Genomic DNA, 230,686 nt, shown 5'->3' with positions numbered 1-230,686 from the left:
GAAAATTCAGTTTCTGATTGTAGAATTTTTTTACCTAATGGATCATCCACTTGTTTATCATCAGCTAAATCTGCCATTGCCTTAATTTGAGTCAACACAATGTGCGGGGCATCCAACCAAGTTGGATGATACGCATCAAAGTCTAATTCTCGATGACCGTGGTTTGCTAAAAATAAGGAGAATTGCTGGTGAAAATGGGGATCACACTCTTCAATTTCTTGCATAATGTTTTCAGGAACAATAGATGCTATAAGCTCGAGAAGTTTAGGTTGCTGACGAACATAACGTGAAAGAGTCCAAAGTTCTGAATTCACTTGCCCAGTTTTAGTGTCAGACATTGCAATTAAATTATCGAATGCAGTATGTGCATATTTTTCTTCTTTAAAAAAGAGTTTTAGCAAGGCCATCAGTGCGGAATAGAGAGAGCGTTGGGTCAATGATATAGCAATATTAGGTAAGAAGTAATCAGCACCTAATTTATTAATTCTTTGCACATAGTCCCATAGGTGTGACAAGTTTTTGTCTTCTAATGGTTCATTCATTAATGCTCCGATTGAGATCAAGTATTTATCTAAATCGCGCATCCAAGTAATAGGTAATTCTTGTACCCAACTAAATTTTTGTGCTATTTCAGGCAAAGATTTTAGTAGGGTAGGTAAATCATTCATCATTGAGGTGGGAAGTCGATTACTATACAAAGAAACCGCATTTTGGTTGCCGTAAATATAATAATCTTGCATCCCAAACCATTTACCATTAAATGAAGGAAGCCCCATAAGATTAAGGCTAAAGTTTAATGATGAATGAAAACCCGCTTCACACATATCCCATGTTAATGGCGTGATAGGATTAGGAAATCTTTCTGCTGATTCTTCTCTTGTCCAAATTGGGGCAATTTGTGTCACATTTCGTGATTGTAAAAGCCATAATTTTCCATCATGAAATGCCCACTCTATATCCTGTGGAAAATCAAAATATTTTTCGGCTGAAATAGCCAGTTTAGCCACTTGTTTACACTGTTCAGGCGTTAAAGAAGGTATAGATTGATTTTGAGGTTCGAGAGGTAAAATTTCAGTACCATTATTCATCATCACAATGGCATTTATTTTTTGAGAAATGGTTGTTTGCTTTAATTCTAAACTATCTCTATCAACGAGAAATTCATCTATAGGATCTTCACCTGCAACTACGGTTTCACCTAAACCGAAGGCTGCATTAATTAATACGGTAGAAAGAGAACCTTGAACAGGATCTACAGAAAAAGCAACGCCTGCCGCTTCTTCTTTTTGAACATCAATCATCCTTTGTAATACAACAGCCATTGATGCTTGAGTATGCGGTAAATTTAAATGTTGACGATAAAGCATGACGTGAGTATGCCATAAAGAGGCATAACATTGGCGAATAGCGTCTAGTAAATGAGGTAACGTTTTAATTCCTAATAACGTGTCATGTTGGCCAGCAAAAGCTGCTCCGGGCATATCTTCTAATGTTCCGGATGATCGCACGGCCAAAGCGGTATTATTCAGCTGAAGACTATCTAACATTGTGCTTAGAGAATGAATTAAATTTTCAGGCATAGGTGCTTGTAAAATAAGATGCCGAATATTATTACTAATTGATTCAATTTCGTGCTTTTTATCTGATAATAAAAGATTAATTTTAGGGAGCAAAGGCGTAATAAATAACTGATAAGCTTGGCAAGAAAGAATTAAACCATCAGGAACAGGCAGTGATTGAATTGTTTTAGCTAAACTTGCGCCTTTACCTCCGCTAATAGAAACTTCTGAAGCAATAGGCTCGTTAATTTTATAAATGAGTTCCATATTCGACCTTATTATTTTTACCTGTGATGTAAAACACCCATAATGCAAGTAAAGCACCGACAATAACATCAATGCCATAATGGTAATGTAAATATACAGTTGCCAAAATTAGCCCTATTAGGATAGGAGATAAACAATAAGCTGTTTTTTTATAACCTGATAAATAGAAAAAACCAACAATATAGAGCGTTATCCCCGTGTGCAATGAAGGAAAAACATCCATTCCTGTAATACCTTTATCAACGAGATCAGTTAGAAATAGTGTCATGGCGCCAGAGTAAACGGGATAGTTAAAATCAGAAGGGAATGCAGAGTAAGGGCCTGTGGCTGGAATAGTAAAATAACCAATAAATCCAAAAAAATACATTAACATTAAACCGAAAAAGTAATTTTTAGTCAGCGCGTTATTCCGGCTAAAAAAGAAGAACAGGGCACTACCAATAATTAAAAAATAGAAGCTAAAATAGCAAAAAGAAAGGAATTCACTTAGCCATCCTGATTGTAAAAGAATGGACCATTCAGGTAAGCTTTTTCCAAACCACAAGAATTTATCCAAATCATATAAAATATCGTCAAAACTCCATTGGTATAATCCATAACGAATTGATTTAAATAAAGGAAAAATGGTCCAGCATACAATCAGTTGTAACAAACCTAACCAATAAAATCGTGAATGACATGTTGAATGTTGATTCTTATATCCAACAAAAACCAATAAAATCCATAAAAGCAAACCTAAGAAAATAGGTGTTAGCATCTCTGTAGCATGAATTAACCAACTACCATAAGTGCCAAGCCCCCAAATAATAAAGAGTTGTATGGAAAATAGATGGTTAAAAAGCATCCTAGCTTTAGTTGTTAACATATTTGGGCGCCTTTCTTCCTTATCAATATGAAGCCGAATAATGCACTGACTAAGCTTATACCAATAAATAGAGGTGAAAAAAATAGGAGCATGATTAATATCGGAAGCCAAATTGCTGAGGCAATAGCGCCACCTAATATTTTAAAGAAGCTAACGGTATTACGAGCATCAGCGAAGTGAGATGCGATAAATGATGAGAGTAATACTGGGAATAAAATATACATAAATAAAAATGAAATATAACGCCAAATTAAAATAGAAGATTGAGAGGTTTTTTCTATAGTTTTATTACTATTATCTGTTTGAGATAAATTATTTTGATAATCAATAAAGGATTCGGCATAAGAGTATCCTTCTTTGTTTTTATTAAAAGCATAGGCTGAAGCTTTTTCAAAAATATCAATATTGGGGCAATTAACAGAAATTTCATTTAATGCATCAGATACTTCTTTATGAATATTTTTTTCCCATTCTCTGATTGATAAATTATCTGTTTTCGAAGTTATACATATATTTTTTCCAATATAAACTTCAACTTTTGAACTGAATTTATCAGGCGCGATATAAAATAATCCCATAGGGATAATATCAAAATCTACTCCCTCACTGATTAATGATCTAATAATTCTTGCAGCTCCTCGTTGATAAGGTAAAGGCTGGAAGCCCCACTCACTACTGCCTTCTGGAAATAAAAGTAGATCTCCACCTGCTTTTATATGTGCAATTGCCGCATCTGAAGGGCTTGAAAACATATTTGCATTTATACCTAAACGTTGTCTATCCTTTTTTCTAACTACGGGAATGCCCGTAAAAAAAGTCTTCATTATGCAACTATTTAATAATTGTATTGATGCTAAAGCCTGAGCTCTAGGAAATGCCTTCAATGCAATGTAGCCATCAAAAGCACTGTTCCGATGACTACAAAGAATTAGCTTTGGATGTGTATTTTCGGTTTGATATCTATTATGGTAAATAAGTGAAATGTTTGAAAAATAGATTTCTCTAATTGAAGTGGATATGAATTGATAATAAAAAGGAAGCTCAGAACCAGCAACAAAAGAAGAGGTTTTTTTTATTGGGGAAGGTAATATTGAATTAGGCATAAGATTTCCTTACATTATTCCTTCTACAAAAACATATCATGCTCTAAAAAAAAGTAACACTAAAAAATTTAAAATGTACTATTAGAATAGAGTTTTTCACTGATCCGAGGCTTTTAATTCTAATGAATAAGATGGAAATGAGTATGATTCAACTTAGACTCGCTGAACCACAGGAAGCAAAACGATTATGGTATTTACGAAATCAAGCTTTACGATTTGGTTGTGAGAATGTTTACTTAAAAGAAGTTTTAGCTGCTTGGACTCCTGATGAAATGCCTGATGGATATCGACAAGCTATTATTGATAATCCGTTTTATGTGATTGATTATAAAGGATATAATATTCCTGTTGCCTCTGGTTTTTTAGATATCAAAACGGGTTTTGCTGAAGCTATTTTTACATTACCAGAATATATGGGAAAAGGATTTGCAGGGCTTATTTTAAAACAATTAAAACATGAAGCAATAAAAAGAGGGCAACAGAAGCTATTTTTAGATGCAACACCTAATGCAGTAATATTTTATTTAAAACAAGGTTTTAAAGTATTAGAAGAGCGTGATTATTATTCAAATTTAGCAAAAGCAAGCTTACATTGTTACCGAATGTATATTGATTTAGATTAGTTTTTGGGGTTTATACTCATAAAAAGAAAATTTGTACTTAATGAGCTAAGAATAAAAAATGCTATTCTGAAAATGCGGTACTAATATATTTTTATCATTTTTTGAGTTGGTTATTGTATTAATAACATAAAATAGCAATTGTCTTGATGTTACGATATTGTAAAGTATCGCGATATCTTTAGGACAAATATTATGCAAAATGTGTTATTAACGTTATGGCCTTTATTTGCGTTAATTGCGCTAGGTGCAATTTTAAGAAGAAATAAAACGTTTGAGCCTGCTTTTTGGGTAGGAGCTGAAAAGCTAAATTACTTTTTACTTTTTCCTGCGCTACTGATCAATAGCCTGGCAAATGCACCTTTATCTGATCCTCAATTACCCCATCTTGCTGGGGCTATTTTTTTTGTGGTTATTATTGTCACACTGTTATGTACTGTACTGAAAAAAATTACAGGCTGGCTTGCTGGCCGTTTTGGTGCAATTGTTCAAGGTAATATTCGATTTAACACTTATTTAGGTTTAGCAATTGTTGCTGATTTATTCGGTATTGAAGGATTAGGGATTGCAGCATTAATATTGGCAACGTTAGTTCCACTATCAAATGTGACCTCCGTGCTTTGTTTAACGGCCGGGCAAAATGTAACATTGCGTCAATTAGCATTACCTATTATAAAAAATCCTTTAATTATTTCTTGTGTTATAGGGATCGTGATCAATTTATCTGGAATAGGGCTTCCTCTTGGTAGTGATCAATTTCTTAAGTTATTAGCTGCCACCAGTTTGCCTTTAGGGCTTATTTGTATCGGCGCTGCATTACATCTATCAACATTGAAAGCAGAAAGTAAAATGATTAGCATTAATACTGTGACTCGTTTACTTATCGTGCCAATAATAGCGTATAGTGTGGCCTATCTTTTTGATTTATCTCCATTGGTGACAATACTATTAGTTATTTTCTTTTCTATTCCTACTGCGCCCACTTCCTATATTTTAACCCGACAACTTGGCGGAGATTCTGAGCTAATGGCTGGGATCATTACTTCTCAAACAATGTTTGCAGCAATTACGCTCCCTATTATTTTGAGTTTATTATCAATTTAAAACCATATTTGTTAAATACGTCATGACTATGAAAAGTTAATGGCGTTTTTTTATATAAATATTATTCCCTTTGTTTTACCTTTATTTTATCTTTATTTATTATGTTTGGAGTGTAAGTTATGGATCCAATTAAAATTTTAAATACAACAATAGATCGAGAAAAAATAATTAAACTAGGTAATACTCAAAAACCTTCGAGTGTTATGAGTCTTTGGGAGAGACTAAAAGATTTGTTTGGTTTAAGTAATGAAGGAAAAGTTCTTCCTTTAATTAAAACAGTATATTTTGATCAAGCAGCTTCCGTTTCAGAAAAAAATAGCGCTTTCTTTACGTTGAAGAGAATTGCAGGGGATGGCTATAAAAATAATTTTAAGTATAGTGTAAATGATAGTAAAATCACTTACTCCATCGAATTTATTGGTGATCCTATTGAGAGTGACCATGATATTAAACCATTCTTTGAGGAAATAAAAAATGAGTTATCTATTGACTTGGAAGAATATTCATCTGATTCCGTGATAGCATTTATTAATAACTATTCTAAACTATCAGTCATAAAAAATGATGATAAGAATTACGAAGAAAAATTTATTGCTTTCAGGGCTATTCTTATGGAGCCTAGAAATAAAGGTAATATTTTTTCAATAAATGATTTTAATAAAATAGGATCTTTTGAAGAGAAAAAAGAATATATTGAAAAACATAGTCATAATTATACCGCTAACTTATCACCTACTCGGTTAATAGATAATATATATCAAAGTGTAAAACAGGGTAACTATGAAGAGTTAAGATCGCAGGTAGAAAAAGATATATCAAGATATAAATTACAATACAACAATAAGGATATATCTGATATTTCCTCTCTAGAGGAAAAGCTGAAAAACTTAAATAAGAAAGATGTTATGATTATTTTCGAATTGCTTAATCAAGGTATCTTTCCAGTAATAAAAGACTCTTTTGACAAATATGATCCTATTGCATCACAATATTCACCTCTTACTGGAAAAACCACCATTAATATAGAGGAGAATGAAGGTAGATATACAATAATTATTAATAATAAAAAAGAAATGACTGAATCAGATATCGAAAAAGTGAGTCATTTATCTGATAATATTTTAACTGATTTTGATCACGATTCTATGCATTTATATAGCAAATACTTTATAGATGATAAAATATCAATGAATAGTTTTACTAGCGTATTAGCTAAATATAAACATGAAATAAGTAAAAGAATGGAAGACAGTCTTAGTAATAAGTTTAACTACAAACAAGATAGATTTCTTTTATTAGAAGAAGATATAAATGTCAAATTAGAATTCAGTCCTTATTCATTAAAAAAACTAACAGCTTCCGATACAGAAAGTAAAATAGAATATCGCTTATTAAAATCTTAATCTTGGGCAAACCTGAGCTTCTTGCTATTATGATCATAAATCAATAATAAGTAAGAGGCTCTTTTTATGTCACAACCTCATCACCTTGAAATTCAAACGGTTATTACTAAACTAAAACAACAATACCAAAAAGCTGTTAATGCATTGCGTAGTGCAATTGTTGATTATGCACAAGATGGAAAATTACCTGATGTAAAACAAAGAGCGGAAGGATTATTTGCATATCCTCAACTAACGGTGCATTGGTCTGGAGAAATAAAAAAAGAGGACAAAACAAGAGCTTATGGGCGTTTGTCTCGCTCAGGAACTTACTCTACTACTATTACTAATCCCGCTTTATTTGAAGATTATTTATCAGAACAATTGCAACTTATTGCTGATGCTTATCATGCAACTTTTGATGTCAGTGCCTCAAAACAAGAAATTCCATATCCTTTTGTGATTGATGGAACGGGTATTGGTTTTGATAGAAAAATGAGTGCCTCACTAGCAAAATATTTTCCGACAACTGACTTATCTAAAATTGGTGATGAAATTACGGATGGTTTAATTTGTGATAGGGACATATTACCACTTTCTCATTTTGATGCTTTACGTACTGATTTTTCATTAGCACGCTTAAAACATTATACGGGTACATTACCTGAAGATGTTCAACCTTATATTCTATTCACCAACTATAATCGTTATGTTGATGAATTTGTTCGTTGGGCTTGTGAACAAGTTGCAGATAAAAATAGCCCATATTGCGCACTTTCTTGTGCAGGTTTTCAGCAAATTACAGTAGAGACGGTTGATCCTGAAAAGTTAATATCTGATTTAACTTGGAAGAAATATCAAATGCCAGCCTATCATTTAATTGCAAAAGAAGGACCCGGAATAACATTAGTGAATATTGGAGTTGGGCCTTCAAATGCAAAAACAATTTGCGATCATCTAGCAGTTTTGCGACCCCATGTTTGGTTAATGATTGGTCACTGTGGGGGGTTACGTGAAAGCCAACAGCTTGGTGACTATGTTTTAGCCCATGCATATTTACGTGATGACCATATATTAGATGATGTTCTACCTCCAGATATTCCTATTCCTAATATTGCTGAGGTACAACGTGCTCTTTATGATGCAACAAAAGCGATAAGTGGAAAACCGGGACATGAAATAAAACAAAGATTAAGAACAGGAACGGTAGTTACGACAGATGATCGTAACTGGGAATTGCGTTTTTCTGTTTCGGCAAGGCGATTTAACTTAAGTCGCGCTGTTGCTGTTGATATGGAGAGTGCAACAATTTCAGCGCAAGGTTATCGTTTTCGTGTTCCTTACGGCACCTTATTATGTGTATCTGATAAACCTCTGCATGGAGAAATTAAATTACCTGGTCAGGCTAATCATTTTTATGAAGGCGCTGTATCAGAACATTTGCAAATTGGTATTCAAGCTATTGAATTACTTAAACAAGAAGAAAGTAATTTACACTCTCGCAAATTGAGAACGTTTAATGAACCACCTTTCAGATAAATTGTAAGTAATAAGAAACCCCTAATTATAATTAGCTCAATAATTGGGGATTTCTATTTGGTTTCATGAAAAAAAGATATTAGTGGTAACAATATACTTAAAAATAAAACGTTAAAAACGTAAATGGCGAGCCGCTTTTCTTAGTCGATCATCCCCACGTCGATCATAACGCTGAGTTGTCATAATACTGGCATGGCCCATGGCATCTTTCACAGTAACAATATCTTCGCCATTATCCAGCATTGCGGAAGCAAAAGTTCTTCGGAGATCATGAGGTGCAAATTTGTCTATACCACTTTCTTGTTGGCGAGTTTCTAAAATATAATAAATAGCTTGATCTGTTATTCGTTCATTTGTGACATCATCAAAACGGCGAATTCGAGTGAAAAGAGGGCCATCTAGTGTACCTCTGATTTCATCAATCCATAACTGAACACGATCCCAAGTATCATCGGGCATATAAGACATTCGTTCTTTATTACCTTTACCTCTAACAAGAAAAGCATGATCGCGAAATTGAATGTGCTCGTAATTAATTGCTACTATTTCTGAACGACGTAATCCGCAACCTAATAACACACTTAATATTGCTGCATCTCTTAAACCTTTCGATGAGTTATCATTTTCACAACTTTTAAATAAAGCATGAATTTCATGACTTGTTAATGCACGACCTTTGGGTAATCGACTTCCTCTTACAGATTTAACTTGGCGGATATGCTGATAACTTTCAGTATCCATTTGTTTCAATGCCCAAGCTTCTAAAGCAACGCCTTTTAATGCGGCAAGATAAGTATTGATAGTGGCAGGGGCTTTATTGGCATCAGATAACATATCAATAATGGCTTGAATATGATGACGGCGAAGTGCGCCCCATTGACAATTTTTAAGCGAAGAAAAACCAATCATCTTAGCCACTATCGTTAAAAACGATCCCATCGTTTGGCGACTGCGTTTCGATCCTAAACTCATTAAATAAGCCATTGCGGGATTCGTGTGGGATGGTGTGGTGAATGTTGCATTCAGATCCAATAATGCTTGTTTTTCAGACAACACTAGTGATGTTTCAGGTATGAAATCCTGATCGTCGTGGTGAAATTCCACTGTGATTTCCTTATTAAATCAACATAACCATGATGAATATTCTATCAGATCCAAAAAAGAAAAAAGCTACTTTTTCAAAGGATCATTTTAATAAGTAGAAAGGATCGTGTTTGTTTAATCAACATTTAGTGGATTAATTGAACGTTATTAGTATTAATAATAACCGAGTTGAGTTAGGGCTAAAATTAGGAAAAAACGTCTTTTAGAATAAATGCACAGAATTGGAAGAGTAATGAGGGATTAACTAAGTTTTCGTACCCAATTTTGAAACAGAGAAAAAGTAAAGATCTTGGGTACGAAAGAGGAAATGACTATTTAAACTTACTCTTTATAAATGGCAACAACAGGTTTTCCATCATTACCAATAGTGCCACGATACATGCCTTCAGAATTAAAACTCATCGTATAGTCGCCCGATTTATCTAAGACGATAACGCCACCACTTCCATTAATCGCTTTAACTTCGTCCAGTGCATTTTGTGCCGCTTTTTCTAAAGGTAAATTTTGATATTTAACTTGAGCTGCAATATTGAATGCAGCTAATGTTCTGATAAACATTTCACCAGATCCTGTCGCGGATACAGCAACTGTTTCATTATCGGCATAATTGCCCGCACCAATTATAGGAGAGTCACCCACTCGTCCATAACGTTTATTAGTCATTCCACCGGTTGAAGTTCCTGCTGCTAAATTACCATGTTGATCCAGTGCAACAGCACCCACTGTGCCATATTTATAATCGTACATCATCGGATCAATAAAAAGTGTAGCTGTTTTTCCATCATGATCTAAAACGACTTGTTCTTTTTCTATCGCTTTTTGAAGTTGTTGCCAACGATGTTCGGTACGAAAATAAGAAGGGTCTACAATAGTAAGCCCTTGTTCTTTGGCAAAAAGATCTGCACCATTAGAGACCATCAAAACATGGGGACTTTTTTCCATTACCGCAATAGCAGCATTTATAGGGTTTTTAACGGTAGTGACTCCAGCAACAGCACCGGCATTACGTGTTTTTCCATCCATAATAGAAGCATCAAGTTCATTACGTCCGTCATGGGTAAAAACGGCACCTTTTCCTGCATTAAAGAGAGGAGAATCTTCCATTACGTTAATTGATTTTTGAACCGCTTCTATACTAGTACCTCCGCTATTCAAAACAGCATATCCCGCATTTAATGCTTCAGTCAGTTTTTCTTTATATTCTTTTTCTTGTTCTGGTGTGATGGTGTCTTTAGTAATTGTGCCAGCACCACCATGAATAACAAGGCGAATAGGGGATTGAGTATTAGCAAAAACAGAGGTAGCAAACAGAGAGCAGAGTGTCATCGTGGCGAGTTTATACTTAATATTATTCATATAACCCTTCTTATTTTAGATTAAAATTAATTTGATATTTTCATATTTTTCTTACCGCTTTGTTTCTAAATTCTAATTAATTACGTAATTTGGCTTTAATAACTAACTGCAATAATCACTATATAAAAAGTTTAAGACATAAGTGGTCTGAACACTTGAGTTTGTTTTTGATTTGTCGATCTCTGTCATAGAGTGATTTCATTTTAGGATTTATTTTACAAAATATTCAATTAGTTATATTTTAGAAGTGTTTTTATATCAAAAAAAATGTATTAAATAAGTGATAATAAATTCAATATTAAAAATAATAATGCTATTTTTACTAATTATTTATAGATATTTAAAATAGGTGTTTAAAAATAGCTTTTGATTAATTTATATAATAAATACAACCTGTTGCTATCGAGAGTCATATTGCATTTAACTAATCATTAATTATTTTTTAAAAGGAAATAAATATCGTTTTAATATTGATAAGTAATTGATAACACATTGTTATTATTTCCTTTGTATTTGAATGCAATAAAAGATGTTTTTTATATACAATTTGTGTGCTTCTTCGAATAATCAAAAAGGGATGATGTATTCTGTGATAAAAGTACTACATTAATTTGAGTTAAGGCTCTATTATAATAACATAATATTTATAATTCATAAGGTTAGCTTTTAATATCTTATTTTTTTATTAGGCTTGAGTTAGCTTTATTAATACAAATGAACTATTTTTAAATATAGATAAAATAAAAATTTAATCAGTTTTAACTATTTAACTATTTTCTGACATACAGCAGATAAACACATTTTGGGTATTATTTTATGGCTAAAGGAAGGTTAAATAATTTATATGAAAAATCAAAAAAAGAGTCGTTTTTTTGTTTACAGCATAATTCTCGTCGCAGTAGTTGTAGCGGGAATTTTTTGGTGGAAATCGCAAGCACCGACACTACCTTCTGGATTTGCGCAAAGTAATGGGAGAATAGAAGCAACTGAAATTGATATCTCAACAAAAAGTCCAGGCAGAATAGACTCTATTTTAGTTCAAGAAGGTGATTTTGTTAAAGAGGGTGAAGTGTTAGCTAACATGGACACTCGAACACTGAAAGAACAACTTCATGAAGTTCAAGCACAATTAAATCAAGCCAAAAGCAGTGTTGTTACTGCTCAATCTGCATTATCACAACGTAACAGCGAACAACTCGCCGCTCAAGCAGTGGTTCGTCAGCGTATTGCCGAATTGGATGCTGCACAAAAAAGACTCAATCGTTCTCGTGCATTAGTAAAAACGAATGCTATTTCTATTCAACAATTAGACGATGATATCGCGAGAACTGAAGGAGCCAGAGCGGCCGTTGAAGCGGCCAAAGCGCAAGAAACCGCAACAGTGGCGGCTATTGAATCTGCAAAGGCAGGTATTATTCAAGCAAATACAAAAGTAGATGCCGCAACAGCAACAGAAAGGCGCATCATGGCTGAGTTAGATGACAGTATTTTAAAGGCGCCACGTAATGGTCGCGTTCAATATCGAGTTGCAGAACCTGGTGAAGTCCTAGGCGCTGGCGGTCGGGTATTAAATATGGTTGATCTGAGTGATGTTTATATGACGTTCTTTTTACCCACAGAGGCTGCAGGTCAAGCCGCTTTAGGTAGCGATGTTCATATTATTTTGGATGCGGCTCCTCATATTGTTATTCCTGCAAAAACGACTTATGTTGCAAGTGTTGCCCAATTTACGCCTAAAACAGTTGAAACGGATAATGAAAGATTAAAACTAATGTTTCGTGTAAGGGCGAGAATTTCCCCAGAACTGCTCGAAAAACATCTTGAGTATGTAAAAACAGGATTACCAGGTCGTGCTTATATTCGATTAGATAACAATCAATCTTGGCCAACTGATTTAGAGGTGAAATTACCACAATGAGTCAAACAATGAGAACGCAAAGTCATTCTCATATCATTGAATTGACTCATGTATCCCAACATTATGGCGATACCAAAGCGCTTGATGATGTGACATTGGCTATTCCAGCAGGAAAAATGGTGGGTTTAATCGGCCCTGATGGTGTAGGTAAATCGAGTTTAATTTCTCTTATTTCAGGAGCTAGAGAAATTCAAATTGGGCAAGTCATTGTTTTAAATGGTGATATGAGTGATGTCGAACATCGTAGAGCTGTTTGTCCTCGTATTGCTTATATGCCACAAGGGTTAGGTAAAAATCTTTATCACACACTGTCTGTTTTTGAGAATGTTGATTTTTTTGGTCGTTTATTTGGTCAATCAAAGCAAGAACGAGCAGAACGTATAAACGATTTACTTGAAAGTACAGGTCTAGCGCCGTTTCGCGATAGGCCAGCAGGTAAACTTTCAGGTGGGATGAAACAAAAATTAGGTTTATGTTGTGCATTAATTCATGATCCAGAATTACTTATTCTTGATGAACCGACAACGGGCGTTGACCCTTTATCTCGCGCCCAATTTTGGGAGTTAATTAATCGTATTCGTAAACGTCAAACAAATATGAGTGTGTTAGTTGCGACTGCTTATATGGAAGAGGCTGAGCGTTTTGATTGGCTTGTTGCTATGGATGCGGGAAAAATTTTAGCAACGGGTCATTCAGATGAATTAAAAGCACAAACGCATACGGATGAATTAGAAGCTGCCTTTATCGAGTTATTGCCTGAAGAAAAGAAAAAGAATCACCAAAAAGTCATTATTCCTCCAAGAGATAAAAGTGATGATAATGTGATTGCCATTGAAGCTCAAGATCTAACCATGCGTTTTGGTCAATTTGTTGCAGTAGACCATGTAAGCTTTCGTATTCCTAAGGGCGAAATTTTTGGCTTCTTAGGATCGAATGGTTGTGGTAAATCAACCACAATGAAAATGCTAACAGGTTTACTTGAAGCGAGTGAAGGGCGGGCTTGGTTATTTGGCCAAGAAGTTGATCCTAAAGATATCGAAACTCGTCGTCGTGTTGGCTATATGTCACAAGCCTTTTCGCTTTATAGTGAATTGACTGTACGGCAAAATCTTGAATTACACGCCAAGCTTTTTCATATTCCAGAGGAAGAAATTCCTCAGAGAGTGAAAGAAATGAGCGAGCGTTTTAATTTAATGGATGTTGAAGATATGATGCCTGATGGTTTGCCATTAGGTATTCGCCAACGATTATCTCTTGCAGTGGCTGTTATTCATAAACCTGAAATGCTTATTCTAGACGAACCGACTTCAGGGGTTGACCCAATTGCACGTGATATGTTCTGGAATTTGATGGTTGATCTATCAAGACGTGACGGCGTCACTATTTTTATTTCAACTCACTTTATGAATGAAGCTGCACGTTGTGATCGAATGTCATTGATGCATGCTGGTAAAGTATTAGTCACCGATACACCTGCGAATTTAGTTAAAAATAGCCAATTTGATACACTTGAAGAAGTCTTTATTGATTACCTTAAGAAAGCATCTGGTGAACAAGAGACGCCTGACGTTGATGGAAAAACACTTCAACTTCCCATATCTACCCATGAAAGTGCAGAAAAAGCATTAAAACAACGGTTTAGCTTACGACGTTTATTGAGTTATAGTATTCGTGAAGGTATGGAACTCCGTCGTGATCCTGTTCGTCTAACTTTGGCGTTATTAGGGACGGTTATTCTCATGTTTATTATGGGATATGGGATTAGCATGGATGTGGAAAATTTGCGTTTTGGTATTATGGATAGAGACCAAACGGGTTTAAGCCAAGCATATAGCCAAAATCTTTCAGGCTCTCGCTATTTTATTGAAAAAGCACCAATTACGGATTATGACCAACTTGAACGTCGACTTCGTAGTGGTGATATTACAGTTGCAATTGAAATTCCACCTAACTTTGCCCGTGATGTTGCAAAGGGAAATACTGTAAAAATAGGCGTTTGGATAGATGGTGCGATGCCAAATCGAGCTGAAACAGTACGTGGTTATATTCAGGCAATGCACTTAACATGGATGCTTGATATGGCAATGCGTCAACCAACAAACGTAGTTGATAAATTATCGCCGATTAATATCGAAACACGCTATCGTTATAATCCTGATGTAAAAAGCTTACCTGCTATTGTACCTGCAGTTATCCCACTTTTATTAATGATGATCCCTGCGATGTTAAGTGCATTGAGTGTGGTACGTGAAAAAGAGCTAGGTTCTATTATTAATCTTTATGTTACACCTGTTACCAAGGCTGAGTTTTTATTAGGTAAACAATTTCCTTATATCTTATTGGGAATGTTTAACTTTTTTATGCTCTGTGCGCTTTCAGTGTTTGTATTTGGCGTCAGTTTTAAAGGCAGTATGCTTACGCTCTCTTTAGGGGCATTGCTTTATATTACGATCGCAACAGGAATGGGATTATTAATTTCTTGCTTTATGAAAAGTCAGATTGCAGCTATTTTTGGTACTTCAATTATTACCTTAATTCCAGCAACGCAATTTTCAGGCATGATTGATCCTGTTTCGTCACTGGAAGGTATCGGTAAATGGATAGGGCATATTTATCCCACATCTCACTTTTTAACTATCGCAAGAGGGACTTTCTCTAAAGGATTAAACCTATTTGATTTACCTTGGTCTTTTATTCCTTTGCTTATCACTATCCCAATTGTGATTGGGCTAAGTGTCTTTTTCTTGAAAAAGCAGGAGGTTTAAATGTGGCGCACCATACAAAATGTATTTAATTTAGGTGTAAAAGAGCTACGGAGTCTCTCACGTGATAAGGCAATGCTGGCATTAATTGTGTTTGCTTTTACTGTATCGATTTATTCATCTGCAACAGTAACACCAGGTTCATTACATCATGCACCGATTGCGGTTGCTGATCAGGATAAATCACAATTATCTGCACGTATTGTCAATAGTTTTTATATGCCTTATTTTTTGCCACCTGCGGATATTACTCCTGAGCAAATAGATGGTTTGTTAGATAGAGGCACTTATACGTTTGCACTAGATATCCCACCTAATTTTCAGCGCGATCTTTTAGCGGGTCGCAAACCGGAAATACAAGTGAATATCGATGCAACACGTATGAGCCAAGCTTTTTTAGGTAATAGTTATATACAAAACATTGTTATGGGAGAGGCTAAAACCTTTTTAGCCAAAAACAGAACTAACGACCCATTACCTGTTGATTTAGAAGTCAGAATGAGCTTTAACCCTAACCTAACACAATCTTGGTTTGGTTCCGTGATGGCAATTATCAATAATATCACTATGTTATCAATAGTATTAACAGGAGCCGCATTAATAAGGGAGCGAGAGCACGGAACTATTGAACATTTACTGGTTATGCCTGTAACTCCGTTTGAAATCATGCTTTCTAAGATATGGTCAATGGGATTGGTTGTACTATTGGCATCGGTAATGTCGTTAGTCTTAGTGGTAAAAACTTTGCTTAATGTACCTATTGAAGGTTCGGTTTTACTATTTATGTGTGGTGTTGCTTTAAGCTTATTTGCGACAACTTCTATTGGTATTTTCTTAGGTACAATGGCGCGTTCAATGCCACAATTTGGTTTATTGATGATTATGGTTTTACTACCATTAAATATGCTATCTGGTGGTATGACATCACGAGAAAGTATGCCTCAGTTTGTACAAGATGTAATGCAAACAATGCCAACGACACATTTCGTGAGTTTAGCTCAGGCCATTTTATATCGTGGTGCTGATTTCTCTATTGTGTGGCCTCAATTTATTGTCTTAATTGTTATTGGTTCTGTATTTTTCTTATTAGCCTTATTACGCTTTAGAAAAACCATTTCGGCTATGGCCTAATCAATTTTAAATATTAATCGATAATTTAACCTATCCACTTCTATTATTAAATATAGAAGGGGATAGGTTTTTTATTAATTTAATTATCTCTACTTGGTGTTTTTGCTTAATTATTGATTTGTAATAATAAATAATTATAAGGGTAAACAGTATATTTAAGGTAAGATATTAAGTAAAACCCACTAGTAAATAACTTTGTTCATTATCAATATAATGAAATTAATATATTTTTATTGAGTTTTTTAAAAACATTTAAAATAAATTTGAGTTTATGAAAATAATAAGAATATTAAAAACAGTAATGAGAGAAAAGAATGTTAATAAAGATGAACATATTGGTATAGATATAATGGATATTCAGCCAATTAGATATAAATTATATTTACCTCACTCTATAAATGCTTGGTATACCACAACACTTAATGAACCGATGATTTTTATTCAACTTCTCACAGCGATATCAGGCTCTCAAATTTTACTTCATATCACTCAAGGCTCATGTGCAAATCAAGTGACTTTTGTTGATGACATACTATGGCCTTTTAGTCGTAAGCCCCTGTTATTATGGAATAAAAATACTGTTGATATGATCAAGTTTATTGCACTTAACGGGAAATGATTGGGGCAATTTATTTGGGGAGGTATGCATGTATCATAATGAAAATTTAATGACTTTCTATTATCTAAAAAAATAAAGACATTGAATATCTGACTGTTAATGATGTGGAATATATTGAAATTGGTGAGGATATTAAGGCATAAATCGATAACCAATCCCTGTTTCTGTTATGAAGTGTATAGGGCATGCGGGATCTACTTCCAATTTTTGACGCAGATGCCCCATATAAATACGTAAATAATGGCTATGTTCGACAAAATTAGGCCCCCAAACATGTTGCATTAAATGCCGTTGAGTAAGTACTTTACCACTGTTATTAACCAGTTCACTGAGTAAGCGAAATTCTGTTGGTGTTAAATGAACCAGCGTATTTTGACGAGTGACAACACGATTAATCCAATCGATAGTAATATCGCCAAAGATAAATTGTGTGCTTTCTGTTTCTTGTTTAACGAAGCGGCGCAGTGATGCTCTTACTCTAGCAAGGAGTTCACTAATGCCAAAGGGCTTAGTCAGATAATCATCGGCTCCAGCATCAAGTGCGTTTACTTTATCTTGTTCTGAATCTCGTGCTGAAAGGACGATAACAGGCGTGCTACTCCATTGGCGAAAATCTTGAATAAAACAGATCCCATCTTTATCAGGCAAACCAAGATCAAGGATCACTAAATCAGGTTTTCTTGATGCGGCTTCTATTAATCCTCGTTGACATTCAGAAGCTTCATAAACACGAAATCCTTCATTCTCTAAAGCGAGTCGAATGAAACGTAAAATCTCTTTTTCATCTTCAATAATTAAAATGTTATATGGTGTCACTGTTTTATTTCAATCTCGTCAATATCAGGGAGTTGCTTTAAAGGTAAAACAAAGTGGAAGCTTGCTCCACCTTTTTTGTTATTTTCAGCCCAAATTTCACCTTCATGTAACCGAATAATTGCACTACAAATTGCTAAACCTAATCCTACGCCAGGAATTGCAGATTCTTTCACTGCTCGTGAAAATTTATTAAAAATAAGCTGTAACTGATCACGGGGAATACCTTTACCTTCATCCCATACTTCAACATGAATTTTTGTTTCTTCTGTGTAGGCTTTTATACCTAGCTCTGTGTTTGATGCCGTGTATTTAACCGCATTTTCAAGTAAATTAGTGATTACACGTTCAATTAAATTGCTATCACAATAAAGCAATAGGTTGGCCGAAATATCAATTTGTAATGGGTGTTTATCTAGTAAATATGAAAGTGAGCGAACTGCACTTCCAGCAATCTCTTGCAGTGAATTCCATTGTAAATTTACTTGAATTCCACCTGATTGAATACGCGCCATATCAAGTAAATTATTTACTAAACGCGAGGTTGTAAGGATCTGTTGTCGAATTTGGTTCACTTGTTCAGTATGTGAAGAACCCTCGGCACTTAAATCAAGAAGTAAGATCTCAGATTGCCCAAAAAGTACCGTAAGTGGTGTTTTTAAATCGTGAGAAAGAGCGGCTAACAGTGCATTTCGTAATTGTTCTCGTTCTATATTAATCCGTGATTGTTCAGCCATTTCAGCTTGTTGTAATCGCTCAAGAGCATTGGCAATCAGTCCATTAAACGTTTGTAATAACTGTTGTTGTTCAGGAATAAGTAGCTGACGAAGATTATTAGGCTCAATGGCTAAAATAGCTAAGACTTGTTGAGATGCGGTGATAGGGTGTAATTGATAAGGGACGCTAGGAAGCGTGTCAGTACCCGCGCCTGCAACTTGATCTTTGTCATAACACCAGCGTGCAATTGCATTATCAATAGGTAAATGGCCCATTCCTTGAGCATAAAAAGGTGTTAACTCTTCTTTTTTATTGGGAATAAGTAAGCAGACTTTGGCATCAAATGCACTTGATAAAAAATGATAACTTGTATGAGCTATTTCTTGTAAAGTCACTGCTCGACTAAGTTCTCTGGTCATTTCAAATAAATGTCGAGTGCGTTGTTCTCGATAACGTGCAACACGAGTTTGATAACGCATGCCTGCGGTTAAATTACCTACCACTAGCCCGACAATAAGCATCACTGTAAATGTAACTAAATACTGCATATCTAAGACAGCCAGAGAAAAATGAGGCTGTACAAAAAATAGATCAAAGCTAATGACATTAATTAGCGCTGCAAAAATGGAAGGGCGACGGCCAAAAAAAAGTGCAATTAACACGACACCCAATAAATAAAGGGTAACTAAATTAGCCTTATCAAGCGCTAATAGAAAAGTACGAGAAAATAAGGTTATTACTAAGCATAATCCAATGGCAGTAAGATAACCTTTCAGATTTTGTCGCCATTTATCATTTTGGAGTTGTGGTGCTTTGGTTTTATAACGGAGCTCCTCATCATTAAGCGCAACGCTGATAACATGGAGATCGGGTGCGTATCGCGCTAACTTTTCAGAAAAACGCATACGTATCCAACGCTTTAACCATTGCCACTTTTGATAAGCACGTTGACCAATAATTACTTTCCCTAAATTATGCTCTCTGGCATAACGGATCACGGCTTTTTCTGCATGATTGTCAGAAAGGATTGCAGTTCTTGCACCAAGATGCTGAGCCAGTTTTAATGAATGTAAAATTGCTCGACGCTTATGCTCACCAATTTGATGAAGTTTAGGCGTTTCAACATAAATGGCATGCCATTGGCAACCAAAAGTAGCGGCATAACGCGCCGCTGTACGAACTAATTTATCATTGCCACCATGTGCACCAAGGCAAACCATCAAACTATCTGTTGTGTGCCAAACGGGAGCTGTTCCTTGGCTATCACGGAATTCTTTAACTTGTGTATCCACACGATCAGCCATACGGCGTAAGGCTAATTCACGTAAAGCAATTAAATTGCCTTTGCGAAAAAAATGTTCTATTGCACGCTCGGCTTGCCCTGCAAGATACACTTTGCCTTCGTTTAATCGTTGTTGTAAATCATCAGGTGGGAGATCCACCATTACTACTTCATCTGCACTATCAAAAATATAATCCGGAATTGTTTCTTGGACACGAATACCAGTGATACTACCAACAATATCATTAAGACTTTCAATATGTTGTACATTTATCGTAGCAAGTACATCAATACCCGCGTCCAATAATTCTTCAATATCCTGCCAACGTTTAGGATGTCGGCATTTATGGGGGTTACTAAATGCCAATTCATCCATTAAGATCACCGCAGGGTGTCTTGCTAAAGCAGCATCTAAATCAAACGCTGTTAATTTTCTACCATGATAATGAATACGCTGTGGTGGTAATACAGGCAATCCACTTAATAATGCTGCAGTTTCTTGTCGTTGATGTGTTTCAACAACCCCCACAAGAATATCGATACCTTGTTGGAGGAGGCGCTGAGCTTCTTGCAACATGGCGTAGGTTTTCCCTACGCCAGCACAAGCCCCAAAAAATATTTTCAAACGCCCACGAGTGGTGGTTCGCGTTGAAGCAAGTAGATCATCAGGAGAAGGGCGTTGCCATTGTTCATCGTGTTCCATTCTATTGAGTACTCACTTTCTGTTGTTTTTCAGCACTTAATTTATCCAGTGCTTGATTCAGCATAAATACGTTCACAACAGGTTCACCCATAAATGACATTAGAGGAAATGTTGTATGATCTTTTATTAATTGCTCAATTTCATTTTTAGTGAGTTGACGAAAATGTGCAATATTTTCAGATTGGTAATAGGCTGCTTTTAATGAAATATGAGGATCAAGTCCACTTCCTGATGCCGTGACTAAATCAACAGGAATCGTATTTTGATTATTAACTACTTTTTGCCATGTTTGAATACGTTTAGTTATTTCATTAAGGAGTAATGGATTTGAGGGAGCTAGTTGGCTTGCCCCTGATGCTAAACTGTTGTACGGCATTTCTGATGTCATCGATGGACGACTTTTAAAATAATCATTACGAGTAAATTGTTGCCCAATTAATTCTGAGCCAATAAGTTTATTCTCTTGGTAAACAAGTGATCCATTCGCCTGCCATGGAAAAATAAGATTGGCTAATCCAGTAACTAGCAAAGGATAGGCGAGTCCTGTTATTAGTGTGAGTAATAATAACATCACTAATGATGAACGAAATAGATGCATATATAACTCCTTAAAGCCCAATGAACGCTAAAATCATATCGATCATTTTAATCCCTATAAAAGGCACTAATAATCCACTGATCCCGTATAAAGAAAGATTACGACGAAGTAATGCGTGTGCTGATACAGGGCGATAATTCACACCTTTAAGAGCGAGTGGGATCAAGAAAACAATAATTAAGGCATTAAAAATAACCGCAGATAGCATTGCTGATGATGGGGAATGTAAGTGCATTACATTCAGCATATTAAGTTGAGGGTAAGTGACAGCAAAGGCTGCGGGAATAATGGCAAAGTATTTAGCAATATCATTGGAAATACTAAATGTGGTTAAAGCTCCGCGTGTCATCAACATTTGTTTGCCGATATGCACAACTTCAATTAATTTTGTTGGGTTAGAGTCTAAATCGACCATATTTCCAGCTTCTTTGGCAGCCTGTGTTCCTGAATTCATTGCAACTGCTACATCGGCTTGGGCTAATGCGGGAGCATCATTAGTTCCGTCGCCTGTCATCGCAACTAATCGCCCCTCGGATTGATATTGTCGAATCAACGCTAATTTTGCTTCAGGTGTTGCTTCAGCTAGGAAATCATCCACACCAGATTCAGCAGCGATAGCTGCCGCTGTAAGATGATTATCACCCGTGATCATGACGGTTTTTATACCCATTTGACGAAGTTGGGCGAAACGTTCTTTAATGCCACCTTTCACTATATCTTTAAGTTCAACAACACCGAGAATATGTTGATTTTCAACGACCACCAGCGGTGTTCCTCCTGCTCTTGCTACTTGTTCAACGAGAGTCGTGACTTCATCAGGAAAATGACCATGGCTGACTTCAATATGACGGCGAATCGCATCAACCGAGCCTTTGCGGATCAATCGCTCTCCAATATTGACGCCACTCATTCGTGTCATTGCAGAAAAAGGAATAAAAGAGGCTCCCATTGATGTTAAATCGCGTTCACGTAAATTAAAACGTTGTTTAGCGAGGATCACAATACTGCGACCTTCAGGTGTTTCATCTGCAAGAGAGCTTAACTGAGCAGCATCAGCAAGTTGTTTTTCGCTGATCCCTGAAAGGGGGATGAAGCGGGATGCTTGGCGATTACCTAAGGTAATGGTGCCTGTTTTATCAAGCAGTAAAACATCCACATCGCCAGCAGCTTCTACTGCACGACCACTGGTTGCGATAACATTCGCATCTAGCATACGGCTCATACCTGCGACACCAATTGATGAAAGTAAACCACCAATCGTTGTGGGAATAAGGCATACCAATAAAGCAATTAAGGTTACAATTGAAATAACGTCGCCATGTCCTTGAAACTCGACAGCAAAAACACTGAACGGATAAAGGGTGATACAAGCTAATAAGAAAATAAGTGTCAGTGCTGTTAATAAGATAGTTAAAGCTACTTCATTTGGTGTTTTTCTGCGTTTTGCTCCTTCAACCATTCCAATCATGCGATCAAGAAATGAATTACCCGCTTCTGCGGTGCAACGAATAATCAACCAATCTGATAACACTCTTGTACCGCCTGTGACAGAAGAAAAATCACCACCCGACTCGCGGATCACTGGAGCTGATTCACCCGTAATTGCGCTTTCATCAACAGAAGCTCCCCCTTCAATGACTTCACCATCACAAGGAATAATTTCACCTGCATTTACTAAAACAATATCACCTTGCTGTAATAAGAGTGAATCAATGCTTTCTTGAGGAGCGTGAATATCGGCATGATGCAAACGTATTGCTTTAGAGAGTTGTTTTGCTCCACGTAAGCTTGCTGCTTGTGCTTTGCTTCTACTTTCTGCCAATGATTCAGCAAAATTGGCGAATAACAGTGTTATCCATAACCAAAACATCACTTGGAAAGTGAAGTGGTTATCATCAGGGAGATATCCTAACAGCGAGGCAAACCAAATTCCGCTTGTTATGAGTGCACCCACATAAACAATAAACATAACAGGGTTACGCCATTGCGCTTGAGGCGTACATTTTTTTATCGCATCTAAGAAAGCTGATATTATTGTTTTTCTATCAAAAAGTTGCGTTGTTTTCATGATACGTATCCTTATTTTGCCCAAAATAACTGTAAATGTTCAGCAATTGGGCCCAGCGCTAATGCTGGAACAAAAGTAAGTGCGCCAATCATTAATACGGAGAGGATCAATAACAAAATAAACAGTGGTGAAGTGGTAGAAAGTGTCGCTAAGCTTTCAGGCTGACGTTTTTTTACGGCTAAACTTCCTGCAATAGCTAAAACAGGTAACATGACACCAAAGCGACCAACGAGCATTGCGATACCTAATGACAGATTATAAAAAGGTGAATTGACATTGAGTCCCGCAAAAGCGCTACCGTTATTATTAGCAGCAGAAGTAAAAGCATATAACACTTCACTAAAACCATGAGGACCTGGATTTAAAATTGCTTCACGGCCAACATCCGTAAATAAAGCGAGAGCTGTACCTAATAAAACAACGGTAGGGGAAATTAAAATGGCAATGGCGACCCATTTCATCTCCGAAACGCCTATTTTTTTGCCAAGGTATTCAGGTGCACGACCAACCATTAATCCCGCAATAAATACGGCTAATAAGACGTAGAGGATCATGCCGTAAAACCCTGAACCGACTCCGCCAAATACCACTTCTCCCGTTTGCATTAACCACATAGGCACCATGCCACCTAATGCTGTTAATGAATCATGCATTGCATTGACAGCACCACAAGAAGCCGCCGTTGTGACAGCAACAAAAATGGCGCTACCGATTATGCCAAATCGTGTTTCTTTTCCTTCTAAATTCAGTGAACTGTCAGTGCCAGCGAATATAAACTCTGGATTTCCTTGCCATTCAGCCCAAGTAATAACACCAACGGCAACAATGAAAATCAGCGTCATGGCCCAAAGTAAGGTGTAACCTTGGCGCGCTGTTCCGCTTAAGCGACCAAAGGCAAAACACAATGCGGTGGGGATCAGAAAGATAGCAAGTATTTGTAAGAAGTTGCTGAATGAAGTTGGATTTTCATAAGGATGAGCCGAATTTGCCGCAAAATAGCCACCGCCATTCGTGCCTAATAACTTTATTGCTTCTTGAGAGGCTACGGGGCCCATGGGTAACCATTGCTGTTGCCCATCAAGACCTTGACTTAATATTGCAGGATGAAAGTTTTGTATAACGCCTTGACTGACAAATAACAGCGACCAAATAATCGCTAAAGGCAGTAATACATATAATGTAATGCGACCAATATCAACCCAAGCATTTCCTAATGAGGTACAAGAAGATTGAGTTAACGCTCTAATTAAAACAAAAGCGACAGCAATACCTGTTGTAGCGGATAAAAAGTTTTGTACAGCAAGTCCTGTCATTTGACTCAAATAGCTGACGGCAGTTTCACCACTATAAGCTTGCCAGTTAGTATTTGTAATAAAGCTAATGGTAGTATTTAGCGCTAAATCCCAATTCATATTAGGGGCAAATTGCGGATTTAAGGGTAAATAACCTTGGTTAAGCAGTATGATAAATAATAAAATTGCGCCCATTAAATTAAAAATAAGTAGAGCAAGCATATAGTGATACCAACTCATAGACTGAATGGCTTTACCTGCGGGTTTAAAACCACAGCAACGCCAAATGACATGTTCAGTTTGAGTAACCCAATGAGGTAAATCACCTTCAATTAGGCGAGCCAAATAATGCCCGAGCATTTTTCCCATTACAAATAGCGTAATCAGAAAAACAGCAAGATATATCAAAATCATAGTTGCCATTTTTAAAATGCCTCTGCGTGAAATAACACATAAACTAGATAAGCAGTGAGCAAAACAACTAATATCACAGCACCGAATATCAACATCAGAACATTCCTTTTACTATTTAGATTGAGTGAGCGTACTTAAAGGTCTGTAAAGATGTTGATAAAAGAGATATGGGAAGTGTAAAAAAAGTATAAAAATGACTTAATAGATGGTTTATTACCCCTTGATTTGTTGAAATAATGTCACGCCTTTGTTAGATATGAGGGTGAGTTCAAAGAGTATGCTAATTAAATGAGTGGAAATTAGCACTTTCTAGGAGATATTGAATGAATACTCTCTATCTAAAGGCTAAATGGTTTTTATACTTCTTAAGCCTGTTAATGATTTCATCTATCTTTATGGTTAAAGCGATGGCAAATTCTGATAAAGCATACTTAGTTACATTGGCACAAGAGGGAAATTTATCTGAATTAAAACGTCAGATAGAACAAGGTGCAAATATTGAACAACGTGATCTAAAATTACGCACACCCTTAATGGCGGCCACACATGCTAATCAAATTGATGTCGCAAAATATCTGATAGAAAAAGGCGCTGATGTTAATGCCCGTGACGCGATTCATGATTCACCTTATCTTTACTCGGGAGCGAGAGGGCTACAGGAAATTTTAGAATTAACCTTATCACATGGAGCCTCTCTTAAAAGTGTTAATCGTTATGGTGGAACGGCATTAATCCCTGCCTCTGAGCGAGGCCATGTAAAGACTGTAAAAACATTGATTGATGCTGGTGTGGATGTTAATCATATTAATCGTTTAGGTTGGACTGCGCTTATTGAAGCCATTATCTTGGGTGATGGTAGCCAAAAATATGAAGATATTGTGACTTTACTTATTGAAGGTGGAGCTAACGTTAACCTCGCCGATGGCTCTGGCCACACACCATTAACTTTAGCTAAAGATAAAGGCTATACAAACATCGTTAATATACTTGAACAAGCGGGGGCAAAATAATGTCAGATAATGAATTTATACAACAAGCCATATCGCTTGCAATGGATAATGTGAAAGTAGGGGGAAGACCATTTGGAGCGGTCATTGTGAATAATGGTCAAGTGATTGCAAGTGCCGTTAATCAAATAATAACGACAAATGATCCCACTGCCCATGCTGAATTATTAGCATTACGGGAAGCCGGCAAAGTATTAGGGCGAACAAAATTAGATGATTGTATTGTTTATGCTAGTGGGCAACCTTGCCCAATGTGTCTTGCCGCAATGCGTATGGCGGGGATCTCTAAAATTTTTTATGCCTATTCTAATGAGGATGCAGAGCCTTACGGACTATCGACCGCCAGTATTGCTAAAGTATTAAGAAAGGAACCAGAGCAACAAGAAGGCCTTCAATTTACACAGATAAAAACCGAAGATGAAACACAACCTAGGCTTTATCAGTTTTGGTCGAAACAATCTTAAGAACGTTAACTTTTTATATATCAAAGCCCTAAAAGCGAGAATTTCTTTCGCCTTTAGGGCTTCACATTTTTACTGTCAATTGTAAATCAACAAAATAATTGTTTTTCAGCAGGGGTAATATTTAACTGCAATTGCCAGCTTTTGAGCGTTAATGTTGCCAGCATGGCTAAACCTTCGTAATAAGGGAATGCCCCTTGCAAAGATAACTTTTCTAAATAACGATAAGCCCATGGTAGAAGGTGTTCAGCTAATAGCTCATTTAATTTTTCAGGACGTGTTTCTGCAACCCATGCGACCATCATCACCACTAAACCAAAGTGATCTTCAGGCTCATTTTGAGTTAACGCAATATCAATACCGTTTTCTAGCATCCACTCGCGTAGATCTAATGTGGAATTACCAAACAATACATTTTCATGATCAAGGTAAACAGAGCCCCAAGGTGGAGCAGGAAGTGCGTAAGGGCCAACAAATAAACGCTGATAAGCTTGTGCTAAAGTTTCTTCATTAAATGAGGTTTGTGAAAGTAGCGTTGCAATACGTTGCTTTTCCTCCTCATTGCCATAAGGCCATTCTTCAACCCACTTTTGACTCGACAGCAGTTCGACAATGTCACTTTTTTCAGTGGGTGCATAATAAAACGCTGCACCTAAAATACGGGCGGTAAGAGAAATGTCAGTAATAAGTTGTTGTTCCATAATATTTTTATAATCCGCTTAGATTTATTGTCTTTACTATATGCGATTTTCTATCTAAACATAATGACGAAGATTAAAAAAGAGTGATACCGCATTATAAAAAGAAAACCGCCGTAACAGATAAAAAGTGTGTGCTTTTTACTATTACAACGGTTTAAAGGGTGAGCCTTTAATTAACCAACAACCGCCATGCCGACAGTCATGTGTAAACCATAGAACACACCGCGCCCTATAAATTCACCGACAAACACTAAAATAAAGCCCAACGCTAATAACGCAACTGAAGGGTTATTTTTACGCAGAAGCGGTGCAATCCAGCAACTTAAGCCTAAAGCTAAAGCCACTAATTTTATTCCCATTAAAGTACCATAGTTAGGGACTAAATCGACGGCTTTTTGTACAGAAGTTTGTATAGATCCTAATTCAAAGCCTTGTGATGTTGCCACAATGGCGCTAACGATAATGGCGATAACACTGAGTAATGGCAATGCACTAACACAGTTTAAATTAAAACCTGCAATGCGCATTAAAAGTGCCGCTAAAATAGGGCCACCGATAAAGGCTGTCAGCACAAAATTAAATGTGGTGTAGTTGTTATACCACGTTGGAACGGTATCAATTTGGTATACGCGAGAGATCGCTGTAATAAATAATGCGGCTAATATAATTACCAATGTGACCCATAATTTACCTAATGTAGCTGGCATTTTATTAAGTACAGCCAATAACCAGTAAATACCTCCCAGTGCAAAGAAAATGGAACCGCTGGCAATCTCATTACTTAATGAAGAATGTCCCAAACGAAGCAATGAGTTAAATGCGCGTAATGGCGTTCCCATATGCATCATGGATAATAGAAAACCGATCCCCATTAACGCCCAAAGACCAAACATGCTGTAATGTACTTTTCGGTTCATTTCAGGAGAAAACTTACCCGAAAGGATGGCACATCCCATAATAATAAAGGCGCCCGCAACACTTTGACCGATAACAGTAAAGAACATTAGTGGCCATTCATGCAATCCCACCATCTTACACCTCCTCTGGGTTTGCCAGATGACCGGTGGTATCACCCACAGGACGGCTATTGGCATTTAATTTAAGGACAATATTTGGCTTGGTGTATTTTGCTGAAGGAAGTGGGGCGATTTCAGCTAAATCACCATATTTAGCACGTAACTCTTCAATCGGTGCCATATCTAATGCACGTAGTGGACAAGACTCAACACAAATCGGTTTTTTACCTTCTGCCACACGCTCATAGCAACCATCACACTTGGTCATATGACCTTTGACTTCATCAAATTGCGGTGCACCGTAAGGGCAAGCCATATGACAATAGCGACAACCGATACAAATATCTTCATTAACGACAACAAAGCCATCTTCACGTTTATGCATTGCACCACTCGGACAAACTTTTGCACAAGCAGGATCGTCACAGTGGTTACAGGAAATGGATAAGTAATAAGCAAATACATTTTGTGTATAAACGCCGTCTTGTTCAGTCCAATCACCACCTGCATATTCATAAATACGGCGGAAGTTGACTTCAGGGGATAAATTTTTAAAATCCTTGCACGCCAGTTCACAGGTTTTGCAGCCGGTGCAACGACTTGAATCAATGTAAAAACCATATTGCGTTGACATAACCAGACTCCTTACGCCTTGACGACTTCAACAAGATTACTATGAGAAGGATTACCCTTAGCTAGTGGCGAAGGGCGTTGTGTCGTTAACACGTTAATGCTACCCGCGTGATCAATGCGGTTGCTATCTGGGTTATACCAAGCACCTTCACTTAGACCGACAACACCCGGCAAAATACGAGGCGTGACTTTTGCATTGATCCTAACTTCACCACGATCGTTATAAATACGCACTAAATCACCGTGTTTTATGCCGCGTTTTGATGCATCAACAGGGTTTATCCATATTTCTTGTGGACATGCCGCTTTTAAAACGTCCACATTGCCATAAGTTGAGTGAGTACGTGACTTATAGTGGAAACCGGTCATTTGTAATGGGTATTTTTCCATTGCTGGATCACCATAACTTTCAAAGCCAGCGGAATAAATTGGCAGGGGATCAATGACATCGTCAGATGCGAGTTCCCATGTCGCTTTGATGTCAGCAAGTTGAGATGAATAAATCTCAATTTTACCAGATGGTGTTGTTAATGGATTGTTTTCAGGATCTTCACGGAATTTACGATAAGCAACGTGATGGCCTTCAGGATCACGTTTTTTGAAGATCCCTTGAGCACGGAACTCTTCAAATGTTGGAAGTTCTGGTAAATTTTGACGAGATTGTTCGTAAAGATGGCGTAACCACTCTTCTTGAGTTCGGTTTTCAGTGAATTTTTCACCCACCCCCATACGTTTTGCAATTTCGCTCGTCATTTCATAGATATTACGGCTTTCAAAGCGAGGTTGAATTGCTTGATCAGCAAAAATCACATATGCCATATTACCTGCTGATGCATCCATACAGAAATCCATCTGTTCCGATGCAGTGCAATCAGGGAGCAGTATATCGGCATATTTAGCTGATGCAGTCATATGGTTATCGATCACCACAATCATTTCGCATTTTTTATCGTCTTGCAAAATGTCGTGAGTACGATTGATTTCAGAATGTTGGTTAACTAAACAGTTACCTGCGTAGTTCCAAACCATTTTAATCGGCACATCCAATTTGTCTTTACCACGAACACCATCACGCGTTGCCGTCATTTCGGGGCCACGTAAAATGGCATCCGTCCACATAAACATGGAAATGCTGGTGGTGACAGGGTTTGTTAGCGTAGGCATTCGCACAAAAGGAATACTGTAAGAGCCTTCGCGAGCACCAGTATTACCGCCGTTAATCCCCACATTACCCGTTAAAATAGAGAGCATCGCAATAGCGCGAGAAGCAAGCTCACCATTAGAACGGCGTTGAGGTCCCCAGCCTTGTGTAATATAAGCCGGTTTCGCTGTTGCGATTTCACGTGCTAATTTAACAATACGTGAAGCGGGAATACCTGTAATTTGCGCTGCCCATTCTGGGGTTTTGGGCTGACCATCTGCGCCATCACCTAAAATATAGGCTTTATAGTGACCATTTTTTGGCGCACCTTCTGGCATCGTAGTTTCATCGTAACCAACACAATATTTATCTAAGAAAGGCTTATCAACTAAGTCTTCTTTGATCATGACATAAGCTAACGCATTAACTAATGCGGCATCCGTTCCTGGGCGAATAGGGATCCATTCATCTTCGCGGCCTGCACCTGTATCGGTATAGCGTGGGTCGATGATAATCATTCGTGCATCAGATTTTTCACGCGCTTGTTCAACGTAATAGGTGACACCGCCACCACTCATACGTGTTTCACCAGGATTATTACCGAACATCACGACAAGTTTGGTATTTTCAATATCTGAAGGGCTATTGCCGTCAGCCCAACCACCATAGGTGTAATTTAAGCCAGCCGCAATTTGTGCCGTACTGTAATCACCATAGTGATTAAGATAACCACCACAACAATTCATTAAACGAGCAATTAATGTTGCTCCTGGTGGCCATGACTTTGTCATGGTGCCACCTAAAGTACCTGTTCCGTAGTTCAGATAAATAGATTCATTACCATAATCTTTTATCAGGCGTTTCATGGTATCTGAAATCGTATCGAAGGCCTCATCCCATGAGATACGTTCAAATTTACCTTCACCACGTTGGCCAACACGTTTCATTGGATAACGTAAACGGTCTGGGTTGTAAACACGGCGACGCATAGAACGACCACGTAAACAGGCTCGGACTTGGTGTAATTCTTCATAGACATCATTGCCAGTGTTGTCAGTTTCTACATATTTAATTTCACCATCAACAACATGCATACGTAGTGGGCAACGGCTACCACAGTTTACGGTGCAGGCGCTCCACACCACTTTTTCGTTGTTCGTTGCTGGCTTTGTTTCTGAGGCAACAGCCTGGTTAAAAGGGAGTGATAATCCCCCCGCAGTTATTGCTAGACCACCCGCTGCACCTGTTTTTACAAAACGACGGCGAGATAAGGGAGTGGAAAGTAACGCCATCTCTTTGATGTTTTTCATACATTACTCACTTGATTATTTATATTTTTAAGAAAAAACAGAAGCTAACAAGCTTATAGAGAAATAATTATTGTTATTATTGTTAAAAAATAAGCACTTTAACGTAGGTAATAAAACCCAACTGTTAATGTGGATACTACGTATTTTCTAAAAGTTGTAGTTGCTTTACATCAAAGAAAAGTGATTTATTACAAGCGTTACCAGTTTTTAGGGTTAACTTAAGTTTTTGTATTATTTAAATTTAATCATTTGATTAATACTGATATATAGTTAAATATATAACGATTAGTGAGATATGATAATGTTACTGATAACAAAGAATAGACCAAGTGATAATATGCTATCTATCAGATTTAACTAGATTATTTTCCAATAAAATTAATTATTGGGTCATTGCTTCCTAAATAAGAATTATTTAACATTATATTAATTTTCTCAGCTAAATAATAAATAAATTGTTTAGCTTTTACGTTGAGCTGACTTCCTTGTCATCATCAAAATAAGACAAGTAACGTATCTTTTTTGTCTTTCAGATCACAAATAAAGCGTTTTTATTCCTATTTTTATTGCCATTTTAGATGAGTTTTTATTTAATCAGATTATTAGCTAAACCGTTTTAGTTTTTTACATTGCGATTAATTCGTTTATAAACGAAGTTAGACTTACTGAGGCTATGATGAATATTGAGAATATTGCTCGCCAACTAGTGCCTTTGTTAGGAGGTGCTGAAAATATTGCCAGTGCGGCGCATTGTGCTACCCGTTTAAGACTTGTACTTGTTGATGACACTAAAGCTGATAAAGAGGCAATTAATAAATTAGAAGGTGTAAAAGGGTGTTTTAGTAATGCAGGACAAATTCAGGTAATTTTTGGTACTGGCTTAGTTAATAAAGTACATGCTGCCTTTATTGCTGCAGCGGGTATTGGTGAATCAAGTAAATCTGAAGCAGCAAATATTGCCGCCAAAAAGCTCAACCCATTTCAGCGAATAGCTAGACTGCTTTCTAATATCTTTGTACCTATTATTCCTGCCATTGTGGCGTCAGGTTTATTAATGGGGCTACTTGGGTTAATGAAAACTAACCAGTGGGTGAGTCCTGATAATGCACTCTATATCATGTTAGATATGTGTAGCTCTGCGGCATTTATTATTTTGCCTATTTTGATTGGTTTTACTGCGGCAAAAGAGTTTGGCGGAAATCCTTATCTTGGCGCTACATTAGGTGGAATTTTAACGCATCCTGCATTAACTAACGCATGGGGCGTTGCCGCTGGTTTTAACACCATGAACTTCTTTGGGTTAGAGGTGGCAATGATTGGTTATCAAGGTACTGTTTTTCCAGTCTTACTTGCCGTTTGGTTTATGAGTGTGTTGGAAAAACAATTACGTAAAGTTGTTCCTAATGCACTCGATTTAATTATCACGCCATTTTTAACCGTTATTATTTCGGGCTTTGTGGCGTTATTAGTTATAGGGCCTGTTGGTCGTTTTTTAGGTGATGGTATTTCATTACTATTAAGCACCTTAATTACACAAGCGGGTTGGATAGCAGGGCTGATTTTTGGTGGCCTTTATTCTGTGATTGTTATTACGGGTATTCACCACAGTTTTCATGCTGTCGAAGCGGGTTTATTAGGTAACCCAAATATTGGGGTTAATTTTTTATTGCCGATTTGGGCAATGGCAAATATTGCTCAAGGTGGTGCTTGTATTGCTGTTTGGTTTAAAACCAATGATGCAAAAATTAAAGCAATCACAATCCCATCTGGTTTTTCCGCTATGTTAGGTATCACTGAAGCGGCCATTTTCGGGATTAATTTACGTTATGGAAAACCTTTTATTGCAGCGTTAATTGGTGGTGCGGCTGGAGGCGCTTGGGTTGTAGGCTCGCATGTTTATATGACAGCCGTAGGGTTGACTGCTATTCCGGGGATTGCAATCGTGCAAGCAGGTTCAATTATGAACTATATTATTGGCCTTGTGATTGCCTTTGTGACTGCGTTTGTTATCTCTCTTTTACTGAAATACAAAGTGGAGTCTGCATAAATGAACACAAACGAAGGGTTATCTGCGATTTTACAAGCGGTTATGCGTAATAGTACTAAAGCGGTAAAAGATAAATACTATCCACATTGGCATTTAGCACCAGTAACGGGATTATTGAATGATCCCAATGGGTTTTGTTTTGATGGTGAATATTATCATCTGTTTTATCAATGGAATCCTTTGTCTTGTGAGCATAAAAATAAATGTTGGGGTCATTGGCGTTCAAAGGATTTGATTATTTGGCAGCATCAACCTGTTGCTTTACTGCCTGATGAATTTTATGACAAAGATGGCTGTTATTCCGGTAGTGCCGTGATCTACCAAGGGCAATTAACCCTTTGTTATACTGGTAATGTCAAATTTGAGGATGGCTCTCGCACGGCGTGGCAATGTTTAGCTGTTGAAAATCAGCAGGGAGGTTTTGATAAGTTAGGGCCTGTATTAGGGCTTCCTGAAGGCTATAGTGGTCATGTCCGTGATCCGAAGATTTGGCAATATAATGATATCTGGTACATGGTATTAGGCGCACAAAACTTAGATAAACAGGGTAAGGTTTTACTCTATCGTGCATCTCACTTATATCAATGGCAATTAGCCGGCGAGTTAGCGGGAAGTTATTTAGGCGGGTTAGCTGATGCGGGTTATATGTGGGAATGCCCAGATCTCTTTGAACTAGATGATCGCTTTATTCTATTAACATGTCCCCAAGGTATAAAAAGAGAGCAACAACGATTTTTAAATTCGCATTCTAGTGCCTATTTAATAGGAGACTTTGATTATTCAACATTGCAATTTCAGCATGGTGATTTAATCGAATTAGATGCAGGTTTTGAATTTTACGCACCACAAACCACATTAGCGAATGGCAGACGTTTATTATTTGGTTGGATGGGAGTTCCTGATGGTGAAGAGATGTACCAACCGACCATTGCTAATGGCTGGATACACCAAATGACTTGCCCTCGCGAATTACATATAAAAGAAGGGAAGCTTTATCAACAACCCGTAAAAGAGTTACAGCAACTCAGACAAAAGCCAGCATATTGGCAGGGTATTGCTGATGATGCGCCAGATATCAGCGGATTTTCGTTTGAATTTGAAGTAGAGCTATTTGGCTCTCTTACTATTTATTTTTCTGATACTCTTGCTTTATTCATTGAAAATAATCAAGCCGTGTTAAAACGCCGTAGTGTTAAAAACGGGGAGTGGCAATCACGTTTCTGGTCTGGTGATATAAAACATCTTCAAATATTATGTGATAGCTCTAGTGTAGAGATTTTCTTTAATGGCGGAGCCGGTGTGATGAGTAGCCGTTTTTTCCCTTTAGAAAAACAGACTATCTGTTTCTTGGGAAAAGACACAATAAACCTCACAACTTGGCAATTAAAGAATGCATTACTCAGTTAAATACAATTATATAAACAATAAAACAGTTTAAGTTTAGCGAACGTGACATTAAGTAGAACAATAGTGAAAAAACAAAAACGTATCACGATCACCGATATTGCAAAATTAGCGAGCGTTTCAAAAACAACGGCAAGTTTAGTATTAAATGGTCGTGGTAAAGAGATGCGTGTATCTGATGATACTATCGCGCGTATTACGGCTATTGCTGAACAATATCAGTATCAGCCTAATATTCATGCTCGCTCTTTACGTGATAACCGTAGTTATGCATTAGGGTTGGTTATTCCTGATATTACTAACTATGGCTTTGCTTCTGTGGCGTATGAACTTGAAATATTATGCAGAGAAGCAGGTATTCAATTACTTATTTCTTGTACTGATGAAAATGCTGCTCAAGAAACGCTGGCAATCGAACATCTATTATCACGTCAAATTGATGGTTTGATTGTGGCTTCTTGTTTACAAAGTGATTTTGAATATCAACGTTTAAGTAAACAAATACCTGTTGTGTTATTTGACCGGTATTTTGAAGGAACAACATTACCTTTTGTTGTCACCGATTCAATAACGGCAACACAACAACTTATTGCAGAAATTGCTTCGACAAAAGGTATTGATGAATTTTATTTCCTAGGTGGGCAATCAACGCTTTCACCGACTAAAGATCGTCTTTTGGGTTTCACCCAAGGGCTTTCACAAGCACAAATCAATCTAAAATCAGAGTGGATCATACATGGGCATTATCACCCAAGTTCAGGTTATGAAATGTTCGGCTCTTTGTGTGCATCGCTAGGGCGATCGCCTAAGTTTGTTTTTACTTCTGCTTGTGGCTTATTAGATGGAGTGTTGCGCTATCTAAGTCAAAATAAAATAATGCAAAATGAAGTCTATTTAGCTGGTTTTGATGATCACTATTTGTATGATTCATTATCAATGCCAATAGATACTGTTGCACAAAATAATCCTGAATTAGCATCATATTGTTTCCGACTGGTTATGGGATTAATTAACCAGACAAACTTAGAAGTTCATCAAATTTTTGTTCCAGCAAAAATTCATCAACGACATGAGTAAGACTGAGCAATTTTATGCAATCATCAGTATAGTGTTTATGATACAAGCTGATGATTTTTACTGTTGATGGAGTCAATATTCAATGCGACAAGAGCAGGCTAAACTTATTCACCTTCCTGAGCTTAATCGTCTTGCTTATCTACAAGCTGAGTATTTACATCAAACTTTTTCACGTCATACTCATGAAGGCTTCTGTATTGGTGTAATTGATGATGGCGCACAACAGTTTTATCGTACAGGAAGCGAACATATCGCCCCTAAAGGCGATATTATTATAGTTAATGCTGACGAAGTCCACACCGGCTCCTCTGCGGTAGAATCAGGTTGGGCTTATCAGGCCATTTATCCTACACCGGAATATCTGCAAACATTAACGCGTGATCTACAACAAGAGCAGGGTGCAACACCTTGGTTTCCTGATGCTGTTATTCACGATCCCGGTTTAAGTCAACAACTTTTATTGCTTTTTTCATTACTGAGACAACCCAATAATTATCTTCTAAAAGAGTCTTTATTACTTTCCACAATGGCAATGTTGATTTTGCGTTATAGCAAAACAAGAACTCAAGCAAAGCCATTAAGCGTAATAGGTCAACGATTACAATGGATAAGTGAATTAATGAATGACACACCTGAAAATGAGTTTTCACTTAATACATTGGCTGAAATGGTGAATTTAAGCCAATGGCATTTTTTACGTCAATTTAAAAAAGAGATAGGCATGACTCCTCATGCTTGGCTTATTCAAGCACGGATTCGAAAAGCAAGACAATTACTCTCTTTAGGTCACACACTTACGGATGTGACACAACGTTGTGGTTTTTCTGATCAAAGCCATTTTCATCGTCATTTCAAAAATACCATTGGTGTTACACCAGGCAATTATTTGAAGGGGCTTCAATTGCCTTCTTCTTTGAAATCGCCACTGACTGTAATAAAAAAAACAAAATAGCAATTTTATACAAGCCCATTTATTTTTATTGACTGATAATCATTCCATATAGAATTGATGTATTAGAAGCGAAGATAGATAAATGGTGAAAAATAATAATGAAAATAGGCAAATAATGCGTGCTTTTGGCCTAGGGGCTTTGCATGTCTTACCTTTATGTCTTGCTGTTATTCCATGGGGAATATTAGCCGGTTCAATGGCTGTTGATGCAGGGTTAACTTTTGCACAAAGTGTCGGAATGTCTGCCATTATTTTTGCGGGGGCGGCACAATTAGTGACATTAGGACTGGTGATTTCTGGTGCCGGTATGTTGACGATTATTGTTTCTGTTTTTTTTATTACTGCTCAACATCTTTTATATGGTTTAACCTTACGTCCTTATGTTGCCCATTTAAAATGGTATCAGCGTATTACCATCGGATTTTTACTGACTGACGAGCTTTTTGCCGTTTCAGCACAACCTAAAGTGAAATTAACACCCGCTTATATGATAGGTGCGGGATTGTGTTTTTATTTAGCGTGGGTGGCAGTCAGTATCGTGGGTATTATTATGGCCAGTCAAGTTTCTGATTTATCTCGTTATCATCTTGATTTCTCTATTGTTGCCACATTATTGGCAATTGTGATCCCATTAATAAAAACATTTAGTACTTTAGTGGGCGTGATCGTCTCTTTTTGCCTCTCAATTGTTTTCAATTGGTTGAATATAGAAGGTGGTGTCGTTATTGGGGGATTAACCGGTATGTTTATCGCGGTTTGTGTTGCGAAAATAAGAGGAGAACAAAAATGACATGGTCGTTATTATTAATTTTGGCACTCGTCATTTTCATGTTGCGTTATTTCTTTCTTGAACCGGCGATCCCCATTAAATTACCGTCAGTGATCAGACAAGCTTTAGGGTATTCTGCACCTTGTTTATTAACCGCTATTTGCGCGCCGATCGTGCTGTTAGAAAAAAGCGAATTTAAAGGTATTATTGACAATCCTTATCTTTGGGGCACCTTATTATGTGTTGGATTAGCGCTTAAAATACGTAATACCTTAGTGGTGGTTTTACTCACATTGGTAGGTTTTTATCTGCTCAATGCCTTTTTAAATTAAATACTCAAGCAATAGTATTTAACGTAATATTTACATTTAAAAATAATCTCTTTTGTATTAATATGTTTCGTTATCTTATCAGCCGTCTTTGAACGGCTGATTCTACCTCTCTTTTCTAGATGACTCTTCATTATTCGACTCGTTTCACCTCTCATTTTTAACGTGTACCAATTGATGTTGTGTTAAAAAAATGTGATCTAAATTGCTTGGATTTGGTTTTACTTCTGTTTTTGGTTTTTTGTTTTGAATACCATCGCAGAATCACAAGCCTGATATCCTTATTCTCGTTATCAATGATACGGAGGCACTTTATATGTTTTCAGAAGAACGGCGACAGGAAATCTACACCATCATCAGGGAACAAAAGAAAGTTAAAGTGGCTCAACTTGCGGAGAAATTCAGCGTGACGCTGGAGACGATTCGCAGTGATTTGAAATACCTTGAAGGAGAGGGGTTGATCAAACGTTGTCATGGTGGCGCCATACTAGGGAAACAAGAAATTAAAAAAATAAGTAAATTTAGTGATAGTTTTGATATTTCATGTTTATTGCACGATTTATTAATCGTTAGAGAACGTAAAGATAGAAAACCAGAAGGGAAAGTCTGTGTGTTAGGATCGTTTGTGGTGGATATTATCGCCAATGTCGAATCTTTTCCGAAAGTTGGTGAATTAGTTAATTCAAAAAGCAATTCGATAGGTCCTGGTGGTAAAGGAACAAATCAGGCGATGGCTGCTAGTTTTTCTGATGCTAAAGTCCATTTAATAACGAAAGTTGGTGAAGATCATTTTAGTAAATACGCTTATAAATATTTACAAGAAAGTGGTATTGATTCTTTCACTATTTTTCAAACAGAAACGGTGCCAACAGGTAGTTCGATTAGTTATTTAGCTGACAAAACACAAAACAATATTACAGCAACTTATTTAGGGGCAAATAATACCTTCTCTCAACAAGAAATTGATATTTCTTTGCCTTATGTAAGTGAAGCAGATGTGTTATTGCTTCAAGGCGAAATTAATATAGAAGCCAATATTAAGGCCGCCTTATTTGCTAAGTCGGTTAATAAAATCGTTATATTGAATGTTGCACCTTATAACGAAAATCTAAAACAACTTTATTTATATCTTGATTTTATTACTTTAAATGCAAACCAAGCATCGCATTGGGCTGATATTGAAATAAACGATATTAATGATGCAAAACAGGCGATCAGTATTATTTCCGGTGACGAAAGTAAGAAAGTGATTATTTATATGGATGAACTTGGTGTGGTTTATTTTGATGGTCGAGCCACATTCCATATTCCACCTATGCCATCATTACGTGTGGATACGATGGCAGCAACAGATGCGTTTAACGGCGCATTTGCTTCAAAGATAGCCGCAGGGGGAACAATGCATGAATGTGTCTTATTTGCTAGTGCTTTCCTCTCTGCCTTCATAGAACAAAAAGGCGTAACAGCAATGCCTGTCCTTTCTCAAGTGCAGGCTCGCCTTAAATCAAGGCTTGAAGATATTCGGCCTCAAATAATCTGCAATGAGAAAAGGTGCGTATAATGAAAAAAACACTTCTGGCATTTACCCTATGCAGTTCCATTTTTACACTTCCGGCTTTTGCTCAATATCCTGAGAAACCGATTACTATCATAGTTCCTTGGGCGGCGGGCGGTAATACTGATACAGTTGCACGATTAGCAGCGAAAGGACTACAAGAAGAATTGGGCGTAACGGTTAATGTCGTCAATAAAACCGGCGGTAGTGGTGTTGTAGGTCATGATGCGATTAAAAATGCAAAACCTGATGGCTATACGCTAGGAATTGCAACGGTTGAAATTACCATGATGCATCACCAAGGTATGACGAACTTAACCTATCAAGATTACACGCCTATCACACGTCTTGCTGTTATCTATGGTGGATTGCAAGTTGGAAAATCATCACCATTTAAAAATGCACAAGAAATTATCGATTACGCCAAAGCAAATCCGGGTAAGTTAAAAGCATCAGGCAGTGGCTTAAATTCAATTTGGCACCTTAATACGATTGGTATGTTGCGTGCGGCAGGGTTACCAGATAATGCTATTCGTTTTATTCCTTCTCAAGGCGCAAGTGCTGCATTACAAGAATTAGCATCAGGAGGTGTCGATATCGTGACTTCTTCATTAGGTGAAGCTGACAGTATGGTAAAAGCCGGTTTAGTGAAACATATGGCTATTATGTCAAACGAAAAATCAACTTTTTACCCTAATGTCCCCTTATTCAAAGAAGCCACACCTTACAATTGGGATCTGCAAGCATGGAATATGTTAGTGGCACCCAAAGGACTCGATAAAGAAGTGCAAGATAAACTCACCGCAGCCATGAAAAAAGTGTATGCATCAGGTGAATTAGCCGAATTTGCAAATAAACAAGGTTTTGAAGTTATCGAATTATACGGCGATGATGCCACTCAATTTATGGCCAATGAAGATAAAAAGTTTGGTGAAATTATAAAGAAATAACTGAGGAAACGGCTGAATAACAGCCGTTTTTATGCTTATGCTAAATCGTCATATTCTATCGCTAATATTTTGTTGCTTTGGTTTATTCCTTATTGTTTATAGCGCGTATTCATTAGGGGATTTTAGTGAATATGGTGCCGCGTTTATGCCTTCTATTATTGGCGGAGGCATGATTATATTTTCATTAATAGATATATTTTCACGTAAACAAGAAAGTGATATTCCATTGATGACATGGCATGAAATAAAATTTGTCTTCTTAATTATCGGAATTATTCTTTTTTATGTATTCGCATCAGATTATTTAGGTTTTATTTTTACTGGGTTAATTATTACTGCACCATTAATGATGAAATATGCGATCGTAAAACCCATATACAGTTTTATTATTTCAGCTGGTGTGGTGTTAGGTGTGTATTACTTATTTACCGCTGTACTGTTAGTACCGCTACCTTAGCTATTTTCATAAATAGAGAACAACAGTATGGATATATTAATTAACGCACTTGCTTATATTGATTACACAACAGTTCTTGTCGTTATTGGGGCTTGTTTATTTGGTCTATTCGTTGGCGCTATTCCTGGATTAACGTCGACCATGGCTATTGCTTTAATGGTGCCATTTACTTTTTTCCTTGAGCCTATTCCAGCCTTAGCATTAATGATCTCTGTCGGGGCATCATCTATATTTGCCGGTGATATTCCTGGCGCATTATTAAATATTCCAGGTACACCAGCATCAGCAGCTTATACGAATGATGCACATTCTTTAGTAAAACAAGGCAAAACAAATCGTGTATTGGGCATGTCATTAACCAGTTCTGTCATTGGTGGCGTGATTGGAACAATTATATTAGCCTCTACAGCACCTCTATTAGCCGAATTCGCTTTAAAATTTAGTTCTTACGAATATATGTGGTTGTCTTTAATTGGCTTAAGCTGCGCAACTATTGTTTCAGGTTCACATATTAGAAAAAGCTTATTAGCACTGTTCTTTGGTATTGCATTAGCTACTATTGGTTATGATGAATTTACAGGACAAGCCCGTTTTACTTTCGGTGAAGTTTCTTTAATGCAAGGAGTCAGTTTTATTCCAGCCATGATAGGGTTATTCGCCATTTCTGGTGCGATTAAATATTACGTTGAACGTTGGAAAGAAAAGCAAGTTACATTGACGGAAGTGAATACTGAAAATGACTCTTACAATATTTTTAAAGGAGTGGGTTGTATTATTCGGCAACGTAAAGGCGGTATTTTTCGTAGTGGGATCATCGGGACACTTATTGGTGCTTTACCTGGCGCTGGGGCAGATATTGCAGCTTGGATTTCCTATGCGGTTTCAAAGAAACTATCTAAAAAACCAGAGAAATATGGTCATGGTTCTGAAGAAGGCGTTGTTGATGCATCTGCCAGTAATAATGCCAGTTTAGCAGGAAGTTGGATACCATCTCTAGTCTTTGGTATTCCTGGTGATTCTGCTGCAGCAATTATTATCGGTGTATTGTATATGAAAGATATGCAACCAGGACCAACGTTATTCTTATTTAATCCTGATAAATTATATGCCGTATTTATTATCTTCTTTATTGCCAATCTTATTTTACTGCCCATTGCTTTTATTGTTGTCAATTTACTAAAAAAGATTGTTGCTATCGATAACGCGATTATTTACCCAGCAATTATCCTGTTTAGTATTGTAGGCTCTTATGCAATTACAAATACGATGTCTTCTATTGTGGTGATGTTGGTAATGGGTGTTATTGGTTATTTTCTTCAAGAACGAAAATTTCCAATATCTCCAATTATTCTAGGCATGATATTAGGCCCAATGTTAGAAAAGAATTTGCTCTCATCCTTAATGAAATCTGACGGTGATTTTATTAGTTTTGTCAATAGACCTATTTCAATGGTATTAGCCAGTGTGTTTCTTCTCATTGTTATTATGCAAATGAGAGGTGCATTGAAGTCTAAATAACGTATTTCGTTTTTATACCAAATAAATTAAGTATAAAGATACTTTTTCAGTATCAGGGAAAACTCATCTTAAATAAGTCAAATAACGTTTTTTTAAGATGTCAGAAATCAGCAGATAAATAAAAAATATCGGGTGATCACATGAAAAAAATATTAAATAAGCCAGAAAATTATGTCGATGAAACATTAGCGGGTTTATGCCTTGCTCATAGTGATATTTATCGTCAGCCACAGCCAAGATTGATTACTCGTTCACAAAAAGCGAATAAACCGAAGGTGGGCATTGTAACAGGTGGTGGTTCGGGTCACTTACCTGTATTTACAGGATATGTCGGTGAGGGCTTATTAGATGCAGCTGCTGTAGGCGATGTTTTTGCTTCACCGTCAGCGGATTTAATGACAGATGCCATTCGTGAAGCCAACAGCGGTTTAGGCGTATTACTGCTTTATGGCAATTACGGTGGCGATATCATGAATTTTGATATGGCGACTGAAACGGTAGATTTTGAGGATGATATTCGTTGTACAACCGTATTAGCCACTGATGATGTCGCTTCAGCAAAACCCGAAGAGGCGCATAAACGTCGTGGTGTGGCTGGGATGATTTATGGCTTTAAAATGGCAGGGGCTAAAGCACAGGAAGGTGCATCGCTTGACGAGGTGACTCGTATTGCTAAAAAAACTATGGAAAATACCCGAACAATTGGCTGTGCATTAACATCTTGTACCTTACCTGCAGTAGGACATCCCACCTTTGATATTGGTGAGGATGAAATGGAAATGGGCATGGGAATTCATGGTGAACCGGGAATTTGGCGCGATAAATTACGCAGTGCTGATGATATTGCTCAAGAAATGTTTGAACGTCTGCAAGCGGAATTATCACTCAAAGCCGGTGATAAGGTTTCAGTATTAGTCAATTCATTAGGCGCAACACCACTCGAAGAGCTCTATATTTTATATAACAAAGTTGCACAGTTTGTTGAAAAAACAGGCGCTACAATTATTCATCCATTAATCGGCCGTTATGCCACCTCGATGGAAATGACAGGGGCAAGTTTAACGTTGTGTAAATTAGATGATGAACTTGAAGCCTTAATGAATGCACCTGCTCATTGTGCATTTTGGAGAGTCTAGCGATGAATATCACTATTGATATGCTAAAACAAGGTGTTGAACGCATTGCAACGGCTTGTGAGCAATCTCAGTCAATGCTGTGTGAAGCAGATAGTCTGCTCGGTGATGGGGATTTAGGGATCACCATGCAAAAAGGGTGGCGACAAATTGCAGACGATGCACAAGATTGGCCTGAAGATTTAAGTAAAGTACTTTTTCAATGCAGTAAATCATTACAAAAAGCCTGTGCTTCTTCTTTTGGGACATTGCAAGCAACGGCTTTTATGGCAATGGCGAAATATTGCAAAGAAAATCAGCTACAAGAAATAGCACCCGCCGACATTTCACCACTGTTAACTGTTGCCTATCAAAGCATGATGGCAAGAGGAAAAGGGGAGTTAGGGCAAAAATCAGTACTTGATATTATTTACCAATTATCTGAAGCGCTAAAACCCGCTTTATCTCTGTTTGAATTAAAAACAGTAGCCTTACAGAGTATTGATAATACGCTTAATGAATTTCGTCAAAAACCTAATTTATTAGGTCGAGCGCGTATGTTCCCAGAAAAATCGATGGGTTTAGATGATCCTGGCATGTTGGCAATTAAAGTTATTGTTGAAGCAATCTGATTTAATAAAGGTCTTAATATGAAAAAATTATTTGGCGTTACAGTAGCAATGGTGACTCCATTTGATCCCAATGATCAAGTGGATAGTAAAGCGTTATCCGCATTAACTGACATGTTAGTTACTCAAGGTGTTGATTGTCTCTATCCTTGTGGCACGACAGGAGAGATGTTACGTTTATCAGCATCCGAACGTAAAAGCGTTGCGCAAACCGTTGTCGAAACAGCCAATAAACGCTTACCTGTCTTTATTCATGTTGGCGCAATGACACTAACCGAAACCCTTGAATTAGCGAAACACGCGGTAGAAATTGGTGCTGATGGCATTGGCGTGGTGACGCCACAATTTTTTGGTGCAACAGACAGAGAATTAGAAAACTATTTTGTGACGGTGGCAAACAGTGTGCCGGATAATTTTCCTGTTTATCTGTATAATATTCCACAATGTGCGGCAAATAATATCAAGCCAGAGTTAGCGGCAAAAGTGCAACAACAGTGTAAAAATGTAATTGGGATTAAATACAGTTTTGCTGATAATAATACAACTTTAAGTTACCTTGCTGTAGCTGATAATTTTTCAGTGCTTCATGGTTACGATAAATTATTCCTAGGTTTATTAGATGCAGGTTGTGATGGTACAGTTTCAGGTTGTGCCTGTGTTTTCCCTGAGCCATTTGTGAATATGTACAACGCCTATATTGCAGGTAATCACCAAGAAGCAAAACACTGGCAACAATTTTGTGTGAAATTTAGTGATGCACTTAAATCAGGTGCAAATATGGCAATATTTAAATCGGCACTGACTATGCGTGGCATAGCTGGTGGTCATATGCGTTTACCACAGCTCGACTTACTGCCTGAAGAAAATCAGCAATTAAAAGAGAATTTAGTGCAATTATGTCAAGAGGCGGGGATTACTTTTTCACTTAATTAAAAGAGACTAAGCAAAAAATACTTTCGTTATCTTAATTGAATGGTAATACATTTATATATCTTAAGCAGTATGAAAAAATAATTCATACTGCTTTTTTAATGATTAATAACATCTTTTTATTGTGCTAAAAAACGACCATATTGTGCGATATCGACATTACCACCGCTGATAATAATACCGATTTTCTTACCTTTTAATTTACCACCAAATTGATGAGTAGCCGCTAAACTTAAACAGCTTGTTGGCTCTACAATAATCTTCATACGCTGAGCATAAAATTGCATAGCAGAAATTAATTCTTCATCCGTTGCAGTTAAAATATCATCCACATTGTTACGAATAATCTCAAAAGTATAATTGCCTAAATGTTGCGTTTGCGCACCATCTGCAATTGTTTTTGGGGTATCAATATGGATGATTTCGCCTTTACGTAATGATTGTTGTCCATCATTTCCCGCTAAAGGCTCGACACCATATATTTTACATTGCGGTGAGAGAGCTTTGGTTGATAATAAAGAGCCAGAAAGTAAACCACCACCACCTAATGGAACAAATAGCATATCTAATTCACCAACTTCATCGAACAACTCTTTTGCAACAGTACCTTGCCCTGCAATAATATGGGGATGATCATAAGGTGGAATTAACGTTAATCCTTTTTTTTGTGCCAGTTGTTGGCCAATTTCTTCACGATTTTCTGTATAACGGTTATAGGTGAGCACGTGACCACCATAGCCTTTTGTCGCTTCTATTTTAGCCTTTGGTGCATCCTCAGGCATGATAATTGTTGCAGGAATACCTAATAGCTTTGCCGATAAGGCAATTGCCTGAGCATGATTACCTGATGAGAAAGTTACGACACCATTTTTACGTTGTTGATCATTAAATTGAGATAATGCATTCATCGCACCACGAAACTTAAATGCGCCCATACGCTGAAAGTTTTCACATTTAAAATAAAACTGCGCCCCTGTTAGTTCATTAATAGTACGAGAGGTTAAAACCGGTGTTTTATTAAGATAAGGCTGAATACGTTGATGAGCTTCAGCAACATCTTTATAGGTAGGAATAGGCAATTTATTCATAAGATTGCTCCTTGATCACCACGGCTTCAATTTCAATTTTACTGCCAAAATGGAGCTCTTTTACACCAGCAACGACTCTTGCAGGCCTATGTTCGCCAATCCATGTTGCATATAGCTTATTAACAATAGGCCATTCGTTAATATCTGTCACATAGACTTTAACTTGAACAATATCAGTTTTCTTTGCATTAATTCCGAGAAGACAAGCATTTAAGTTTTCAAGCACTTGTATGATTTGAATTTCAACTGGTTTGTCTGCTAAAGGTTTACCTTGTTTATCTAAAGGCAGTAATCCTGAAACAAACGACATATTATTTGCAGTCACAACATGAGAGTAATGCCCACCGGGTGAAGAGAGGGCTTCAATATTTCGTAGTGTAAGATGTGAGGCCATTTCGTTTTCCCATTTCACTTAAGTTAGATAAAATGTACACTTAACTATACATAATGTCTAATTTTAGATCAATAGTATCATTTATCGCTACAAGTTAAATGCATATTTAGGATAAAAAATGTTATCCTTTGTTTTATTATTTTCTTCTTGAGCTTTTTTTTCAATTATAATTTTAATAGCATCTTTTATTTTAAAAAAATTAACTTTTTGTTCATTTTTTAACAAATCATTGTAGATATTTTCAGCCAAAAAACAGTAAAAATCGTATTTTAAATGACAATCATTAGAAATCCCTAATTTATTTACAGCCTCTACTACGTCAGGAATATCTACTAATTGTTGAATAATAGTGCTTTGAGCCGCACCATTATTTAACTTTATATCTGCTCTATTAGCTATATAAAAAAATATACTTCTTTTACTCTCGTTAGGTATAGCAATATTATAATTTTTACATTGCTTATCTATTTCATGGTGAATTATTGAAGAAGGTAAAACTTCTTTTTCATCCTGACACCATCCAAAAAAAGTTTCATCTGCTTTTGCGTAAGAGTTTCTTAGTTCTTTTGCAAATCCCTCTATATCTCCTTTGTTTTTATGTAAAACATCTTGCTTAAGATAAGTATTAAATATTTTATATATTAAGTCTTTACTGATTTTAGAAATATTTACATTCAGATCTATTTCATTTTTTTTGTAATCCATGGGGATCTCTAAACTTGTATTATTAATAGTTTTAATCTTATTTAAAATACTTTCATAATAATTCTCTTTAATGCCAATTTTAATTTTATTAAAAGTATTATCTAAAAAAAAAGAATTATGTAAATAAGGTTTGTTTTTAAAATGTTTTTCAATCTTCATCATAAATACTCCTTCATTCTTAATGCGAAGTTTGACAGAAGAAAAAAACAAGTTCTTTCATAAATAAAACCAATAAACTTAAACAAAAAACCGCGCATAAACCAAAGCGCGGTTACTGTTCTATCCTTATAAATTTAGCTTTTACAATGTAATCGCTGAAGCTTTCCAAATTCTTTGCATATATTCTGTTACTGCACGATCTGCAGAAAAATAGCCCATTTGACAAATAGTTAAAGCTGATTTTCTCAACCAAGCATTTTCATCTTGATAGAGCCGATCCACGCTATCTTGAGTGTCCACATAACTACGGTAATCTGCGAGCACCTGATAATGGTCGCCAAATTCAATAAGGCTATCAAAGATTGATTTATATTTATCAGGATTGTTTTGATTAAAGAAGCCATTGGCGATTTGATTCAGCACAGTATGCAACTCAATATCTTCATCGTAATAGCGACGTGGTGAATAACGCAGCCTTAATTCAGCGACTTCTTGTGCATTATGACCAAAAATAAACATATTTTCAAAACCAACATGTTCACCAATTTCAATATTTGCACCATCCAGAGTTCCGATAGTGAGCGCACCATTTAGCGCAAATTTCATATTCCCTGTACCAGAAGCTTCTGTGCCTGCTAAAGATATTTGCTCAGATAGATCTGCGGCAGGAATAATATGTTGCGCTAAACTCACACCGTAATTAGGAATAAAGATAACTTTTAGTTTATCTTTAATACGCACATCATTATTAATTTTCACCGAAATATCGTTGATAAGATTGATAATTTTCTTCGCATTATAATAAGCAGAAGCCGCTTTACCACCAAAAATAAACACACGAGGAACCCAATTTTGCTCTGGGTTTTGTAAAATACGATTATAACGAGTGATAATGCCTAACACATTGAGCAGTTGACGTTTATATTCATGAATACGTTTTATTTGCACATCAAATAACGCATCAGGATTAATCGTGATATTCAAATCTTGCTGAATAATGTTAGCCAAGTTTTGTTTATTTAATCGTTTTGAATCTTTTAGTTGGTGTAAGAAATTGTTATCTTTTACTAATGGCATTAATTCACCTAATTGCTCTAAATTGGTTCGCCAATAAGTACCAATTTGGTTATCAATGATTTGAGAAAGAGAAGGGTTGGCTAATGCTAGCCAACGACGTGGTGTAATACCATTAGTAATATTGCAGAATTTCTTAGGATAGATCATCGCGAAATCAGCAAATAATGATTGTACCATTAATTGGCTATGGAGCTCAGAAACACCATTGACTTGATGACTAATAATTACCGCAAGCCAAGCCATACGGACATTACGACCATTTTCTTCATCAATAATAGAAATACGGCGTAATAAGTCGTTATCCTCAGCGTGTTGTTCTCTAACGTATTTTAAGAATTTATCATTAATTTGGAAAATGATTTGTAAGTGACGAGGAAGCGAGCGACCAAGCATATCAACAGGCCAAGTCTCTAATGCTTCCCCCATTAATGTATGGTTGGTGTATGAAAATATATGAATGGTTTGTTCCCATGCTTCATCCCAGCTAAATCCGTGATTATCAATAAGCTGGCGCATTAATTCAGGAATAGCAAGAACAGGGTGAGTATCATTAAGATGAATGGCTATAAAATCTTTTAGATTATCAAAGCGTTGATGTAGATGGTAATGGCGTTGCAAAATATCTTGAACAGAGGCACTGACTAAAAAATATTCTTGCTGTAAACGTAACATTTTACCTGATATTGTCGAATCATCTGGATAAAGAATACGAGAGATATTTTCTGAGCGATCTTTTGTTTCTGTCGCCTCTAAGTATTCCCCTTTATTAAATTTACCTAAATTAAACGCACTATTCGCTTTAGCAGACCATAGTCGAATTGTATCTGTTGCCTGCGTGTTATAGCCAGGAACAATAGAATCATAGGGTTGAGCCATCACATTTAAGGTATCAACCCAATAATTATTTTCACCTTCTTGTTGTAAACGCCCACCAAAACCGACTTCAAATAACAGATCATAGCGAGGGAACTCCCAGGGATTCCCTTTTTCAAGCCAGTTATCCGCAACTTCATGTTGTTCACCATTTTCAATTTTCTGACGGAACATGCCGTATTCATAGCGAATACCATAACCTGTCACTGGATAACCTAATGTGGCACAAGAATCAAGAAAACACGCAGCTAAACGACCTAAACCACCATTACCTAAACCAGGATCAGGCTCAAGTTCAATTTGCTTTTCAAGATCAAGCCCTAGTTCTTTTAATGCACCTTTAACTTCGTGATACACTCCTAAAGAGAGCATCGCATTCGTTAAAAAACGGCCCATAAGAAATTCCATCGAAATGTAATAAACCTGTTTTACTTTCGGTGAAAGCTCCGCTTTGGTTGATTTCAACCAACGTTCAACTAAACGGTCTCGTATAGCGTAGGAAGTTGCATTTAACCAATCTGTTGGTGTGGCGTATTTAGGCGAAGTACCAACAATAAACATCAGTTTATAAACAATAGAACGCTTTAACGATTCAACGTCCTTATCTGGTGATGAATAATCAAATTCACATAACTTTTTCATTATAAATCTCTTTTGGTGATCCACAGGTCAAATAGACATCTTGTCTATAAACGGTGATACAGCGCTGCATATGCCTTAGCTGCTGTTTCCCAACTAAAAATAGTTTGGTTCATCGCATCTGTTTGAACTTGTTGCCATTGTTTTGGCATCTCCCACAGGGTAAAGGCACGATTGATAGCAAGGCGCAAATCATCAGGTGTTGCTTCATGGAAAACAAAACCTGTTGCTTGATGATGGGCTAGATTTTCTAATGAACAATCATTCACCGTATCAGCTAATCCACCTGTGTGTCTCACTAAAGGAAGTGCGCCATATTTCAAACCATATAACTGAGTTAATCCACAAGGTTCAAAACGACTAGGCATCATAATCACATCAGCACCCGCGACAATTTGGTGTGAAAAACTTTCGTCATAGCCAATATGAGTAGCAACATGTTGAGGATATTGTTGTTGAGCATGTAAAAATGCGGATTCAAGATGGCTATCACCTGTGCCTAACAACACAAACTGTCCAGCTTGATCAACAATATCGGGTAATACGTCAATCACTAAATCAAGTCCTTTTTGTGATGTTAAACGGCTCACAACAGCAAAAAGAGGGGCATTATTATTAACAGGTAAACCGCATTTTTTCTGTAATGCTGTTTTATTATCTAGGCGTTTATTGAGGTTGTTTACATCATAGTGACGTATAATTAAGTCATCCGTTGCAGGGGTCCAAATCGCTTCATCTATGCCATTTAATATGCCACTTAATCGTTGTTCATCCGTACGTTGACGCAATAAACCTTCAAGTCCATAACCAAATTCAGGGCGAGTTATCTCTTTGGCATACGTTGGGCTAACCGTCGTAATATGATTTGCATAAAACAAGCCCGCTTTTAAGAATGAAATTTGTCCATAATATTCCAGTCCATTAATTGAAAAGCTGTAATCAGGTAATTCAAGTTGATGCAGATGATAAGGTGAAAACTCGCCTTTATAAGCTAGATTATGAACTGTAAAAACCGATTTTGCAGAGTAGTGTTTTACAGCCAAATAAGCGCAAGCTAGCCCAGCATGCCAGTCGTGAGCATGAACAATATCAGCATGCCATAAAGGGTCTAATCCTGTGGATAATTCACTGGCAACCCAACCTAATAGGGCAAAACGAAAAACATTATCACTATAAGCATGTTGATATTCATCGTGATAAGGGCTACCTGCTCGTTGATAAAGATGAGGCGCATCAATAAGATAAATATCAACACCTTGATATTGGCCATAAAGTAAAGAAATATTACCTACAAAAGTATCAACATTAGTAACTAATTTAAGATCAGCAATATTATCTTTAATCGCAGGAAAAGCGGGTATAACGACCCGCGCATCTAAGCCTATTTTTTTTTGCGCTAGGGGCAAAGAGCCCATAACGTCCGCTAATCCCCCTGTTTTTAATAGAGGGAATAATTCAGAACAACAATGAAGCACATTCACGAAAATGCCTCCTCATTTTGAGTTTTTTGTTCTGTGTTTTTTTCAGCGGAGTTTTCTTTACGTACCAATTGCTCAAGCATTTCTCTTGTAACGAGTACAATACCTTCTTCAGTGCGATGGAAACGGGCCGCATCATCTTCTGCATCCATACCAATGACGGTCCCTTCTGGGATAGTGCAACTACGGTCAATAATGCAACGTTTTAAATAACAGTGATGATTCACGGTAACATCTGGCAAAATAACGGAATCTTCAATATGGCAGAAAGATTCCACGCGAACTAATGGAAATAAGATTGATGAATAGAGGGTTGAACCATTGATAATACAACCGTCGGCAATCAATGAATTCATCATTTGTCCATGTTCGTCGTGATTATCTTGCACAAATTTTGCAGGTGGCAGTGGCGTCATAAAGGTGCGGATTGGCCAATCTTTGGCATACATATCAAGCTCAGGTGTCACTGAGGCTAAATCAAGGTTAGCAGACCAATATGCTTCAATAGTTCCTACATCACGCCAATAAGGTGGTACTGAAGGATCAGAACTGACACAAGAAAGTTCAAATGGATGAGCTAACACATCGCCACGTTCAGTAATTTTAGGAATAATATCTTGACCAAAGTCATGATGTGAATCAGGATCATGGCTATCTTCTTCTAGTAAATCAAAAAGATAGTCTCTATCAACTACATAAATACCCATACTTGCCAATGAATGATCGGGATCATCTGGAATACACGGTGGGTTAGATGGTTTTTCTAGAAAATTTAGCACTCGACGATTTTCATCGATGTCCATAATACCAAATTGGAATGCATCTTTTTTAGGTACTCGAATACAGGCAACAGTAAATTTTGATTTATTTTCAAAGTGGTCGAGCAATAAACGTGCATAGTTCATTTTATAAATATGATCACCAGCTAAGATCACCACGTATTTAGCTTTGTAGCTACGAAGAATATCAAGGTTTTGATATATCGCATCAGCCGTACCCATATACCAATGATCCGTATTACAACGTTGTTGAGCAGGTAATAAATCAACAAATTCATTCATATCTTCGTTAAAGAACGACCAACCACGTTGAATATGCTGAACTAAGGAGTGCGATTGATATTGAGTTATTACACCAATACGACGAATTCCTGAGTTAAGGCAGTTAGACAGTGTAAAGTCGATAATTCGAAATTTCCCACCAAAGAAAACCGCTGGTTTTGCCCGTTTTGCTGTCAATGCTTTTAAACGCGTACCACGACCTCCCGCTAAAACGAGTGCAATTGCCTCTTTAGGAAGTTGTTGTGCCAACATTAATTTTTGGCCTTGTTCTGTTGTCATCATAGTTATAGCACTCCAATCAAATTACTTAACTCAGGAGGAAATATTGGGTAATTTTTTAGTAGAAGACGGAATATCAAAAACGTTATTTCGCCAAAGAGTGATACTGTTAGGTTGTACTTCACAATGCTGAGACTGTGTTGGGTGACAAAGAGGCCAGCGAGTCGTATCAAGCAAGCAAGACCAAGATCCTTCAGGTAAAGAAAAAACAGCACTGTTTCTTAACGGATTAATCATTAAGATCCATTGTTGCGCTAAAAAAAGTTGTAATGGTGAGGGGGGAAGTTGTTGCCAATCTTCATGGCTCATTGATTGAGCATTTTGATTGAGCCAAATAACGTCTTCGCTATCTTCTTTCCACCATTTAAGCGAACTTAAAGGCGTAATTTGGTGACGTAATTCAATAAGGTGGCGAATGTAATTAGTTAAGTCATAAGGATGTTGAAACCATTTGATCCAACTGACTTTATTATCCTGGCAATAAGCATTGTTATTACCGTATTGCGTATTACCCACTTCATCACCGGCGAGTAAATGAGGAGTTCCTCTAGAAAGCAATAAAGTTGCCAACATATTTCGAATCGCAAGCAATCTGTGTTGACCTATTTTTTCGTTAACAATCAACCCTTCTTCACCAAAATTCACACTGTAATTGGTGTTGTGTCCATCTAGATTTGATTCTCCATTCTCCTCGTTATGTTTGTTCTGATAACTCACCAAATCCCGCAATGTAAAACCATCGTGGCTAGTGATCATATTGATACTAGAATAGGGGGGACGGCCGTTTTTATGGTATAGCTTTGCTGAGCCAGTAATGTTGTCTGCAAATATCGCAATAGACACATCGCGCCATAACCAAAAACGACGAATAACATCGCGATAACTATCATTCCATTCTGTAAATGGCACAGGGAAATGACTAACTTGATAACCATCAGAGCCTAAATCCCAAGGTTCTGCGATAAGTTTAATGCGTGAAAGAAGTGGATCTTGTCGAATAGCCGTTAACAATGGTGATTGCGTATCAAAATAAGGAACGCGACCAAGGCTGGTTGCTAAATCAAAGCGGAAGCCATCAATATGAAATTCGCTAACCCAATAGCGTAGACAATCCATTACCCATTGCACTGTTTCAGGGCGACTTAAATTTAAAGTATTGCCACATCCCGTCCAATTTTGAGCTTTATTTTCGTCGTTTAACCAATAATAACTTTGGTTATCAATACCACGTTGCGAAACAATATAACCTTCAAATTGGTCGCTTAATTCCGCTGTATGGTTAAATACCACATCTAAAATCACTTCAATATTGGCTTTATGTAAGCATCTTACGGCTTCTCGAAATTCATCAATAATATTCCGACCTGAATTGGAATAGTATTGGGTCGATAAAGCAAAGGGGGCTAATACGTTATAACCCCAATAATTTTTTAATCCAATCTTATGGAGATGTGGCTCTGTTAAATGATATTGAACTGGTAATAATTCTAATGCCGTAATGCCGAGCTTTTTTAGGTGTGAAATAAAAGCAGGGTGCCCTAATGCCGCATAAGTGCCTTGTAATTTTTCTGGTATTTCGGGATGTAGTTTTGTCAATCCCTTCACGTGTCCTTCGTAAATAATGGTTTCTGACCACGGTATATTTAAACGCTGATAAGTGCCTTTTTCTTTATAAGAATGGCAAAAACAGCCACTATCATCTGTGATAACTGCTTTAGGTGTAATCGCACTATCATCATGCTCTAATGCATTAAAAACAGGGGAGGTGTAAGGTAATGTATTATCAACAATACCAGTTACCTGTTTTGCATAGGGATCTAATAACAATTGTTGCGGTTGATAGAATAAACCTTGCTCTGGTGCCCAGACGCCTTCAACACGATAACCATAATGCAAACCTGGGCCTGCACCCGGTAAATACCCATGCCAAATAGCCCCCGTTTTGCCGGGTAATGGATAGCGGATCTCTTTGCCTGCTTTATCAAACAAGCAGAGTATGACTTTAGTGGCATTATCACTAAATAGTGTAAAATTTACTCCGTAGCCATCATAATGACTGCCCATAGGAAAAGGGCGACCATAGTCTAAAGACATATTAATCCTTCAATTTTAAATACAATGTCGCAAGTGGTGGTAGCGTCAATGACAATGAGTGAGGTTTACCATTTAATCCTTTTTCGGTTGTCTCAATTTCACCTAAATTTCCCACATTAGTTCCGTTGTAAAATTCAGAGTCACTATTGATTATTTCTTGATATATACCAGCTTTGTTTACACCCACGACATAGTTGTGATGAACGACTGGAGTAAAATTGCTGATAATAATCAATTCATTACCTTGTGTATCTTTTCGGCAAAAAGCAAAAACGGAATTATCATGATCGTCGACAGTAAGCCACTCAAAACCTTCACGCTCAAAATCACATTCATAAAGAGGGCTATTGGTTTGATAAGAAAGATTGAGGTCGCGTACAAAGTGCTGAATACCTTGGTGTGGGCTATTGGGTGTTTCTAGAAGATGCCAATCTAAACTACTGTCATGGTTCCATTCACGCCATTGGGCGAACTCGCATCCCATAAACAGCAATTTTTTCCCAGGATAAGCCCACATAAAACCGAGATAAGCACGTAAATTGGCAAATTTTTGCCAATCATTACCCACCATACGACCAATTAACGATCCTTTGCCATGAACAAATTCATCGTGAGAAAGAGGAAGAATAAAGTTTTCGTTATAGGCATAGAGCACGCCAAAAGTCATCTGATTATGATGAAATTTTCGATAGATAGGATCACGTTGCATATATGCCAACGTGTCATGCATCCATCCCATATTCCATTTGTAGTTAAAACCTAAACCCCCTTCATCTGGCGGTAAGGTAACACCTGGGAAATCAGTAGACTCTTCAGCAATCGTGATGATCCCAGGGCAAGTAGCGCCTAACAATTTATGGGTATAACGAAGAAAATCAATGGCTTCTAAGTTTTCGCGTCCACCGTGTTTATTGGGGATCCATTCACCTTCTTTTCGGCTGTAGTCACGATATAGCATGGAGGCGACAGCATCAAAACGGAAACCATCAAGTGCAAAATGTTCGTGCCAATACAATAAATTACCAGAAAGATAATTTAGTACCTCATTACGACCATAGTTATAAATTAAGGTGTTCCAATCAGGATGGAAGCCTTCACGTCTATCTGCATACTCATAGAGCGACGTGCCATCAAAATTACGTAAACCATAGTCATCTTCAGGGAAATGGCCAGGAACCCAATCTAAAATAACGCTAATTTCAGCCTGATGTGCCGCTTCGATAAAGTCACGGAAATCCATAGGCGACCCAAAGCGACGAGTTGGTGAATATAATCCTAAAGGTTGATATCCCCATGAACCATCAAAAGGATGCTCATTAATAGGCAATAATTCGATATGGGTAAAACCCATTTCTTTCACGTAAGGAATTAACTGTTCAGCTAACTCACGATAGCTTAACCAACTCTGATCGTCTGTATGTCGGCGCCATGAACCTAAATGAACTTCATAAATAGAGATAGGCGCATTACGCTGATTCGCGTGTTGGCGCGATAAAGGCATTGGCTTAACGGATGGTAACGTATTGATAATCGAGGCCGTTTCAGGACGTATTTGTGTTTCAAAAGCGTAAGGATCTGCTTTTAATCGACGTTCGCCATTAGCATCTAAAATTGCGTATTTATAACAATCTCCAAGATGGGCTTGTGGAACAAAAAGCTCCCAAATTCCACTTTCACGACGTAATCGCATAGGAAAACGTCTTTCATCCCAAAATGAGAAATCACCAACGACACTCACACTTTGTGCATTTGGTGCCCATACGGCAAAGGTAATTCCATCAATATCACCTAATTTTGTAGGGTGAGCGCCTAAACACTGATAAGGGCGAGAGTGATGACCTTGTGCTAAGAACCAAATATCCATTTCTTGCAGCAAAATACCGAATTGATAGGGATCATCAACGACACTTTGCGTATTATTTTCCCAAGTAACGTCTAAACAGTAACTAAAACGACGTTTACGTCGAGGAATTACGCCACAAAAAAAACCACTCGGATGTTTAAACTCTAATGTTGCGACTTTTCTGCCATTCTTTCTATCAATAACACTGACTGCAACAGCATCAGGTAAAAACGCACGAACCTCTAAACCTGCCGATGTTTCATGCATACCCAGAAGTGCAAAAGGATCAGAATTATACCCATTTATAAGTTTTTCTATTGCTTTTTTTGTCACAGCTACAGACATTTTATCGTCCTTCGTTGCCAGCGAATAAATTAATAAATTTTATATATAAATATCAGCATAGAACGTTAATTTAAGTTAAACAATAAGTGTTTTTAACAGATTATTTAAAAATATAATAATTATTATGGGTTAATATACTTGTTTTTTAATTTTAATTGATTGATTTAAATTGAGTTTTATGGGGGGGTAGATAAAAGTGGTGAATGATAAATACAGCACAAATAGTGTTTTTACCTAATCAAAAAAAAGAAGAGTAATATTAATTATCTTTAATAAAAAAATAATTAAGCGTTTTTAAAGAGAATACTTTATAGAAATGAAATCATTATTTTTATGAAAAATAAACACTTATTTCATTAGAATAATTAACTTTTCTGTTGTGAGAGCCATTGCTCAAAATCGAGATGTGTTTTTGTTTTTTGTATACTTAATGGCGTTAATACATAGTAATGAACAGGGGCAATTTGGATGGTAGGAAATAAAATCTCTAATGCCTCATGACTTATCTCATTTGATAAAATGGAAATTGGGCCAAATCGAACGCCAATGTCGTTAAGTTTATCAAAAACATCACTTAATTCTTGTGCCAATGTTAATGCATAGAGGGGAAACTCAACGTAAATCTTGTTTGTTAAATATTGTTGAAAAAAAATCCATCTTTTAAAAAGATGGATTAAATAGATCCCAGTGTTGAATAATGACAATGTACATTAATAATCTACTGGTCTTATTAAAAGAAATCAATCAATGCTAATCTTAATTATTAAAAAGTAATATAAAAATACAAAATAGAAGTATTTATTTATTTTTCGTCAGTAAATATCTTTCGAACCTTTATAGTAATTAGTGAAAAAATAAATTGATATATTTATAAAACTATTTGTCAAAAATTCTATTTGGGTGTTTTTTTATTTGTTTTTTTTTGATAAACTGCAGTCGATTTATAATTAATAATTCCAAATAAAATCTTTATTTTCATAGCCATATTACCCAACAAATGTTGGGTATTTTTTTATATTCATCATTTTATAGAAATATCATTGAATAAATTAAATTATTTATATCGTTGAAGATTTGTGATTTTAATCACTCTATTTTAATGGTTTTTTTATATAAGATAATTATCTAAGTTTAATATCAAGCCTCAATGGTATAAATAAAGTTTGCTTTATATCTTGGTGCATTGATTGCGCTTTTTATTTAGTATAATTAATACCTTAATATTGTTATTAATTATATAAGGCATCAAGTTTTCTATAGGGTTTTAATTTTATTAAAACTATTTTTATATTTAATTAGATTAATACAATCAAAATAAAAGGTGTTTTATGTTTAAAAAAATAGTTATCGGATGCTTATGTTCTTCATGCCTTTTTTTTAGCGTGAATGTTATGGCAACTAATGAGCAGACGATCTCCCTAGGGTATAGTCAAGCTAAGATAGAAGGTATTAAACTCAATGGGGTTAATCTTAATTATCATTATGAACTGAGTAATAATTGGGGGATAGTTGGTTCTTTCACATGGATGAAAGGCGATAAATATTATGCCGAAGAACAAGATAACGATGGATTCACTTCTTCTGCAAAGACAGATGTTAACTACGTTTCGTTATTAGCCGGACCAAGTTATCGTATTAATAATTTTGCAAATTTATATGGATTAGCGGGTATTGCTAAAACTAAATTAAACAATCGAGACTATGGAACTGATGATGGTTATATAGAAAGTAGCTATTACAAATACAAATCAACAGGTATAGCTTGGGGGGCGGGTATACAATTAAATCCTATAAATAACTTAGCTATAAATATTGGGTATGAAGGAACTAAATTTAGCAATAATGAGTTAAATTCCAAAATTCATGGTTTTAATGTTGGTGTTGGTTATCGTTTTTAAAATAGATAACAGAGCGCCAGCAAATTCTTACTATAGCTATCACTTTATTAAATATGCACTGCCTATAACAATTAGTGATTCGGTATGGTTAGGTACGGGGTGCATTATTTTACCTAGCGTAACTATTAGTGATAATTGTGTTATTGGTGCGGGCAATGTAGTAACAAAACCAATTCCAGCTAATTGTGTTGCTGTTGGTAATCCCTGTCGTGTAGTAAGATAAGACAAATCAGTGATAAAGACAAAACCGACACAGAAAGAAGGTTGAAACTTTAATGACTAAAACTCAAGGCTCAATAGCTTATTGAGCCTTATGATTAAGTTACTCTTTAATAAAACTTAAATAGTTAAAGAGTGATTTAAAACCAAACTTACGGTATAGCGCCAAACCATCTGCCGAAGCATCTAAGAAACAACGCTCGACACCTTGCTCACGGCAAAACTCTAAAACATGTTTAATCAAATGAGTAGCATAACCATTGCCTTGATAAGCAACATCTGTCCCAATATCATCAAAACGTGCTAATTTATCATGTAACGTCAGCGTTAATGACGATACGGGCTGGCCTTCAACTAACAGAGCATAATGGAAAATAGTCGCACCATTATCTAATGCTTTTTGGTGATAACGAATATATTCATTAACAATCGTATCATCGCTATCATCTCCCACAGGAAACGCTGTTTTTAACGGATGTGCCCATTGTTCGAGGTTATGATTGGTGAGAATAATATCGCATGGATTATTTCGATAAGAAGGGTAAACTGCTTCTGACAACGTTAAATACATGGCTGTTGTCATACCGTCACCGGTATAACCTGCATTTTTTATAATTTCTTCAAACTCAGGCAATAATGATTCAGGTAAAATCAAAATATGGCCTTTTTTCTGTGAAGAAAAAAGGGTGCTTGCTTGCTGGAACGCGCCTTCTGTTGCACCTTGACGTAAATAAATAAAGTTAAAAATTGGCGCATCCATAGGTGTCATAAAACAATGGGTATGATCACCAATGCGAATATTATTTTCACAAATTTCTGACCAAAAGGCTTTTTCTACTATTTTAAATTCTTTATACAGTTGTGCATCCATAATGGTTCTCTAGCTAAATCGTGATAAGCGATAAGGAGTTAATAGAGGATCCGCTTTTTCGTAAATCAGTGCTTGTGCATAACTAACTTACACAATAAAGGTGACAACGTCACGGTGATATGCATAGTAACAAGATATAATCCTTGGTAAGGAGAGTTTTCTCCAATAATGGGTGTTTCATCTTTAGGCATGAGTTTTTCACCAACAGCAACCAGTTTAATCGTTAGTTTACCTGTTTACGTAAAATTATCATAAAAAGTCGCTTGTGCATGGCATACAATGTGCTCAGGGTGACGTTCATCACTATTATCAATGTAATCTTCAGCCGCAATAATCTCATTTTGAGCAAAGTGACGTAACTCCATTTCTGGCGTTGAGATAGTATAGCGTTTCTACTTTTTTATGCTTAAATGTAAAAAACAGCACAGAATAATGGTTTAGAGAAAAGTAATCTTATTTATCATCTCACTTTTTATGCTAATACATTCAATGATATATTTATAAAAATCATTATTTTTCATAAGTATAGTAGCTATTCTTACTTCTATTTTGACAACATCTAACAGATATAGATCACAAAAAGAATAAAATCCCATAACACAAAACAAACAATAGGGTTTTAGCTCTGATGTTCATCGTTTTTATGGTCTATAAAACCATTATTGTTTTTTATTTTGAATTTTATTACTGTATAAATTTTAATTTCAGCATCATACTATAACGCAAGTTTAAACTAGATTTTCACTCTAAAAACAATCACCAAAATAGACTTATAAACTACTTTTTATTAATAAAAGTAGTTTAATTGACTTATCTTTAAGTTATATGGAGATTATTGTTTTACAAAAAAATTATTATAGATATGATGACTTATATATTCAGTATGTTATTTTTTGAAAAAGGCGTCGTATGTTAGAAAGTTTCGGTATTTCAAATATTTGGACATACCTTTTAGGCGTTATTTTTATTACTTTAGTACCAGGTCCAAATTCGATTTTCGTCCTTACTTCCAGTGCGAAGCATGGTGTAAAAGGGGGGTATAAAGCCGCTCTTGGTGTTTTTACGGGTGATGCATTATTAATTTTTTTGGCATTTTTGGGGGTTGCTTCATTAGTCAAGACTTCACCCGTCTTTTTTATTGTCATTAAATATGCTGGTGCTCTTTATTTAACCTACTTAGGATTAAAAACGTTATATGCAACGTTCCAAAAGAAAAAAGAGACCTCAGAACAAGTATCAGAAGTAACAGTAAAAGCAAAAGAGGGTCTTTATGTTAAGGCGCTATTTTTGAGTATGCTTAACCCTAAAATGATCATTTTTTATGTTTCTTTCTTTATTCAATTTATCGATCCTAAATATGAAAATGCGGGTGTTCCATTTTTTGTGTTAGGTGCAATTTTAGAAACATGTAGCATGATTTATTTATCAATTCTTATTTTTGGCGGAGTGGCTATTACGAATAAAGTAAAACATAACAAACGATTAGCTTCATTATCAAATAGTTGTATAGGTGCTGTGTTCTTACTTTTTGGTGCCAAACTTGCATTAACCGCTTAAAAAATTAACAGCTTAACAAGTAAAAAAGGTTACTTTAAAGTGACCTTTTTTGCTGTATATGCAGTAAAAATAAAAGCAGATACAGTAAAACTCATTGATTTTTTCATAAACCTAAAGTTGCTAATTTGTTTTTAAATTTAAAGTGATATTTTTCATATTGAACCATAACGTTTAATACTGATGGTGATTGATTAAAATAAACATTAATAAAACCTATAAATTATAGGTAATTATTTAACTTATATTTTTTTATACATTTATATTTTTTATCATGCAATAAATAAGTATTTCTCTGTGAATTTAACAAGTTAAGAATAGTTATTAACTTTATTATTAACGACTTTTGCTTGCGGTATTGATATATAAATAATATTTATTTTATGAGAGCTAAATAACGGGAAAAGCAAGAAATGGAGTGCATAGTATCTCTATATTCACGTTATACTAACTTTAATGTTTCCAGTTTATCTGAGTGAATTTATGTACTTCCAGTATGGTGAAAAAGAAATAAACATCTTAAAGCAACGTGATAAGCGGTTAGCTGCACTCATTGAAAGAATGGGTAACATTAAGCGTCCACTTACCCCTGATTTATTTACAGCATTAGTTAAAAATATTATTGAACAACAAATTTCTGTTTCTGCTGCCATAACGGTACATCAACGGTTATTGAACTTATGCGAAGGCATCTATGCTCCAGAACGTATTGCTATATTAACTGAACAAGAAATTCAGCAATGTGGTATGACAATGCGAAAAGCGGGTTACATTATTGGCATTGCAAATTCAGTCATTTCTGGTCAATTAGATTTAAATAAAATCCCCAGCATGCAGGATAAAGAGGTTATTGATACTTTGATTCAGTTAAAAGGCATCGGTATTTGGACTGCTGAAATGTTATTAATTTCATCGCTTAACCGACCAGATATTTTAAGTTGGGGGGATTTGGCCATTCAACGAGGGATAATGCGTCTGTATCATCATAAAACGTTAGATAAAGCGCGCTTTGAGCGCTACCGTAAACGATATTCACCTTATGGTTCTACAGCATCGCTTTATTTATGGGCATTATCTAAAGAGCCTGAGATTATTGCGCAATAAACGGAGTTCTTTATTTATTATGACTGCCGATAATAACCATAATCCCGTATTAAAGGACTGTCATAATGGAAAGTAAGCGTAACCAACTTATTGAGCAAGCCTGTCGTTTTATCGAAAAAAATAACGGTGATGTTTCGCTAGCTCGTATTGCTGAACATGTTATGGCAAGCCCATATCATTTTCATCGTCTCTTTAAATCAATTATGGGTATTACTCCAAAAGATTATGCCAATGCCTATCGCCAAAAATTAATAAAAAAAGCGTTGGCAGAAGATGGCAGTATTACAGAGGCAATTTATCAGTCAGGTTTTAATGCTAATAGCCGTTTTTATGAAAATGCAACCGCAATATTAGGAATGACACCAACGAATTGGCGTAATGGAGGTAAGAATATTGCTATCTTTTTTGCGATTGCGTTGTGTTCTTTAGGTAATATTCTTGTGGCTCAAAGTGAAAAAGGGATTTGCGCTATTATGTTAGGGGATGACGCTGAACAGTTATTGGAAGATTTACAAAAACAATTTCCTCTTGCTGAATTAATTGGTGCAAATAAAGAGTTTGAACAAATAATAGCGCAAGTCATCGGTTTTATTGAATTGCCTAAACAACCTTTATCTTTGCCTCTTGATATTCAAGGCACTGTTTTTCAACAAAAAGTGTGGCAAGCGTTATTAGAAATCCCTTTTGGTAGTACAATGACTTATCAAGAAATTGCCAATAAAATAGGTTCACCTAAAGCCTATCGTGCAGTAGCAAATGCCTGTGCGGCCAATAAGCTTGCCGTAGCGATCCCTTGTCATCGTGTTATTCGTCAAAATGGTGAATTATCAGGTTATCGTTGGGGTATCGAGCGTAAAGCGAAATTACTTCAAACCGAAGCATCAAATAATAAGACAATTGGCAAAAACACATAAAAGATAAATAAGGCGTGATAAGATACTTAACAAATTATCAATTTATTCGTGAGTAATACGATGTCGTCAATTCCTACAGAAATTACTTTTTTTGAACGTTTAATACCTTCCATTCTTAAAGAAATCAAAGTCATTACTATCAGAGATGAAAGTGAAAGCCATTATAAACCAGGAAGCATTGTTGAATTATTTGCTAATGAACATCGTACTCATTATGGGAAATTGAAAATTATAGCGGTATCGCCTTTACGTTATGAGGATATCAATGAGTATCACGCGCAGCAGGAAGGTATGACACTTCCAGTGTTGAAAGCACTTATCAAAGATATTTATCCAACAACCCAGTCTTTATATCTTATTGAATATGAGTTAGTAAAATAAGAACAAATAAAAAAGGATCACGGTGTGATCCTTTTTGTTTAAACATAATTTTATCTATTTTAAATTAATTTAAGTGCTTGCTTTAGCTGGCTAATCTCTAATTTCCATTGAGTTTGCAAAGCCGGTTTTTGATGGTTAGTTTTACGCGCTAAATCAGCGTTTAATTTCTCTTCTAACTCAATTAACTTCAAGAGTTTTTCATCATCATGTGAGGCTAATGGTGTTGATGAGATATTCTGCAAATTATCTGCCGACTGAACTTTAGATATTTCCTCAGCTGAAATAAACTGGTAAATCGCTTCAATATCATGATGCTCTGTTAAAACACCATGATGAATATACCAAAACCGATTACAGCTATTTTCAATCAATTCTCTATCATGACTAACCAATAGTACCCCTCCGGGGAATTGACTGATCTGTTCAGCTAATGCTTTTTTACCTTCCATATCAATATGGTTAGTGGGTTCATCTAGCATAAGAAAAGAATACTTAGCCAAACTCAGTCCAACAAACAATAAGCGAGCGCGTTCACCGCCACTTAGCGTGCTTACTTTTTGTCTATGACGTGCATAAACAAAGCCTGCGTTAATCAATGCCATTTTGCGTTGTTCATCTGTTAATGAAGCAAACGGTTTTAATGCATCAGAAAGGGTATCATTATCAATTAATTGCGCAATATTTTGATCGTAATAACCCAGTTCAACGCGAGGATGCAATCTTATTTCACTTTGTTTATGTGTTTTAACTGAACTATGTGACCAGATCATCTTTAGTAGTGATGATTTTCCGCTTCCATTAGCACCGATTATTGCCACTCGATCACCACTTTTAATACGCTGATTTTTGACAGTATATAAAGCTGGGGCATTTTCAGCAGGAATAACCGACAATTGGTTTAATTCACAAAGTTTATCCGCGCGTAATAACGTTCCTGAGAACTGTAATACCCATTGATTTCCTGCAGTGATTCCGGCTTGTTCATCTTTTAAACGAACAATATGTTTTTCCATCTGTTTCGCTTTACGAGATAAATTCTCGTTGTCATAAACGTGCCCCCATATGGCGAGTTGTTTCGCACTTTGGGTAATTCTATCTATCTCTTTTTGTTGAGCATCATGACGATGTTGCGCACTGATATCTTGTTCTTCTTGTGCAACTCTAGCTTGAGAGCAGGGCAAACGAAAAATAGATAGCGACTTATCACGAATGATCCATGTACAATTCGTCACGTTGTCTAATAACGTATTATCATGCGAAACCAAGATAAAACTGCCACGCCACTGTTGAAGAAATGCTTCCAACCATAAAATAGTCGGTAAATCGAGATGGTTACTCGGCTCATCAAGCAATAATAGATCAGGCTTAATAATTAAGGCTCTCGCTAATAATAAACGCGTATGTTGGCCACCACTTAATTGTGAAACGCGTAGATCTTTTTCATTAAACGTAAAACCCATTTCACTGAATAGCAACTCTGCGCGCCAGCCTTCAGATAATCGGTATTCTTCAGGAAGTTTATGAAGTATAGCATCCATTAATGTCATTGACTGTAGCGCTTGTGGCAGGTGCTGTTCTATATAGGCCATTACAATATGATTAGCAATAGAAATAACACCCTCAGTTGGTGTTAATTGGTGTGATAAAAGTTTTAATAATGTACTTTTGCCACAACCGTTATGGCCAATTAAACCAATTTTTTCACCTTTGATTAGGGCTAAAGAAATATCATTTAGTAATAAACCGAGGTTATTATGAAAAGATAGATTTTGTGTAGATAATAATGTGCTCATAGCTTACTCATATTTTAGGCGTAATAACGCCCTGGGGTAATATCTCGCGATAACCCTGTAAGCTGAGGAGAGGTCGTAGTTAACGTCGCTCAGGCAGGTTAACGCAGTAAAATACTGTGAAAGCCTGAGCTATGGCGATTACCAAAGAAGTGTGAGTATTCAATAAGATCACACAAAAGCATAATTAGCCTCCTTTTCTAAGTTTAAATGTTAATCGGTGAGCTGATTCTATCAAGATAGATTTCTTATATGCAATCTAATAACAAAGGTAATACGTGTTATTTCGTGTGAAAAACTATAATTTTGAAACTTTTTAAGGCGTTTAAGTTTATTGATCTTATTATCAATTTTTAAATACACAATATTTCTATCAATAACGGCACTTTTTTGATTGGTATTCAGTTGGACTATTTCATCTAAAGTCCATTTAAATTGATTGTTTTATATCAGGTATGGTGTTTAGCTTATGCAAATAGCATTGTTATCGTTATTGAGCAGTTATCGCTTAACAGCATGATGCTTTTACACTCTAAATCATAGAATTTCATCATTTTATCGTAATTTTTCGCAGATAAGAACTATCAACCTACATTGGGAGTTTTTATCATGATATATTGCTACTTATTCGCTATAGCTGTCCTATAAAAGGTTAGAAAATGAGTAAATTAAGAGTCGCTATTATTTTTGGTGGAAAATCCACAGAACATCAAGTTTCATTACAATCAGCAAAAAATATTATTAATGAATTAGATCGAACGAAATTCGACCTTTGCTTAATCGGTATTAATGAACAAGGCCAGTGGCATGAATATTCAGAAGCTGACTATCTACTCAATAGCGATAATCCTAAAACTATCTCATTAAGCAAACCATTAAGAGCGGTTGCTATTATTCCAGGTAGTGTAAAAAATCAATTTATTTCTTTAGAAGACGGTCAGGCACTGCCTCAAATTGATGTTGTATTTCCGATTGTTCATGGCGCTTATGGTGAAGATGGTACATTACAAGGTTTGTTACACATGATTGATATGCCGTATGTCGGCCCTAATATCATGAGCTCTGCCGCTTGTATGGATAAAGACATTACTAAACGCCTTCTTGATGGTGCTGGATTAGCGGTTGCACCTTTTATTACAATTATGGCGCACCAAATTAATGATATTTCTTACAATGAAATGGTTCGTCAATTAGGACTTCCTTTATTTATTAAGCCTGCAAATCTAGGTTCTTCTGTAGGAATAAGCAAAGTTAATAATGAAGAAGAATTTAATATGGCATTAGCAATGGCGTTTGAATACGACCTTAAAGTGATCGTTGAAAGTGCTATTGTAGGGCGTGAAATAGAGTGTGCCGTTTTAGGTAACGAAAATCCTGAGGTTAGTCCTTGCGGTGAGATCGTATTAAACGATGCCTTTTATGCCTATAACACAAAATATATTGATGACGATGGTGCAAAAGTCGTAGTTCCAGCCGTCATGAATGAAGACACTAGTTTACATATTCGCCAAGTAGCATTAAAAGCATACCGTGTTCTTAACTGCTTAGGTATGGCTCGTGTTGATGTATTCTTAACACAAGATAACCGCGTTGTGATTAATGAAATAAATACATTACCAGGATTTACCAATATCAGCATGTATCCAAAATTATGGCAAAGCGCAGGTTTAGGCTATCAGTCATTAATTACTAAACTAATTGAATTGGCACTGGATCATCATAAAAAAACGGCTATTTTGAAAACAAAGTGTGAACTTTAATTAAACTGAAAGCACGCTAAATTAAAATGTTTAGCGTGCTTTTTAGCTTTAGTAAATTGATTTTATTAAGTGTATTTTCGTGAGCCAGTTACACAAAAAATAACATCAATAGAACTAACAACATCAATAAATTGACAGATCCACGAAAAAATACCGTCGCTAAACCTAACCCAAAGAATATCGGTAATCATTGAACTGTTCTACCATTACAATCCTACCTTGAGAAAGGGAATAAGCGCCTTGTTCGCGCCAATTAATCACACCACCAATAATGCACCGTAAAAACAGATTAATTTGAAACATTTTTTCATCAGTCGAAATATCCTCAATGAGCAATAGGATTATGAACTTCTTTAACAAACATATATATGTATTAATTATCGTAATCGTTCTAATTAATCATTACCGTATAATTAAAGTAGGATACCATATCTATTTTGCTTAATGTTTCTATAAATAGTATTAATTGTTAAAAAAAAGAAATATTGAGTTATCATTTTTGAAAGTTTGTATTAAATGAGTATTTTCTACAAAAAAAATATCAGTATAATTACTCAAGAACAATATGAAACTTAGTTTTGATTATCTTAAATAGAGTGGTTTTACGTTATCTTCACGTAATTGTTATATAAGAAACATTGCTAAAATGATAAGGCTTTGACTTTATTTTTATCTTTTAGATTAAAAAATTAAAGGAACAGCATAAATATCTTTATCTATGTTTTTAATCAAAAAATGGACGATGTGATGAAAAAACTTATCCTATTAAGTGCAATATCTGGTGGTATACTATTTTGGTCTATTCATTTACAAGCTGATAACATTGATTGCCGAAATGCAGCAACACAAACTGAAATAAATCAATGTGTCTATCGAGATTTTCAACAAAAAGATGAAGAGCTTAATCGTATTTATCAACAATATTACACTAAGTTAGATGGAACTCGAAAAGAACAATTAAAACAAGCTCAGCTAGTATGGGTAAATTTTAGAGATCTCTCTTGCCAGTATGAAGCTGATTATTATCAAGGTGGTAGTTTAGCACCAATGGTATATAGCAGTTGTCTAAAAGATAAAACAAAAGAAAGAATTAGTGATCTTAAAAACTACATTGCTTTATATTAAATAAAATATTAAGTCATTCAAAGAATAAAAAATCAAAAAGGACTCTTTTTATAAAAGTCAAATGAGTCCAATGAGTATGTAAATATTTTATGAGTGATATGAATGTAAATTTTGTATTATTTTGAAACATAAAATGCCTTGACTAATCATTGTCACAAAGTAGTCTGATGCCCAAGTAATAAGTCAAAAAAAGAAGCGAATACAATGAATAATATATTTAAACTTGGGCTAGGATTACTTTTTGCATCATTACCTTTTACTTCAATATCAGCTGATATTAAACTGGAATATGGAATAAATCTTATCGATTTTAATGGTGACGGTATTCCCGATGTTGTGGTTAAATCTCAACGATCACTAAATGACTCTCCGTCTATTGATATGGTAACCGTTTATATCAAAGGTAGTGATCAAAAGGTGTATATTGTCCCATCCATATATGCAAATGCCTTAAGCCTTTATAACAATAAGATTACAGGCACCGATATCACTATCTCTGATTTTAAGTTCATTGAAAAAAAGGATAAGGTTGTGTTATTAAGTGCAGAAAAAGTAGGAAATAATTTACAAAAGCCTACACCTATTCGTTTTTCTAGCTATGAAATATCAGAAAAGAAAAAAAAGGATGAAATTCAGTTCAAATGGCAATTTAATCGTTATTGTGTCACTGAATTATCTTATCTTAGCGTTGAAGATGCATATTCTGATACTTGCATAAATAGAATAATTAATGAATAAATCTACAGATCATTAACAAATACATCATATTATGATGATTTTATTTTTTGTTTTATAAAACAATGAATTGTAAAAATATAAAGAAGATTCCTTTCTTTATATGCATTGAGTACTTGTATCATTTCTTGTTCCTTGTTATTAATCTATTGTTAGGATATTTCTTAATTAAAATGATATTAATCGTGCTGTTCTTATCGGGGGCTGTTTAAGAGGGAGATATGAAGGAAATTATTACAGGTTTACTTCTAGCCTCAATATCACTATTTACTGTATCTTGCTCTCAAGAAGATACACATAAAGTAAAGGTGGCAATTAATACAGGGCCTGATCAAGTGATTTGGGATGAAGTGATTCGTTTAGCAAAATTAACAGAAGGGCTAGACGTTGAAGTTGTCGCGTTTAATGATTATGAGCTTCCTAATAAGGCATTAAACAGCAAAGAAGTTGATGCGAATGCGTTTCAATCCATTCCTTACCTTCAAGCACAAATGAAAGAATATAATTATAAATTTCATATCGCGAGTAAAACATATATTTTTCCTTTAGCTGCATATTCTAAAAAAATTAGCGATATAAATGAATTAAGCTCAGGATCGCTTGTTGCGATTTCAAATGAAGTTAGTATGAAAGGGCGAGCGCTTTTATTACTAGCAGAAAACCATCTTATTACCCTCAATGAAAATGTTGGCTTTACCCCAACACTTGATGACATTATCTATAACCCCAAAGAAATTAAGTTCATTGAAGTTGATACACCCAAGCTCACTGAAGCATTAAATGATCCAATGGTGACAATGGCAATTATTAATAATAATTTTTCGTCTCAAATTGGGTTAATTGCAACTCGTGATGGATTAATTCTAGAAAATAAAAACTCGCCTTATGCTAATGTTATCGTAACCCGCGAAGATAACAAAAATGATGAAAATATAAAGAAGCTGATTTCAGTGCTTCACTCACGACAAATCGAGTTGAAGTTTAAAGAAATGTATAAAGGTGATGCAGTAAGAGCATGGTAATGACTTAACTAAAAGATAGAGAGAATCCTTTTTATCTTTTAGTTCCTATTTTTTCTATCTATCTCTTCTATTTACCTACAATAATTTGCTCTTATTTAGACTTTTTTTGTCTAAATATTACTCAATTCTACTCGTTTCATTATTAACTCTTTTTTTTATTCCTAATTTCGCTATTTTTATATAACTGCGAGTTTTTATACTTTATAAAACATTCTAACAACATGAATTTTTTTCAGTATGATAACTCATCCTCCATTACACAGAAGAAATAAAAAAATGGCTGACGCTCAACTAAAAAAACAATATATCGGTGAACACAAACTTTCGCCTGAAACACTGATGATGAGTTATGGGTATGATCCATTACTTTCTGAAGGTTCAGTAAAACCTCCCATATTTTTAACATCCACTTTTATTTTTAAGAGTGCCGAAGAAGGCAAAGCTTTCTTTGATACCGTTAGTGGAAGAAAGCCTTTACCTGAAGGTGAAAAAGCAGGTTTAGTGTATTCTCGTTTTAATCAGCCTAATAGCGAAATTGTTGAAGATAGACTCGCTGTTTATGAAAATACACAATCTTGTGTATTATTCTCTTCAGGCATGTCAGCAATCACTACAACATTGATGGCCTTAACTCAGCCTGGCGATGTCATTTTACATTCTCAGCCTCTTTATGGTGGAACAGAGACATTAATTGCAAAAACACTCGCTAAATTTGGTATTCAAGCTACGCCATTTACCGACGGCTTAAATCTTTCGTTGATCCAAGGACAAGCCGATAATGCTAGTCAAAAAGGACGAGTTGCTGTTATTTTTGCAGAAACGCCTGCTAACCCAACTAATTCATTGGTTGATATTAGCGCATTAAAAATTGTTGCCGAGACACTAGAAAAGAAACAGGGCTATCGTCCCATTATTGTTTGTGACAACACCTTATTAGGCCCTATTTATCAACACCCAATTGAGCAAGGAGCTGATATTTCCGTTTACTCTTTGACTAAATATGTGGGGGGGCATTCGGACTTAGTTGCCGGTGCTGCAATGGGCTCTCGTGAACTGATTAATCAAATCCGATTACTACGAGGTGCAATAGGAACACAACTTGATCCTCATTCTTGTTGGATGCTTGGACGCTCTTTAGAAACACTACAAATTAGAATGGAGAAAGCGAACCAGAACGCTTTATTAGTTGCAGAGTTTCTGCGTGATCATGAAAAAGTACAAGCTATTCACTATTTGCCTTTCGCAGATACAAATTCTCTTGAAGGTCAAGTGTTTGCAAAACAATGTACAGGCGCGGGTTCAACATTTTCATTTGATATTGTAGGTGGAGAGAGTGAAGCTTTCCGTTTTCTTAATGCGATGAAAATTTTTAAACTTGCAGTTAGTCTGGGAGGAACAGAATCTTTAGCCTGTCATCCTGGCTCAACAACTCATTCTGGCGTACCGATAGCATTACGGCATAATATTGGTATTCAAAACACTACAATTCGTTTATCTATTGGTATAGAAAATCCGCAAGATTTAATTACTGATTTATCTCAAGCATTAGCGAATGTTTAATTAGACAATTTAATCCGTTTATATTGAAAAAACACCAGATAACAACCGAGTACCTGGTGTTTTTATTTTCATTTCCTCTGTTTTTGGATCTTAATCTATTCATCTTTAGTTAAACGACAAATATTCTCTACTTCAACTTCATCTAAAATAAAACAGATGATATTGTATTTATTGTTCTATTTATATCTCCCTACAAACTATGAAAAAAAGACACCTTCTAGGTGTCTTTTAGTCTGTGGGTTTTACGGAAATTAGAGTGCAATGACTCTTTTTTTACTGACATTCATTCCTTGGATCATGCAATACCAAGCTAATGCAGAAACGGCCATTAAAATCGCAAACAAAGAAATAGGAGGGAATGAGGTCAGAATAAAACCACTGGCTAATGGATTAAGAGCAGCGCCTAACCAACCTAATGACTGAGCAGAAAAATAGCTTGCTTTCATTCCTAACGGTGCAATGTTATCAATCATCATATACTCACCAGGTGCATAAATTAATTCACCTAAGGTAAATACAGCGATAGCTAATGCCCAAAAGATTAAATTGTTACCCGCAAACATAAAACCGAGTAAGCCCATCATAAAAAATAGCGTACCAAGCGTCATTAATTTACGTAGTCTTTCGGCTGTAACATGCTTACCTACAATATATTGTAAAGAAACGACAATAGCTGCGTTTACAGGTAATACAACTGCAATAACGGACTCTGCCAATTTCGCATCGTAGACGACTAAGATATATTGCGAGATACATGATGCAAAAGAACCAAATGTTAATGTACCGAAAAAAGTTGAGAGCACAAACCAACTCAATGCTCTATCTTTCAGCATTATTTTCGGGTCCCATTTCACACTATTTTCTTCAGCAGTATTTATTGCTTTAGAACGCTGAACGAATAACTGGATCATAAAAAGTGGAACGCTGGCAGAAATGGCAGCAAGCCAGAAGGGTAATTGTGTTCCATACATTAATAATAACGTGCCAATAGGTGGGCCGACCGTCCACCCCATATTGATAAAGGTATAGTTTAGAGAGAATATTTTAGGTTTCGCTGAAACCGATAAAGTTTCAGAAAAATAGGCTTTTAACACGGTTGAAAACACTAAATAGGAGCAGTTAATCACCGAGAAAAAGATAACCACTAAAACCGTACTATGAACCATAGGTATTGCAGCAAAGCCAAAGATAAACGTTATAATAGATAGCAACATATAACGTTTTTTCTCAAATTTATCCGCAAGCATCCCAAAGCCAAGGCTGAAAAAAATACCCGTTGTTAATGCAATCGACATGGCAATACCAATATCATCAACAGGTAATTGATATTCTCGTGATAAATAGATCGCCATAAACGGTAATGTTGCACCTCTGCCTATAGTAAGAAGAAGTGATGAAAATAGCAGTGCGGTTGTGGATCGTGTTTTTTGTGAGAACATATTATCTTTATTCTAATTATTTGTATTTTTCTGGATACGTTATAACTTGTGTGATTCTTTACGGGTGAAAAAAGAATAAATTCGTACTGTATATTAATACATGACTTAGTAATTACTGTATAGATTAAAATTAGAGAAAAAGCTCTTTTTATCTTGTCTTTTTTCTTGCTGACCTTGTAGTAAGATTTAATTATCCCATTTTTGATAATAGTGTTTATCAAATTCCTCTCTATCACCATATTGTTATTTTTTCTAAACTGAACCTATTATTGTTTTATTTACTGCATTAAATCGAGGTCTCGTTATGTCTGTTATTCATCTTGAATTTGAAAAACCTATTGTTGAATTAGACGAAAAAATAGATGTATTGCTTACTTTTAAGCAATCTCAAGATGAACCCACAGGTATTAATTTAGATGAAGAGATCGTTCGTTTAAGGCAAAAAAGTCTTTCGCTGACAAAATCTATTTTTACTGGTTTAGGGGCTTGGGAAATTGTGTAACTTGCTCGTCATCCCATACGCCCATATACCCTTGACTATATTAAAGCGATTTTTACTGACTTTCAGGAGTTAGCAGGTGATAGAACTTACGCCGATGATAAAGCGATTGTTGGGGTTTGGCGCGATTAAATGAAATGCCAGTCATGGTGATTGGCATGGTATGCATGTCGTTGTTGATAATTTAGCTCATAGTGAAGAATATACCGCAAAAACACTGGGCAATATGCTATATCAACAATTTACCCAGTTACTAAACTAAATCTCACATTGTGACAACGTCACATTAAAGGTCTGCTTTTATAGAAAAGAGTGATCATAATATCATGATCACCCTTGCTAATTTATATTAAAGGTATTTTGTTATTTAACCGCTTTTTTGTGTATCTTGATAGAAAAACACAGATAGGTTTTCAACGCATTAATTATAAAAACAGTAAAAACCAGGCGTAATTAATAACGATCAAAACCTAAAAATATCAGCAAAAATAAATACCAATATCTTAGGCTTTTCAAATCAACGGCTACGATTTAATAACATTAAGCAAAGGAAATAGCTACCGCCTAAAATAGCGACTAAAGTGCCTGCTGCGATTTGTGCGGGGTAAATAAATATTTGTCCAAGCCAATCAGCCCAAACCATTAAAGTTCCACCAATTAATCCTGAAACCATTAATTGCGATTTAATTTTTTGAGCACCCAGCAAGGCCGCCATATGAGGAGCCACTAAGCCAATAAAAGCAATAGGACCTACCGTTGAAGTCACTAAAGCACATAATAGCGAGACAATAATTAATAATATAATACTTGCGCGCTCCGTATGTAATCCGCGAGCTGAGGCAAAACTTCGACTAATTGATATTAATGCTAGCCAACGTGTTAATAAAAAGACACATCCCACAATCAATGTAATTGCGAATGCAAAATAGAGAGCCTGTTCACTGTTAACGCGATAAGTCGAGCCAGATAACCACAGTAAGATTTTATAACTACTTAATGAGCCTTTGGCTAAGAAAAATTGAATAAAGGCTTCTAAGCTCGCGGTTAATGCAATTCCCGTTAATATTAAACTGGCTGGCGCATATTGGTGCTTTTTTCCTAAGATTAATAGAATAATCATCACAACACAGCTACCTAATAATGCAATTCCCCACTGTGATGTTTGTAAGGTGCTCCCTAAAATTAAGCTCGAAAAAACTAACGAAAAAGTCGCACCTGATGAAACCCCTAAAATATCCGGACTGGCTAATGGATTGTAAATTAAACGTTGTAAAATAACGCCAGCAATAGCTAATGCAATACCTGCAAATAACGCAGCTAATAAACGAGGAGAGCGTAATGCCCATTGATAAACAGAAGGTATTTCCCAAAACCACTGATGCTCATTAATATGAATAAAAAGTGTAAGGGCTAACCCGAGCATTAATAATACAAATATTCCTATCACGGTATACTTTGATACTGTTTTAGTCTGAGAATAAAGAGAAATAGACAGCTGATCTTGAGCTCGCATCCTCTTTTGACTAAACCAAATTAATGCAGGAGCACCAATAGCGGCGGCTGTCACACCACTTGGAATAACTGTATTGAGCCACTGACCAATCCATATTGCCAAGCTATCTGTAATCAGTAATAAACATATTCCCATTAAGCCACTGGCAATAAGCTCTTGACGAGCAGTTCTTGCGCCTAATGTTCTGACAATATTAGGTGCAAGTAATCCTATAAAACTAATAACACCAACAACGGTAATCGACACTGAAACTAACCAAGTGCTTAATATAATAAAAAATACAAATGTAGGTAAAACAGGCAATCCCCGAGCCATTGCACCTTCATGACCTAAACGCAATAAAGTGAGAATACGAGGGGCAAACATAAAAATAAGTAAAACAGGTGTAATTCGAGGTAATAACCAAAAAAACATCTCCCAACCATCTTGAGCAAGATCTCCAGCACCCCACATAAAGATATTCTGGGCGAATTGAGCATTTAACGTCACTAATGCGGTTGCAATCGCACCTAATAAGATATTCACCACCATACCGGAAACAACAAGGGGTAAGCCGGTCATATTGCGAATACCTGCAATAATAATTACCAGAAAGAAGGCGAATAAAGCTCCCATTGTCGCAGCGAATGCGCTGTGATCAGCAACCCAATCTGTAAACCAGATATTCACAATAACTAAAGCTAACCAAGCGCCTGATGAAGTCCCTAACGTTAAAGGTGATGTCAGGTTATTTTGCGTTAATTGTTGCATTAAACTGCCGACAACACCGAAAATTCCCCCAATAAGCAGTGTCATTGCTAAACGTGGTAATTGAGCATGAATAAAAAAAACATCGGCAAATAGGGTCTTCGTGTCTAAATGCCCCAGTAAATACCATTGGCGAGATAATGAAAGAGAATTATCAATTTGTAAACTGGTAATACTTAGTAAGATGATTGCCAAAAAATAGAAAGAAAATTGCTTAATGTTCATTATTTGGTGCCATATCTAATAAGCTTTCTGTAATAGCTTCTGCCATTAACATTAACGATGTCACTCCGCCATAGTTCCATACAGGTTTCACGGAATGAAAATGCCCATTCTGTACAAATGGCATGGCTTGCCATAACACGGATTTTTGCAGTTTGCTTTCATCGGGGAATGGCAACATATAAAGGACGTAGCCTTGTTTAATATGTTGCAATACATTCATTCTTCGCTGATCAATTCCCCAAGGTTGAGGAGGTAATGATATGGCAGAATTTAGGCCTAACTTATTGACTACATAATCAGTTGTTGAATTTTCGGTGTATAAAAAAACAGAGGTTAATGTAGAAAAACGGATCACCTCCACTTCAGGCAACGTAATAAATGCCCGCTGTAATTTACACTTTAATTGCACAAAAATGCTGTCCATCTCAGCCAGTTTTTGTTGTGCAATTGCTGTTTTTCCCAAAAGAGAGGCTAGAGTATTAAAATGTGCCAAAGCAACTTCAGCAGCATTATCTTGGCGAGAAAAGTTAGGCAAATACATGACAGGGGCAATAGTTTTTAATACAGGCAATAAATCTTGTTGTGAACTTGACGCCAAAATAAGATCAGGCTTTAACGATGCCATTTTTTCTAAATTAGGCTCTGCCCGCATACCCACTTCTTCAATCGAATTCGGAGCAACAGGGTGAGCGACCCATTGGTTATACCCAGCAATTTCAGTTGCACCAATAGGAATAACATCAAGTGTTAATACTTGTTCCAGTAAATCCCAATCCAAAACAATAATACGTTGCGGTATTTTATTATTATTTTGTGTAGCATTAACGATGGGCGTAATAAATAAAATAGGCAGACAAAAAAACAGTGATTTAATTATTTTTTGTAATATTACACGCATACCACTGCCACCTTATGTTGTTGTGAATCTTTATTATCAGGATGCTCAATCAGCTTAATGGGTGTTTCATAAAGTGCAGAAAGCCGTTCATCATCAAAAAGTAATGAAGCTTCACCTTCAAATGCAATTTTCCCTTTTTTAAGCGCGATAATATGAGTGGCATAACGTAAGGCAAGGTTAAGATCATGCAAAATAACGATAATACCAACATGTTGAGTTTGATTTAATTCACTCAATAATTCCATTAGTTGATATTGATGATGTATATCTAAAGCGGAAGTAGGTTCATCTAAAATTAAAATAGGTGATTGTTGAGCCAGTAACATTGCAACCCAAGCACGTTGACGTTCACCTCCAGATAAATCATCAGCGAGTGTGTCTGCAAAGGGAAGTACCCCCGCTTTTTCCATTGCCATTGTGATTATTTCATCATCTTTTCTATTCCAACGGCCCAATGTTCCACGCCAAGGGAAACGACCTAATCGCACTAATTCTTTTACTGTTAATCCCGCAGAAGCTGGCAGTTTTTGCGGAAGAAAAGCTATTTTTTTAGCTCGTTCACGTGATTTATAGTGTGAGATATTGCACTTATTCAGTGTGATAGTTCCACTATCTGGCGCTTGCTGACCAGATAATAAACTAACTAAAGTCGATTTACCTGATCCATTATGGCCAAGCACGATAGTTAATCCAGAATCTGAAATACGTAGTGAGGAAATTGATAAAATGGTACGCCCACCGCGAACCATTTGAATATTTGAGAGTTCAAACATGGTCACTCATTTATAAAATAATATTCCTCCATTTATTGTACGATTAGCAATAAATGAAGGAATAAGAAAAAAATTACCAACGATATTTAGCATTCAATAAAACAGAGCGAGATTGGCCGTAATAACAGTAATAATCACAACCAGAGAGATATTCTTTATCAAGAATATTGTTGATATTTAACTGTAATTGCCACTGTTTATTGAAGTTATAGATTGCAGCCATATCCCATAATGTTGCACTTGGTACTGTTAAATCACTGCTCTTCGGATTATCTTTAGATTTACCTAAATAACGCACACCTGTCCCTAAGATTAAATCTTGAGTCCCATTAACTGGAATAGTGTAACTGCCCCAAGCAGATGCGGTATGTTTAGGAATTAAGCCTGCTTGTTGTTTACCTTTATTACCTGTGTCATCGGTTTGCATATCGGTATAGGTATAATTGGCTTTTAACGCTAAACGTTCCGTTAATTGCATTTCACTTGTGAACTCCACGCCTTTAGATGTCACTTTACCGGTTTGTGTTGAAACAAAAGTCGTTGGGTTTGCAACAAGTGCATTCTTCTGTGTGATATCAAACCAAGCAATATTGAAGTAACCATCCATAAAATCAGGTGTGTACTTTATCCCTGCTTCAATTTGATCACCTTTTAACGGTTTATATAGATCGTTAGTCGCAGGGTCGATGGTGCTCATCACTTCAAAAGATTCGGAATAACTCACATAAGGAGACAGGCCATTATCTGCGAGATACATTAATCCTGTATTGAGACTGAATTCACTATCAGTACGTGATTTGTCCTCATTTTTTGCTTGTGCTTTATTTTCTGTTTTTACCCAATCTTGACGTACGCCCGCGACTGCAACCCAGCGATCGTCAAATTTAGTTTGATACTGTGAGTAAAGGCTATATTGTGTTTTGTCGATGGTACGATTGACATTATTAGCAGGATCAAGAGGGGTATATTTACCGTAAACAGGGTGCCACGGATTAATCGTACCAAAGTTGTAATTATCTTGCTCATCACCTTTGGTTTGGTGATATTGTAATTCAGCCCCTGCTAATAGCGTATGCTCGAAATTATCTGTATCCCATTCACCGACAACATTATTATCAAAAGAAATACTTTGATTTTTACCATCACGGAAAACAACACCACGATTCAGTTCTGTTGTAGCAATATCTGAATTAGGGAATGCATAGACACTACGCAATAATAGATCGTTATAACCATAATTTAGACGTTGAGAAAAACGCCAAACATCATTGATATTGCTTTCTAACAAATAACCCGCCGAAATTTGTGTACGTTTATATTTATCGTAACCTGGTTCGCCTAAATTCGTTGAAGGTTTAATTTTACCAAAAGGAGATGAAATTAATGTCCCCGCGGCAGGGAAGAAAGGATTGGTAGGTGTACCATCATCATGCAAATAGGTTGCCATAAAGGTCAGTGCTGTATTGTCAGTTAGATTAATTGCAACACTTGGCGCAAGGTAAATACGCTTACTATCTGTGTGAGATAATTCTCCGTCTGATTTTTTCATTAACCCAACAAGGCGGTAGCGCACACGTTTATCATCAGTGGCACTTGAAACATCAAAACCTAACCCACGTTGGTCATTATTTCCGACTTCAAGAAATACTTCATTTTGAGGCTTAAAGCTGGGTTTCTTTTGTACAACGTTAACCGCGCCACCTGGTGTCGATTCACCGAATAATACGGCCGAAGCGCCTTTTACCACTTCAATTTGTTCAAAACCATAAGGTTCAAGTAGCCATGTATAATAGCCATCACGAAAGAGACGACTATTATCTAAATATGTTGCCGCTTCAAAACCACGTACACGAAGCCAGTCAGTATCGTTATCAGCACCAAAGGGCTGAGAAACAACACCTGAAGTATAACGTAAGGCTTCATCGAGTTTTTGAGGAGCATGAGTTTCGAGATCTTTTTGGGAAATGACAGAAACAGATTTAGGTGTTTCTTGCAAAAGAGTATTTACTTTTAGAGCTTGAGCGCTAACCACAAGCTTCTCAACTTGCTCTGTTTTTGCTGTTTCTTCCGCAAAAGCCGGTGTTGCTGCAATAAAAGGAAGGGAGGCAGAACAAAATAATGCCACTGGTTTTAATTTAAATGCACAAAAATCAATCACAATAGGTCACCGAATAATAATCATTACTATTATCACTATTATTCATACAATAGGTACTAAGGTAAATTAATTTATACAAAAATGTCTATAAATAATAATTTTTTGGGTTAATTAACTGATTGTATTCATCCAAACAAGGCGACCACCAACAGAAGTGCTACGATGTAGTACATTATAGCTTAAACATAAAGTCCACATTTCTGCTACTTATTGTGAATAATTGCTCTGTTCACCACAAAATATAGCATCATTATTTTTTAATAATTTGGAGTTTCCCTGTGTTTAATTGCATACCACTTTGCTATTCCCACCAGATTTAGATAAAGAAACACAGATTGAGTTATTGGAAAAATACTTAAATAGAGAAGAAATATAAAAATGATGGTATTTCTTTATCTTTTAATCAAAATAAAGTATTCCTTATTTTTAAACACAAAGTTATCTATGAATTTATTAAAGATGATAAAAATATGAATGATATTGAAATTTACAAATAAGATTAATCATAAAATAGGGAATAAAATACAGTAAAAAGGCTCGATATATAGTTATCAAGCCTTTGATTATTTATCACTTTACCTATGTTATGAAATTAAAGCATCACACCTTTTTTCGCGAGGAACTCATCATAAGTTCCTTGGAAATTAGTCACTTTTTCAGGTGTAATTTCAATAATGCGGTTTGCTAATGAGCTAACGAACTCACGATCATGAGAAACAAAAATCAAAGTACCTTGATAGAGTTCTAATGCCATATTCAGTGATTCAATAGATTCCATATCCAAGTGGTTGGTTGGTTCATCCATGATCAGAATATTTGGTTTTTGCATCATCAGCTTACCAAATAACATTCTGCCTTTTTCACCACCTGATAAAACTTGAACTGATTTTTTCAAGTCATCTTGAGAGAACAGTAAACGACCTAATACGCTACGTACAGATTGCTCGTCGTCTTCTGGTTTCATCCATAAGCTCATCCAATCAAATACGGTCATATCTACTTCAAAATCAGTTGCATGATCTTGTGCATAATAACCAATATTTGAGTTTTCAGACCATTTTAAACGGCCTGTATCTGGTGTTAATTCACCGACTAATGTTTTAATCATCGTCGATTTACCCACACCGTTATTACCTAGAATGGCAACTTTTTCGCCCACTTCAAGCATCATATTGACGTCTTTAAATAGTGGGGCATTATCATCATAGCCTTTAGAGATATTTTCCACTTCAAGTGCATTACGGAATAATTTTTTATCTTGTTCAAAGCGGATGAATGGGTTTTGGCGGCTTGACGCTTTAACTTCAGCTAATTGAATCTTTTCAATTTGCTTAGCGCGAGAGGTTGCTTGACGTGATTTAGATGCATTAGCGCTGAAGCGACTTACGAAAGATTGTAATTCACTAATCTGTGCTTTTTTCTTCGCATTATCCGCTAATAAACGTTCACGCGCTTGGGTTGCAGCAAACATATATTCATCATAGTTACCCGGATGAACGGCTAATGCGCCATAGTCAAGGTCAGCCATGTGCGTACAGACCATATTTAAGAAGTGACGATCATGGGAAATAATGATCATGGTACTGTTACGTTCATTTAGCGTTTGTTCAAGCCAACGAATAGTATCAATATCCAAGTTATTCGTCGGTTCATCCAGTAACAAAATATCAGGATCAGCGAATAGAGCTTGTGCTAATAACACACGTAATTTCCAACCCGGTGCGACTTCGCTCATCGGGCCATTATGTTGTTCTAATGGAATGCCTACATTTAATAATAATTCGCCAGCACGAGATTCAACGGTATAACCGTCCATTTCGCCGAATTTTACTTCCAGATCGGCAACTCGTAAGCCGTCTTCTTCACTCATTTCTGGTAAGTTATAGATGCGTTCGCGCTCTTGTTTAACTTCCCAAAGTTCAGTGTGACCCATAATCACGGTATCAAGTACTGTATATTCTTCATAAGCAAATTGGTCTTGTTTTAATTTGCCAAGGCGCTCATTAGGATCAAGAAATACGTTGCCGCTACTTGGTACTAAATCGCCACCTAAAATTTTCATAAAGGTTGATTTACCGCTACCGTTAGCCCCGATTAAACCATAGCGATTTCCGCCACCGAATTTGACAGAAATGTTTTCAAACAGTGGCTTTGAGCCAAACTGCATAGTGATATTATTGCTGATTAACAAGACGAATACTCATTATTAGTGAATGACAAAAGGTAATGGGGCCGCATTATGCCACAAATTCCCCCCATTAAGACAGTAAAGTGACAAATGACTATTGAGGAAATTTCATTGTAAGCAGAAAACGCATCATAATGTGAGCTGTTGACCATAATAAAAGCAAGAAAAAAGAGATAACACATAGGTTATCTCTTAAGGTAATTGTATGGGTATTAATATCTATGATTTAGTTGGCACTAAACCCGGTTCAACCACCGCATAAACTTGATCGTCTAGCAGATCAGCATCCATAAGTTGAGTCACTAAACGTGCGACATCACGACGATTAACTAAGCCGTGAGTCTCTTCATATTGATAAAGCTGAGCTTTACCCGTTTCTTCACCATTCAGTAATCCGCCAGGTCTTACTATCGCATAATCAAAACGGCTAGTTTGCAGCCATACTTCAGCTAATGATTTTTCTCTAACGGCTTGACCAAAAGTTGCTTTTGCTCTGTCAGATAAGGCAACCCAACTATCGCCACAACCTAAAGAAGAAACCATGAGCATCCGTTGAAAACCCATTCTTTCTGCAGTATCAATCACTGTTCTATGCGCAAGATAATCATTTTCACCGCCCATTGTGGAAATAATGTCTGCTTCTTTTCCCGCTAGTGTTAAAACAGCTTCAACCGCTTTAACGTCAATCGCATCACCGATGACGGTTTTAATTCCTTTCTTTTCTAAACGCTTCGCAGCTTCTTGGTGACGAACTAAAGCCACAATAGGGCGTTGTTGTGCTACACCAATATCAGCAATATGTGCACCAACACCTTTGCCACCAGCGCCAAAAATAATCCAAGTTTTCACGCGTGATTATTCCTCATTTAATTGTTGTGCTAATTGACGGAAGGCTGATAATTGCTCTGGCAATAATTGACGATGTTCGTCTCTGCCAAGGAAAACCTTAAACATAGCAACGCCTTGTTGATTGAAAAATAAGATAGAGGCGGTATCCATCCCCATAAACTTACGTTCAATCATCGCAATAGATTGGCAATTTTCGGCTTTAATATGGCCTGTCATTCCTTTTTTGCCCCGTAAGTTAAAATAGCCATGACGATGAAAACCACTTGGCAATTCACCGCTAAACTCTAAGATAACATCTTGAGTATGCACAAGCGTGGTGACATTACCCCATTTCATCACACTATCCCATACAGTATCGAATTTCTCGCCACGTATTAATGAGCGTAATGGCAAATGTCTCACAACCTCCAACAATGTGGTATTAAATTGTGTTGCAATAGTTTCCAATGTTCCATCAGGCTCAGTCATTAAAAATTGTTGTAACTCTGTATTCATGATGTTGTTTCCATCTTCTAATTAATATTCAGGGTAATAAAATTAACGAGGCGTATTTAACTGCAAAATTAATTGCTGTAAGGATGTCAGCAAGTTACTTGCCCAAAATCGACCTTCATTAGTCAATTTCATACAAAGAAAATCGTCTTCAACAAGACCTGCTTGATACCATTGATTTAATAAAGGAGAGAGTAGCGTCGCTTGTGGGCTTAACTTGGCCAGATCAACACGGCCACACTCAATGCCAGCTTGTAACTCATGACGCCAACGAAAACCACTATCGGTTGCACGACTCATCATCATTAAGGGTTTTTGGCTATCTGTAATTTTTTGATAATAATTGTCTAGTGATCGCTCAATCATCCATGAATAACCATTCACTGTGCCACCAGCACCTGAGCCAAAAGCTAGGCAATCTGCCCCTTGTTTGATTAATAAGTTGTAAAGATTGCGCTCGCGGGTTGTTCTTGCCCAATGGCTATTACTGATCTGACGCCAGCCCACATTTTCCATAAAATCACAACCTTGAAGATAAAGATCACGCCTTTGTATTGGCGAAGGCACAGTAATTCGTTGATTTTCAACCGCTTTACCTAATGGTGTATTAGGCAATAAATTCAATGCATAGAGATCGACACCATCTAAACCAATATCATGAGCAATAGTGAGATCTTCTTGCCAGTTCGTCGCATCTTGCCCAGGTAATCCAAATAATAAATCACACACCACCGCAGCACGATCGCGTAAACAAAGCCCTTTCATAAATTTGGCAGCTTCTTCACCCGTTGAGGTTCTCGCCATTCGTTTACGAATTTTGCTGTTAAAGGTTTGAATACCAATAGAAAAACGGTTTGCGCCTGCATCTAAACAAGCATCGATACGGTTATCATCAAAATTTAAAACTCGACCTTCAAGAGTGATTTCGCAGTCAGGAGCCAAAGGAAGTGATTGCCTCAAATGCGTGATCACACGATAAAGATCTTTGGCCGATAATGCAGAAGGGGTTCCCCCACCAAAATAAACTGCATGAATTGGTGCTGATTGATAAAGTAAACTATCTGATTCAGCCGATATCTCACGCAGTAATGCATCGGTATAGCGCGAACAGGCTTCTTCATGATAGTTATTTTGATAAAACCCACAAAAGGTGCAATGTGTTGCACAAAAAGGGATATGAATATACAACAAACGTTTACAGGCTGGCGTTTTACTTTCTAATAAGGCTTGCCATGTGGATTGCTGCTCTTCTTTTGCGATAGGCACAGAACCACGCCATGGCATGGTGGCGTGTCTATCACGGAAAGGGCTATCACCTTCTAAAGCGAAATGAGCAGTAAGATCAATTTCAGCAGAAGGGGGGATAATATGTGTTACGACTGACTCTTTCATTATTAAATCATTCCTACTTATTATTCAGCATTATTATCTTTTAGTGGATCAGTGGGATAAAATTGTTGATGCAATAACTCTACGGCATCCACAATACGAGGCCCCATTCCCAAAATAAGGGATTGATCAATTTCGATAATGCGTTGATTTTTCCATGCTTGAGTCATCGACACTCCAGGTACAGAAGCTAATCCCTCAGATGCTCTTATTGTGCCCGTTTGATTTTTCTGACTTTGTGTCGTGATAACAATTAACTCTGGATCAGCGGCAATAATGGCCTCTGCGCTATAGATACGATAATTCTCGTGTGTTGCGATATTCTCACCGCCAGCTAATTGAAGGATCGCATCTGCGACACTGGTTTTCCCTGCAACTTGAGGAATTCCACCTCCCGGTGAAAGAAAGAACATCACTTTTACTTTCTGTTTAATTTGATTATTTTTAGCGTTAATAATGGCTAAACGGGATTGTAATGAATCAATTAATGCATCGCCTTGTGTCTGCTTATCCAGAGAAACGGCTAACGTGCGGATGTTTTGAAGCATTAACTCAAAGGTTGCTGGCGTTCTTGGTAAAGAAATCACTTTAACGTTATGTTGTGCAAGCTGACGTAAGACCATTTTAGGCTCAGCATCATCCCATGTTACAAAAGTAGAAGGGCGTAGAGATAAAATGCCTTCAACACTTAACTGTTTCCAATACCCAATATGAGGCAATACCTGTGTTTGTTCGGGGTAAGAAGTGGTTTCATCAACACCAACAACCTTATTGCCAGCATCCATGGCATAAATTAATTCCACAATAGATCCCCCCGCAATAACCCAACGGTCATTTTTTATATTCTCTTTTGCCGTTAAGCTAAAAGGTAGCAATAATAAACTGAGAATCATTAATATTTTGTTCATCGTTAAAATGCCCATGTCAGACCAACTGCAGCATTAATACCCGCAGCAGGAATAGATTCATGAGCTGTTTGATAACGCTTATTTAAAATATTATTTAAATCAAAGTTAATACGATATTGATCGTTATGGCCAAACTCACTACTAAGTGAAAGGTTTACCGTTGCCCAACCAGCGTAATGTTGTTTGTTTTCAGGATTCCGATGATCTTTCGCTTGCGTTGCAGATCGCAAATATAAATCTGACATTAAATTCATATTATTGAGTAATAAGAGATGTTTAGCTCCAATACGCGTCGTGACTGTAGGTTCTCCTGTATCCCATGTTTTTAGGGTTGGAGTAATAAATTGACGGCGCATCACATTGGCAGAAACATAAGGTGTAATTGACCAACCTTGATATTGTGCCATTACCTCCATGCCATATGTCTTTGCTCGGTCAATATTGTCATAATAGAAGTAATCTGCTCGGCCTGTTTTGCTATTCCCTTCGCAAATACGTTCTCCTGCACAAGCGACTGAGGTGATATAATCTTTTGCTTCAGAATAATAAATGGCGCTATCAATATACCAATTATTACCTTTATAACGCGCACCAAACTCCACATTATTAGAGTGTTCAGCCTCTAGGTCACGATTACCATAAGTCACCGCACCACCCGCCGTAGTGTTCATAAATTGCTGAACTAATGTAGGGAATACATAACCTTGTGCAAATGCAAGACGCAGCTCAGTATCTTTAAATCCGGAATAACGTAGATTGGATGAAATAATAAAAGCATTATCTCTGACGGATGTAGAAGACAACGCCTTATAGTTTGTGCCTGTTTTATTATGGTGAACAGTTTCATCACCACTTTGTAATTCTGATTTCAACCAATATTGTCTGGCACCCATTGCCCATGACCAATCATCTGCTATTTTCCAATCATTTTGAGCAAAAATAGAGATATTGGTTTGTTTACTGCGGTTATGTAATAGAGATTGCTTTTCATAATTTACAGCTGGTGGAAATCCTGTTGTACTATTTGAAGATGTTTGGCCAACAGAGGTTTGTTTTACTTTATCTTGTTGATATTGTGCGCCTAAAATTAGTTCATTATTTGCAGGTAATGTAAAGTTTGCCTGCATAGTCATTCCATAAGTATTCTGTGTATCCTCCGACTGTGTTCGGTTTTTAACAGTTAAATTACCAATCCTTGGGCTACCTGTTGGCGTAACGACACCAACGCGGTTTTCAAATTTTCGTTCAATTTGCTGTGTATAAGCATCTATATGAAGCTTTTTAAAATAATCAGCATCAATATCATAATCATAAAATAAGCCGATTTTTTCACGCTCAAGCTTAGGAACTTTAACGCTAAATTCTTGGTATTTTCCTTCATCCGCATAATAAGATTGTGTGGATAAATCATAGCGATCAAGCGAAAGTCCAAATTTGTGTTTATCAATTTTATAGCCTAGCCATGCACCTTGACCGTTATTTCTAAAATGTGTATTAGGTAAACGTCCATCAGGGGTGTCTCTGTCACCATGATCGGCATAACTCCCATTAAAGCGGTATTCAAAATCGCCTATTGTGCCTGAAATTAATGCAGACTCTCGCCATCCCATCGTCGCTGAGTCATAAACAACTTTAATACTGCCACCAAAAGGCTTATCGCCACCTTTTTGGGTGATTAAATTCACCACACCACCAATAGCTTGTGAACCATAAAGTACGGAATAGGGGCCTTTAACCACTTCAATACGCTCTAGTGCCGATTCATCGATTAAAATACCTGCACCAAAATTTTGACCACCTCGTTGATAGGTAACTTCTTGCCCATCAACCAATAAAAGTACGCGTGATGAAGCCTCACCACGGATGCGAATTTGTTTACGGCCGGCGAGGCTATTATCCGTCACTTCAACACCAGGAATATCACGCAATTGATCCGCAATAGAAGAAGCCGTTGATTGACTTAATGACTCTTTATCAATAACTTGAATAGTTGCAGGGCTATTCCATAAAGAGGAAGCGCTACGTGTTGTAGTGACAACCAGCGTTTCTTCTTTAGGTGATACGGTATTAGCAATGGCATATTGAGAGAGTGAGAGTGTTAGAGCAGATAATACGAAGCAAGATTTAAATTGAATACACATAGTTACAGACCTTAATGAGATCAATAATGATTATCATTTGCTTTATAATTTAACTTTTAGTATTCAGCAATCTAAAAATAGCAAATAGAATACATCTTTGATTTAGATCAAAGTAAAAATGTGATTTCATGCACATTAGGTGCCTAAATAAACAAAAATGGCATAAAAAGAAGGGTTTTAAGCCCACTTAGTGCTGTTATTTTAGGTTGGGCATTATTAGGGCTACAATTAACTGGCTTACACATTATCGGTATGATTTTGATATTCGTGAGTATTTGGATTAATCAACAGTCAGAAAAACGAGCAAGAGCAAAGCTTTAATCACTTAGTTAGAATTATTGTGTTATTTTAACCCTCTTAACCATGCAATAGTTAATACAGAATAATCAAGAGAGAGTTGTTATGCCTATATGGGTTGATGCTGACGCATGTCCTAAAGTCATCAAAGAAGTGTTATATCGAGCAGCAGACAGAGAAAAAATGATCATCACTTTTGTTGCTAACCAACGATTAAGCGTACCTGCATCGCCTTTTTTACGCACATTACAAGTTTCTGCTGGATTTGATGTTGCGGATAACGAAATTGTCCGCCGTACCAATAAAGATGACTTAGTGATCACTGCCGATATTCCATTAGCGGCTGAAGTGATTGAAAAGGGTGCGGTTGCGCTAAATCCTAGAGGTGAACGATATACTGAAGCAACTATTCGTGAACGCTTAAATATACGTGATTTTATGGATACGATGAGAGCCAGTGGTATTCAAACGGGGGGACCTGCAAGCCTAAACCAACGCGATCGCCAGCTTTTTGCTAATGAATTAGACAAGTGGCTATTACAGCAAAAAAGACGTACTTAACTTCACGAATTATCATCTCTTTAAATAGAAAAACGAGCATTTTAATCATTGCCCGTTTTTCTTTTTTTAAGATAAACGCTAAGTTATTTCTTTTTTATAATGACATTAAACATAACGTTTTTTGCCTAGCATACTTGGTTTCTTTCCTTTAAAAACATGAGGGCCATCCATCGTTAATTTAAGCTCATCACCAATACGTGTTAACCAAGGAGTGGCTTCACTGCCTGCTCTTGATGTCACACCAGAAGGTTTTAACGTAATACTGTCTTGATCGATTTCAATAATACCAATGACATAGGTGTAAATCATATTATTGAAAAAGCCTTTTTTGTATTCACAAGAGCACTCAACGATTTGATTACCATATTCCATGCGCATTGTCGGTTTTAATGATGCAACAGAAACACAACCATTACTAATAGCAGAATAAACACTACAAACTAATGCCACTTTTCCGCCCATTAATTGAGAAATAGCGGGGTTTATTTCAACAGTCTCACAACCGGGCTGATCTTGACTAACACTAACCACATCACCAGTATGGAAAACAAAAGGATCGGCATTAAAAGCACCACTTTTATCTGGTGCTTGAATAATAGACATTTGACCATTGGGGCGCAAAATACCCACACGAAGATCTAAATCATCGTTATCCTTACCATCACCATTATCTATCCACGTTGCACTGACTAAAATACGTTTAGGTGCATCACTCCCTTTTAGTAAAGAAACACGGTGGCTACTCTCTGGTTTCGTCAGTTTCACTACGCTTTTTTGTATATTAACAGATGGCGTGGGCTTAGGGGCAATAACTGGGGCTGGCTCTTCGACTTCAATACCATAAAGATCACATAGCCCTGCAAGTCCTGATGCAAAACCTTGCCAAACAGAGCGAACTTTATTTTGTCCGTTTCGAATATACAGTTCTAAAACAATAATGCCCGTTTCTTGCGTGAATTGGCTTGGAGCTAATTCAATCACGTCATTATTTATCAATACTTGTGCTTTTAATTGCGCCACAACAGCAAAACCGCCAGCACTTCCATCTTGTGTCAAGGTAATGGCTATTTTGGTAATATTGGCAGGTAAACGGGATAAATCGAAATCAATACTATGAATAACTGATGAACCTTGAGTAACAGGTGCAATAAATGATGCAGCACCAGATACATGATGAGGGGCATTAAAAAAAACCATATCATCATCATTTACAACTTTGCCTGACTCTGTAACTAAAAAAGCAGTCAGATTAATATCAAGGTTATTGCCTACTGCATGAGAGACTCTAACTTGTCCTTTATTTTCACTTAGTGATGTATTTTCACCTGGTTGTAATATTTTACTCATTAAACCGCTCCTTGATTGATAAGACTAACTGCAAGAAATTGGGATGAAGGAAGTGATAATAACTTCAATTAATTATTTATTCGGTGATCTCTTTCACTTTCATTAGATATCAAAAGCCAATGAATTTATTTATAATCTTAGGGAAATTTTCCCATCAAGACGAGAGGTAATGATGTCATTTTCTAAATCTATGCTTGCTTTGGCTGTAATGGCGGTCTCTTTTTCCAGTTACGCGACAAAACAGGCTGATTTGATGATAGTTGACGGCACTGTTCTAACTATGGATCAGCAAAATAAAATAATTGAACAGGGCACGGTTGTCGTAAAAGAAAATAAAATTATTGCCGTGGGTGGCCCTGAACTTTCTAAAGAATATCAAGCGAATAAAGTACTTGATGTTGATGGTGATATTGTTATGCCCGGTTTGATTAACACTCATACTCATGGCTCTATGACAGTATTTCGTTCATTAGCGGATGATGTTCCTGATAGACTTCACCGCTATATTTTTCCTCTCGAAAATAAAATGGTTTCTCGTGAAATGGTTAGAATTGGCGCGAACCTTGCGAATATCGAGATGGTAAAAGGTGGCGTAACAACTTATGTTGATATGTATTATTTTGAAGATGAAGTAGCTAAAACCGTTGATAAAATGGGGAATCGCGCTGTATTAGGAGAATCTGTTATTAATTTCCCTGTTGCTGATGCGAAAACACCAGAAGAAGGTATTCAATATGCAGTGAATTTTATTAAAGAATATAAAAATCATCCTCGTATTATCCCTGCTTTTGCTCCTCACGCACCTTATACAAACACAACTGAAAGCCTTCAGAAAATAGCTAAACTATCCATAGAACTAGATGTACCGGTAATGATCCATTTAGCTGAAACTGACCGAGAACAAGAAGAAATTGCCAAACGAACAGGCGGTAAAAGTCCTGTTCAATATATGGCAGATATCGGAGCGTTAAATAATAAAGTTATTGCGGCGCACGCGATTATGGTTGATGAAAAAGATATTGATTTATTGAAAAAATATGATGTAGGCGTTGCTCATAATATCAGTGCTAATACAAAATCGGCTAAAGGCGTTGCGCCTGTCTTGACTATGTTAGAAAAGGGCGTTCGCGTTGGTTTGGGAACAGATGGTCCGATGTCGAGTAACACGTTAACAACGATGAACGAACTAAATCTTGTGGGTAAAATTCATAAATTAGAGAATAAAGATCGTGCAGCAATGCCACCTTTAACGGTTGTAGAGCTGGCAACTATGGGTTCAGCAAAAGTCTTGCATATGGAAGATAAATTGGGTTCATTAGAATCTGGGAAACTTGCTGATATCATAGTTGTTGATACGAAATCACCTAATATGGTGCCTATGTATAGCCCTTATGCTGCATTAGTTTATGGTGCAAATGGCAGTAATGTCCGCCATACCATTGTAGATGGTAAAATCTTAATGGAAGATCGCCAACTCTTAACAGTTGATGAGAAAGCGATTATTAAAGAAGCACAAGATTTCTCTGATAAAGTACGTAAAACGGTTATCGATAGTGGCGAAGTGGTTAAATAAAAATCGATATCAAACATCTTTATCCTAGGCAGTTTGCTTTTAAACTGCCTTTATTATCATTAAAATATTTCTCTTATTTTTATCCAAACAGGACTAATTAAGATCAAATAACTACTAAATTCTTCACCATTACTAAGATAATCTTGATTATTTATAATGGTTATTTTACCTAATGCAGTAACATCCTGTTTTATCGTAATTTCTACAATCTCATATCATTTTCTCTTTAAGTTTATTCTGTTATCTAAATTATTAGAGATGCAATACTATCTCAATATACTTATACAATAGTGCATTCCTATTTAGCATCCTAGCGACACTGCTCATCAACTATGGATAGAATAAAAATGATGATTAAACCTAATAAACTCACTTTGTCACTTTTTACATTATCGATTATTAGTGCATCTAACGCTTTGGCTAATGAACCTGACTCAGCAGAGCTAACTAAAACGCTTTATCAAGATATAAAACTTAATCAAGCTACTATTTTCTTACGAGGCGCAGAGCTTGAAAATAGTACAACGCTCAATTTGCCAGCAGGGCAAAGTGAAGTCATTTTATCAAATGTTGCAGATAATCTTGACCCAAGAAGCCTATCAATTAGCCTTGATAATGACGATGTGATTATTAACACCATTAATGTTAAGAAAATCCCTATTGCTCCTAGTTACCCTCCTGAAATTGCAGTATTGATGGAAAAACAGAAAGATATTAATAAGCAAATTGAAGAATTAAACATCAATATTAATGTGGGTGATGAACAAATTGCATTACTTAAAGATAAATCATTCTTTGGTTATGGTGATACTCAAACATTAGAGCAATCATCACAAAAATTTGATTTTATTAGCCAAAAAATGACATCGATTCTTAATCAACAAAAAGCAACTCGAGAAGAAATCGCTGAACTCACTGAGCAATTAGAAGAATTAACTCGTAAATTAGAGATTGATATGCCAGTGATTGCAAAAGAGAAAACACAAATTGTTTTATCGGTAGGCACATCAAAAAATATTACCAGTAAAATGCAAATTTCTTATATAACGCCTGATGCAGGATGGTCGCCCGCTTATGATATTCGAAGCCAAGGGATGGATAAGCCGATATTACTCACCTATAAAGCAGACGTTATTCAAAATACGGGCTTAAATTGGGATAAAGTTAAACTGGTTTTAACATCAACTAATCCCTCACTTAATATCACTGCGCCAACCTTATCACCTTGGTATTTATCTCTTTACAATGATAATGCTAAATTTAGAAAAGACAGTATGAGGATGGTAATGCCTGCACCTGTTGCTGTGATGAGTGCTGAAGTTTCGAGTCGAGCTCAAGAGGAAAAAATGAACAAGGGAGTCACTCGATATGTTACAACCAATAATAATGGTATTAATTTAAGTCACGCCATTGCTTTACCTTATACACTAAAAAATAGTACAGAGCCTAATACTTTGGTTATTAATCAAAAAGAGATAACCGCAGATTACCACTATTTAAGCACGCCCAAATTAGTCGAAGAAGTTTATTTACAAGCTGAAATTAAAGATTGGGAAAACTTAAATTTACTTAACGGTCGGGCGAATATCTACTATATGAATAGCTTTGTCGGTAATAGCTATATTAATACTGATGAGTTAGTAGAATTACTTAGCATTCCACTTGGAATAGATAAGAACATTCAAATTAGCCGTATTAATAATGAAAAAATAAGGAAAGAACCAATCTTTATTGGTACTACCATTGAACAAAAAGAAAGCTATACCATTAAAGTAAGAAATACATATAACACACCTGTAAAAGTGACAATTTACGATCAATTACCACTTAGCCAAGAAAATAACATTAACGTGACAAACGCTGATTATAAAGATGGTGTACTTGATAAAGATACAGGTGAAATAGAGTGGAATATCATGTTAGGAGCAAAACAAGAAAAATCCTTACCGTTAAATTATACGCTTTCTTATCCTAAAAACAGACAAGTTATGGGGCTATAATTACGATTTTCAGGTTGATCAAACAAAAATAGAAAAGGGTGCAATTGCACTTTTTCTATTTTAAGTAAACACTACTATTTTGAGTAAGTATAGAAAAAAATAACAGTAAACTTTTAAAGAGTATTTTTCTGCATAAACTGATTAATACTATTTTCCATTTTGGAAATAATATATTTATCCTATTATCAAAAATGATCATGTTTTTTAGGAATATACACTAAGATTCGATTATATTTTTCCAAATCAAATGCTAATGACGTATATTCATAACACTCTTTTTTATTGTCAAAATTTAGTGTTCTTGTTCCATCGCAAGGTGGATATATCTCGTGTTTTTCCCACATACGCTTAAATTCAGGCGACGAACAACTTAATGTAGCAATTAAATTTCGAATATTAGGGTCATTTTTTGTTCTAGCGTGATCACGGCGAAAGCTAGCCAATAATCTATCAGCGATATTTTCCCAATCATCAATACGTGTTTTATAACGAGGATCCATAAACAACAAGTAAAGATAATTACGATTTTCAGCACTATGATCTGAAAAATGGAAATACTTATCCGCTTTTGGATTATAAGCCAAGACATCCCAATGTAGGTTTAAAACATAACAGAGATATTCTGATGGCAAATCTGACAAGATCCGTAAAATAGTTGCAGGGACTTGATGTTCTGTTACACCAGTTTCTGTAGGCTCTCGCATATGCGATAATAAATAAAGATGTTGTCTTTCAGCGCTATTTAATCGTAACGCACTCGCTAAGTTATCTAAGAATTGACTTGATACGCCAATATTTCGTCCTTGTTCAAGCCACGTATACCAAGTCAACCCAACCCCCGAAAGTGCAGCGACTTCTTCTCTACGTAACCCAGGCGTGCGACGGCGCCCTGTACCAGGCAATCCGACAGTTTCAGGTGAAATACTTTGTCTTTTAGTTCGCAGAAAATCTGCTAATTCAGGGCGCGTTCGTTTTCTCTCTGTCATAGCCTATTGCTTCTAGTAATAGTATAAATGGTTAAATTGTATCAGGATAAGCAACTCATTATAGTCTCATTTCTTTAATTAATGAGACAAAAAATGAACAGACAACAACGTATTGCCTTATTTGTCCTGTTATTAGCGGGATTTGTAACTATTTTTGATTTATTCGTTGTTAATGTTGCGATTGTAAATATAGAGAGAACACTCAATGCAACATTAACAGAGCTGACACTCATTATCGTGGGATATGAATTAGCCTTTGGGTTATTACTCATCACAGGAGGCCGATTAGGTGATATTTATGGCCGTCGTACTCTTTACCGTATTGGTATGTTCGGGTTTACTGTGACATCAGTATTATGCGCTATTTCTCCCAATGCCATTTTTCTTGTTATAGCTCGTTGTCTTCAAGGATTGACGGCTGCGCTATTATTTCCTCAAGTATACTCAAGTATTCGTCTTAATTTTGACGAGGCACAAGCTAAAAAAATATTTGGTTTATTAGGTATGACGTTAGGATTAGCTGCAATAGCAGGACAGGCCTTAGGCGGATTGTTAATATCACTCAATGTTTTTGGTCTTGAATGGCGTACTATTTTTTTAATTAACCTTATTATTGGTATTATTGCATTAGGATTTTCTCGTTATTTAATTCAAAGTGAAGCTTTAGATTATATAAAATTAGATATAGGGGGAGTTATTTTATCGGCTTGTGGCATCTCTTTCACCTTACTTCCTTTATTAATGTTACCTATCTGGGGATGGAAATTACATAGCACACTGTTTTTTCTTTTCGGACTCATATTGTTAGTACTTTTCATTTACTATGAAAATAACTTAAAACAACAAGGAAAACAGCCTCTTTTTGATCCCTTTTTATTTACTAATAATCAATATGTCATTGGAATAGGGATTGTTGTTTGTGTCTATGCAACATCATCAGCTTTCCCGATGATGATGTCGATATTATTACAAAGTGGATTTAAACGTACAGTACTTGATTCTGGATTAATTTTTGTTCCATCAAGTATAGGATTTGTTCTTTCATCATTATTAACCCCCAAATGGGTGAAAAAAATGGGTGAAAAAATTATTTATTGGGGGGCTACTCTTTACGCTTTAAGTTATATTTCTTTGATTGTAGGGGTTTATTATTTAATATCACCAGAAAATAGCTCTTTTGTGATCCCATTTCTGTTTTTAGTTGGATTTACTCAAGGGATGATAATGACACCAATGCTTAATTTAGTTTTAGCGAAAGTTAAACCCGAATTTATTGGGATTGCTTCAGGGTTAACAGCAACATTACAACAAGTTGGAGCAGCGCTAGGCGCAACTTGTGTTTCAATTATTTTACAATTTAGCCTGAATCACGCATTCTCAACAGAGGTGATTGAACAATATAAAATAGCTTTTAGTTTTAGTATGATTTTTAATTTTCTTATGGCTATATGCGCCACATTTTTATTAAGGAAAATAGTACATAAATAGTCAATCATCTTATATATAATATCACTTATGCGCTCACGATTAGTGAGCGTTTTTATTATGGTATTAATAATTCAGGAATATGTGCTTACCTTTAATTTTTCAAACAAAGGGCAGGGAATTAATATTAATCGGTTTGTTTTTCTTGAACTTTCTTTAGCGGTCGCTTTTTTCTTTGCTTTTATAATAATCTTAGGGCTATGGTTATATGGGGTTAGAACTAAAAAAAAGCAAAGAGATTAAAAGCCCCTGTAACATAAAATTACAGAGGCTATCCCTTTAAAGCTAAAAATATTTAATACAAAAAATATTATCTATTTAATGGTTTTTAAACCACATTATTATCTCTTCATAACTGCCTTGGTAAATAATTTTATCTTTCTTTTTGCTCAATTGATAACGATACATAGGATCATAATATTCTTTAAGTAAAGGCGTTAACCAAGAAAAATGGGCTTCTGTATTTGCACTTTTTTTCTGTATTTCTAACGCATTTTCTAGCAATTGTGTCAATTCCGCAGCCCGCTGAGAGCCAAGTCGACGACGTATAGCGAATAAACCATGATGTAAATAATCACTGTAAGCCTGCCAGCCTTGTTCTTCGCCATAAACTTCTAAAAAATCGTGGGTCATACGATCAAAATATTCAGCTTTTAAACGTTCAATGCGTTGTTCTAGTGGATCATCAACAACAACAATTGATGCTTCTGTCATTTTTGCTCTTAGCGATTCAGGTAATCCATTCGCACCGATAGCGCGACCTTCATCTTCAAGCACCCAACGCGTATATTTTTGTGATTTTTTCAACATTTCGATACCAAGATGGTTTTCAAATGTTGCTTGAGGAAATTGTTCTTCAACAGTACGGCCAAAAGAAGAACCTCGATGATGAGCAATACCTTCAAGATCAATACCTTCAGGTAATGAACGCACTAATGTCGTTTTTCCATTACCAGTACATCCACCAATAAGAATAATAGGGCGCTGAACGAATTCATTGGTCATTTCAATAATAGTCTGCCTTAACGCCTTATATCCTCCTTCAATTAATGGAAAATCGATGCCTATTTCTTTAAGCCATTGCTGAACGATATGAGAACGCATTCCGCCACGAGCACAGCAAATATAACCATTAGGGAATTGCTCGCAAGCTTCACGCCAAGCAGTAATCCGTTTATCACGAATTTCACCACTCACTAATTGATGTCCTAAATCAACCGCTTTTTGTGAGCCTTGTTGTTTATAACAAGTCCCGACAGCAGCACGTTCTTTATCATTCATTAAGGGCAGATTGATAGCATTAGGGATAGAACCTTGATTAAATTCAATAGGTGCACGCACATCAATGATGGGGGTGTTATTAGCAAGAATATGTCGAATATTTTGATCTGAAAACGCTAATTCCATAATAAAAATCGTAATATCTAGTCAGGCTGAAAGATTAGCTACTATACTCTTAAAATCATATAACGCCCATAATTACAGTCATATTGAAAACGAAGCTCTACCTTCAATAAGAAAAATTTAAGATAAAGCTATGGATTGAAGTATAAAAAACATCTAACATTTATTCGATATGATGTTTTAAATTAATTCATTAAACAACTGTAAATAAAAACACTATAGTGTTTAAACGAACAAAAAATTTATCGAAAAATGACAGGTACATTACCTTGAACATAATAAGAAAATATTATCGTGTTACTAGCGTGAGCATAATTGCATTACTGTTGTCTGGTTGTTCTCAAGGCCATTCTCCTTTTATTACTCTGTTGGGCGCCTATTTTCCATATTGGATGTTATGTACCGTTATCGGCTTATTAGGGGCTTTGGTTATACGTGTATTACTTATCTATTGGGGTATTGATGATAATTTACCGCTCCCTTTGATTTTTTATTTTGCGATATTGTTATCAATTTCTTTAACTATCTCTTTATTTTATTTTTCTTATTAAATTATGGATAAAAAAATCAAAAAAAAGCTAGCTATTATAATCACTGTGATTGTTTTTATGATCACGCTCATCTTATTGTGGAAAAATATTCAGTTATCAGCGCTAAATCCACTCAGTGAAGATGCAATAATTGATGCTAATAAAATTAACATATCTTCAACTGTACCAGGACGAATTAGCGCTATATATGTCAAAGAAAATAGTAAGGTCAATAAAGGGGATTTATTATTTACAATCGACCCCACCATGTATGCATTGAGAGTTCAGCAAGCAAAAGAGCAACTCATGATTGCTGAAGCAACATTAAATAATAAACAACGTATTATTATTGCAGAAACATCAAATTCAGAAGTGGCTGAAGCGCAAATAAAACGTGCTGAAGTCAATTTGTTATTAGCGACGCAGTCACTCCATAGATTAGAGCCGTTATTAGCAAAAGGGTTTGTGACTGCACAACAAGTTGATGATGCAAGAACATTAAAACATGATGCAGAAGTCACATTAAAACAAGCACAAAAACAAAACGTTGCCTCAGAGGCCTTAATTAATAATACCGATTCAGAAGTAGCATTAGTGAAATCCTTAAAAACCTCACTGGCAATGGCTGAATGGGAATTAAGTAACACAGAGGTGAAAGCACCAAGTAATGGCTATGTTGCTGGATTAGTGCTGTCACCGGGAGAATTTATTATTTCTGGGCAATCTGTTTTTACCTTAATTGACACGGATACTTGGTATGCTTCAGCTTATTTTAAAGAGACAGATTTAAATAATATAAAAATAGGTAGTTGTGTGGTTATTTATTCAATGATTGACAATAAACACCCCATTAAAGGTAAAGTAGAAGGAATTAGCCGAGGGATCATGTCAACTGACCTTATTAATATCCCAAGGGACTTGCCTTATGTACCTAAATCACTGAATTGGGTTAGAGTTCAACAACGGTTTCCTGTTAAAGTCACAATCACCAATCCACCAGAAGATCTTATGCGGGTTGGGGCTACAGCCACTGTCAATATAATAGCTAACGATGATGATTGTTAAACCGTCCCTCATAGTGAAACAAGTTAAAAAAGACTTGTTGCCTTTTGATTTTCGTTTAGCGACAACTTGGCGCATCGCACTGCTTTGCGCCTTAATGGCTGCTATTGCGATGATCTATGAAATTCCCGAATCTGCCATAAGTTGCTATCTAATTATTTATTTAATCAAAGCCGATGCAGTACAAAATATATTATTATCTATTGGCGTTATTATTTTATGTTCTATTGTAGTGTGTGTTATTTTTTTACTTTTTAACCTCACAATACAAAATATTATTTTACGCTTCTTTTTTATGGCTTTATTCTCAGCCGTTTTTATGTATTTAGCATCTGCAAGTAGCCTTGGTGATATTGGTAATTTAGTTGCTTTAGTTATCGCTTTTTTAATGACTTTAATTGATGATGTACCCGTAGGGGATGTTGCAACAAGAGCACTACTTTATGCGTTACTGATGGCTGTATCTCCAATGCTATTAGTTATTTTATTTAATTTTTTTGTTGGTATTAGCCCTAGAAAATTACTGTTAAACAGAATCGCCTCACGCTTTTCTACCGCAAGCGATTTCTTTTTAGGAAGAAAAGAAAGCCAACTCGAAATCAGTGAATTACTGAGTACCCAAACAGAATGTAAACGCTATTTAATGTTTATAAAAATATTTTATTTGCGAGGAAGAGAGGATATTCACTGGTTAGAGAATATAATTGATAATTCTTATCAGATATTAATTATGTCGTTAACTTTTGATAAAAACACTCCAGCTTCTATACGTTTTCTTCTTTCTAAAAGATGTTTAGATCTTGTCGATTGCTTCACGCATCATCAAATAGACAAAATAAAAGATAAGCAACAAACTCAAAATAAAATAAGTAAACTTCAATTATTAAATACTTTTGATAAGATTTTATTTAATAAAAGAGAAACTAAGTCTGTACAGAAAAAAACACCTTTTTTTGTTAGTGATGCATTTACAAATCCTAACCATAAATACTTTGCGATTAAAACTACGATAGCCGCAATTCTATGTTATATTTTTTATGATTATTTTAAATGGCAGGGTATTCATACTGCAATGATAACTTGTTATGTCGTGGCATTAACATCTGTTGGTGAAACAGTCCATAAATTAACATTGCGGATCACTGGTTGTCTAATTGGAGCACTAATTGGCATGATTTCACTGCTCTATATTATCCCTAATTTATCTGATGTTTTTGAGCTGATGGTACTGATATTTTTCTGTCTATTGCCCGCAGCATGGGTTGCTGTTGGTAATGAGCGTATCTCTTATGCTGGTGTACAAGTTGGGTTAGCATTTTTATTAACAACATTACACGGATTTAAACCTAGCTTTGATATGAATGTGGTGTCTGATCGTATTCTAGGGATTTTGTTGGGTAATATCGTGATGTATATTATTTTCACAAAAGTATGGCCAACAAGTATTATTAATACTATATACAAACAAATTAGTTCTATTTTAGATAATTATACTGAATTAAGATATTCGACAAATAAAAATGATATGTTAGATTTAGTTTCATCCGTAAATGAATCTATTACACAATCGAAGGGTAATATAGACTTACTCATTTTCGAAAAAGAAGATAGCGCAAGAAATAAGAATATAACATTTTTTTTCAAAACATCATTAAATAAAATTTCTTACATTAGTTATCATAATTACGCTCATAAATTTATTTTTGAAGATAAACTCTCTTATTCACAAATCAATGAAGAATCAAAGGATGAATTTAAAAAATCGATTCTTAATAATGAATTAAAAACATTACCAACAAATGAAAGAGAGCGTGTATTTAAACATTTAATAAGAGAAAAATCATAATGATAAATTTAGTCATTAATAATAAGAAAAATATTCTGTCCTCTCTGTTAAGCCTATTACTTGTTGGTTGTATTGATACGAGTAGCTCATTTAAACCGTATTCTCAACAACCTATTAATTATGATAATACAAAATATATTTCTTCATCTACTGAGCAATATTTATCGCCAACGCAAGAAAAAACAACTAAATCCAGTTATGCATTAGCTGATCTTATCGATTTAGGACAACAAAATAACCCAGACACACGTATTGCGTGGGAATTAGCAAAAAAATCAGCAACTGATATTGGTATGATAGAAAGCACATATTTGCCAATTATTACAGCAACTGCACTAGCAGGGTATCAACATGGGAAAATCGATTTACCTAAAAATCCTATTATTGATGATATAAAAACATCGAGTAGTGCTTTTATTCCCGCACTCACATTTAGATGGCTTATTTTTGATTTTGGTAAGCGAGGGGCATTAGTTGATGCTGCTAAACATACTTCTTTAGCAACAAACCTTAATTTTAATCTGATGCATCAGAAAATTATTCATGATGTCTCCGTTGCATATTTTAGTTATGGTGCAGCACAAAAAAAAGTGAGTATCACTCGAAATGCCCTCCAGAGAAGCAAAGACATTTTATATGCCGTTGAACAAAAAAGAGCGAAGGGATTAGCAACGGTATTAGATGTCGCATTAGCTAAACAACAAGTCGCACAAGTTGAATTACAAAACGTGTTAGCCAAAGGTCATGAAAAAGATCAATATCAAATTTTACTGTCTGCTATTGGAGCATCACCTTTTGAAAAAATAACCGTTAATTATGCCGATGATAATTTACTTCCTGATGATATTTCACCATTAACTCATGATGTGATCAAAAAAGCACTTGCACAGCGTCCCGATGTTTTAGCGCAATATGAATTACAGCAAGCGGCCATCAAAGCTGCTGATTCCGTCAAATCAGACTATTTTCCTAAAGTCTATCTTGCTGGCGCGCTTGCAGGAGGAACAGGTAGCTTTGATGTGCAGGGATTGCCCGATATTAGCCAAAGAACTTCATCTTCTAATATCCTGATTGGAGTCAGTATTCCATTATATGAAGGCGGAATGCGTCAGTCTCGAATGGTAAATGCACAGTCAGAGATCCGATTAGCGCAAGAAAATTTACGTAAAAGCCAAGATATGGCGATAAAAGAGATTTCAATAAGTGAAAATACACTCAAGTCAGCACTTGAGGCAAATAAAGCCTCTAAAAATTTAGTAGAGACGACTCAATTAACATATACCGCTAGTGTTGAATTTTATCATAATGGGTTGGGAACCGTAACCGACATTAATACCGCTGAGATTGCATTATTAAATGCACAAATGTCTCAAATTGATGCTTATACAGGATCACAAATTGCAGCTGTTGATTTAGCGTTTGCATTAGGCGAAATCGATAAAGCATTGCCTAATTCAGTATCACGCTAGAATACTTGCTTTTTGTTATTGTATTAGAGGCGGTATTAATAATTCGCCAACCTCTAATACAACGATAAAAGATTATTTATTCAAGTTAATCTGTTCAAAAACAGGTTTATTCATATCTTTAAATTGTGAAAGAGAATACTCGGTATAATTTATATTGTTATAGCCTCTTATTTTCATCACACCATTCGTTAAATCAGATAGCGTAGTCCAAACAGTGTATTCTGTTTGTAGCTGGCTACTAGTGCTTTGACTTTCTCCCATAACATCAGCCGTGATATTTTTCGTTCTATCAAAACGATTCATAATGTGCGCTAGGGTATTCATCGCTTCTGATGTAGATCCCGCTTTAGGTGCGTAGGTTGAAAAATAAGCGGCACGAATAAAACGACCGACAGACGTATCTGATGAGGGTAATTGAGATGTTGCAATACCACTATCAGGCTGTACTACATTGATATTTGCAAGTTTTCCTGAAGATTTATCGATATTCGTTAATTGACTATAATTGTTAAGGTTAGTTAAGTGCCAAGGAAAGTCTGGGCCATTTGTCATTACACGGGTTGGATTTTGATAAACATGTAATTTACCGTTTGTGGCTTCAATAACAATGCTGCCTCCTTTTTTATCATAAAAAGCATAGTGAAAAGGGGATTTTAAGTTACCAAAGTTTTTTAATACAGGAGCCCAAAAATAACCTGATTCAACTGCTTTTTGTACTTCTTCGACCGTTGAGAAATTAGCTAATGCCCATTCACCTAGCGAAGTCACAGGAATAGCTTTATCATAATCCTTTTTATCAAGAGGTGATAATTCAGCGTCTGTTATCATATTTGCGCTAAATGATAAACCTGCACTATTTAAACCTTGTAATAAGTTATGATCATCGCCATCAAAAAAGATATCTGTTGTAACGGCTAATATGTCATATTTATTGCTATAACTTAGACTATCTTCACCATTAGGAGCTTTCTTTGTGAATTGTGTATTTTTAGGATAATAGGTGACCCATGAAGGTAAATCAGCGGTCAGTTCAAGTGTCCTACCTTGATAAACATTGTTATTTTTATCGAGTATCGCCAAACTAGAGCAGGCTTCACTTGCCATAGAAACAGCGAGTAATGAGGATAACAGACCAACCAATATTTTATTGCGTTTCATTATAAATTCCTTAAATAAACAACTCCTTTAAATTTAGTTCAAATAAAAAAGACAACAACTATTTGGTAATTAAATGACAAATATTTTTAGAGAATCGGAGATTTTGTGATATTTGAAATCAGTAGAACAATTTTACACTACAGCTTACATTTTCTGGCACCCATTTTATTAGGTTATTTTTTCTGGCGTAAGGATTGGAAGATAGCCTCACTGCTTATGATCGGAACAATGGCCATTGATATTGACCATTTGCTAGCAACACCTATTTTTGATCCCAATCGTTGTAGCGTTGGATTTCATCCATTACACACGGGTTGGGCCGCTTTGGTTTATTTGGGTATATGGTTTTTACCCTCATGGAAATTAAAAGCCATTGCAGTAGGATGTTTATTCCATTTATTTACCGACTCGGTTGACTGCTATTTAGGGGGATTAAAACCCAACCTAACAATAACGATGAGTTGTGATAAAAATTACTTTATATCCAATTTCAGTAATAACTTTATTAGTCAAAAATAGAAAAGGGGTGGTGGATAAACCTCCCTTTATTTTTATTTAAATTGCTTAGTAAATTTTATTAATACACCACCAGCAATCAATAAAATACCTATTAAAATAATGCCTTTATTTATGCAAAAGTACCCAGAGCTTGATGTACAACTTTATATCAAGCTGGCTTAGAGTGGATTTTTTATCAAAGAGGTAAAAAATATAGCCATATTCCTAAAGGTAGTTATCGTGCCAATAACAGTTAAGCCCCCCATACACTAAATTACTTGTCTCATTGACACTCTTTTTGACTTTATAATCTGGTGGTAATTGCAAAAGTCTTGAGGTAGAGTGCTCAGTCTTTTTTTAATGAAGTCTATTGGGGAGGTTGAATGTTTATAGGCTTTGATTACGGAACATCAAATTGTTCTGTTGCAATCATGAAAGAGGGAAAACCGATTCTTTTGCCTTTAGAAGGTAATGATGTCTATATTCCTTCAACCCTTTGTGCGCCAACCCGTGAATCTGTTTCTGAGCACTTATTTCGCCATTTAAATATTAAACCTTCCAGTGAGATTGGCGAACAATTACTCAGAAAATCGATTGCATTTAATCGAGAAGAGGATATTGAATTAGTCCCTGAAGATATTCTTTTTGGACAATCTGCATTGAGTTTATATCTGCGTGATCCTCGTGATGTCTATTACGTTAAATCACCTAAATCTTTTTTAGGGGCTTCGGGCCTGCATGATATACAAATTAGCTTCTTTGAAGATTTAGTTTGCGCCATGATGGCCAATATTAAACATCAAGCAGAAAAAAGCACACAAGAAGCGATTACAGATACTGTTATTGGCAAACCGATTAACTTTAATGGGTTAGGTGGTGAAGCGTCAAATAAACAAGCAGAAAGTATCCTTATTCGAGCAGCAAAACGCGCGGGCTTTAAGAATATTATGTTTGAATTTGAACCCGTGGCTGCAGGGCTTGAATATGAATCAACGTTAACTAAAGACCAAACGGTATTAGTAGTTGATATTGGCGGTGGTACAACGGACTGTTCATTAATTCAGATGGGCCCTAGCTATCAAGGTAAAACGGATCGTTCAAACACCTTACTTGCTCATAGCGGGCAACGTGTTGGTGGTAATGATCTTGATATTTACCTTGCTTTTAAACAACTTATGCCTTTATTTGGTATGACCGGATTAACTTCTTCAGGTATTAAATTACCGCTGAAACAGTTCTGGGATCCTATTGCGATTAATAATGTAGAAGCACAAAAAGATTTTTATTCTCGTCAAAACCTAGCCGCATTAAATCAGCTAAGACGAGATGCTAAAGATCCTGAGAAAATAGCCCGCCTAATCGAAGTGTATAATGAGACATTGGGGTATAGTATCGTTAGACGTGCCGAAGAAGCTAAAATTGCCTTATCAGATTCTCCTGAATATATTGCTAATATCACCTTATTAAGCGAAACATTAGAGTGCACTATTGCGCGAGAACAAATGGTTGGATCTATTGAGTCACCAAAAAGTAAAATGATTGAATTAGTAAATGACGCTGTTCGTCAAAGTGGTGTAAAACCTGATGTTATTTTTATGACTGGAGGGTCCGCGCGTTCACCTATTTTATCTCAGGCGATAGAACAGCAACTACCTAATATTCCTATTGTGAAAGGGAATGATTTTGGTTCCGTTACTGCAGGATTAGCTCGTTGGGGCGAAGTTTGTTTTAAATAATAAGCCGTAAATAATCCGTTTTAAATGCCTTAATTTTTCAATATATTAAAGCGCTTTACATTGAATCAACGTATTGATTAGATGTAGAGCGCTTTTTCTTTATCAAGCACAATAAAAAACACAACATTTAATAGGAGAAAACATGTACCGCTTCCAAAATGATTATAATGAAATTGCACATCCTGCGGTCATGAAGGCAATCACGGATACAGTGGGGCAACGCTATGATGGTTATGGTATGGATACACTTTGTCATCAGGCCGCTAAATTAATAAAACAGCGTATTGCACAAAACGAGGCTGATATTCACTTCTTTAATGGCGGTACTATCACCAACTTAACGGCTATTTCTCATTTTTTACGTCCACACCAAGCTGTTATCTCTGTCAGTACTGGACATATCGCTACACATGAAACAGGCGCGATTGAGGCAACTGGGCATAAAGTTATCACCACATTTTCGGCGGATGGTAAATTAACGCCTGCATTATTAAAATCCATTCTTGCTGAACATAACGATGAACATTGGGTACAACCCAAGCTTGTCTATATTACAAATGCTACCGAAATTGGTACGGTTTATCGCAAAGCAGAACTACAAGCACTGCGTAATTTCTGTAATGAGCATAACTTGTGGTTGTACCTTGATGGTGCTCGTTTAGCCGCAGGGCTTATGTCTGCACTAAGCGATCTCACTATTGAAGATATCGCAAACTTAACAGACGCCTTTTATATTGGTGGCACAAAAATTGGTGCAATGTCAGCGGAAACCCTAGTCATTTGTCATCCGACATTGAAAGCTGATTTTCGTTTTAGCTTGAAACAAAAAGGGGGATTGCAAGCTAAAGGCTGGTTATTAGGTGCCCAGTTTGAAGCATTATTTAATGATGATCTCTATTTTAAATTAGGCAAACATATTAATGACATGGCATCGCAATTAACGGAATTCTTCACCGCACAAGGTTTTGATTTTTTAGCCCCTCCAGAATCTAACCAAATATTTGTTATTCTACCTAATACTATTGCAGAAAAATTAACTCAACAGTTTGTTTTCCATAGTGTTTTACTTGAAGAACCTAACTTGAGTTGTTTACGCCTTTGTACTTCTTGGGCAACAACACAGCAAGATATTGATAGTTTTAAAAGCGCATTTCTCCAATTAGCTTAACTCTCTCATTTCAACTTATCATTATGCATTACGCGTTTATTTCGGCGTAATGCATTTTCAATGTAATAAGAATTTAAAATATAGTGATGGTGAGGCACTTTAATGATGTTATATTAAAGACTCCTCACTCAACATAGGTAGGGTAATAGCATGAAGAAACTGACACTCCAAGAAATGACAGATGCCCAACAAATGCGAGTAAGAACCCGAATAGGTCAAGAAAGAAAAAAATTAGGGCGAGAATTAACTAATGCCGAAATGAATAAAGTCAAAGATTCCATTATTACCGAAATCTCCCTCGAAGTTGAAAAAGCCACCAAAAAAGCACAAACCCTCAAAAAGAAACAAAAACGAACCCCAAGTGATGAAACCTACAGTTGGTCTGCCCAAAATCATCGTAGCGGATACCGTTAATCTTTTAATTAGCCCTGGTATATTTATCAGGGCTAAGCCATAAATTCCGAGTACTCTGAACAACAACACCTAATAAAGCGTCTAATGGTGCAAGTAATACATCACTAATAATCAATACCAGTTTTCCTATTGTATTTCCATTGTATCAATTAATGCATATAACTTTTTAAAAGCATGATATTTTTTTTCGTATGCTTTATGTCTTTCTAAATTGGGTGTATGGCGTTTTTCAAGCTTAGGCTGAGAAAGAATAACCCGTGATGAATGTACGGGATTTACCGCTAATTGTGCTAGTCTTGCAGCACCAAGCGCAGGGCCAACATTACCATCTTGACGATAATCAAGGGTTTTTCCTGTAATATCTGCAAGCAATTGTCGCCAATATTCACTTCTGGCACCACCGCCAATTAAGGTAATGTTATTGGCTAATTGTCCAGCATTATCAGCGACTTCAATCCCTTGTCGTAAGGCAAAACTCACACCTTCAAGAACAGCCTGGCATAAGTCGACACGTTGATGTTCATGGGTTAATCCCCAAAATACACCTTTCGCATTCGGGTTGTTATAAGGTGTCCGTTCACCGGAAAGATAAGGCAAAAAGAGTAGAGGGCTATCAACAAAAGTCGCGTGTTCAACTTCTTCAAACATCGCACTTACGCTTTCAATACCTGTTACTTTGCATACCCAATCAAGGCAGGATGCTGCACTCAACATCACCGACATTAAGTGCCAAGTATTAGGTAAAGCATGACAAAAACTAATATGTCGCGTTCTAATTTAGAGCAACGCTTTAAAAAAGAGATTGGTAAGACAATTCACACCGTTATTTATGAAGAAAAACTCAAACGTGCTCAAAATTTATTAACTACCACAACACTTGCAATCCAAGAAATTTCAGTAATGTGTGGCTACCCATCATTACAATATTTTTACTCTATCTTTAAAAAAGAATTAGGGATGACACCCAAAGAGTTTAGGGATGAGTGATAATGATACTATCAGCACTATTTTATTGATTCATTGAGTGTTACTTTCGACGGCTATTTGCCCAAGGATCACAATCAGAGTGATCGATAACTTCAATCACATCATCAAGATCTTCTTCAAGAGAATCAAGATAGAGCGCCTCTACTTCAGCACGTGCCCAAGGAGTTCTACGCAAAAACTTTAAACTTGATTTCACACTAGGATCACTTCTAAAGCAGTTGATCTTGATCAGTTGACCTAATTTAGTCCAGCCATATTTGGCCACCAGCGCATTTACCTGCATCTCAAGTGTGACACCATGTAGCGGATCTTTAGAAATATGTCCTGTCATGATTTTCTCAAGTATGTTGTTTTATTAAAATTTCAAGATAAGAAGCGGTGCAGAGTACAAGAAAGTCGTGGGAGTATCAATAATTAGCTTATTAAACCAAGCCATTAAGCTAATTTATTCGATAGGCTTAATGACTTGGTAAAAGGTTAATTACTTTTTGCGCGAACGCGAAAAAGCAGAAAAAGAGTGTGTCGCTTTTTTATTACTAATTATTTTATCTAATTGTTGTTGCAACTGTTTATCATCCATTGTCGCACGATCATGTTGACGAAGATGTTCAGCCCACGAGGCTACCATAAAGGTTTCCATATAAGTCTGAGTGTCTTTTTCCATAATGGCATCAGATGAAACAAAAAGTCCCCATGAGTAACCCCCATCTCTTAGCCGAACTGTTTTTAGTTGATTCATTAAATTGAGAAATTGTTCGCGATGAGTTGCATCAATTTGATAATTTACAGTAATTAATACAGGGCCTTTATCCGTTGTAATTTCAATAAGTTCATTATCAAGAGTAAAATGTTCTGAGTGCTGTAAGTTAATGTTGTCATGTTCTAATTTTACACGTAAAACACACAACCAAACTAAAATAATCCCGACGGTTGCACACAATAAGGCTACTGTCACAGAGGTATGTGAGGCAATTTGCCCCCAAACAAGAGAGCCTAATGCCATTGAACCAGAAAATACTGTTAAATAGAGTGCAAGGCCTCTAGCTCGTACCCAATTAGGCAATGCCGTTTGTGCTGAAACCATTAATGTAGAAAGGGTGATTATCCAACTAAATCCTGCAAGCATACTGGCGAAAATAGCAAGATATCTTGAAGTCGCACTGGCAAAAATAAATAACACCAACGCTGTCCCCATTGTACCAATAGCGATTAATGTACTAGTACTTAGTTTTTCACGTAATGTTGATAAACTAAATGCGCCCCCCACTGCACCAATACCAATGCTGGTAGTTAATAAACCGTATAATGTGGCATCCCCGTGTAATGATACCCGTGCTACTAGCGGTAACATTGCCCAATAAGCACTGGCAAAAATAAAGAAGCTGGTGGCTCTTATAATCGTTTTAATCAGTGCGGGACTATAACGCGCATAGCGTAAACCGGAAATCATCGCCGCAACAACAGACTCAGCAGGGAGTTTACCTTCTTCTTTTTGCTCACCGTCCCACCACCATACAGCAAGAATAATAGCAATAAAGCTTAGGGCATTAAGTAAAAACGGTAAATAAAGACCCACTTGAGAAATTAAAATACCAGCAAGTGCGGGGCCTATTGCACGGCTAATATTAATTCCCATACTATTTAAGGCAATACCCGATTTTAATTCATTTGGTGCAACAATACTCGGCACAATCGCTTGCCATGCTGGGCCTAAAAATGCCGCTCCAGAACCTAAAACAAAGGTAATGAATAATAACCAGCCAATGCTAATAACATCGAAATAGACCAGAACTGCCAATAATGAAGCCGCGCAAAGCATCAATATATTGACAAAAATAAGTAATTTTCGTTTATCAAAAATATCAGCAATTGCACCTGCTGGAAGCGCCAATAAGAAAACAGGTAATGTTGTCATGGCTTGAATAGCCGCAATCATAACGGGATCGGGGCTTAGGTTTGTCATCAACCAACCAGCGCCCACATCATTCATCCAAGTACCAATATTAGAAAATAGCGTTGCCATCCATAATATGAAGAAAACACGATTACGTAAGGGTGACCATGCAGAGGCACGTTGCGTTGCCATTGTCTTATCTCTCTTTGTTTGAGATGGTCAGTAAATCATTACCGACCCTCGTTATCATAAAAATTAGAATGCAAAGCAAGAACAGCCTAAAGCGCCCCAAAATGCATTATCATCTGAAATAGGAATGGATGATTGGCGAGCAATATCATGTTGATGCCCATGAACATGGCAAGCACCACAACATTGATGTAACTGATTTAACACCGCCGTTTTTGTTTCTTGTTGTAAATAAGAGTAATGTCCTGGGACTTTGATCACTGGAGACCAATCGGGTAATACAGGAATAGAAGGGGGCGTTAATGATGAGAATGCGCCATTGGCATACACAATCTTACCATCCACTACCGTTAAAAGTGATTCAATCGCTTTGATCTCATTTTCAGGTACTCGAAAATAATCCGCTGAAAGGGCGATAAAATCGGCAAGCTGACCTGCTTTAATTTGCCCCTTTTTACCTTGTTCATTAGAAAACCACGAACTTCCCATTGTCCATAACATAAGCGCAGTATCTCTGTCTAAACGATTATCACTGTCATACATTTGCATACCCCCGACGGTACGCCCTGACACTAACCAATAAAGCGCTGTCCACGGATTATAGCTAGCAACACGAGTTGCATCCGTACCTAATCCAACAGGTACTTCTGCATTTAGCATTTTGGCAACAGGCGGTGTTTGTTTCAGTGCTTTTGTGCCATAACGTTGTGCAAAATATTCACCTTGAAACGCCATCCGATGCTGAATAGCTAATCCACCGCCAAGTGCTTTAACGCGTTCAATGTTTTTTTCACTGATGGTTTCGGCGTGATCGAAAAACCAATGTAATCCATCAAAAGGGATCTCTTTATTCACTTTTTCAAAGACATCTAACATGCGACTAATGGATTCGTTATACGTAGCATGCAAACGAAATGGCCAGCGATGCTCAACTAAATGACGGATCACTTTTTCTAATTCCGTTTCCATATTTTCAGGAAGGTCAGGCCTTGGTTGTAAGAAGTCCTCAAAGTCGGCGGCAGAAAAAACTAACATTTCACCTGCACCGTTATGACGGTAGAAATCACTGCCATCGCCAGGTGATACCATTGATGTCCATTGTTGAAAATCTTCAAACTCTTGTTTGGGTCTTTGAGTAAATAAATTATAAGCAATACGAATAGTTAATTGGTTGTTCTTAGCTAACTCATCTACGACTTGATAATCTTCAGGGTAATTTTGAAAACCACCTCCGGCATCAATTGCACTCTTCACACCAAGACGATTCAATTCTCTCATAAATTGACGAGTTGAATTGACTTGATATTCAAGGGGTAATTTAGGGCCTTTTGCTAATGCAGAATAGAGCAACATAGCGTTGGGTTTTGCTATTAATAATCCAGTCGGGTTACCATGTTCATCACGCTGAATTTCTCCCCCTGGTGGATTAGGTGTCTCTTTGGTATAACCAATCGCACGCAATGCGGCTTTGTTAAGCAATGCGCTATCATAGAGGTGTAAGACAAAAACCGGTGTATCTGGAGAAACCGCATTAATTTCATCCAGCGTTGGCATACGGCGCTCTGCAAATTGAAATTCACTCCAACCACCAACAACACGCACCCACTGTGGTGACGGTGTCACTTGTGCTTGTGACTTTAGCATATCAAGAGCAATAGAAAGAGAAGGTACGCCTTCCCAACGTAATTCAAGGTTATAGTTTAATCCACCGCGGATAAGATGAAGATGTGAATCATTAAGCCCAGGAATAATAATATGGTTTTTTAGATCAATGAGTTTTGTTTCTGTATTTTGAAACTGCAACGCTTCATCATTTGAACCAATAAAAAGAAATTTGCCTTGATGGACAGCTATCGCTTGAGCGATAGGCTTTTCTCTATCAAGAGTATGGATCTCACCATTGATAAATATTTCAGACGCGAAAGTTTTATTCATGATTTTTGATTTCCTATTTAAAAAGAATCAATCCTTTTGTTAAATAAAAGGCGTGAGCGTACCGTGCTTTATCAGCAATACAGATAACTATTTCTTTTTTAAACAAATTAAAAAATAAGCAAGTAAGTTTTTATTTTTATTTTAGTGGGCTTATTAAATTGTAGCTTAAGTTCATTTCATTACTATTTAAAACATTTGCTTTAAGGGAACAAAAAAAATGAACAAAAAACCGTTTACAGTCTAATAGCGTTATCAATTTGTTCTTTTATAAGTCAAAATCATACTCAGCAAGCCACCGGAAATAAGAATAAGGTGTGTAAAAATTTCACTTAGCGCTGCCTCCATTCTCTGTCATTGTTGCATAACATTACTGTTTAAAGCCAAAGCACGCAAAACTGACAAATAAGGTAACTTTTTAGTATTCATTTCAACAGTTATCGAAATGTGGTTCTTTTTTTTGAATATACTTATTCTCACTAAATAAAGGAGAGCACAAATGATTGCCGTAATATTTGAAGTGAAAATTAAACCCGGAAAACAGGCACGTTATTTATCTTTAGCTGCTGATTTAAAAGCATTACTAATGGATGTTGAAGGATTCATTTCGATAGAGCGCTTTCAAAGCTTATCGACAGAAGGGAAATTATTATCACTTTCTTGGTGGGAAACTGAAGAGGCCATTTTACAATGGAAGATAAATATTTCACATAAAAGTGCACAAAAAGAGGGTCGTGAGTCTATTTTTGATTTCTACAAAATTAGTATTGTTTCCCTTACTCGAGAATATTCATTTAACACAGAAGCCCGTCATTAAATAGACGCATATCCTTGCTACAATAATGTTATTACTCCAATAATACGCTATCAAAGAGTTGAAATATCAAATGACTAAATCAGAAATAAAATCGGAATATCAGCACTCAGTAGAGTCAGCAATAGCTACCGTAGGGGCTGCAATATCTGATATTTCCAGAGTCAAAATACTCTGCGCATTGATGGATGGAAGGGCGTGGACAGCCACTGAATTGGGTATTGCGGCTGATATTTCTGCTTCTACAACCAGTAGTCATTTATCCAAGTTACTAAGTAGAGGCCTGATTTCTGTAATATCTCAAGGAAAATATCGTTATTTCCGATTAGCTAACGATGAAATTGCAAAAATCATTGAAAATCTTATGTATTTTTCACCTAATCATATTTCACAGGCGAAAATCACAACCCCAAAAAATCTAAGAAAAGCACGAACTTGTTACAATCATTTAGCGGGTGAAATCGCTGTTGATATTTATGATTCGCTTTGTCGGCAAAAATGGATAACAGAAGATGGGCATGCTATTACTGCGCTAGGTGTTGAACAATTTAAAAATATAGGTATTGAGTTACATACAAAACATGCACGCAATATTTGCTGTCCATGTTTAGATTGGAGTGAACGCCGTTTTCATTTAGGAGGACAAATTGGTGCCACTTTTCTTAATTATGCAGAAGCACAGGCATGGTTAATACGACATCAAGGATATAGAGAAGTCACGATCAGCAAGAAAGGTTATAAAGCGTTGACTCAATATTTTAATGTAAAAAGAAAAGAAGAAAAATAGGCGGGGTAAAACCAATTTTCAGAAATAACAAAAACAGGTAGGACATATAATACGTTACCTATTCAATTTAACATAATATACATTATGCGAACTTTGGTATCTAAATACTGATAGACACTGAAATCTCTGTTTTAGGCTGATCGATTATGTTGATTCATTCTTAACTTAAGGCTTATTCGCCAATGCTTTTTCTTCATTCACAAAGAGTTTTAATAATATCTTTTTAGATATCACAACTTCAGCAAAGTTGATTTGAGTGACTTAATTATAAGACATATCGCTGATATGACATTTTGGCTGTTACTTTGTTGCTGGCCGAAGTTCATCATACGAAATAGCGACATGCTCACGATATGCAGGTCTCTTAAGAATTCGTTTATAATAAGCTTCAATGTGTGGTAGTGATTTTCTCTTTATATCAATATCATAATAACGATATAAAACATGTCCAAATTGGATATCTGCAAGTGAAAAATGTTCACACGCCAAATAATCTCTAATAGCGAGTATCTCTTCAGCAATCATTAAGTTATTTTCAAATTGGTCAATAGCTAATCTAATTGCTTCTGCATCCTGCAATTCATTTGGCGTACGAGCAACACGCCAAAAGATAGGCGCTGTAAATGCCAGAGCGATATTTAACTTTGACCATTCCATCCATCGGTCAACTTCTGTTCTCGCCAGTAGATTATTAGGCCAAAAATGCCCTGTTCCATATTGATTAGCCAGATATCGCAATATTGTCCCTGTTTCCCATAATGGAGGATTACAACCATCTTGTAACACAGGAACAGTACGGTTTGGATTCAAACGATAAAATTCGTCAGTGTCAGTTCCACCATAACGATGCCCAATATCATATCTCTGATAAGGCAATCCTAACTCTCCAATACACCACATGAGAGCTTGTACGTTAGATGATGTTTTACGACCCCAAACCGTTAGCAATTGAGTTTCTCCAGAAGATAATTCGATATATCTACAATAATACAGGTATAAATAAGAACATTTCAACTTTGCTGAAAGGCAGGATCCTTATAATGTGCTCTATACTAAAATAGAGAGGAATATATAACTAAAAAAGTTAATTTATACCAACTTATCACCTTTATCATTAACAACTTGTTGCCCATCTTCTTTTGAAAAAGCCCCTTTTTGCTTTTCGGGTAAAATATCTAATACTATTTCAGAAGGTCGACATAGGCGAGTTCCTAATGGAGTGACAACAATAGGTCTATTGATCAGTATGGGATATTGCAACATATAATCAATAAGCTGTTCATCCGTCACCTTAATATCGCCAAGGCCGAGCTTTTCATAGGGTTCAACATTTTTTCTTAATAATGATTGAACTGTTATCCCCATATCCTTAATGAGTTTCTTTAGGATCTGTTTCGATGGTGGCGTATCGAGATAATAGATAATTGTTGGTTCTGCACCACTATTTCTTATCATTTCAAGTGTGTTTCGCGAAGTGCCACAATGGGGATTGTGATAGATTGTAATATTATTCATATTGTCACCACTAATTCATTAATGTAAGCCTAAGAGCTAATGCAACTAATGTCACTGTTAGCACAGGAATGGTCATAATAATGCCGGTCTTAAAGTAATAGCCCCATGTAATGGTCATATTTTTTTGTGATAGAACATGTAGCCACAATAATGTTGCCAAACTTCCTATTGGGGTAATTTTGGGGCCGAGATCTGCACCAATAACATTGGCATAAATCATCGCTTCTTTAATTAAACCGGTTGCATTACTGCCTTCTATTGATAAGGCACCAACAAGAACGGTTGGCATATTGTTCATAATTGAAGATAAAAATGCGGTGATAAATCCCGTACCTAGTGTCGCTTCCCATATTCCTTTTTCTGCCAACACATTGAGTATTTCTGATAGATAATGAGTCAAACCAGCATTGCGCAAACCATAAACGACTAGGTACATACCCAGAGAGAAAATCACGATTTGCCAAGGTGCTCCTCGTAAAACTTTTTGAGTATTAATCGTTTTTCCTTGTGCCGCGATAAGCCACAATATGACTGCACCTGTTGCTGCAATAGCGCTAATTGGTATACCTAGAGGTTCTAGTATGAAAAAACCAAGTAATAAAAGAAGCAATACCAACCAGCCTGCTTTAAATGTTTTCACATCTTTAATTACTGTCGCAGGCATCGCTAATTTTGATGTGTCATATTGCTGAGGAATATCTTTGCGGAAAAACCAATGCAACATAATTAACGTTGCAATAATAGCCGCTATATCAACAGGGATCATTACAGAAGCATATTCTGTAAATCCGATATCAAAAAAATCAGCTGAGACAATATTGACTAAATTAGAAACAATTAAAGGCAAACTTGCTGTATCTGCAATAAACCCTGCTGCCATAACAAAGGCTAATGTTGTACCTTTACTAAATCCAAGCGCTAACAACATCGCAATGACTATAGGTGTTAAAATCAGTGCTGCACCATCATTGGCAAAAAGTGCTGCAACAGATGCTCCGAGCAGGATGATATAGCTAAATAAAAGCCGTCCTTTACCACCGCCCCATTTTGCAACATGAAGTGCAGCCCATTCAAAGAAACCACTTTCATCAAGAATAAGGCTAATGATGATAACAGCAACAAATGTTGCGGTTGCATTCCAGACGATATTCCAAACCACAGGAATATCTTGGAGATTAATGACACCTAATAATAGTGCGATTAACGCACCCATTGTGGCACTCCAACCAATCCCCAATCCTTTGGGTTGCCAAATAACAAAAGTGATTGTCAAAATAAATATTAATAAGGCGATAAACATAAAAACCTCAATCAGAAAGCAAATTTAAAGCGCCTTCTGCTAGAAATAAAATTAATCCGCGAGTCTGCTTAATGCTGAAACACCCACCGGTTCTTGTTCCTGTAGTGGAACAATGGCCACTCGTTTAGCAAGCGAGTTAACCACTTTTTCAATCTGTGGTATTTCCTGTTCAGCTCTAGAAAGTAATAATGGTGACGTTGTTTTTGTCGTAGATAGACTGTTATTAATCACCCATGCCCACGGATAAATACCTGCTCGTATCAAATCATTTTGCAAGTTTTCGGCTTCAAGAACGGGAGTTGTTTCAGCTAACGTCGTGATAATCACTTTCGTTCGTGTTGGATCCTGCAATTGCATCATAGGGGTAAGAAAATGGCCTTTTTCCCCCATTTTTTTTGCAATTTCTTTATGGTAAGCACCGGTGGCATCTAGTAAGAGCAATGTGTGGCCAGTCGGAGCCGTATCCATAATCACAAATCGATGACTAGCTTCACGGATTATCCGAGAAAAGGCCTGAAAAACAGCTATTTCTTCAGTACATGGAGAGCGAAGATCTTCCTCTAATAATGCTCGCCCTTCAGCATCGAGATCTTTACCTTTTGTTTCGAGGACATGATGACGATAACGTTCTGTTTCCGCTATCGGATCGATTCGACTGACCTGTAAATTCGGTAAACTCCCCTTTAATGTGTTTTCGAGATGAGCTGCGGGATCGGACGTTGTAAGATGAACATCAGCCCCCTGTTCTGCGAGTTTGACTGCTATTGAGGCTGCTATTGTCGTTTTTCCTACGCCGCCTTTTCCCATTAACATGATCAAGCCATGCTTCTGTTCTGCAATTTCTTTAACTAGAGAGGATAATTTCGGCAACATCAAATCTGCATTAGATTTTTTAACCAAGGGTAATTCTGATCCTTGATTAGACAAAAGTTGAGCTAACGCTTCAATTCCCACCATATTTTGTACACGTAACATAAGTGTATCTGTTGGTAACGATTGAAGGATTTCGGGCATATTCTGTATTGCAACTTGCTCTCTAAGATAAAGTGCTTTTGACAATTCATCATCAACAGAAACGGCTGATTCAGGAAAAACACCATTAATCACTAATTGCTGATTTTTAACACTAAGAGAAGATAGTTCAGTATACGTTCGTGCAACTTCACGAAGTGCAGCAGATTGTGGTCGTGCAACAAGTATTAATCGTGTTAGCTGTTTATCACTCAGAGCATCAACTGCCAGACTGTATTGCGCACGCTGTTTTTCTAATCCAGACATAGGCCCAAGGCAAGATGCCCCATCGGGATTATCACGAATAAAATCACGCCAGGCGCCAGGTAGTTGTAATAATCTTATTGTATGACCCGTTGGGGCGGTATCAAAAATAATATGATCGAATTTACCCGTGATTTCTTTATTAGTTAGTAGCCCTGTAAATTCATCAAATGCGGCTATTTCCGTAGTACAGGCGCCTGATAATTGCTCTGTAATACTTTGAATAACGGCGTCAGGTAAACTGCCTTTAATGGGAGCAATAATTTTATTTCGGTACTCTTTGGCCGCAACTTGCGGGTCTATTTCTATGGCTGAAAGATTGGGTACAAGTGAAATTTGCTTAATACTATTGCCAATAGTTTGTGAAAATACTTGCCCAACATTAGAAGCAGGATCTGTGCTGACCAATAAAACTTTTTTTCCTCCCCTTGCTAGCTTAATCGCTGTTGCACATGAAATAGATGTCTTACCTACACCACCTTTTCCCGTAAAAAAAAGATAATTTGGTGCATTTTCTATAAATTTCACAATATTTCTCCTTTAACAACAACCACTATTGTTTCCACAACAACTACTTTTCACATCGGGTTTATTGTCATTTGTATAATTAATACCAAACCATCTTGCTAATTCACTGCGTTTGGGATAGCGACCCGTTAAAACAACTTCATCATTAAGTAAAATAAGCGGTAAGGCTTCTGTACCCGCGGTTTCAAGAAATGCTTTTGCTTTTAAATTATTAACAAATGCCATGGGCTCTTGCCCTAGATTGAAACGTCGAATATTCGCCCCTTGCTTTTTTAACCAATCAACATCAGTAGCAAAATTAACTAATGCTTGATCAACATCGGTGCCACAAACACCTGTGCTACAACATAATGCGGGATCAAAGACTTCTAGTTTTTTCATATCGATACCTCATATCTGATTTTTCATATATGTTAAATTAAAAAATTTTATTCAGAACAGCAGCTCACGGCTCCTTTCTTTTCAATCGTTCGAAGCAAATCTGATACCCGATTTTTCTCTGCCTCATAGGTGATTTCAATCATATTTTTTACCCACGATAGTAATGTAGGAGACAAACGATAATGAACCCATTTTCCGTGTTTAGAATCAAGTAACAGTCCACTTTCTCGCAACATAGCTAGGTGGCGAGACGTTTTAGGTTGAGATAAATTTAAGGCTGTATAAATGTCACAAACACACAACTCGCCGGATGCTTTAAGTAGCAACACAATATCTAGTCTTGTTTGATCACTTAATATCTTAAATAATTGCAACGGTTCCATATTTGCTCCTTTCTTTAATAGGCTCTAACGTACACCTGCAAAATACATCTGTCAAAACATATATGTTTTGGCGGATGTGTTTTTACTTAATCATGCTCTATTAAAGGAGCATATCCTGTTGACTTATATCAAATGAAGCAAAGTTAAATGAATCGTTTCATCTTATTGATGAGCTACCTCTCTTGACTTAATAACCTACGGGGTGAGAATGCACTAATACTTTAATTTTTCTAAATAATGTTCTGATATTGGAAGGTTTATTATGAGCTATCGTATGTTTGATTACTTGGTACCAAATGTTAACTTTTTTGGCCCAGGTGCTATCTCTGTTGTTGGCGAACGTTGCAAATTATTGGGCGGTAAAAAAGCCCTATTAGTAACGGATAAAGGCCTGAGAGCTATCAAAGAAGGTGCCGTAGATAAAACTATTGGTTATTTAAAAGAAGCGGGCATTGATGTTGCCGTATTTGACGGTACTGAACCTAACCCAAAAGACACTAACGTACTTGACGGTCTTGCAATGTTCCGCAAAGAACAATGCGATATGATAATTACCGTCGGGGGCGGTAGCCCACATGACTGCGGTAAAGGTATTGGTATTGCAGCAACGCATGAAGGTGACCTTTATAATTATGCTGGAATTGAAACGCTAACAAATCCACTTCCCCCTATTATTGCCGTGAATACAACCGCAGGTACCGCCAGTGAAGTGACTCGCCATTGTGTTCTGACCAATACAAAAACAAAAGTCAAATTTGTTATCGTTAGCTGGCGTAACCTCCCTGCTGTTTCAATTAACGATCCCCTATTAATGATTGGCAAACCTGCTGGACTGACTGCTGCAACGGGTATGGATGCTTTAACTCATGCAGTTGAAGCTTATATTTCGAAAGATGCTAACCCTGTCACTGATGCTTCAGCGATCCAAGCAATCCGTTTAATTTCTCGCAACTTACGTCAAGCCGTGGCGTTGGGTACAAATCTGAAAGCCCGTGAAAATATGGCTTATGCTTCACTTTTAGCAGGTATGGCATTTAATAACGCTAACCTCGGCTATGTTCATGCCATGGCTCACCAGTTGGGTGGATTATATGATATGCCACATGGTGTGGCTAATGCTGTATTACTCCCACATGTATTACGTTATAACCTAATTGCTAATCCAGAAAAATTTGCAGATATTGCTGAATTTATGGGCGAAAACGTGACAGGATTATCCGTAATGGATGCTGCTGAACGAGCTATTGCGTCTATCGCCCGCCTTTCTTCGGATATTGGCATTCCACAACATTTAAGTGAATTGGGTGTGAAAGAGTCTGATTTCCCATATATGGCGGAAATGGCACTTAAAGACGGTAATGCATTCTCTAACCCACGTAAAGGTAATGAAAAAGAGATTATTGAAATTTTCCGCCAAGCATTCTAATTTTTCTGAAAAATATCCGTCAGCTATGTTTTCTGTTGGCGGTTTTTTTAATGAGGCTTTATTACAAGAAAAAGTATTTTTAACCAGATTAGATAAAGGCCTTTTAGAATTAACATCACCTGATAATACTGTCGCTATTTTAGGCAAAAAGCCTATTAGAATTTAATTCATGATAATCTTAGCTTTCTAACTTATTTTTTATTATTTCCGGCATTAAACAAAAAGAGCCTAATTTTTCACTTAGGCTCTCCTCTTTTTTATGTGGTACTCATACCACTTTAGAAGGACTGTATAACTGTTTCAATCCTTTAAAAAACCATAATAATGAATGCCAAATAAGTAATAAAATAACAGCATTAGCAAAAATAAATAGCGCCGTTGATAATAACTGCATAAAGTCACTAGTAGATGTCATACTCATATTTAATGAGGCTTTTGCTAATGCAGAAACACCAAAAGAGAAACTCCAAAATGGCAATGAAAACGGTTGTTTCACAAACCAAGGAATTAGTCTCAGCATAAATAAAAGTTGTAATAACCCATAACCTAATAACATTTTTGCGAAGAAGTCGATATGATTATCATTAATTGCTAAGTAAGCGCTACAAGCCACTAAAGCGGGCGCGAGTTGAATGCCAAATGAAAGACGTGATTTCTCATCCATTAATCCATCACTGCGTATTCTTTTTAAAATAGTAGGCTCTAAACTTAGCCATGAAAAAACGCCAGCCCCAAAAAATAAAATACCCAAATCATTAAAACCAAATGCACCACATGCCATGGCGCAAATGAAGTTATTGGCAACCGTTGGTAAATATAAAACAGGTGTGGTGGCTATTTTAGGGTATTCCCCTTTCCACTGAGAACCAATTAACCAACTGGAGTAAGCTAATTGAGCTACAGCTCCAAGACTAAACAGTATGAGTGAAAAGAAAGGTAAATAAGGATTTAGTCCTATCGAAACTAAAACGGTCGTTGCTGGAAATAAGCTAGTAAACCCACTTGCAACGGGATGTTTAATTTCATCGAGAATACTTTGTCGATGAAATAGCCCTTTGCTTAGTAAAAATAGCGTAAGTGTTAGCCAAACCAAACACCCCACACCGATAAATATTTCACCAATATAAGCCGGATACTGATGCTCTTTAGCAGCATAGCGCCATGCCATTCCCGTACCTATCATTCCTAATACTACACCAAAATAGCCTGATGTGAATTGTGATGAGATTTTTTTTAGTTTATTTATCAATATCATACTTTTATTTTAACTCATGTAAATGACATAATGCATTGATGTTTTGTTCTGAGCATCAACGAATACTAGAAATAATAGATTTTATTTTTATAAAATGCATTTAAAATAAATGTTACCAGTAATGACTCACTTTAAGAGTTTTCCCCCTCCTGTTCCCGAATATTCTGATGCTGGTATAAATACGATAACGATATCTTTATATTGTCCTTTATTTTGGAGTTTATAAAAATGAATATCACGTTAAAAAAGATTGGAACACTGTGTGTCGCTTCTGTTCTGCTTTTTTCACTTGCGGGTTGTTCTAGCATGACAAAACGCGACCGTAATACAGCGATTGGAGCCGGTGCTGGTGCCATCGGTGGTGCTATTTTGACTGACGGTAGTGCATTAGGCACTATTGGCGGTGGTGTCTTAGGTGGCGTTATTGGCCATCAAGTAGGTAAAAAATAGCTGAGCTTGTCTTATTGCACTAGACTGAGCTTATATTCTATTGGCTCAGTCTAGTTACGTGCTATGCTAAAATATTCTGCATTTAATTAGTTGTTGAATGGTAAAATCACTTATCTTTCCACTTAAAAAATCTCTGATCCTCAATGAGATTAACCTTCCTTTTTTTGTCCATCACTTCTATTTTTATTTAAAAACAATTCAATAGTCGGATTTTATTCTGTGAGCTAAAAGCAAAAATACCGATTATTATCAAAGATAAAAATCTTTCGCATCAGAAAAGAACCTTGTTTTTAGACTGATTTATCACAAACCTTACTTTTAAACTTGACTCTTTTTAGTGATAGCCTTTTACTTTCAATTATTATAACTATCGAGGGTAATTAAATGATTATATTTATTACGGGAGCTTCTGCTGGTTTTGGTGAAGCTATAGCTCGTCATTTTATCAGCCATGGACACAGTGTTATTGGTACTGCTCGCCGTTTGGAAAAACTGACTAATTTACATAAAGAGCTGGGAGATCAATTTTACCCCCTACAATTAGATGTTACCGATAAAAAAGCCGTGAGTGAGATTTATACTCAATTACCTGAAAAATGGCGCACCATTGATGTATTAGTAAATAACGCAGGTTTAGCATTAGGACTAAATACCGCCGATAAAGCGAGTCTTGATGACTGGGATACGATGATTGAGACAAATAATAAAGGTCTTGTTCATGTGACTCGCGCCATTCTTCCTTTTATGGTAGAAAGAAATAAAGGTCATATCATTAATATTAGTTCAACCGCCGCATCTTGGCCTTATTTGGGTGGCAATGTTTATGGTGCAACTAAAGCCTTTGTTAAACAATTTAGCTTAGGGTTACGCGCTGATCTTCAAGGTAAAAAGGTACGTGTCACCGATATTGAACCAGGCCTTGTTGGTGGTACAGAATTTTCATTAGTTCGTTTTAAAGGTGATAGTGATAAAGTTGAACAAACATATGCAAACGCAAATGCATTAACTCCAGAAGATGTTGCAGAGGCAGTATATTGGACAGCAACATTACCAGCTCATGTCAATATTAATACCTTAGAAATGATGCCCGTTAGCCAATCATTTGCCGGGTTAAGTGTTCATCGGCAAAATTAAATGCACTGAAAACTCATTTTTTATTAAGGCATCAGCTATAATTATTAAGATATAATAGCCATTGACTGTAATAGCGACATAACATTAGAGGATAGCAACTATGATCAATACTCTAACTAAGAAACCAATGGCAAGAACGATATTGTTCTCCTTATTTCTTAGTTTATCTGTGTCTTCTTTTTCTTCTATTGCCGCCTCTACCAATGTAACCATTAATGGTAATGGCTATGACAATGTCTTAGATAAAGAACAAGCTCGACAACTGAAAGAAGACTGGGATCAAAAGCGTGAGCTTCGTACCCAAGTCAATCAGCGAGAAAAAATTGAATTTAATAAAGTAGATAAAGCCATTGATGAGCGAGATGCTTGTCTGAAAAGTGCAAATGTCTACGCTTATTGGGAGCCAGAAACACGTCGCTGTTTAGACAGTAATACTGGGCGCCCTGTTAATCCGTAAGAAAATCGTGAAACAGTGATGTTTTACTTTGTAAAACAAGGAGAGAGTAATATGAAAAAATATATCTTTGCAGTAATGGCAACCCTTATGGCATTTGCCCCGTTAGCAGCAAATGCAGGTTGTGATGAAGTTGTTGAGTCTATTCAACAAAAAATTGTCAATAATGGTGTCCCCGCAGCTAACTTTACTTTGACTGTCGTTGAAAACGACCAAGTTGCACAAACAGAAGGTAAAGTGGTAGGCACTTGCGAGAATGACAGTAAAAAGATCATCTATACTCGTCATTAATGTTTTATTGATAAAAATGTGTAATTAAAAAAGGGCGCATTATTAGCGCCCTTTTCCTTTTTTACTTAAAAAATTGAGTATCTAACTGATTTAAACTACTTTACTTAATTTTTTTCCGTTTTTTCTTTAATCTTGCATGTTCTTTTTATCATTATTCCGATTTTAAGCAAGATTTAGAAAAAACAAAAATACCCAATGAATTTACTCATCAGGCATTTAAAAGTAACAAGTTTGGTTCCGTTAAAAAACGGGGAACTCAATCCACTTCGTTACTTATTTATATTCTCTCTTAAGCAGGTACCGCGATATCCAACTGGCTTAAATCAAGGTAACAAGAGAGATCACGTTCTTCAGGACGTAATAAATACGGGATTTCACCAATCAGCGGCGCAGGAATATGCTGAGACAGCCTTTCCACAATTTTCGCGTAATAAGGTAATCCTGGATTTATTCTGTTAGCAACCCAACCGACTAATTTCAAACCATCGTTGATAATAGATTGTGCTGTTAATATTGAGTGATTAACACAGCCTGGTTGAATACCGACAACCAAAACAACTGGAATTTGTTCTTTTACCACCCAATCAGAATAAAAAGTATTATCATCAAGCAGATAACGCCAACCGCCATTACCTTCGATAACAACACACTCTGCTTTTTTACTTAAATTATCGAGCTCATTTGAAATCTTATTAAAATCAATTTCATTTTCGCTAACATAGCAATTATCAAGCAAAATAGGATTAATTTCGTCGTAGCGAACTTCAACTGGCGATGAATTATGAATAATCATCGCATCATGATTACGTTCACCATCAGCCGTTTCATGTAATTCTGTTGCAATAGGCTTAAAACCCACTGCCGTTGACCCGTCACGATTTAATGACTGAAGAAGTGCTCGGGTCACAACAGTTTTACCCACGTTGGTATCTGTCCCCGTAACAAAAAAGCGTGTTAACATATAATTTACTTCCGTTATGACAGATAAATCAGGTTCATAAAAAATGACAGAGATTAGAGTTTAGGGTAACACTGTTTCTGGTGGCTTGAGGTAGCTCAATTTTTTAGTTAATTGGTCTAAAATAGAGAATTCGTTAATGATCAATTGAGGTATTTACGCTTGCAAAACACTTCCGTTACGATTTTTTTCACTTAATTTAGCCTTGCATCAACTCAATTAACAAAGAACCGTTGTACAGAGCCTCTTTAACCAATGAGGCAGCAGGCAATGTTCCTTTATTTCTTAACTCTGTTTCTTCAATAATTAACGATTGTGTATAACGAGGCATGGCATGATGTTGAACATGGTTCAAGATCAAAGGAAAAAGAATAGACTTTGCTCGACAAAGAGGTGAACCAATTAATATTTTTTGCGGATTAAAGATATTAATCATCACGGCAAGAATAAACCCCAATCGCTGAGCGACTAAACTCACTATCTTAAGAGCTTGTTTATCTCCAACTAATATTGCATCACACAATGTCTCAATGGTAATAGGATATTTGTTTAACAATGAGGAAGGATCCTCTTGAGCTAATAGCTGGGCTTTTTTAATTAATTGAGGAATTGCAATTTCTGTCTCTAAACACCCTTTCGCACCGCAATAACAGTTATTGTCAGAGTCAGTAACTTTAGTATGCCCAATTTCAACCGCACTGTGGCTATGAGAATGTAATGTTCGTCCATTACTAATGATACCGGCACCCACGATGTCATCAATGACGATTTGCAGAACATCTGAATTATTTTTTGCGGCACCATATAAAGACTCGGCCATTGTCCATGCGGTCACACTATGCTGTAAGAAAACGGAAACTCCCGTTTTTTCATGAATTTTATCAGCAAGGGGAATATCTTTAACATCATAATAAGGGGAGCTATGAATAACACCACTAATGGGATCAACAATCGCATTCATTGTGATACTAATTGCCGTCAATCTCTCAACATGAGATTGATAACGTTCGAAAAATTTATCAATAGCAAGTAAAAAGTGATTAAGGAAGTCATTACTATTTTCTTTAGGAAAATCAAACGTATCTTCAGTAACAAGTTTACTGTCTAATTCTCTTAAACTAAAAAGTAAATTACCTTTATTGACGCGGATACAGAGAAATTGCCACCCTTGGCTTTCGAGTTTTAACCCTACAGCAGGTCTCCCACGAAATCCCACATCTGGAAACTCAGTTTCGTGAATAAGATGAGTTTCAACTAATTCTCGCGTAATTTTGGTAATACTCGCGGGAGCCAGCTCTGCTTTTTTTGACAGTGAAATACGAGAAATAGGACCATGTTCATCAATCAAACGAAAGACTGTGCCAAGATTAAACTGTTTTACGTGATCGATGTGGCTAGGTTGATTCCCCATTGAATGTCATCCTTAATAAGGAGCCATCATTAATTCGAGGCTCTAAATAATTCATTACCGATTATGTCGTTAATTTGTGATAATTGTACAATACTTACATAAAAAGCGTGATCAAAAACACAGATAAATCAAGATTTTTGGTGTTCTAAGATATTTTTTAATAACAATTGCGTTAATCGATTAGCCGCTGCGGGTATTGTGCGTTTTTTATGAGAAACCAACCAAACTTCAGAAAAAGCCTGTGAATTAGCAAAATGCAGGTAATGCACGCCATCGACTTTCATTCGAGTGAAAGATTTAGTCACAATCGATATACCTAACCCTGCGGCAACTAACCCTAAAATCGTCATGGCTTCGCCCGCTTCTTGTGCAATAGTAGGGGTAATTCCTGATAAACTCAGTAGCTGAATAATCTCATCATAAAGCGCTGTGCCTACATCTCTTTCAAAGAAAACAAAAGGATATTGTCCAATATCTTGAATATTAACCCCCGTTTCTTTGTAAGCAAGTAAGGGATGTCCCTCATACACAGCTAAAATAAAAGGCTCTCGAAACAACAGCTGGTGGTGTAAATTTTCGGGTAATGTGGTATTTCGCATAATACCGAGATCAATACGCCCTGTAAGCAATGGTGAAATTTGTTGCTTTGTATTCATTTGATGCATATGAATGCCGACTTCAGGATAATTTTCTCTAAATTGCCGTAAACTCAAGGTTACCAAATGCATAAAAGGAGTTGTTGATGTAAAACCTATCGATATTTCACCTAACTCGCCTTTTTCCATTCTAGCTGCACGTGTTGCAGCTGCGTTGACCTGCGCCATAATTTGATAAGACTCTTTTAAAAACATTTGCCCTGCAGGGGTTAGTGCAACAGAACGGTTAGTTCGTTCTAAAAGCCTGGCTCCTATTTCGCTTTCAAGTGCTTGTATTTGTTGGCTCAAAGGGGGTTGAGAAATATTCAATCTTTCCGCTGCTTTACCAAAATGAAGTTCTTCAGCCACAGCAATAAAATAACGTAAATGCCTCAATTCAATGTTCATATTTACCTACATGACTATTGATACTTTAAAAGTCTTATTTCAAATAATTAATATATTAGACAAAAAAATCAAATATTTCTAACATTGACATAAATCAAATTTAAGTAATGGAAGTTTAATCAATATGGATAATCACGAAATAGACAGTAAAAGTATGAGCTTAGGCACTGATATTTCAGACAATACATCGTGTATAAAAAAGCCTGCTCATCGGCAATCTCCTCCTAAACACTATATTCAGCGAGATGATGCTCTGTATATAAAAGTGACGGTGTCATTTTTCATGGTTGGATTAGCGACTTTTGCCTTACTCTATTTTGTACAACCCATATTGCCAGTGTTATCCGACGAGTTTTCAGTGAGTCCTGCAACCAGTAGCCTAGCGCTTTCCCTTTCTACGGCTTTAATGGCGTGTGGATTATTAATCACAGGCCCACTTTCCGATGCATTTGGTCGTAAAAATGTCATGGTTATCGCATTATTTTGTGCTGCCTTTTTCACATTATTAAGCGCGATGATGAATAGCTGGACAGGTATTTTAATTACTCGCGCCTTAGTGGGACTTTCATTAAGTGGTGTTGCAGCTGTGGCAATGACCTATTTAAGTGAAGAGATCCACCCTGCTTATTTAGCATTATCGATGGGGTTATATATTAGTGGCAACTCTATTGGGGGTATGAGTGGGCGTGTTATTACTGGGGTATTAAGTGATTATTACTCTTGGCGTTTATCTGTGGTTATTCTTGGTATTTTTGCACTGTTTGCTGCTGTGACTTTCTGGAAAATATTACCTGCGTCTCAGCACTTTAGACCGACTGCATTAAAACCGCGAAATCTTCTTATTACCACAAAGCTACATTTTAGAGATAAAGGATTACCTCTGTTATTTATTGAAGGTGGTTTATTAATGGGAGGATTTGTCACTTTATTTAACTATATTGGGTATCGCTTATTAGATGCGCCTTATTCATTAAGTCAGACAACCGTGGGGTTGATTTCTATCGTGTATTTAAGTGGTACTTATAGTGCATCAAAAGCGGGATTATTAACCACTAAATATGGCTTAGGAAAAGTGTTTATTGCAGGTATCTCTATGATGTTAATTGGCATATTGATTACCTTAATTGAATCATTACCAATTATCTTTGTTGGTATGCTTATCTTAACAACAGGTTTTTTTGCAGCTCATGCCGTAGCAAGTAGCTGGGTTGGTCGTCGCGCTAAACGAGGACGAGCTCAAGCCTCTTCACTTTATCTTTTTACTTATTATGCTGGTTCAAGTCTTGCAGGTACACTCGGTGGCCTATTTTGGGTAAGCTTTGGTTGGTTGGGCGTTGGGATGTTTATTGCTGTTTTAATGTTAATTGCCTTACTCATAGCGTTGCACTTAAACAACGTTGCTCAATAATAAAATACGATCATGACAAAGTGCGAAATTGGATTAACACTATTTAATGTTGTCGATTTTGCACTCTCTTCTTAAGGTATAGGCCTATACTTTAGATAAGGATTAGCCATTATGCCACCAATAAAATATCCTATTGCCCTGCTATTTCTCTTTCTTACCTCCATTGCAAGTGCATTCACAGAAAACTGCCCTCCGATAAAACCAGACTGCGATGCGTTTCAAGAGCCAATAACGAGGGTGAGTGAAAAATAGGCTCATATTGCATTAAAAACCATCAATTAAATGAGCTTTAAGAAAAAGATCATAAAAAAATGCCCTTTTTACGGTATACTGTATAAATAAACAGTATACCGTGTTTTTGGCATTTTCTCCCTGTTAAGCAATGTACTTTTCACTGAAGTTAATGTATTGTTTTAAATAGTAGCTTATTGTATGTTGTAACTAAATAAGGATGTGAAGATGAGTAAGTATGATTTTATAGAACAATTTAATCTCTGTTTTAAACAATTAGAAACAGAGATTAATGCACTAATTGAAAAGCTGAAAAAACTGACATTATTACCTTCAGCTGTTTTTGAATTACCCGATATCACGAAAGAAGAAGAACATGATGACGTTACACGAGTGACAGTGTCACCTAGTTATAATGAAGACGCACGTGAATTGACATTAAAACTAATGGCCAATTTGTTTATTTATGACAATGCGCCGCATATCAGCAGTAAACGTGCTATTCGTTTACCTGGCGTACTTTGCTTTGGTACTAATAACATTGAATTTAAGTCAGTAAAAGGCGATATCGAGCGTATTAATTCATTAAAAAAACAGCTTTCAGATATCGTGACTAAAGAGTCTGGGATTTCTAAAGAAGAACGTTTTGATTTTGTACATAATCAGTTAAAAGGTTTAATCACACTAAATGCTTATCGCACCCTCACCCTAGTGGCTGATCCTGATACTGTACGTTTTGGTTGGGCAAATAAAAATATTATTAAAAATTTAACGCGCAATGAGGTTCTGTCTCAATTGGAAAAAAGTCGAGAAGCCAATCGTGCTGTATCGCCGTATACCCGTGAACAGTGGGCAGAGCGTATTGATAAAGAGATAACCACCCTTTCCCAATTACCTGAAAATGCAAAATTAAAAATAAAACGCCCCGTAAAAGTACAACCTATTGCTCGTGTTTGGTATTCGGAGCTTCAAAAACAAGTGCAATATGCGTGTCCCTTGCCTTTATTAGCTTTCTACATTGATAAAGAGAGCGATTTTAAACCGATTATTGGCGAACTCCCTGATTATGATGCCGATAACATTCAAATTCGCCATCGCCCTAAAGCTAAGAAGTTACAACTGATTATTCCAAGAATGCATTTATATCTTGAAGTTAATTAATAAGCTTAATCGAACTTCCTTGAAGGATTTGTATAATGTTATCATTAAGATGAATAAATTGGTTATCTTCAATTTTCAAATTAATGGAGATCACTACATTATTTTTTAATACAAAAATCATTTTTTCTCGCGTTAACGTAATACGCTCAAGGCTATTAATAGCTTCAATATCAGATAAATGTGTCATTAAACCGATAGAATTATCAATACCTTCATCTTCATCATCAAATCTTGAAAGAATAATGAAATGATCAGGAGAAACAGCATCATCCCCTATTCCTATAATGGTGACATCATCTTCGACATAACAATTAATTTCTGTCGCAGTAAACGTAATTTCTTCAGTCATTATTTTTCCTATCAGATCTAAAAATCCCGCCATTATAGCGGGATTTAATTTCTGCATTAAATAAGTGTTAAATACACTTATTTTTTCATACTACCAACCATATCTTCAGGGCGAACCCAGCTATCGAATTCTTCCGATGTAAGATAGTTCAGTTTCAGCGCAGACTCTTTCAATGTTAAGCCTTCTTTGTGCGCTTTCTTCGCAATTTCAGCGGCTTTATCGTAACCGATATGAGTATTTAACGCAGTAACTAGCATTAATGATTCATGCAGTAGTTTATTGATACGCTCACGGTTTGGTTCAATACCAATTGCACAGTGCTCATTGAAACTACGCATACCATCAGCCAGTAAACGAACTGATTGTAAGAAATTATCAATGATCATTGGGCGATAAACGTTCAATTCAAAGTTACCTGATGCACCACCAATGTTAATGGCGACATCATTTCCCATAACTTGAGCACATAACATTGTTAGTGCTTCACACTGTGTTGGGTTAACTTTACCTGGCATGATCGAACTCCCTGGCTCATTTTCTGGAATAGCGATTTCGCCAATACCACAACGAGGACCAGACGCTAACCAGCGCACGTCATTAGCAATCTTCATTAATGAAGAAGCCAAACCTTTTAATGCACCATGTGAATGAACTAATGCATCACAGGTTGCCAACGCTTCAAATTTATTAGGCGCCGTTACAAATGGCTGACCCGATAATTCAGCAATACGTTTAGCCACACGAACTGCGTATTCTGGATGCGTGTTTAATCCTGTTCCTACAGCAGTACCACCCAATGCTAACTCGCAAACATGAGGAACAGAATCATCTATATGTTTGATGCTGTGCTCAAGCATAGCAGCCCAACCAGAGATCTCTTGCCCTAATGTCAGAGGTGTCGCATCTTGCAGGTGAGTACGACCAATTTTAACGATGTCATGGAAAGCTTCTGCTTTCTCTTTAAAGACTTTCAGCAGTGATTTTAATTCTGGCAATAAATCCTGACGTAATGCAATAACAGCAGCGACATGCATGGCAGTTGGGAACACATCATTTGAACTTTGACTTTTGTTAACATCATCATTCGGATGGATTTTGCGTTCCATGCCACGGATACCACCAAGGATCTCACTACCACGGTTAGCTAACACTTCATTCATATTCATATTTGATTGAGTGCCAGAACCTGTCTGCCAGATTGCTAATGGGAATTCAGTTGGATGTTTGCCGGCTAATACCTCATCTGCTGCAGCAATAATTGCATCAGCACGTTCTTTAGGTAATAAACCTAAATCCATGTTTACACCCGCGGCTGCTTTTTTAGTAAGAGCAAGCGCATGGATAAGTGCAACAGGCATTTTTTCAACTGAAATACGGAAGTGTTCAAGAGAACGCTGCGTTTGAGCTCCCCATAACTGGTCAGCGGGTACTTCGATTTGTCCCATTGAGTCTTTTTCAATGCGAGTGGCTGCCATTTCAATCTCCTTAAGTACACAGAATAATTGATTAATTCCGAATCACTTTTTAGTAAATAACTCGGATATCACTATCATGCCATAAACAGAATAATAAATATGAGAGCTAAAGCGAGCTTATGAAATTTATAACAGAATGAAATCTGTTGATTTTTCTGGAAAAATACGGTTAGTCATCTTTATTTTGTGACTACAGTTAATTATTTAAGCTTTCATATTTATATCCATATTTATTATGAGCCTTTATTATTCATCATAAATAGAATCTCATCACAATTAAATATTGTCTAAATCGAAAAAAGAGTAAAAACAGACGTTTTTAATGCTTATTTAATTTATCTTATAAATCATATCCATTTTGCTTTAAACTCATTATGTTAGCGAGTAACTAAGTAAGTTCTGATTGCGATTTTATTCCACTAAATCTATATTTACAGTTAATATAGGTGGCGATATATATATGTGGATTATCTATATTTAAATTTAGTAAAAATTATCACCAATTTATCGGGTTGTTTAAAGGTTACAAAACAGCCTTTATAACGTACATCGCCGGATGTACACAGAGGATGGACTAGAATTATGAAGAAATCGCTTGTCGCTGTTGGTGTTATCGTCGCACTAGGTGTTGTATGGACCGGTGCTTCGTGGTACATGGGCAGCAAAATTGAAAGTCGCTTACAGGAAGAAACGAAACTCGCTAATGTCCAGTTAGCGCAACTTGCTAAAAATGCACAATTTGGCGCTGATATTAAACTTGAAATTCGTGACTATAAAAAAGGGGTATTCACCTCTAATGCAGACTTTGCTGTCGTGATTTCAAAAGATGCTAGTGAGGTCGTTGAAGGCCAAGATAAAAAAGTAGAAGAAGTCATCTTCACTACTGACATCGATCACGGTCCATTCCCTCTTTCTGATCTAGCTAAATTTAATTTAGCACCAAAATTAGCCGCAATGAATAATACGTTGGTCAACAATGATACAACTAAAGAATTATTCAAACTAACTAAAGAGAAATCTCTTTTTGATATCCATACTTCTTTGGCTTTTGATGGAGCAGTATCAGGTGAAGCTAAACTGAACCCTATCGATTTCACTGAAGACGGAGGTACGGTTAAAACAACACCTTTAACAGTTGAATTCTCATCGGATAAAACCGCATCCAACTTCACTACCTCCGTAAAAGGGGATCAAGTTGTTGTGACTAAAGATGGGGAAGAAACTTTTACACTTAAAAATATTGCGGGTTCTGTCGTCGGAACTAAAGTTAATAACGATCAATATTTATTTAATGAACAGTTATTAAGCTTTGCTGAAATTACACATACCAGCAAAGATAAAGCGTCAGATTTCTCACTGAACGATTTTTCTCTGACAACAAAAAGCGATATCAAAGATAAGTTCTTTAACTTATCTCAAACTTACTATTTTAAATCATTGAATGTTGGCGGATTAGAGTTTGGCTCGGGTAAGTTTGGCTACTCGATTGATAAAGCTGACACCGATGCAATGTTGCTGTTAACCAAAGTTTATAACAACTCGTTATTACCTTGGAACAAATACCATTATGGCAACGATGATATGGTAGAAAAAGCGGTTCGTGATGTACTGGAAAAAGGTTTAGTTTTCCGTATTGATGAAGCGTCTTTAACCAATAAAAGCGGTGCGAGTAAACTAAGCTTTAATTTAGACTTAAATGCATTTAACGTTAAAGTATTAGAAAGCCAACAAAAATCACCGGCAGAATTATTTAACTACCTGTTTAAAAACATCGATTTCAACGTTGATTTATCTCTTCCAATGTTAGCTGAATTCCGTAACTCCACTCAATACCTTGATGCGGCTCGTTACCAAGAAACCGCATTAACAGATGCTGAGAAAAAAGAAATCGAAACAACCACAGCGGCCGATATTGAACAGTTAAAAACTGAGTTACAACAAAATATCAATCAAATTTCTCAAGATGAAAAAGAAGCATTACCGCTGATGTTACTTGCACAAGATGGTAAAGCATTAAGCCTGAAACTGAACTATGCGGCAGATAAGTTCACTATGAATGGCAAAACGTATTCGTTTGATGAGTTTATGGAAGTGACTCAAGCACCTCAAATGTTAGGTTTAGCGGCAATGTTATTCGGTATGGGTGCATCATCATATGATTACGATGACTCTGATTATTCAGAAGAAAGTTATCAAGAAGAGATGACTGAAGATCCAGCGATTATCGAAGAACAAGAAATCTTAATTCCTGAGCAACCAGCACAAGCTCAATAATTAATTTCTGTTAAAATATAATCGATTCGAACTAATAAATAAAAACACCCCATTCATGAATAATACAATGGGGTGTTTTTTTAAGCTCGTATTTTAATTAACAATCACAATCTTTAGCCGGAGGGTGGTGATTGCCCCATTCATCTTTACAGCAAGAATCAATGGTTTTATTAATTATTCCTGCAAGTGTATTTACTGTTGAAATAATAGAAGTTAATTGTTCACAAACATGGCTACAGTTAGATTTTTTATCATTCGGTTTAGGAATGTTTGGTAGCGTTAAACTATCACAGAGGATCTCTTGTAATACTAAAGAGAAATTCGCAATACCTGTAGTATAAATATAAGAGCGCCCACCTGTTTGCTCCGCTAAACGTACATACTCTTTTGTTACACGATCTCTATCAGCTACACTTGGAAAACGATCGAGGTTCGTTGCACTATCGTCTGGCGTTCCTTGGTAGGTATATACTTTGACTTTCTCTTGTTGGGCAACGGCAATTGCTTCGTCATTTTTTATCTTTGCCGCGTTGGTCAATACACCTCCGCCACCTTCCATACCTTCATCACCCAAAACAAATACTGCTCGACGAGCACCATCACGCCAATCAAAATATTTACTTAAATCAATCACGGCACGGCATAAATCTTCTTTATTACCCGCATGATCACGCCCATCAGCCTCTTTAAAAGGTTTTCTTGCCTGTAAGCGACTTTCAGGTACTCCCAGTGCTTTTAAATAATCACTGGCTGATTGATCAAATTTAGTGCCATCCCATGTACCTTCAATACCCAAAAAGGTCACCCGAAGTTTGGATGGGCAATTTTCCAGCGCTTTTTGTATTGCAATATCAATATCTTTACTTAAATCAGATGATTCATCAGACATTGAACCACTAGTGTCAATTACAACAACTAAATCTAATGCAATTGCACCATCACCAGTAACAACTTGTGATCCATAAGTAAGATTATTTGCTGATGAAGGCGGTAATATTTTAGAAATTGACTGGTGTTGTATTATATTATCATTTTTTTCAAGATTTAAATTAGTGTGCTCATTCATATTTATACACCTTTAATTTTAAATAATTAGGATTTAAATTAAAAATAATTATTATGGGAATAATTATATGCTGTTAAATATATCTATTTAATCGCAATATATTATGACGTTAATACCTTATTCCTCATCCCTTATTTAATAAAAGAGATATTATGTTTTTTGTTTCTATTTTATTCTGTTATTTATTATAAAAAGTGCTTTCTATTCTTTACTCAAAAGTATTAAAAAATAAAACAAGTAATTTATTGAATAAGATAATAATATTTAAGCTATTTTTTACTTGATTTTCTCTTGTAAACCTATCAAAAAAATTGATAAGACATTTCATTTATAATGATAATTTTATTTTAAACTGAAAATCTAACATATCAATTTTCTTGATAATACACGTCAATTACATTGAATGTTGTAGCTAATAAATAAACATCCCTCTTTTCTATTTTTTATTTTTTAACTTAAATTTGAGAAAAAAATGCATTTTTAGTTTTAAAAGTAACCAATTTAAGTTTATTTGTTAGTGAATAAAATAAAAATCAGTCATAATAATCTGCAACTTATTTATATTTACCCAATTAAAAGAAAATCACTATAAACGATAGATTTTCATTATTTCTATTAAAAGGAAAATAACACGTGATTGACACACAGTTGCCTTTAACCGATTTACATCGCCATTTAGATGGTAATATCCGCCCTCAAACTATTTTAGATTTAGCAAAACAACACAATATTGCGCTTCCCGCTTATGAGTTAGAAGCTTTGCGCCCTCATGTACAAATTACAAAAAATGAGCCAAGTCTTGTGAGCTTTTTACAAAAATTAGATTGGGGTGTGGCGGTTTTAGCAGACTTAGATGCGTGTCATCGTGTTGCTTATGAAAATGTGGTGGATGTGGTTAATGCGGGGATTGATTACGCTGAACTGCGATTCTCACCTTATTATATGGCAATGAAACACCAGTTACCGGTTGAAGGTGTCGTGGAAGCCATTGTTGATGGTGTGCAAAGCGCACTGCAATCACACGATGTAGATATTCGTTTAATCGGCATTTTAAGCCGTACTTTTGGTGAAGATGCTTGCCAACAAGAATTAAATGGATTACTGAAACATCAGGATAAAATTATCGCACTTGATTTAGCGGGTGATGAATTAGGCTTTCCGGGCCACTTATTCCAACCTCATTTTAATCGTGCTCGTGAAACAGGCTGGAATATTACCGTTCATGCTGGTGAAGCTGCTGATGCTGAAAGTATCTGGCATGCAATTAAAGAATTAGGTGCAGATCGTATCGGTCATGGTGTTAAGGCTATTGAAGATCCTCGTTTAATGGACTACCTCGCCGAGCATCAAATTGGTATTGAATCTTGCTTAACCTCGAATATTCAAACCAGCACTATTAATTCATTAGCAGAACACCCTCTAAAAACCTTCTTAGAGCACGGTATTATTGCATCACTTAACACAGACGATCCCGCTGTTGAAGGTATTGAATTAAAACACGAATATAACATTGCAGCACCAGCCGCGGGATTAACACCAGAGCAAATTCGCCAAACTCAAATCAACGGATTAAAAATGGCGTTTATTAATCAAATTGAACGTGATGCATTAATTAAAAAAGTCAGCTTACGTTAATATTTATTTTATTAAAACCATCTGTTATCAGGTGGTTTTTTATATTTGTTAGAAATAGATGGAATTATTAATGACTCTTAGATTAAAATTGGTTTTCAAGAAAAATTCATCATTAAGATAAAGCAATGTGGAACATTCACCCAACAAGAGGCCATTATAAATTATTAACTCAATATTTATCACCGATTGATGCTTCAATTGAAGCGGGGCTTCTTCAATCTGAAGGTATCGATATCATTCTTTTAGATGAAAATATTGTTTGGAATAATCAGGTCTATGCTCAAGCAAATGGTGGAGTAAAACTGCTTGTTAACGATAAAGAATTTGAACAAGCTCAAGCCATACTTCATGAACTCTACCAAGGCAAATATAATATTAACGAACAACGAGAACCCATCGATGGTGAATTAAAAACAACGGTAAGAAATAATAAAACAGATTATTTGAATATGGGGTTTATTTTCTTAATTTACTTTGTATTAGGTTTACCTCTTCCATTAAAGTCACAACCTTCCTCATTATTAGATAAAAAAGAAAATAATAAAGATCATAGTGAATAAGAAAAGCATCGATAATAATTAAATCGATGCTTTTCTTATAGTTACCTAATAATAAAGATTTAACTAATGCTATTGATTACCCATCCAGCCTAAATATGTTATTTCTTTTCAGCTTCTCTAGCTTGATTTGCATAACGCTGTGCTAATACAGCACAAACCATTAATTGGATCTGATGGAATATCATTAATGGCAATAACATGACCCCTACTGTTGCAGCAGGAAATAACACGTTCGCCATAGGTACACCATTCGCTAAGCTCTTTTTAGAGCCACAAAAAACAATGGTAACTTCATCCGCTTTATTAAAACCAAGCAACCTTGCACTGTATACATTCACAAAAATAACAATTGTTAACAAGATACAACTCACTATCGCAATCGTTAACAGTGACCAACCGTCGATTTTATGCCAAATTCCTTCAACCACCGCTTCACTAAATGCCACATAGACCACCAGCAAAATAGACGAACGATCCGTACTATTAACTAATTTTTTATGATTATCAACCCAACGACCAATTAAAGGGCGAGATAAGTGACCTATAATAAACGGCACCATTAATTGAAGTAAAATCGACTGGATCGCCCCTACAGTATCAAAATCATCTACTGAGCCTTGCGTTTGCATTAAAAAACCCACCAGCACAGGTGAAAGAAAAACCCCTAAAATACTGGATGCAGATGCACTACAAATAGCGGCGGCTACATTTCCTCCGGCTACCGAAGTAAATGCAATGGCTGATTGAACCGTTGCAGGAAGAGCACAAAGGTACAAAAATCCCATATAGACCGTCGGCGACATCCATTCAGGCACAATCACTTGTAATCCTAGCCCTAAAATAGGGAAAAGAATAAAAGTACTGGCAAATACAGTAAGATGTAAACGCCAATGCCCAATCCCTGCTAGTATCGCTTCTCTAGAAAGTTTCGCACCATGCAAGAAAAACAGTAGTGCGATGGCGCCAGTTGTCAGATATTGAAACAGAGTTTTAATATCGCCTCGTGCGGGTAATAGCGTTGCTAATGTCACCACACAAATCATTATCATGAGAAAAGGGTCAAGTTTTAATTTTTGCCACCAAGACATTAGATTGAGCGCTCCCTTTAGCTTATAGCGTAATAGTTTGTTTTAAACGATTTGAAATTTCGCCCGCTTCAATTAAACGCATAATAGTTGTTGCTTGTATTGGCGTAACAGGGTTTTCTTCACCCAAGGTAATTGCACGATAAACTTGTTGATAATAAGCCGGATAATCACCAGAAAGTGTAGTCAGTGTGGTTGTCTCTAACTCGCCAGACGCTGACAGTATTGTTAATTCACCATCATGACTGTCCATTCCCCAATTATAAGTTTGATTAGGGAGATAACCGGCTTTTAGGGCGTCTTCTTGAGTATCTAAACCATATTTAACATAACTTCCTTTTGTTCCATGAATAGCAAAAATAGGTGTTGGAGATGCAACTAGCATAGACGCATGAAGAACAACTCTAAGATTGTCATACTCTAATAATGCATGAAAATAATCGGCATTTTTTGCATTAGGACGTAATTGAGCGATATCTGCTGTCATTGCTTTAGGTTCACCAAAAAGACAAACAGCTTGATCAAGAAGATGAGGCGCTAAATCATACCAAAGCCCGCCACCAATTCCCGCATCTTCTCGCCAACGTTGACGCACGGTTGGACGAAAACGATCAAAATGCGCTTCATAGGCACTAATCTCACCGAGTGTTTTATCCGCTAACAGTTTTTTAACTGTTAAAAAACCAGAATCCCAACGACGGTTATGAAAAACAGAAAGTAGCTTGCCTGCATCTGTTGCTTGTTGAGTCAACTTTTCAGCTTCTTCCAGTGTTAGTGTAAACGGTTTATCAACAACAACATGTTTACCTTCAGCCAGAGCCTGTGAAGCTAACGAATAGTGAGTATTATTCGGCGTTGGAATAATAATTAAGTCTATTGAGGGATCATTAATAAGTGCTTGAGGGTCTGCATAAACCGTGATGTGAGGAAAATCTTGTTTGACTTTATTTTCATCAGAACTTGAAATTGCACTGAGATTTAAGCCTTCGGTTGTTGTAATTAAGGGAGCATGAAAGGTTTTACTTGCATAACCATACCCGATAATCCCAACATTGAGTTTATTTGCCATAACCCTATCCTATTTTTATCTGCTTTTTTATTAACAAAAATCACTTTCACTTTTGTAGCTAAATAAATAATAACAAAGTTTGTGATAATATCCTGTTTAGTTCTATACACATGAGTAGGAATAATTTATTAATGAAATTTGATCTCAAAGCAAACGCGCAAAATAATCCCTCAGGAAAAGCGCCTATTACAGGGTGGCTACTCGCGCCATTGGCTTATATGATCTTATCAATTGTTGGCTCAGGCTTGATGTCAGTTCTCTACGTTCTTAAATATTTTGCGGATTTTTCGATCCTCCACCAGCTTCCTTTCCATTTAATATCAAGTTGGTATCTTTCTGCGCTCACCACTTGGGTGATGTTCGGTTTTACAGTATATCTACTACGTCAATTCTTTTATCGCGCAAAAAATTTTCCACGTCTATTTATTTTATGGTTACTTATCAACTTACTATTAGCGATAAAAAGCTTCGGCTTTGCGCCTGTAGATGATCAAACAGCGTTAAAATCGCTTCTATGGTCTGTTTTCTCGACGGTCTGTTTTGTGCCTTATATCAAGTATGCAAAGCGTGTTCGTGAAACTTTCACACAAGTTCGATAACTTCGCACCTTTACCCTTGATATTATATACGCTTGTTTAGCCTCTTTATTTCAGGAGGCTTTTTGTTTCTCTGTTTAACAATTTTGGCATAACAATGACTGATTACTTGCTTCTATTCGTCGGCACCGTATTGGTGAATAACTTTGTACTCGTCAAATTCCTGGGTTTATGCCCTTTTATGGGTGTATCAAAAAAATTAGAAACCGCAATCGGTATGGGATTTGCGACAACCTTTGTTATGACTCTTGCCTCGATTAGTTCGTGGTTGATGGATAATTTTATTTTAGTTCCTTTGGACTTACTTTATTTACGCACACTAAGCTTTATTTTAGTTATTGCAGTCGTTGTACAATTCACTGAAATGGTCGTAAGAAAAACAAGCCCAACACTCTATCGTTTATTAGGGATCTTCTTACCTTTAATTACCACGAACTGTGCTGTATTAGGTGTGGCATTATTAAATATCAATCAATCACACACGTTTATGCAATCTGCTGTTTATGGTTTTGGTGCTGCCGTCGGCTTCTCTCTTGTAATGGTATTATTTGCCGCCATTAGAGAAAGATTAGCAGTGGCCAATGTCCCTGCGCCATTTAAAGGTGCATCAATTGGTTTAATTACCGCAGGTTTAATGTCTCTCGCCTTTATGGGTTTTAGTGGTTTGGTGAAACTGTAATGAATTCTTTATGGATAGCAATTGGCGTGCTAGGTGCGCTAGGTCTTATCTTTGGGCTAATTTTGGGCTATTCTGCACGCCGTTTTAAAGTGGAAGAAGATCCTATTGTTGAAAAAATAGATGCTATTTTGCCACAGAGTCAATGTGGGCAATGTGGCCATCCTGGTTGTCGCCCTTATGCCGACGCGGTTGCAAACAATGGTGAAATGATTAACCGTTGTGCGCCGGGTGGCGAACAAGTAATGTTAAAAATCGCAGAATTAATGGGGGTTGAACCTCAGCCACTTGATGGTGACGAAGAAGCATTAAATCCCGTTAGAAAAGTCGCTTTAATTGATGAAGATAACTGCATTGGATGTACTAAGTGTATTCAAGCCTGTCCTGTTGATGCCATTGTTGGTGCAACACGCGCAATGCATACGGTGATTGAAGACTTATGTACAGGGTGTGATTTATGTGTCCCACCTTGCCCAACAGATTGTATTACCTTAGTACCCGTCAAAGTGACAACCTCAAATTGGAAATGGGATTTAAATACTATCCCTGTTAAGAACATTCCAGCAGAGCCTGAAGAAACACCTGAAGATGAACCGTCATTAAAGACGGAGGATAACGCTCATGTTTAATCTCTTTTCGTTATTTAAAAAAGATAAAATCTGGGATTTTAAAGGCGGTATTCATCCTCCTGAAATGAAATTACAGTCAAGTCGTACACCAATGCGTATAGCACAATTGCCTGATGAAGTGATTATTCCTATTCATCAGCACTTAGGTGTACCGGGGCAACTTTGTGTCAGCGTAGGTGAGCATGTTTTAAAAGGACAACCTTTGACCAAAGGTGTTGGCAGAACATTACCTGTTCATGCATCTATCTCGGGCACTGTCGTTGCTATAGAACCCTTTCCAAGTGCTCACCCATCAGGGTTACCTGAAATAGCCGTAAGAATTCAATCTGATGGTAAAGATGAATGGCGAGAGAAATCACCTATCATCAATTACCAATTAGAAAATAGAGATACGTTACTTAACCGTATCCATGAAGCAGGTATTGCAGGATTAGGGGGCGCAGGATTCCCAACTGCATCAAAATTAAAAGGTGGTGGCGACCTCGTTAAAACACTCATCATTAATGCAGCAGAGTGTGAACCTTATATCACAGCAGACGATCGCTTAATGCAAGAACATGCTGATGAAGTGATTGCTGGATGTCAGGTCTTAATTCACCTACTCTGTCCTGATGAAGTGTTAATTGGTATTGAAGATAACAAACCTGAAGCTATTGAAGCATTGAAACAGGCATTAAATGCCGTACCTGATGAGAAACGAATTTTTATTCGAGTCATTCCCACAAAATATCCCTCTGGCGGTGCTAAACAACTGACCAAGATCTTAACGGGTAAAGAAGTACCATCAGGGGGACGTTCATCTGATATTGGTGTATTAATGCAAAACGTAGGTACGGTAGTCGCCATCAAACGCGCCATTATTGATGATGAGCCTTTAATTGAACGTGTTGTCACAGTCACGGGTAATGGTGCTAAAACACCGGGTAATTTTTGGGTACGTTTAGGTACCCCTATTTACTCATTGCTAAAACAAGCCGGTTTTGTTGCAGGCTCTGAGCAAATGGTGATTATGGGGGGGCCTTTGATGGGTTTTACCTTACCAGACTTAAATGCTCCTGTTGTTAAGATAACCAACTGCCTACTTATCCCTTCAGTTGAAGAGATGGATACAGATAGTCTTGAAGAAGCCTGTATCCGTTGTGGTCATTGTGTCGATGCTTGTCCAAGTGGTTTACTGCCTCAACAACTTTACTGGTTTAGTAAAGGTAAAGAGCATGAGAAAGCACAACAACACAATTTATTTGATTGTATTGAATGTGGTGCTTGTGCGTTTGTTTGCCCAAGTAATATCCCGCTGGTTCAATACTATCGTCAAGAAAAAGCTGAAATACGTGAAATTGATGCGGAAGCCAAACGCGCAGCTGAAGCGAAAGCGCGTTTTGAAGCCAAAAAATTACGTATGGAACGTGAGAAACTTGAGCGTGAAGCAAGACATCAACGTGCCGCAGTTAAACTTGATGATAATGAACATAATGAAGTTCAATCTGCGCTCTCTCGTGTAAAAGAAAAACAGAGTATCGGTAAAATTATTTCTGTGAAAGCAGGTGAAGAGCCAGATAACACAGCTGCTATCGCCGCACGTAGAAAGCGTAAAGAGGAAGTCAGAGCAAAACAAGCAGCCAAATTAGCACAGCAAAAAGCATTAGAAGCCTCAAATGATAATACAGTAAGTGACAACGAAGATGCTGATCCGCGCAAAGCAGCTGTTGCTGCAGCATTGGCGCGTGTGAAAGCCAAAAAAGCACAGCAAGCTTCTCAAGCAACGCCAACTGTTGAAGCCCCTGCTGAAAGCGCTGAAACCGAAGAAGTCGATCCGCGCAAAGCGGCTGTTGCTGCAGCATTGGCGCGTGTGAAAGCCAAAAAAGCACAGCAAGCTTCTCAAGCAACGCCAACTGTTGAAGCCCCTGCTGAAAGCGCTGAAACCGAAGAAGTCGATCCGCGCAAAGCGGCTGTTGCTGCAGCATTGGCGCGTGTGAAAGCCAAAAAAGCACAGCAAACTTCTCAAGCAACGCCAACTGTTGAAGCCCCTGCTGAAAGCGCTGAAACCGAAGAAGTCGATCCGCGCAAAGCGGCTGTTGTTGCAGCTATTGCCAGAGTAAAAGCGAAAAAAGAAGCCGAACAGCGTCGTGCTAAAGAAGAAGTTACCTTGGATTAATCACAGATGAAATTTAGACCGATACAAAATAACAACAGTAAATTAAAAATTGCGAGTTCACCTTTTACGCATAATCAGCAATCCACTAGCCAAGTTATGCTATGGGTTATTTTAGCCACATTGCCGGGGATCATCAGTCAGATCTACTTCTTTGGTTTAGGCACTATTTACCAAATTATATTAGCCATAATCGTCGCACTTGTGGCTGAAACTGTCTGCGTAAAACTCAAAAAAGAAGATCCTTTACGTTACCTCAAAGATAACTCCGCACTGCTTACTGGTGTATTACTCGCCATTAGTATTCCACCTTTAGCACCATGGTGGATAATTGTCTTAGGCACCTTTATTGCTGTTGTTATCGCAAAACACATTTATGGCGGTTTAGGGCAAAACCCATTTAACCCGGCAATGGTAGGTTATGTGGTCTTATTGATCTCATTCCCAGTACAGATGACATCGTGGATGCCTCCTGTTGAATTACAAGCTGTCTCTTACAATTTCATGGACAGTTTAAATATCTTCTTTACAGGTCATACATCATCAGGCTTAACACTTGAAGATTTAAGACGCTCCATTGATGGCATTACGCAAGCTACACCTCTTGATAGCTTTAAAACAGGCTTATTAACCCACTCTATTGATGAAGTGTTAGCGACACCTATTTTACAAGGGAAATTTGCCGGCATTGGCTGGCAATGGGTGAATGTCGCTTATTTAATTGGTGGATTAGTTCTACTTTATAAACGCATTATTAGCTGGCATATCCCTGTTGCAATGATCTCAATGTTAGCCTTATGTTCTGTTATTAGTTGGGGTATCGATCCTACTCGTTACTCCCAACCTCTATTACAAATTTTCTCAGGTGCAACGATGTTAGGTGCTTTCTTTATTGCGACAGATCCTGTGAGTGCCTCAACAACCCCTAAAGGTCGTTTAATTTATGCGGGTATGATTGGTTTGTTAGTTTGGATTATACGCGTTTATGGCGGATATCCCGATGCAGTTGCTTTCTCTGTATTACTTGCCAATATCGCTGTACCTTTAATTGATAGCTATACACGCCCTCGTGTTTATGGGCATTAATGTGCCAAGGAGAAAATGATGATCGAGATCTTAAAACGTCATGGGCTAACATTAGCTGTCTTTGCGGCTTGTACAACAGGTTTAACCGCGGTGGTATACCACTTAACCGCAGATACCATTGCAGAGCAAGTGGCTATAGAAAAACAAAAATTATTGGATCAAGTGATCCCTCAAACAATGTATAACAATGAACTTTCTAAAGATTGTTATCTACTTACGGCACCTGAATTGGGAAATTCAAACCCTCATAAACTTTATGTAGCGCGTTTAGAAGGAAAACCTGTTGCAGTGGCCTTAGAATCTACCGCGCCAGATGGCTATTCAGGTGCAATCGAACTTCTTGTTGGTGCTGACTTTAAAGGTAACGTTCTAGGTGTTCGTGTAACCGCACATAACGAAACTCCCGGTCTAGGTGATAAAATTGAAACACGCATTTCTGATTGGATCACAACACTGAGCCATAAATTCATTTTCAGTGAAAACGATCCACATTGGGCAGTAAAAAAAGATGGTGGCGATTTTGATCAATTTACAGGTGCGACGATCACCCCCCGCGCTGTTATTAACTCATCAAAACGTACAGCATGGCTAATACAATCATTACCAGAGAAGCTAGAAACACTCTCTGTCTGTGAGGCGAATTAATATGAACTCCATTAAAACGCTCTTTGCTCAAGGGTTATGGACAAACAACTCAGCCCTAGTGCAATTACTTGGCTTATGTCCTTTACTCGCCGTTTCTTCAACAGCAACTAACGCATTGGGTTTAGGGCTTGCGACAACATTAGTATTATTTTGCACCAATGTGGCAGTTTCAAGTTTACGTCGCTGGGTTCCTTCTGAAATTCGTATCCCAATTTATGTTATGATAATCGCGTCTGTCGTCAGTGCTGTGCAATTACTGATCAACGCATACGCTTATGGTTTATACCAATCGTTGGGGATCTTTATTCCATTAATAGTCACCAACTGTATTGTTATTGGCCGTGCTGAAGCCTTCGCCGCTAAAAATGAAGTCTTTCCTTCTGCCATTGATGGTTTAGCTATGGGATTAGGGGCAACAGCCGCACTCTTTGTATTAGGCGCGATCCGTGAAATTTTAGGTAACGGAACATTATTTGACGGTGCAGATTTACTGTTAGGTGAATGGGCTCAAGTATTAAGAATCGAAATAGTTCATTTAGATTCACCCTTCTTACTTGCCATTTTACCGCCAGGTGCTTTTATCGGTTTAGGCTTTATGTTAGCGGGAAAATACCTTATCGATGAAAGACAGAAAAAGCGCAGCGCTTCGACAATGAAAACTTACGAAAAAGAACAAGGCTGTGGTAGTCATATCGTTAAAAATTAATTTGTGAGCATAATGAATCAAGCAAAACGTATTGAAATTCTAACTCGGTTGCGTGATAACAATCCGCAACCTACGACAGAGCTAAAATTTGACTCTCCGTTTGAACTATTGATCTCCGTGTTACTCTCTGCACAAGCCACCGATGTGAGTGTCAATAAGGCAACCGCTAAGCTTTATCCTGTTGCCAATACACCACAAGCAATCCTAGATTTAGGGGTGGATGGGCTTAAGAAATACATTAAAACCATTGGCCTATATAATACTAAAGCTGAAAATGTGATTAAGACCTGTCAGATCTTAGTGGATAAACATCACAGTGAAGTCCCTGAAAACAGAGAAGCCCTTGAAGCTTTACCTGGTGTTGGTCGCAAAACTGCAAATGTTGTTTTAAATACCGCATTTGGTTGGCCAACTATTGCTGTCGATACACATATCTTTAGAGTGAGTAATCGCACAGGCTTTGCCCCTGGTAAGAATGTCAATGAAGTTGAGCAAAAACTCTTAAAGGTTGTTCCGGCAGAATTTAAAGTTGATTGCCATCATTGGCTTATTCTTCATGGCCGTTATACCTGTATTGCACGAAAACCACGGTGTGGCTCTTGTATTATTGAAGATCTGTGTGAATTTAAAGAAAAAACAGATCCTGAATAAAAATTTGCCGATTTGTCTGTTTTTCTGATGCGATATTACTTGCGTCGCTACACACAATCGAATAAAACTATTGCCCACTTTTATTATTAAAACTGCCGACTTTCCGGAAAAATATGTTTCAAGACAATCCGCTGCTTGCACAGCTAAAACAGCAACTCCATGCCCAAACACCGCGCGTGGAAGGCCTTGTAAAGGGAACAGATAAAGGCTTTGGCTTCCTTGAAGTTGATGGTCAGAAAAGCTATTTTATTCCCCCTCCGCAAATGAAAAAAGTGATGCACGGTGACCGCGTTATTGCTACCGTTCATACAAACGGCGATAAAGAGTCGGTTGAGCCTGAAGAGTTAGTAGAACCTTTCTTAACCCGATTTGTCGGTCGTATTCAGAAAAAAGAGGGAGATAACCGTCTGTGGATAATACCAGATCACCCTCTCCTAAAAGACGCAATCCCTTGTCGCCCAGCTCAAAACTTAACACATAGTTTTGTCAATCAAGATTGGGCTGTTGCCGTAATGCGTCGTCACCCACTGAATAAAGGTGATAAAGGCTTTCAAGCCGAAATAACAGACTACATCACAGATAAAGATGATCACTTTGCACCTTGGTGGGTGACTTTAATGCGTCATCAGCTTGAACGTGATGCACCTGAAATGGGTAATGAAACGCTTACATTACATGATATTTTACCTCGTGAAGATCTGACTTCTCTCTATTTTGTCACTATTGATAGTGCATCAACAGAAGATATGGATGATGCACTCTTTATTCGTAAAGAAGAGAACGGTCAATTAACGCTATTTATTGCCATTGCCGATCCTACGGCTTATATTCTGCCAAATAGTGAATTAGATAAAATTGCAGCACAACGTGCACTGACTAACTATCTGCCCGGCTTTAATATCCCAATGTTGCCTCGCGAACTGTCAGATAACATCTGTTCATTACGTCCTAATGAAAAACGCCCTGCTTTAGTCTGCCAAGTCAGTATCACTGAAGATGGCTCTCTGCTTGAAGATATTCACTTCTATTCTGCGTGGGTAGAATCCAAAGCTAAACTGGTTTACGACCATATTTCAGATTGGTTAGAAAGCGGTAACAGCGATTGGAAACCTGAAAATGACATCGTACATGAGCAAGTAATGTTATTAAAAGAGATGTGTGAAAAACGTCATGAATGGCGCGAAAAACATGCTCTAGTCTTTAAAGAACGTCCTGATTATCGTTTTATTCTTGATGAAGGTGGTAATGTTTTAGATATCGTTGCGGAAAAACGCCGTATCGCCAACCGCATTGTTGAAGAAGCGATGATCACGGCCAATATCTGTGCAGCTAAAGTGCTAGCAAAAAATTTAGGCTTTGGTGTTTATAACGTTCACACTGGTTTTGATCCACTTTATATCGATCAAGTTGTACAAACTCTAAAGGATAATGGTATTGAAACCACTTCTGAAAGTTTGTTAACCCTTGAAGGTTTCTGCCAATTACGTCGTGAGCTCGATAACCAACCAAATCAATTCCTTGATAGCCGTATTCGTCGTTATCAAAACTTTGCTGAAATCAAATCAGAGCCGGGTCCTCACTTTGGTTTAGGGTTGGAAGCTTACGCAACATGGACTTCACCAATTCGTAAATACAGTGATATTTTAAATCACCGTTTGCTAAAAGCGATTATCAGCAAAGAACATGCTGAAAAACCACAAGAAGAAGATGGTATTCGTATTGCAGAACGCCGTCGTGCTAATCGTATGGCCGAGAGAGATGTGGGAGATTGGTTATATGCCCGTTTCTTAAAACCTTTTGCAGGTACTGAAACGCCATTTAACGCTGAAATTATCGATATTACACGTGGTGGTATTCGTGTTCGTTTAGTTGAAAATGGAGCTGTCGCCTTTATTCCTGCGCCATTCTTACATGCTGTACGTGATGAAATTCAATGCAGTCAAGAAACGGGGACGGTTATTGTAAAAGGCGAAAGCGCTTATAAACTCAATGATATTATTCCCGTTCGTATCGAAGATGTAAAACTAGAAACGCGCAATGTCGTTGCTCGCCCTATCTAATTAACCTACAATCGATATACAATAAAACTGATAGTTCATTTTGAGCTATCAGTTTTTTTATGCCTCTTATCTTTGTTAGACATAACACTAGAAATTTAAAGAGTATGAAAAGGAGATTTTTTATGGGATTGGGAAAATAACATGCCCGTCTCATAAATTTAATAAATAACAAATGGATTGAATTATGAAAGATAAAGTGCAAATTAGCCGTTTCTTAAGCTATATATTACGACACGCCCCTGAAAGTATTGGCTTATCACTTGATGCTCAAGGATGGGGTGAAATATCACAATTGATCTTGTTAACGCAGAAGAAAGGCACGCCACTAACCCTTGAACTTATCAACGATGTGGTCAAAACGAATGATAAAAAGCGTTTCGCTATTTCAGAAGATGGGCTTTTTATTCGTGCCGTTCAAGGACACTCGCTTAAGACTACGGTTGCTTACCAAGCTATTACTCCTCCCAAAATACTTTATCATGGCACAGCGACTCGCTTTATCGACAGTATTTTTAATCAAGGTTTAATACCTAACGGTCGCCAATATGTTCATCTATCACAAGATTATAAAACAGCAGTGAATGTCGGCAATCGTCATGGAAAAGCAGTTGTTTTAATTGTCGATAGTGAAAAAATGTTTAGTGAAGGTTTTGAGTTTTATCAGTCTGATAATGGTGTATGGTTAACACTTTTCGTACCGGTGAATTATCTAAAAATCGAAGAGAAAGAATAAAATGAAATATAAACAAGTAGGTGACATTGTCACCTACAATCTTACTTACGGACTTCACTACTTAGTTAATCCTTAATCGGGATGGCCTGTGATCGTGATTTTTGTACCTTTTTGATCTTCTTCTAATAAAATTTCGCTAAAACCACCTGCAAACTGCTGTTCTATCATTAATTTTTTCGGATTTTCCCATTTATAATCAACAAAAACACCGTCTTTTGTATACTCTTTCTGGATGTTATTGTTCACCTTAATGATTTTTTCAAGGTATTCTTCATCATGCTCATTGACATATTTTTTATATGCATCTGCAATTGAAAGCCCTGTATAAATACAATGTGTTAGCGACCCATTCTCAAAGACTTCATCCAACGTTTGCTCTGGTGAAGAACAATATTGATCATGGACAATCACTTTATCCATTTTGCTTTCTGCCAAAAGCGCAGAAGAATACAACAACGTTACAATCATCAAATACGCTTTCATAAAATACCTTTAAAATACATCTATTAATGACAATAAAAAATGCGCCAATTTCAATAGAAAATTAGCGCACTATTATTCATTTTGTTGCTATCTAGCTAGCTAAATAAATTAGCCACCAGCAAGTTTCACTTTCATTCCTTTGGCTTCTAATAGCGATTTAATTAAATCACGTTTGTCACCTTGGATCTCAATTAAACCGTCTTTTACACTACCACCACAGCCACATTTTTTCTTTAGTTCGGCGGCAAGTTTGACCAGCTCAGCATCATCCAGATCGATACCTGAAACAACGCAAACCCCTTTTCCTTTACGTCCACTAGTTTGACGTTGAATACGAACAATACCATCACCGGCTGGGCGCGCTGGCTTTTGCTCTTCTTCTTTAATGCGACCCGCATCTGTGGAGTAAACCAAACGAGAGTTATTATCCATATTAATTACATACCTTGTATAGAGCGATTAATTTGTTGTAATGTTTCAAGAGGATTATCACTACGTGTAATTGGACGCCCAATCACCATATAATCAACGCCCGCTAAAACGGCTTGTTCTGGTGTCATTACGCGACGCTGATCACCAATATCACTCCCTGTTGGGCGAATACCCGGTGTCACTAATAAGAAATCATCACCACAAACTTGTTTAAAACGTGTTGCTTCATGCGCAGAACAAACAACACCATCAAGACCACAAGATTTTGTCAATAACGCTAAACGTTCTGCTTGTTCTGCGGGTGTCAATGTTATGCCCAACTCAATCAAATCAGAGTGATCCATACTGGTTAACACAGTTACTGCCGTTAAAAGTGGCGCGTCTTTGCCATAAGAGGCAAGACTCTCTTTAGCGGCGCGCATCATACGACTTCCACCACTTGCATGTACGTTCACCATCCACACACCTAAATCAGCGGCAGCTGCAACCGCTCTTGCAACGGTATTGGGAATATCATGAAATTTCAGATCCAAGAAAATATCAAAGCCACCTTTTTGTAGCTGTGTGACAAACTGAGGCCCAAAACGGGTAAACATCTCTTTACCAATTTTTAAACGGCAAGATGAGGGATCGATACGTTGTGCAAAATCTAACGCACTTTTTTGATCTTCATAGTCTAATGCCACAATAACGGGCGCGCAGGTGAACTCGGGCGATTTTTTATCACAATGAAATGACATTTTAGGGCCTTTATTTATAAAGAGACTATTAAAAAAGTGACATCGTCACTGACCATCTAAACCGCGAATAGGTTTAACGGTATCCCATGAACGACAGGATGGACAATGCCAATATAATGCATGAGAGGTAAAACCACATTTATGGCAACGATAATCCGGTTTGGTGCGAATTTGTTCACCGACCATGTAACGCAATAAGATAAGGCTCTCTTTGGCTCGACCTTCTTCTGCTTCTGCTAAATGGTAACGCATTAACCGATAGAAAAGTCTCATCGTAGGATGGCGTTCTAATTGGCGATTAATATAAAGCTGAGCTGCTTCAATACCTTCTTTGGCTTCAATAATATCTGCCAAGTAAAGCTCGGCAATTGCACCACAATTACTATCGACACATTGGCGTAAATACGCCTCCCAACGAGAGGTATCTTCCTGTGCTTGAAAACATTCAAAAAGCATAGGTAATGTTTCACTGACCATCTCTTTATCTTGCTCAATAACGTTCATCAGCACGTCAATGGCTTTTTGTTTTTCATCACGAGCAATATAAATACGACCATACATAATTGAAACACGGGCACAGAAGGGATCTGCTTGCCCTGCTTTTTGTAGAAAATTAAGTGCACTATCAAGATTATCACTACTCATTTCTTGAAGTGCCAATTCACAGTAAAAATGTGAAATTTGTTCTTTTAACTCATGCTGACCTAATTTCACCAATTTTTCAGCCATGTCAATGGCTTTGCTCCAATCGCTGGTTAACTGGTAAATAGCCAGCAAGGATTGTAAAGCACTTTGGCGAAACTCTTGCTCATCAATAAGTTGCTGAAACATATTTTCAGCACGATCGTAAACTCCTGCGGCGACATAGTCACGACCGAGTTGTTGAACAGCAAGAAGGCGTTGTTCAAAAGAAAGTGCAGCACTTTCCATTAAGGATTGGTGAATACGTATTGCGCGTTCAACTTCGCCACGAGAGCGGAAAAGATTGCCTAATGTAAGATGAGCTTCAAACGCAGAGCTATCTTCTTTAAGCATTTCAAGGAAGAGATCTACTGCTTTATCTTGTTGATCAGAAAGTAAAAAGTTAACACCCGCCACGTATTCTCGTGACAGGCGATCGGCATTCTGCTGTTTATCCTGTTGGGCACCACGACGCCCCATATACCAGCCGTAAGCCGCCGCGACAGGTAATAACAGAAACAGCAATTCTAGCATCAGCTATCGTCCTTATTTCGTAGCAGAAGCAACCATTGGGCGACTTTCTTGGTTTTCTTGTTTTGTTTGAGCGCTTTCAAGCCGTTTGATTTTACGTTTTGCTCGGCCTAAAGATAAGCGTACACGTAAATAAAAAATACCACTCACAATCCAACCAAGAACAAAACCTACACCAAACAGTGTGGCTAACAAGGTAGAAATACGATATTCACCTTGAGCAATAAGGTAATTGAATGTGACTACCTGATCGTTATTTGAGCCCAAAGTCATGGCAATAACCACGATGGCAAAAATAAGAATAACTAAAATAAAAAGTAGGACTTTTTTCACATTATTTCCTTTTTTATTCTCTTTTCTTTAATGGACAGATAAAGGTAGCATTTTCACTGCGCACAAAGAAAGTCATTTCTTAGAATCAACTGATTTTCGTATATTTTTTCACATAAATATCGAAAAAGACATTCTGTATCTCAAAAATAAGGGCTATTGTCAGGATTTGAGTAATATACGTCGCTCAATCACCTTAAATGCACACCAAACCAGCGCTGTACTGATAAGAATACCGATAATCACATCAGATGCCCAGTGCATTCCTAATACAATACGCCCTACCGTGACATCGATTCCCCATAATAACCCGAGTGATGCTAAAAAATAATGACGACGCAACATAAAAAGGACAAAAACAAACAAGGCGAGTGTTGCTGAAAATAAACTATGACCGGATGGAAAAGCATAACCCGTTTCAGCTTTCCAATGTTTAAGTTGCCATTCTGGGATCATCGGTGAGTTAGCAAATCCATTTTGGAGCAATTGTTCTCGCTCAGGTCTTGATACTTGATAAAAAGCCTCTGGAGTAATATGCAAATTCTCACTCACCCAAACAACATAAGGACGAGGCTCTTTTACTGTATTTTTAACTGCAACCTTAATTAATTGCCCAATAGATAAGGTCGCAATAATTATCACGGCCAGTTGCATGAAATGGTAACGTTTTAATTTTAAAACCACAAAAAGCAACGCTAACAAAACAATAATCGTCACGGCCCCCCAAGGTTTTGCTGCACTGTTTGCTATCCACAATGTACTGATACCCCCTAAAGGGTGATCGGTAGGTTGCCATTGCCATCCCACGATCAACACTGCACTAGGCACGATTAAGAGCAATATACTGCCTAATAAAATTAATTGAGTGAAATGCTTATTCAATATATTAGCCTCTTTTCAAATATAAATATTGTCTTTCATTCGTACTTAAAGACAATCAGTATAAACGATGCTCGTTTAGCAATAAATCATTATGCAATAAGGTCCAAAATCTGATAATTTATTGTGGTGTGATTTTATAAGTGTGTGTTACCTATTTCCCTTGCCAATTAGACATGGAAATATTTCAGTGTTTTATTTCTCTTTGTTCTCGTTATAAAGTGTATAATCTTGAACGAGAGTTTCACCTGAAATTATGAGTCAAAAATAATGAAATTAAGACGAATCGCAGAAGCAAAGCTACCAACGCCTTTTGGCGAGTTTTTAATGGTCGGTTTTGAAGAAATCGCAACAGGTAAAGATCATGTCGCTCTTGTTTATGGCGATATATCGGGCACAGAGCCCGTATTATCTCGTATTCATTCGGAATGCCTAACGGGTGACGCTTTATTTAGCCTACGTTGTGATTGTGGTTTCCAACTTGAAGCCGCGCTTTCACAAATAAGTAAAACAGGTCGTGGCGTATTACTTTATCACCGCCAAGAAGGTCGTAATATTGGCTTACTAAATAAAATAAGAGCTTATGCATTACAAGATAAAGGATTAGATACCGTTGAAGCGAACCTTGAATTAGGTTTTAAAGCTGATGAACGTGATTTTACCCTTTGTGCTGATATGTATAATTTGTTAGGCGTTCATGAAGTACGATTATTAACCAATAATCCGAAGAAAATTGAAATCATGAAAGCAGCGGGTATTAATGTGATAGAACGAGTGCCTTTAATTGTGGGTCGTAATCCAAGTAATGCGCATTATCTAGATACCAAAGCCGATAAAATGGGCCATCTTTTATTTAAGAAAGCGCAATAATAAAGCAACAACATAGCATTAATTATTTTCAAATCCGAGTTTCATCACTCGGATTTTTTATTTGATGACTTTTACCTATTATCTTGTTTATTCACTTCTTTATCTCTCTGTTCATTTTCTTACATCTTGCTTTTTTACTTATTTTTATCTTTAAAGTATATCATGTGAAAAATTGTCATATTCGATTTCATTGACTATCCATCTGATTCTAAGTTATTTATTACTAAATAAATTTTGATAGGAAGATATTATGCCATTACATTTTTCAGGTAGGATTTTGGGTGCACTTTTATTAGTAGGAACGTTATTAACGGGCTGTGATAATAGCGATAAAAACCGCTATTCAATCAAAGTTGGCGTAATAAATGGTGCTGAACAAGATGTGGCTGAAATAGCGAAAAAAGTCGCAAAAGAAAAATATGGTTTAGACGTTGAGTTAGTGGGGTTTAGTGGCTCTTTATTACCGAACGATCCCACCGCAAATAAAGAGTTAGATGCGAATGTTTTTCAACATCGTCCTTTTCTTGCTCAAGATAATAAATCTCGTGGTTATAATTTAGTGGCTGTGGGCAATACTTTTGTTTTTCCTATGGCGGGCTATTCAACAAAAATTAAACACCCTTCTGAATTAAAATCTGGCGATACCATTGCAGTTCCTAACGATCCAACCAACTTGGGCCGAGCCTTACTGTTATTAGATAAAGAAAAACTTATCACATTAAAACCCAATAGTGGCTTATTACCTACTGCTATTGATATTATTGATAATCCTCTTAAATTAAAAATTATGGCGCTAGAAGGTGCGCAATTACCACGAGTATTAAACGATCCTAAAGTCACGGTTGCGATTATTAGCACCACGTATATTCAACAAATCAATTTATCCCCGACAAAAGACAGCATTTTTATTGAAGATAAAAACTCCCCTTATACCAATATCATAGTGGCAAGGGAAGACAATAAAGACGCTAATAATGTACAGGATTTTATAAAAGCTTACCAATCCCCCGAAGTCGCAACAGCGGCCGAAACTATTTTTAACGGTGGCGCTATACAAGGCTGGTAATTATTATTACAAATACATAAAAACGCCCCATTATTATAAAAATAATGAGGCGTTTCTTATTTCTATAACGATAAGACTAATTACAGCATATTACGAATAACATAATGCAATATGCCACCATGTTGGAAATAAGCAAGTTCAGTTTGAGTATCAATACGACAACGCGCCATAATCGTTTCTGTGCGATTATCTGCGAAAGTAAGATTAACCGCGACATCTTGACCTGGTGTTAATGTATTAAGCCCAGTGATCTCAATTTTCTCATCACCTTTTAAGCCTAATGTTTGACGTGTAACGCCTTCTGGGAATTCTAACGGTAAAACGCCCATACCAATCAAGTTAGAACGATGAATACGCTCAAAAGAGCCCGCAATCACGACACGAACACCTAATAAACGAGTTCCTTTCGCCGCCCAGTCACGACTAGAGCCAGAACCATACTCATTCCCTGCAATTATCGCCAATGGCGTATTTTCTTGCTGATAACGCATAGCAGCATCATAAATTGCTAACGTTTCACCGGTTGGAATATGCTTGGTAAAACCGCCTTCAACTCCTGGTACCATTTCATTACGAATACGAATATTAGCAAAAGTTCCTCGCATCATCACTTCATGATTACCACGTCTAGAACCGTATGAGTTAAAATCTTTAGGCTCTACGCCATGTTCACGTAAATAGCGCCCTGCGGGGCTATCCGCTTTAATATTTCCAGCGGGAGATATGTGGTCAGTTGTTACTGAATCACCTAATATTGCCAAGATACTGGCTTGGTGAATATCGTTAATCGGTGCAGGCGTTTTTGTCATTCCTTTAAAGAAAGGAGGGTGACGAATATAGGTAGAATCAGGTTGCCAAGTATAAACGGGTGTGTTTTGTGTTTTCAGTGATTTCCACGTTTCATCCCCTTCAAATACAGCAGAGTACTCTTTGTGGAACATCTCCGTTTTCACTTTTTCGACGGCATCCGCAATCGCCTTACTATCAGGCCAAATATCTTTTAAATAAACAGGGTTACCTTGTTTATCTTTACCTAAAGGTTCTTTAGTAAGATCAATATTCATATTTCCTGACAATGCATAAGCAACCACCAATGGTGGCGAAGCAAGCCAGTTGGTTTTCACTAACGGATGAATTCGACCTTCAAAGTTACGGTTACCTGATAATACTGCAGCAATGGTTAAATCATTGTCTTTAATTGCACTTTCAATTGGTGCTAATAAAGGCCCTGAATTACCAATACACGTTGTACAACCATATCCCACAAGATTAAAACCTAACTCGTCAAGATAAGGGGTTAACCCCGCTAAATTAAGATAGTCTGTGACGACTTTAGAGCCAGGTGCTAAAGAGGATTTAACCCAAGGCTTACGCTGCAATCCTTTTTCTACCGCATTTTTAGCCAGCAATCCCGCAGCCATTAAGACATTCGGGTTTGAAGTATTTGTACAAGATGTGATCGCCGCAATCACAACAGCGCCATCAGTGAGTTTAAATTCAGGATAACCATCAATTTTTACTTCAGGAAAGTGTGAAAGTGGTTTCTTGTTTGCTTCAAGCTCTACTGCCGCTTTAAATGCATTAGGAACACTTGATAAACTCACTCTATCTTGAGGACGTTTAGGCCCGGCTAGGCTTGCTTCAACAGTTCCCATATCAAGAGATAATGTAGAGGTGAAGATAGGCTCATCACCTGTATGACGCCATAAACCTTGCTCTTTACTATAAGCTTCAACCAGAGCAATTTCTTGTTCTTCGCGTCCTGTTAAACGCAAGTAATCAAGAGTGATTTCATCTATTGGGAAGAATCCACAGGTCGCACCATACTCTGGAGACATATTCGCTATCGTTGCCCGATCAGCTAAAGGTAATGAGGCTAAACCATCTCCGTAGAACTCAACAAATTTTCCTACTACACCGTGGGCTCGTAACATTTGAGTGACAGTGAGGACAAGATCTGTTGCTGTAATACCTTCTCGCAGTTTTCCTGTCAGTTTAAAACCGACAACATCAGGAATAAGCATTGAAATAGGCTGCCCTAACATCGCAGCTTCCGCTTCAATACCCCCAACCCCCCAACCTAAAACACCAAGGCCATTAATCATCGTGGTGTGAGAATCTGTTCCTACTAAGGTATCAGGATAAGCCACATAACGGCCATTTTGCTCTTCAGACCAGATGGCTTTACCTAAATACTCAAGGTTGACCTGATGGCAAATTCCTGTTCCTGGTGGCACAACACGAAAACGTTCAAAGGATTGCTGTCCCCAACGTAAGAAAAGGTAACGTTCATAATTACGCTCCATTTCTATTTCAACGTTTTCAGCAAACGCATTTTTACTGGCGTATTCATCAACCATAACAGAGTGGTCAATCACTAAATCAACGGGCGATAGTGGATTCACTTTCTCCACTTGTCCTCCCAAAGATTTTACGGCTTCGCGCATGGCAGCTAAATCGACAACAGCTGGTACCCCCGTAAAATCTTGCATAAGAACTCTTGCTGGTCGATAGGCAATTTCACGTGATACATGAGCTGTTTTTTGCCAATCAACTAATGCCTTAATATCCTCTTCAACAACAGTATCGTTATCAAGATAACGGACTAAATTTTCTAGTAACACCTTCAGAGACTTAGGAAGACGGGTAATATCGCCTAATTGACGAGCAACTTCTGAAAGACGGTAGTACTCATATTCTTGAGATCCGACTAAGAGCGTGGAATGACTCTTTGTTTTCAAGCGTAACGACATAGCTCCTCCTTCTTATTTTTATACTGACAGCATGTTTAATAAACTATCAAAATAGGTAAGGTTATCTATTAAACATATCATATAACGCAAAATTTCGCTTAAAGACCACACAATTTGTTAACGTAATGTTATTGATGTCATAGAGTTAATAAAATTTAGTCTCAGGATTTTTGTCTAATTAAGATTTAATAACGGAGGTATCACTATGAAAGGATAATATTTATGAATAATAAACAATCTGAGTTACTCAACAATATAATGAGCGCCGATCGTTACTTTGCTGAACCTATTACCCCTCCTTTTCCACAAACCTTGTCGATAAATTCATTACATTCTCAAAATCTAAAAGATACAGAAGGTCTTGTACAATTTATCATCGCATCACCAAAGTCTTTTGAAGAATTTGAAATAGAAAGGATGTCTCAACTTAAAAATATTCAAATTGGCCTTATTTCTATTATGGCAAACCATCTTGCTGCATTAAAAAAAGAGGATAACGAGGCTTATTATCGCCCTGAACATTGGTTAGATACACTTAATCATCTTCCTCTTTTAGGACACAATAAAATTGAAACAAAAAAACTCCATAAACAAACATTTAATTTATCGGTGGCTCAAGCTTTTATTCAATTATTACTTGGTGTAGCGATTAATACCACCTCTCCTGCATTAGGAGAGTTTATTGATTTTTTACGCACTCAAGGCCAAAAGATAGAAATTGGATTACGTCAATCATTAGATAGTTACCAAACAATAACCATTGCGGGAGTAACCGAGATCCTCAATCATAATAACCATCTTATTTTTGTGCCTAAATTAAAAATCTTAAGCTTACGTTTTTCCTATCAATCAGCCAAAATGTTACTCGCCAGTTGCATTGGACGTAAATTCACGATTTCTTTAGAGTACAGCACTATCACGTCTATCTTTGATGCTAACGCACTTGATGATCCGCAAATTAATCAACAATTTTATAATTTTTTAAACAAGTATCGTCAACTCAGCATTACAAAGTCAGACGCTTTTTTTAGTGGGGATTTTTATCTGAAATAAGTTATATAGGATTAAGATTTATGAACACGCTTGAAGGCGGGAATTACCCGCCTTTCAGTATTACACTAATGGTAATTCTATCTCTTTAAATAGCTCTTCAATTTCTTCATGAGTTCGCAATGCGACAGCTTGTTCAATTAAATTTCGAGTAAGATGTGGTGCAAAACGCCACATAAAATCATACATATAACCACGTAAGAAACCACTACGGCGGAAGGCAATTTTAGTAGTGCTATAGCTAAATTTATCACGCATATCAATCGCCACTAAATCACTGTCCAGCACAGGATCAAACGCCATACTGGCAATCACACCAATACCTAAATGCAATCTTACATACGTTTTAATGACATCGGCATCCGTTGCAGTGAAAACAATTTTAGGTTTTAAACCGACTTTACCAAAGGCATCATCAAGATCAGAACGCCCGGTAAAACCTTGGGTATAGGTCACGATATCGTAACCAGCAAGCTCTTTTAATGTCACTTCTCGTTTTTGAGCCAAAGGATGATCTTTAGAAACCACCACAATACGATTCCAACGATAACAAGGCAACATGACTAAATCGTTATAAAGATGCAGTGATTCTGTCGCAATCGCAAAATCACTTTTACCTCTGCAAACATCTTCGGCGATTTGTGTTGGTGAACCTTGATTCATATGCAATGAAACATCTGGATAACGCTCAATAAAACCTTTTATCACTGGTGGCAATACATAACGCGCTTGTGTATGCGTTGTTGCAATAGACAGTGAACCTCTATCTGGATAAGTGTGTTCACCCGCAGCTGCCCGAATGGCTTCTGTTTTTGACAAAATTTCTCTAGACAGCCTAACAATCTCTTCACCTGCAGGCGTCACATGCGTTAAGTGTTTACCACTACGAGAAAATATTTGTATACCTAACTCATCTTCCAACATGCGGATCTGCTTACTTATCCCTGGTTGAGATGTATACAAACGCTCTGCCGTGGTTGATACATTTAAATCGTTATTCACCACTTCAACGATATAACGCAACTGTTGTAATTTCATAGAGAGGCTATCCCTTCAACAAAAGACTTATTATTCCGCTATTCTATTTATATTCATATAACTAAAAAGAATAATAAAGATGTAATATATAACCACTATATCACTTATTTCATTTCGGTCTAACGTAATTAATAGGGTTATTTAGGTTTTGTTATATCGAATGGTTATAAGCTATAAGTAAGCATAAAAAAAGCTGACTTGATGTCAGCTTTGATTTCAACACAATAAAGGCATTCAATTAGTTAATCACACCGCACGCCATTCTTGCACCACCACCGCCAAGCGCTTCTGGGTTATCAGAATAGTTATCGCCACCGACGTGCACCATTATGGCTTTATCTTTCACTTGCTCAAGTTTAGTTAGTTTGGGTGCTAATACTGCGTAATCAGCAACACCTTTATCATTAACAACCAATCCAGGTAAATCACCTAAATGCCCTTCTTTATTATAAGGCCCTAAGTGAACACCCGTTTTTTCAGGATCTAAATGGCCACCAGCTTTTAAAGCAGGAACAGGTTTCCCCTCTTTCATATCTGGCTCACAAGAACCATTAGCATGAATGTGAAAACCATGTACACCGGGTGTTAATCCGGTCAACTTTGGCGTAAATAACAGTCCATAATCAGTTTCAGTGATGGTAACAACACCAATATCGTTACCTGCACCTGTAGGAAGTGCTTCTTTTAATGTGATATCTAATGTGGCAGCACTTGCCACTGACGTGAAAAGTAAACCAGAGAGTAACAAAGGCATCAGTTTCATAGTATCTCCGTCTTATTATTAGCAAAGTAAAATATCAGACAAATAGAAATTAACTATTTTATACTATTTCAATATACTTTAATTAGCCTATCTTCTTCATGCAAAAAAAGCGACTAACTCTCATTAGTCGCTTTTAAATTTATCGCGTGATGTCAATGTTATTTGGTTTTCTCAACCCATTTACCATCAACATAAAATGCAGACCAACCCGTAGCTTTGCCATCTTTCTCTGAAGAAACATATTGTTGTTTAGTTTTACGACTAAACCGCACAATTGTTGGGTTTCCGTCAGGATCAGCCACTGGTGCTTCGGCTAAATAACGCATTTTCTCTGCTAGTCTGTCTTTAAAGCGAACAAGTTCTTCCACTTTAGGTGCACGTGTTTCCCTTGATTTAGGGAAGGTATTTGCAGCTAAGAATACACCAGCCGCGCCATCACGTAAGACAAAATAGGCGTCAGATTTTTCACACAGCAATTCAGGAAGTGGAACTGGATCTTCCTTTGGTGGCGCAATTTCACCACTTTTTAAGATCTTACGCGTATTTTTACATTCATCATTGGTGCAACCCATGTATTTACCAAAACGCCCCATTTTCAGATGCATTTCAGAGCCACATTTATCACACTCTATGACAGGACCTTCGTAACCTTTTAAACGGAATTCACCCTCTTCGACCTCATAACCATCACATGCCGGATTATTACCACAAACATGTAATTTACGATGCGTGTCAATCAGGTAACTGTCCATTGCAGTACCACATTTCGGGCAACGGCGACGTGCACGTAACGCGTTAGTTTCTGCATCTTCCCCTTCCAGAATATTCAATAACTCATCTTCAGGAATAAGATTAATAGTCTGTTTACAACGTTCTTTAGGGGGTAATGCATAACCAGAACATCCTAAGAATACCCCTGTTGTGGCTGTTCTAATTCCCATATGACGAGAACATGTTGGGCATTCTATGGAGGTTATTACCATTGGATTTGGTCGCATACCGCCTTCTTCCGGATCTTTTTCAGCGATTTCTAATTGCTGACTAAAATCAGTAAAGAATGCATCTAATACAGCTTTCCAATTCTCTTCGTTGTTTGCGACATGGTCGAGGTGGTCTTCCATTTGTGCTGTAAAATCATAATTCATTAAATCGCTAAAATTTTCTTCTAAGCGATCAGTGACAATTTCACCCATTTTTTCAGCATAAAAACGACGGTTTTCAACTTTCACGTAACCACGATCTTGAATAGTGGATATGATTGAAGCATAAGTTGAAGGGCGACCAATACCCCGTTTTTCCAATTCTTTAACTAATGTCGCTTCACTAAAACGTGCTGGTGGCTTAGTAAAGTGTTGCGTAGGTTCTAGCTCAGTTAAAGCTAGTTTTGCGCCTACATCAACAGCTGGTAATGTTTTATCCTCATCTTTATTACGCATCGCTGGCATCACTTTCGTCCAACCAGCAAAACGTAAAGTACGGCCTTTAGCGCGTAGTTTATAATCTCCTGATTCGACGGTTAATGTCGTTGAATCATATTTTGCCGGTGTCATTTGACACGCAACAAATTGATTCCAAATCAGTTGATATAATCGTTTGGCATCGTTATCCATATCTTTCAAAGATTCTGCAATAACGTTGACATCTGAAGGACGAATAGCTTCATGCGCTTCTTGCGAATTTTCTTTGCTCGAATAAACGTTTGGCTCTTTCGGCAAATATTTAGCTCCAAATTGCTCGCTAATATAATCACGCGCCATTTGAATTGCATCCTGACTTAAGTTAGTCGAGTCAGTACGCATATAGGTAATATAACCAGCCTCATAAAGGCGTTGAGCTAACATCATTGTTTTTTTCACACCAAAACTTAAACGCGTACTAGCCGCTTGCTGTAAGGTTGATGTGATAAGTGGTGCACTTGGTTTACTTGATGTTGGTCTATCTTCACGATCTTTTACTGTGAAAGTTGCATTCTTTAATGCGTTAACCGCAACCTGTGTTTCATCAGATGAAACTGGGTTGAAGGCCTTATCATTATAGTGCGTAACTTCCATACGCAATGGTTGTTCATCAGGCGTTAATAATGATGCGTGCAACTGCCAATATTCTTCAGGAACAAAGGCTTTAATTTCACGCTCACGTTCAACCAATAGGCGTACAGCAACAGATTGTACTCGGCCCGCAGATAATCCACGAGCGACTTTTTTCCAAAGTAAAGGTGAAACCATATAACCCACAACACGATCCATAAAGCGACGTGCTTGTTGCGCATTAACGCGGTCTATATTTAATTCACCTGGAGTTTGGAAAGCTTGTGTAATAGCATTTTTCGTGATTTCGTTAAAAACTACTCGACTAAATCGTTCATCATCACCGCCGATAACTTCGCGTAAATGCCACGCGATAGCTTCTCCTTCGCGGTCAAGGTCCGTTGCGAGATAGACATGATCAGCTTTATCAGCCAATGCTTTTAGTTCAGCCACCACTTTTTCTTTGCCAGGTAGAATTTGATAGTTCGCATTCCATCCATTATAAGGATCGACTCCCATACGGCTGACTAAGGCTGACTTCTCATCCTTTTTAACTTTTTTCACGCCTTTCGTGGCGGATGAGTTTTCGCTCTTCTGGCTGCCAGAACCACTCTTGGGCAAATCACGAATGTGACCCACGCTAGATTTAACTACGTAGTCATTGCCAAGATATTTATTGATCGTTTTGGCTTTTGCCGGGGACTCCACGATTACAAGAGCTTTACCCATAATTACCTTTACCTAATTAAACTTTGTTATGACGGTATTGTTTAATACCCTCAACTAAAAAAATGTTTAAAATCTCTTTTTTATATTGCGTTAGTTTTGCAATATATCAACCTGTTTTTATTCAAAGCTTTTGTTTGAGCTCAAAACTCATTACTTTTTTTGAGGTATTTTAATCACCTCACTGCTTTGATCGAGCAACAGGTAAATGATATTTGCTACATATAGAGTAGCTAAGCTTTTAAAAATGCCACACTCTACCTGATAAAAAGTGAGGCGCAACAAATTATTTTTCTAAGGAGCACTGATTATGTCAACACAAACTACACCTATAACAACAGAGATGCTACTTGAAAAAGCGAATAAAATCATATGTGAACACGAAGATTATTTACAAGGTATGCATGCGGATTCTGTTGAACAAAAAGGTAATGTCCTCGTATTTAAAGGCGAATTTTTTTTAGATGAACAGGGTTTACCAACGACAAAAAGCACTGCGGCTTTTAATATGTTTAAACATTTAGCACATGTGTTATCTGATAAATATCATCTAGAATAAATCGCCTTTAGGACTATTTCACCCTTAATCTCATCATCGAGAAAGAGGTGTGACTTGCTAGATGTTGTTTTTTCTCAACAATATCTTGCATAAAAAATCGGAATTAAAGAATACAAATGCAATGAAAGGTGAGGTGAATAGCTATTGTCTGATGTTTATGATTACACAACCTATCAATACAATCAGTAATATCAATTATTGTTATTCTGTTTTTAACGCTATATTGACACTTCCTAGAAAGAGGAAATATTTACTCTGTTGTTGTTAAGCAACATCAATTATTTCTTTAATTGCCAGTGAATTTTTCACTGGCTTTTTTTATCTTATTGAAAAACAATTTTTCCAATAAAGCATCAATATCTCTGTTTGAAAAACTCAAAAAGTGTCAATTGGCAGGAAGGAAAATAACAGCGATACCAAGTTTGACCTTCTTGGTATCGCTAATAGTGCTTATATCGCTGTATTCATTTTCACTTATAGCAATGGTTTTTTACTTCTTTGCACCCAACGCATCATCAGTTTATCAACGCTTTCCATCGCACCGCCAGTAACACGCTCAACCATTTTCTTTTTAAGAACATATTGAACAGAAAAAACTTCGTAGTCGTTAATGTGATTAATTAACCAATCATCACTCACACCAACTTCATCAATTAAGCCTTTATTTAGGGCTTCTGTGCCGTACCAATATTCACCTGTTGCAACACTATCAATATCAAGTTGAGGGCGGTATTTATGTACAAAAGATTTAAATAACAGATGTGTTTCATTGAGATCTTGCTTAAATTTCTCACGACCTTCTTCTGTGTTCTCACCCAACAAAGTTAATGTCCGCTTATATTCACCAGCAGTGTGTAATTCCACATCAATATCGTTTTTCTTGAGCAAACGGTGAATATTGGGAATTTGAGCAACAACACCAATTGAGCCAATAATCGCGAAAGGTGCGGCGACGATTTTATCTGCCACACAGGCCATCATATATCCCCCACTTGCGGCCACTTTATCAACAACGGCAGTGAGTTTAATCCCCTTTTCTTTTAAACGTGTCAATTGCGCTGCTGCTAGTCCATATCCGTGGACCATGCCACCAGGGCTTTCTAAACGTAGTAAAACTTCATCACCAGTTTGGGCAACAGAAAGAATGGCGCTGATCTCTTCGCGTAATGCACCCACTTCATGTGCATCCATACTACCTTTGAAATCAAGAACATATAAGCAAGGTTTTACGACACCTTTTTTACCTTCCTTTGCATTGTGCTTACTTTGTTTACTTTCTTTTTTCTGCTGTTTTTTAAACGCTTTGTACCAGACCTTTAATTCAGCATCATCCATTCTCGCTTGTTGCATCACTCGCTGTTTTTCTTCATAAGCTTCAGCAAGATCTGTCACTTTTAACGTTCCTTTTCGACTTTGCTTTTTATTTCCAATGACGATAAAAAACAACACAATAGCGATAATAGCCACGACAACAGTGGCAATCTCTGCTAAAAACAGTCCATATTGTAAAATATACTCCACAAAGACCTCTTTTTAAGGTTAATAACACTGACTAAAACCAATATGCCTAGTTTAACGAAATTCTGCTTTAGCGCTAGTCACAAAGGCATAATTATGGGCAATACCATAAAGAAAATAGTCAGCAATTGTAAACAAAGAAACAGACTAAACTGGTCGCTAGAGCAATAAGACGTTACACTTTATTTACTTTTTACTAGACAGGATATCAATATGTTGCAATATCAACCGGATCATAGCGTGCTAAAAGATAAAATTATTCTAGTAACAGGTGCTGGTGATGGCATAGGAAAAGAAGCCGCGCTAACTTATGCGCAATATGGCGCAACACTTATCTTATTAGGTCGCACTTTATCAAAACTTGAAGATGTTCAAGAAGAAATCATCACATCAGGTGGCCAACAACCTATGTTATATCCACTTGATTTACTCACCGCGACAGAAAATGACTTTCAGCAATTTGCGGATACCCTCGTTAAACGCTTCCCTCATCTTGATGGCGTATTACAAAATGCAGGTTTATTGGGCGTTGTTGAGCCTATTATTAACCAACCAAGCAACCTTTGGCATGATGTTATGCAAGTCAATGTCAATGCAACATTTATGCTGACAAAAGCACTATTACCGCTAATGCTCAAAGCACCTCATGCAAGCCTTATTCTCACGACATCCAGTGTAGGTCGCCAAGGTCGTTATGGTTGGGGGGCTTATTCTGTCTCTAAATTCGCAACAGAAGGCCTTATGCAGGTACTTAATGAAGAATATAACGACAGTACCTTACGTATTAACTGCATTAATCCTGGTGGTACCCGTACCGCAATGAGAGCGAGTGCATTCCCAGATGAAAATGCACAAAAACTAAAAACGCCCAAAGATTTAATGCCGTTATACCTCTACCTAATGAGTGATGACAGCATTGATGTGAAAGGACAATCTTTAGATGCTCAACCTGGTCGCAAAGCCGGCCCAGCTGAATAATGTAAATTCGAGGTAAAAAATGAATGATGCACAACACCAAAAACGCCAACAACGTTTAAAAGAAAAAGTCGATACCCGAATTGAGCAAGCTCAACGAGAGCAAGGTATTTTGATGATCTTTACAGGTAATGGTAAAGGGAAAACGACGGCGGCGATGGGGACAGCAACTCGTGCTGTTGGCCATCAAAAAAAGGTCGGTGTTGTGCAATTTATTAAAGGGACTTGGGAAAACGGTGAGCGTAATCTATTAGAACAGTTTGGTGTACCTTTCTATGTGATGGAAACAGGGTTTACTTGGGAAACTCAAGATAAAAGCGCCGACACTGCCGCCTGTTTGAATACTTGGCAATATGCACTCAAACTACTAAATGATCCAGAATACAATCTCGTTATCCTTGATGAAATCACCTATATGATTAGCTTCAACTATTTACCATTAGATGAAGTTATTTCAGCGATTAGTTCTCGCCCCTCTCAGCAAAACGTAATTATTACAGGGAGAGGCTGCCATAGAAAATTAATTGAACTAGCTGATACCGTAACCGAAATGCGCCCTATCAAACATGCTTTTGACAGTGGAATAAAAGCGCAAAAAGGCATAGATTGGTAGCCACTATTATAGAAAATATTAAATGAGAATGGGCTCACCTAAAATACCTGCGCCAAATAGGCGCCCATTCGTTTTCATGAACTCTAAATAAGCTTCTCTATCAACAAAAATATTATTCTGTAGTTGTTGATTATAAATAATCGCCATTTTGATTACATGTTTATGATATTCATCATAAAATACTTGCTTTTCTTCCGGATCCCTTGATGCTAAATATTGCTCCATTATTTTATAAATACTCTTTGCTTCCCCTGTTAATTTTTCATTACAAAATTTAAAATTATATTCTAACGGGAGCAAACTATCCGTTCTGGTATTATTTTCGTCTATCCAACTAAAATTATCTTTTGTTGAATATTGAGTTAATAAATCACGCTCAGAATAAAAATTAATACCATAAGGATATTTAGCTATATATTGATGAAAATCATCTTTTGAAAAACATTTAGTCAATACATTTACCTTTTCGTTTCCTTCCCAATCAGGCAAGTAAGTAGGTATTGATTCATCTATTGGGATATCACAATTGAATATATTGTTATCAATAAAAAGAGAGTCAGAACTAGCAATCGCACCTCTTACAAGCATACCGTTAACCCATATTGCACGCTCTTCTATACGAATACTTTCCAATAATCGACTCTCTTGCTTAAATACCGTTGTAAAACTATAGTATATGTCTCTGTCAGGGTTAATAATCCCACCTCGGTTCCCTGGATAGATCATAAAGACACTTTTCTTTCCCTGACTATCAACCAACACATGCATTCCATCATTAAGCTTAATTTTTTTAACTTCACCTTTTTCCATTACAAAATGAGTATTATCAATTGTGAATTTTAAAAGTTCTAATTGATTATTGTTGATGTAGAAAACACCATTTTGTTTTTCTCTTATTGCAGGATTATCACACCCGGTTACTAAAGAGATTGTATATAGCACAGTTATCAAATAAAAATAACGATACATATTATTTTGAATACCTTATCGTTAAATATAAAATTATTAACAAATACGTTCTAATAGAATAATTATCATAAATAGATTTATAATAAAAAGAAAGTAGTCAAAAAAAAAGCGCCCTACTTTAATAGGGCACTTCTTTTTTAAAATGATATTTTAATTTAAAATAATAAATAATTATTCGAAACTTATTTATTATTTCCTGCCGATTGACGACGACTAGACGCTCTTTTTGCAGGTGACGTAGACGTACGTGCCGATATTTTAGTATGACGCTTAACCGCACGACGAATTTGATTTGCTTTAATTCGGCGTTGATCTTTTTCTACAGCAACTTTTGTCACTGTTTCGTCATTTAATTCGACAAGTTGACGCAAGTAATTAATTTGCTCTAATCCAAGTTCAACCCAACCACCACGTGGCAAACCTTTAGGTAAATCAATATCACCATAACGAACACGAATAAGACGGCTTACTTGAACACCAACGGCTTCCCACATACGACGAACTTCACGGTTACGACCTTCTGTCAGTGAAACGTTGTACCATTGGTTAATTCCTTCACCGCCACGATAAGAAACAGAGCGAAATGATGCAGGACCATCTTCCAATTGTACGCCACGAGTTAACTGACGAATTTTAGCATCATCAATTTCACCAAAAACACGTACCGCATATTCACGCTCAACTTCACGACTTGGGTGCATTAAGCGGTTAGCTAATTCACCATCTGTCGTAAATAGCAATAATCCGCTGGTATTCACATCAAGACGTCCTACAGCGATCCAGCGAGCACTATTAAGACGAGGAAGGCGTTGGAAAACGGTAGGACGGCCTTGTGGATCACTACGAGTACACAGTTCACCTTCAGGTTTATAATACGCCAACACTCGACAAACATCTTTTTGGGCTTCGCGAATATTTAAAATACGGCCATCTAAGCGGATTTTTGCTGTTGTGGTGACATCAATACGATCACCTAATTTTGCTTTTGTACCATCAATGCTAATACGTCCTTCTTGAAGGTAACCTTCAATCTCACGACGAGAGCCGTGACCAGAACGAGCAAGGATTTTTTGTAATTTTTCAGTGCGTTGCGATTTATCGCTCATGAAACAACCTCATGTGTCGCCTTCACAGGCGTCATAAAAATAGAATTAATTTTTAAAAATCAATTAAGTAAAAAATAACCCATGTTTATTAAATTCACTAATAAACACAGGTTTATTGATTCAATAACGAACAATGTTGATGATTGTTCACCTCAACATTGTGATAAATAGTCTCGACAAAATAGTAATAACGGTTTTACTGCTTTTTCTCGTTATGTAATATTAACGCCTCAATGAGAACGCTTATTGACATGACTGATTAAAAAACAAACACCGTGATTTTTATCGCAATGTATAAATTTAACACAAGCGATAAATCCCTTCACCTGTTATCTCTTTAGCTCACAATAAATTTCTTCACTATATGTCTATCGAATCGATATTAAGTTTAATCGGCCAAATCATTTACTGAAATGGAGTAATATCTCCAGTGCCTTCTCGCACTATCACCGGGCTATCATCCGTTAAGTCAATCACCGTTGTGGGTTTTTGCCCTAAATAGCCACCATGGATCACTAAATCGACCTGTTTGCTTAATAAATCATTTATCTCTTCAGGATCAGACTCTGCGAAATCATTACCTGGTAAAATCAGGCTTGTTGACATCAATGGCTCACCAATATTTTCTAACAATGCTAATGCAATAGGGTTAGAAGGAACACGTAGGCCAATCGTTTTGCGTTTATCATTCATCAAACGCTTTGGTACATCTTTAGTCGCTTTTAAGATAAACGTGTAATTACCAGGAGTGTTATTTTTAATTAAACGAAATACCACATTATCAACATAAGCGTAATTAGCGATTTCAGACAAATCACGACACATTAGTGTGAAATTATGGTTTTTATCTAATTGGCGAATACGACAAATTCGCGTCATTGCATCTTTATTTTCTAAACAACAGCCTATAGCATAGCCAGAATCTGTTGGATAAATCACCACGCCGCCTTTGCGTAAAATATCAGCACTTTGTTCAATTAAACGAGCCTGCGGATTATCTGGGTGAATATAAAAAAGTTGGCTCATACATCCCTCAACGAATTTCTGATGTTACTCCTGCCATAGCGACCAAACTGGTTCAACGCCACCGGGTAACCATAAATTACGTCCCAACTCTATCCACGAGCAAGGACGATGAAAATCAGAACCTAACGAAGCCTTTAACTCATAACATTGGGCTAATGCTGCGTGTTGTTCCCGTTCTTGTGGTGGTTGTTGGCATTGTGCCACTTCGATTGCATCACCACCTTGTTGTTTAAAATAAAGTGTTAATCGTTTTAACCATTTAGAGGATAGACCATATCGACCTGGATGGGCTAATACTGCAACACCACCAGCGGCATGAATTGCTGTGACAGCGTCACCTATTGAGCACCACTGTGGAGGTACATAGCCTGTTTTTCCTTTCGCTAAATAGCGTTTAAAAACTTTATTAACTGAAGCAACATGCCCATCATTCACTAAAAAGCGGGCAAAATGCCCTCTAGTTACTTGCCCACCATGCGCTAGCGCTTTAGCGCCTTCAAAAGCATTGGCGATACCTGCTTTTTCTAATCGCTCACCTATCATTATCGCACGTGTTTCACGACATTGACTTTGTGATGAAAGGAGCAACTTCATCGCGTTATGGTCGATATCTATATTTAATCCAACGATGTGGATTTCTATATTCTCCCACAAAGTCGATATTTCGACACCTGATATCAGAGTAAGTGGCAGATTTTTTTCTGCTATATATTGATTAGCAGGCGCAATCGCCGCTGTTGTATCGTGATCGGTAATGGCTAAAACATTAATTTGACGCTCTATCGCTCTATCAATCAATTCTTCTGGTGAAAGCTCGCCATCTGACGCGGTAGTGTGGCTGTGTAAATCATAAATCACTCTTAAATCAGATAGCCCTTCAGTCATCGCTTCTCCCATTTCATCTTAACAAGATAATAATTTTTAAAGAGTATGCCATAAAGTACTTGACGAACCTAACTCAATCCAGTTTACTAGTACGCAACACGAGCTAGTTCACTTTCTATTTATCTGTCGTTAGCTGTAAGGAGATCTTATGAATATCAATCAACATCTTATCGCTCTTTGGTGGCGTAATACTCTTTTATGGGCGGTTTGATCTCCGGCTTAACGTCAGTGATATCTAAAACCCGCCTACGCGGGTTTTTTTATGCTTTAAAAACAGTCAATAAAGAAAATAATATAGAGCGATAACAATGAATACATCACTTGCATTCTCATTTAATACCAAGGCAACGCCACTGCCTTATCACAGCGAACCCGCTTTGCTTTTCAATACATTATGTGAAAATCAACATTACACATTATTATTAGAATCCGCACAAATCGACACTAAAACAAACTTAAAAAGTTTGTTGATTGTTGATAGTGCATTACGTATTAGTGCAATAAAAAATCAAGTTACTATTGATGCATTAAGCGTCAATGGGCAAGCGTTATTACCTGCATTAAAAATCGCATTAAAAGAAAAAGCTGATTTAACATTAGAAAGCGATAAACAGTGTGTTTTTACTTTTGCGTCACCTTCACAAGAAATAGATGAAGAAAGCAAATTAAAATCAGCCAACATATTTGATGCATTACGCTTTTTTCTGGGCGATAAAGAGACGAAAGATGCAAACTTTATCTTTGTAGGTGGCTTATTTGCATATGACTTAGTCTGTGGATTTGAATCTATTCCTGAATTAGAAAGTGATTTTTCTTGCCCTGATTATTGCTTTTATTTAGCCGAACAATTAATTGTGATCGACCATCAAAACAAAGATAGCCAATTAGTTTCCATTTCATTTACTGATAATAAAACCGAGTGTCAACGTCTTGCTTCACGACAATCACAACTGGTAGCGCTAGCTAAACAGCCGTTAAAACACCCTATTCGCCACGCTTTAACAGCAGAAAGATCAACAATACACACCAATATGGACGATAAAGGCTATGGTGATATCGTTGAAGCAATGAAAACCTATATTCGTCGTGGTGATATTTTTCAAGTCGTGCCATCACGTCGCTTTCAAGTTACTTGCCCTTCACCACTTGCCGCATATCAAGTGTTGAAACAGAAAAACCCAAGCCCGTATCTGTTTTATATGCAAGATGCGTTATTTACCGTTTTTGGTGCATCACCAGAAAGCGCACTGAAATATCAAACCAGTGATCGCCAAATTGAAATTTACCCTATTGCGGGAACTCGTCCTAGAGGGCGCAATGCCGATGGTTCAATTAATGCGGATTTAGACAGTCGTATAGAGCTAGAAATGCGTACTGACACCAAAGAACTTTCAGAGCATTTAATGTTAGTTGATTTGGCGCGTAATGATTTAGCGCGTATTTGCCAAGCTGGTAGCCGCTATGTTGCAGAGCTAACAAAAGTTGATCGTTATGCTTTTGTGATGCATTTAGTATCTAGAGTGGTTGGAAAATTACGTGATGATTTAGATATTTTCCATGCTTACCAAGCATGTATGAATATGGGAACACTATCTGGCGCCCCTAAAGTCAGTGCTATGCAATTAATTGCTCGTTACGAAAAAACGAAACGTGGTAGCTATGGTGGAGCCATTGGTTATTTTACGGGTGCCGGTGATTTTGATACTTGCATAGTTATTCGCTCTGCCTATGTTGAAAATAATATTGCAACTATTCAAGTTGGTGCTGGAATTGTGCTCGATTCAGATCCAAAAATGGAAGCGGAAGAGACGCGCAATAAATCACAAGCCGTTATCAATGCCATTTTACAAGCTCACACAGAAATACCCACCCAGGAGGCTTGCTAATGGCAACTATCTTACTTCTCGATAATATCGACTCTTTTACATACAACCTTGTCGATCAACTGCGTAGCCTTGGTAATACAGTCGTCATATATCGCAATAATGTAACGGCCGATTTTATTGAACAAAAATTACATGAACTAAATAACCCTATTTTACTGTTATCGCCAGGGCCAGGAGCACCTTCACAAGCGGGCTGTATGCCTGAACTGTTGAAGCGTGTACTAGGTACATTACCTGTTGTTGGCATCTGTTTAGGCCATCAAGCCATCATTGAAGCTTATGGTGGCAAAGTTTCTTCATGTGGAGAGATCTTACACGGTAAAGCGACATTAGCTTTACATGATAACAGTGAGATGTTTATTAATTTACCCAATCCTTTACCTGTTGCTCGTTATCATTCGCTTTCAGGAGAACACGTTCCAGAACAACTTATTATCAATGCGTGGTGCGATAACACTGTTATGGCGGTACGCCACCGTCAACATAAAACCTGTGGTTTTCAATTTCACCCAGAATCAATTTTAACCACAAAAGGCGCACAACTTTTAGAACAAACAATCGCATGGGCATTAACTCCTAAAGGAGACGCATAAAATGGAAACTATCTTCAACAAATTATTTAGTGCGCAACAGTTAACATTAGAAGAAAGTCAAACACTGTTTAACGCTATTATTCGCGGTGAGTTAACGGAATCACAATTAGCCGCTGTATTAATTAGTATGAAAATGCGTGGTGAACACCCACAAGAAATCGCCGGTGCCGTACGTGCATTACTTGAAAATGCACTGCCATTTCCTCGCCCTGATTACACTTTTTGCGATATTGTTGGTACAGGAGGTGACGGCGCGAACAGCATCAACATCTCAACCGCTAGTGCATTCGTGGCAGCAGAAATAGGTATTAAAGTTGCCAAACACGGTAATCGTAGCGTATCTAGTCGCTCAGGCTCATCCGACTTACTCGCTGCTTTTGGCATTCCATTAGATAGAAGTGCAGATGATGCGCGTCAATTATTAGATGAAGTGGGACTTTGCTTTTTATTTGCACCGCAGTATCACAGTGGTTTTCGTTTTGCAGCCCCTGTGCGCCAACAACTAAAAACACGCACCTTATTTAACGTATTAGGTCCCTTGATTAATCCAGCTCGCCCACCATTAGCATTAATTGGTGTTTATAGCCCTGAATTATTAATGCCTATTGCAGACACGCTAAAAGTATTGGGTTATGAACGCGCCGCCGTGGTACATAGTGGCGGTATGGATGAAGTGTCGTTACATGCACCGACTCAAGTCGCTGAATTACGTCATGGTGAAATTACACGTTATGAACTCACACCAAGTGATTTTGGTCTTCGTCCTTGTTCAATGAACGATTTGGAAGGTGGTACACCTGAAGTTAACCGCCAATTATTGGCAAATTTACTGCAAGGTGAAGGAAAAAGAGCACATACCGAATCTGTCGCAGCTAATGTCGCTTTATTAATGCGTTTACATGGGCAAGAAGATTTAAAAATGAACACTGAAGTTGCTATGCAAACCATTTATAGCGGTAAAGCAATAAACCGCGTAACTGCATTAGCAACAAGAGGATAAAAACATGACTGTATTAAACGCCATTGTAAAAGATAAAGCAGAATATCTGATTGCACGTAAAGCAAGCCAACCATTATCAGAATTTGTGCATCAAATAGTGCCATCAACACGCTCGTTTTATCAGGCATTAACTCAGCCTAATACTGTTTTTATTTTAGAGTGTAAAAAAGCATCGCCCTCAAAAGGATTAATTCGTGCTGATTTTGATCCCGCTACAATTGCAAAAATTTATCAGCCTTATGCTGCGGCAATTTCGGTATTAACGGATGAAAAGTATTTTCAAGGGAACTTTGATTATTTACGTCAAGTCAGCCAAGCCGTGCATCAGCCCGTTTTGTGCAAAGATTTTATTATTGATGAATACCAAATCTATTTAGCACGTTTTTATCAAGCAGATGCCATCTTATTAATGCTGTCTGTCTTAGATGATGAACAATATCGTGCGCTATCAGCGGTTGCTCATCAATTAAATATGGGTGTATTGACCGAAGTCAGCACAGAAGAAGAGCGTCAACGAGCAATTAAGCTTAATGCCAAAGTTATTGGTATTAATAATCGCGACTTGCGTGATCTCTCTATTGATTTAGCGCGTACTCCGCAATTAAGCCAAGGATTACCTGAAGATGCAATCGTGATCAGCGAGTCTGGTATTCATACCCACCAGCAAGTCCAAGAGTTAAGCCAATATGCTAATGGTTTTCTGGTAGGCAGTGCCTTAATGTCACAAGAGAATATTGACCAAGCGGTAAGAGCACTTGTTTTGGGAAAGCATAAAGTGTGCGGGTTAACTCGTACACAAGATGTAAAAGCAGCTTATCAAGCCGGTGCTTATTATGCAGGACTGATTTTCGCAGAAAAATCCCCACGCAAAGTGACACTGTCACAAGCTCAAGAGTTGATAACACAAGCCCCCTTAGCATTTGTAGGTGTTTTTCAAAACCAGCCCATTGCACTTATTTGTGACTATGCTGAAAAACTCAAGTTATCTGCCATTCAATTACATGGGCAAGAAGATACTCAGTTTATTGAGCAACTTAGACAAAAAATTCAACCTAGCTGTGAGATTTGGCAAGCAATAAACATGGCAATCCACAGTGATATCCCTCCTGTTTTACACGTTAATAAATATGTACTTGATAACGGCACAGGCGGTACAGGAACAACGTTTAATTGGCAAAAAATTCCAAACACAATACGTGAAAAAGCATTACTTGCAGGCGGTCTTAATAGTGAAAACTGTTTGGATGCCGTTAAAACAGGCTGTATCGGGCTTGATTTTAACTCTGGAGTAGAATCAGCTCCTGGCATAAAAGATGCACAACGTCTGAAACAAGTATTTGCACAATTACAGCTAAACTAAATTTCATAAAGATAAAATTTTAAACAGGATGACATCACAATGAGAAAACTTAACCCCTACTTTGGCGAATTTGGTGGCCAATATGTACCTGAAATCTTAATTCCTGCCTTGGATCAACTCGAACAAGCGTTTATTGATGCACAAAACGATCCGTCATTTCAGCAAGAATTCCAAGATTTATTAAAAAATTATGCAGGTAGGCCAACAGCATTAACCCTTTGCCGTAATTTAACAGAAGGCACGCGAACTCGTTTATATCTAAAACGTGAAGATTTACTGCATGGTGGCGCTCATAAAACTAACCAAGTATTAGGTCAAGCACTACTGGCAAAACGTATGGGAAAAACCGAAATAATTGCAGAAACGGGTGCTGGTCAACATGGTGTTGCAACTGCTTTGGCCTGCGCACTACTTAATATGAAATGTCGTATCTATATGGGTGCAAAAGACGTTGAACGTCAATCACCTAACGTCTTTCGTATGCGTTTAATGGGGGCTGAAGTTATTCCCGTTCATAGTGGTTCATCTACCCTAAAAGATGCCTGTAATGAAGCATTACGCGACTGGTCTGGTTGTTACGATCGCGCTCACTATTTACTAGGAACAGCCGCAGGCCCACATCCTTATCCAACAATTGTACGTGAATTCCAACGTATGATTGGTGATGAAGCTAAAGCGCAGATCCTAGAGCGTGAAGGCCGTCTACCCGATGCAGCTATTGCCTGTATTGGTGGTGGTTCAAATGCTATCGGATTATTTGCTTCATTTATTCCTGAAACGTCAGTACAGCTAATTGGTGTTGAACCTGCAGGTAAAGGCATTGAAACGGGTGAACATGGTGCACCACTGAAACATGGTAAATTAGGGATCTATTTTGGGATGAAATCCCCTATTATGCAGACTGATGAAGGACAAATCGAAGAGTCATATTCAATTTCAGCAGGCCTTGATTTCCCATCTGTCGGGCCACAGCACGCACATTTAAATAGCATTGGTCGTGCTGATTATGTTTCTGTTACCGATGATGAAGCCATTGAAGCCTTTAAAGCACTTTCTCGCCGAGAAGGGATTATTCCAGCATTAGAATCTTCTCATGCTCTAGCTTACGCACTTAAATTAATTGCACAAAATCCTGATAAAGAGCAATTACTGATTGTGAACTTATCAGGCCGTGGCGATAAAGACATTTTTACTGTAAACGATATTTTAGCAGCAAGAGGAGAAATCTAATGAGCCGTTATCAAAACTGCTTTGATGCATTAGCACAAAAACAACAAGGTGCATTTGTTCCCTTTGTCACATTAGGTGATCCTTCTCCTGAGCTGTCACTACAAATTATTGATGCGTTAATTGAAGGTGGTGCAGATGCTTTAGAGATTGGTATTCCTTTTTCCGATCCTCTTGCTGATGGCCCTACTATTCAAGGTGCTAATTTGCGTGCCCTCAATGTTGGTGTAACACCCACCGATTGCTTTGCTCTATTAACCAATGTACGTAAAAAACACCCTAATATTCCTATTGGTCTATTAGTTTATGCCAACCTTGTTTTTAGTAATGGTATTGATAACTTTTATAGTAAATGCCAACAAGCTGGTGTCGATTCTGTCTTAATTGGTGATGTGCCCTTACGTGAATCAAAAGAGTTCCGAGAAGCAGCGCAACGAGCGAATATCGATCCTATCTTTATTTGCCCGCCTAATGCTGATGATGAGCTTTTACAAGAATTAGCCATCTCAGGTAAAGGCTATACCTATTTACTCTCAAGAGCTGGCGTGACAGGGACAGATAAACGTGCTGAACAATCGCTAACACACCTTACAGATAAATTAAAAACCTATAATGCACCACCTGCATTGCAAGGATTTGGTATTTCAGAGCCAAAACAAGTCAAAGAAGCTATTGCAAATGGTGCCACGGGTGCTATTTCAGGATCTGCCGTAGTACAAATTATTGAGAAAAACCTTCATCAACCTGAAATAATGCTTAAAGCGCTCACTCAATTTGCCAAAGAAATGAAAGTGGCAACAATCGTCTAATGTTCTTATTGGATCCGCTTTAGAAGAATAGTTTGCTATTTTTCTAAGCGGATTTCTCTTAATTCATCATTTATTGACTCACGCTTTTGAAAGCCTACTTTGGGGCTTAGTCCGCATGAAATGGCACAATTTCTTTTTTTTTCACAAAAAATAACATAATCAATATCTACAAAAATTTGGCAATATTTTATTTTTTGCACATACTTTATAAAGCGCTTTATGTTTTCTTTTCAAAAATACTCAATCAATTATGCAATGTATAAGGAGTTTGATAATGAAACTATGGGCAAAAATCTCCGCTGTCATGGCGGCATTACTGATGGCATTTACGTTGTCTGCATGTTCTCCAACTGCAACATCAGAAGGTACTGGGGGTTATTTTGATGACTCCGTGATCACCACCAAAGTTAAAACAGCACTAATCGGTGAAAAAAACCTTAATTCAACACAAATTAGCGTTGAGACATTTAAAGGTAAAGTTCAACTAAGTGGTTTCGTCTCTTCTCAAGCGGATGCTAATCGTGCCATTGAAACAACACGCAAAGTTACAGGTGTAAAAGGCGTTATCAACTCAATGGTTGTTCGCTGATCCTCTTTTTATTCTAGTCTTCCTTTAGCTTTACTTTTTAGACCACTTCGGTGGTCTTTTTTCGTTTATGAATTTATGTTTATTTGTCTGGGCTATCATAATGCAGATCAAATTTTGTAAAAAACTCAAATCAATTAAAAATAGCCTGTTTTTATCTCATGCTAAAAATAGCTCACAAAAAGAGCAAAACAAAAGAATTACTAATCATTTCGCGTTCAAAAAATAATCATCCAGTTATTATCAGTGCGGTATCTTATTCGCCCCTTTTATTTCTCTATTCATTTTATCTATTCATTGATAGATAAAGTACTTTTACTAAAATCAAATATAAAGATGCATTTTAAATATACCTATTAAATGCTCCTTTTTATCAATTAAAATGAGTATTTATTAATAATAAATAAAAATAAATAATTTTCATTTTATTCATAGCTAAACATTAAGATGCATATTAAATGCATCTTAAAAGATATTTAAATATTAAATGTTCCTTTTTAAATACATCTTTCTCTATTTAACACTATTTAAAAATGACTCTTATTTTGAGTATTAATAATAAAATGATATCTTTTGGTAATCTAAAAATGAGCCTTGTCTTATGAATTTAAAACATAAAAAAAGCGAAGATAATCTTCGCTTTTCATTATGAGACATTCTTTTAAAGAAAGAATAATTAGAAACGATAACCCACACCAAACATAAATACAAATGGGTCTAAACGTGTTTTAACATCAAAGTCTTTATTACCAACTTCACTGTTGAATCTTGCTTTTGTTTCGATATTCATCCACCAAACAGACGCATTCAGCATCCAGTTTTTATCGAGGTTATAATCTAAACCTGCCTGTGCTGCAAAGCCCCATGAATCCTTAAGATCAAGTCCATTTAAACCTAAACCATCAACAGCTGGGTTGTTATTGAATTTCTCATCAAAGAACGTAGTAAAGTTAAGGCCTGCGCCTAAATAAGGACGTAGTTTATCTTCACCATTACCAAAGTAATATTGTGCCATTAATGTCGGTGGTAAATGTTTAACTTTTGCAATTTCACCCACACCAGTTAATGAAATTTTATGCTCAAAAGGAGTAGCTGCTAATAATTCAACACCAATATTATCAGTGATCATATACCCAAAGGTTAAACCTAATTGAGTATTATTATTTACTTCAAAATGGTCGCCACCTAATATTGCATCAGAACCTGCATTAGGACGAACAGTTGCAGTACCTGCACGGAATAAGAAATCACCCGCTTGGTGAGCGAAAGAAATAGAAGGCGCAAGAGTTGCAGCCGCTAAAATAAGCGCAGAAAGTTTTTTCATTATTTAACCCATTCCTGTAATAAGTAAAATCTCCGCTAAAAATATAACCATTTATTGGTAATTATGATCTAATACCGATCACAACTTTGGAATTATTTTTGCAGAAAGTGTTATTTCTCTTTTTATTATTTATCAATATAATTATTTATAATTGATCCACATCAAATTACACATTAATACCATTTTTTCTTATAATTATATTTATAGTTACTGCTATTTTTTGAATAAAAAATATCTTTAAAAGGCATATTTAAAAATAAGGTTATTCATATGTTAAAATAATGTTTTATTTAATTTAAATAATGAGAGCACAATGATAATGAGTATCAAGAAATAAGCTTAATAAGCGGTTTGATAGAAAATATCCCTTTTTGCTGTTGTAAAAGGTACAATAGCGCTCATTGACTTAGTCTATTTTCACAGGAGCAGTTTCATGCCTACCACGGCACGCACAATCTACCGAGACAGTCTGAATTTTTATAAGAATGAACGACGTAGTATTGTTACTATTAGCGCTATTCTTGCTATTGTTTTAGCGATCATTCATGCATTAATTGGTCCTAATCCTCAAGAGTACCAATTGATGATCGAATTTGTCGCTAATTTTAAAAATACACAGCTCTCATCTACTTCTCCTGCAGAACTAGAAGCCATGTCGAGCAGTGTCGTCGGCATTGCCAAAAAAGTGTTATTGCTCTACGTCTTTGAAACGCTACAACAAAGCCTCTTAGTGCTCACCTTACTGATGTTCGCTATGGCAATTTCAACAGGACATAATGTCACATTAGGTCAGACATTGAATGCAAGCCTACCTCGTTTACCAAAAATGTTTTTATTGATAGTTCTGTGCTCTATTTTGATTAGTGCAGGCTTTATGGTGATGATTATTCCAGGCATTATTTTGTTAATCGGATTTGCGCTAGCACCGGTTGTTTTAGTACGCCAACAAAATATAGGAAGTGCTATACGCTTAGGTTGGAAAATTGGCTTTAATGAATCTGCGGCACTTATCCCTGCTTTAGGCATTTGGATCTTACTGCAGTTTGGTATTGGTTTTGTGGGTAACCTCACCGTTCAATTACCTAATATTGTCCATAACTTCTTATTCTATCTTTTGAAAAATATGGCTTCAGCGTGGATCATAATTTACCTGTTTCGCTTATTTATGTTAGTCGAAAATAAATACACAAAACAGCAAAGTTAATCTTACTGCTAACATAAAATGAAGTGATAAAAATCCCGTATATAAGCTAGCAACTTATCACGGGATTTTTAGTGTCAGTGAGAAAAATCAATCTTAATCAGCACACTTTAGGAGTATCGCGATTACTGGTTATTTGCAAATTTGAGCTATCCTCATCACTGCTTGCTATCTCTTTCTTTAGAGCCTCTTTTCTTGCTTCCTTTTGCTTCTCTTTAATTTGCTGTCGGCTTTGATACAGCCGGATCACAAAATAGAGATCGGGGGCAATAATCAAATCATCTTCATTGAGCGAAATCTTATTACGTTCAATCCAACGATTTAATTCTGTTCTACGGCCTGCTAAAACCAATTTCACACCTTTTATTCGCAACTCTCGTATTAGCTCATCAATAGCAGCAAACACGCTAACATCGTCATAGGTAAAGCTTACAGCTGCATCTACTGCTAACCATGCTGGGCGTTGAGGTGCGTTATCAACGAGCTGAAGTACCCGTTTTTTAAAATAACCCACATTAAAATAAGTCAGCGGTGAATTAAACCGGTACATCATTAAGCCATCAATAGGCTCAATACCATTATCTTTATTCATTGAGTGAACCATACCCTGTTCATCAACACCCAATAACTGATCGCTTGGACGAAAAACAATACGTAAAAATTGTAACAATCCTAATAAAACGGCAAAGCCGATACCGTTAATTAGCCCTGCCAATAACACAGCTAGTAAGGTAAAAGATGCCAATGTAAATGCTTGTTTATTACGCTTACGATAAGACCAAATGTGGCGGATACTCAGCAAAGACCATGAAGAAACAATCAATACGATGCCTAGTGAAGATAATGGAATATAGGCGAGAAAATCGGTCAAAAATAACAGCACAAGCAAAATCACCAACGCTGCAATAATAGAAACTAACTGCGTTTTACCACCGACAGAATCATTGACTGCGGTACGACTGCTTGCAGCACTCACCGCAAATCCTTGAGACAAAGCCGATGCAATATTAGCAATACCTAACGCTTTTAACTCTTGGTCTGCATCGACATCATAACCGTTCTTACTGGCAAAACTGCGAGCTGTCATCATAAAACTAACGAAGCTAATGACCGCCAAGTTTATCGATGGAACTAACAATTCTCTCAAGACACCTGGATGAAATCCTGTCATGGATACAACCGGTAAAAACAGATCAACATTTCCCGCATCTTTATCTACGATAGCAATACCAAAGCTTGCCAAATCAAATTGCCAACTTAAATACGTCATCACGACCATAGCAATTAAGGGGGCTGGCCATCGGCTACGAAAATAGCGAATGCCTAATAATAGAGCTAATGTTATCGCAGACATTAATACGGTGGGTAAATGCGCATCCATTAATCGAAACGGCACTTCAATTAATTTTTCAATTAGGTGATCGGGAGAGGTATCAAAACCAAATACTTTACTGATTTGCCCAACCATAATGGTGATCGCGACACCATTTAAAAGCCCTTGTAAAATAGGTCGAGACAGAAAATCAGTAAAAGCCCCTAACCGAAAATGGCTGGCTAAAATACACCAAAATCCCGTCATTGCCGTCATAATAATCGCAAGTTGCCATCTCGCATTCTCATCACCCGCTGATAATGGAATAACAACAGCGGCAATAACAGCGCAGGTTGCGGCATCAGGCCCTGTAATTAACTGACGCGATGTCCCAAACAACGCATAAATAATCATCGGAAAAATACAGGCATATAATCCAACAATCGCGTTAATCCCTAATAACTCGGTATAAGCAATTGCAACAGGCAATGCAACAGCAGCAACAGAAAGCCCTGCTTTTAAGTCATAGCCAAAATAATCACGCTTATAATTAAACAATAAGCCTAATCCTGGCATCCATTTTATTATTCTTTTTCCGTTCATTGATTTCCTCTTACCAGAAATACTTTTTTATTTATGCATTCATCAAGAAGTGGCAGGTAATGTTGATGAGTTACTGAATAATATACTAGAGTGATGTTTAAATCCTCTTTCATAACTCAAGCTTTAATTTTAATCCCCTCTAAAGATAATTACGTTGATTTTTCATTGAGTTATTTCAGGGGAAAACTATGATCTTTATATAAATCAGCACTTCATCATTAAAGATATGCAATTGTTTACCCATTTTCTGTCGCTTTGCATTAGAATAGCCTAGTTTATGAATTTAATTACCATAGGTTCCTATTTGTTATGAAAAATGGCTGGCTTAAGCAATTACTTGATTTTGCTCCACTATTAGTGTTTTTTATCTTCTATAAATGGCAAGATATTTTCTATGCTTCAGGCGCATTAATTGTCGCGACGTGGATTTCAGTCGGCTTGACGTGGCTTATTTTCCATAAAGTTGAAAAAGCACCTCTCATTACGGCGATTGTTGTCACTATTTTTGGTTCATTAACCATCTTCTTCCATTCTGCTGATTTCATTAAATGGAAAGTCACCGCTATATATGCCATTTTTGCCGTTGTATTAATTGCTATGCAGTTATTTACACCTAAAACATTAATGGAAAGAATGCTAGGTAAAGAACTTGCCATGCCACCAGCTAACTGGAAAAAAGTTAATATAGCCTGGGTGATTTTCTTTTTTGCGTGTGCCTTAGGTAATATCTACGTGGCATTCTCTTTACCAGAAGAGACTTGGGTTAATTTTAAAGTCTTCGGCTTAACCATTTTGACCTTTATTTTTACTATCGCCAGTGTGGTGTATATTTGGAATAACCGTTTACCCGAGGAACAGAGCGAAGGCGAAGTCACACAAAGTGATGAGCAAAGCCTGTCAGATAATATGACAAACCAAGTTTCTAAATCGACATCACATGATGCTCATTCAAAATCTGAATAATCATTTTTATTTTATTGGGAGATATGTGCTCTAAATAATTTAAGTTGTAGCTATTAGAGTATAGCCTGTAGATACTCTAAATAATTTAAAATGTAGCTAGGCGGCAAGCGAATGAGTCACTAGGAGCATACATAAGTATGTGACTAGTGTGAATGAGTGTAGCCAACAAGGCTACAGCTTGAAGTATGACGAGTAAATATCTCCTTGGTTTCAACATTAACAGATACATTATTCCCCATGACTGAACAACAATCTTTGCCTAATGGTGAACTCGTTTTACGCACCCTTGCCATGCCTGCTGATACTAATGCCAATGGTGATATTTTCGGTGGCTGGTTAATGTCTCAAATGGACATTGGTGGTGCAATTTTAGCAAAAGAAATTGCGTTAGGTCGTGTCGTTACTGTAAGCGTAACGGGCATTACCTTTCTTAAACCTGTTGCTGTTGGCGATGTCGTCTGTTGCTACGCACGTTGCTTAAAAACAGGCAACTCTTCAATTACTGTTAATATTGAAGTCTGGGTTAAAAAAGTTGCCACAGAGCCTGTCGGTCAACGTTATCGCGCAACAGAAGCAGTATTTACCTATGTTGCCGTTGATGAGAACAATTCGGCTCGTCGCTTACCTGAAGGTAAAGCTCACTTCACACTAACAAGTACAATGGAATAACTGCGTATTTCGTTACTACGAATAGCGTAAAAACATTAAAATTTGAAATACTAAAAAAGGCACTTAATAAAGTGCCTTTTGTTTACACGGTATCAAATGCGGATATCGCTTTATTTACCCATTGAATTTTATAAAAATTAGCTTGTTGATATCCCTGTCATTTTGAACTCAATCACAATCACTTTTCCTTTATAAGGAATTTTTTCATAACGCCATTGGCGCATCGCTCTTTTTACATCGCGCTCAAACACGTTTTTAGGATCCGCAGAAATAATTTCTACATTATCGACTCTTCCATCAGCATCAACATCAAAACGAACTTTAATGGAACCTTCCATTCCCACTGCTCGTGCTCGTGGTGGATACTCAGGTAAACCTTGGCGTATTGCATTAGGTACTTTACCTTCACCGTTACTTGCCACTGCAACTGGTTTTTCATCACCTTTATCACTTGGCTTTGCCGTCGGGTTAAGATTTTTGAGATCATTACCTTTATTAACAATTAAAGGTTGTGGTCGCTCAACAGGCGGTTTCGGTTTATCCACAGGTTTTGGCTTAGGTTTCGGTTTTGGTTCCGGTTTTTTCTCTATTGGTTTTTCGATAACAGGTTTCACATCTGGAATAGGCTCAGGCTCTGGTTCGGGCTCGATAACCGGCTCAGGCTCTGGAGGTGTAACTTCTTCAACCACAGGTTCTGGTTCGCCAACAGGCTCATCTGCAGCAAATGCCAACATCTGTATAGAGATAGGCTCAGGTGTAACTGGCTTATCTTCTACAACATATAACATCGCTGCCGCAACAAGTGAGGCATGCAGACAGAGTGATATGAATACCCAAAGCTTCCAACGCATAACTGATCTTATTTCACCTAAAGAAAAAATAATGCCCCTAGTTTAAATGCAAATAGCAATCATATTCAATAACGTTTAGTAAAATGATTGATATAAACTGTTAAAAAATGAAATTATGAGTTCCATTCTATGTGTTGTACAAATAAAAGTGCTCTATGTTTTCTAGAAGTATCCAGCTTACGCAGTTTATAAATTCGGAAATTACGACGAGATTGCCCTTCTAACCATCGACGACGTCTACGTATAGCTTGTCTCATCATTCGCCAACGAGCTACTTCAGTCCTACTGTGTCTCATGTTATCAGCACCTATTTTTTCGAAATAAGTGGACTATTATAAGACGTTCATTTTGTGATCCAAGGGGGGATTTATGGTTTGCTTAGATTTCATCCATTCTTTTAGCTTTTCTCACAAAGAAAAAATAAATAAAGAGTTGTATCTTATTGCTTATCTTTTAATAAAGAGATTTGACAGAGATAATAATCCTGATTTAATAACAACATTCGGCAAATAACAAAAATAATGAACTATTTTTAGTAAATTGCCATTAGCTTATCCATGCTATTCATTTTCAACGGAAAATAGCTCTACTATGACAACATTTTATACTGTATTAAGTTGGCTAACCTTTTTCTTCTATTGGTTATTAATTGCGGGTGTCACATTTCGTGTCCTTATGCACCGACGCCCCGTTACTTCAACCATGACATGGCTACTAATCATCTATATTCTACCGTTAGTTGGGGTCATTGCGTATTTTGCTTTTGGCGAATTACACTTAGGTAAACGACGAGTTGAACATGCAAAGCAAATGTGGCCTTCTGTCGTCGCATGGCTTGAGGACTTAAAAAAGTGTAAGCATATTTTTGCCACAAGTACGAGCGATGTTGCTACACCTCTTTTTCAATTAACCGCTAAGCGCCAAGGTATTAAAGGGGTTAAAGGTAACAAAATTGAGCTTTTAACAACCTGTGAAGATTCACTTAATTCGATTACGCGTGATATTAACAATGCACGCGATAACATAGAAATGGTCTTTTATATTTGGCAATCCGGGGGCTTAGTTGATGAAGTCACTGATGCATTAATCAAAGCCGCTAAGCGTGGCGTAAAATGTAGGATTATGGTTGATTCCGCAGGCAGTTGGAATTTCTTTCGAACTAAAGGCCCTGATGTCATGAGAGCAGCAGGTATTGAGTTTGTCGAATCATTGCATGTTAATTTATTCCGTTTTTTCTTACGTCGCATGGATTTGCGTCAACATCGAAAAATCGTATTAATCGACAACTATATTTCTTACACTGGAAGTATGAATATGGTTGATCCTCGTTATTTCAAGCAAGATTCTGGCGTCGGTCAATGGATTGATATTATGGTAAGAATGGAAGGCCCAGTATCAACCACTTTAGGTATGATTTATGCCTTTGATTGGGAAATGGAAACCGGAGAACGCCACTTACCACCACCGCCTGATGACAACATTATGCCTTGTGAACAAGAAAGTGGTCACACAACACAAGTTATCGCATCAGGCCCAGGATTTCCTGATGAACTTATTCAACAATCCTTAATTACAGCGATTTATTCAGCAAGAAATGAATTAGTGCTTACAACACCTTATTTTGTGCCTAGCGACGATCTTGCACATGCAATCTCAACCGCAGCAATGCGTGGTGTTGAGGTAAGTATTATTGTACCTCGTAGTAATGACTCTTTTCTTGTACGTTGGGCAAGTCGTGCATTTTTTACAGAAATGCTCGAAGCCGGTGTGAAAGTCTTCCAGTTTGAAGATGGCTTATTACATACCAAAAGCGTCATGGTTGATGGGCAACTTAGTATGGTCGGTTCAGTAAATCTTGATATGCGCAGTTTGTGGTTAAATTTTGAAATTACCGTTGTTATTGATGATGAAGGGTTTGGAAGTGATTTAAGCATTGTTCAATATGATTATATTGCTCGCTCTACAGAATTAACATTAGACGAATGGGAGAAACGTCCATTCTTAAATCGAGTGTTAGAGCGCATCTGCTATTTCTTTAGCCCTCTGTTATAATCAAAAGGGTAACAATATAATTTGCTAAATAAGCAAAAATATCATACAAACAACGCGATAATATTGAAATAATACAGGCATTACCATGAATGAACCAACCTTAATTAGTGAAGATGAAGCACTAGAACAAGCTTACGATTTATTTTTAGCTCAAGCAGCCGATAATTTGGATGTTGCAGATCAATTACTGTTTAACTTGCAATTTGAAGAAAGAGGCGCTGCTGAAGTGGTTCCATTAGGTAATGATTGGCAGTTTATTGTCGGCCTTCCTGTTACACCAGCTCGCTTTAGTGAAGTAATTATTGGCCTTGCACCTGATGATGATGCTGATATTGATGATATTTTTGGTCGTGTCCTAATTAGTCGCGATCCATTACAGCCTATGTTCCATATTATTTGGAAATCTTGACATCCGCCCTGTTCTAAAGAACGCGGTTTTACTACGCACCTGATAATTGCTTTTATCTTCACCCGCTTATATTTTAGTGGGTGATTTTTTATGTCAGAGAGAAATAAAATGAGTGAGAGTCAATTTATTATTGATACTATTTTTTCCTTAGCTTTCTTTGGGACATTTTATTGGTATATCTGCGTAGCAGTTATTATCGTCATGCTCTATGCTGCAATGAAAACACAAAAAATATTATTTCGTCTATTGTTTATACTCATTGCTTTAGTTTTTGCTTATTTACCCTTTATGCAATATCTTTGGTAATAATGATATAGAAAATGAAAAGCACGATATAAGTAATTAGCACTTTTCTCCCTACTTTTATCTTTGATATAGGTAATTTACTCAAAGCATTTAGATGAATGAGCAATAGTTAAAAACATTGTACCTTCTCTTGTCAGCGTACTATCTTGTATTATTGGTGGTGATTGGACCATTCTATCAATATCTGTTGAAGAAAATTTATCACGTGCTTCATTATAAAAACACAGACACTGCTCGTTTGTTACTGTACTATAAATATTCAATGTATCCATGCAATACGCAATAACCCTATTTTCTTGTGATTCAGAGCAAGCCGATAGGAAAAATAAAGATAGAATGACCACTAAATTTTTTTTCATAATAATTCCGCTATTATATTTTTTATTAAGTTATGAAAAATTATTCCATTAAATCATGAGTTTTATTACGATATAAATCAAATTTGAGTGGATAATTATTATTTACATAAGATAAATAGAGAGGTTTTTTACTATCTCATCTATTTTATATCTTTAATATTTTCTTTCTTAGTGTTTATACTTATTTTTATTTAATCTTAAATGCAATAATGGAAAAGAATTTCCTTGTCCATCTACCTCAGAGCGCCCTATTTGCTCAAATCCAACATAAAGATAAAAGCCAATTGCTTGGGGATTTTGCTCGTTTACATCTAACTCATCAATATGCAATATATTTATCGCGAAAGTTATAAGCAATTTGCCACAACCATGCCCTCTAGAATTTGCATCAACAAATAACATTTCTAACTTATTTTCTGCTGTACCCAAGATCCCATGAATAACATTATTATTGTCTATCGCAATATAAGTATTAAGCATAGGAAAATATTGTTCTACAATATCTTTTTTAAGCGATGAAATGATATCTTCAGATAGAAATGTATGCGTAGCTCTAACCGATGACTCCCAAACAACTATCATTTCATCGTAGTGTGAAGGTTCTGCTTTTATTATAGTTAACATATACTTTCCTAATAAAAATTATTTTTAAATATGATTTATTATATCCGAATAAAAATAATTAAAAAATTATAATTTTTTTGTATGTTAAGTTATAGAGATGGACTTATATTTTTTAAATAAAGGTTGATAAACATATTACCAACCCTTTCTATCAAAAAGAAAATTTATCTGTCTTTTTATAAGTAACCGCAATAAAATTAGAATCGATAGCCAAGCCCGACCACCCATGTACCGAATTCGATGTTATTTAGCTTTGAGTATTCGTAAGATGCATCAATAGCAAGCTTTGCAATCGGGTTATATTGTAAGCCTGAACTATAACTATTTGATATCTTATTGAAATGAATATTACTAGAATTATTTTCACTGTTTAATTTCATGTTAATTGAGCTAATACCAATCAAACCATATAAATTTATACATTCATTAAAATGATAACTTGGGTCTATAGAGAATAAGTAATAATTATAATTTATATTCCCTTTACTATCGTTAATAGCAAAAGAATATTTTTCTTTATTATATGTAAATGAGCTAAACAAGCCCCAATCATTCATTAATTTATAATTATATTTTACATTAATACCTTTAGGCGTATCAGTGACATTATTACTATCCATTTTTAATTGGCTTTGTACATAACCTAAAGACAATATATTTTTTAATGTAGCAGATGCATTACATGTCGTTATTGATAAGAAAATTGCTGTAATTGGTAATAATAATTTATTTTTCATTATATATCTCAATATTATCTTTCGTTAATAAAATGAGAAACAGCAAGAAAAATAGTTTAAATTACAATTAATTCAATACGATAAATCGCCACTTCCACTTAAAATAATAAATAAAAGTAAAAATTTATATAAATAATTTAATTTTAACAGGAAGGTAATAAATAGAACCATTCTAACAAAGGTAAATAAATAAAATATTTATTTGAAAATAGAAGATCAATAAATTTTAAAATCAAATGAAATGGTTTATTTAAATATTATTTAATTTCTATTTTATAAAAATAAAAAGGCCACATAACATGACCTTTTAAAAATATTATTTATCAGCTTAATATTAGAAACGGTAACCAACACCTAATACCCAAGTACCAAATTTTGCATTATCAATTTTTGAATATTCATAAGATGCATCAATTGCTACGTTTGGGATTGGATTAATTTGCAAACCTAATCCATAAGCCAGGGACGTTTTGCTGTATGTATCATTAACATAATAATATTTATCTTCTTGGCTAGCGTGACCAAAACCAATTAAACCATATGCACTAAAATAGTCATTAAAACGATAACTAGGGCCAGCCGTTAATGAAACATAATCAATTTCAGTTGAACCAATTTTTCCCCAACGACTATAATAATTATAGGTTAATTTTGTATACGTCAGTGATCCAATAACTCCCCAATCATTATCAAACTCATGGTTATACTTAAAGTTAATTCCTTTAGGATTATCATCTATTTTATCATCATTTAATTTAATTGAACTTTGAGCATAACCTACTGATAAAGTATTATCTAACGTGGCTTGTGCATTAAATGAAAGTGTAGAAATAGCTAACAACGAAGTAGATAGAAATAAATTACGATTCATTTTTATTCTCTATATAAAAGCAAAAGATAGAAAAAAGAACTAAACTAGAATTTAGCTCTCTTATTAAATTAAGTTTAATACTCAATAAATTTTATTTATAAATAATACGTTATTAGTTAATTTTTATAAAGAAATTCTTATGGTTAAATTGATAATTAAAAGACTATTTATCTCAAAAATAAATTCACCTTATTTTTATCTATTATTAATGGAATATTAAGACTATAAAATTGTGAGAAAACTGATTTTAAATTTTTATTAGATTTGTTTACTTTCTATCTATTATTAATTAAATGTAAAAAACTTAATCACTAACTAAAGTAAATATATTTTATTTTTGAAACAAAATATTTTTTTATTTTAAGTAATTTAAATGTTTATACTGTATAGTAATCTCACATTAAATATTACTTAATTCTCTATGGTGATTAATCAATCAATTTAATATCAAGATATTTAAGTAAATCGAGTGCTTCTATTTTAGAAAAAATTGCTTTCGTCATTTTATTTTGACGAATATCAATATCAAAAGAATGCGAATGAGTAAAATCAACCCCTTCTAAATTTGTTTGCATAAACAAACTATTAGAAAAATCAGAACCAATCATAAGTGATCTTTGAAGCTCCGCATTTCTAAAATCCACATCATGTAATCTACACTCTTCAAAAATAGATTCGCTCAGTTTTAATCCAAAAAAGTTACATCCGCTTAAAATGCTATTTTTAAAACTGAGTTGAGAATAAAGATCAAATTTTGGCCAATGTGCTTTTGTCCAGTCAATACCAACAAGTTTACATCCAACAAATTCAGTATTAGAAAATCGAGTATTAGGAAAATTAGCTAAACTTAAATTACATTTTTCAAATAAGCAATGTACAAACTTGCAATGCAATAGCTCAGCAGATAAAAAATTACACTGGTGAAATTCACATTCCTCAAAAATAACATTGCTAAGTGCCAATTCATTAATATCAAGTTTAGTGAAATTTCTATCTAAATATTCTTGATTGTTTTTTAAATTTTCCATATATGTACTCAATAGAAATGTATATTAATCTAGAGATAAAAAAGGCCGCGAGTAAAGTTTATTTTATGTTTATATATTATTAGCAAGTTGCATTTTTAACCAAAAACTTTGCTGGCATAAATTAAAAAATTCTTTTCGACAAGGAGAGATAATTTTGTTATTCGATTCTACAATTTCCCAAGTGATCCAATGTTCAGGACATTGAGCGTCATTATCATAGAACTCTGTTTCTATCTCTTCTATGCATTTCAAGATGACACCATCAGGAAATAACCAACTATGAGTTACTCTGGTTATTTCTGCTAAGTTATCCCAAAATTTCTGAGTACTTAAAATTTGATAATTATCTTCTTGGTTTACAATTTGAGATATATACTTCGCTAACATCATCATCTCTCTTGTTTTATTTCTTAATATTTAGTGTATTCACTATAATTGAGACAAGTTTTATTACTTTTAATTTTCATCAAAAGCATCTGCCATAAGCAAAAATTTAGGCTCAACTTTTTTATATGCATTGATCATCGGAACTAGTCGCTGAAAATGTTCACTAGCACAATGTGTATCAAGCGCAGCATGATCTGGCCATTGTTCAACAAAGACAAAGTGACCTGGATCTTTTTCATCAACATATAAATTATAGCTAATACAAAGAGGCTCTTTCTTAGTCGCTTCAACAAGCTCACGATAAAGAGGTAAAACAATTTCTATCGCTTCTGTTTTAATAAAATCTTCAGCAATCACTTTTAACATCACATTTTCCTTACCGTAATTGAACAACACAAGATACTGTATAAAAATACAGATAAATATAGTCTAGTTAACTTAAGAGATCTAGATTTTTTACATAAGAAAAATGCTTCTTTAAAAGAATAAAAACCGCCTTATTTTCTCAGGTTATCCTCTTTATCTTTCTTTAAACACTCAACTTCTAACCAATGAGTAAATATCTTTGCTTTTTGTATAAACACATTTATATCATCGATTGGCTTTATGCTTTCAGATAAAAGATAATTAATACTTTTTTGTTGATCTGGATAATTTGCTTCTACTATTTTTACGAAGTCTTCTAGTGTTTCAGGCCAATACTCATCTTTTTCATTACGTAAAATATTTGTTGAGCGAATAAGTTTACGCGCTATTGCCCTTTGTAAGTGATGTTTTTCAATAGCCCCAACTGTATAAATTGTTAGATGCCAATACCTCGCTTAAAATACCAATATCGAAATCAATTTTGCTGACAATAGAGTGTTGTTTTTCTAATGTTGCTCTTGCATTATCTAACAGGTGAATTTCGCTTTCGTTTATTTCATGATTTAAAATTAAGCAAATATCTAAGTCTGATATTCCCTCTGTTGCACATCCATTAGCTACACTGCCATAAACATATATGCTATGTAATCTTTCTTTTAACAATTGAGAAAGTTGCTCAGTGACATCAGTAATGACAGATTGAAATGATGATTGAAAATACTTTGTGGTAGGTAACTTTATTTTAATTTTACCTACTTAAGAAATTGTCATAGCTTACCTTTATGGAAAATCTATATATATAATTAAACCCTAACTTTTTTTAGCGAGACACAATTCATAAAAAAGCAATATGATGCAGTAATCCGTTTGAAATGATAAAAAAGCCTGTTTTTCACACAGTGAGCAGTAAACATCAAACATTTATTCTCAATATTGATAAAAATATGCGTTTAAATAACTTTGATTCTCTTTATATAATGGCTATTCATGAAGTAATACAGAGAAAGTAAGATTTGGGGGTTAACGTGTGGCTTGAACAATTTGGTGTACTTAATATCTGGACATACCTTGCAGGCATGTTTTTTATTATCCTCGTTCCTGGCCCTAATACACTCTATGTGCTAAAAACAAGCGCATCAGGTGGCGTCAGTGATGGTTATCGTGCTGCATTTGGTGTCTTTTTAGGTGATGCCATTTTGATCTTTCTCGCCTTTATTGGTGTCGCATCTGTTATAAAAGCCTCGCCTGTACTCTTTACTATTGTCCGTTTTTTAGGTGCTTTTTATCTCCTTTATTTAGGAATAAAAATTATCCATGCAACTTTTTTCTCCAAAAAGGCACACACGGAACAGACAACAACGATACAAAAACATGTTTTCAGAAAAGCACTAACATTAAGCTTAACCAATCCTAAAGCCATTTTATTTTATATTTCATTTTTCGTTCAGTTTATTGATTTTAATTACGCGCACACTGGATTATCTTATTTAATTTTAGCATCTATGCTTGAGGCTTTTAGCTTTATCTATCTCTCTTTTCTTATTTTTGGTGGTGTCGCCCTTGCTCGTTTCTTCGGTTCACGCAAAAATATCGCTAAATTAGGTAATGGTGTTATTGGGCTTTTCTTTATGGGGTTTGCAACTAAGTTAGCCACATTATCATCATAATTATTAATAATAAATTTTACGAAGGACAAGACTTGGGTTATGTTGGTTTTGTCCTCAAAATATCTTATCAAACCTACAATTATCCAAACAGATAAGATTATTATTTCCTATTTTTATCGCGCTAAAATCGCTTAACTGTAGTTATCTATATCGAAACCACCCAACCATCTGCTATCATTAGCAACTTATCCATTTTCTTGCCATAAATAACTTTGTTTTACAAAACGCTGTCACTTGAGTTGTAAGACATTTTATTGATTTATATGACTTTTAAATCATTCAGCATTCGTGATAAAAAACAAAGCCTTGGTAGCAAGTTACAGAATAATCAGCAACGATATAGAACCGTAAAAATGAGCATCCCAAAAGAACAGTATAATTTCAACAAACTACAAAAACGCTTACGCCGTGATGTTGGGCAAGCTATCGCTGACTTTAATATGATTGAAGATGGCGACAAAATCATGGTCTGTCTTTCTGGTGGTAAAGATAGTTACACGCTACTGTCTATCTTAATGAATCTGCAAAAAAGTGCCCCCATCAACTTTTCACTTATTGCTGTGAATTTAGACCAAAAACAACCTGGATTTCCTGAACATATTTTACCTGAATATTTAAATGAACTCGGTGTGGAATATAAAATTGTTGAAGAGAATACCTATGGAATTGTCAAAGATATTATTCCAGAAGGAAAGACAACCTGTTCTTTATGCTCTCGTTTACGCCGGGGTATTTTATATCGTACAGCGACAGAGTTAGGGGCGACAAAAATTGCATTAGGTCATCATCGTGATGATATTTTAGAAACATTATTCTTAAATATGTTTTATGGTGGAAAACTTAAAGGTATGCCACCTAAATTAATGAGTGATGATGGTAAACAAATCGTCATTCGCCCTCTTGCTTACGCTCGTGAAAAAGATATTGAACGTTTTGCCCAAGCAAAACAATTTCCAATTATCCCGTGTAATCTTTGTGGCTCACAGCCTAATCTTCAACGTCAAGTTATTAAAGAGATGCTAAGAGACTGGGACAAGCGTTACCCTGGTCGCATTGAAACAATGTTTAGAGCAACACAAAATATTGTTCCATCACACTTATGTGATACTCAATTATTTGATTTTGCTAACATCAAACATGGCGATGAAGTCATCAATGGTGGCGATTTAGCTTTCGATAAAGATGATATTCCATCTGTCCCCGTGATGTTCCAAGAAGAAGATGATGAACGTCCTGACTTTAGCCAAAATAAGCTCGATATTGTTGAAGTGAAATAAAGCGCTTTTTCCTAAGTCTTGTTTTGAGACTTAGGATTTTGTGATGAAATAACAACCAACAATAAATTTAAGCAAAAAAAACCGATGTTAATAAACATCGGTGTAATAATGGTCAATTATTCTGTATTAAGAACTCAATATGAGAAAAACTACAATTATGGAGCACAACGTTCATCGCTCAACGTTGTATTCACCTGCGAGAGTTATAATGCCAGATGTTCTATTTCAAAAAATTGATATATCTCAAACAGGACTAGAGAATTCTTTTTTAAATCCATTTAGTTACGATTAATTTGCTGAAATTTTACAACCACCTACTACGTTTTAACCACCAAGTAACAATCACAATTAAAATAAATAACGATAAGCAAAAGATAGTAAAACCATAAGGAAATTCATTTCCTGGTATTCCGCCTAAATTAACACCAAATAACCCTGTTAGAAATGTGGTGGGTAAAAACAGCATCGCCATTAATGACATTGTATAAGTACGTCTATTCATCGCGTCAGCCATCATTGATGTTATTTCATCGGCTATCACTGCTGTACGAGAAATACTGCTGTCTAAGTCTTCTAAACGTCGAGAAAGTCTTTCTGATATTTCAAGCATTGTGACTCTATCACTATCGCTCATCCATGGTAATTTTTCGATAGAAAGCCTAGAAAATACATCTCGTTGCGGAGCCATATAACGACGTAAAACAATTAACTGTTTTCTTAATAATGCAAGTTCCCCTCTCGCAGGTATTTGCTGATCGAGGATCATATCTTCGAGTTCGATTAATTGGTCATGCAAAGTTTCAACAAATTCACCGATTTCATCAGTAACCGCATCTGCCATAGTAATAAGCCAATCACCACTATTTTCTGGCCCATTGCCTAACTCTAAGGTATGAATAACGGAATCTACCGAATTAACTCGGCGATGACGACTTGAAACAATTGTTTGGCTGTTAATATAAATTCTGAATGCAACAAGTTCATCAGGTCTATCATTAGGATTATTATTGATTGTTTGCAAATTGATGACGATACCTTCGCCAATACGTTGCGCCTTTGGCCTGATGTTTTCTGCTAACAATACATCTTTAGCAATAGGTGGAAGTAATTCTGTCTCTTGTATCCATTTAGCGCTTTGTGGCTTACGATAGTCTAAATGTATCCAATAAGGATTATCATTTGTAGCAATCGTATCTGCTGTTATTTCTATTACGCCACCATGACCATCGAGTTGTGTGGTGTAAATTGCATCTGAATCTTGCAAAATAGAGTCATTAATTGTTTTCACTTAGTTTCCTCCATAATCTTGCTTTAGTCGCAATAGATAAATTCAATGTTCGACCACCAAATAATGATTTGCATATCGTCTCTTTATCTCATTCTTTTTCAATACGTTATTTTATACTTTTTTTCTAGTTTACTGTATATCAACACTATTTTTGTACAATTTACCTACAATTGATGTTTATATTTTCTACTTTAGGACTATTACACTAAAATTTATTTAGATAGTTACGTTAGTATATTAATACTAGAAATATCTATAGATAACTTACTTTATTTATTGAAAAAAATTTATCTGTTGTAATTTATAATAATTTGTTGCCTGGTGTATACTAAACATTATTTTATACATTTATTGCACCCTAAAAAATAAGGCCATCAATATGAAAAAATTTCTCGCTATTCCTTTATTTTTGCTTTTAGCTGGATGCAATGATGTTACATCGACTGAAAGCACAAATACTGCCTCTAGTACTGATACAACAAAAACACTCCTAGTTGATTCACAACTTTATGATTGTGTCGGTGTTGCACCAATGAAATGCATGAAGGTGAAAGAACTACCTTCAGGCGAATGGTCCCTTTTCTATCAGAATATTGAGGGTTTTGAATATAAAGCAGGTACTGAATACACATTAAAAGTAAATGTTACTGATATTCCTAATCCTCCAGCTGACGCACCAAGTGTAAAATATACGCTGGTAGAAATTGTCGATAAAAAATAACTCTCTTACTTAATTCAAACTCACAATAGGCAACTTTAGCTATTGTGAGGATTATTCTATTAACATTATTCTTCTGACATCCTCTTCATAAACTAATTTTTAATAATAAGCTATTTATGTAATCTCATTTTTATTAAACCTTAAAGATAAGTCTGCTAATTTTTTTTAAGAGTAATTTCAATCAATTAACATTGAAATCATACTTGTTTTTACTAAAAATAGAGCTCTTTACATCAACATAGAACCTCTATAATGAATAAATTCATACTTATTTTAAGTAGCTTAGTTTTACCTTTCTCTTCTACATTACATGCTTACAATGAATCACATACTATCTATAGTGGTTATATTTATGGAAAAATAAAAGGAGATACCGCAAAAGGACCTATAGTCAGTTATCGTTATGAAGCAGAAAATGCTTGGGGTCTATTAGTTTCTCTACTCTATTTAAATTCAAATCATAAAGAACCCTTTAAAGATGCTCGCTTTATCACACCATCGATAAAACAATATAAAACTAAAACCACAGCTCTATTAATCGGCCCTACTTATAGAATAACACCTAATTTTTCTATTTATGCCCAAATGGGGCCTAATAAATTAAAATACCAAGAAGATAAACTTCACCCTAAAATCAATACAACAGACATACATCGTGTTGATACAACGAGTGTTATTGGTCAAATAGGCATCGATTATACCCCGATAAAAGAGATTGCTTTTAATTTTGGCTATCTTTATTCCGATACTACAGCAAACAAACGTCATATTGAATTAAATAGCATACAATTATCTTTAGGTTATCGTTTTTAATCACTTTGATAATCTATAGTTTTTTTAACAATAAAAGAAAAATAAATAGATATCTTTTTCTATAAAATGCTTTAAAAGCACAATAAATTTATTAATTTTCATTGTTGTCAAGGATTTATACCTACGCATAAAGTGAAATATAATATTTAACATCAAGTGTATTGCACAATTAGTCAAAACAAAGTAGTAAAAATGTATTAACATCTTTTCTGCAATGTTTATTCCTTTTGAGTCTCCTTCTGTTTTTATAACAGAGGGACTTTTTTTATACATATTTTATTAATCACTGTAACAGCTCGATACAATAAAAAGCGTGCAAAGAGAACATTTAAAATATAATTTATATTCAGACAATAAATTAATCTGCTTTATTTTGCTACCCCCTTTTTAAAGGAGTTCTTTTTTATTTATATTGTCACTCATACCTAATTTCTTCATAATCTTAATACTAAAAATAATAATTTTTTATTCTCTTATTTATTTTTAGAGAAAAAACACCTCAAAGCAAGGAGTTAACTTTGAGGCATTATTTATTCTCTCTTACTCTTTTACACAGCCAGAATTCACTGATGACTATTTCAAGTAATTTATTTCATTGCTATATTAATGCTTTAATATATAAAGGGTATGGCTATAAGCCACATCCTCAGGATTACCAATGGGATACCCTTTTAACCAAGGTTTTATCAAGCGTCCATTCGTATATTGATAAATAGGTGCTATTGGTGCATCCTCAGCAATTATTTGTTCTGCTCGGTTATATAGATTATTTCTCTCATTTGCATCAATCGTCATACTTGACAATGCCAAAATTTCATCATATTGCTTGTTTCGGTATTTAGGTATATTACCCGCATGTTTAGAGCCTAATAAACTTAAGAAAGTAGAAGGTTCATTATAATCACCAATCCATGATGCTCTTATTACATCAAAATCACCTGAGTTTCGGCTGTCTATATACGTTTTCCATTCTTGATTACGTAACTCAACTTTAACCCCTAGCTTTTTCTTCCACATAGAAGCCACCGCAATGGCAATTTTCTGATGATTTTCCGAATTATTGTATAATAAAGATAATTTTAATGGGTTATGAGGACCATATCCTGCAGCAGCTAACAGTATCTTAGCTTGGCTATCTAATTCATCTTGATTATATTCATCATAAATTGTCAATTCTGGCGTAAAATTAGCCGTAACATCCGGAGTAAAACGATTTGCTGGTTTTTCACCTGTACCTAATACTTTATCAGTAATGATTTTTCTGTCTATTGCCATCGCCAACGCTTTACGTACACGAATATCTTTTGTCGGCCCTGATTGAGTATTAAAAGCATAATAATATGTTCCTAATTGATCGGGTATATATACCTCATTAGGAATATCTTTCATTAATTTATGGTATAAATTTTTAGGGAATGACTCTGTTATATCTATATCACCCGCTAAATAGCGTTTAGTCGCATGTGACTCATGGTTTATCGGTACAAAAGTCACTTTTGTTAATACTGTATTTTTATGATCCCAATAATAAGGGTTAGGCGTTAATACAATTTTTTCATTAATAACTCTGTCTTTTAAAACAAAAGCACCATTCCCAACTAAATTACCAACGTTGATCCAATCAGCACCATATTTTTCAATATAATGGCGAGGCACTGGGTATAACGAAAAATTAGTCGTCAAACTAGGAAAATAAGATATGGGTCTCTCTAATGTCACTTTTAATGTTTTTTCATCTATCGCTTCCACACCTAATGATGCTGGTTTTAATTTTCCATCAATGATTTTTTGGGCATTTTCAATAGAGGCAAGCGAAGCATACCATGCAAAAGGCGAAAGATTTTGAGGATCAACTAATCGTTGCCAACTGTAAACAAAATCAGCTGCAGTGACTTTCTCTCCATTAGACCATTTCGCATTATCACGCAACGTGAAGATCCACACCCGATTATCTTCTGTGCGCCAACTTTGAGCAACGCCAGGGATAGCAAGTCCATGCTCATCTTCTATCGTCAACCCTTCAAATAAATCACGTTGCACCTGAGCTTCAGTTAAACCAACGGCATTAATAGGATCAAGCGACGCTGGTTCATCTTTTAAATGTCGAACCACTTCTTGTTTTTTATCGAGTATCGTTCCTGCGGGTACTACCGCTGCATTTACCTGCAATAGGAGTAATCCTTGAACGACAAGTGCACATGAGATGACGAATATTTTGCGCATGTCTGTTTCGTCCTGTAATCTGTATGAGAATGAACTGCATAATTATAAGAGCCTGATAAAAAGGCACAATCACTGTTTACAAATATTTTATAAATTTTTATGTTTTTCGTAGTTACTATGTCAATAGTGACAAATTTTAATAATGGTTAAGCATTAACAAGATTTTTCGTTAATAATTTAGTATTAATAACAATTAGTCTGACAACTAATAAAGGAGAACAACAATGGCACATCAAGTTACTTTACAAGGAAATGCAGTGACTCTAGCGGGTAAATTCCCAACAGTAGGTCAAAAAGCAGCTGATTTCTCTCTCGTTGGTAAAGATCTTAATGATGTTTCTTTAGCGAATTTTACAGGTAAACGTAAAGTTCTAAACATTTTCCCAAGCGTAGACACCGGTGTTTGTGCTGCGAGTGTTCGCCAATTTAATAAAGTTGCAAATGAATTAAATAACACGGTTGTTTTATGTATTTCAGCTGACTTGCCTTTTGCCCAAGCACGTTTTTGTGGCGCTGAGGGGTTAGATAATGTTGTCACATTATCTACAATGCGCGGTGCTGAATTCAAAGAAAACTATGGTGTTGCAATTACATCAGGTCCATTAGCAGGCTTAACTAGTCGTGCAGTGGTTGTTTTAGATGAAAATAACACCGTTATCTATACCCAATTAGTTGATGAAATAACAACTGAACCAAATTATGATAATGCATTAAATGCATTGAAATAATATTGAGCATAAAAAAATAGACGAGCATTACGCTCGTCTATTTTTTATGCGGCAAATTTGATGACCAAATTAATCATCCGGCTTTTCATTCTTTCTATTCGTGAGATTATATTCTCTTAGTTTATTAGCAATCGCTGTATGTGAAATTCCTAAACGTTTTGCGAGTTTACGTGTGCTTGGATAATCACGATATAAACGCGTCAAAATTGAAGCTTCAAAACGTTTCGTCATTTCATCTAATGAACCTTCTAATAGATTTTCATCAAATAGTGTTTCATCTGTATGCTCAGGTAGCGTAATATCTTGAATTCGTAGTGTATTTCCTACTAATTGCGCCATAGCTTGATAAACTGTATTTCTTAATTGCCGAACATTACCAGGCCATCCATATTGAGTTAAATAAACGGACAATTCAGGTGATATTATTGGCTTGGTTGTTTGTTGTTCAATACAATATTGATTAATAAAATGCATCGCCAACGGCATAATATCAGCTTTTCTTTCACGTAATGGCGGTAATGTCAGTGTTAATACATTCAGCCGATAATAAAGATCTTCTCTAAATAATCCTTTTTGAACGAGTTCCCATAAATTCTTTTGTGTCGCACAAATAATACGAACATCAACATTAACTTCACGCTCTTCACCCACTCGACGAAACGTGCCATCATTTAAAAACCGTAAGAGTTTTATTTGCATTTGTGGAGACATTTCACCAATTTCATCAAGTAAAACGGTTCCTCTATTAGCCTGCTCGAAAAAGCCTTTTTTTCCTTCGATTGCATTAGGATAAGCGCCAGCAGCATAGCCAAATAATTCACTTTCGACTACATCATCAGGCATTGAAGCACAATTTAACCCTAAAAAAGGGTTTCTAGCACGAGAACTAAGGAAATGACAAGCTTTAGCAAATAAATCTTTCCCTGTACCTGTATCACCTACTAATAACAATGGTGCATCCATTTTTGCCATTTTTTTTGCACGTTCAACTAACTGCTTCATTTGAGAACTAACAGCAATAATTTTCTCAAATTCATGATTATCACTGACAATTAATTTTGAATGGTCATGAACAACATCACGATATTTCAATAAAATAAGCGCACCAACACAATGATTTGACTGATTATCATCAGCAAGTTTTATTGGCACTATTTCCATATCAAAATTTTGTTTTTTTAAATTAATGGGAATAATTTCAGCAATAGGATCTTTTTGTTCTAACCAACGATGAATATTGAAATTAGGAATAAGTTGATTGAATGATTTTTCACTATTATCGTTATCATCTAATTCAAATAAATGACGAGTTGCCGGATTTTGTAACTTTATTTGGCCTTTAATATTAATAGAAAAAACAGGTACTGGCACAGATTCCAGCAGTGTCCACATTGCTTTATGCTCTTGCTCTGATGGCATAAACGCAACAGTACGTACATCAATAACACCATGTATTCGACGTATTTCAGCCATTAATGGCTGAAAGATATCAAAATCAATCTGTGAAAAATTCAGGTAAATAAGACCTATTGGGAATATCTCAATTCCACGTAAATCAATATTTTTTAATACTAGCAGATCTAATAATTCACGGGTTAACCCGATGCGATCTTCACAAGTGATCTCTAAACGCATTATAAACCTTCTTAATACTGAGTGACCCTGAACTAATTCTAGATATTATACATAAATATCAACGAAATAAAGGGTCTTGTCAGCAAAGGTTGACAGTATTAACATTTATTTTTACACAGATGAATTAATTTCCTGAACGATAACTAAAATTATTTATGCTTTAAAAAAGTCCAATAACGAAAATGAAGAGGTTTTTATTATTTTTTTCAATTCAAAATCGATAAGATATTCGATGTCTTTTATCAAAGGACTTAATTCTTGGCTAATCATTTTTTTGATGGTTTTACACCCGTTATCAAAACAAAAAAGTAGATATTCTAATGCGTTTATTGCCTTTTCTTTCTTGTCTAACTCAGTGAGATACTCAAAAAATTGTGATACCTCCTTTATTTGAAATCGCTTAGGCTGTTTTTGATGTTGCCTCTTTTTAATCTCATCTATCGTTTCACTAAGTATAGGAATTAAAATACTTATTTGGTTATCAATATTTGAGACACTAAATGCAGAATTCAGATAGAGTTTACGTCTTTGTTTAGAAAGTTTCTTTATTACTGACATTTGTATTTCTTTCATTTTTTAACCTTTTTAGAAGAATTATTTATTACCTATTTTTCTATTTTTTATAAATAAAAAATCGTCTCTATTTATTAAATAACGAATAACTTACAAATTAGATATTTGAAAAGTATTGATAGAATAGATCTGAGATACTCTTTATACAGTGACATTTAACGCTATTTATCATAATAAACTCAATACTATTTTCTTTCAAAAAAGAAATATTATCATTAAAATTACAAATATATCACTGGAAATGCAGCAATTAACCTTTAAATACAATTAGTTACAAATCATCTTTTTTTCCATAAGAACTTACTCTTTTTAAAATTTTTTATCACAATAGTTTCTTATTAAAACAATCACCTCATTACCAATAAAATAATAAAAACACTTTATATTATTTTATGCCTTATTTTAAAATAATATCTTATTACTTCCTTCATTATGGTTATTTTATATAAACAATACTTTTGCCAATTTTTTATACAAAAAAACCGCAGAAAAGCTTCTACGGTTTTTATTTAAAATTGCTAAAAGGTAAGAATAATAATTTATTCCTTTTTCTTACCACCAATTGTAGTTTTTAATTTTCCTATTAGCTCTTTTCTAAAGTCGCCTAGCTTAGGTTTATTATCATCAATCCATGGTAAAGGGCGACATAATTCCATTGCCTTTATTCCTAAGCGTGCCGTTAATAATCCCGCCCCAATACCTTGAGCTGCTCTTGTTGATAATCGTGCTGCAAGATCTTGAGAAAGCCAATCCATTCCTACTTCTCTGACTAATTCAGTTGCCCCTGCAAATGCAATATTGACTAAAACAAGACGAAAGAGTTTTAGACGGCTATAGTAACCCAACTCTATACCATAAATTTCAGCAATACGATTAATTAAACGAATATTACGCCAACCAATAAAAGCCATATCAACCATCGCTAGCGGGCTAACAGCGATCATTAAAGTTGATTCAGCAGCAGAACGGCTAATTTCAGCTCTTGCTTGTTTATCTAAAATAGGTTGAACAAGTTGGCTATAAAGTTCTAATACTTCTTTATCATTGTGCGTATCATGTAATGCACTTTGCCAACGAATTAATGCTGGATGCTGTGGGCTAATACCGGCTTGTTTCGCGAGTTTTTCGCAAAATGGTCGGCCATTTCCCATCGCATGGCTATAAAGTAATTCTTTAGCTTTATCTCGTTCATCTGCACGTTGACGTAAACGATAAATACGACGCCACTCTGTTATAACTGATCCTATTCCAGCAACAACAATTAAGCCACCTGCACTGGCTGCACCCAACGCAATCCAGTCAGAATTTATCCATGAGTCATAAATCCATTGTCCAGTTTGGGCAATAACACTAATCCCTAAAATAGTACTCGCAATCGTTAATAAACGTTTCCAGACACTTTTTTTAGGTTTTAAAATTGATTGAACATCGCCTTCTAATTGCCCTTCATTTTCTTCATCTAATCGAGGATCAATAGGTAGAAATTGTTCACTCTCTTGAAAATCAATCCCTTTTTTTAAGTTAACTTCATCTTGAACTATGGGTTCTTGAAAATCAATTCGTGATTTTAATGGTTCATTCATTTTAATTTATCCCCTAACAAGAACTCCATGGCACTATCCATGCGAATATGAGGTACTGCACTATCTCTTGATATTTGTTGTGGTCTAAAAGACTCAAAACTAAATCCTTGTTTTTCCCAAAATTCTTTTTCAGGTAAGCGCTTAGGCACTTCACCTGGGAAATACACCAAAGGCTTATTATCACTTAAACGAAAACCTTTTAATGCTGGAATTTTTTCACCATGATGATCAACAATGCCACTTTCCGTTGCTGCAATAGAGGCAAGGCCCATGCAATCAATACTGATCCCTTCAAAAATAGCATTTTGTTTAGCATCTTGAATAAGCTGTTGAAGCAATGAAACTAAATTTTCGTGTTGATCAACTGTAATATGATCAGCTTTAGTGGCCGCAAATAACAACTTATCAATACAAGGTGAAAATAAACGTCTGAGTAATGTTCTTTTACCATAATGAAAACTGCGCATTAATTGTGTTAAAGCCTGTCGCATATCATTAAAAACATCTGCACCTTGATTAAGGGGTTGCAAACAATCCACTAAAACAATTTGTCTATCAAAGCCTTGGAAATGATCCCGATAAAACCCTTTTACCACATGCTGACCATAATATTCATAACGTTGCTTTAACATGCCAATATTTGTACGTTTATCGGCATTCTTTAGTTTAGCGATATCGTGCTGTTGTAAATCAGGCCATGGAAAAAATTGCAAAACAGGCGCACCGGCTAATTCACCAGGCAAAACAAAACGACCCGGTTGAATAAAATGCAGTCCTTCTTTTTTACATGCTAATAAATATTCTGTATAAGCAGAGGCTATATCCGCTAATAATGTTTCATCAGCCGGAGCAAAAGGATCGCATTTTTTAAATTGTGTTTGCCAATGTTGTTCTGGCAATATTCTTTGTCGATTTACCTTATTCATTTGCTCTGACCATTCAAAATAGTCTTGCTCAAGCATAGGTAAATCCAATAACCATTCACCAGGGTAATCCACAATTTCTAAATACAGAGACGATGTTTCTTTGATAAAACGTGTTAATGACTCATTTGAGCGATAACGCAGTTGTAAACGAATTTCACTTACCCCTTTAGTCGGAACAGGCCAACTTGGGGGAGTATGATAAAGTGACTCCATTCCTTCATCATAAGTAAAACGGGGGATATTTAAATTATGTTGAGGAATGCGTTTTACACCCAATAATTGTTTATTTCGTGCAGCTGAAAATAACGGTAAACGCGCCCCTGTATGCACATTAATAAGTTGATTAACTAAAGAGGTAATAAATGCCGTTTTACCACTTCGACTTAATCCAGTGACCGCTAAGCGAAGATGCCTATCAACACCACGATTAATAAAAGCTGTAAGTTCATTTTGTAGGCGTTTCATGTTTCTCCCAAGACATTTGACGCGATAGCTTATTTAAGCCTGCCTTGATAACAGGCTCCGCTATCAATAGAACCAACCAACGTAACGGTTTACTGCTTACACGTTTTAATATACCGCCAGTGATTGCGGCTGGCCCAAATAAAGTCAATAACATTAACCCAAATGTTAACCCTTTTTTGGCAAATTGGGTGAGTTTATTTGTTTTTAAAGAAACGAATACTTGATTGGAATTCACAATACACTCCTCAATCAGTAATTGAACTTTTTCACTATACTGGCGTTGAAAAAGATAAAGATGCTTAACGAAAGACGCTCCTAAATCGGAGCGTCTTATCGGACTAAATGGCGAAAATATTACAAATCGCGAAAACGTTTATTTAACTGATAACTAGAAGAGGTAATATAACGTTCCATTTGTTGTAAACGTTTTTCACCTTGCATTAATTGATTATCAACACCGCTTAAAATTTCTTTTAAACTTTCTTGTTGCTTGTCACCTTGTTGGTAATTAGCAGGCGCGGGTTCCATAAAGAAACTTAAAACAAGATAAGCAACAATCGTTAAGCCAAAAAATCCCGCAAAGAGTGCAATCACCGCAATAACCCTGACAAGTAAAACAGGAATATTAAAATAATGGGCAAGGCCTGCACATACGCCACGGATCACGCCCTCTTGTGGCAAGCGATACAATTGTTTGCTTTGCACCGTCATTATGATTGCCTCCAGTTAGGATGTTCTGCATCAAGTATTTGTTCTAGCGTCTTAATGCGCTCCTGCATTTGCTGAGCTTTATCCACCAGCACGCTCAGTCGCTGCATTTCTTGTTGGGTTAACTGAACATTCCCACCACCTTTCTGATTGCTGTAATGCAACCACAGCCAGATAGGGAGAACAAATAAAATAAAAATGGTCAGTGGTATTCCCAGAAATATATAGCCCATTACATATCCTTTATAAGATGGTTATTACGCTTGCTGTTACTCTTTATTGATATTGATTTTAGCTTTTAATGCAGCTAATTGCGCGCTAATTTCATCATCCGCTTTCAATTCAGCAAACTGTTGGTCTAATGATTTCTCTTTACCTAACCCGTAGCTTTGCGCTTCACCTTCCATATGATCAATACGGCGTTCAAATTGTTCAAAGCGTGCCATTGCTGCATCCATTTTACCGCTGTCTAATTGGCGACGAACTTGACGAGATGAATTTGCCGCTTGATGACGAACAACTAAAGATTGTTGTTTAGCGCGAGTTTCTGTCAATTTATTTTCTAATTCAGTGATTTCACCTTTCAAACGAGTCAAGGTTTCATCAATGATGATCAACTCATGTTTTAACGTATCATTGACTGAAGCAACACGTTGTTTTTCAATTAATGCCGCACGCGCTAAATCTTCTTTGTCTTTAATCAGCGCTAACTCAGCTTTATCTTGCCAATCTTTAATCTGTTTTTCCGCTTGTTCGATACGACGCTCCAATCCTTTCTTTTCCGCTAAAGTGCGTGCAGACGTTGTACGGATCTCAACTAACATATCTTCCATTTCTTGGATCATTAAACGGATCATTTTTTCAGGATCTTCCGCTTTATCTAATAAAGAAGCAATGTTGGCATTAATAATGTCAGCAAAACGTGAAAATATACCCATGATGTTATCCTTAATAGCTATGCTAATTAGTAACGTTAAATATTAATGGCGTCATCAGTCATAACGCCTGGCTTACTTTAGTTAATACAACTTTTGTGCCAACTTTGATTGTTTACATAACTTATTAATAATAAACATTTTTATTTTATTCACTCATTTTTCGCCCATCTGATAAAATGGTAAAAAATACCTCAATATGGTGAATTTGACCAATGAATGAGAATTTAGAAACAATAATTGGTGTTGATAATCAATTTATTGATGTCTTAGAACAAACTTCAGCACTTGCCCAATTAAAAAAACCCGTGCTAATTATTGGCGAGCGAGGGACTGGGAAAGAGCTTATTGCGCATCGATTACATTACCTTGCACCTTGGTGGCAAGGCCCTTTTATTTCCATCAACTGCTCCGCGCTTAATGATAACCTACTTGATTCTGAACTTTTTGGTCATGAAGCGGGAGCTTTTACAGGTGCTAAAAATCGTCATCAAGGGCGTTTTGAACGAGCGGATGGAGGCTCTCTTTTTCTTGATGAGCTGGCAACAGCACCAATGCTTGTACAAGAAAAATTACTGCGTGTTATTGAGTATGGTCATTTAGAACGTGTTGGTGGCAGTCAATCCCTGCATGTTGATGTCAGACTTATCTGTGCTACAAACGCAGATTTGCCTGCAATGGCTGAAGAAGGTAAATTTCGTGCTGATTTGCTAGATAGATTAGCTTTTGATGTCATTAGATTGCCCCCATTAAGAGAACGTCGTGCAGATATTATGTTACTTGCTGAGAACTTTGCGATTTCGATGTGCCAAGAATTAGGACTGCCTTTTTTCCCCGGATTTAGTGATAATGCACGCCAAATTCTTTTAAGCTATTCATGGCCGGGTAATATCCGTGAGCTAAAAAATGTTGTAGAACGTTCAGTCTATCGCCACGGGACTAGCGATAGTTCGTTAGATAATATTATTATTAATCCTTTTGCGGGCCTGCAAACATCAATATCAAAAAAATCATCTCTAGAAAAAAAGATTTCTTCTTTTTCACCACCCGATTTACCTCTCGATTTACGACAATGGCAAAATGAAATAGAAAAAATATTAGTCAATAATGCATTAAAAGAGAGTTTGTATAATCAAAAAGAGGCTGCTGAAAAACTGAAGTTAAGTTACGATCAATTTAGAGGACTAATTAAAAAACATCAGATTACAACATAACTTTATGATGATGAATAATTTTTGAGTTATCGAGTGATGGCTTTGGAGAAGAAATAAAAAAAAAGCCAGCACCCGAGCTGGCTAGTAAAAAATACTGGAAGCAATGTGAGCAATGTCGTGCCCTCTGCGGAAAACCTCTTACCGCTGAAGGACAATACGGATGATAATCTTTATCATTAGCATTTGTAAAGCTTTTTATTGAGAATTTTTCTCACTTTGCTTTTTGACTATTTGGGGATAGAAAGTTTTTTAAGTTACAATAGCAAAATCGTTTCTCTAAAAGACATTATTATGCGCCTTATTTTACTTATTAGTACTTTGCTACTGAGCTTAACAAGTGTAACTTGTATCGCAAATGTAGCGCCACAAACACAAGCGCTATCTAAAATACTTGAGCCAACTCCAATTAATCAAAATGGCTTTGTTTATTGTGTTGATGGCAGTGTAAATACTTTTAATCCGCAATTATCAAGCAGTGGATTAATTATCGATCCCCTTGCTGCACAACTTTATGATCGTCTTTTAGATGTTGATCCTTACACTTATCGGCTTATCCCAGAAATAGCTGCACGATGGGAATCGCTAGATAATGGTGCAACATATCGCTTTTATTTACGTAAAAATGTCTCTTTCCAGCAAACATCTTGGTTTACACCTACGCGAAAACTTACAGCAGATGATGTGATTTTTAGTTTTGAACGGATGATCAACCCGAAAAATCCTTACAATCAAATTAATGGAGGGAAATATCCTTATTTTGATAGCTTAAGTTTTGCTGACAATATCCAATCAATTAAAAAACTGGGCCAATATACGGTAGAATTTAGCTTAAAAGAGCCTGACGCCTCTTTTCTATGGCATTTAGCAACACATTACGCCCCTGTTCTTTCCGCTGAATATGCACAAAACTTAGAGAAATCAGGTAATCAGACACAGCTTGATTGGAAACCTGTAGGCACAGGGCCTTTCTACCTTGATGAATATCAACCAGGCCAATTTGTTCGCTTATTTAGAAATGAAAATTATTGGAAAGGCCAGCCTAAAATGCAACAAGTTGTTATTGATATGGGTGCCGGAGGTACGGGCCGTATATCTAAATTATTAACGGGTGAATGTGATGTTTTGGCCTACCCTGCAGCGAGCCAATTAAAAGTTTTACGTGATGACCCTCGGCTAAGACTAACGCTTCGTTCAGGTATGAATATCGCTTATTTAGCCTTTAATACGAGCAAACCTCCCTTAAATGACCTTAAAGTGCGCCAAGCCATCGCGTATGCCATAAACAATGAACGTTTGATGGAATCGATTTATTACGGTACTGCTGAAACAGCGGCGTCAGTACTTCCTCGCGCATCTTGGGCCTATGATAATCGTGCAAAAATTACAGAATACAATCCTGAAAAATCAAAACAAATTCTAAAAGAGCTTGGACTTGATGGCCTTAATTTAAATCTTTGGGTCCCTAGCGCATCGCAATCTTACAACCCTAGCCCATTGAAAATGGCCGAGCTCATTCAAGCAGACTTAGCCCAAGTGGGTATTCAAATGAACATTCGTCCAATTGAGGGGCGATACCAAGAAAAAAGTCTGATGGATCGGACTCATGATATGACACTATCAGGCTGGTCAACAGACAGTAATGATCCTGATAGTTTTTTCCGTCCACTCTTTAGTTGTGCGGCAATCGGCTCTCAAACTAACTTGAGCCATTGGTGCTTACCTAACTTTGATGAAATATTGAAAAAGGCGCTTTATAGTCAACAGCTTGCTTCAAGAATGGACTATTATCATGAAGCACAAAATATTCTTGCTCAAGAATTACCCGTACTGCCTCTAGCTAACTCTTTACGTATGCAAGCATATCGCTATGATATTAAAGGGCTAGTATTAAGTACCTTCGGTAATGCGTCTTTTGCTGGTGTTTATCGAGAAACAGAAGTGGAAGAACACAATCACAAGAAAGAGGCTATCAAATAATCTATGATTATTTATTCAATACGTCGATTACTTTTATTACTTGTGACACTGTTCTTTTTGTCACTAGTGAGTTTTAGCTTGAGCTATTACACACCAAATGGCCCATTAAGTGGGGCATCACTAACCGATGCCTACTTTTTTTATGCCCACAATATGATCCATTTCGATTTTGGCATTTCCTCTATTAATGGAGAACCTATTAAAACGCAATTAATCGAAGCTCTGCCGGCCACAATGGAACTTTGCACATTAGCTTTTCTTTTCGCTCTAATAGTGGGCATTCCCGCGGGGATTATTGCGGGTGTTTGGCGTAATAAATCCGCTGATATTATTATCAGCAACTTTGCTCTATTAGGCTTTTCTGTGCCAGTGTTTGGACTTGCGTTATTATTAACACTTTTCTTCTCGTTAAAATTAGGTTGGCTTCCTGTTTCAGGTCGTATTGATTTACTTTATAACTTGCAGCCTATTACGGGTATTGCATTAGTTGATGCTTGGCTATCTGATTCACCTTATCGCCAACAAATGATAATGAATGTATTACACCATCTGATTTTACCTGTAACAACACTTGCTATTGCCCCCACAACCGAAGTTATTCGATTAATGCGCAATAGTACGGAAGAAATTATGTCAGAAAACTACGTAAAGGCAGCCGCAACTCGAGGCCTCTCACGTTTTACAATTATTCGTCGTCATATTCTTCATAATGCTTTACCCCCCATCATCCCTAAATTAGGCTTACAATTCTCCACCATGCTTACACTGACCATGGTGACAGAAATCGTATTTAACTGGCCGGGACTCGGTCGCTGGTTAGTCACTGCAATCCGCCAACAAGACTACTCTGCTATTTCTGCAGGTGTAATGTTAGTGGGTTCAATTGTTATTATTGTCAACGTCTTATCAGATATTGTAGGCGCAATGAGTAACCCAATGAAACACAAGGTGGGATATGCCTTTAGATAGCCAATTTTATAAAGAGAAAAAAACACCGACACCCGCGGCTGTGATTTGGCAGTGTTTTTCTAAAGATGTTATCTCAATGGTAGGGTTTTATGGTGTTCTTTTTCTCTTAATATTAAGTATCGTAGGCCCTTATATTGCGCCTTATGCTCTTGACCAACAGTTTTTTGGTCATCAATTAACACCACCATCTTGGTATCAAAATGGGAACGTTTCTTATTTTTTTGGTACAGACGACTTAGGCCGAGATGTTTTTAGTCGAATTTTAATTGGGACAAGTATGACCTTTGGCGGTGCATTTATTGTCACCTTTGCTGCAACGTTAATGGGATTAATCATCGGCTGTTTTGCGGGAATGACCCATGGTTTAAAATCAGCCATTCTCAATCATATATTAGATACATTATTATCGATTCCATCACTACTTCTGGCTATTATTGTTGTCGCTTTTGTGGGAACAAGCCTTGGTCATGCCATGATAGCAATTTGGTTAGCATTGTTGCCGCGCTTAGTTAGAATGATTTATTCTGCGGTTAATGATGAATTAAATAAAGAATATGTCATTGCATCTCGCCTTGATGGTGCATCAAATATTTCAATTTTATGGTATACCGTACTACCTAATATTACGCCTGTATTGGTTTCTGAATTAACACGTGCTTTCTCGATTGCTATTCTTGATATTACCGCATTAGGCTTCCTCAATTTAGGTGCTCAGCTCCCTTCTCCTGAATGGGGCGCAATGTTAGGTGATTCATTAGAGTTAATTTATGTCGCGCCTTGGACAGTCTTAATTCCAGGCGCCACTATTATGATAAGCGTTTTACTGGTGAACCTTTTAGGTGATGGTTTACAGCGTGCAATAAATGAGGGAGTTGAATAATGCCTTTATTAGATATACGCAATTTAACCATTGAATTTATGACGCCTGATGGCCCAGTAAAAGCCGTAGACCGTGTTTCTATTACCTTAAATGAAAGTGAAGTCAGAGGGCTTGTTGGCGAGTCTGGATCGGGTAAAAGCTTAATTGCGAAAGCTATTTGCGGTGTTACGAAGGATAATATCAGTGTAACAGCAGACCGCTTCCGCTTTGATGATATTGATTTACTTAAATTATCGCCAAGAGCTCGACGCCGTGTCATCGGTCATAATATTTCAATGATTTTCCAAGAGCCACAATCCTGTCTTGATCCGGCGACGAAGATTGAACAACAACTAATACAAGCCATTCCTGGTTGGACATTTAAGGGGCATTGGTGGCAACGCTTTCATTGGCGAAAACGTCGTGCAATTGAACTATTGCATCGTGTGGGTATTAAAGATCACAAAGATATTATGCGCAGTTACCCTTATGAATTGACAGAAGGTGAATGCCAAAAAGTAATGATTGCTATTGCCATTGCAAATCAGCCTCGATTGCTGATTGCCGATGAACCCACTAACGCAATGGAACCCGCAACACAAACACAAATCTTTCGTTTACTCACTCGACTCAATCAAAATAATAATATGACTATTCTTTTGATTAGTCATGATTTGCAATGGATGAGTAAATTAGCGAACAAAATTACAGTTATGTATTGTGGTCAAACTGTTGAAACAGCCTCTCCTGATGAGCTATTAGTGACACCTTATCACCCTTATACTCAAGCATTGATACGCTCTATTCCCGATTTTACCAATTCATTGGCACATAAGAGCCGTTTAAATACATTACCTGGAGCAATACCTTCGCTTGAACATCTGCCTGTAGGTTGTCGTTTAGGCCCTCGTTGCCCATATGCACAGCGCCAATGCATTGAAGCACCTCGGTTACGTTTATTTAAAAACCATGCCGTGGCTTGTCATTTCCCGTTAAATGTGGAGCCAACAGATGTTCGATAAACTACTTGAGGTAAAAAATCTTTCAAAAACATTTCGCTATCGCACGGGATTGTTTCGACGACAGCAATTAGAAGCCGTAAAACCTGTTAGTTTTACACTTGAACCCAAACAAACTTTAGCCATTATTGGTGCGAATGGTTCAGGAAAATCTACATTAGCAAGAATGTTGTCGGGTGTGACAGAACCTACAGGCGGGGATATTTTTATTAATGGCCATCAACTGCATTTTGGTGATTATCCTTATCGTAGTCAACGAATTAGAATGATATTTCAAGATCCCACTAATTCATTAAATCCTCGGCAACGTATAGGTCAAACATTAGATATCCCTTTACGACTGAATACCAACTTAAGTGCAATTGAACGTGAAAAACGCATTTATCAAACATTACGACAAGTGGGGCTTTTACCTGAACATGCAAACTATTATCCCCATATGTTTGCATCCGGTCAGCGTCAACGAATTGCGCTTGCAAGAGCATTAATTTTACAACCTCAAGTGATTATTGCAGATGAAGCAATAGCATCACTAGATATGTCTTTGCGCTCACAAATTATAAACTTAATGTTAGAACTGCAAGAGACACATGATATTGCCTATATTTATGTAACACAAAATTTAGGTATGACTAAACATATTAGCGATAAAGTTATTGTGATGGATAATGGTGAAGTCGTTGAACGTGGTAACACAGCAGAAGTCCTCGCATCACCTTTGCATGAAGTCACGCGAAGATTGGTTGCAAGTCATTTTGGTGAAGCCTTAACAGCCGAAGCTTGGCGTCAAGATTTGACTTAAGTATAAACAATATAATCCTAATATTAATTGAACATTATTTCGCCCTTTCCCTTAACTCCTCGGAGGTGCTAGGGAAATTAAACAAATTTACAAATGTCGTGGTAGAATCAGCCACGTTTATTAACAATAAGCGTGATAACCTAACAGATAAATAAAACTGTGAATGATGTTATTATCGCGATTTACGAAAAAACAAGGATACAGCTATGGGCTTTATGACCGGCAAACGCATTCTTATTACTGGTGTTGCTAGTAAATTATCAATTGCTTATGGTATTGCCAAAGCTATGCGTGACCAAGGTGCAGAACTTGCATTTACTTACCAAAATGAAAAACTGAAACCACGCGTTGAAGAATTTGCAGCATCATTAGACTCCAATATTGTATTAGAGTGTGATGTGTCAAAAGACGAAAGCATCGATACCATGTATGCAGAACTTGCAAAAGTTTGGCCGAAATACGATGGTTTTGTTCACTCTATCGGTTTTGCTCCTGCTGACCAATTAGATGGCGACTATGTTAATGCTGTAACTCGTGAAGGTTTTAAAATTGCTCACGATATTAGTGCATATAGCTTTGTTGCGATGGCAAAAGCAAGCCGTGAAATGCTAAATCCAAACTCTGCACTGTTAACTCTGACTTATTTAGGCGCTGAACGTGCAATTCCTAACTATAACGTTATGGGTCTGGCGAAAGCGTCTTTAGAAGCTAACGTACGTTACATGGCAAACGCCATGGGGCCTGAAGGTATTCGTGTTAACGGTATCTCTGCTGGTCCAATCCGTACATTAGCGGCATCTGGTATCAAAGACTTCCGTAAAATGTTAAGCCATTGCGAATCAGTAACCCCTCTGCGTCGCACTGTAACAACCGAAGATGTAGGTAATACTGCAGCATTCTTATGCTCTGACTTATCAGGCGGTATTACGGGTGAAATCGTCCACGTTGATGGTGGCTTTAGCATCGCAGCAATGAATGAATTAGAACTAAAATAATTCTATCGTTTAAATAATAAAAGCCAGCCTAAAATCATTAAGGCTGGCTTTTTTATGAGAATAACATTCCTGCGTATATTCATTTCATCCTCCTTGTTAGATCTTTTTTAAGCTTTTTCTATATTTAATTATTTTGCTCTTTTATTGATGAATACCCACATTTCATCTTGTTTTCACTCTTTTTGAATTTTATATTTAGATCAATTACTTTTTAGATAAATTTAACTTTTGTTTTTTAGTTAATTCCTATAATCTTCTTTCTCATTACAGATACAATAATCACATATTAATAAAAGGATTTAATGTATGAAGAAATTTAAATTCCTATTTTATCTTTTTGCCATTATTGGCGTGGTTATTTTTGTCGTCGCTTTATTTGTTATTAAATCAGAATTACATTTAGTAAGAAATGGGATAGAAACAACGGGCGTTGTTATTGAGCTAAGTATTAATAAATCTTCCAATGATAGAAGCATTTATCATCCTATTATTCAATTTACTACTAAGGATAATAGAGAAATCATCTTTCGTTCACTAGAAGGAAGTAATCCATCACGTTTTCATCTTGGTGAAAACATTAGTATTATTTATCTTCCTGATGATCCTCAAAAGGCAACAATTAACAACTTTTTAGGCTTATATGGTGCAGGCACTATATTAGGTGTTTTTGGACTGATATTTGCCACAATAGGTCTTATCCCTTTGTATTTTATGCGAAGAAGAGCCAATAGAGATCAACGATTGATACGTGATGGTATGCCCATTAATGTGAAAATATCTGAGATTATTATTAATAATAATATTCGTATTAATCACCGATCTCCTTATCAAATCATTGCAGATTACCATGATACATTAAACAATCGTTTAATTCGTTATAAAAGTGGCTATCTCTTTTTTGATCCCACGCCTTATATTAATAAAGAGCTGATTACAGTCTATGTAGACAAAAGAAACCCCAAGATTTATTACCTTGATATTTCTTTTCTACCATCATTTGAAGAATGATAATTAAATAAGCTTATATAGACTTAATATAAAGAAAAATTATTTTCTGATAATTTCATCAATTATCAGCCTTGTTCACAGATTTACAAAAGCCTTTTCCATTCGCATCATTTGAGTTTGCTAATTTCTTAGAACACCTTATTATCTTATTTTAATGAAGATATTTATTGATATCCGTAAGTCATTATCACCACTCATTGATAGGGAGCTATTCAATATGAAATTGTACTACGCGCCGGGTAGTTGCTCACTTTCCCCTCATATCGTTTTACGTGAAACGGGCCTAGATTTCTCTATTGAGCGCATCGATTTACGTGCAAAAAAAACAGAGTCAGGTAAAGATTTTCTAACCATCAACCCTAAAGGACAGGTCCCTGTTCTTCAGTTAGATAATGGTGATATTCTGACTGAAGGTGTTGCTATTGTTCAATACCTTGCAGATTTAAAGCCAGATAGAAATTTAATTGCAGCGCCAAAAACGTTAGAACGTTATCACCAAATAGAATGGTTAAACTTTCTTGCAAGTGAAGTTCATAAAGGCTATAGCCCACTATTTTCACCTGATACACCTGAAAACTACGTGCCCGTGGTTAAAACCAAATTAAAAAGTAAATTTGCTTATATTAATGATGTATTGAGCAAACAGAAATGTGCATGTGGTGAGTATTTTACTGTTGTTGATGCCTATTTATTTACATTAAGCCAATGGGCACCGCATGTCGGCTTAGATTTAACTGATTTAACACATCTGCAAGATTACCTAAAGCGTATTGCACAACGCCCTAATGTTCATAGCGCACTCGTCACTGAAGGTTTAATTAAAGAGTAATCCTTGATCCTTTTAAATTAAAATAGCTCAAGTAAAATCAATTTGCCTGAGCTATTTTCTTTTAAACACACAGAAAATAAATGTGGTTATCTAAAGTAATACACTTTCATATCTGTATCTAAAAAGTACTCAAGGAAATTACGTTACTGAATAATGGGATATTGCATGCTTCAAGTTTCAACTTACTTAAAAATAAAAGATAATTTTATTAATATCAATGAATATAATGGTTTATTAAAAGATAGTTTTTATATTGAAGGTGCCATAGAATTATCTATTTATAATACCAAAGTAATCGATATAGGCATGTGGGATTATGTTGACCAATTATGGAGCTATCTAATCGAAGGTTTAGTTAAAATAAATGAAAACAAAGAATTTAAAGCAAATTTTCCTGACCAACCTATTGAAATAAAATTTCAGCCTATCAATGACAATGTGCTGATTACTATCACCGCTAACGAACCCCAAAAAGCTTTTATTAAAAAAGAGCTGTTTATAAAGACAATGGCATTACATGCACAAGACTTCTTTAATAAGTTGGTAACCTTTAAAGGTATTGTGCTTAATGATTATGCTATTGATTTTCAAAATATAAAAAACTTACTAAAAAACGGAAACTATTAAGCCTCCGTTCTTATTCTAATCAAATGTGTTTTATTGCAATTAATCTATCTGTGTTGCGCAGAATCGATGTGTTGGATGTACCATTTGATCTTGAGCAGCAACGAGTTGCAGTTCGTACTCATTCATTTCTTTTGTTTTTAGCATCACTTCATAAACCGCTGCTGCAACATGCTCTAATGCGGTTTGTAACTCAACACCTTTAAGTAAATCCACCAACATTAAACCACTTGTTAAATCACCGACACCGACAGGCTGACGCTCACCAAAATCGACTAACGGACGACTAACATGCCAGCTATGTTCTGCAGTGACTAACAGCATTTCAAAGCGATCATGTCGATAACCCGCTCGTGATAAATGTTTTACTAATACAATTTTAGGACCTTGATTACATAAACCACGAGCCGCATTTACACACTCATCAACGCTATTAAGTGTTTTACCACCACTCAAGGTTTCAAGCTCTAATAAATTAGGTGCAATGATATCACTAATAGGCAATGCTTCTTCACACAGTACACCGGAAACGGCAGGCGGTACAATACAACCTTTTTCAGGATGCCCCATTACAGGATCACAAAAATACCATGCGTCAGGATTAGCTTGTTTTACTTTTTTAACAATATCAACAATGCGTAAGCCTTGTTCGGCTGAACCTAAATAACCACTTAATACCGCATCACATTGTGAGAGTTTACCGATTGCAGCAATACCATCAACGATTTCAGTAATATGTTCTGCTGACATCACACAACCCGTCCATTTTTCTGGATATTGTGTGTGGTTTGAAAATTGCACAGTATTTAAAGGCCAAACGTTCACACCCATCCGACGCATTGGAAACTCAGAAGCACTGTTACCAGCATGACCGAATACAACATGTGATTGAATAGAGAGTATATTTTTCATGACATAAACCGATTATTGTGAATACACACAACACCCAAGCTTTATCATCATAGGCGAGGTATATACGTTATTTATTGTTATTAAGAAAAAGGGCAACTCACTGGCTGCCCTTTTTTACTGTCAATTATTTCCAGATAACAAGGCAGTAGTGTTTTTTACCGCGACGTAAAATAGAATAATGACCAAATAAGAAATCTTTTTCTTCAAAGACGTATTCAGGATTGTCTTGTTTTTCGCCGTTAATCGAAACAGCGTTAGAGCCAATCATTGTACGAGCCTGACCACGAGAAGGAACTAATTCTGCGTTAACCAGCGCTTGTTGCAAATCACTGCCTTTTTCTAACTCAATTGTTGGCATACCGTCTTGTGCTAATTGTTCAAGATCAGCTTGTGTTAAGTCAGCAATTGCACCAGAGAATAAGCTTTCTGTAATACGTTTAGCAGCAATTAAACCCTCTTCACCATGAACTAAGCGGGTTACTTGTTCTGCTAATACACGTTGCGCACGAGGTGCTTGACCGCTACTCTTATCTTCTTCTTCAAGCGCATTAATCTCTTCAATGCTCATGAATGTAAAGAATTTTAAGAAACGATAAACGTCAGCATCTGCGGTATTGATCCAGAACTGATAGAATTTGTATGGACTTGTTTTCTTAGGATCTAACCAAACCGCACCACCTTCTGTTTTACCAAATTTAGTTCCGTCAGACTTAGTAATTAAAGGTACGGTCATACCAAATACTTGTTTCTGATTGAAACGACGGGTTAAATCGATACCTGAAGTGATGTTACCCCATTGATCAGAACCACCGATCTGTAATTCAACACCTAAATGCGTATTTAATGACGCAAAGTCATAAGCTTGTAATAGGTTATAGGCGAATTCAGTAAAAGAGATACCCACATCGTCACGGTTTAAACGCTGTTTAACCGCTTCTTTGTTGATCATTTGGTTCACAGAGAAGTGTTTACCGATATCACGCAGGAATGTCAGCACATCCATTTGACCAAACCAGTCATAGTTGTTTGCTAATTCCGCACTGTTTTCACCACTGTCGAAATCTAAGAAAGGTGACACTTGTTTACGAATTTTTTCTACCCATTCGTGAACAGTATCTTGGGTATTCAGTTTGCGCTCGGTGGCTTTAAAACTAGGATCACCAATCAGACCCGTTGCACCACCCACCAACGCCACAGGCTTATGCCCGGCTAGTTGGAATCGTTTTAAACACAGCAAAGGAACCAAATGCCCCAAATGCAGGCTATCAGCGGTAGGATCGAAGCCACAATAGAGAGCGATAGGACCTTGCTCCAAACGCTCTACTAAAGCTGCCTCATCCGTGACCTGAGCGATTAGCCCACGCTCCTGCAATTGTGTGATTAGGTTCTTGCTAGACATCAATGACTCCATCGGTTTATTGTTTTTTGTCTATTTAAAATATAAGTTAAACATAAGTGGTATAGCATAAAGCGCCACTACATTAAGTACCAGTAGAAAAAGACTTTTTAGTGCAAAATTATCAGCGCATCATTAAGGCGCTAATCGCTCAATGTCCCATCCTTGTGGTGATTTTTGGTAGATAAAACGATCGTGTAGACGGTTTTCCCGTCCTTGCCAAAATTCAACAGACTCAAAGGTCACACGGTATCCCCCCCAGAAACTCGGTAATGGAACTTCCCCATTTTGAAATTTCTGCTTTAATTCCATAAATTTGCTTTCTAACACACCTCTTGCAGAGATGCGAGAAGACTGTTGAGAAGCCCAAGCCGCAATTTGACTGTCTTTAGGGCGACTATGGAAGTATTTCAGAACTTCAATAGGCGAAAGTTTTTCCGCTTTCCCTAAAAAACAGACTTGTCTTTCTAAGGGATACCAAGGGAATAACAAACTAACTCGTTGATTATGTTCTAAATGCGTTGCCTTACGACTGCCTAAGTTAGTGTAAAAGACTAATCCATGCTCATCAAAGTGTTTTAATAACACAATACGTTGATAAGGTTGTCCATTTTCATCGACAGTTGCAACACACATCGCTGTAGGATCACTTAAACGTGCTTCACAAGCCTGTTTTAGCCATTTTTCAAACAATACCAATGGCTGTTCTGTTAATTCATGACGTCGTAATCCACCTTTCATATATTCACGACGTAAATCAGCAACATCAATAAAATCAAGATCTGTCATTTTTCACTCTCTCTTTTGAGAAACTACGTTCAGCATATCACGCTTAACAAGGATTTGTAGGGTAAATCGCCCCTAAAACAGTTTCTCTTGATGCCCCTGTAACAGAAGGTAAATTTCCAGATTCATTTGCAATAGTTCTCGCAGCGAGCCAAGCAAAAGCAAGGGCTTCCATATCATCACCACTTAAACCATATTTATCTGTCGGTGCCACTTCTGTTCCCGGTAGTAATGACGCTAAACGATGCATAATTTGCCCGTTTCTAGCCCCACCACCACAAACTAAAAGACGTTCGCATCCCCCATTTAATTGTATCTGTTGCACAATACTTATCGCGGTTAATTCAACTAAAGTGGCTTGTACATCTTCGGGAAAAACATTAGGTACTCTTGCTAAATGATAGTTTAGCCATTGTGTATTGAAATATTCCCGCCCTGTACTTTTAGGCGCTGAACGAGAAAAATAAGGATCAGACAGCATATCTTTTAATAATGCAGTATTCACTTTTCCTGTTGCTGCCCATTGTCCATTATCATCATAAGGCGTTTGATTATGTATCCAGTTCCAGCTATCTAACAACATATTGCCGGGACCTGTATCATAGCCTTTTACTGCAACACCCGGTAATAACAATGAAATATTGGCAATTCCACCAATATTTAAAATAATACGCTTCTCAATAGAATGTCCTAATACCGCAAGGTGAAAAGCAGGGACTAAAGGTGCACCTTGTCCACCATATGCAATATCTCGGCGACGGAAATCACCGACAGTGGTAATTCCTGTTAATGTAGCCACACGGTTGTTGTCGCCAATTTGCATAGTAAATGGCATATCACTTTCAGGTTCATGCCAGACCGTTTGTCCATGGCACCCTATTGCTGTAATGTCGCTTGCACTGAGTTTTACTTTTGCAAGTAATTCTCTAATTGCTTGAGCATAGAGTTCTCCTAGTTGTGCATCTAATAAGCCGAGTTCATGTAAAGTAGTCGGTTGTCCTTGGCAAACAGCTAGAATGCGTTGACGTAGAAGTTGTGGATAAGGCAGAAAATGAGTTTCTTGTTGTGCAACAAATTTATTGTTGATTGCAGCTAATACAACATCAACACCATCTAAGCTTGTGCCAGACATCACGCCAATGTACCGCCCTGCTCTCATGTTCTTTTCCTTATAATCAAGATGATGCAAATTTTTAACATATAATGTTATATTCTTTTTTTCAGAAAGCTCTTCTGTTTCTACTACCAGCCTTTACTATATAGTAAGCTATATATTATTAAAATCAGTGTCGACATAAGCAAAAAATAGTCTATAACTGATATTAGACAACATTGGTATAACCTGAACAATTTACCTCAGGTTTTCTTTAGGAGTAACTATGTTTAAGCATTTACTTATTGGTCTTTTTACAATGACTGTTCTTACTGGTTGTGTGAACACAAGCTCATTATCAGGTGACACTTACACTGCAAATCAAGCAAAACAAGCTCAAAATATTACATATGGTACGATTGTTTCAGTTCGTTCAGTTAATATTCAAGCAGGTAGCGATGAGAATATCTTAGGTGCCATTGGTGGTGCTGTTCTTGGTGGTATGTTAGGTAACACAATCGGGGGTGGTACAGGTCGTAACCTAGCAACAGCGGCTGGCGCAATCGCGGGAGGAATGGCTGGACAACAAGCACAAGGCGCATTAAACACAACGAAAGGTGTCCAAATCGAAGTTCGTTTAGATAGCGGTAAAACCGTCGCTATCGTTCAAAAAGCAGATAATACTGTTTATAGCCAAGGTCAACGTGTTGCTGTCATTGGTAATGGAAATAATTTAACTGTATCTCCTCGTTAATTGAGGATAAAAAACAGGCAACATTAGGTTGCCTGTTTTATTTCATGATCTAATAATAATGAATTTAAAGAGAGATTAAATATATAACCTACCTATTTATTATCACCATATGATAATTCATATAATAATTATTATACAATAGTAATTAATCTTTATTTAAATAGATTATATATTAAATTTTAAATTATTAGTCATTTAATCTATTTATGTTTTTTTCCAACTTATGGATAGTGCCAATCAATGTTTCAATTTCATCTCGTCGAATATCACCCAATATTTCTCGTCTCGTTTGCTCTATAACAGCATAAACTTCACTAATAAAAGGTTCAGATTCTTTTGTTAATTTTATACGTTTTGCCCTACGATCATTTGCACATGTATGTCGACATATCAGTTTTTTTTCTTCCAGTTGATCTAATGTTCTCACTAACGAAGGTTGCTCTATTCCTATCGCCTTAGCCAATTGAATTTGTGACTGCTCTGGCGGTAATTGACTAATGTTATACAAGGTGACCCAATGAGTTTGGGTTAATTTTAATGGTTTGAGACGATGATCAATTAAAGCACGCCATAATCGAACTAAACGCGCTAAATCAGCTCCTAATGTTGATTCCACTTATCTCTCCTTAATTAGCATTTTCAGTCAACTCATTGCAAAGTTTAGATATTCATTTTTAATACAATATTTGCCTACTCTTTTTAATTGAAATATTTACCTTTAATAACTAATGTAGTTATATTCCTATTTATTAGATAAGTAATTATTTTCAAGACTTGATTAATCTATTTTCTTTCTGACAACGAAAGCCTATAAAGAATAACCTTGTTATAAAAACTAATCTATATTTTTTTACATAATAATTATTATTATTTCACAACGAATATCTCAAAAAGAAAAAATATTATTATTTTCATATAATTACAGGGAAATAATCATCAGATATCTTTTTAATCAATATAATTACATTAATAAAGAAAAAATAATAAACCAACTAACTATAATAAATAACAAAAATGAATAAAAATAATATTTAATTATTACTTTAATATTAAAAAATAAGTTGAATATTTAAAATAAATTAAGCTGTTCATTCTCTTTTTCTATTGTCAGTTTTGCCTTTTTTAACGTTCTTAAATAACGTTGTTGACAAAGGCGTAATATATTTCTTTTATCTTGTGCGCCCATTGTTGACCAATTAAATCGTTCTTGTCGATTACGATAACACCCTATGCAATAGCCTTGTGCATTCATTTCGCAACGTCCAATACAAGGGCTAGGAATATCAAAAAATTCTAATTGATCTTGCATTTGATTTTCCCCCCCTATTGTTTGTTACTATAGAGTATAGTTAATAGAGATATTATCTGCACAATACACCGATTGAACTGTTAACAGCGTAGTAAAATTGAACTTTAGGTCTCTAACGCGCTATAGTACTGCGCCATCAGTTTATCTGTGGGGTTTAATCATTAAAAAACACGAGAGGTTTATATGCGAGTACTTCATACCATGATTCGTGTAGGCGATTTACAGCGTTCTATCGATTTTTATACCAAAGTTTTAGGTATGCAACTTCTACGCACTAGCGAGAATGAGGAATATAAATACTCGTTAGCTTTTGTTGGTTATGGTGATGAGAGCACGGGTGCGGTTATTGAATTAACCTATAACTGGGGCGTAAATAGCTATGAAATGGGAACAGCTTTTGGGCACGTTGCACTTGGTGTTGATGATGTTGCTGCAACTTGTGAAGCTATTCGTCAAGCGGGCGGTAATGTTACCCGCGATGCAGGCCCAGTAAAAGGAGGTTCAACTATTATTGCCTTTGTTGAAGATCCTGATGGGTATAAAATCGAACTCATCGAAAATAAAAGTGCAAGTCACGCACTAGGTAACTAATTTTTATTTAAACCAGAGAGATAACTCATTTATCTTTCTGGTCCTTGCTTATTATTAATTTCCGATATTTTCTTTTTATCGGATAAGTACAATTTGATGCCTGAAATAAATAATCCCAATAAGCTTTGTAACCGTTTTCGAGGTTACTACCCTGTTGTTATTGATGTTGAGACAGGTGGATTTAATGCAAAAACAGATGGTTTACTTGAAATTGCCGCTATTACATTAAAAATGGATGAACAAGGTTGGTTAAAACCTGATAACACGCTACATTTTCATGTCGCTCCTTTTGATGGTGCTAATCTAGAACCTGCCGCCTTAGAATTTACAGGCATTGATCCAACAAATCCACTTCGTGGTGCAGTCAGTGAATATGAAGCCTTGCATGCAATTTTTAAGATGGTACGCAAAGGAATGAAAGATGCTGATTGCAACCGTGCTATTATTGTGGCGCATAATGCAAATTTTGATCACAGCTTTGTAATGGCCGCAGCAGAACGTGCAAAGTTGAAACGAAACCCTTTTCACCCTTTTGCCACTTTTGATACAGCAGCATTAAGTGGATTAGTATTAGGGCAAACTATTTTAGCTAAAGCATGCATCACCGCAGGAATACCTTTTGATAGCAAACTAGCACATGGTGCGCTGTATGATACTAATCGTACATCATTACTTTTTTGTGAATTAGTTAATCGCTGGAAAAAACTCGGTGGATGGCCACTTCCAACACCTTGAAACTTTCACAAATACCATATGAAGAACAGAAAAAAGCCAGTTCATTACTGAACTGGCTTTTCTTATTAAAACCTTAATAATTTTATACGTTCCACTAGGAAACAATAAAAATCAATTATTGTGCTTCTTCTTCACCACGGTATTTATCAGCAGTCTCTTTTAATAATTTTTGTAATTCACCACGCTGATACATTTCTAAAATGATGTCACATCCGCCGACTAATTCACCATCTACCCATAATTGTGGGAAGGTAGGCCAATGTGCATATTTAGGCAATTCTGCACGAATATCGGGATTTTGTAGGATATCAACATACGCAAAACGCTCACCACAAGCAGAGATAGCTTGAACTGCCTGAGCAGAAAAACCACAACTTGGTAATTTTGGTGAACCTTTCATGTATAAAATAATTGGGTTTTCATTGATCTGGCGTTCAATTTTTTCAATAGTCGTCATTCGTAAGTCCTTACAACCTTTTAAATTCGATATGCTTTATATGGGGAAAACATGGAAGAAGAATACCACTTTATATCGGAAAGCTCTATATAAGTTTAGTTATCAATATAAAACAATAGGTTGCTGTTAAATCACGATCCTGTTGATAAGAAAACATAAAATAAAACATAAAAAGCAAATTAATACGTTAAAGATATTTATGAATGTGTCTATCGCATAATTAATTCGATCATGCATAACAAAAATAAAAAGCTTCAGTGAAAAGGCTTTTTATTTCGATTGAGAAAATACTCAGTACTCGAATCGATGGTTTAATTACATGAATTGCTACCCTCCAAAAAGGATCTAATGTATATAAATGGGTTTGTTATAAATCCTAGTGAGTATTAATTATGGACATGATTTTGCTGTTTCTTTTAGTGGGTTGTATCACTGGCTTTTTTGCTGGACTACTTGGCATTGGAGGCGGTGCAATCATTGTTCCGGTGGTGATGTATGTGGTCAGTCAACAAGCTATCCCAACAGAGATGGTAATGAAAATTGCCTTATCTACCTCATTTTCTGTCATCATATTTTCCACAGCATCTTCTGCGTATTCTCATAACAAACACAAAGCTATTTTGTGGGAGCAATTTCCCTTATTATCTCTCGGCACGATCATAGGTATGCTTGCAGGCACTTTTCTGGTACAAAAAATGTCAAACACGCTCTTACAGATCGTGTTCTGTATTTTCATGATATATACCATTTATGGGTTATTAACTAAGAAGAAAGAATCTGAACGTATTGAAAATGTAAAAGATCCCATAGTTTCAAAACCAACCTTAACCCGTGGCGGCTCTTTAATTGGCTTTATATCCAGTTTTATTGGTATTGCTGGTGGCACGATTACCATTCCTCTTTTAAGCCATTGGGGATTTAATACACGTAAATGCATTGCAACTTCTTCTATGATTGGTGTCATTATTGCTTCAATAGGCACAACGATGGGGATTGTCTATGGCTGGAATAAAACAAATATTGATGATTATTACTTGGGTTTTATCTATTTACCTGCCTTTATCGGAATAAGCATTACTAGCGTACTCTTCGCACCAGTCGGTGTTAAAGTTGCTTATCGACTTCCCATACTAAGAGTTCGCCAAATATTTGCATTATTTCTATTTTTAGTCGTGGTGAAAATGATGTATACGCTTATTATAGAATAAGCAATTCAAAGAAATATTTTGAAAAAAGCAAAATTATTTTCTTTTATTACTGTCAATTTTTACTACTTTACGAGTCACCTCGCGGGATATACTCTTATGAGTATTACTAATCTATATGGCTTATAATTATAGATAAAAGATATTTAGCTGTTATTTCAGCAGATTTTTGTTAAAATAATTAGCAAAATAGTAACAACTTAGTAATTCATTTGCCTCATTTTATCAATTCAGATGATTATGATGAAATGATTTCAGGCACAAAACCCGAAATAGATAGTATAAAGGAGTACGCAATGTCTTTCGAATTACCAAAATTACCTTATGCGTTAGATGCTCTTGAGCCACACATCTCTAAAGAAACATTAGAATACCACTATGGTAAACATCACCAAACCTATGTAACCAACTTAAACAACTTGGTTAAAGGCACTGATTTAGAAAACAAATCTTTAGAAGAAATTATCAAATCTACAGATGGCGGGATCTTCAATAACGCAGCCCAAGTATGGAATCACACTTTCTATTGGAACTGTTTAGCACCAAATGCAGGTGGCGCACCAACAGGTAAAATTGCTGATGCTATCAACAAAGCATTTGGCTCTTTCGAAGAGTTCAAAAAGCAATTTAACGATGCAGCGGCGAAAAACTTCGGTTCTGGTTGGACTTGGTTAGTTAAAAAAGCTGACGGCTCTGTCGCTATTGTTAACACATCTAATGCAGCAACCCCCGTTTCAGGTGCAGATAAACCACTGTTAACTGTAGACGTATGGGAACATGCTTACTACATCGACTACCGCAATGCGCGTGTTAAATACTTAGAAGAGTTCTGGGCTCTGGTTAACTGGTCATTTGTTGAAGCTAACCTAGCTTAATTGAGCTTGATTATCAAAGGTGAGTGATTGCAATTCATTTTTGGTGACAAAATAACAAAGGGCCTTGGGCCCTTTGTTATATTCAGATATTCGATAATCTATTATTTAAATTGATCGGATATTTTATAAAACAGTGATTAGAACAACATAGTTGAAAATAAAACGATCATAACAAGCGCTGCGACTGCTGTGCTCAAACCAAATTTCAGATCCGTATCCATCTATATCTCCCTCAATATGATTATAATACACGTTATTAACCATAACCTTACCATGGTTAAATATTATCACATATCAAAATTTGCTAAAATAGCGACCAGTGCACAATTTATAACATTGATTAATACTTTCACTTTTGAGCTAGATCATACAAAATTCATAGCTAATCGCTAAATTATTGCCAGTGTTTGCCCTATGTATGACTATACTGGCAGTTAAACCACAAAATTAGATAAAAGAGACCAATGAAGGTCAGGAGTTTTCCACACCATGGCAACAATAAAAGACGTGGCAAAACGCGCAGGCGTATCAACCACGACTGTTTCTCATGTGATCAACAAAACACGTTTTGTTGCTGAGAACACACGGGCAGCAGTTTGGGCC

At 36.5% G+C, this 230,686-nt stretch carries 213 protein-coding genes and 4 pseudogenes (2 of these 217 cut by a window edge); 111 read left to right on the top strand and 106 right to left on the bottom strand.

Translation table 11 applies throughout. The annotated features are described in order from the left end of the window. The 3 genes in view from GWJ05_RS14110 to GWJ05_RS14100 are tightly spaced (each overlapping or abutting the next) and all read right to left on the bottom strand, a layout consistent with a single transcriptional unit that may run on beyond the window. Positions 1–1,826, bottom strand: the 5' portion of a protein-coding gene (locus GWJ05_RS14110) for a PEP/pyruvate-binding domain-containing protein (RefSeq protein ID WP_036936767.1). Its footprint begins 688 nt before the window's first position; 1,826 of the gene's 2,514 nt are visible here — the first part of the coding sequence; its start codon is at positions 1,824–1,826; the stop codon falls past the left edge of the window. After that, positions 1,810–2,691, bottom strand: a complete 882-nt coding sequence (locus GWJ05_RS14105) for a phosphatase PAP2 family protein (protein ID WP_161681457.1) — start codon at positions 2,689–2,691, stop codon at positions 1,810–1,812. The genes GWJ05_RS14110 and GWJ05_RS14105 overlap by 17 nt, the downstream gene beginning before the upstream one ends. Continuing rightward, complete coding sequence (locus tag GWJ05_RS14100) at positions 2,685–3,794, bottom strand: glycerol acyltransferase (RefSeq protein WP_052038500.1); 1,110 nt, start codon at positions 3,792–3,794, stop codon at positions 2,685–2,687. The genes GWJ05_RS14105 and GWJ05_RS14100 overlap by 7 nt, the downstream gene beginning before the upstream one ends. Before the next feature lie 137 nt (positions 3,795–3,931). Here GWJ05_RS14100 and GWJ05_RS14095 point away from each other — a divergent pair, with 137 nt between their 5' ends. The 4 genes from GWJ05_RS14095 to GWJ05_RS14080 all read left to right on the top strand — a co-directional run bounded on the left by GWJ05_RS14095 (position 3,932) and on the right by GWJ05_RS14080 (position 8,439). Then, positions 3,932–4,417 (top strand): GNAT family N-acetyltransferase, encoded by a 486-nt coding sequence (locus GWJ05_RS14095; RefSeq protein ID WP_036939011.1) that lies wholly within the window; start codon positions 3,932–3,934, stop codon positions 4,415–4,417. A 192-nt stretch (positions 4,418–4,609) separates the two neighbouring features. After that, a complete protein-coding gene (locus GWJ05_RS14090; protein ID WP_036936773.1) occupies positions 4,610–5,518 on the top strand; it encodes an AEC family transporter in 909 nt (302 codons plus the stop codon). 119 nt (positions 5,519–5,637) lie between these two features. Next, positions 5,638–6,921, top strand: a complete 1,284-nt coding sequence (locus GWJ05_RS14085) for a hypothetical protein (protein WP_036936776.1) — start codon at positions 5,638–5,640, stop codon at positions 6,919–6,921. Positions 6,922–6,987: 66 nt separating this feature from the next. Next, positions 6,988–8,439: an AMP nucleosidase gene (locus tag GWJ05_RS14080; protein WP_087802386.1), complete on the top strand. Its 1,452-nt coding sequence runs from the start codon at positions 6,988–6,990 to the stop codon at positions 8,437–8,439. Between the two features lie 111 nt (positions 8,440–8,550). On the opposite strand, the gene GWJ05_RS14075 is transcribed toward GWJ05_RS14080, so the two are convergent. Together GWJ05_RS14075 and GWJ05_RS14070 are read right to left on the bottom strand one after the other, a co-directional pair. Continuing rightward, positions 8,551–9,543, bottom strand: coding sequence for a tyrosine-type recombinase/integrase (locus GWJ05_RS14075; RefSeq protein WP_087802389.1), 993 nt, complete (start codon positions 9,541–9,543; stop codon positions 8,551–8,553). A gap of 321 nt (positions 9,544–9,864) precedes the next feature. After that, positions 9,865–10,899: an isoaspartyl peptidase/L-asparaginase family protein gene (locus tag GWJ05_RS14070; RefSeq protein ID WP_036936784.1), complete on the bottom strand. Its 1,035-nt coding sequence runs from the start codon at positions 10,897–10,899 to the stop codon at positions 9,865–9,867. An 844-nt stretch (positions 10,900–11,743) separates the two neighbouring features. On the opposite strand from GWJ05_RS14070, the gene GWJ05_RS14065 reads away from it, so the two are divergent. From GWJ05_RS14065 to GWJ05_RS14050, 4 genes are all read left to right on the top strand, one after another. Further along, positions 11,744–12,817 carry an HlyD family secretion protein gene (locus GWJ05_RS14065; RefSeq protein WP_036936787.1) on the top strand — a complete coding sequence of 358 codons (1,074 nt, stop codon included), beginning with the start codon at positions 11,744–11,746 and terminating at the stop codon, positions 12,815–12,817. Positions 12,818–12,825: 8 nt separating this feature from the next. Next, positions 12,826–15,582 (top strand): ribosome-associated ATPase/putative transporter RbbA, encoded by a 2,757-nt coding sequence (rbbA, locus tag GWJ05_RS14060; protein ID WP_179951935.1) that lies wholly within the window; start codon positions 12,826–12,828, stop codon positions 15,580–15,582. Beyond that, complete coding sequence (locus GWJ05_RS14055; RefSeq protein WP_036936790.1) at positions 15,583–16,710, top strand: ABC transporter permease; 1,128 nt, start codon at positions 15,583–15,585, stop codon at positions 16,708–16,710. A gap of 271 nt (positions 16,711–16,981) precedes the next feature. Beyond that, the gene (locus tag GWJ05_RS14050; protein ID WP_161681456.1) at positions 16,982–17,329 is read left to right on the top strand and encodes a hypothetical protein; all 348 of its coding nucleotides are present in this window, start codon (positions 16,982–16,984) and stop codon (positions 17,327–17,329) included. A 132-nt stretch (positions 17,330–17,461) separates the two neighbouring features. Here GWJ05_RS14050 and kdpE read toward each other — a convergent pair whose 3' ends face one another. The 5 genes from kdpE to kdpA are packed head-to-tail and all read right to left on the bottom strand — an operon-like array spanning position 17,462 to position 25,225. Next, on the bottom strand, positions 17,462–18,145 hold the full coding sequence (gene kdpE / locus GWJ05_RS14045) for a two-component system response regulator KdpE (protein ID WP_036936796.1): 684 nt from the start codon (positions 18,143–18,145) through the stop codon (positions 17,462–17,464). After that, positions 18,142–20,844 carry a two-component system sensor histidine kinase KdpD gene (kdpD, locus tag GWJ05_RS14040; protein ID WP_115370938.1) on the bottom strand — a complete coding sequence of 901 codons (2,703 nt, stop codon included), beginning with the start codon at positions 20,842–20,844 and terminating at the stop codon, positions 18,142–18,144. Before kdpD ends, kdpE begins: the two co-directional genes overlap by 4 nt. Position 20,845: 1 nt before the next feature. Continuing rightward, complete coding sequence (kdpC, locus tag GWJ05_RS14035) at positions 20,846–21,442, bottom strand: potassium-transporting ATPase subunit KdpC (protein ID WP_036936802.1); 597 nt, start codon at positions 21,440–21,442, stop codon at positions 20,846–20,848. A 10-nt stretch (positions 21,443–21,452) separates the two neighbouring features. Next, entirely contained in the window at positions 21,453–23,510 is a 2,058-nt protein-coding gene (gene kdpB / locus GWJ05_RS14030; protein WP_103004724.1) for a potassium-transporting ATPase subunit KdpB, read from the bottom strand. A gap of 11 nt (positions 23,511–23,521) precedes the next feature. Continuing rightward, positions 23,522–25,225, bottom strand: a complete 1,704-nt coding sequence (gene kdpA, locus GWJ05_RS14025; protein WP_036936805.1) for a potassium-transporting ATPase subunit KdpA — start codon at positions 25,223–25,225, stop codon at positions 23,522–23,524. A gap of 314 nt (positions 25,226–25,539) precedes the next feature. On the opposite strand from kdpA, the gene GWJ05_RS14020 reads away from it, so the two are divergent. Further along, positions 25,540–26,226 (top strand): ankyrin repeat domain-containing protein, encoded by a 687-nt coding sequence (locus tag GWJ05_RS14020; RefSeq protein ID WP_036936808.1) that lies wholly within the window; start codon positions 25,540–25,542, stop codon positions 26,224–26,226. After that, a complete protein-coding gene (locus GWJ05_RS14015) occupies positions 26,226–26,687 on the top strand; it encodes a nucleoside deaminase (protein WP_036936811.1) in 462 nt (153 codons plus the stop codon). Before GWJ05_RS14020 ends, GWJ05_RS14015 begins: the two co-directional genes overlap by 1 nt. An 86-nt stretch (positions 26,688–26,773) precedes the next feature. Here the strand turns inward: GWJ05_RS14015 and dmsD are convergent, their stop codons facing one another. From dmsD to dmsA, 4 genes are all read right to left on the bottom strand, one after another. Next, a complete protein-coding gene (dmsD, locus tag GWJ05_RS14010) occupies positions 26,774–27,385 on the bottom strand; it encodes a Tat proofreading chaperone DmsD (protein ID WP_036936814.1) in 612 nt (203 codons plus the stop codon). A gap of 173 nt (positions 27,386–27,558) precedes the next feature. Continuing rightward, positions 27,559–28,416: a DmsC/YnfH family molybdoenzyme membrane anchor subunit gene (locus tag GWJ05_RS14005; protein ID WP_036936817.1), complete on the bottom strand. Its 858-nt coding sequence runs from the start codon at positions 28,414–28,416 to the stop codon at positions 27,559–27,561. A 1-nt stretch (position 28,417) separates the two neighbouring features. Further along, entirely contained in the window at positions 28,418–29,035 is a 618-nt protein-coding gene (locus GWJ05_RS14000; protein ID WP_023582154.1) for a DMSO/selenate family reductase complex B subunit, read from the bottom strand. Positions 29,036–29,046: 11 nt separating this feature from the next. After that, complete coding sequence (dmsA, locus tag GWJ05_RS13995; RefSeq protein WP_087802400.1) at positions 29,047–31,485, bottom strand: dimethylsulfoxide reductase subunit A; 2,439 nt, start codon at positions 31,483–31,485, stop codon at positions 29,047–29,049. Positions 31,486–32,161: 676 nt separating this feature from the next. Here dmsA and GWJ05_RS13990 point away from each other — a divergent pair. The 13 genes from GWJ05_RS13990 to GWJ05_RS13930 all read left to right on the top strand — a co-directional run bounded on the left by GWJ05_RS13990 (position 32,162) and on the right by GWJ05_RS13930 (position 45,217). After that, positions 32,162–33,532, top strand: a complete 1,371-nt coding sequence (locus GWJ05_RS13990; RefSeq protein WP_036936824.1) for a sucrose-specific PTS transporter subunit IIBC — start codon at positions 32,162–32,164, stop codon at positions 33,530–33,532. Then, on the top strand, positions 33,533–34,939 hold the full coding sequence (locus GWJ05_RS13985; protein ID WP_161681455.1) for a sucrose-6-phosphate hydrolase: 1,407 nt from the start codon (positions 33,533–33,535) through the stop codon (positions 34,937–34,939). Positions 34,940–34,999: 60 nt separating this feature from the next. Further along, on the top strand, positions 35,000–36,013 hold the full coding sequence (locus tag GWJ05_RS13980) for a LacI family DNA-binding transcriptional regulator (protein ID WP_224215490.1): 1,014 nt from the start codon (positions 35,000–35,002) through the stop codon (positions 36,011–36,013). Between the two features lie 82 nt (positions 36,014–36,095). Next, positions 36,096–36,965: an AraC family transcriptional regulator gene (locus GWJ05_RS13975; RefSeq protein ID WP_161681454.1), complete on the top strand. Its 870-nt coding sequence runs from the start codon at positions 36,096–36,098 to the stop codon at positions 36,963–36,965. Between the two features lie 82 nt (positions 36,966–37,047). Beyond that, positions 37,048–37,755 (top strand): AzlC family ABC transporter permease, encoded by a 708-nt coding sequence (locus tag GWJ05_RS13970; RefSeq protein WP_052038502.1) that lies wholly within the window; start codon positions 37,048–37,050, stop codon positions 37,753–37,755. Beyond that, entirely contained in the window at positions 37,752–38,066 is a 315-nt protein-coding gene (locus tag GWJ05_RS13965) for an AzlD domain-containing protein (protein ID WP_036936833.1), read from the top strand. Before GWJ05_RS13970 ends, GWJ05_RS13965 begins: the two co-directional genes overlap by 4 nt. A gap of 313 nt (positions 38,067–38,379) precedes the next feature. Further along, positions 38,380–39,624 (top strand): PfkB family carbohydrate kinase, encoded by a 1,245-nt coding sequence (locus GWJ05_RS13960; protein WP_087802403.1) that lies wholly within the window; start codon positions 38,380–38,382, stop codon positions 39,622–39,624. Further along, positions 39,624–40,568: a tripartite tricarboxylate transporter substrate binding protein gene (locus GWJ05_RS13955; RefSeq protein WP_036936838.1), complete on the top strand. Its 945-nt coding sequence runs from the start codon at positions 39,624–39,626 to the stop codon at positions 40,566–40,568. The genes GWJ05_RS13960 and GWJ05_RS13955 overlap by 1 nt, the downstream gene beginning before the upstream one ends. 31 nt (positions 40,569–40,599) lie before the next feature. After that, entirely contained in the window at positions 40,600–41,025 is a 426-nt protein-coding gene (locus GWJ05_RS13950) for a tripartite tricarboxylate transporter TctB family protein (protein ID WP_103004728.1), read from the top strand. A gap of 27 nt (positions 41,026–41,052) precedes the next feature. Then, entirely contained in the window at positions 41,053–42,543 is a 1,491-nt protein-coding gene (locus tag GWJ05_RS13945) for a tripartite tricarboxylate transporter permease (RefSeq protein WP_036936843.1), read from the top strand. A 140-nt stretch (positions 42,544–42,683) separates the two neighbouring features. Further along, positions 42,684–43,679 carry a dihydroxyacetone kinase subunit DhaK gene (locus GWJ05_RS13940; protein ID WP_036936846.1) on the top strand — a complete coding sequence of 332 codons (996 nt, stop codon included), beginning with the start codon at positions 42,684–42,686 and terminating at the stop codon, positions 43,677–43,679. A gap of 2 nt (positions 43,680–43,681) precedes the next feature. After that, a complete protein-coding gene (locus tag GWJ05_RS13935) occupies positions 43,682–44,287 on the top strand; it encodes a dihydroxyacetone kinase subunit L (RefSeq protein ID WP_036936849.1) in 606 nt (201 codons plus the stop codon). Between the two features lie 18 nt (positions 44,288–44,305). Beyond that, the gene (locus GWJ05_RS13930) at positions 44,306–45,217 is read left to right on the top strand and encodes a dihydrodipicolinate synthase family protein (protein WP_036936851.1); all 912 of its coding nucleotides are present in this window, start codon (positions 44,306–44,308) and stop codon (positions 45,215–45,217) included. A 116-nt stretch (positions 45,218–45,333) separates the two neighbouring features. Here GWJ05_RS13930 and GWJ05_RS13925 read toward each other — a convergent pair whose 3' ends face one another. From GWJ05_RS13925 to GWJ05_RS13885, 9 genes are all read right to left on the bottom strand, one after another. Then, complete coding sequence (locus GWJ05_RS13925) at positions 45,334–46,302, bottom strand: threo-3-hydroxy-L-aspartate ammonia-lyase (RefSeq protein ID WP_161681453.1); 969 nt, start codon at positions 46,300–46,302, stop codon at positions 45,334–45,336. Further along, entirely contained in the window at positions 46,295–46,696 is a 402-nt protein-coding gene (locus GWJ05_RS13920) for a RidA family protein (protein ID WP_036936855.1), read from the bottom strand. Before GWJ05_RS13920 ends, GWJ05_RS13925 begins: the two co-directional genes overlap by 8 nt. A gap of 87 nt (positions 46,697–46,783) precedes the next feature. After that, positions 46,784–47,563, bottom strand: coding sequence for a hypothetical protein (locus tag GWJ05_RS13915; RefSeq protein ID WP_123822103.1), 780 nt, complete (start codon positions 47,561–47,563; stop codon positions 46,784–46,786). A gap of 138 nt (positions 47,564–47,701) precedes the next feature. Then, a complete protein-coding gene (glgP, locus tag GWJ05_RS13910) occupies positions 47,702–50,152 on the bottom strand; it encodes a glycogen/starch/alpha-glucan family phosphorylase (protein WP_087802412.1) in 2,451 nt (816 codons plus the stop codon). A 44-nt stretch (positions 50,153–50,196) separates the two neighbouring features. Beyond that, positions 50,197–51,630, bottom strand: coding sequence for a glycogen synthase GlgA (glgA, locus tag GWJ05_RS13905; protein WP_087802414.1), 1,434 nt, complete (start codon positions 51,628–51,630; stop codon positions 50,197–50,199). Beyond that, positions 51,627–52,970, bottom strand: coding sequence for a glucose-1-phosphate adenylyltransferase (gene glgC, locus GWJ05_RS13900; protein ID WP_052038503.1), 1,344 nt, complete (start codon positions 52,968–52,970; stop codon positions 51,627–51,629). Before glgC ends, glgA begins: the two co-directional genes overlap by 4 nt. 30 nt (positions 52,971–53,000) lie before the next feature. After that, positions 53,001–55,061: a glycogen debranching protein GlgX gene (glgX, locus tag GWJ05_RS13895; protein WP_052038504.1), complete on the bottom strand. Its 2,061-nt coding sequence runs from the start codon at positions 55,059–55,061 to the stop codon at positions 53,001–53,003. 1 nt (position 55,062) lies between these two features. Then, on the bottom strand, positions 55,063–57,249 hold the full coding sequence (gene glgB / locus GWJ05_RS13890; protein ID WP_036936862.1) for a 1,4-alpha-glucan branching protein GlgB: 2,187 nt from the start codon (positions 57,247–57,249) through the stop codon (positions 55,063–55,065). Positions 57,250–57,614: 365 nt separating this feature from the next. After that, complete coding sequence (locus GWJ05_RS13885) at positions 57,615–57,839, bottom strand: hypothetical protein (RefSeq protein WP_036936864.1); 225 nt, start codon at positions 57,837–57,839, stop codon at positions 57,615–57,617. 738 nt (positions 57,840–58,577) lie between these two features. Between GWJ05_RS13885 and GWJ05_RS13880 the strand changes: the two genes are divergently transcribed. After that, positions 58,578–59,147, top strand: coding sequence for an Ail/Lom family outer membrane beta-barrel protein (locus GWJ05_RS13880; protein WP_036936866.1), 570 nt, complete (start codon positions 58,578–58,580; stop codon positions 59,145–59,147). Further along, complete coding sequence (locus GWJ05_RS13875; protein ID WP_082239467.1) at positions 59,113–59,370, top strand: hypothetical protein; 258 nt, start codon at positions 59,113–59,115, stop codon at positions 59,368–59,370. Before GWJ05_RS13880 ends, GWJ05_RS13875 begins: the two co-directional genes overlap by 35 nt. Before the next feature lie 99 nt (positions 59,371–59,469). On the opposite strand, the gene GWJ05_RS13870 is transcribed toward GWJ05_RS13875, so the two are convergent. Further along, positions 59,470–60,237, bottom strand: coding sequence for a GNAT family N-acetyltransferase (locus GWJ05_RS13870; RefSeq protein WP_036936870.1), 768 nt, complete (start codon positions 60,235–60,237; stop codon positions 59,470–59,472). A 236-nt stretch (positions 60,238–60,473) separates the two neighbouring features. Then, positions 60,474–60,602 carry a hypothetical protein gene (locus tag GWJ05_RS18680; RefSeq protein WP_257474710.1) on the bottom strand — a complete coding sequence of 43 codons (129 nt, stop codon included), beginning with the start codon at positions 60,600–60,602 and terminating at the stop codon, positions 60,474–60,476. Positions 60,603–61,146: 544 nt separating this feature from the next. On the opposite strand from GWJ05_RS18680, the gene leuE (GWJ05_RS13865) reads away from it, so the two are divergent. The 4 genes from leuE (GWJ05_RS13865) to yqfB all read left to right on the top strand — a co-directional run bounded on the left by leuE (GWJ05_RS13865) (position 61,147) and on the right by yqfB (position 64,190). Further along, complete coding sequence (gene leuE, locus GWJ05_RS13865; RefSeq protein ID WP_036936872.1) at positions 61,147–61,794, top strand: leucine efflux protein LeuE; 648 nt, start codon at positions 61,147–61,149, stop codon at positions 61,792–61,794. A 480-nt stretch (positions 61,795–62,274) separates the two neighbouring features. Next, the gene (locus GWJ05_RS13860) at positions 62,275–62,895 is read left to right on the top strand and encodes a DNA-3-methyladenine glycosylase family protein (RefSeq protein WP_161681452.1); all 621 of its coding nucleotides are present in this window, start codon (positions 62,275–62,277) and stop codon (positions 62,893–62,895) included. 65 nt (positions 62,896–62,960) lie between these two features. Further along, the gene (ada, locus tag GWJ05_RS13855; protein WP_036936877.1) at positions 62,961–63,809 is read left to right on the top strand and encodes a bifunctional DNA-binding transcriptional regulator/O6-methylguanine-DNA methyltransferase Ada; all 849 of its coding nucleotides are present in this window, start codon (positions 62,961–62,963) and stop codon (positions 63,807–63,809) included. Positions 63,810–63,869: 60 nt separating this feature from the next. Further along, positions 63,870–64,190 carry a N(4)-acetylcytidine aminohydrolase gene (gene yqfB, locus GWJ05_RS13850; protein ID WP_036936879.1) on the top strand — a complete coding sequence of 107 codons (321 nt, stop codon included), beginning with the start codon at positions 63,870–63,872 and terminating at the stop codon, positions 64,188–64,190. 59 nt (positions 64,191–64,249) lie between these two features. Here yqfB and GWJ05_RS13845 read toward each other — a convergent pair whose 3' ends face one another. After that, complete coding sequence (locus tag GWJ05_RS13845) at positions 64,250–65,983, bottom strand: ABC-F family ATP-binding cassette domain-containing protein (protein WP_161681451.1); 1,734 nt, start codon at positions 65,981–65,983, stop codon at positions 64,250–64,252. A gap of 656 nt (positions 65,984–66,639) precedes the next feature. Between GWJ05_RS13845 and ddlA the strand changes: the two genes are divergently transcribed. After that, the gene (gene ddlA / locus GWJ05_RS13840; RefSeq protein ID WP_036936884.1) at positions 66,640–67,740 is read left to right on the top strand and encodes a D-alanine--D-alanine ligase; all 1,101 of its coding nucleotides are present in this window, start codon (positions 66,640–66,642) and stop codon (positions 67,738–67,740) included. A gap of 165 nt (positions 67,741–67,905) precedes the next feature. Here ddlA and GWJ05_RS13835 read toward each other — a convergent pair whose 3' ends face one another. After that, on the bottom strand, positions 67,906–68,043 hold the full coding sequence (locus GWJ05_RS13835; protein WP_158482380.1) for a hypothetical protein: 138 nt from the start codon (positions 68,041–68,043) through the stop codon (positions 67,906–67,908). 444 nt (positions 68,044–68,487) lie between these two features. Between GWJ05_RS13835 and GWJ05_RS13830 the strand changes: the two genes are divergently transcribed. From GWJ05_RS13830 to GWJ05_RS13815, 4 genes are all read left to right on the top strand, one after another. Then, positions 68,488–68,865: a lysozyme inhibitor LprI family protein gene (locus tag GWJ05_RS13830; protein ID WP_224215474.1), complete on the top strand. Its 378-nt coding sequence runs from the start codon at positions 68,488–68,490 to the stop codon at positions 68,863–68,865. Positions 68,866–69,069: 204 nt separating this feature from the next. Next, positions 69,070–69,603, top strand: coding sequence for a carbapenem self-resistance protein CarG family protein (locus tag GWJ05_RS13825; protein ID WP_036936889.1), 534 nt, complete (start codon positions 69,070–69,072; stop codon positions 69,601–69,603). A gap of 218 nt (positions 69,604–69,821) precedes the next feature. Next, entirely contained in the window at positions 69,822–70,622 is an 801-nt protein-coding gene (locus tag GWJ05_RS13820) for a MetQ/NlpA family lipoprotein (RefSeq protein ID WP_036936891.1), read from the top strand. 276 nt (positions 70,623–70,898) lie between these two features. Next, positions 70,899–72,182, top strand: coding sequence for a cystathionine gamma-synthase family protein (locus GWJ05_RS13815; protein WP_036936893.1), 1,284 nt, complete (start codon positions 70,899–70,901; stop codon positions 72,180–72,182). Positions 72,183–72,433: 251 nt separating this feature from the next. Here the strand turns inward: GWJ05_RS13815 and ydeE are convergent, their stop codons facing one another. After that, complete coding sequence (ydeE, locus tag GWJ05_RS13810) at positions 72,434–73,621, bottom strand: efflux MFS transporter YdeE (RefSeq protein WP_036936895.1); 1,188 nt, start codon at positions 73,619–73,621, stop codon at positions 72,434–72,436. 304 nt (positions 73,622–73,925) lie between these two features. Here ydeE and GWJ05_RS13805 point away from each other — a divergent pair. Then, a pseudogene (locus tag GWJ05_RS13805) lies at positions 73,926–74,278 on the top strand (acetyl-CoA carboxylase carboxyl transferase subunit alpha); the annotation flags it as partial. Positions 74,279–74,637: 359 nt separating this feature from the next. On the opposite strand, the gene fhuB reads toward GWJ05_RS13805, so the two are convergent. The 10 genes from fhuB to GWJ05_RS13750 form a co-directional block, all read right to left on the bottom strand. After that, entirely contained in the window at positions 74,638–76,605 is a 1,968-nt protein-coding gene (fhuB, locus tag GWJ05_RS13795) for a Fe(3+)-hydroxamate ABC transporter permease FhuB (RefSeq protein WP_036936898.1), read from the bottom strand. Beyond that, positions 76,595–77,503, bottom strand: a complete 909-nt coding sequence (locus GWJ05_RS13790) for an iron-siderophore ABC transporter substrate-binding protein (protein WP_161681450.1) — start codon at positions 77,501–77,503, stop codon at positions 76,595–76,597. Before GWJ05_RS13790 ends, fhuB begins: the two co-directional genes overlap by 11 nt. Beyond that, positions 77,494–78,276: an ABC transporter ATP-binding protein gene (locus tag GWJ05_RS13785; RefSeq protein ID WP_087802435.1), complete on the bottom strand. Its 783-nt coding sequence runs from the start codon at positions 78,274–78,276 to the stop codon at positions 77,494–77,496. The genes GWJ05_RS13790 and GWJ05_RS13785 overlap by 10 nt, the downstream gene beginning before the upstream one ends. A gap of 73 nt (positions 78,277–78,349) precedes the next feature. Then, positions 78,350–80,434 carry a TonB-dependent siderophore receptor gene (locus GWJ05_RS13780; protein ID WP_052038505.1) on the bottom strand — a complete coding sequence of 695 codons (2,085 nt, stop codon included), beginning with the start codon at positions 80,432–80,434 and terminating at the stop codon, positions 78,350–78,352. A 592-nt stretch (positions 80,435–81,026) separates the two neighbouring features. Continuing rightward, complete coding sequence (locus GWJ05_RS13775) at positions 81,027–82,625, bottom strand: ABC-F family ATPase (RefSeq protein WP_036936904.1); 1,599 nt, start codon at positions 82,623–82,625, stop codon at positions 81,027–81,029. A 216-nt stretch (positions 82,626–82,841) separates the two neighbouring features. Then, a complete protein-coding gene (locus tag GWJ05_RS13770; RefSeq protein ID WP_087802441.1) occupies positions 82,842–83,471 on the bottom strand; it encodes an NAD(P)H-binding protein in 630 nt (209 codons plus the stop codon). Positions 83,472–83,477: 6 nt separating this feature from the next. After that, entirely contained in the window at positions 83,478–83,966 is a 489-nt protein-coding gene (gene hutX / locus GWJ05_RS13765) for a heme utilization cystosolic carrier protein HutX (protein WP_202609285.1), read from the bottom strand. Between the two features lie 42 nt (positions 83,967–84,008). Beyond that, complete coding sequence (hutW, locus tag GWJ05_RS13760) at positions 84,009–85,355, bottom strand: heme anaerobic degradation radical SAM methyltransferase ChuW/HutW (protein WP_052038506.1); 1,347 nt, start codon at positions 85,353–85,355, stop codon at positions 84,009–84,011. Between the two features lie 20 nt (positions 85,356–85,375). Continuing rightward, complete coding sequence (locus GWJ05_RS13755; protein ID WP_269204381.1) at positions 85,376–86,260, bottom strand: heme/hemin ABC transporter substrate-binding protein; 885 nt, start codon at positions 86,258–86,260, stop codon at positions 85,376–85,378. A gap of 2 nt (positions 86,261–86,262) precedes the next feature. After that, on the bottom strand, positions 86,263–88,401 hold the full coding sequence (locus tag GWJ05_RS13750; RefSeq protein ID WP_103004740.1) for a TonB-dependent receptor plug domain-containing protein: 2,139 nt from the start codon (positions 88,399–88,401) through the stop codon (positions 86,263–86,265). Between the two features lie 402 nt (positions 88,402–88,803). Here GWJ05_RS13750 and GWJ05_RS13745 point away from each other — a divergent pair, with 402 nt between their 5' ends. Beyond that, positions 88,804–89,259: a YaiI/YqxD family protein gene (locus tag GWJ05_RS13745; protein ID WP_036936915.1), complete on the top strand. Its 456-nt coding sequence runs from the start codon at positions 88,804–88,806 to the stop codon at positions 89,257–89,259. A gap of 105 nt (positions 89,260–89,364) precedes the next feature. Here GWJ05_RS13745 and GWJ05_RS13740 read toward each other — a convergent pair whose 3' ends face one another. Continuing rightward, entirely contained in the window at positions 89,365–90,606 is a 1,242-nt protein-coding gene (locus GWJ05_RS13740; RefSeq protein WP_036936918.1) for a TerD family protein, read from the bottom strand. A gap of 172 nt (positions 90,607–90,778) precedes the next feature. Here GWJ05_RS13740 and GWJ05_RS13735 point away from each other — a divergent pair, with 172 nt between their 5' ends. Both GWJ05_RS13735 and GWJ05_RS13730 read left to right on the top strand, forming a co-directional pair. Then, positions 90,779–92,179 (top strand): amidohydrolase, encoded by a 1,401-nt coding sequence (locus GWJ05_RS13735; RefSeq protein WP_036936921.1) that lies wholly within the window; start codon positions 90,779–90,781, stop codon positions 92,177–92,179. 347 nt (positions 92,180–92,526) lie between these two features. Beyond that, a complete protein-coding gene (locus tag GWJ05_RS13730) occupies positions 92,527–94,179 on the top strand; it encodes a DUF4139 domain-containing protein (RefSeq protein ID WP_226905418.1) in 1,653 nt (550 codons plus the stop codon). 185 nt (positions 94,180–94,364) lie between these two features. Here the strand turns inward: GWJ05_RS13730 and GWJ05_RS13725 are convergent, their stop codons facing one another. Further along, positions 94,365–95,165: a helix-turn-helix transcriptional regulator gene (locus GWJ05_RS13725; RefSeq protein ID WP_036936924.1), complete on the bottom strand. Its 801-nt coding sequence runs from the start codon at positions 95,163–95,165 to the stop codon at positions 94,365–94,367. A 93-nt stretch (positions 95,166–95,258) separates the two neighbouring features. Here GWJ05_RS13725 and GWJ05_RS13720 point away from each other — a divergent pair, with 93 nt between their 5' ends. Continuing rightward, positions 95,259–96,653: an MFS transporter gene (locus GWJ05_RS13720; RefSeq protein ID WP_036936927.1), complete on the top strand. Its 1,395-nt coding sequence runs from the start codon at positions 95,259–95,261 to the stop codon at positions 96,651–96,653. Between the two features lie 315 nt (positions 96,654–96,968). On the opposite strand, the gene mnmH is transcribed toward GWJ05_RS13720, so the two are convergent. After that, positions 96,969–98,057, bottom strand: a complete 1,089-nt coding sequence (gene mnmH, locus GWJ05_RS13715) for a tRNA 2-selenouridine(34) synthase MnmH (RefSeq protein ID WP_036936933.1) — start codon at positions 98,055–98,057, stop codon at positions 96,969–96,971. A gap of 302 nt (positions 98,058–98,359) precedes the next feature. Between mnmH and GWJ05_RS13710 the strand changes: the two genes are divergently transcribed. From GWJ05_RS13710 to GWJ05_RS13695, 4 genes are read left to right on the top strand one after another with little or no spacing between them, the layout of a single operon-like run. After that, positions 98,360–98,605 (top strand): YtcA family lipoprotein, encoded by a 246-nt coding sequence (locus tag GWJ05_RS13710; protein WP_224215472.1) that lies wholly within the window; start codon positions 98,360–98,362, stop codon positions 98,603–98,605. Between the two features lie 3 nt (positions 98,606–98,608). Beyond that, complete coding sequence (mdtN, locus tag GWJ05_RS13705) at positions 98,609–99,649, top strand: multidrug transporter subunit MdtN (protein WP_161681449.1); 1,041 nt, start codon at positions 98,609–98,611, stop codon at positions 99,647–99,649. Further along, entirely contained in the window at positions 99,636–101,492 is a 1,857-nt protein-coding gene (locus GWJ05_RS13700; protein WP_087802450.1) for an FUSC family protein, read from the top strand. The genes mdtN and GWJ05_RS13700 overlap by 14 nt, the downstream gene beginning before the upstream one ends. Beyond that, positions 101,492–102,961, top strand: a complete 1,470-nt coding sequence (locus GWJ05_RS13695; protein WP_036936943.1) for a TolC family protein — start codon at positions 101,492–101,494, stop codon at positions 102,959–102,961. The genes GWJ05_RS13700 and GWJ05_RS13695 overlap by 1 nt, the downstream gene beginning before the upstream one ends. Before the next feature lie 72 nt (positions 102,962–103,033). On the opposite strand, the gene GWJ05_RS13690 is transcribed toward GWJ05_RS13695, so the two are convergent. Further along, positions 103,034–104,122: a linear amide C-N hydrolase gene (locus GWJ05_RS13690; RefSeq protein ID WP_036936946.1), complete on the bottom strand. Its 1,089-nt coding sequence runs from the start codon at positions 104,120–104,122 to the stop codon at positions 103,034–103,036. A gap of 102 nt (positions 104,123–104,224) precedes the next feature. Between GWJ05_RS13690 and GWJ05_RS13685 the strand changes: the two genes are divergently transcribed. From GWJ05_RS13685 to GWJ05_RS13670, 4 genes are all read left to right on the top strand, one after another. Then, complete coding sequence (locus tag GWJ05_RS13685) at positions 104,225–104,638, top strand: DUF6122 family protein (protein WP_036936949.1); 414 nt, start codon at positions 104,225–104,227, stop codon at positions 104,636–104,638. Positions 104,639–105,000: 362 nt separating this feature from the next. Beyond that, positions 105,001–106,353, top strand: a complete 1,353-nt coding sequence (gene yegD, locus GWJ05_RS13680) for a molecular chaperone (RefSeq protein WP_036936953.1) — start codon at positions 105,001–105,003, stop codon at positions 106,351–106,353. Between the two features lie 142 nt (positions 106,354–106,495). After that, positions 106,496–107,521 (top strand): threonine aldolase family protein, encoded by a 1,026-nt coding sequence (locus GWJ05_RS13675; protein ID WP_161681448.1) that lies wholly within the window; start codon positions 106,496–106,498, stop codon positions 107,519–107,521. A gap of 150 nt (positions 107,522–107,671) precedes the next feature. Beyond that, entirely contained in the window at positions 107,672–107,935 is a 264-nt protein-coding gene (locus tag GWJ05_RS13670; RefSeq protein ID WP_036936959.1) for a DUF3811 domain-containing protein, read from the top strand. Positions 107,936–108,061: 126 nt separating this feature from the next. Here the strand turns inward: GWJ05_RS13670 and GWJ05_RS13665 are convergent. Then, a pseudogene (locus GWJ05_RS13665) lies at positions 108,062–108,694 on the bottom strand (FGGY-family carbohydrate kinase); the annotation flags it as partial. Positions 108,695–108,697: 3 nt separating this feature from the next. On the opposite strand from GWJ05_RS13665, the pseudogene GWJ05_RS13660 reads away from it, so the two are divergent. Next, positions 108,698–108,922 (top strand): annotated as a pseudogene (locus GWJ05_RS13660) (helix-turn-helix transcriptional regulator); the annotation flags it as partial. A gap of 40 nt (positions 108,923–108,962) precedes the next feature. Here the strand turns inward: GWJ05_RS13660 and GWJ05_RS13655 are convergent. From GWJ05_RS13655 to GWJ05_RS13645, 3 genes are all read right to left on the bottom strand, one after another. Next, positions 108,963–109,253 (bottom strand): VF530 family DNA-binding protein, encoded by a 291-nt coding sequence (locus GWJ05_RS13655; protein WP_036936975.1) that lies wholly within the window; start codon positions 109,251–109,253, stop codon positions 108,963–108,965. A gap of 150 nt (positions 109,254–109,403) precedes the next feature. Beyond that, positions 109,404–111,008, bottom strand: coding sequence for an MFS transporter (locus GWJ05_RS13650; RefSeq protein ID WP_087802453.1), 1,605 nt, complete (start codon positions 111,006–111,008; stop codon positions 109,404–109,406). A 63-nt stretch (positions 111,009–111,071) separates the two neighbouring features. Next, positions 111,072–112,940, bottom strand: a complete 1,869-nt coding sequence (locus tag GWJ05_RS13645; RefSeq protein ID WP_161681447.1) for an amidohydrolase — start codon at positions 112,938–112,940, stop codon at positions 111,072–111,074. Positions 112,941–113,436: 496 nt separating this feature from the next. On the opposite strand from GWJ05_RS13645, the gene GWJ05_RS13640 reads away from it, so the two are divergent. Beyond that, the gene (locus GWJ05_RS13640; RefSeq protein ID WP_036936982.1) at positions 113,437–113,754 is read left to right on the top strand and encodes an antibiotic biosynthesis monooxygenase family protein; all 318 of its coding nucleotides are present in this window, start codon (positions 113,437–113,439) and stop codon (positions 113,752–113,754) included. 70 nt (positions 113,755–113,824) lie between these two features. Beyond that, complete coding sequence (locus GWJ05_RS13635; protein ID WP_036936984.1) at positions 113,825–114,538, top strand: ArsR/SmtB family transcription factor; 714 nt, start codon at positions 113,825–113,827, stop codon at positions 114,536–114,538. 300 nt (positions 114,539–114,838) lie between these two features. Here the strand turns inward: GWJ05_RS13635 and GWJ05_RS13630 are convergent, their stop codons facing one another. The 6 genes from GWJ05_RS13630 to GWJ05_RS13605 all read right to left on the bottom strand — a co-directional run bounded on the left by GWJ05_RS13630 (position 114,839) and on the right by GWJ05_RS13605 (position 119,920). After that, a complete protein-coding gene (locus GWJ05_RS13630; protein ID WP_036936986.1) occupies positions 114,839–115,486 on the bottom strand; it encodes a glutathione S-transferase family protein in 648 nt (215 codons plus the stop codon). Between the two features lie 141 nt (positions 115,487–115,627). Continuing rightward, entirely contained in the window at positions 115,628–116,053 is a 426-nt protein-coding gene (arsC, locus tag GWJ05_RS13625; protein WP_036936988.1) for a glutaredoxin-dependent arsenate reductase, read from the bottom strand. A 10-nt stretch (positions 116,054–116,063) separates the two neighbouring features. After that, positions 116,064–117,353, bottom strand: a complete 1,290-nt coding sequence (locus GWJ05_RS13620; RefSeq protein WP_036936989.1) for an arsenic transporter — start codon at positions 117,351–117,353, stop codon at positions 116,064–116,066. A 51-nt stretch (positions 117,354–117,404) separates the two neighbouring features. Next, positions 117,405–119,156, bottom strand: a complete 1,752-nt coding sequence (gene arsA / locus GWJ05_RS13615) for an arsenical pump-driving ATPase (protein WP_161681446.1) — start codon at positions 119,154–119,156, stop codon at positions 117,405–117,407. A 12-nt stretch (positions 119,157–119,168) separates the two neighbouring features. Beyond that, the gene (arsD, locus tag GWJ05_RS13610) at positions 119,169–119,537 is read right to left on the bottom strand and encodes an arsenite efflux transporter metallochaperone ArsD (protein ID WP_036936992.1); all 369 of its coding nucleotides are present in this window, start codon (positions 119,535–119,537) and stop codon (positions 119,169–119,171) included. 47 nt (positions 119,538–119,584) lie between these two features. Beyond that, complete coding sequence (locus tag GWJ05_RS13605; RefSeq protein ID WP_087802464.1) at positions 119,585–119,920, bottom strand: metalloregulator ArsR/SmtB family transcription factor; 336 nt, start codon at positions 119,918–119,920, stop codon at positions 119,585–119,587. A gap of 262 nt (positions 119,921–120,182) precedes the next feature. Here GWJ05_RS13605 and dhaT point away from each other — a divergent pair, with 262 nt between their 5' ends. Beyond that, positions 120,183–121,346: a 1,3-propanediol dehydrogenase gene (dhaT, locus tag GWJ05_RS13600; protein WP_036936996.1), complete on the top strand. Its 1,164-nt coding sequence runs from the start codon at positions 120,183–120,185 to the stop codon at positions 121,344–121,346. Continuing rightward, a complete protein-coding gene (locus GWJ05_RS13595; RefSeq protein ID WP_036936999.1) occupies positions 121,321–121,512 on the top strand; it encodes a hypothetical protein in 192 nt (63 codons plus the stop codon). Before dhaT ends, GWJ05_RS13595 begins: the two co-directional genes overlap by 26 nt. 102 nt (positions 121,513–121,614) lie before the next feature. Here the strand turns inward: GWJ05_RS13595 and tehA are convergent, their stop codons facing one another. Beyond that, positions 121,615–122,601 carry a dicarboxylate transporter/tellurite-resistance protein TehA gene (gene tehA / locus GWJ05_RS13590; RefSeq protein ID WP_036937002.1) on the bottom strand — a complete coding sequence of 329 codons (987 nt, stop codon included), beginning with the start codon at positions 122,599–122,601 and terminating at the stop codon, positions 121,615–121,617. A 228-nt stretch (positions 122,602–122,829) separates the two neighbouring features. On the opposite strand from tehA, the gene osmB reads away from it, so the two are divergent. The 4 genes from osmB to GWJ05_RS13570 all read left to right on the top strand — a co-directional run bounded on the left by osmB (position 122,830) and on the right by GWJ05_RS13570 (position 124,930). Continuing rightward, a complete protein-coding gene (osmB, locus tag GWJ05_RS13585; RefSeq protein WP_006536908.1) occupies positions 122,830–123,051 on the top strand; it encodes an osmotically-inducible lipoprotein OsmB in 222 nt (73 codons plus the stop codon). A gap of 384 nt (positions 123,052–123,435) precedes the next feature. After that, a complete protein-coding gene (gene ydfG, locus GWJ05_RS13580) occupies positions 123,436–124,185 on the top strand; it encodes a bifunctional NADP-dependent 3-hydroxy acid dehydrogenase/3-hydroxypropionate dehydrogenase YdfG (RefSeq protein ID WP_036937004.1) in 750 nt (249 codons plus the stop codon). Between the two features lie 100 nt (positions 124,186–124,285). Beyond that, positions 124,286–124,642, top strand: a complete 357-nt coding sequence (locus tag GWJ05_RS13575; RefSeq protein WP_036937006.1) for a DUF1283 family protein — start codon at positions 124,286–124,288, stop codon at positions 124,640–124,642. A gap of 51 nt (positions 124,643–124,693) precedes the next feature. Continuing rightward, a complete protein-coding gene (locus tag GWJ05_RS13570; protein ID WP_036937009.1) occupies positions 124,694–124,930 on the top strand; it encodes a DUF1161 domain-containing protein in 237 nt (78 codons plus the stop codon). A gap of 289 nt (positions 124,931–125,219) precedes the next feature. Here GWJ05_RS13570 and bioD read toward each other — a convergent pair whose 3' ends face one another. From bioD to GWJ05_RS13555, 3 genes are all read right to left on the bottom strand, one after another. After that, complete coding sequence (gene bioD / locus GWJ05_RS13565) at positions 125,220–125,891, bottom strand: dethiobiotin synthase (RefSeq protein ID WP_115370250.1); 672 nt, start codon at positions 125,889–125,891, stop codon at positions 125,220–125,222. A 196-nt stretch (positions 125,892–126,087) separates the two neighbouring features. Continuing rightward, the gene (mlc, locus tag GWJ05_RS13560) at positions 126,088–127,299 is read right to left on the bottom strand and encodes a sugar metabolism global transcriptional regulator Mlc (RefSeq protein WP_036937015.1); all 1,212 of its coding nucleotides are present in this window, start codon (positions 127,297–127,299) and stop codon (positions 126,088–126,090) included. Positions 127,300–127,427: 128 nt separating this feature from the next. Further along, positions 127,428–128,342, bottom strand: coding sequence for a LysR family transcriptional regulator (locus GWJ05_RS13555; RefSeq protein ID WP_087802471.1), 915 nt, complete (start codon positions 128,340–128,342; stop codon positions 127,428–127,430). Between the two features lie 124 nt (positions 128,343–128,466). Here GWJ05_RS13555 and GWJ05_RS13550 point away from each other — a divergent pair, with 124 nt between their 5' ends. Together GWJ05_RS13550 and tus are read left to right on the top strand one after the other, a co-directional pair. Next, positions 128,467–129,750 carry an MFS transporter gene (locus GWJ05_RS13550; RefSeq protein WP_036937017.1) on the top strand — a complete coding sequence of 428 codons (1,284 nt, stop codon included), beginning with the start codon at positions 128,467–128,469 and terminating at the stop codon, positions 129,748–129,750. Positions 129,751–130,209: 459 nt separating this feature from the next. Beyond that, positions 130,210–131,142 (top strand): DNA replication terminus site-binding protein, encoded by a 933-nt coding sequence (gene tus / locus GWJ05_RS13545; RefSeq protein ID WP_036937019.1) that lies wholly within the window; start codon positions 130,210–130,212, stop codon positions 131,140–131,142. Here tus and GWJ05_RS13540 read toward each other — a convergent pair. Both GWJ05_RS13540 and fumC read right to left on the bottom strand, forming a co-directional pair. Further along, positions 131,135–131,491: a hypothetical protein gene (locus GWJ05_RS13540; protein ID WP_036937023.1), complete on the bottom strand. Its 357-nt coding sequence runs from the start codon at positions 131,489–131,491 to the stop codon at positions 131,135–131,137. The two genes, tus and GWJ05_RS13540, sit on opposite strands and share 8 nt — an antisense overlap. Before the next feature lie 77 nt (positions 131,492–131,568). Beyond that, positions 131,569–132,966 (bottom strand): class II fumarate hydratase, encoded by a 1,398-nt coding sequence (fumC, locus tag GWJ05_RS13535; protein ID WP_036937027.1) that lies wholly within the window; start codon positions 132,964–132,966, stop codon positions 131,569–131,571. Between the two features lie 582 nt (positions 132,967–133,548). On the opposite strand from fumC, the gene GWJ05_RS13530 reads away from it, so the two are divergent. Further along, entirely contained in the window at positions 133,549–135,240 is a 1,692-nt protein-coding gene (locus GWJ05_RS13530; protein ID WP_036937030.1) for a YdgA family protein, read from the top strand. Positions 135,241–135,337: 97 nt separating this feature from the next. Here GWJ05_RS13530 and GWJ05_RS13525 read toward each other — a convergent pair whose 3' ends face one another. Continuing rightward, positions 135,338–136,306, bottom strand: coding sequence for a VWA domain-containing protein (locus GWJ05_RS13525; protein ID WP_087802476.1), 969 nt, complete (start codon positions 136,304–136,306; stop codon positions 135,338–135,340). 633 nt (positions 136,307–136,939) lie between these two features. Here GWJ05_RS13525 and add point away from each other — a divergent pair. Both add and GWJ05_RS13515 read left to right on the top strand, forming a co-directional pair. Further along, the gene (gene add / locus GWJ05_RS13520; protein WP_161681445.1) at positions 136,940–137,941 is read left to right on the top strand and encodes an adenosine deaminase; all 1,002 of its coding nucleotides are present in this window, start codon (positions 136,940–136,942) and stop codon (positions 137,939–137,941) included. A gap of 125 nt (positions 137,942–138,066) precedes the next feature. Next, positions 138,067–138,501, top strand: coding sequence for a putative signal transducing protein (locus GWJ05_RS13515; protein ID WP_036937040.1), 435 nt, complete (start codon positions 138,067–138,069; stop codon positions 138,499–138,501). A 98-nt stretch (positions 138,502–138,599) separates the two neighbouring features. Here the strand turns inward: GWJ05_RS13515 and GWJ05_RS13510 are convergent, their stop codons facing one another. Together GWJ05_RS13510 and GWJ05_RS13505 are read right to left on the bottom strand one after the other, a co-directional pair. Further along, a complete protein-coding gene (locus GWJ05_RS13510) occupies positions 138,600–139,589 on the bottom strand; it encodes a bile acid:sodium symporter family protein (protein WP_036937043.1) in 990 nt (329 codons plus the stop codon). Between the two features lie 22 nt (positions 139,590–139,611). Further along, positions 139,612–140,655, bottom strand: a complete 1,044-nt coding sequence (locus tag GWJ05_RS13505) for an oxidoreductase (RefSeq protein WP_036937046.1) — start codon at positions 140,653–140,655, stop codon at positions 139,612–139,614. A 131-nt stretch (positions 140,656–140,786) separates the two neighbouring features. On the opposite strand from GWJ05_RS13505, the gene GWJ05_RS13500 reads away from it, so the two are divergent. The 10 genes from GWJ05_RS13500 to GWJ05_RS13455 all read left to right on the top strand — a co-directional run bounded on the left by GWJ05_RS13500 (position 140,787) and on the right by GWJ05_RS13455 (position 150,589). Continuing rightward, positions 140,787–141,254: a DUF2569 domain-containing protein gene (locus GWJ05_RS13500; protein ID WP_036937049.1), complete on the top strand. Its 468-nt coding sequence runs from the start codon at positions 140,787–140,789 to the stop codon at positions 141,252–141,254. A 94-nt stretch (positions 141,255–141,348) separates the two neighbouring features. Further along, the gene (rsxA, locus tag GWJ05_RS13495; RefSeq protein ID WP_036937052.1) at positions 141,349–141,930 is read left to right on the top strand and encodes an electron transport complex subunit RsxA; all 582 of its coding nucleotides are present in this window, start codon (positions 141,349–141,351) and stop codon (positions 141,928–141,930) included. Further along, the gene (rsxB, locus tag GWJ05_RS13490; protein ID WP_036937055.1) at positions 141,930–142,556 is read left to right on the top strand and encodes an electron transport complex subunit RsxB; all 627 of its coding nucleotides are present in this window, start codon (positions 141,930–141,932) and stop codon (positions 142,554–142,556) included. Before rsxA ends, rsxB begins: the two co-directional genes overlap by 1 nt. Continuing rightward, on the top strand, positions 142,549–144,711 hold the full coding sequence (gene rsxC, locus GWJ05_RS13485) for an electron transport complex subunit RsxC (RefSeq protein ID WP_161681444.1): 2,163 nt from the start codon (positions 142,549–142,551) through the stop codon (positions 144,709–144,711). The genes rsxB and rsxC overlap by 8 nt, the downstream gene beginning before the upstream one ends. A 6-nt stretch (positions 144,712–144,717) precedes the next feature. Beyond that, positions 144,718–145,794, top strand: a complete 1,077-nt coding sequence (gene rsxD / locus GWJ05_RS13480; protein WP_036937063.1) for an electron transport complex subunit RsxD — start codon at positions 144,718–144,720, stop codon at positions 145,792–145,794. A gap of 18 nt (positions 145,795–145,812) precedes the next feature. Further along, positions 145,813–146,439: an electron transport complex subunit RsxG gene (gene rsxG, locus GWJ05_RS13475; RefSeq protein ID WP_161681443.1), complete on the top strand. Its 627-nt coding sequence runs from the start codon at positions 145,813–145,815 to the stop codon at positions 146,437–146,439. A 1-nt stretch (position 146,440) separates the two neighbouring features. Next, the gene (locus GWJ05_RS13470) at positions 146,441–147,145 is read left to right on the top strand and encodes an electron transport complex subunit E (protein ID WP_036937069.1); all 705 of its coding nucleotides are present in this window, start codon (positions 146,441–146,443) and stop codon (positions 147,143–147,145) included. A 12-nt stretch (positions 147,146–147,157) separates the two neighbouring features. Beyond that, the gene (gene nth, locus GWJ05_RS13465) at positions 147,158–147,796 is read left to right on the top strand and encodes an endonuclease III (RefSeq protein WP_036937072.1); all 639 of its coding nucleotides are present in this window, start codon (positions 147,158–147,160) and stop codon (positions 147,794–147,796) included. Between the two features lie 113 nt (positions 147,797–147,909). After that, positions 147,910–149,856, top strand: a complete 1,947-nt coding sequence (locus tag GWJ05_RS13460; RefSeq protein WP_036937076.1) for an exoribonuclease II — start codon at positions 147,910–147,912, stop codon at positions 149,854–149,856. Between the two features lie 184 nt (positions 149,857–150,040). Next, entirely contained in the window at positions 150,041–150,589 is a 549-nt protein-coding gene (locus tag GWJ05_RS13455; RefSeq protein WP_036937079.1) for an RNA 2'-phosphotransferase, read from the top strand. A 72-nt stretch (positions 150,590–150,661) separates the two neighbouring features. On the opposite strand, the gene GWJ05_RS13450 is transcribed toward GWJ05_RS13455, so the two are convergent. From GWJ05_RS13450 to pgpB, 6 genes are all read right to left on the bottom strand, one after another. After that, a complete protein-coding gene (locus GWJ05_RS13450) occupies positions 150,662–151,072 on the bottom strand; it encodes a hypothetical protein (protein ID WP_036937082.1) in 411 nt (136 codons plus the stop codon). Positions 151,073–151,180: 108 nt separating this feature from the next. Further along, a complete protein-coding gene (gene yciH / locus GWJ05_RS13445) occupies positions 151,181–151,504 on the bottom strand; it encodes a stress response translation initiation inhibitor YciH (RefSeq protein ID WP_036937085.1) in 324 nt (107 codons plus the stop codon). A gap of 5 nt (positions 151,505–151,509) precedes the next feature. Next, a complete protein-coding gene (pyrF, locus tag GWJ05_RS13440) occupies positions 151,510–152,244 on the bottom strand; it encodes an orotidine-5'-phosphate decarboxylase (RefSeq protein ID WP_036937087.1) in 735 nt (244 codons plus the stop codon). 45 nt (positions 152,245–152,289) lie between these two features. After that, positions 152,290–153,459 carry a lipopolysaccharide assembly protein LapB gene (lapB, locus tag GWJ05_RS13435; RefSeq protein WP_036937089.1) on the bottom strand — a complete coding sequence of 390 codons (1,170 nt, stop codon included), beginning with the start codon at positions 153,457–153,459 and terminating at the stop codon, positions 152,290–152,292. 12 nt (positions 153,460–153,471) lie between these two features. After that, complete coding sequence (locus tag GWJ05_RS13430; protein WP_036937091.1) at positions 153,472–153,789, bottom strand: LapA family protein; 318 nt, start codon at positions 153,787–153,789, stop codon at positions 153,472–153,474. A 159-nt stretch (positions 153,790–153,948) separates the two neighbouring features. After that, on the bottom strand, positions 153,949–154,668 hold the full coding sequence (pgpB, locus tag GWJ05_RS13425; RefSeq protein ID WP_036937094.1) for a phosphatidylglycerophosphatase B: 720 nt from the start codon (positions 154,666–154,668) through the stop codon (positions 153,949–153,951). Positions 154,669–154,935: 267 nt separating this feature from the next. Between pgpB and ribA the strand changes: the two genes are divergently transcribed. Together ribA and GWJ05_RS13415 are read left to right on the top strand one after the other, a co-directional pair. Then, positions 154,936–155,535 carry a GTP cyclohydrolase II gene (gene ribA, locus GWJ05_RS13420; protein ID WP_036937095.1) on the top strand — a complete coding sequence of 200 codons (600 nt, stop codon included), beginning with the start codon at positions 154,936–154,938 and terminating at the stop codon, positions 155,533–155,535. Between the two features lie 250 nt (positions 155,536–155,785). Further along, entirely contained in the window at positions 155,786–156,601 is an 816-nt protein-coding gene (locus GWJ05_RS13415) for a MetQ/NlpA family lipoprotein (RefSeq protein WP_036937096.1), read from the top strand. An 80-nt stretch (positions 156,602–156,681) separates the two neighbouring features. Here the strand turns inward: GWJ05_RS13415 and acnA are convergent, their stop codons facing one another. Next, a complete protein-coding gene (gene acnA / locus GWJ05_RS13410) occupies positions 156,682–159,354 on the bottom strand; it encodes an aconitate hydratase AcnA (RefSeq protein ID WP_115370257.1) in 2,673 nt (890 codons plus the stop codon). 222 nt (positions 159,355–159,576) lie between these two features. On the opposite strand from acnA, the gene GWJ05_RS13405 reads away from it, so the two are divergent. Next, positions 159,577–160,407: a hypothetical protein gene (locus GWJ05_RS13405; protein WP_082239469.1), complete on the top strand. Its 831-nt coding sequence runs from the start codon at positions 159,577–159,579 to the stop codon at positions 160,405–160,407. Between the two features lie 60 nt (positions 160,408–160,467). Here GWJ05_RS13405 and cysB read toward each other — a convergent pair whose 3' ends face one another. The 3 genes from cysB to topA all read right to left on the bottom strand — a co-directional run bounded on the left by cysB (position 160,468) and on the right by topA (position 164,961). Next, positions 160,468–161,442, bottom strand: a complete 975-nt coding sequence (gene cysB / locus GWJ05_RS13400) for an HTH-type transcriptional regulator CysB (RefSeq protein WP_036937099.1) — start codon at positions 161,440–161,442, stop codon at positions 160,468–160,470. Positions 161,443–161,680: 238 nt separating this feature from the next. Next, positions 161,681–162,205 (bottom strand): superoxide dismutase family protein, encoded by a 525-nt coding sequence (gene sodC / locus GWJ05_RS13395; RefSeq protein WP_087802487.1) that lies wholly within the window; start codon positions 162,203–162,205, stop codon positions 161,681–161,683. Between the two features lie 158 nt (positions 162,206–162,363). Continuing rightward, on the bottom strand, positions 162,364–164,961 hold the full coding sequence (gene topA, locus GWJ05_RS13390) for a type I DNA topoisomerase (protein WP_087802490.1): 2,598 nt from the start codon (positions 164,959–164,961) through the stop codon (positions 162,364–162,366). A gap of 307 nt (positions 164,962–165,268) precedes the next feature. Here topA and GWJ05_RS13385 point away from each other — a divergent pair, with 307 nt between their 5' ends. After that, positions 165,269–165,517: a YciN family protein gene (locus GWJ05_RS13385; RefSeq protein ID WP_036937102.1), complete on the top strand. Its 249-nt coding sequence runs from the start codon at positions 165,269–165,271 to the stop codon at positions 165,515–165,517. A 474-nt stretch (positions 165,518–165,991) separates the two neighbouring features. Here the strand turns inward: GWJ05_RS13385 and sohB are convergent, their stop codons facing one another. Then, positions 165,992–167,038 carry a protease SohB gene (gene sohB / locus GWJ05_RS13380; protein ID WP_036937103.1) on the bottom strand — a complete coding sequence of 349 codons (1,047 nt, stop codon included), beginning with the start codon at positions 167,036–167,038 and terminating at the stop codon, positions 165,992–165,994. Between the two features lie 213 nt (positions 167,039–167,251). On the opposite strand from sohB, the gene GWJ05_RS13375 reads away from it, so the two are divergent. Both GWJ05_RS13375 and cobO read left to right on the top strand, forming a co-directional pair. Next, positions 167,252–168,013 (top strand): YciK family oxidoreductase, encoded by a 762-nt coding sequence (locus tag GWJ05_RS13375; RefSeq protein ID WP_180978772.1) that lies wholly within the window; start codon positions 167,252–167,254, stop codon positions 168,011–168,013. Positions 168,014–168,032: 19 nt separating this feature from the next. Continuing rightward, positions 168,033–168,623, top strand: a complete 591-nt coding sequence (gene cobO / locus GWJ05_RS13370; protein ID WP_036937106.1) for a cob(I)yrinic acid a,c-diamide adenosyltransferase — start codon at positions 168,033–168,035, stop codon at positions 168,621–168,623. An 18-nt stretch (positions 168,624–168,641) separates the two neighbouring features. Here cobO and GWJ05_RS13365 read toward each other — a convergent pair whose 3' ends face one another. The 4 genes from GWJ05_RS13365 to rnm form a co-directional block, all read right to left on the bottom strand. Beyond that, a complete protein-coding gene (locus GWJ05_RS13365) occupies positions 168,642–169,592 on the bottom strand; it encodes a hypothetical protein (RefSeq protein ID WP_036937109.1) in 951 nt (316 codons plus the stop codon). 182 nt (positions 169,593–169,774) lie between these two features. Then, the gene (gene rluB, locus GWJ05_RS13360; RefSeq protein ID WP_036937111.1) at positions 169,775–170,698 is read right to left on the bottom strand and encodes a 23S rRNA pseudouridine(2605) synthase RluB; all 924 of its coding nucleotides are present in this window, start codon (positions 170,696–170,698) and stop codon (positions 169,775–169,777) included. A 405-nt stretch (positions 170,699–171,103) separates the two neighbouring features. Continuing rightward, positions 171,104–171,724, bottom strand: a complete 621-nt coding sequence (locus GWJ05_RS13355; protein WP_036937114.1) for an L-threonylcarbamoyladenylate synthase — start codon at positions 171,722–171,724, stop codon at positions 171,104–171,106. Between the two features lie 24 nt (positions 171,725–171,748). Next, the gene (gene rnm / locus GWJ05_RS13350; RefSeq protein WP_036937117.1) at positions 171,749–172,609 is read right to left on the bottom strand and encodes an RNase RNM; all 861 of its coding nucleotides are present in this window, start codon (positions 172,607–172,609) and stop codon (positions 171,749–171,751) included. Between the two features lie 308 nt (positions 172,610–172,917). Between rnm and GWJ05_RS13345 the strand changes: the two genes are divergently transcribed. The 7 genes from GWJ05_RS13345 (at position 172,918) to GWJ05_RS13315 (ending at position 180,073) form a co-directional block, all read left to right on the top strand. After that, positions 172,918–174,495: an anthranilate synthase component 1 gene (locus tag GWJ05_RS13345; protein WP_161681442.1), complete on the top strand. Its 1,578-nt coding sequence runs from the start codon at positions 172,918–172,920 to the stop codon at positions 174,493–174,495. Beyond that, complete coding sequence (locus GWJ05_RS13340) at positions 174,495–175,088, top strand: glutamine amidotransferase-related protein (protein ID WP_036937122.1); 594 nt, start codon at positions 174,495–174,497, stop codon at positions 175,086–175,088. The genes GWJ05_RS13345 and GWJ05_RS13340 overlap by 1 nt, the downstream gene beginning before the upstream one ends. Before the next feature lies 1 nt (position 175,089). Further along, entirely contained in the window at positions 175,090–176,088 is a 999-nt protein-coding gene (trpD, locus tag GWJ05_RS13335; protein WP_036937124.1) for an anthranilate phosphoribosyltransferase, read from the top strand. 4 nt (positions 176,089–176,092) lie between these two features. Further along, positions 176,093–177,448, top strand: coding sequence for a bifunctional indole-3-glycerol-phosphate synthase TrpC/phosphoribosylanthranilate isomerase TrpF (trpCF, locus tag GWJ05_RS13330; protein WP_087802499.1), 1,356 nt, complete (start codon positions 176,093–176,095; stop codon positions 177,446–177,448). A 39-nt stretch (positions 177,449–177,487) separates the two neighbouring features. Then, on the top strand, positions 177,488–178,678 hold the full coding sequence (trpB, locus tag GWJ05_RS13325; RefSeq protein WP_036937130.1) for a tryptophan synthase subunit beta: 1,191 nt from the start codon (positions 177,488–177,490) through the stop codon (positions 178,676–178,678). Further along, a complete protein-coding gene (trpA, locus tag GWJ05_RS13320) occupies positions 178,678–179,484 on the top strand; it encodes a tryptophan synthase subunit alpha (RefSeq protein WP_036937132.1) in 807 nt (268 codons plus the stop codon). Before trpB ends, trpA begins: the two co-directional genes overlap by 1 nt. A gap of 274 nt (positions 179,485–179,758) precedes the next feature. Next, on the top strand, positions 179,759–180,073 hold the full coding sequence (locus GWJ05_RS13315) for a BON domain-containing protein (RefSeq protein ID WP_036937135.1): 315 nt from the start codon (positions 179,759–179,761) through the stop codon (positions 180,071–180,073). A 673-nt stretch (positions 180,074–180,746) separates the two neighbouring features. Here GWJ05_RS13315 and ompW read toward each other — a convergent pair. Next, complete coding sequence (gene ompW / locus GWJ05_RS13310; RefSeq protein ID WP_036937138.1) at positions 180,747–181,394, bottom strand: outer membrane protein OmpW; 648 nt, start codon at positions 181,392–181,394, stop codon at positions 180,747–180,749. 433 nt (positions 181,395–181,827) lie between these two features. Between ompW and GWJ05_RS13305 the strand changes: the two genes are divergently transcribed. Continuing rightward, positions 181,828–182,598 carry a YciC family protein gene (locus GWJ05_RS13305; RefSeq protein ID WP_036937140.1) on the top strand — a complete coding sequence of 257 codons (771 nt, stop codon included), beginning with the start codon at positions 181,828–181,830 and terminating at the stop codon, positions 182,596–182,598. A 97-nt stretch (positions 182,599–182,695) separates the two neighbouring features. On the opposite strand, the gene GWJ05_RS13300 is transcribed toward GWJ05_RS13305, so the two are convergent. Next, the gene (locus GWJ05_RS13300; protein ID WP_036937142.1) at positions 182,696–184,510 is read right to left on the bottom strand and encodes a SulP family inorganic anion transporter; all 1,815 of its coding nucleotides are present in this window, start codon (positions 184,508–184,510) and stop codon (positions 182,696–182,698) included. Positions 184,511–184,819: 309 nt separating this feature from the next. Here GWJ05_RS13300 and GWJ05_RS13295 point away from each other — a divergent pair. Next, positions 184,820–185,374, top strand: a pseudogene (locus GWJ05_RS13295) (septation protein A); the annotation flags it as partial. Between the two features lie 336 nt (positions 185,375–185,710). Continuing rightward, positions 185,711–186,142 (top strand): acyl-CoA thioester hydrolase YciA, encoded by a 432-nt coding sequence (yciA, locus tag GWJ05_RS13290; RefSeq protein ID WP_006536988.1) that lies wholly within the window; start codon positions 185,711–185,713, stop codon positions 186,140–186,142. 137 nt (positions 186,143–186,279) lie between these two features. Here the strand turns inward: yciA and tonB are convergent, their stop codons facing one another. Then, positions 186,280–186,993 (bottom strand): TonB system transport protein TonB, encoded by a 714-nt coding sequence (gene tonB, locus GWJ05_RS13285; RefSeq protein ID WP_115370261.1) that lies wholly within the window; start codon positions 186,991–186,993, stop codon positions 186,280–186,282. Positions 186,994–187,106: 113 nt separating this feature from the next. Further along, complete coding sequence (locus GWJ05_RS13280; protein ID WP_072024206.1) at positions 187,107–187,289, bottom strand: YciY family protein; 183 nt, start codon at positions 187,287–187,289, stop codon at positions 187,107–187,109. Positions 187,290–187,584: 295 nt separating this feature from the next. Here GWJ05_RS13280 and cls point away from each other — a divergent pair, with 295 nt between their 5' ends. The 3 genes from cls (at position 187,585) to GWJ05_RS13265 (ending at position 189,760) form a co-directional block, all read left to right on the top strand. Then, positions 187,585–189,045, top strand: a complete 1,461-nt coding sequence (gene cls / locus GWJ05_RS13275) for a cardiolipin synthase (protein WP_036937150.1) — start codon at positions 187,585–187,587, stop codon at positions 189,043–189,045. Between the two features lie 79 nt (positions 189,046–189,124). Continuing rightward, the gene (locus GWJ05_RS13270) at positions 189,125–189,454 is read left to right on the top strand and encodes an HI1450 family dsDNA-mimic protein (protein WP_373364689.1); all 330 of its coding nucleotides are present in this window, start codon (positions 189,125–189,127) and stop codon (positions 189,452–189,454) included. A gap of 90 nt (positions 189,455–189,544) precedes the next feature. Continuing rightward, positions 189,545–189,760, top strand: a complete 216-nt coding sequence (locus tag GWJ05_RS13265; protein ID WP_036937156.1) for a hypothetical protein — start codon at positions 189,545–189,547, stop codon at positions 189,758–189,760. Between the two features lie 77 nt (positions 189,761–189,837). On the opposite strand, the gene GWJ05_RS13260 is transcribed toward GWJ05_RS13265, so the two are convergent. The 8 genes from GWJ05_RS13260 to GWJ05_RS13225 all read right to left on the bottom strand — a co-directional run bounded on the left by GWJ05_RS13260 (position 189,838) and on the right by GWJ05_RS13225 (position 194,795). Beyond that, positions 189,838–190,119, bottom strand: a complete 282-nt coding sequence (locus GWJ05_RS13260) for a hypothetical protein (protein WP_087802502.1) — start codon at positions 190,117–190,119, stop codon at positions 189,838–189,840. Between the two features lie 168 nt (positions 190,120–190,287). Then, complete coding sequence (locus GWJ05_RS13255) at positions 190,288–190,743, bottom strand: GNAT family N-acetyltransferase (RefSeq protein WP_087802504.1); 456 nt, start codon at positions 190,741–190,743, stop codon at positions 190,288–190,290. Positions 190,744–190,940: 197 nt separating this feature from the next. Further along, on the bottom strand, positions 190,941–191,480 hold the full coding sequence (locus tag GWJ05_RS13250) for an Ail/Lom family outer membrane beta-barrel protein (protein WP_087802507.1): 540 nt from the start codon (positions 191,478–191,480) through the stop codon (positions 190,941–190,943). Between the two features lie 334 nt (positions 191,481–191,814). Beyond that, complete coding sequence (locus GWJ05_RS13245; RefSeq protein ID WP_036937168.1) at positions 191,815–192,351, bottom strand: Ail/Lom family outer membrane beta-barrel protein; 537 nt, start codon at positions 192,349–192,351, stop codon at positions 191,815–191,817. 428 nt (positions 192,352–192,779) lie between these two features. Further along, on the bottom strand, positions 192,780–193,379 hold the full coding sequence (locus GWJ05_RS13240; protein ID WP_036937171.1) for a pentapeptide repeat-containing protein: 600 nt from the start codon (positions 193,377–193,379) through the stop codon (positions 192,780–192,782). Positions 193,380–193,448: 69 nt separating this feature from the next. Further along, on the bottom strand, positions 193,449–193,769 hold the full coding sequence (locus GWJ05_RS13235; protein WP_052038508.1) for a hypothetical protein: 321 nt from the start codon (positions 193,767–193,769) through the stop codon (positions 193,449–193,451). Positions 193,770–193,835: 66 nt separating this feature from the next. Then, positions 193,836–194,132: a putative quinol monooxygenase gene (locus GWJ05_RS13230; protein WP_036937174.1), complete on the bottom strand. Its 297-nt coding sequence runs from the start codon at positions 194,130–194,132 to the stop codon at positions 193,836–193,838. 411 nt (positions 194,133–194,543) lie between these two features. Further along, positions 194,544–194,795: a nucleotidyltransferase domain-containing protein gene (locus tag GWJ05_RS13225; protein ID WP_036937176.1), complete on the bottom strand. Its 252-nt coding sequence runs from the start codon at positions 194,793–194,795 to the stop codon at positions 194,544–194,546. 362 nt (positions 194,796–195,157) lie between these two features. Here GWJ05_RS13225 and leuE (GWJ05_RS13220) point away from each other — a divergent pair, with 362 nt between their 5' ends. Both leuE (GWJ05_RS13220) and ttcA read left to right on the top strand, forming a co-directional pair. Then, positions 195,158–195,799, top strand: a complete 642-nt coding sequence (gene leuE / locus GWJ05_RS13220) for a leucine efflux protein LeuE (RefSeq protein ID WP_036937179.1) — start codon at positions 195,158–195,160, stop codon at positions 195,797–195,799. A gap of 353 nt (positions 195,800–196,152) precedes the next feature. Further along, on the top strand, positions 196,153–197,076 hold the full coding sequence (gene ttcA, locus GWJ05_RS13215) for a tRNA 2-thiocytidine(32) synthetase TtcA (protein WP_036939034.1): 924 nt from the start codon (positions 196,153–196,155) through the stop codon (positions 197,074–197,076). Between the two features lie 304 nt (positions 197,077–197,380). On the opposite strand, the gene zntB is transcribed toward ttcA, so the two are convergent. Further along, on the bottom strand, positions 197,381–198,364 hold the full coding sequence (gene zntB, locus GWJ05_RS13210; RefSeq protein WP_036937182.1) for a zinc transporter ZntB: 984 nt from the start codon (positions 198,362–198,364) through the stop codon (positions 197,381–197,383). Positions 198,365–198,743: 379 nt separating this feature from the next. Here zntB and GWJ05_RS13205 point away from each other — a divergent pair, with 379 nt between their 5' ends. Next, complete coding sequence (locus GWJ05_RS13205) at positions 198,744–199,085, top strand: DUF4377 domain-containing protein (protein ID WP_036937185.1); 342 nt, start codon at positions 198,744–198,746, stop codon at positions 199,083–199,085. A 252-nt stretch (positions 199,086–199,337) separates the two neighbouring features. After that, a complete protein-coding gene (locus GWJ05_RS13200; RefSeq protein ID WP_036937187.1) occupies positions 199,338–199,898 on the top strand; it encodes an Ail/Lom family outer membrane beta-barrel protein in 561 nt (186 codons plus the stop codon). 603 nt (positions 199,899–200,501) lie between these two features. Here GWJ05_RS13200 and GWJ05_RS13195 read toward each other — a convergent pair. Then, entirely contained in the window at positions 200,502–202,121 is a 1,620-nt protein-coding gene (locus GWJ05_RS13195; RefSeq protein ID WP_036937190.1) for a peptide ABC transporter substrate-binding protein, read from the bottom strand. Between the two features lie 224 nt (positions 202,122–202,345). Between GWJ05_RS13195 and tpx the strand changes: the two genes are divergently transcribed. Further along, positions 202,346–202,849: a thiol peroxidase gene (tpx, locus tag GWJ05_RS13190; RefSeq protein ID WP_036937193.1), complete on the top strand. Its 504-nt coding sequence runs from the start codon at positions 202,346–202,348 to the stop codon at positions 202,847–202,849. A gap of 69 nt (positions 202,850–202,918) precedes the next feature. On the opposite strand, the gene tyrR is transcribed toward tpx, so the two are convergent. The 8 genes from tyrR to pspA form a co-directional block, all read right to left on the bottom strand. Further along, positions 202,919–204,484 (bottom strand): transcriptional regulator TyrR, encoded by a 1,566-nt coding sequence (tyrR, locus tag GWJ05_RS13185; RefSeq protein WP_036937196.1) that lies wholly within the window; start codon positions 204,482–204,484, stop codon positions 202,919–202,921. Between the two features lie 153 nt (positions 204,485–204,637). Next, positions 204,638–205,057 (bottom strand): hypothetical protein, encoded by a 420-nt coding sequence (locus GWJ05_RS13180; protein ID WP_052038509.1) that lies wholly within the window; start codon positions 205,055–205,057, stop codon positions 204,638–204,640. 539 nt (positions 205,058–205,596) lie between these two features. Beyond that, positions 205,597–206,640, bottom strand: coding sequence for a YcjF family protein (locus GWJ05_RS13175; RefSeq protein WP_087802510.1), 1,044 nt, complete (start codon positions 206,638–206,640; stop codon positions 205,597–205,599). Continuing rightward, entirely contained in the window at positions 206,637–208,031 is a 1,395-nt protein-coding gene (locus tag GWJ05_RS13170; RefSeq protein WP_036937202.1) for a YcjX family protein, read from the bottom strand. Before GWJ05_RS13170 ends, GWJ05_RS13175 begins: the two co-directional genes overlap by 4 nt. After that, positions 208,012–208,266 (bottom strand): phage shock protein PspD, encoded by a 255-nt coding sequence (locus tag GWJ05_RS13165; protein WP_224215468.1) that lies wholly within the window; start codon positions 208,264–208,266, stop codon positions 208,012–208,014. Before GWJ05_RS13165 ends, GWJ05_RS13170 begins: the two co-directional genes overlap by 20 nt. A gap of 119 nt (positions 208,267–208,385) precedes the next feature. After that, complete coding sequence (gene pspC, locus GWJ05_RS13160; protein WP_036937207.1) at positions 208,386–208,742, bottom strand: envelope stress response membrane protein PspC; 357 nt, start codon at positions 208,740–208,742, stop codon at positions 208,386–208,388. Further along, positions 208,742–208,972, bottom strand: a complete 231-nt coding sequence (pspB, locus tag GWJ05_RS13155) for an envelope stress response membrane protein PspB (protein ID WP_161681441.1) — start codon at positions 208,970–208,972, stop codon at positions 208,742–208,744. Before pspB ends, pspC begins: the two co-directional genes overlap by 1 nt. A 36-nt stretch (positions 208,973–209,008) precedes the next feature. Next, on the bottom strand, positions 209,009–209,677 hold the full coding sequence (pspA, locus tag GWJ05_RS13150; protein WP_036937210.1) for a phage shock protein PspA: 669 nt from the start codon (positions 209,675–209,677) through the stop codon (positions 209,009–209,011). 212 nt (positions 209,678–209,889) lie between these two features. Between pspA and pspF the strand changes: the two genes are divergently transcribed. From pspF to GWJ05_RS13100, 10 genes are all read left to right on the top strand, one after another. Beyond that, positions 209,890–210,888 (top strand): phage shock protein operon transcriptional activator, encoded by a 999-nt coding sequence (pspF, locus tag GWJ05_RS13145; RefSeq protein WP_036937212.1) that lies wholly within the window; start codon positions 209,890–209,892, stop codon positions 210,886–210,888. 291 nt (positions 210,889–211,179) lie between these two features. After that, complete coding sequence (sapA, locus tag GWJ05_RS13140; protein WP_036937214.1) at positions 211,180–212,865, top strand: ABC transporter substrate-binding protein SapA; 1,686 nt, start codon at positions 211,180–211,182, stop codon at positions 212,863–212,865. 3 nt (positions 212,866–212,868) lie between these two features. Next, on the top strand, positions 212,869–213,834 hold the full coding sequence (gene sapB, locus GWJ05_RS13135) for a putrescine export ABC transporter permease SapB (protein WP_161681440.1): 966 nt from the start codon (positions 212,869–212,871) through the stop codon (positions 213,832–213,834). Continuing rightward, the gene (sapC, locus tag GWJ05_RS13130; protein WP_036937218.1) at positions 213,821–214,714 is read left to right on the top strand and encodes a putrescine export ABC transporter permease SapC; all 894 of its coding nucleotides are present in this window, start codon (positions 213,821–213,823) and stop codon (positions 214,712–214,714) included. Before sapB ends, sapC begins: the two co-directional genes overlap by 14 nt. Continuing rightward, entirely contained in the window at positions 214,714–215,715 is a 1,002-nt protein-coding gene (gene sapD / locus GWJ05_RS13125; RefSeq protein ID WP_036937220.1) for a putrescine export ABC transporter ATP-binding protein SapD, read from the top strand. Before sapC ends, sapD begins: the two co-directional genes overlap by 1 nt. After that, positions 215,705–216,514 (top strand): putrescine export ABC transporter ATP-binding protein SapF, encoded by an 810-nt coding sequence (gene sapF, locus GWJ05_RS13120; protein WP_036937222.1) that lies wholly within the window; start codon positions 215,705–215,707, stop codon positions 216,512–216,514. The genes sapD and sapF overlap by 11 nt, the downstream gene beginning before the upstream one ends. A gap of 206 nt (positions 216,515–216,720) precedes the next feature. Beyond that, entirely contained in the window at positions 216,721–217,509 is a 789-nt protein-coding gene (gene fabI, locus GWJ05_RS13115) for an enoyl-ACP reductase FabI (RefSeq protein ID WP_006537026.1), read from the top strand. A 306-nt stretch (positions 217,510–217,815) separates the two neighbouring features. Beyond that, positions 217,816–218,517 carry a DUF3592 domain-containing protein gene (locus tag GWJ05_RS13110; protein WP_036937225.1) on the top strand — a complete coding sequence of 234 codons (702 nt, stop codon included), beginning with the start codon at positions 217,816–217,818 and terminating at the stop codon, positions 218,515–218,517. Between the two features lie 217 nt (positions 218,518–218,734). Continuing rightward, the gene (gstA, locus tag GWJ05_RS13105; protein ID WP_036937227.1) at positions 218,735–219,346 is read left to right on the top strand and encodes a glutathione transferase GstA; all 612 of its coding nucleotides are present in this window, start codon (positions 218,735–218,737) and stop codon (positions 219,344–219,346) included. 165 nt (positions 219,347–219,511) lie between these two features. Then, positions 219,512–219,973, top strand: coding sequence for a hypothetical protein (locus GWJ05_RS13100; RefSeq protein ID WP_036937229.1), 462 nt, complete (start codon positions 219,512–219,514; stop codon positions 219,971–219,973). A gap of 39 nt (positions 219,974–220,012) precedes the next feature. Here GWJ05_RS13100 and pdxY read toward each other — a convergent pair whose 3' ends face one another. The 4 genes from pdxY to anmK form a co-directional block, all read right to left on the bottom strand. Continuing rightward, on the bottom strand, positions 220,013–220,882 hold the full coding sequence (gene pdxY, locus GWJ05_RS13095; protein ID WP_036937232.1) for a pyridoxal kinase PdxY: 870 nt from the start codon (positions 220,880–220,882) through the stop codon (positions 220,013–220,015). Between the two features lie 124 nt (positions 220,883–221,006). Then, on the bottom strand, positions 221,007–222,281 hold the full coding sequence (tyrS, locus tag GWJ05_RS13090; protein WP_036937235.1) for a tyrosine--tRNA ligase: 1,275 nt from the start codon (positions 222,279–222,281) through the stop codon (positions 221,007–221,009). 132 nt (positions 222,282–222,413) lie between these two features. Then, positions 222,414–223,067, bottom strand: a complete 654-nt coding sequence (gene pdxH / locus GWJ05_RS13085; RefSeq protein ID WP_036937237.1) for a pyridoxamine 5'-phosphate oxidase — start codon at positions 223,065–223,067, stop codon at positions 222,414–222,416. Positions 223,068–223,110: 43 nt separating this feature from the next. Continuing rightward, positions 223,111–224,223, bottom strand: a complete 1,113-nt coding sequence (anmK, locus tag GWJ05_RS13080) for an anhydro-N-acetylmuramic acid kinase (protein ID WP_161681439.1) — start codon at positions 224,221–224,223, stop codon at positions 223,111–223,113. Between the two features lie 220 nt (positions 224,224–224,443). Here anmK and GWJ05_RS13075 point away from each other — a divergent pair, with 220 nt between their 5' ends. Beyond that, complete coding sequence (locus GWJ05_RS13075) at positions 224,444–224,911, top strand: glycine zipper 2TM domain-containing protein (RefSeq protein ID WP_036937241.1); 468 nt, start codon at positions 224,444–224,446, stop codon at positions 224,909–224,911. A gap of 187 nt (positions 224,912–225,098) precedes the next feature. Here GWJ05_RS13075 and slyA read toward each other — a convergent pair whose 3' ends face one another. Together slyA and GWJ05_RS13065 are read right to left on the bottom strand one after the other, a co-directional pair. Continuing rightward, positions 225,099–225,527, bottom strand: coding sequence for a transcriptional regulator SlyA (slyA, locus tag GWJ05_RS13070; RefSeq protein WP_036937243.1), 429 nt, complete (start codon positions 225,525–225,527; stop codon positions 225,099–225,101). A 453-nt stretch (positions 225,528–225,980) separates the two neighbouring features. Next, the gene (locus tag GWJ05_RS13065; RefSeq protein WP_036937245.1) at positions 225,981–226,220 is read right to left on the bottom strand and encodes a DUF1289 domain-containing protein; all 240 of its coding nucleotides are present in this window, start codon (positions 226,218–226,220) and stop codon (positions 225,981–225,983) included. Positions 226,221–226,403: 183 nt separating this feature from the next. Here GWJ05_RS13065 and gloA point away from each other — a divergent pair, with 183 nt between their 5' ends. After that, positions 226,404–226,811: a lactoylglutathione lyase gene (gloA, locus tag GWJ05_RS13060; RefSeq protein ID WP_036937247.1), complete on the top strand. Its 408-nt coding sequence runs from the start codon at positions 226,404–226,406 to the stop codon at positions 226,809–226,811. Positions 226,812–226,907: 96 nt separating this feature from the next. Beyond that, entirely contained in the window at positions 226,908–227,546 is a 639-nt protein-coding gene (rnt, locus tag GWJ05_RS13055) for a ribonuclease T (RefSeq protein ID WP_036937250.1), read from the top strand. A 115-nt stretch (positions 227,547–227,661) separates the two neighbouring features. Here rnt and GWJ05_RS13050 read toward each other — a convergent pair whose 3' ends face one another. Then, entirely contained in the window at positions 227,662–228,003 is a 342-nt protein-coding gene (locus GWJ05_RS13050; RefSeq protein ID WP_006537039.1) for a Grx4 family monothiol glutaredoxin, read from the bottom strand. Between the two features lie 392 nt (positions 228,004–228,395). Here GWJ05_RS13050 and GWJ05_RS13045 point away from each other — a divergent pair, with 392 nt between their 5' ends. Further along, positions 228,396–229,211, top strand: coding sequence for a sulfite exporter TauE/SafE family protein (locus GWJ05_RS13045; RefSeq protein WP_036937253.1), 816 nt, complete (start codon positions 228,396–228,398; stop codon positions 229,209–229,211). A 293-nt stretch (positions 229,212–229,504) separates the two neighbouring features. After that, positions 229,505–230,083: a superoxide dismutase [Fe] gene (sodB, locus tag GWJ05_RS13040; protein ID WP_036913209.1), complete on the top strand. Its 579-nt coding sequence runs from the start codon at positions 229,505–229,507 to the stop codon at positions 230,081–230,083. Positions 230,084–230,220: 137 nt separating this feature from the next. Here the strand turns inward: sodB and cydH are convergent, their stop codons facing one another. Beyond that, positions 230,221–230,304, bottom strand: coding sequence for a cytochrome bd-I oxidase subunit CydH (gene cydH, locus GWJ05_RS18815; protein WP_103004765.1), 84 nt, complete (start codon positions 230,302–230,304; stop codon positions 230,221–230,223). Positions 230,305–230,572: 268 nt separating this feature from the next. Between cydH and purR the strand changes: the two genes are divergently transcribed. Next, a protein-coding gene (gene purR / locus GWJ05_RS13030; RefSeq protein ID WP_036937255.1) for an HTH-type transcriptional repressor PurR crosses the window boundary here: on the top strand, positions 230,573–230,686 show its 5' end (the start). Its footprint extends 912 nt past the window's final position; only the first 114 of its 1,026 coding nucleotides appear in the window; its start codon is at positions 230,573–230,575; its stop codon lies beyond the right edge, outside the window.

Source organism: Proteus sp. G2626, assembly GCF_009915985.1.
GTDB lineage: Bacteria > Pseudomonadota > Gammaproteobacteria > Enterobacterales > Enterobacteriaceae > Proteus > Proteus vulgaris.
The sequence above is the reverse complement of the archived record's forward strand: the minus strand, read 5'-3'. Positions and strand labels throughout refer to the sequence as shown.

Bases quoted from the DNA above. Each gene is read 5' to 3' on its own strand.
- GWJ05_RS14105 (WP_161681457.1), bottom strand. From the start codon at position 2,691: ATGTTAACAACTAAAGCTAGGATGCTTTTTAACCATCTATTTTCCATA.
- GWJ05_RS14100 (WP_052038500.1), bottom strand. From the start codon at position 3,794: ATGCCTAATTCAATATTACCTTCCCCAATAAAAAAAACCTCTTCTTTT.
- GWJ05_RS14095 (WP_036939011.1), top strand. From the start codon at position 3,932: ATGAGTATGATTCAACTTAGACTCGCTGAACCACAGGAAGCAAAACGA.
- GWJ05_RS14090 (WP_036936773.1), top strand. From the start codon at position 4,610: ATGCAAAATGTGTTATTAACGTTATGGCCTTTATTTGCGTTAATTGCG.
- GWJ05_RS14085 (WP_036936776.1), top strand. From the start codon at position 5,638: ATGGATCCAATTAAAATTTTAAATACAACAATAGATCGAGAAAAAATA.
- GWJ05_RS14080 (WP_087802386.1), top strand. From the start codon at position 6,988: ATGTCACAACCTCATCACCTTGAAATTCAAACGGTTATTACTAAACTA.
- GWJ05_RS14070 (WP_036936784.1), bottom strand. From the start codon at position 10,899: ATGAATAATATTAAGTATAAACTCGCCACGATGACACTCTGCTCTCTG.
- GWJ05_RS14065 (WP_036936787.1), top strand. From the start codon at position 11,744: ATGAAAAATCAAAAAAAGAGTCGTTTTTTTGTTTACAGCATAATTCTC.
- rbbA (WP_179951935.1), top strand. From the start codon at position 12,826: ATGAGAACGCAAAGTCATTCTCATATCATTGAATTGACTCATGTATCC.
- GWJ05_RS14055 (WP_036936790.1), top strand. From the start codon at position 15,583: ATGTGGCGCACCATACAAAATGTATTTAATTTAGGTGTAAAAGAGCTA.
- GWJ05_RS14050 (WP_161681456.1), top strand. From the start codon at position 16,982: ATGAAAATAATAAGAATATTAAAAACAGTAATGAGAGAAAAGAATGTT.
- kdpD (WP_115370938.1), bottom strand. From the start codon at position 20,844: ATGGAACACGATGAACAATGGCAACGCCCTTCTCCTGATGATCTACTT.
- kdpC (WP_036936802.1), bottom strand. From the start codon at position 21,442: ATGCATCTATTTCGTTCATCATTAGTGATGTTATTATTACTCACACTA.
- kdpB (WP_103004724.1), bottom strand. From the start codon at position 23,510: ATGAAAACAACGCAACTTTTTGATAGAAAAACAATAATATCAGCTTTC.
- kdpA (WP_036936805.1), bottom strand. From the start codon at position 25,225: ATGGCAACTATGATTTTGATATATCTTGCTGTTTTTCTGATTACGCTA.
- GWJ05_RS14020 (WP_036936808.1), top strand. From the start codon at position 25,540: ATGAATACTCTCTATCTAAAGGCTAAATGGTTTTTATACTTCTTAAGC.
- GWJ05_RS14015 (WP_036936811.1), top strand. From the start codon at position 26,226: ATGTCAGATAATGAATTTATACAACAAGCCATATCGCTTGCAATGGAT.
- dmsD (WP_036936814.1), bottom strand. From the start codon at position 27,385: ATGGAACAACAACTTATTACTGACATTTCTCTTACCGCCCGTATTTTA.
- GWJ05_RS14005 (WP_036936817.1), bottom strand. From the start codon at position 28,416: ATGGTGGGATTGCATGAATGGCCACTAATGTTCTTTACTGTTATCGGT.
- GWJ05_RS14000 (WP_023582154.1), bottom strand. From the start codon at position 29,035: ATGTCAACGCAATATGGTTTTTACATTGATTCAAGTCGTTGCACCGGC.
- dmsA (WP_087802400.1), bottom strand. From the start codon at position 31,485: ATGAAAAACATCAAAGAGATGGCGTTACTTTCCACTCCCTTATCTCGC.
- GWJ05_RS13990 (WP_036936824.1), top strand. From the start codon at position 32,162: ATGAATATTGAGAATATTGCTCGCCAACTAGTGCCTTTGTTAGGAGGT.
- GWJ05_RS13985 (WP_161681455.1), top strand. From the start codon at position 33,533: ATGAACACAAACGAAGGGTTATCTGCGATTTTACAAGCGGTTATGCGT.
- GWJ05_RS13975 (WP_161681454.1), top strand. From the start codon at position 36,096: ATGCGACAAGAGCAGGCTAAACTTATTCACCTTCCTGAGCTTAATCGT.
- GWJ05_RS13970 (WP_052038502.1), top strand. From the start codon at position 37,048: ATGGTGAAAAATAATAATGAAAATAGGCAAATAATGCGTGCTTTTGGC.
- GWJ05_RS13965 (WP_036936833.1), top strand. From the start codon at position 37,752: ATGACATGGTCGTTATTATTAATTTTGGCACTCGTCATTTTCATGTTG.
- GWJ05_RS13960 (WP_087802403.1), top strand. From the start codon at position 38,380: ATGTTTTCAGAAGAACGGCGACAGGAAATCTACACCATCATCAGGGAA.
- GWJ05_RS13955 (WP_036936838.1), top strand. From the start codon at position 39,624: ATGAAAAAAACACTTCTGGCATTTACCCTATGCAGTTCCATTTTTACA.
- GWJ05_RS13950 (WP_103004728.1), top strand. From the start codon at position 40,600: ATGCTTATGCTAAATCGTCATATTCTATCGCTAATATTTTGTTGCTTT.
- GWJ05_RS13945 (WP_036936843.1), top strand. From the start codon at position 41,053: ATGGATATATTAATTAACGCACTTGCTTATATTGATTACACAACAGTT.
- GWJ05_RS13940 (WP_036936846.1), top strand. From the start codon at position 42,684: ATGAAAAAAATATTAAATAAGCCAGAAAATTATGTCGATGAAACATTA.
- GWJ05_RS13935 (WP_036936849.1), top strand. From the start codon at position 43,682: ATGAATATCACTATTGATATGCTAAAACAAGGTGTTGAACGCATTGCA.
- GWJ05_RS13930 (WP_036936851.1), top strand. From the start codon at position 44,306: ATGAAAAAATTATTTGGCGTTACAGTAGCAATGGTGACTCCATTTGAT.
- GWJ05_RS13925 (WP_161681453.1), bottom strand. From the start codon at position 46,302: ATGAATAAATTGCCTATTCCTACCTATAAAGATGTTGCTGAAGCTCAT.
- GWJ05_RS13920 (WP_036936855.1), bottom strand. From the start codon at position 46,696: ATGGCCTCACATCTTACACTACGAAATATTGAAGCCCTCTCTTCACCC.
- GWJ05_RS13915 (WP_123822103.1), bottom strand. From the start codon at position 47,563: ATGATGAAGATTGAAAAACATTTTAAAAACAAACCTTATTTACATAAT.
- glgP (WP_087802412.1), bottom strand. From the start codon at position 50,152: ATGAAAAAGTTATGTGAATTTGATTATTCATCACCAGATAAGGACGTT.
- glgC (WP_052038503.1), bottom strand. From the start codon at position 52,970: ATGATGACAACAGAACAAGGCCAAAAATTAATGTTGGCACAACAACTT.
- glgX (WP_052038504.1), bottom strand. From the start codon at position 55,061: ATGTCTTTAGACTATGGTCGCCCTTTTCCTATGGGCAGTCATTATGAT.
- glgB (WP_036936862.1), bottom strand. From the start codon at position 57,249: ATGTCTGTAGCTGTGACAAAAAAAGCAATAGAAAAACTTATAAATGGG.
- GWJ05_RS13880 (WP_036936866.1), top strand. From the start codon at position 58,578: ATGTTTAAAAAAATAGTTATCGGATGCTTATGTTCTTCATGCCTTTTT.
- GWJ05_RS13875 (WP_082239467.1), top strand. From the start codon at position 59,113: ATGGTTTTAATGTTGGTGTTGGTTATCGTTTTTAAAATAGATAACAGA.
- GWJ05_RS13870 (WP_036936870.1), bottom strand. From the start codon at position 60,237: ATGGATGCACAACTGTATAAAGAATTTAAAATAGTAGAAAAAGCCTTT.
- GWJ05_RS18680 (WP_257474710.1), bottom strand. From the start codon at position 60,602: ATGGAGTTACGTCACTTTGCTCAAAATGAGATTATTGCGGCTGAAGAT.
- leuE (WP_036936872.1), top strand. From the start codon at position 61,147: ATGTTAGAAAGTTTCGGTATTTCAAATATTTGGACATACCTTTTAGGC.
- GWJ05_RS13860 (WP_161681452.1), top strand. From the start codon at position 62,275: ATGTACTTCCAGTATGGTGAAAAAGAAATAAACATCTTAAAGCAACGT.
- ada (WP_036936877.1), top strand. From the start codon at position 62,961: ATGGAAAGTAAGCGTAACCAACTTATTGAGCAAGCCTGTCGTTTTATC.
- yqfB (WP_036936879.1), top strand. From the start codon at position 63,870: ATGTCGTCAATTCCTACAGAAATTACTTTTTTTGAACGTTTAATACCT.
- GWJ05_RS13845 (WP_161681451.1), bottom strand. From the start codon at position 65,983: ATGAGCACATTATTATCTACACAAAATCTATCTTTTCATAATAACCTC.
- ddlA (WP_036936884.1), top strand. From the start codon at position 66,640: ATGAGTAAATTAAGAGTCGCTATTATTTTTGGTGGAAAATCCACAGAA.
- GWJ05_RS13835 (WP_158482380.1), bottom strand. From the start codon at position 68,043: ATGTTTCAAATTAATCTGTTTTTACGGTGCATTATTGGTGGTGTGATT.
- GWJ05_RS13830 (WP_224215474.1), top strand. From the start codon at position 68,488: ATGAAAAAACTTATCCTATTAAGTGCAATATCTGGTGGTATACTATTT.
- GWJ05_RS13825 (WP_036936889.1), top strand. From the start codon at position 69,070: ATGAATAATATATTTAAACTTGGGCTAGGATTACTTTTTGCATCATTA.
- GWJ05_RS13820 (WP_036936891.1), top strand. From the start codon at position 69,822: ATGAAGGAAATTATTACAGGTTTACTTCTAGCCTCAATATCACTATTT.
- GWJ05_RS13815 (WP_036936893.1), top strand. From the start codon at position 70,899: ATGGCTGACGCTCAACTAAAAAAACAATATATCGGTGAACACAAACTT.
- ydeE (WP_036936895.1), bottom strand. From the start codon at position 73,621: ATGTTCTCACAAAAAACACGATCCACAACCGCACTGCTATTTTCATCA.
- fhuB (WP_036936898.1), bottom strand. From the start codon at position 76,605: ATGAACATTAAGCAATTTTCTTTCTATTTTTTGGCAATCATCTTACTA.
- GWJ05_RS13790 (WP_161681450.1), bottom strand. From the start codon at position 77,503: ATGCGTGTAATATTACAAAAAATAATTAAATCACTGTTTTTTTGTCTG.
- GWJ05_RS13785 (WP_087802435.1), bottom strand. From the start codon at position 78,276: ATGTTTGAACTCTCAAATATTCAAATGGTTCGCGGTGGGCGTACCATT.
- hutX (WP_202609285.1), bottom strand. From the start codon at position 83,966: ATGAATACAGAGTTACAACAATTTTTAATGACTGAGCCTGATGGAACA.
- hutW (WP_052038506.1), bottom strand. From the start codon at position 85,355: ATGAAAGAGTCAGTCGTAACACATATTATCCCCCCTTCTGCTGAAATT.
- GWJ05_RS13755 (WP_269204381.1), bottom strand. From the start codon at position 86,260: ATGAACAAAATATTAATGATTCTCAGTTTATTATTGCTACCTTTTAGC.
- GWJ05_RS13750 (WP_103004740.1), bottom strand. From the start codon at position 88,401: ATGTGTATTCAATTTAAATCTTGCTTCGTATTATCTGCTCTAACACTC.
- GWJ05_RS13745 (WP_036936915.1), top strand. From the start codon at position 88,804: ATGCCTATATGGGTTGATGCTGACGCATGTCCTAAAGTCATCAAAGAA.
- GWJ05_RS13740 (WP_036936918.1), bottom strand. From the start codon at position 90,606: ATGAGTAAAATATTACAACCAGGTGAAAATACATCACTAAGTGAAAAT.
- GWJ05_RS13735 (WP_036936921.1), top strand. From the start codon at position 90,779: ATGTCATTTTCTAAATCTATGCTTGCTTTGGCTGTAATGGCGGTCTCT.
- GWJ05_RS13730 (WP_226905418.1), top strand. From the start codon at position 92,527: ATGATGATTAAACCTAATAAACTCACTTTGTCACTTTTTACATTATCG.
- GWJ05_RS13725 (WP_036936924.1), bottom strand. From the start codon at position 95,165: ATGACAGAGAGAAAACGAACGCGCCCTGAATTAGCAGATTTTCTGCGA.
- GWJ05_RS13720 (WP_036936927.1), top strand. From the start codon at position 95,259: ATGAACAGACAACAACGTATTGCCTTATTTGTCCTGTTATTAGCGGGA.
- mnmH (WP_036936933.1), bottom strand. From the start codon at position 98,057: ATGGAATTAGCGTTTTCAGATCAAAATATTCGACATATTCTTGCTAAT.
- mdtN (WP_161681449.1), top strand. From the start codon at position 98,609: ATGGATAAAAAAATCAAAAAAAAGCTAGCTATTATAATCACTGTGATT.
- GWJ05_RS13700 (WP_087802450.1), top strand. From the start codon at position 99,636: ATGATGATTGTTAAACCGTCCCTCATAGTGAAACAAGTTAAAAAAGAC.
- GWJ05_RS13695 (WP_036936943.1), top strand. From the start codon at position 101,492: ATGATAAATTTAGTCATTAATAATAAGAAAAATATTCTGTCCTCTCTG.
- yegD (WP_036936953.1), top strand. From the start codon at position 105,001: ATGTTTATAGGCTTTGATTACGGAACATCAAATTGTTCTGTTGCAATC.
- GWJ05_RS13675 (WP_161681448.1), top strand. From the start codon at position 106,496: ATGTACCGCTTCCAAAATGATTATAATGAAATTGCACATCCTGCGGTC.
- GWJ05_RS13670 (WP_036936959.1), top strand. From the start codon at position 107,672: ATGAAGAAACTGACACTCCAAGAAATGACAGATGCCCAACAAATGCGA.
- GWJ05_RS13655 (WP_036936975.1), bottom strand. From the start codon at position 109,253: ATGACAGGACATATTTCTAAAGATCCGCTACATGGTGTCACACTTGAG.
- GWJ05_RS13650 (WP_087802453.1), bottom strand. From the start codon at position 111,008: ATGGCAACGCAACGTGCCTCTGCATGGTCACCCTTACGTAATCGTGTT.
- GWJ05_RS13645 (WP_161681447.1), bottom strand. From the start codon at position 112,940: ATGAATAAAACTTTCGCGTCTGAAATATTTATCAATGGTGAGATCCAT.
- GWJ05_RS13640 (WP_036936982.1), top strand. From the start codon at position 113,437: ATGATTGCCGTAATATTTGAAGTGAAAATTAAACCCGGAAAACAGGCA.
- GWJ05_RS13635 (WP_036936984.1), top strand. From the start codon at position 113,825: ATGACTAAATCAGAAATAAAATCGGAATATCAGCACTCAGTAGAGTCA.
- arsC (WP_036936988.1), bottom strand. From the start codon at position 116,053: ATGAATAATATTACAATCTATCACAATCCCCATTGTGGCACTTCGCGA.
- GWJ05_RS13620 (WP_036936989.1), bottom strand. From the start codon at position 117,353: ATGTTTATCGCCTTATTAATATTTATTTTGACAATCACTTTTGTTATT.
- arsD (WP_036936992.1), bottom strand. From the start codon at position 119,537: ATGAAAAAACTAGAAGTCTTTGATCCCGCATTATGTTGTAGCACAGGT.
- GWJ05_RS13605 (WP_087802464.1), bottom strand. From the start codon at position 119,920: ATGGAACCGTTGCAATTATTTAAGATATTAAGTGATCAAACAAGACTA.
- dhaT (WP_036936996.1), top strand. From the start codon at position 120,183: ATGAGCTATCGTATGTTTGATTACTTGGTACCAAATGTTAACTTTTTT.
- tehA (WP_036937002.1), bottom strand. From the start codon at position 122,601: ATGATATTGATAAATAAACTAAAAAAAATCTCATCACAATTCACATCA.
- osmB (WP_006536908.1), top strand. From the start codon at position 122,830: ATGAATATCACGTTAAAAAAGATTGGAACACTGTGTGTCGCTTCTGTT.
- ydfG (WP_036937004.1), top strand. From the start codon at position 123,436: ATGATTATATTTATTACGGGAGCTTCTGCTGGTTTTGGTGAAGCTATA.
- GWJ05_RS13575 (WP_036937006.1), top strand. From the start codon at position 124,286: ATGATCAATACTCTAACTAAGAAACCAATGGCAAGAACGATATTGTTC.
- GWJ05_RS13570 (WP_036937009.1), top strand. From the start codon at position 124,694: ATGAAAAAATATATCTTTGCAGTAATGGCAACCCTTATGGCATTTGCC.
- bioD (WP_115370250.1), bottom strand. From the start codon at position 125,891: ATGTTAACACGCTTTTTTGTTACGGGGACAGATACCAACGTGGGTAAA.
- mlc (WP_036937015.1), bottom strand. From the start codon at position 127,299: ATGGGGAATCAACCTAGCCACATCGATCACGTAAAACAGTTTAATCTT.
- GWJ05_RS13555 (WP_087802471.1), bottom strand. From the start codon at position 128,342: ATGAACATTGAATTGAGGCATTTACGTTATTTTATTGCTGTGGCTGAA.
- GWJ05_RS13550 (WP_036937017.1), top strand. From the start codon at position 128,467: ATGGATAATCACGAAATAGACAGTAAAAGTATGAGCTTAGGCACTGAT.
- tus (WP_036937019.1), top strand. From the start codon at position 130,210: ATGAGTAAGTATGATTTTATAGAACAATTTAATCTCTGTTTTAAACAA.
- GWJ05_RS13540 (WP_036937023.1), bottom strand. From the start codon at position 131,491: ATGACTGAAGAAATTACGTTTACTGCGACAGAAATTAATTGTTATGTC.
- fumC (WP_036937027.1), bottom strand. From the start codon at position 132,966: ATGGCAGCCACTCGCATTGAAAAAGACTCAATGGGACAAATCGAAGTA.
- GWJ05_RS13530 (WP_036937030.1), top strand. From the start codon at position 133,549: ATGAAGAAATCGCTTGTCGCTGTTGGTGTTATCGTCGCACTAGGTGTT.
- GWJ05_RS13525 (WP_087802476.1), bottom strand. From the start codon at position 136,306: ATGAATGAGCACACTAATTTAAATCTTGAAAAAAATGATAATATAATA.
- GWJ05_RS13515 (WP_036937040.1), top strand. From the start codon at position 138,067: ATGTGGAACATTCACCCAACAAGAGGCCATTATAAATTATTAACTCAA.
- GWJ05_RS13510 (WP_036937043.1), bottom strand. From the start codon at position 139,589: ATGTCTTGGTGGCAAAAATTAAAACTTGACCCTTTTCTCATGATAATG.
- GWJ05_RS13505 (WP_036937046.1), bottom strand. From the start codon at position 140,655: ATGGCAAATAAACTCAATGTTGGGATTATCGGGTATGGTTATGCAAGT.
- GWJ05_RS13500 (WP_036937049.1), top strand. From the start codon at position 140,787: ATGAAATTTGATCTCAAAGCAAACGCGCAAAATAATCCCTCAGGAAAA.
- rsxA (WP_036937052.1), top strand. From the start codon at position 141,349: ATGACTGATTACTTGCTTCTATTCGTCGGCACCGTATTGGTGAATAAC.
- rsxB (WP_036937055.1), top strand. From the start codon at position 141,930: ATGAATTCTTTATGGATAGCAATTGGCGTGCTAGGTGCGCTAGGTCTT.
- rsxC (WP_161681444.1), top strand. From the start codon at position 142,549: ATGTTTAATCTCTTTTCGTTATTTAAAAAAGATAAAATCTGGGATTTT.
- rsxD (WP_036937063.1), top strand. From the start codon at position 144,718: ATGAAATTTAGACCGATACAAAATAACAACAGTAAATTAAAAATTGCG.
- rsxG (WP_161681443.1), top strand. From the start codon at position 145,813: ATGATCGAGATCTTAAAACGTCATGGGCTAACATTAGCTGTCTTTGCG.
- GWJ05_RS13470 (WP_036937069.1), top strand. From the start codon at position 146,441: ATGAACTCCATTAAAACGCTCTTTGCTCAAGGGTTATGGACAAACAAC.
- nth (WP_036937072.1), top strand. From the start codon at position 147,158: ATGAATCAAGCAAAACGTATTGAAATTCTAACTCGGTTGCGTGATAAC.
- GWJ05_RS13460 (WP_036937076.1), top strand. From the start codon at position 147,910: ATGTTTCAAGACAATCCGCTGCTTGCACAGCTAAAACAGCAACTCCAT.
- GWJ05_RS13455 (WP_036937079.1), top strand. From the start codon at position 150,041: ATGAAAGATAAAGTGCAAATTAGCCGTTTCTTAAGCTATATATTACGA.
- GWJ05_RS13450 (WP_036937082.1), bottom strand. From the start codon at position 151,072: ATGAAAGCGTATTTGATGATTGTAACGTTGTTGTATTCTTCTGCGCTT.
- yciH (WP_036937085.1), bottom strand. From the start codon at position 151,504: ATGGATAATAACTCTCGTTTGGTTTACTCCACAGATGCGGGTCGCATT.
- pyrF (WP_036937087.1), bottom strand. From the start codon at position 152,244: ATGTCATTTCATTGTGATAAAAAATCGCCCGAGTTCACCTGCGCGCCC.
- lapB (WP_036937089.1), bottom strand. From the start codon at position 153,459: ATGCTAGAATTGCTGTTTCTGTTATTACCTGTCGCGGCGGCTTACGGC.
- ribA (WP_036937095.1), top strand. From the start codon at position 154,936: ATGAAATTAAGACGAATCGCAGAAGCAAAGCTACCAACGCCTTTTGGC.
- GWJ05_RS13415 (WP_036937096.1), top strand. From the start codon at position 155,786: ATGCCATTACATTTTTCAGGTAGGATTTTGGGTGCACTTTTATTAGTA.
- acnA (WP_115370257.1), bottom strand. From the start codon at position 159,354: ATGTCGTTACGCTTGAAAACAAAGAGTCATTCCACGCTCTTAGTCGGA.
- GWJ05_RS13405 (WP_082239469.1), top strand. From the start codon at position 159,577: ATGAATAATAAACAATCTGAGTTACTCAACAATATAATGAGCGCCGAT.
- cysB (WP_036937099.1), bottom strand. From the start codon at position 161,442: ATGAAATTACAACAGTTGCGTTATATCGTTGAAGTGGTGAATAACGAT.
- sodC (WP_087802487.1), bottom strand. From the start codon at position 162,205: ATGAAACTGATGCCTTTGTTACTCTCTGGTTTACTTTTCACGTCAGTG.
- topA (WP_087802490.1), bottom strand. From the start codon at position 164,961: ATGGGTAAAGCTCTTGTAATCGTGGAGTCCCCGGCAAAAGCCAAAACG.
- GWJ05_RS13385 (WP_036937102.1), top strand. From the start codon at position 165,269: ATGTCAACACAAACTACACCTATAACAACAGAGATGCTACTTGAAAAA.
- cobO (WP_036937106.1), top strand. From the start codon at position 168,033: ATGAATGATGCACAACACCAAAAACGCCAACAACGTTTAAAAGAAAAA.
- GWJ05_RS13365 (WP_036937109.1), bottom strand. From the start codon at position 169,592: ATGTATCGTTATTTTTATTTGATAACTGTGCTATATACAATCTCTTTA.
- rluB (WP_036937111.1), bottom strand. From the start codon at position 170,698: ATGAGCGATAAATCGCAACGCACTGAAAAATTACAAAAAATCCTTGCT.
- GWJ05_RS13355 (WP_036937114.1), bottom strand. From the start codon at position 171,724: ATGAGCCAACTTTTTTATATTCACCCAGATAATCCGCAGGCTCGTTTA.
- rnm (WP_036937117.1), bottom strand. From the start codon at position 172,609: ATGACTGAAGGGCTATCTGATTTAAGAGTGATTTATGATTTACACAGC.
- GWJ05_RS13345 (WP_161681442.1), top strand. From the start codon at position 172,918: ATGAATACATCACTTGCATTCTCATTTAATACCAAGGCAACGCCACTG.
- GWJ05_RS13340 (WP_036937122.1), top strand. From the start codon at position 174,495: ATGGCAACTATCTTACTTCTCGATAATATCGACTCTTTTACATACAAC.
- trpD (WP_036937124.1), top strand. From the start codon at position 175,090: ATGGAAACTATCTTCAACAAATTATTTAGTGCGCAACAGTTAACATTA.
- trpCF (WP_087802499.1), top strand. From the start codon at position 176,093: ATGACTGTATTAAACGCCATTGTAAAAGATAAAGCAGAATATCTGATT.
- trpB (WP_036937130.1), top strand. From the start codon at position 177,488: ATGAGAAAACTTAACCCCTACTTTGGCGAATTTGGTGGCCAATATGTA.
- trpA (WP_036937132.1), top strand. From the start codon at position 178,678: ATGAGCCGTTATCAAAACTGCTTTGATGCATTAGCACAAAAACAACAA.
- GWJ05_RS13315 (WP_036937135.1), top strand. From the start codon at position 179,759: ATGAAACTATGGGCAAAAATCTCCGCTGTCATGGCGGCATTACTGATG.
- ompW (WP_036937138.1), bottom strand. From the start codon at position 181,394: ATGAAAAAACTTTCTGCGCTTATTTTAGCGGCTGCAACTCTTGCGCCT.
- GWJ05_RS13305 (WP_036937140.1), top strand. From the start codon at position 181,828: ATGCCTACCACGGCACGCACAATCTACCGAGACAGTCTGAATTTTTAT.
- GWJ05_RS13300 (WP_036937142.1), bottom strand. From the start codon at position 184,510: ATGAACGGAAAAAGAATAATAAAATGGATGCCAGGATTAGGCTTATTG.
- yciA (WP_006536988.1), top strand. From the start codon at position 185,711: ATGACTGAACAACAATCTTTGCCTAATGGTGAACTCGTTTTACGCACC.
- tonB (WP_115370261.1), bottom strand. From the start codon at position 186,993: ATGCGTTGGAAGCTTTGGGTATTCATATCACTCTGTCTGCATGCCTCA.
- GWJ05_RS13280 (WP_072024206.1), bottom strand. From the start codon at position 187,289: ATGAGACACAGTAGGACTGAAGTAGCTCGTTGGCGAATGATGAGACAA.
- cls (WP_036937150.1), top strand. From the start codon at position 187,585: ATGACAACATTTTATACTGTATTAAGTTGGCTAACCTTTTTCTTCTAT.
- GWJ05_RS13265 (WP_036937156.1), top strand. From the start codon at position 189,545: ATGTCAGAGAGAAATAAAATGAGTGAGAGTCAATTTATTATTGATACT.
- GWJ05_RS13260 (WP_087802502.1), bottom strand. From the start codon at position 190,119: ATGAAAAAAAATTTAGTGGTCATTCTATCTTTATTTTTCCTATCGGCT.
- GWJ05_RS13255 (WP_087802504.1), bottom strand. From the start codon at position 190,743: ATGTTAACTATAATAAAAGCAGAACCTTCACACTACGATGAAATGATA.
- GWJ05_RS13250 (WP_087802507.1), bottom strand. From the start codon at position 191,480: ATGAAAAATAAATTATTATTACCAATTACAGCAATTTTCTTATCAATA.
- GWJ05_RS13245 (WP_036937168.1), bottom strand. From the start codon at position 192,351: ATGAATCGTAATTTATTTCTATCTACTTCGTTGTTAGCTATTTCTACA.
- GWJ05_RS13240 (WP_036937171.1), bottom strand. From the start codon at position 193,379: ATGGAAAATTTAAAAAACAATCAAGAATATTTAGATAGAAATTTCACT.
- GWJ05_RS13235 (WP_052038508.1), bottom strand. From the start codon at position 193,769: ATGATGTTAGCGAAGTATATATCTCAAATTGTAAACCAAGAAGATAAT.
- GWJ05_RS13230 (WP_036937174.1), bottom strand. From the start codon at position 194,132: ATGTTAAAAGTGATTGCTGAAGATTTTATTAAAACAGAAGCGATAGAA.
- ttcA (WP_036939034.1), top strand. From the start codon at position 196,153: ATGAGCATCCCAAAAGAACAGTATAATTTCAACAAACTACAAAAACGC.
- GWJ05_RS13205 (WP_036937185.1), top strand. From the start codon at position 198,744: ATGAAAAAATTTCTCGCTATTCCTTTATTTTTGCTTTTAGCTGGATGC.
- GWJ05_RS13200 (WP_036937187.1), top strand. From the start codon at position 199,338: ATGAATAAATTCATACTTATTTTAAGTAGCTTAGTTTTACCTTTCTCT.
- GWJ05_RS13195 (WP_036937190.1), bottom strand. From the start codon at position 202,121: ATGCGCAAAATATTCGTCATCTCATGTGCACTTGTCGTTCAAGGATTA.
- tpx (WP_036937193.1), top strand. From the start codon at position 202,346: ATGGCACATCAAGTTACTTTACAAGGAAATGCAGTGACTCTAGCGGGT.
- tyrR (WP_036937196.1), bottom strand. From the start codon at position 204,484: ATGCGTTTAGAGATCACTTGTGAAGATCGCATCGGGTTAACCCGTGAA.
- GWJ05_RS13180 (WP_052038509.1), bottom strand. From the start codon at position 205,057: ATGAAAGAAATACAAATGTCAGTAATAAAGAAACTTTCTAAACAAAGA.
- GWJ05_RS13175 (WP_087802510.1), bottom strand. From the start codon at position 206,640: ATGAATGAACCATTAAAATCACGAATTGATTTTCAAGAACCCATAGTT.
- GWJ05_RS13170 (WP_036937202.1), bottom strand. From the start codon at position 208,031: ATGAAACGCCTACAAAATGAACTTACAGCTTTTATTAATCGTGGTGTT.
- pspC (WP_036937207.1), bottom strand. From the start codon at position 208,742: ATGACGGTGCAAAGCAAACAATTGTATCGCTTGCCACAAGAGGGCGTG.
- pspB (WP_161681441.1), bottom strand. From the start codon at position 208,972: ATGGGCTATATATTTCTGGGAATACCACTGACCATTTTTATTTTATTT.
- pspA (WP_036937210.1), bottom strand. From the start codon at position 209,677: ATGGGTATATTTTCACGTTTTGCTGACATTATTAATGCCAACATTGCT.
- pspF (WP_036937212.1), top strand. From the start codon at position 209,890: ATGAATGAGAATTTAGAAACAATAATTGGTGTTGATAATCAATTTATT.
- sapA (WP_036937214.1), top strand. From the start codon at position 211,180: ATGCGCCTTATTTTACTTATTAGTACTTTGCTACTGAGCTTAACAAGT.
- sapB (WP_161681440.1), top strand. From the start codon at position 212,869: ATGATTATTTATTCAATACGTCGATTACTTTTATTACTTGTGACACTG.
- sapC (WP_036937218.1), top strand. From the start codon at position 213,821: ATGCCTTTAGATAGCCAATTTTATAAAGAGAAAAAAACACCGACACCC.
- sapD (WP_036937220.1), top strand. From the start codon at position 214,714: ATGCCTTTATTAGATATACGCAATTTAACCATTGAATTTATGACGCCT.
- sapF (WP_036937222.1), top strand. From the start codon at position 215,705: ATGTTCGATAAACTACTTGAGGTAAAAAATCTTTCAAAAACATTTCGC.
- fabI (WP_006537026.1), top strand. From the start codon at position 216,721: ATGGGCTTTATGACCGGCAAACGCATTCTTATTACTGGTGTTGCTAGT.
- GWJ05_RS13110 (WP_036937225.1), top strand. From the start codon at position 217,816: ATGAAGAAATTTAAATTCCTATTTTATCTTTTTGCCATTATTGGCGTG.
- gstA (WP_036937227.1), top strand. From the start codon at position 218,735: ATGAAATTGTACTACGCGCCGGGTAGTTGCTCACTTTCCCCTCATATC.
- GWJ05_RS13100 (WP_036937229.1), top strand. From the start codon at position 219,512: ATGCTTCAAGTTTCAACTTACTTAAAAATAAAAGATAATTTTATTAAT.
- pdxY (WP_036937232.1), bottom strand. From the start codon at position 220,882: ATGAAAAATATACTCTCTATTCAATCACATGTTGTATTCGGTCATGCT.
- tyrS (WP_036937235.1), bottom strand. From the start codon at position 222,281: ATGTCTAGCAAGAACCTAATCACACAATTGCAGGAGCGTGGGCTAATC.
- pdxH (WP_036937237.1), bottom strand. From the start codon at position 223,067: ATGACAGATCTTGATTTTATTGATGTTGCTGATTTACGTCGTGAATAT.
- anmK (WP_161681439.1), bottom strand. From the start codon at position 224,223: ATGAGAGCAGGGCGGTACATTGGCGTGATGTCTGGCACAAGCTTAGAT.
- GWJ05_RS13075 (WP_036937241.1), top strand. From the start codon at position 224,444: ATGTTTAAGCATTTACTTATTGGTCTTTTTACAATGACTGTTCTTACT.
- GWJ05_RS13065 (WP_036937245.1), bottom strand. From the start codon at position 226,220: ATGCAAGATCAATTAGAATTTTTTGATATTCCTAGCCCTTGTATTGGA.
- gloA (WP_036937247.1), top strand. From the start codon at position 226,404: ATGCGAGTACTTCATACCATGATTCGTGTAGGCGATTTACAGCGTTCT.
- rnt (WP_036937250.1), top strand. From the start codon at position 226,908: ATGCCTGAAATAAATAATCCCAATAAGCTTTGTAACCGTTTTCGAGGT.
- GWJ05_RS13050 (WP_006537039.1), bottom strand. From the start codon at position 228,003: ATGACGACTATTGAAAAAATTGAACGCCAGATCAATGAAAACCCAATT.
- GWJ05_RS13045 (WP_036937253.1), top strand. From the start codon at position 228,396: ATGGACATGATTTTGCTGTTTCTTTTAGTGGGTTGTATCACTGGCTTT.
- sodB (WP_036913209.1), top strand. From the start codon at position 229,505: ATGTCTTTCGAATTACCAAAATTACCTTATGCGTTAGATGCTCTTGAG.
- cydH (WP_103004765.1), bottom strand. From the start codon at position 230,304: ATGGATACGGATCTGAAATTTGGTTTGAGCACAGCAGTCGCAGCGCTT.